The 230,686-nt window shown below is 54.9% G+C and carries 201 protein-coding genes, 5 pseudogenes and 1 riboswitch (1 of these 207 cut by a window edge); of the genes and pseudogenes, 96 read left to right on the forward strand and 110 right to left on the reverse strand.

The window, feature by feature from the left end; genetic code table 11:
* Positions 1 to 528, forward strand: a pseudogene (locus V6575_RS06380) (IS3 family transposase); the annotation flags it as partial.
* 237 nt (positions 529 to 765) lie between these two features.
* Here V6575_RS06380 and V6575_RS06385 read toward each other — a convergent pair.
* Positions 766 to 2,025 carry an IS110 family RNA-guided transposase gene (locus V6575_RS06385; protein WP_340273368.1) on the reverse strand — a complete coding sequence of 420 codons (1,260 nt, stop codon included), beginning with the start codon at positions 2,023 to 2,025 and terminating at the stop codon, positions 766 to 768.
* Between the two features lie 140 nt (positions 2,026 to 2,165).
* Here V6575_RS06385 and V6575_RS06390 point away from each other — a divergent pair.
* Positions 2,166 to 2,473 (forward strand): annotated as a pseudogene (locus V6575_RS06390) (integrase core domain-containing protein); the annotation flags it as partial.
* A gap of 168 nt (positions 2,474 to 2,641) precedes the next feature.
* Here V6575_RS06390 and V6575_RS06395 read toward each other — a convergent pair.
* Both V6575_RS06395 and V6575_RS06400 read right to left on the reverse strand, forming a co-directional pair.
* On the reverse strand, positions 2,642 to 3,445 hold the full coding sequence (locus V6575_RS06395) for a BtpA/SgcQ family protein (protein WP_340273369.1): 804 nt from the start codon (positions 3,443 to 3,445) through the stop codon (positions 2,642 to 2,644).
* 64 nt (positions 3,446 to 3,509) lie between these two features.
* Positions 3,510 to 4,373: a DeoR/GlpR family DNA-binding transcription regulator gene (locus V6575_RS06400; protein ID WP_340273370.1), complete on the reverse strand. Its 864-nt coding sequence runs from the start codon at positions 4,371 to 4,373 to the stop codon at positions 3,510 to 3,512.
* A 157-nt stretch (positions 4,374 to 4,530) separates the two neighbouring features.
* Between V6575_RS06400 and V6575_RS06405 the strand changes: the two genes are divergently transcribed.
* From V6575_RS06405 to atzF, 7 genes are read left to right on the forward strand one after another with little or no spacing between them, the layout of a single operon-like run.
* Positions 4,531 to 5,310: an SDR family NAD(P)-dependent oxidoreductase gene (locus tag V6575_RS06405; protein ID WP_340273372.1), complete on the forward strand. Its 780-nt coding sequence runs from the start codon at positions 4,531 to 4,533 to the stop codon at positions 5,308 to 5,310.
* 57 nt (positions 5,311 to 5,367) lie between these two features.
* Entirely contained in the window at positions 5,368 to 6,543 is a 1,176-nt protein-coding gene (locus V6575_RS06410) for an ABC transporter ATP-binding protein (RefSeq protein ID WP_340273374.1), read from the forward strand.
* Positions 6,544 to 6,597: 54 nt separating this feature from the next.
* Entirely contained in the window at positions 6,598 to 8,088 is a 1,491-nt protein-coding gene (locus V6575_RS06415) for an FGGY-family carbohydrate kinase (RefSeq protein WP_340273375.1), read from the forward strand.
* Positions 8,081 to 8,692, forward strand: coding sequence for an HAD family hydrolase (locus tag V6575_RS06420; protein WP_340273376.1), 612 nt, complete (start codon positions 8,081 to 8,083; stop codon positions 8,690 to 8,692). The genes V6575_RS06415 and V6575_RS06420 overlap by 8 nt, the downstream gene beginning before the upstream one ends.
* Positions 8,689 to 9,360 (forward strand): cysteine hydrolase family protein, encoded by a 672-nt coding sequence (locus V6575_RS06425; RefSeq protein WP_340273377.1) that lies wholly within the window; start codon positions 8,689 to 8,691, stop codon positions 9,358 to 9,360. Before V6575_RS06420 ends, V6575_RS06425 begins: the two co-directional genes overlap by 4 nt.
* Complete coding sequence (locus V6575_RS06430; protein ID WP_340273378.1) at positions 9,353 to 9,976, forward strand: cysteine hydrolase family protein; 624 nt, start codon at positions 9,353 to 9,355, stop codon at positions 9,974 to 9,976. The genes V6575_RS06425 and V6575_RS06430 overlap by 8 nt, the downstream gene beginning before the upstream one ends.
* Positions 9,977 to 9,998: 22 nt before the next feature.
* Positions 9,999 to 11,834 carry an allophanate hydrolase gene (gene atzF / locus V6575_RS06435; RefSeq protein ID WP_340273379.1) on the forward strand — a complete coding sequence of 612 codons (1,836 nt, stop codon included), beginning with the start codon at positions 9,999 to 10,001 and terminating at the stop codon, positions 11,832 to 11,834.
* A 23-nt stretch (positions 11,835 to 11,857) separates the two neighbouring features.
* Here the strand turns inward: atzF and V6575_RS06440 are convergent, their stop codons facing one another.
* The 3 genes from V6575_RS06440 to V6575_RS06450 form a co-directional block, all read right to left on the reverse strand.
* Positions 11,858 to 12,676, reverse strand: a complete 819-nt coding sequence (locus V6575_RS06440; RefSeq protein ID WP_340273380.1) for a carbohydrate ABC transporter permease — start codon at positions 12,674 to 12,676, stop codon at positions 11,858 to 11,860.
* Complete coding sequence (locus V6575_RS06445; protein WP_422785545.1) at positions 12,673 to 13,521, reverse strand: carbohydrate ABC transporter permease; 849 nt, start codon at positions 13,519 to 13,521, stop codon at positions 12,673 to 12,675. The genes V6575_RS06440 and V6575_RS06445 overlap by 4 nt, the downstream gene beginning before the upstream one ends.
* Positions 13,522 to 13,777: 256 nt before the next feature.
* On the reverse strand, positions 13,778 to 15,019 hold the full coding sequence (locus V6575_RS06450; RefSeq protein WP_340273931.1) for an ABC transporter substrate-binding protein: 1,242 nt from the start codon (positions 15,017 to 15,019) through the stop codon (positions 13,778 to 13,780).
* A 290-nt stretch (positions 15,020 to 15,309) separates the two neighbouring features.
* On the opposite strand from V6575_RS06450, the gene V6575_RS06455 reads away from it, so the two are divergent.
* The 4 genes from V6575_RS06455 (at position 15,310) to V6575_RS06470 (ending at position 20,527) form a co-directional block, all read left to right on the forward strand.
* Entirely contained in the window at positions 15,310 to 16,767 is a 1,458-nt protein-coding gene (locus tag V6575_RS06455) for a SidA/IucD/PvdA family monooxygenase (RefSeq protein WP_340273382.1), read from the forward strand.
* Positions 16,764 to 17,795 (forward strand): questin oxidase family protein, encoded by a 1,032-nt coding sequence (locus V6575_RS06460; protein ID WP_340273383.1) that lies wholly within the window; start codon positions 16,764 to 16,766, stop codon positions 17,793 to 17,795. The genes V6575_RS06455 and V6575_RS06460 overlap by 4 nt, the downstream gene beginning before the upstream one ends.
* Before the next feature lie 7 nt (positions 17,796 to 17,802).
* Complete coding sequence (locus tag V6575_RS06465; RefSeq protein WP_340273384.1) at positions 17,803 to 18,978, forward strand: amidohydrolase family protein; 1,176 nt, start codon at positions 17,803 to 17,805, stop codon at positions 18,976 to 18,978.
* 295 nt (positions 18,979 to 19,273) lie between these two features.
* Positions 19,274 to 20,527: an amidohydrolase family protein gene (locus V6575_RS06470; protein ID WP_340273932.1), complete on the forward strand. Its 1,254-nt coding sequence runs from the start codon at positions 19,274 to 19,276 to the stop codon at positions 20,525 to 20,527.
* Positions 20,528 to 20,941: 414 nt separating this feature from the next.
* Here V6575_RS06470 and V6575_RS06475 read toward each other — a convergent pair.
* The 12 genes and pseudogenes from V6575_RS06475 to V6575_RS06535 all read right to left on the reverse strand — a co-directional run.
* Positions 20,942 to 21,454 (reverse strand): annotated as a pseudogene (locus V6575_RS06475) (aspartate/glutamate racemase family protein); the annotation flags it as partial.
* 265 nt (positions 21,455 to 21,719) lie between these two features.
* The gene (locus V6575_RS06480; protein ID WP_340273385.1) at positions 21,720 to 22,124 is read right to left on the reverse strand and encodes a hypothetical protein; all 405 of its coding nucleotides are present in this window, start codon (positions 22,122 to 22,124) and stop codon (positions 21,720 to 21,722) included.
* Positions 22,118 to 22,450, reverse strand: a complete 333-nt coding sequence (locus tag V6575_RS06485) for a hypothetical protein (RefSeq protein WP_340273386.1) — start codon at positions 22,448 to 22,450, stop codon at positions 22,118 to 22,120. Before V6575_RS06485 ends, V6575_RS06480 begins: the two co-directional genes overlap by 7 nt.
* 137 nt (positions 22,451 to 22,587) lie before the next feature.
* Positions 22,588 to 23,967 (reverse strand): annotated as a pseudogene (locus V6575_RS23310) (site-specific DNA-methyltransferase).
* Positions 23,968 to 24,332: 365 nt separating this feature from the next.
* A complete protein-coding gene (locus V6575_RS06500; RefSeq protein WP_340273389.1) occupies positions 24,333 to 24,749 on the reverse strand; it encodes a hypothetical protein in 417 nt (138 codons plus the stop codon).
* Between the two features lie 626 nt (positions 24,750 to 25,375).
* Positions 25,376 to 26,146 (reverse strand): copper homeostasis protein CutC, encoded by a 771-nt coding sequence (locus tag V6575_RS06505; RefSeq protein ID WP_340273390.1) that lies wholly within the window; start codon positions 26,144 to 26,146, stop codon positions 25,376 to 25,378.
* Between the two features lie 8 nt (positions 26,147 to 26,154).
* Positions 26,155 to 27,363, reverse strand: a complete 1,209-nt coding sequence (locus tag V6575_RS06510; RefSeq protein WP_340273391.1) for an MFS transporter — start codon at positions 27,361 to 27,363, stop codon at positions 26,155 to 26,157.
* A 53-nt stretch (positions 27,364 to 27,416) separates the two neighbouring features.
* Positions 27,417 to 28,859, reverse strand: a complete 1,443-nt coding sequence (locus V6575_RS06515) for a M81 family metallopeptidase (protein ID WP_340273392.1) — start codon at positions 28,857 to 28,859, stop codon at positions 27,417 to 27,419.
* A gap of 12 nt (positions 28,860 to 28,871) precedes the next feature.
* Positions 28,872 to 30,791, reverse strand: a complete 1,920-nt coding sequence (locus V6575_RS06520) for a beta-N-acetylhexosaminidase (RefSeq protein ID WP_340273393.1) — start codon at positions 30,789 to 30,791, stop codon at positions 28,872 to 28,874.
* Between the two features lie 29 nt (positions 30,792 to 30,820).
* Entirely contained in the window at positions 30,821 to 31,591 is a 771-nt protein-coding gene (locus V6575_RS06525; RefSeq protein ID WP_340273394.1) for an SDR family oxidoreductase, read from the reverse strand.
* Positions 31,592 to 31,633: 42 nt separating this feature from the next.
* Positions 31,634 to 32,497, reverse strand: a complete 864-nt coding sequence (locus tag V6575_RS06530; protein WP_340273395.1) for a MurR/RpiR family transcriptional regulator — start codon at positions 32,495 to 32,497, stop codon at positions 31,634 to 31,636.
* A 24-nt stretch (positions 32,498 to 32,521) separates the two neighbouring features.
* Positions 32,522 to 32,908: a RidA family protein gene (locus tag V6575_RS06535; protein WP_340273396.1), complete on the reverse strand. Its 387-nt coding sequence runs from the start codon at positions 32,906 to 32,908 to the stop codon at positions 32,522 to 32,524.
* A gap of 119 nt (positions 32,909 to 33,027) precedes the next feature.
* Between V6575_RS06535 and V6575_RS06540 the strand changes: the two genes are divergently transcribed.
* The 3 genes from V6575_RS06540 to V6575_RS06550 are packed head-to-tail and all read left to right on the forward strand — an operon-like array spanning position 33,028 to position 36,121.
* Positions 33,028 to 33,519: a hypothetical protein gene (locus V6575_RS06540; RefSeq protein WP_340273397.1), complete on the forward strand. Its 492-nt coding sequence runs from the start codon at positions 33,028 to 33,030 to the stop codon at positions 33,517 to 33,519.
* A 36-nt stretch (positions 33,520 to 33,555) separates the two neighbouring features.
* Positions 33,556 to 35,013, forward strand: coding sequence for a M81 family metallopeptidase (locus V6575_RS06545; protein WP_340273398.1), 1,458 nt, complete (start codon positions 33,556 to 33,558; stop codon positions 35,011 to 35,013).
* Positions 35,006 to 36,121, forward strand: coding sequence for a D-TA family PLP-dependent enzyme (locus V6575_RS06550; RefSeq protein ID WP_340273399.1), 1,116 nt, complete (start codon positions 35,006 to 35,008; stop codon positions 36,119 to 36,121). Before V6575_RS06545 ends, V6575_RS06550 begins: the two co-directional genes overlap by 8 nt.
* A gap of 116 nt (positions 36,122 to 36,237) precedes the next feature.
* Here V6575_RS06550 and V6575_RS06555 read toward each other — a convergent pair whose 3' ends face one another.
* From V6575_RS06555 to V6575_RS06575, 5 genes are all read right to left on the reverse strand, one after another.
* Positions 36,238 to 37,362: an ABC transporter ATP-binding protein gene (locus tag V6575_RS06555; protein WP_340273400.1), complete on the reverse strand. Its 1,125-nt coding sequence runs from the start codon at positions 37,360 to 37,362 to the stop codon at positions 36,238 to 36,240.
* 101 nt (positions 37,363 to 37,463) lie between these two features.
* Positions 37,464 to 38,699, reverse strand: coding sequence for an ABC transporter substrate-binding protein (locus V6575_RS06560; RefSeq protein WP_422785533.1), 1,236 nt, complete (start codon positions 38,697 to 38,699; stop codon positions 37,464 to 37,466).
* Between the two features lie 43 nt (positions 38,700 to 38,742).
* Entirely contained in the window at positions 38,743 to 39,600 is an 858-nt protein-coding gene (locus tag V6575_RS06565) for a carbohydrate ABC transporter permease (RefSeq protein ID WP_340273401.1), read from the reverse strand.
* The gene (locus V6575_RS06570; protein ID WP_340273934.1) at positions 39,600 to 40,481 is read right to left on the reverse strand and encodes a carbohydrate ABC transporter permease; all 882 of its coding nucleotides are present in this window, start codon (positions 40,479 to 40,481) and stop codon (positions 39,600 to 39,602) included. The genes V6575_RS06565 and V6575_RS06570 overlap by 1 nt, the downstream gene beginning before the upstream one ends.
* 10 nt (positions 40,482 to 40,491) lie before the next feature.
* Entirely contained in the window at positions 40,492 to 41,676 is a 1,185-nt protein-coding gene (locus V6575_RS06575) for a Gfo/Idh/MocA family protein (RefSeq protein ID WP_340273402.1), read from the reverse strand.
* Between the two features lie 442 nt (positions 41,677 to 42,118).
* On the opposite strand from V6575_RS06575, the gene V6575_RS06580 reads away from it, so the two are divergent.
* The 12 genes from V6575_RS06580 to V6575_RS06635 all read left to right on the forward strand — a co-directional run bounded on the left by V6575_RS06580 (position 42,119) and on the right by V6575_RS06635 (position 55,658).
* Positions 42,119 to 42,871 carry a GntR family transcriptional regulator gene (locus V6575_RS06580; protein ID WP_340273403.1) on the forward strand — a complete coding sequence of 251 codons (753 nt, stop codon included), beginning with the start codon at positions 42,119 to 42,121 and terminating at the stop codon, positions 42,869 to 42,871.
* Between the two features lie 19 nt (positions 42,872 to 42,890).
* Complete coding sequence (locus V6575_RS06585; RefSeq protein WP_340273404.1) at positions 42,891 to 43,916, forward strand: SIS domain-containing protein; 1,026 nt, start codon at positions 42,891 to 42,893, stop codon at positions 43,914 to 43,916.
* Positions 43,913 to 45,100, forward strand: coding sequence for an N-acetylglucosamine-6-phosphate deacetylase (gene nagA, locus V6575_RS06590; protein WP_340273405.1), 1,188 nt, complete (start codon positions 43,913 to 43,915; stop codon positions 45,098 to 45,100). Before V6575_RS06585 ends, nagA begins: the two co-directional genes overlap by 4 nt.
* Complete coding sequence (locus V6575_RS06595; protein WP_340273406.1) at positions 45,097 to 46,011, forward strand: ROK family protein; 915 nt, start codon at positions 45,097 to 45,099, stop codon at positions 46,009 to 46,011. The genes nagA and V6575_RS06595 overlap by 4 nt, the downstream gene beginning before the upstream one ends.
* A 554-nt stretch (positions 46,012 to 46,565) precedes the next feature.
* Positions 46,566 to 47,465 (forward strand): LysR substrate-binding domain-containing protein, encoded by a 900-nt coding sequence (locus tag V6575_RS06600; protein ID WP_340273407.1) that lies wholly within the window; start codon positions 46,566 to 46,568, stop codon positions 47,463 to 47,465.
* A gap of 111 nt (positions 47,466 to 47,576) precedes the next feature.
* A complete protein-coding gene (locus V6575_RS06605; protein ID WP_340273408.1) occupies positions 47,577 to 48,572 on the forward strand; it encodes a TRAP transporter substrate-binding protein in 996 nt (331 codons plus the stop codon).
* A gap of 55 nt (positions 48,573 to 48,627) precedes the next feature.
* A complete protein-coding gene (locus V6575_RS06610) occupies positions 48,628 to 49,110 on the forward strand; it encodes a TRAP transporter small permease (RefSeq protein ID WP_340273409.1) in 483 nt (160 codons plus the stop codon).
* Positions 49,107 to 50,408, forward strand: a complete 1,302-nt coding sequence (locus V6575_RS06615) for a TRAP transporter large permease (RefSeq protein WP_340273410.1) — start codon at positions 49,107 to 49,109, stop codon at positions 50,406 to 50,408. The genes V6575_RS06610 and V6575_RS06615 overlap by 4 nt, the downstream gene beginning before the upstream one ends.
* A 4-nt stretch (positions 50,409 to 50,412) precedes the next feature.
* Positions 50,413 to 51,351, forward strand: coding sequence for a dihydrodipicolinate synthase family protein (locus V6575_RS06620; RefSeq protein ID WP_340273411.1), 939 nt, complete (start codon positions 50,413 to 50,415; stop codon positions 51,349 to 51,351).
* A gap of 21 nt (positions 51,352 to 51,372) precedes the next feature.
* On the forward strand, positions 51,373 to 53,616 hold the full coding sequence (locus tag V6575_RS06625) for a molybdopterin-dependent oxidoreductase (RefSeq protein ID WP_340273412.1): 2,244 nt from the start codon (positions 51,373 to 51,375) through the stop codon (positions 53,614 to 53,616).
* Positions 53,617 to 53,639: 23 nt separating this feature from the next.
* Positions 53,640 to 54,419 carry an SDR family oxidoreductase gene (locus V6575_RS06630; RefSeq protein ID WP_340273413.1) on the forward strand — a complete coding sequence of 260 codons (780 nt, stop codon included), beginning with the start codon at positions 53,640 to 53,642 and terminating at the stop codon, positions 54,417 to 54,419.
* A 6-nt stretch (positions 54,420 to 54,425) separates the two neighbouring features.
* Positions 54,426 to 55,658, forward strand: coding sequence for a D-amino acid dehydrogenase (locus tag V6575_RS06635; RefSeq protein WP_340273414.1), 1,233 nt, complete (start codon positions 54,426 to 54,428; stop codon positions 55,656 to 55,658).
* A gap of 614 nt (positions 55,659 to 56,272) precedes the next feature.
* Here the strand turns inward: V6575_RS06635 and V6575_RS06640 are convergent.
* The gene (locus V6575_RS06640) at positions 56,273 to 57,577 is read right to left on the reverse strand and encodes an NtaA/DmoA family FMN-dependent monooxygenase (RefSeq protein ID WP_340273415.1); all 1,305 of its coding nucleotides are present in this window, start codon (positions 57,575 to 57,577) and stop codon (positions 56,273 to 56,275) included.
* A 135-nt stretch (positions 57,578 to 57,712) separates the two neighbouring features.
* Between V6575_RS06640 and V6575_RS06645 the strand changes: the two genes are divergently transcribed.
* The 4 genes from V6575_RS06645 to V6575_RS06660 are packed head-to-tail and all read left to right on the forward strand — an operon-like array spanning position 57,713 to position 61,551.
* Positions 57,713 to 58,510, forward strand: a complete 798-nt coding sequence (locus tag V6575_RS06645; RefSeq protein WP_340273418.1) for an ABC transporter ATP-binding protein — start codon at positions 57,713 to 57,715, stop codon at positions 58,508 to 58,510.
* Positions 58,507 to 59,520 carry a FecCD family ABC transporter permease gene (locus tag V6575_RS06650; protein ID WP_340273419.1) on the forward strand — a complete coding sequence of 338 codons (1,014 nt, stop codon included), beginning with the start codon at positions 58,507 to 58,509 and terminating at the stop codon, positions 59,518 to 59,520. Before V6575_RS06645 ends, V6575_RS06650 begins: the two co-directional genes overlap by 4 nt.
* The gene (locus V6575_RS06655; protein ID WP_340273421.1) at positions 59,517 to 60,581 is read left to right on the forward strand and encodes a FecCD family ABC transporter permease; all 1,065 of its coding nucleotides are present in this window, start codon (positions 59,517 to 59,519) and stop codon (positions 60,579 to 60,581) included. Before V6575_RS06650 ends, V6575_RS06655 begins: the two co-directional genes overlap by 4 nt.
* 10 nt (positions 60,582 to 60,591) lie before the next feature.
* Positions 60,592 to 61,551, forward strand: a complete 960-nt coding sequence (locus tag V6575_RS06660; protein WP_340273422.1) for an ABC transporter substrate-binding protein — start codon at positions 60,592 to 60,594, stop codon at positions 61,549 to 61,551.
* Positions 61,552 to 61,633: 82 nt separating this feature from the next.
* On the opposite strand, the gene V6575_RS06665 is transcribed toward V6575_RS06660, so the two are convergent.
* Positions 61,634 to 63,685 carry a TonB-dependent receptor gene (locus tag V6575_RS06665; RefSeq protein WP_340273423.1) on the reverse strand — a complete coding sequence of 684 codons (2,052 nt, stop codon included), beginning with the start codon at positions 63,683 to 63,685 and terminating at the stop codon, positions 61,634 to 61,636.
* 452 nt (positions 63,686 to 64,137) lie between these two features.
* On the opposite strand from V6575_RS06665, the gene V6575_RS06670 reads away from it, so the two are divergent.
* Entirely contained in the window at positions 64,138 to 64,941 is an 804-nt protein-coding gene (locus V6575_RS06670) for an IclR family transcriptional regulator (RefSeq protein ID WP_340273424.1), read from the forward strand.
* 263 nt (positions 64,942 to 65,204) lie between these two features.
* On the opposite strand, the pseudogene V6575_RS06675 reads toward V6575_RS06670, so the two are convergent.
* Positions 65,205 to 66,322 (reverse strand): annotated as a pseudogene (locus V6575_RS06675) (transposase).
* A gap of 383 nt (positions 66,323 to 66,705) precedes the next feature.
* On the opposite strand from V6575_RS06675, the gene V6575_RS06680 reads away from it, so the two are divergent.
* On the forward strand, positions 66,706 to 67,614 hold the full coding sequence (locus V6575_RS06680; RefSeq protein ID WP_340273425.1) for a GntR family transcriptional regulator: 909 nt from the start codon (positions 66,706 to 66,708) through the stop codon (positions 67,612 to 67,614).
* 9 nt (positions 67,615 to 67,623) lie between these two features.
* Here V6575_RS06680 and V6575_RS06685 read toward each other — a convergent pair whose 3' ends face one another.
* The 9 genes from V6575_RS06685 to V6575_RS06725 are packed head-to-tail and all read right to left on the reverse strand — an operon-like array spanning position 67,624 to position 77,403.
* Positions 67,624 to 68,451, reverse strand: a complete 828-nt coding sequence (locus tag V6575_RS06685) for an alpha/beta hydrolase family protein (RefSeq protein ID WP_340273426.1) — start codon at positions 68,449 to 68,451, stop codon at positions 67,624 to 67,626.
* On the reverse strand, positions 68,451 to 69,350 hold the full coding sequence (locus V6575_RS06690; RefSeq protein WP_340273427.1) for an N-formylglutamate amidohydrolase: 900 nt from the start codon (positions 69,348 to 69,350) through the stop codon (positions 68,451 to 68,453). The genes V6575_RS06685 and V6575_RS06690 overlap by 1 nt, the downstream gene beginning before the upstream one ends.
* A complete protein-coding gene (locus V6575_RS06695) occupies positions 69,347 to 70,039 on the reverse strand; it encodes an RraA family protein (protein ID WP_340273428.1) in 693 nt (230 codons plus the stop codon). The genes V6575_RS06690 and V6575_RS06695 overlap by 4 nt, the downstream gene beginning before the upstream one ends.
* A complete protein-coding gene (locus V6575_RS06700; protein ID WP_340273429.1) occupies positions 70,036 to 70,848 on the reverse strand; it encodes a creatininase family protein in 813 nt (270 codons plus the stop codon). The genes V6575_RS06695 and V6575_RS06700 overlap by 4 nt, the downstream gene beginning before the upstream one ends.
* Positions 70,845 to 72,404 carry a serine hydrolase domain-containing protein gene (locus tag V6575_RS06705; protein WP_340273430.1) on the reverse strand — a complete coding sequence of 520 codons (1,560 nt, stop codon included), beginning with the start codon at positions 72,402 to 72,404 and terminating at the stop codon, positions 70,845 to 70,847. Before V6575_RS06705 ends, V6575_RS06700 begins: the two co-directional genes overlap by 4 nt.
* Positions 72,401 to 74,065 (reverse strand): dipeptide ABC transporter ATP-binding protein, encoded by a 1,665-nt coding sequence (locus tag V6575_RS06710; protein ID WP_340273431.1) that lies wholly within the window; start codon positions 74,063 to 74,065, stop codon positions 72,401 to 72,403. The genes V6575_RS06705 and V6575_RS06710 overlap by 4 nt, the downstream gene beginning before the upstream one ends.
* Positions 74,065 to 74,880, reverse strand: a complete 816-nt coding sequence (locus tag V6575_RS06715) for an ABC transporter permease (RefSeq protein ID WP_340273432.1) — start codon at positions 74,878 to 74,880, stop codon at positions 74,065 to 74,067. The genes V6575_RS06710 and V6575_RS06715 overlap by 1 nt, the downstream gene beginning before the upstream one ends.
* On the reverse strand, positions 74,877 to 75,821 hold the full coding sequence (locus V6575_RS06720) for an ABC transporter permease (protein WP_340273433.1): 945 nt from the start codon (positions 75,819 to 75,821) through the stop codon (positions 74,877 to 74,879). The genes V6575_RS06715 and V6575_RS06720 overlap by 4 nt, the downstream gene beginning before the upstream one ends.
* A gap of 31 nt (positions 75,822 to 75,852) precedes the next feature.
* On the reverse strand, positions 75,853 to 77,403 hold the full coding sequence (locus V6575_RS06725) for an ABC transporter substrate-binding protein (RefSeq protein ID WP_340273434.1): 1,551 nt from the start codon (positions 77,401 to 77,403) through the stop codon (positions 75,853 to 75,855).
* 205 nt (positions 77,404 to 77,608) lie between these two features.
* Between V6575_RS06725 and V6575_RS06730 the strand changes: the two genes are divergently transcribed.
* Positions 77,609 to 78,421, forward strand: a complete 813-nt coding sequence (locus tag V6575_RS06730) for a carbon-nitrogen hydrolase family protein (protein ID WP_340273435.1) — start codon at positions 77,609 to 77,611, stop codon at positions 78,419 to 78,421.
* 23 nt (positions 78,422 to 78,444) lie between these two features.
* Positions 78,445 to 79,146, forward strand: a complete 702-nt coding sequence (locus V6575_RS06735; protein WP_340273436.1) for an HpcH/HpaI aldolase family protein — start codon at positions 78,445 to 78,447, stop codon at positions 79,144 to 79,146.
* Between the two features lie 54 nt (positions 79,147 to 79,200).
* Here V6575_RS06735 and V6575_RS06740 read toward each other — a convergent pair whose 3' ends face one another.
* Both V6575_RS06740 and V6575_RS06745 read right to left on the reverse strand, forming a co-directional pair.
* Complete coding sequence (locus tag V6575_RS06740; protein WP_340273437.1) at positions 79,201 to 80,103, reverse strand: homocysteine S-methyltransferase family protein; 903 nt, start codon at positions 80,101 to 80,103, stop codon at positions 79,201 to 79,203.
* Between the two features lie 59 nt (positions 80,104 to 80,162).
* Positions 80,163 to 81,347 carry a M20 metallopeptidase family protein gene (locus tag V6575_RS06745; RefSeq protein WP_340273438.1) on the reverse strand — a complete coding sequence of 395 codons (1,185 nt, stop codon included), beginning with the start codon at positions 81,345 to 81,347 and terminating at the stop codon, positions 80,163 to 80,165.
* 216 nt (positions 81,348 to 81,563) lie between these two features.
* On the opposite strand from V6575_RS06745, the gene V6575_RS06750 reads away from it, so the two are divergent.
* Positions 81,564 to 82,520 (forward strand): NAD(P)-dependent oxidoreductase, encoded by a 957-nt coding sequence (locus V6575_RS06750; protein ID WP_340273439.1) that lies wholly within the window; start codon positions 81,564 to 81,566, stop codon positions 82,518 to 82,520.
* Positions 82,521 to 82,550: 30 nt separating this feature from the next.
* A complete protein-coding gene (locus V6575_RS06755; RefSeq protein ID WP_340273440.1) occupies positions 82,551 to 83,312 on the forward strand; it encodes a class II aldolase/adducin family protein in 762 nt (253 codons plus the stop codon).
* A 44-nt stretch (positions 83,313 to 83,356) separates the two neighbouring features.
* On the opposite strand, the gene V6575_RS06760 is transcribed toward V6575_RS06755, so the two are convergent.
* From V6575_RS06760 to V6575_RS06775, 4 genes are all read right to left on the reverse strand, one after another.
* The gene (locus tag V6575_RS06760) at positions 83,357 to 84,115 is read right to left on the reverse strand and encodes an ABC transporter permease (RefSeq protein WP_340273935.1); all 759 of its coding nucleotides are present in this window, start codon (positions 84,113 to 84,115) and stop codon (positions 83,357 to 83,359) included.
* A gap of 82 nt (positions 84,116 to 84,197) precedes the next feature.
* Complete coding sequence (locus V6575_RS06765) at positions 84,198 to 84,920, reverse strand: ABC transporter permease (RefSeq protein WP_340273443.1); 723 nt, start codon at positions 84,918 to 84,920, stop codon at positions 84,198 to 84,200.
* Positions 84,921 to 85,041: 121 nt separating this feature from the next.
* Entirely contained in the window at positions 85,042 to 85,815 is a 774-nt protein-coding gene (locus V6575_RS06770; protein ID WP_340273445.1) for a transporter substrate-binding domain-containing protein, read from the reverse strand.
* A gap of 44 nt (positions 85,816 to 85,859) precedes the next feature.
* On the reverse strand, positions 85,860 to 86,630 hold the full coding sequence (locus V6575_RS06775; RefSeq protein WP_340273446.1) for an ABC transporter ATP-binding protein: 771 nt from the start codon (positions 86,628 to 86,630) through the stop codon (positions 85,860 to 85,862).
* A gap of 225 nt (positions 86,631 to 86,855) precedes the next feature.
* On the opposite strand from V6575_RS06775, the gene V6575_RS06780 reads away from it, so the two are divergent.
* A complete protein-coding gene (locus tag V6575_RS06780; protein WP_340273447.1) occupies positions 86,856 to 87,518 on the forward strand; it encodes a TetR family transcriptional regulator C-terminal domain-containing protein in 663 nt (220 codons plus the stop codon).
* Between the two features lie 14 nt (positions 87,519 to 87,532).
* Positions 87,533 to 88,714, forward strand: coding sequence for a pyridoxal phosphate-dependent aminotransferase (locus tag V6575_RS06785; RefSeq protein WP_340273448.1), 1,182 nt, complete (start codon positions 87,533 to 87,535; stop codon positions 88,712 to 88,714).
* 117 nt (positions 88,715 to 88,831) lie between these two features.
* On the opposite strand, the gene V6575_RS06790 is transcribed toward V6575_RS06785, so the two are convergent.
* The 19 genes from V6575_RS06790 to V6575_RS06880 all read right to left on the reverse strand — a co-directional run bounded on the left by V6575_RS06790 (position 88,832) and on the right by V6575_RS06880 (position 114,420).
* The gene (locus tag V6575_RS06790; protein ID WP_340273449.1) at positions 88,832 to 90,265 is read right to left on the reverse strand and encodes an FAD-dependent oxidoreductase; all 1,434 of its coding nucleotides are present in this window, start codon (positions 90,263 to 90,265) and stop codon (positions 88,832 to 88,834) included.
* A 1-nt stretch (position 90,266) separates the two neighbouring features.
* Positions 90,267 to 90,881: a cysteine hydrolase family protein gene (locus V6575_RS06795; RefSeq protein WP_340273450.1), complete on the reverse strand. Its 615-nt coding sequence runs from the start codon at positions 90,879 to 90,881 to the stop codon at positions 90,267 to 90,269.
* A gap of 3 nt (positions 90,882 to 90,884) precedes the next feature.
* Positions 90,885 to 92,936, reverse strand: coding sequence for a hydantoinase/oxoprolinase family protein (locus V6575_RS06800; RefSeq protein WP_340273451.1), 2,052 nt, complete (start codon positions 92,934 to 92,936; stop codon positions 90,885 to 90,887).
* Positions 92,933 to 94,672, reverse strand: a complete 1,740-nt coding sequence (locus tag V6575_RS06805) for a hydantoinase B/oxoprolinase family protein (protein ID WP_340273452.1) — start codon at positions 94,670 to 94,672, stop codon at positions 92,933 to 92,935. Before V6575_RS06805 ends, V6575_RS06800 begins: the two co-directional genes overlap by 4 nt.
* On the reverse strand, positions 94,669 to 95,535 hold the full coding sequence (locus V6575_RS06810; protein WP_340273453.1) for an isocitrate lyase/PEP mutase family protein: 867 nt from the start codon (positions 95,533 to 95,535) through the stop codon (positions 94,669 to 94,671). Before V6575_RS06810 ends, V6575_RS06805 begins: the two co-directional genes overlap by 4 nt.
* A complete protein-coding gene (locus V6575_RS06815) occupies positions 95,532 to 96,038 on the reverse strand; it encodes a LeuD/DmdB family oxidoreductase small subunit (RefSeq protein ID WP_340273454.1) in 507 nt (168 codons plus the stop codon). The genes V6575_RS06810 and V6575_RS06815 overlap by 4 nt, the downstream gene beginning before the upstream one ends.
* Positions 96,035 to 97,318, reverse strand: coding sequence for a 3-isopropylmalate dehydratase large subunit (locus V6575_RS06820; protein WP_340273455.1), 1,284 nt, complete (start codon positions 97,316 to 97,318; stop codon positions 96,035 to 96,037). Before V6575_RS06820 ends, V6575_RS06815 begins: the two co-directional genes overlap by 4 nt.
* Positions 97,315 to 98,019, reverse strand: coding sequence for an ABC transporter ATP-binding protein (locus V6575_RS06825; protein WP_340273456.1), 705 nt, complete (start codon positions 98,017 to 98,019; stop codon positions 97,315 to 97,317). Before V6575_RS06825 ends, V6575_RS06820 begins: the two co-directional genes overlap by 4 nt.
* Complete coding sequence (locus V6575_RS06830; RefSeq protein WP_340273457.1) at positions 98,012 to 98,758, reverse strand: ABC transporter ATP-binding protein; 747 nt, start codon at positions 98,756 to 98,758, stop codon at positions 98,012 to 98,014. Before V6575_RS06830 ends, V6575_RS06825 begins: the two co-directional genes overlap by 8 nt.
* The gene (locus V6575_RS06835) at positions 98,751 to 99,734 is read right to left on the reverse strand and encodes a branched-chain amino acid ABC transporter permease (protein ID WP_340273458.1); all 984 of its coding nucleotides are present in this window, start codon (positions 99,732 to 99,734) and stop codon (positions 98,751 to 98,753) included. The genes V6575_RS06830 and V6575_RS06835 overlap by 8 nt, the downstream gene beginning before the upstream one ends.
* Before the next feature lie 4 nt (positions 99,735 to 99,738).
* Positions 99,739 to 100,611 carry a branched-chain amino acid ABC transporter permease gene (locus tag V6575_RS06840; RefSeq protein ID WP_340273459.1) on the reverse strand — a complete coding sequence of 291 codons (873 nt, stop codon included), beginning with the start codon at positions 100,609 to 100,611 and terminating at the stop codon, positions 99,739 to 99,741.
* Between the two features lie 66 nt (positions 100,612 to 100,677).
* Positions 100,678 to 101,910, reverse strand: a complete 1,233-nt coding sequence (locus tag V6575_RS06845) for an ABC transporter substrate-binding protein (protein ID WP_340273460.1) — start codon at positions 101,908 to 101,910, stop codon at positions 100,678 to 100,680.
* A gap of 61 nt (positions 101,911 to 101,971) precedes the next feature.
* A complete protein-coding gene (locus V6575_RS06850; protein WP_340273462.1) occupies positions 101,972 to 102,823 on the reverse strand; it encodes a GntR family transcriptional regulator in 852 nt (283 codons plus the stop codon).
* A gap of 622 nt (positions 102,824 to 103,445) precedes the next feature.
* Positions 103,446 to 105,488, reverse strand: coding sequence for a tetratricopeptide repeat protein (locus V6575_RS06855; protein WP_340273463.1), 2,043 nt, complete (start codon positions 105,486 to 105,488; stop codon positions 103,446 to 103,448).
* Positions 105,485 to 106,561, reverse strand: a complete 1,077-nt coding sequence (locus V6575_RS06860; RefSeq protein WP_340273464.1) for a family 8 glycosyl hydrolase — start codon at positions 106,559 to 106,561, stop codon at positions 105,485 to 105,487. The genes V6575_RS06855 and V6575_RS06860 overlap by 4 nt, the downstream gene beginning before the upstream one ends.
* Complete coding sequence (locus V6575_RS06865; protein ID WP_340273465.1) at positions 106,558 to 108,969, reverse strand: cellulose biosynthesis cyclic di-GMP-binding regulatory protein BcsB; 2,412 nt, start codon at positions 108,967 to 108,969, stop codon at positions 106,558 to 106,560. Before V6575_RS06865 ends, V6575_RS06860 begins: the two co-directional genes overlap by 4 nt.
* Entirely contained in the window at positions 108,966 to 111,164 is a 2,199-nt protein-coding gene (gene bcsA, locus V6575_RS06870) for a UDP-forming cellulose synthase catalytic subunit (protein ID WP_340273466.1), read from the reverse strand. Before bcsA ends, V6575_RS06865 begins: the two co-directional genes overlap by 4 nt.
* 55 nt (positions 111,165 to 111,219) lie before the next feature.
* Positions 111,220 to 112,119 carry a cellulose biosynthesis protein BcsN gene (gene bcsN / locus V6575_RS06875; protein ID WP_340273467.1) on the reverse strand — a complete coding sequence of 300 codons (900 nt, stop codon included), beginning with the start codon at positions 112,117 to 112,119 and terminating at the stop codon, positions 111,220 to 111,222.
* A gap of 372 nt (positions 112,120 to 112,491) precedes the next feature.
* Positions 112,492 to 114,420 carry a D-apionate lactonase family protein gene (locus V6575_RS06880; protein ID WP_340273468.1) on the reverse strand — a complete coding sequence of 643 codons (1,929 nt, stop codon included), beginning with the start codon at positions 114,418 to 114,420 and terminating at the stop codon, positions 112,492 to 112,494.
* 347 nt (positions 114,421 to 114,767) lie between these two features.
* On the opposite strand from V6575_RS06880, the gene V6575_RS06885 reads away from it, so the two are divergent.
* The 4 genes from V6575_RS06885 (at position 114,768) to V6575_RS06900 (ending at position 120,280) form a co-directional block, all read left to right on the forward strand.
* Positions 114,768 to 115,790, forward strand: coding sequence for an ABC transporter substrate-binding protein (locus V6575_RS06885; protein WP_422785534.1), 1,023 nt, complete (start codon positions 114,768 to 114,770; stop codon positions 115,788 to 115,790).
* 84 nt (positions 115,791 to 115,874) lie between these two features.
* Positions 115,875 to 118,349 (forward strand): ATP-binding cassette domain-containing protein, encoded by a 2,475-nt coding sequence (locus tag V6575_RS06890; protein WP_422785535.1) that lies wholly within the window; start codon positions 115,875 to 115,877, stop codon positions 118,347 to 118,349.
* The gene (locus tag V6575_RS06895; protein ID WP_340273469.1) at positions 118,346 to 119,407 is read left to right on the forward strand and encodes an ABC transporter permease; all 1,062 of its coding nucleotides are present in this window, start codon (positions 118,346 to 118,348) and stop codon (positions 119,405 to 119,407) included. The genes V6575_RS06890 and V6575_RS06895 overlap by 4 nt, the downstream gene beginning before the upstream one ends.
* A gap of 45 nt (positions 119,408 to 119,452) precedes the next feature.
* On the forward strand, positions 119,453 to 120,280 hold the full coding sequence (locus tag V6575_RS06900) for a phosphogluconate dehydrogenase C-terminal domain-containing protein (RefSeq protein ID WP_340273470.1): 828 nt from the start codon (positions 119,453 to 119,455) through the stop codon (positions 120,278 to 120,280).
* Positions 120,281 to 120,401: 121 nt separating this feature from the next.
* On the opposite strand, the gene V6575_RS06905 is transcribed toward V6575_RS06900, so the two are convergent.
* The 7 genes from V6575_RS06905 to V6575_RS06935 all read right to left on the reverse strand — a co-directional run bounded on the left by V6575_RS06905 (position 120,402) and on the right by V6575_RS06935 (position 129,505).
* Positions 120,402 to 121,115: a transcriptional regulator NanR gene (locus V6575_RS06905; RefSeq protein ID WP_340273471.1), complete on the reverse strand. Its 714-nt coding sequence runs from the start codon at positions 121,113 to 121,115 to the stop codon at positions 120,402 to 120,404.
* Positions 121,116 to 121,429: 314 nt separating this feature from the next.
* The gene (locus tag V6575_RS06910; RefSeq protein WP_340273472.1) at positions 121,430 to 123,610 is read right to left on the reverse strand and encodes a glutamine synthetase III family protein; all 2,181 of its coding nucleotides are present in this window, start codon (positions 123,608 to 123,610) and stop codon (positions 121,430 to 121,432) included.
* Positions 123,611 to 123,872: 262 nt separating this feature from the next.
* Entirely contained in the window at positions 123,873 to 124,850 is a 978-nt protein-coding gene (locus V6575_RS06915; protein ID WP_340273473.1) for an ABC transporter ATP-binding protein, read from the reverse strand.
* Positions 124,847 to 125,902: an ABC transporter ATP-binding protein gene (locus V6575_RS06920; protein WP_340273474.1), complete on the reverse strand. Its 1,056-nt coding sequence runs from the start codon at positions 125,900 to 125,902 to the stop codon at positions 124,847 to 124,849. Before V6575_RS06920 ends, V6575_RS06915 begins: the two co-directional genes overlap by 4 nt.
* The gene (locus V6575_RS06925; RefSeq protein ID WP_340273475.1) at positions 125,889 to 126,776 is read right to left on the reverse strand and encodes an ABC transporter permease; all 888 of its coding nucleotides are present in this window, start codon (positions 126,774 to 126,776) and stop codon (positions 125,889 to 125,891) included. Before V6575_RS06925 ends, V6575_RS06920 begins: the two co-directional genes overlap by 14 nt.
* Before the next feature lie 2 nt (positions 126,777 to 126,778).
* Positions 126,779 to 127,732 carry an ABC transporter permease gene (locus tag V6575_RS06930; protein ID WP_340273476.1) on the reverse strand — a complete coding sequence of 318 codons (954 nt, stop codon included), beginning with the start codon at positions 127,730 to 127,732 and terminating at the stop codon, positions 126,779 to 126,781.
* A gap of 162 nt (positions 127,733 to 127,894) precedes the next feature.
* Positions 127,895 to 129,505 (reverse strand): ABC transporter substrate-binding protein, encoded by a 1,611-nt coding sequence (locus V6575_RS06935; RefSeq protein ID WP_422785536.1) that lies wholly within the window; start codon positions 129,503 to 129,505, stop codon positions 127,895 to 127,897.
* Positions 129,506 to 129,915: 410 nt separating this feature from the next.
* Between V6575_RS06935 and V6575_RS06940 the strand changes: the two genes are divergently transcribed.
* The 3 genes from V6575_RS06940 to V6575_RS06950 are packed head-to-tail and all read left to right on the forward strand — an operon-like array spanning position 129,916 to position 132,777.
* A complete protein-coding gene (locus tag V6575_RS06940) occupies positions 129,916 to 130,623 on the forward strand; it encodes a FadR/GntR family transcriptional regulator (protein ID WP_340273477.1) in 708 nt (235 codons plus the stop codon).
* Between the two features lie 12 nt (positions 130,624 to 130,635).
* Positions 130,636 to 131,799 (forward strand): amidase, encoded by a 1,164-nt coding sequence (locus tag V6575_RS06945; protein ID WP_340273478.1) that lies wholly within the window; start codon positions 130,636 to 130,638, stop codon positions 131,797 to 131,799.
* A 51-nt stretch (positions 131,800 to 131,850) separates the two neighbouring features.
* Positions 131,851 to 132,777 carry an N-carbamoyl-D-amino-acid hydrolase gene (locus V6575_RS06950; protein WP_340273479.1) on the forward strand — a complete coding sequence of 309 codons (927 nt, stop codon included), beginning with the start codon at positions 131,851 to 131,853 and terminating at the stop codon, positions 132,775 to 132,777.
* A gap of 23 nt (positions 132,778 to 132,800) precedes the next feature.
* Here the strand turns inward: V6575_RS06950 and V6575_RS06955 are convergent, their stop codons facing one another.
* The 6 genes from V6575_RS06955 to V6575_RS06980 all read right to left on the reverse strand — a co-directional run bounded on the left by V6575_RS06955 (position 132,801) and on the right by V6575_RS06980 (position 138,781).
* On the reverse strand, positions 132,801 to 133,544 hold the full coding sequence (locus V6575_RS06955; protein WP_340273480.1) for a hypothetical protein: 744 nt from the start codon (positions 133,542 to 133,544) through the stop codon (positions 132,801 to 132,803).
* A 5-nt stretch (positions 133,545 to 133,549) separates the two neighbouring features.
* Positions 133,550 to 134,968 carry an amidase gene (locus V6575_RS06960; RefSeq protein ID WP_340273481.1) on the reverse strand — a complete coding sequence of 473 codons (1,419 nt, stop codon included), beginning with the start codon at positions 134,966 to 134,968 and terminating at the stop codon, positions 133,550 to 133,552.
* Positions 134,965 to 136,260, reverse strand: a complete 1,296-nt coding sequence (locus V6575_RS06965) for a TRAP transporter large permease (RefSeq protein ID WP_340273482.1) — start codon at positions 136,258 to 136,260, stop codon at positions 134,965 to 134,967. The genes V6575_RS06960 and V6575_RS06965 overlap by 4 nt, the downstream gene beginning before the upstream one ends.
* A gap of 6 nt (positions 136,261 to 136,266) precedes the next feature.
* Positions 136,267 to 136,821, reverse strand: coding sequence for a TRAP transporter small permease subunit (locus tag V6575_RS06970; protein WP_340273483.1), 555 nt, complete (start codon positions 136,819 to 136,821; stop codon positions 136,267 to 136,269).
* A gap of 133 nt (positions 136,822 to 136,954) precedes the next feature.
* Entirely contained in the window at positions 136,955 to 137,986 is a 1,032-nt protein-coding gene (locus V6575_RS06975) for a TRAP transporter substrate-binding protein (protein ID WP_340273485.1), read from the reverse strand.
* 90 nt (positions 137,987 to 138,076) lie between these two features.
* Positions 138,077 to 138,781 carry a GntR family transcriptional regulator gene (locus tag V6575_RS06980; RefSeq protein ID WP_340273487.1) on the reverse strand — a complete coding sequence of 235 codons (705 nt, stop codon included), beginning with the start codon at positions 138,779 to 138,781 and terminating at the stop codon, positions 138,077 to 138,079.
* Positions 138,782 to 139,104: 323 nt separating this feature from the next.
* Between V6575_RS06980 and V6575_RS06985 the strand changes: the two genes are divergently transcribed.
* The 3 genes from V6575_RS06985 (at position 139,105) to V6575_RS06995 (ending at position 142,002) form a co-directional block, all read left to right on the forward strand.
* Positions 139,105 to 139,839, forward strand: coding sequence for a maleate cis-trans isomerase family protein (locus V6575_RS06985; protein ID WP_340273488.1), 735 nt, complete (start codon positions 139,105 to 139,107; stop codon positions 139,837 to 139,839).
* A gap of 89 nt (positions 139,840 to 139,928) precedes the next feature.
* A complete protein-coding gene (gene hydA, locus V6575_RS06990; RefSeq protein ID WP_340273489.1) occupies positions 139,929 to 141,320 on the forward strand; it encodes a dihydropyrimidinase in 1,392 nt (463 codons plus the stop codon).
* A complete protein-coding gene (locus tag V6575_RS06995) occupies positions 141,313 to 142,002 on the forward strand; it encodes an aspartate/glutamate racemase family protein (RefSeq protein ID WP_340273491.1) in 690 nt (229 codons plus the stop codon). Before hydA ends, V6575_RS06995 begins: the two co-directional genes overlap by 8 nt.
* Positions 142,003 to 142,012: 10 nt before the next feature.
* On the opposite strand, the gene V6575_RS07000 is transcribed toward V6575_RS06995, so the two are convergent.
* Positions 142,013 to 142,936, reverse strand: a complete 924-nt coding sequence (locus V6575_RS07000) for a LysR family transcriptional regulator (protein WP_340273493.1) — start codon at positions 142,934 to 142,936, stop codon at positions 142,013 to 142,015.
* A 104-nt stretch (positions 142,937 to 143,040) separates the two neighbouring features.
* Between V6575_RS07000 and V6575_RS07005 the strand changes: the two genes are divergently transcribed.
* The gene (locus V6575_RS07005) at positions 143,041 to 144,714 is read left to right on the forward strand and encodes a GMC family oxidoreductase (protein WP_340273494.1); all 1,674 of its coding nucleotides are present in this window, start codon (positions 143,041 to 143,043) and stop codon (positions 144,712 to 144,714) included.
* Between the two features lie 44 nt (positions 144,715 to 144,758).
* Positions 144,759 to 147,272, forward strand: a complete 2,514-nt coding sequence (locus tag V6575_RS07010) for a CoA transferase (RefSeq protein WP_340273495.1) — start codon at positions 144,759 to 144,761, stop codon at positions 147,270 to 147,272.
* 25 nt (positions 147,273 to 147,297) lie between these two features.
* Here V6575_RS07010 and V6575_RS07015 read toward each other — a convergent pair whose 3' ends face one another.
* Positions 147,298 to 148,695, reverse strand: coding sequence for a multicopper oxidase family protein (locus V6575_RS07015; protein WP_340273496.1), 1,398 nt, complete (start codon positions 148,693 to 148,695; stop codon positions 147,298 to 147,300).
* A 240-nt stretch (positions 148,696 to 148,935) separates the two neighbouring features.
* Between V6575_RS07015 and V6575_RS07020 the strand changes: the two genes are divergently transcribed.
* From V6575_RS07020 to V6575_RS07030, 3 genes are all read left to right on the forward strand, one after another.
* The gene (locus V6575_RS07020; RefSeq protein WP_340273498.1) at positions 148,936 to 149,280 is read left to right on the forward strand and encodes an ElaB/YgaM/YqjD family protein; all 345 of its coding nucleotides are present in this window, start codon (positions 148,936 to 148,938) and stop codon (positions 149,278 to 149,280) included.
* Between the two features lie 5 nt (positions 149,281 to 149,285).
* Complete coding sequence (locus V6575_RS07025) at positions 149,286 to 149,702, forward strand: hypothetical protein (RefSeq protein WP_340273500.1); 417 nt, start codon at positions 149,286 to 149,288, stop codon at positions 149,700 to 149,702.
* A 132-nt stretch (positions 149,703 to 149,834) separates the two neighbouring features.
* Positions 149,835 to 150,509, forward strand: a complete 675-nt coding sequence (locus V6575_RS07030; RefSeq protein ID WP_340273502.1) for a YitT family protein — start codon at positions 149,835 to 149,837, stop codon at positions 150,507 to 150,509.
* A gap of 21 nt (positions 150,510 to 150,530) precedes the next feature.
* Here the strand turns inward: V6575_RS07030 and V6575_RS07035 are convergent, their stop codons facing one another.
* Positions 150,531 to 151,001, reverse strand: a complete 471-nt coding sequence (locus V6575_RS07035) for a YbaK/EbsC family protein (protein WP_340273503.1) — start codon at positions 150,999 to 151,001, stop codon at positions 150,531 to 150,533.
* Positions 151,002 to 151,239: 238 nt separating this feature from the next.
* On the opposite strand from V6575_RS07035, the gene V6575_RS07040 reads away from it, so the two are divergent.
* Complete coding sequence (locus V6575_RS07040) at positions 151,240 to 151,389, forward strand: hypothetical protein (protein ID WP_340273504.1); 150 nt, start codon at positions 151,240 to 151,242, stop codon at positions 151,387 to 151,389.
* A gap of 62 nt (positions 151,390 to 151,451) precedes the next feature.
* On the opposite strand, the gene V6575_RS07045 is transcribed toward V6575_RS07040, so the two are convergent.
* Positions 151,452 to 152,588 carry an NAD(P)/FAD-dependent oxidoreductase gene (locus V6575_RS07045; protein WP_340273505.1) on the reverse strand — a complete coding sequence of 379 codons (1,137 nt, stop codon included), beginning with the start codon at positions 152,586 to 152,588 and terminating at the stop codon, positions 151,452 to 151,454.
* Between the two features lie 134 nt (positions 152,589 to 152,722).
* Between V6575_RS07045 and mnmC2 the strand changes: the two genes are divergently transcribed.
* Positions 152,723 to 153,475 carry a tRNA (5-methylaminomethyl-2-thiouridine)(34)-methyltransferase MnmC2 gene (gene mnmC2, locus V6575_RS07050; protein WP_340273506.1) on the forward strand — a complete coding sequence of 251 codons (753 nt, stop codon included), beginning with the start codon at positions 152,723 to 152,725 and terminating at the stop codon, positions 153,473 to 153,475.
* A 99-nt stretch (positions 153,476 to 153,574) separates the two neighbouring features.
* Positions 153,575 to 153,883, forward strand: coding sequence for an EthD family reductase (locus V6575_RS07055; protein ID WP_340273508.1), 309 nt, complete (start codon positions 153,575 to 153,577; stop codon positions 153,881 to 153,883).
* Positions 153,884 to 154,000: 117 nt separating this feature from the next.
* Here the strand turns inward: V6575_RS07055 and V6575_RS07060 are convergent, their stop codons facing one another.
* On the reverse strand, positions 154,001 to 154,750 hold the full coding sequence (locus tag V6575_RS07060) for an SDR family oxidoreductase (protein ID WP_340273510.1): 750 nt from the start codon (positions 154,748 to 154,750) through the stop codon (positions 154,001 to 154,003).
* Between the two features lie 386 nt (positions 154,751 to 155,136).
* On the opposite strand from V6575_RS07060, the gene V6575_RS07065 reads away from it, so the two are divergent.
* The 3 genes from V6575_RS07065 to V6575_RS07075 are packed head-to-tail and all read left to right on the forward strand — an operon-like array spanning position 155,137 to position 156,166.
* The gene (locus V6575_RS07065; protein ID WP_340273512.1) at positions 155,137 to 155,331 is read left to right on the forward strand and encodes an XdhC family protein; all 195 of its coding nucleotides are present in this window, start codon (positions 155,137 to 155,139) and stop codon (positions 155,329 to 155,331) included.
* A gap of 34 nt (positions 155,332 to 155,365) precedes the next feature.
* Positions 155,366 to 155,941 carry an SRPBCC family protein gene (locus tag V6575_RS07070; RefSeq protein WP_340273514.1) on the forward strand — a complete coding sequence of 192 codons (576 nt, stop codon included), beginning with the start codon at positions 155,366 to 155,368 and terminating at the stop codon, positions 155,939 to 155,941.
* Between the two features lie 60 nt (positions 155,942 to 156,001).
* On the forward strand, positions 156,002 to 156,166 hold the full coding sequence (locus V6575_RS07075) for a hypothetical protein (protein ID WP_340273516.1): 165 nt from the start codon (positions 156,002 to 156,004) through the stop codon (positions 156,164 to 156,166).
* A gap of 88 nt (positions 156,167 to 156,254) precedes the next feature.
* On the opposite strand, the gene V6575_RS07080 is transcribed toward V6575_RS07075, so the two are convergent.
* From V6575_RS07080 to V6575_RS07090, 3 genes are all read right to left on the reverse strand, one after another.
* Entirely contained in the window at positions 156,255 to 157,097 is an 843-nt protein-coding gene (locus V6575_RS07080; RefSeq protein WP_340273518.1) for an isocitrate lyase/PEP mutase family protein, read from the reverse strand.
* Between the two features lie 112 nt (positions 157,098 to 157,209).
* On the reverse strand, positions 157,210 to 159,708 hold the full coding sequence (locus tag V6575_RS07085) for a cation:proton antiporter (protein ID WP_340273520.1): 2,499 nt from the start codon (positions 159,706 to 159,708) through the stop codon (positions 157,210 to 157,212).
* An 87-nt stretch (positions 159,709 to 159,795) separates the two neighbouring features.
* A complete protein-coding gene (locus V6575_RS07090; protein WP_340273522.1) occupies positions 159,796 to 160,713 on the reverse strand; it encodes a DMT family transporter in 918 nt (305 codons plus the stop codon).
* Positions 160,714 to 161,081: 368 nt separating this feature from the next.
* Here V6575_RS07090 and V6575_RS07095 point away from each other — a divergent pair, with 368 nt between their 5' ends.
* Entirely contained in the window at positions 161,082 to 163,247 is a 2,166-nt protein-coding gene (locus tag V6575_RS07095; RefSeq protein ID WP_340273524.1) for a malate synthase G, read from the forward strand.
* Positions 163,248 to 163,485: 238 nt separating this feature from the next.
* A complete protein-coding gene (locus V6575_RS07100) occupies positions 163,486 to 163,608 on the forward strand; it encodes a hypothetical protein (protein ID WP_340273526.1) in 123 nt (40 codons plus the stop codon).
* A 131-nt stretch (positions 163,609 to 163,739) separates the two neighbouring features.
* Here V6575_RS07100 and V6575_RS07105 read toward each other — a convergent pair whose 3' ends face one another.
* Entirely contained in the window at positions 163,740 to 164,435 is a 696-nt protein-coding gene (locus tag V6575_RS07105) for an ArsR/SmtB family transcription factor (RefSeq protein ID WP_340273528.1), read from the reverse strand.
* An 85-nt stretch (positions 164,436 to 164,520) separates the two neighbouring features.
* Between V6575_RS07105 and V6575_RS07110 the strand changes: the two genes are divergently transcribed.
* Both V6575_RS07110 and V6575_RS07115 read left to right on the forward strand, forming a co-directional pair.
* Positions 164,521 to 164,880 carry an NIPSNAP family protein gene (locus V6575_RS07110; RefSeq protein WP_340273529.1) on the forward strand — a complete coding sequence of 120 codons (360 nt, stop codon included), beginning with the start codon at positions 164,521 to 164,523 and terminating at the stop codon, positions 164,878 to 164,880.
* Complete coding sequence (locus V6575_RS07115; protein ID WP_340273530.1) at positions 164,877 to 165,218, forward strand: antibiotic biosynthesis monooxygenase family protein; 342 nt, start codon at positions 164,877 to 164,879, stop codon at positions 165,216 to 165,218. The genes V6575_RS07110 and V6575_RS07115 overlap by 4 nt, the downstream gene beginning before the upstream one ends.
* Positions 165,219 to 165,227: 9 nt before the next feature.
* On the opposite strand, the gene V6575_RS07120 is transcribed toward V6575_RS07115, so the two are convergent.
* Together V6575_RS07120 and V6575_RS07125 are read right to left on the reverse strand one after the other, a co-directional pair.
* On the reverse strand, positions 165,228 to 166,640 hold the full coding sequence (locus V6575_RS07120; protein ID WP_340273532.1) for an ATP-binding protein: 1,413 nt from the start codon (positions 166,638 to 166,640) through the stop codon (positions 165,228 to 165,230).
* Entirely contained in the window at positions 166,637 to 167,365 is a 729-nt protein-coding gene (locus V6575_RS07125; protein ID WP_340273534.1) for a response regulator, read from the reverse strand. Before V6575_RS07125 ends, V6575_RS07120 begins: the two co-directional genes overlap by 4 nt.
* A gap of 239 nt (positions 167,366 to 167,604) precedes the next feature.
* Between V6575_RS07125 and V6575_RS07130 the strand changes: the two genes are divergently transcribed.
* Together V6575_RS07130 and V6575_RS07135 are read left to right on the forward strand one after the other, a co-directional pair.
* Entirely contained in the window at positions 167,605 to 168,594 is a 990-nt protein-coding gene (locus V6575_RS07130) for an EF-hand domain-containing protein (protein WP_340273536.1), read from the forward strand.
* A gap of 579 nt (positions 168,595 to 169,173) precedes the next feature.
* Positions 169,174 to 170,316: a type III PLP-dependent enzyme gene (locus V6575_RS07135; RefSeq protein ID WP_340273538.1), complete on the forward strand. Its 1,143-nt coding sequence runs from the start codon at positions 169,174 to 169,176 to the stop codon at positions 170,314 to 170,316.
* Between the two features lie 80 nt (positions 170,317 to 170,396).
* Here V6575_RS07135 and V6575_RS07140 read toward each other — a convergent pair whose 3' ends face one another.
* Positions 170,397 to 172,208, reverse strand: a complete 1,812-nt coding sequence (locus V6575_RS07140) for an adenylate/guanylate cyclase domain-containing protein (protein WP_340273540.1) — start codon at positions 172,206 to 172,208, stop codon at positions 170,397 to 170,399.
* Between the two features lie 155 nt (positions 172,209 to 172,363).
* Positions 172,364 to 173,947, reverse strand: a complete 1,584-nt coding sequence (locus V6575_RS07145; RefSeq protein ID WP_340273542.1) for a SulP family inorganic anion transporter — start codon at positions 173,945 to 173,947, stop codon at positions 172,364 to 172,366.
* Between the two features lie 244 nt (positions 173,948 to 174,191).
* Between V6575_RS07145 and V6575_RS07150 the strand changes: the two genes are divergently transcribed.
* Positions 174,192 to 174,629: a universal stress protein gene (locus tag V6575_RS07150; protein WP_340273543.1), complete on the forward strand. Its 438-nt coding sequence runs from the start codon at positions 174,192 to 174,194 to the stop codon at positions 174,627 to 174,629.
* 38 nt (positions 174,630 to 174,667) lie between these two features.
* Entirely contained in the window at positions 174,668 to 176,203 is a 1,536-nt protein-coding gene (locus tag V6575_RS07155; protein WP_340273544.1) for an alanine/glycine:cation symporter family protein, read from the forward strand.
* Positions 176,204 to 176,413: 210 nt separating this feature from the next.
* On the opposite strand, the gene V6575_RS07160 is transcribed toward V6575_RS07155, so the two are convergent.
* Positions 176,414 to 176,650 carry a hypothetical protein gene (locus V6575_RS07160; protein ID WP_340273546.1) on the reverse strand — a complete coding sequence of 79 codons (237 nt, stop codon included), beginning with the start codon at positions 176,648 to 176,650 and terminating at the stop codon, positions 176,414 to 176,416.
* Positions 176,651 to 176,766: 116 nt separating this feature from the next.
* Here V6575_RS07160 and V6575_RS07165 point away from each other — a divergent pair, with 116 nt between their 5' ends.
* From V6575_RS07165 to V6575_RS07190, 6 genes are all read left to right on the forward strand, one after another.
* Complete coding sequence (locus tag V6575_RS07165; RefSeq protein WP_340273548.1) at positions 176,767 to 177,375, forward strand: PDC sensor domain-containing protein; 609 nt, start codon at positions 176,767 to 176,769, stop codon at positions 177,373 to 177,375.
* A gap of 10 nt (positions 177,376 to 177,385) precedes the next feature.
* The gene (locus V6575_RS07170) at positions 177,386 to 179,071 is read left to right on the forward strand and encodes a methyl-accepting chemotaxis protein (protein WP_340273549.1); all 1,686 of its coding nucleotides are present in this window, start codon (positions 177,386 to 177,388) and stop codon (positions 179,069 to 179,071) included.
* 347 nt (positions 179,072 to 179,418) lie between these two features.
* The gene (locus V6575_RS07175) at positions 179,419 to 180,288 is read left to right on the forward strand and encodes a delta-class carbonic anhydrase (protein WP_340273551.1); all 870 of its coding nucleotides are present in this window, start codon (positions 179,419 to 179,421) and stop codon (positions 180,286 to 180,288) included.
* A 230-nt stretch (positions 180,289 to 180,518) separates the two neighbouring features.
* Positions 180,519 to 181,700: an aminotransferase gene (locus V6575_RS07180; RefSeq protein WP_340273553.1), complete on the forward strand. Its 1,182-nt coding sequence runs from the start codon at positions 180,519 to 180,521 to the stop codon at positions 181,698 to 181,700.
* A gap of 59 nt (positions 181,701 to 181,759) precedes the next feature.
* The gene (locus tag V6575_RS07185; protein WP_340273554.1) at positions 181,760 to 182,788 is read left to right on the forward strand and encodes an asparaginase; all 1,029 of its coding nucleotides are present in this window, start codon (positions 181,760 to 181,762) and stop codon (positions 182,786 to 182,788) included.
* 28 nt (positions 182,789 to 182,816) lie between these two features.
* The gene (locus V6575_RS07190; protein ID WP_340273556.1) at positions 182,817 to 183,617 is read left to right on the forward strand and encodes a dimethylarginine dimethylaminohydrolase family protein; all 801 of its coding nucleotides are present in this window, start codon (positions 182,817 to 182,819) and stop codon (positions 183,615 to 183,617) included.
* A gap of 2 nt (positions 183,618 to 183,619) precedes the next feature.
* Here the strand turns inward: V6575_RS07190 and V6575_RS07195 are convergent, their stop codons facing one another.
* Positions 183,620 to 185,026, reverse strand: coding sequence for a TIGR03808 family TAT-translocated repetitive protein (locus V6575_RS07195; protein ID WP_340273557.1), 1,407 nt, complete (start codon positions 185,024 to 185,026; stop codon positions 183,620 to 183,622).
* A 90-nt stretch (positions 185,027 to 185,116) separates the two neighbouring features.
* Positions 185,117 to 186,022: a LysR family transcriptional regulator gene (locus V6575_RS07200; protein WP_340273559.1), complete on the reverse strand. Its 906-nt coding sequence runs from the start codon at positions 186,020 to 186,022 to the stop codon at positions 185,117 to 185,119.
* A 138-nt stretch (positions 186,023 to 186,160) separates the two neighbouring features.
* Between V6575_RS07200 and V6575_RS07205 the strand changes: the two genes are divergently transcribed.
* Positions 186,161 to 187,198 carry an aldo/keto reductase gene (locus V6575_RS07205; protein ID WP_340273560.1) on the forward strand — a complete coding sequence of 346 codons (1,038 nt, stop codon included), beginning with the start codon at positions 186,161 to 186,163 and terminating at the stop codon, positions 187,196 to 187,198.
* Between the two features lie 28 nt (positions 187,199 to 187,226).
* Here the strand turns inward: V6575_RS07205 and V6575_RS07210 are convergent, their stop codons facing one another.
* Together V6575_RS07210 and meaB are read right to left on the reverse strand one after the other, a co-directional pair.
* Entirely contained in the window at positions 187,227 to 187,823 is a 597-nt protein-coding gene (locus V6575_RS07210; protein WP_340273561.1) for a pyroglutamyl-peptidase I, read from the reverse strand.
* 11 nt (positions 187,824 to 187,834) lie between these two features.
* Positions 187,835 to 188,833, reverse strand: a complete 999-nt coding sequence (gene meaB, locus V6575_RS07215) for a methylmalonyl Co-A mutase-associated GTPase MeaB (RefSeq protein ID WP_340273562.1) — start codon at positions 188,831 to 188,833, stop codon at positions 187,835 to 187,837.
* 122 nt (positions 188,834 to 188,955) lie between these two features.
* Here meaB and V6575_RS07220 point away from each other — a divergent pair, with 122 nt between their 5' ends.
* Complete coding sequence (locus V6575_RS07220) at positions 188,956 to 189,987, forward strand: phytanoyl-CoA dioxygenase family protein (RefSeq protein ID WP_340273563.1); 1,032 nt, start codon at positions 188,956 to 188,958, stop codon at positions 189,985 to 189,987.
* A gap of 69 nt (positions 189,988 to 190,056) precedes the next feature.
* Here V6575_RS07220 and V6575_RS07225 read toward each other — a convergent pair whose 3' ends face one another.
* The 5 genes from V6575_RS07225 to V6575_RS07245 form a co-directional block, all read right to left on the reverse strand.
* Complete coding sequence (locus V6575_RS07225) at positions 190,057 to 190,644, reverse strand: DUF1131 family protein (protein ID WP_340273564.1); 588 nt, start codon at positions 190,642 to 190,644, stop codon at positions 190,057 to 190,059.
* A 173-nt stretch (positions 190,645 to 190,817) separates the two neighbouring features.
* The gene (locus V6575_RS07230; RefSeq protein WP_340273565.1) at positions 190,818 to 191,399 is read right to left on the reverse strand and encodes an LOG family protein; all 582 of its coding nucleotides are present in this window, start codon (positions 191,397 to 191,399) and stop codon (positions 190,818 to 190,820) included.
* Positions 191,400 to 191,543: 144 nt separating this feature from the next.
* Positions 191,544 to 192,932 (reverse strand): dipeptidase, encoded by a 1,389-nt coding sequence (locus tag V6575_RS07235; protein ID WP_340273566.1) that lies wholly within the window; start codon positions 192,930 to 192,932, stop codon positions 191,544 to 191,546.
* Positions 192,933 to 193,040: 108 nt separating this feature from the next.
* Positions 193,041 to 194,045 carry a cation efflux transmembrane domain-containing protein gene (locus tag V6575_RS07240; protein WP_340273567.1) on the reverse strand — a complete coding sequence of 335 codons (1,005 nt, stop codon included), beginning with the start codon at positions 194,043 to 194,045 and terminating at the stop codon, positions 193,041 to 193,043.
* Position 194,046: 1 nt separating this feature from the next.
* Entirely contained in the window at positions 194,047 to 195,597 is a 1,551-nt protein-coding gene (locus tag V6575_RS07245; RefSeq protein WP_340273569.1) for a helicase HerA-like domain-containing protein, read from the reverse strand.
* A gap of 198 nt (positions 195,598 to 195,795) precedes the next feature.
* On the opposite strand from V6575_RS07245, the gene V6575_RS07250 reads away from it, so the two are divergent.
* Together V6575_RS07250 and V6575_RS07255 are read left to right on the forward strand one after the other, a co-directional pair.
* Entirely contained in the window at positions 195,796 to 196,185 is a 390-nt protein-coding gene (locus tag V6575_RS07250; RefSeq protein WP_340273570.1) for a DUF2780 domain-containing protein, read from the forward strand.
* A 45-nt stretch (positions 196,186 to 196,230) separates the two neighbouring features.
* Positions 196,231 to 196,638, forward strand: a complete 408-nt coding sequence (locus tag V6575_RS07255) for a DUF4332 domain-containing protein (protein ID WP_340273571.1) — start codon at positions 196,231 to 196,233, stop codon at positions 196,636 to 196,638.
* Positions 196,639 to 196,918: 280 nt separating this feature from the next.
* Here the strand turns inward: V6575_RS07255 and V6575_RS07260 are convergent, their stop codons facing one another.
* Positions 196,919 to 197,620, reverse strand: coding sequence for a helix-turn-helix transcriptional regulator (locus tag V6575_RS07260; protein WP_340273572.1), 702 nt, complete (start codon positions 197,618 to 197,620; stop codon positions 196,919 to 196,921).
* A gap of 526 nt (positions 197,621 to 198,146) precedes the next feature.
* On the opposite strand from V6575_RS07260, the gene V6575_RS07265 reads away from it, so the two are divergent.
* Together V6575_RS07265 and scpA are read left to right on the forward strand one after the other, a co-directional pair.
* On the forward strand, positions 198,147 to 200,129 hold the full coding sequence (locus V6575_RS07265) for a methylmalonyl-CoA mutase family protein (RefSeq protein WP_340273574.1): 1,983 nt from the start codon (positions 198,147 to 198,149) through the stop codon (positions 200,127 to 200,129).
* Entirely contained in the window at positions 200,126 to 202,291 is a 2,166-nt protein-coding gene (gene scpA / locus V6575_RS07270; RefSeq protein WP_340273575.1) for a methylmalonyl-CoA mutase, read from the forward strand. The genes V6575_RS07265 and scpA overlap by 4 nt, the downstream gene beginning before the upstream one ends.
* A gap of 133 nt (positions 202,292 to 202,424) precedes the next feature.
* Here the strand turns inward: scpA and V6575_RS07275 are convergent, their stop codons facing one another.
* Both V6575_RS07275 and V6575_RS07280 read right to left on the reverse strand, forming a co-directional pair.
* Complete coding sequence (locus tag V6575_RS07275; protein ID WP_340273576.1) at positions 202,425 to 203,087, reverse strand: haloacid dehalogenase type II; 663 nt, start codon at positions 203,085 to 203,087, stop codon at positions 202,425 to 202,427.
* Positions 203,088 to 203,379: 292 nt separating this feature from the next.
* Positions 203,380 to 203,808: a VOC family protein gene (locus tag V6575_RS07280; protein ID WP_340273577.1), complete on the reverse strand. Its 429-nt coding sequence runs from the start codon at positions 203,806 to 203,808 to the stop codon at positions 203,380 to 203,382.
* 348 nt (positions 203,809 to 204,156) lie between these two features.
* Here V6575_RS07280 and V6575_RS07285 point away from each other — a divergent pair, with 348 nt between their 5' ends.
* On the forward strand, positions 204,157 to 205,014 hold the full coding sequence (locus V6575_RS07285; protein ID WP_340273578.1) for a branched-chain amino acid aminotransferase: 858 nt from the start codon (positions 204,157 to 204,159) through the stop codon (positions 205,012 to 205,014).
* A 19-nt stretch (positions 205,015 to 205,033) separates the two neighbouring features.
* Positions 205,034 to 205,390, forward strand: a complete 357-nt coding sequence (locus V6575_RS07290; RefSeq protein ID WP_422785537.1) for a VOC family protein — start codon at positions 205,034 to 205,036, stop codon at positions 205,388 to 205,390.
* A gap of 119 nt (positions 205,391 to 205,509) precedes the next feature.
* Here the strand turns inward: V6575_RS07290 and V6575_RS07295 are convergent, their stop codons facing one another.
* The 3 genes from V6575_RS07295 to V6575_RS07305 form a co-directional block, all read right to left on the reverse strand.
* Positions 205,510 to 205,668 carry a hypothetical protein gene (locus V6575_RS07295; protein WP_340273580.1) on the reverse strand — a complete coding sequence of 53 codons (159 nt, stop codon included), beginning with the start codon at positions 205,666 to 205,668 and terminating at the stop codon, positions 205,510 to 205,512.
* Positions 205,669 to 205,728: 60 nt separating this feature from the next.
* A complete protein-coding gene (locus V6575_RS07300; RefSeq protein ID WP_340273581.1) occupies positions 205,729 to 206,892 on the reverse strand; it encodes a YbfB/YjiJ family MFS transporter in 1,164 nt (387 codons plus the stop codon).
* Between the two features lie 170 nt (positions 206,893 to 207,062).
* On the reverse strand, positions 207,063 to 207,737 hold the full coding sequence (locus V6575_RS07305) for a thermonuclease family protein (RefSeq protein WP_340273582.1): 675 nt from the start codon (positions 207,735 to 207,737) through the stop codon (positions 207,063 to 207,065).
* A gap of 250 nt (positions 207,738 to 207,987) precedes the next feature.
* Here V6575_RS07305 and V6575_RS07310 point away from each other — a divergent pair, with 250 nt between their 5' ends.
* The 6 genes from V6575_RS07310 (at position 207,988) to V6575_RS07335 (ending at position 215,517) form a co-directional block, all read left to right on the forward strand.
* On the forward strand, positions 207,988 to 208,863 hold the full coding sequence (locus V6575_RS07310) for a DUF6159 family protein (protein WP_340273583.1): 876 nt from the start codon (positions 207,988 to 207,990) through the stop codon (positions 208,861 to 208,863).
* A 346-nt stretch (positions 208,864 to 209,209) separates the two neighbouring features.
* Positions 209,210 to 211,225, forward strand: coding sequence for a methyl-accepting chemotaxis protein (locus V6575_RS07315; RefSeq protein WP_340273584.1), 2,016 nt, complete (start codon positions 209,210 to 209,212; stop codon positions 211,223 to 211,225).
* Positions 211,226 to 211,594: 369 nt separating this feature from the next.
* Positions 211,595 to 212,194: a superoxide dismutase gene (locus V6575_RS07320; RefSeq protein ID WP_340273585.1), complete on the forward strand. Its 600-nt coding sequence runs from the start codon at positions 211,595 to 211,597 to the stop codon at positions 212,192 to 212,194.
* Between the two features lie 286 nt (positions 212,195 to 212,480).
* On the forward strand, positions 212,481 to 213,962 hold the full coding sequence (locus V6575_RS07325; RefSeq protein WP_340273586.1) for a methyl-accepting chemotaxis protein: 1,482 nt from the start codon (positions 212,481 to 212,483) through the stop codon (positions 213,960 to 213,962).
* A 162-nt stretch (positions 213,963 to 214,124) separates the two neighbouring features.
* Entirely contained in the window at positions 214,125 to 214,580 is a 456-nt protein-coding gene (locus V6575_RS07330) for a c-type cytochrome (protein WP_340273588.1), read from the forward strand.
* 16 nt (positions 214,581 to 214,596) lie between these two features.
* Positions 214,597 to 215,517: a c-type cytochrome gene (locus V6575_RS07335; RefSeq protein WP_340273589.1), complete on the forward strand. Its 921-nt coding sequence runs from the start codon at positions 214,597 to 214,599 to the stop codon at positions 215,515 to 215,517.
* A 72-nt stretch (positions 215,518 to 215,589) separates the two neighbouring features.
* Here V6575_RS07335 and V6575_RS07340 read toward each other — a convergent pair whose 3' ends face one another.
* Both V6575_RS07340 and V6575_RS07345 read right to left on the reverse strand, forming a co-directional pair.
* Positions 215,590 to 215,805: a DUF2798 domain-containing protein gene (locus tag V6575_RS07340; protein WP_340273590.1), complete on the reverse strand. Its 216-nt coding sequence runs from the start codon at positions 215,803 to 215,805 to the stop codon at positions 215,590 to 215,592.
* Positions 215,802 to 216,119: a putative quinol monooxygenase gene (locus V6575_RS07345; RefSeq protein ID WP_340273591.1), complete on the reverse strand. Its 318-nt coding sequence runs from the start codon at positions 216,117 to 216,119 to the stop codon at positions 215,802 to 215,804. Before V6575_RS07345 ends, V6575_RS07340 begins: the two co-directional genes overlap by 4 nt.
* A gap of 108 nt (positions 216,120 to 216,227) precedes the next feature.
* On the opposite strand from V6575_RS07345, the gene V6575_RS07350 reads away from it, so the two are divergent.
* Positions 216,228 to 217,145 carry a LysR family transcriptional regulator gene (locus tag V6575_RS07350; RefSeq protein ID WP_340273593.1) on the forward strand — a complete coding sequence of 306 codons (918 nt, stop codon included), beginning with the start codon at positions 216,228 to 216,230 and terminating at the stop codon, positions 217,143 to 217,145.
* On the opposite strand, the gene V6575_RS07355 is transcribed toward V6575_RS07350, so the two are convergent.
* Together V6575_RS07355 and V6575_RS07360 are read right to left on the reverse strand one after the other, a co-directional pair.
* Positions 217,142 to 217,486 (reverse strand): hypothetical protein, encoded by a 345-nt coding sequence (locus V6575_RS07355; RefSeq protein ID WP_340273594.1) that lies wholly within the window; start codon positions 217,484 to 217,486, stop codon positions 217,142 to 217,144. The two genes, V6575_RS07350 and V6575_RS07355, sit on opposite strands and share 4 nt — an antisense overlap.
* 164 nt (positions 217,487 to 217,650) lie before the next feature.
* The gene (locus V6575_RS07360) at positions 217,651 to 219,243 is read right to left on the reverse strand and encodes an ABC transporter substrate-binding protein (RefSeq protein WP_340273595.1); all 1,593 of its coding nucleotides are present in this window, start codon (positions 219,241 to 219,243) and stop codon (positions 217,651 to 217,653) included.
* Positions 219,244 to 220,021: 778 nt separating this feature from the next.
* On the opposite strand from V6575_RS07360, the gene V6575_RS07365 reads away from it, so the two are divergent.
* The gene (locus V6575_RS07365) at positions 220,022 to 220,678 is read left to right on the forward strand and encodes a class I SAM-dependent DNA methyltransferase (RefSeq protein WP_340273597.1); all 657 of its coding nucleotides are present in this window, start codon (positions 220,022 to 220,024) and stop codon (positions 220,676 to 220,678) included.
* Positions 220,679 to 220,887: 209 nt separating this feature from the next.
* On the opposite strand, the gene V6575_RS07370 is transcribed toward V6575_RS07365, so the two are convergent.
* The gene (locus tag V6575_RS07370; protein WP_340273598.1) at positions 220,888 to 222,969 is read right to left on the reverse strand and encodes a S9 family peptidase; all 2,082 of its coding nucleotides are present in this window, start codon (positions 222,967 to 222,969) and stop codon (positions 220,888 to 220,890) included.
* Between the two features lie 118 nt (positions 222,970 to 223,087).
* Positions 223,088 to 223,300: riboswitch (cobalamin riboswitch) on the forward strand.
* 319 nt (positions 223,301 to 223,619) lie between these two features.
* On the opposite strand from V6575_RS07370, the gene V6575_RS07375 reads away from it, so the two are divergent.
* The 3 genes from V6575_RS07375 (at position 223,620) to V6575_RS07385 (ending at position 226,516) form a co-directional block, all read left to right on the forward strand.
* Entirely contained in the window at positions 223,620 to 224,399 is a 780-nt protein-coding gene (locus V6575_RS07375; RefSeq protein ID WP_340273599.1) for an ABC transporter ATP-binding protein, read from the forward strand.
* 17 nt (positions 224,400 to 224,416) lie between these two features.
* A complete protein-coding gene (locus V6575_RS07380) occupies positions 224,417 to 225,361 on the forward strand; it encodes an ABC transporter substrate-binding protein (RefSeq protein WP_340273600.1) in 945 nt (314 codons plus the stop codon).
* Between the two features lie 159 nt (positions 225,362 to 225,520).
* On the forward strand, positions 225,521 to 226,516 hold the full coding sequence (locus tag V6575_RS07385) for a FecCD family ABC transporter permease (RefSeq protein WP_340273940.1): 996 nt from the start codon (positions 225,521 to 225,523) through the stop codon (positions 226,514 to 226,516).
* A gap of 89 nt (positions 226,517 to 226,605) precedes the next feature.
* Here the strand turns inward: V6575_RS07385 and V6575_RS07390 are convergent, their stop codons facing one another.
* Entirely contained in the window at positions 226,606 to 227,454 is an 849-nt protein-coding gene (locus V6575_RS07390; RefSeq protein ID WP_340273601.1) for an SDR family oxidoreductase, read from the reverse strand.
* 249 nt (positions 227,455 to 227,703) lie between these two features.
* On the opposite strand from V6575_RS07390, the gene V6575_RS07395 reads away from it, so the two are divergent.
* Positions 227,704 to 228,060 (forward strand): winged helix-turn-helix transcriptional regulator, encoded by a 357-nt coding sequence (locus tag V6575_RS07395; RefSeq protein ID WP_340273941.1) that lies wholly within the window; start codon positions 227,704 to 227,706, stop codon positions 228,058 to 228,060.
* Between the two features lie 75 nt (positions 228,061 to 228,135).
* Here the strand turns inward: V6575_RS07395 and msrB are convergent, their stop codons facing one another.
* Together msrB and V6575_RS07405 are read right to left on the reverse strand one after the other, a co-directional pair.
* Positions 228,136 to 228,540, reverse strand: coding sequence for a peptide-methionine (R)-S-oxide reductase MsrB (msrB, locus tag V6575_RS07400; protein WP_340273602.1), 405 nt, complete (start codon positions 228,538 to 228,540; stop codon positions 228,136 to 228,138).
* A 484-nt stretch (positions 228,541 to 229,024) separates the two neighbouring features.
* On the reverse strand, positions 229,025 to 229,987 hold the full coding sequence (locus tag V6575_RS07405; RefSeq protein ID WP_340273603.1) for a sensor domain-containing diguanylate cyclase: 963 nt from the start codon (positions 229,985 to 229,987) through the stop codon (positions 229,025 to 229,027).
* A 434-nt stretch (positions 229,988 to 230,421) separates the two neighbouring features.
* Here V6575_RS07405 and V6575_RS07410 point away from each other — a divergent pair, with 434 nt between their 5' ends.
* On the forward strand, positions 230,422 to 230,686 hold the start of the coding sequence (locus V6575_RS07410) for a putative monovalent cation/H+ antiporter subunit A (RefSeq protein WP_340273604.1). Its footprint extends 2,120 nt past the window's final position; the window shows 265 of its 2,385 coding nt (coding positions 1–265); its start codon is at positions 230,422 to 230,424; its stop codon lies beyond the right edge, outside the window.

The raw sequence follows: 230,686 nt of genomic DNA on the forward strand, positions 1-230,686 counted from the left end.
ATTCGTGTTCGCGGTGAATTGAATGTCTCAGAACGCCGGGCTTGCCGCGTTTTGAGACAACACCTATCCACACAACGTAAGGTACCAGTTGGTCGTCCAGACGAAGAGCGGTTGGTGGCCGACATGATCGAGCTGACTCGCCAGTATGGCCGATACGGCTATCGTCGGATCGCTGCGCTGCTGAGAGATGCTGGCTGGCAGGTGAACGACAAGCGGATTGAAAGACTGTGGCGGCGAGAGGGGCTGAAAGTGCCAATGAAACAACCAAAGAAGGGACGGCTCTGGCTGAACAACGGGTCGTGCGTTCGGCTACGACCTGAGTATCGCAACCATGTCTGGTCGTACGACTTCGTGCATTGCCGGACCGACGACGGTAAGGCCTTCCGCACGCTGAACATCATCGATGAATACAGCCGAGAGTGCCTGGTCATTCGTGTGGATCGCAAGCTGAACTCAGGCAATGTCATCGACGCCTTGAGTGATCTGTTCATCCTGCGCGGCATCCCGTCATTCATTCGATCCGACAACGTCCTATATTAGGAACGATTGATTGCTTTGGCATCAGATCGTATTCGTGTCGTTGGAATGCGACACGTTTGAAACTTGCCTCAGTTCAGCATTTTGGTCAACGTGTGGTCTCTCCCATAACAAACACAGAGTACGCATGATTGCGGCTCTCACCGTCCTTAAGACGAGATCCATTTACCGTTGAGCAGAAGGCCTGAACATTATCTACGAGGTCAGAGTGCTGCCTCCACGGCCCTATCAGAGAAAGGTCCTTCTGCTGTCGATCGTCCCCTCGAAGAAGGGGCGATAGGGGGCACCGCCTTTGATGATCGCATGGACTGTGCGGGCCATCTTGGCTGCGATTGCGGTATACGCCTTTCGGCGCAAATGGGTGTTGTTGCGATCCTTGGAGATGTAGCGCTCGAACTTGTCGCGGAAGCTGTTGGCAGGTTGAAGGACAGCGACTTGCCCGGCGAGCCAGAGGGTGCGTCGCAATCGGGCATTGCCGTATTTTGACAGTTTGCTTTGCCCCCGGAACATGCCGGACTGGATGGTGGCGAGATCCATACCGCAGAACTTCAGGAACTGCCGGTGATGCTGGAACCGACGCAAATCACCGGCCTCCGCCAGGATGGTCAGGGCGTTGATGGGTCCGATTCCGGGGATCGAGGTCAGCAGTTGATAATCCGGATTATCCTTGAGCAATGCGATTGCGCGGTCCTCAATCTGGTTGCGCTGCGCAATCAGGCTGCGCCCCTCGGCAAGGACCATGCGGAACATCATGATGGCATCGGATCGAGGATCGACCGGCAGTCCCACTGATGTTTTGGCGGTCTCATAAATATCTGCCAGCAAACGCTCTTTGGACACGCGGCGCCCTACAGCGTCCCAAGCATCCGCGATGAAAGCTTCCCTACCCATCGCTGAAATGAAATGTGGGGAGGGATATCGTTCGAGAAACGCAAAGAACCAATCACTGCGTGAGCTGCGGTGAAAGCGATCTGCTTCGGGAAAATACAGCGGCAGATAATGGGTCAAAACCCTGTGCCAGAGCTCAGTCTTTGATCTTGATACAATGTCATGGGTTTTGGAAAGCTCCTGAAGGTCGTTCGTGCCAGACAGCAGCGGATCGTGGTAGAACTGCAAGTTCCCGATCTCCATCATGTGCAAAATGACCTGAGCGTCCTTCGGATCGTTCTTGTCCCAACTGTTATTGAGAGCTTCCCGGGTCCGCGCCAACGCAACTGAGGAGACCAACCTCGTCTCAAAACCTGCGGCGCTCAGATGAAAAGCGAGGGCGCGGTGATAATTGCCGGTTGCCTCAAATGCCACACGGACCGGGCGGCCATAGTTTGACAGCGCTCCGATCAGCCGGGGGAAGTCGTCCAGCTGGTTCAAAACTGTTACACGGCGACGGCGCGTCTTGCCCGGCACAGCAATCAAAGCCTCATGGCGCGTCTTCGAGATATCGATCGCCACCAAAACGGGCTCGGTTTGTGGGATACTGGTATCGGTCATAGTCGATCTCCTCTGTAGGGTGATTTGTGCAAAACCACTTTAGAGACCTGAGGCACGGCTATATGACCACCAGTGCGTGCTGTTTGGGGACTGCACAGGCGCTCATAGCCTCTCAATCAACGTCGTTCCGAAGGTATTACGGACCTGAGTTCGTAGCTCAGGCAGTCAGGGGCTGGATCAAGGCCGTTGGAGTCCAAACCGCCTACATCGAACCAGGCTCGCCCTGGCAGAACGGATACTGTGAGAGCTTCAATGCGCGCTTGCGCGATGAACTGTTGAACGGAGAGATCTTCACCTGTCTGCGAGAGGCTCAAGTCATCATCGAAAGCTGGAGAAAACACGACAACACAAAACGACCTCATAGTGCCCCGGAAACTGGGCATTGGGCTACCGCCCGCCGGCTCCTGAAACCATCGTCCCGATGGACCAAAGGCCAAGCATGCACTAACTTTCAAAGTGGACTACTCAAGTGGGGCTGCTCAATAGGACCATTTGCCCTGACTCAGCCTGTGACGATCCACGAAAACCATATTTTGGGCGTAAAACCGAAACTTGGCCGTATTCAAAATGACCGCAAAATTTGTGGCACTGCCAAAATCTCACGAAGACCGATACATCAGCCTCGAATAGTCTCTACAATTTCCATAAACCGTTTGACCCGTTCAGAATCCACTTTGTTCCAAGTGTCGCCCTCATATTTGAAATGCGTGCCGATCACCACACCACTGGCGCAAGACAGAATGTCGGTGACATTGTCCTTGTTGACACCGGTATTGGCAAAGACCGGGACATCGGAAACGGCGTCGCATACGGCACGCAAGCCAGACTGATCGACCGCCTGTCCGGTGAGCGGACCGGACACGAGAATCGCGTCTGCCTGTGACGAGAACACAGCACTGCTGGCGCGAAGCTCAAGCGGGCGCTGGTCCAGCGAATGAGCGAATTCGGCGTTGATGTTGAAGAGCATCTTCATGTCTTTGCGGTCAAGTTTGGAACGCAACCTTGCAGCAGCAGCACAATCGGGCGCCCAGACACCCATGTCGGACGCAAAAACACCGGTGAATATTTCGCGGACAAATTTCGCCCCTGTTGCCGCGCCGACGGCAATACTTGCAACCGGATCCCAGAGATAATTGACGCCAAAAGGCACTTTCAGATGCGGTTTGGCCGCCTGTACGATGGCCGTCATCGCCGCAATGCCTTCCTGCGGAGCCTTGAGCTCGTAAGGCCGGTCATTTTCGTTGCCGAACATGATCGCGTCTACGCCGCCCTCCTGGAGCTTTTCGATATCGCTCAAAACATCGTCGATCAGCTGTTTCATGCCGCCTTTGGAGTCATATCCGGGAGAGCCCGGCAAGGCACCAATGTGCGACATCGCAATGATGACCTTCTTCTTGTCTCCAAAAAAATCAAAAACCATTTCTAGCTCCAAAAAACGACGGAATCGGACGGGTGGCAGTGCGTTAGTGTGTGCGACGCAATCTTTATTGAACCTGATTTGCGACGATGACTTCCACTTTCGCCGCAGCGAGAGCTTGAGCCAGGTCCGCCGGCGGCTCGGTATCGGTGATAAGCAGATCAAAATCTGCAAGTGGGGAGATGTGAACCAGTGACATGCGGTTGAATTTTCCGGCATCACACAGGACGATTTTCTTCGTCGAGCGCTTCAGATAGACCCGCTTCATTTCTGTGTCGTCAAACGAGTAGTCGTAAATTCCGTCGGCGGTCAGGCCGGATATGCCGACAAAGGCAATGTCGAACCACAGTTGACTGAATTGCGCGACTGCGCTGGCATTGGAAATCGACATCTCGTCGTTTCGCATGTGGCCGCCCGGGATATAGACCTCGCCCAGACCTTCGCCCAGTTGCAACGCATTGCGAATGCTGTTGGTGAAGAACTTCATGTGTTGTTGCGGTGCAAGCAACCGGGACAACAGAAACGTCGTTGTACCGACATCGAGCGCGATTGCACGCTCTCCCGCCGCAATGGATGCGGCGACTTCCGCAATCAGACGTTTGGGAAGCGAGTTCTTGGAGAGCCGGGCCTGAAAGGCGGGTTCATTGAAATTTGATGAGCTGGTGTCCGGCAAAGACGTCTTCTCGGTACTCACGGCACCGCCATGGGTACGGGCCAGACGCCCTTCACGCTCAAGCTCAGTCAGGTCTCGCCGGACCGTCATTTCCGACACGCCGAGCTGTGCGGAGACTTCTGCAACAGACACGGCGCCGGTCTCCGTAAGCGCATCCAAAATCCAGCTGTGCCTGGTTCGTGCTAGCACTTTGGTTCTTTCATTCGGCGGGGTATCTGTATCTGACGGTGTGTTCATTTCAGACAATCGATCAAACATTTTTCAGTTCGAACGAATCCCATGCTTTGGCTGACATTAAATCATTCTTTCTATGTGCTTAAAGCAGAAAGCGAACAAATTCAAACATAAAATTCGATTGATTTGTAAGTTTTTGTTGCTGTATGGTCGCCCCATTGTTTCAAAAGGAGCAGTTGGTGTGGGACATCCGAAATTCGCTGAGCTGGAAGGTTTGCGGGCGATTGTGACTGGCGGTGGCAGCGGAATAGGGCTGGCGATCGCACGGGCACTGGCGCAGCAAGGTGTTGTTGTGACAATCTGCGATATTCAGCTTGAAGCCGCGCAGGCTGCGGCCGCGGAAGTCGGTGGCCATGCACTTGAGATCGATGTTCGCAAGCGCGGTTCCGTGCAGTCTGCCTTTGATGAGGCCGACAAGATCATGAGTGGATACGAGATACTCATCGCCAACGCGGGCGTATCCAGCATGCAGCATGCCCTTTCTCTGACGGATGAGGATTGGGACTTCAATTTTGACGTCAATGCCCGCGGAATCTTCCTGTCCAACCAGATTGCAGCACGCTTCTTTGTCGAAAAAGGCCGCGGCGTCATTGTCAACACGGCGTCATTGGCGGCCAAGGTGGGAGCGCCTCTGCTTGCCCATTATTCGGCCAGTAAATTCGCCGTTCTCGGCTGGACGCAGGCGCTGGCGCGTGAGCTGGCACCCAACGGTATTCGCGTAAATGCGGTGTGTCCGGGCTTTGTGAAGACCGGCATGCAGGAACGCGAAATTGCCTGGGAAGCCGAGCTTCGCGCCGTCACACCCGAACGCGTGGTTGACGATTATATTTCCCAGACACCGCTTGGCCGCATCGAGACGCCGGAAGATGTTGCCGATGTTGCAGTGTTTCTTTGCTCCGATTCCGCCCGTTTCATGACAGGGCAGGGCGTCAATGTAACCGGTGGCGTCTACATGACCTGAACATCTCGCGTGCCGCGTCCTCCCGCGCAGCCGCACCATGCCGATATTGGAGAATTCATGGCGTCCATCATATTTGAGGGTGTCGAAAAGCGTTATCCGGACGGATCGACAGCCATTCGCCACCTTGATCTTGAGATACAGGATGGCGAGTTTCTAGTGCTCGTTGGCCCGAGTGGCTGCGGAAAGTCGACGGCTCTGCGTATGATAGCAGGTCTTGAGGATATAACCGGCGGCCAGCTGATGATCGGCGGCGAGGTCGCCAATGATCTTGCTCCGCGTGACCGCGATGTCGCCATGGTTTTCCAGTCCTACGCGCTCTATCCGCATATGTCTGTTGCCGAAAACATCGGCTTCGGGCTGTCGGCGCGCGGCGTAGCTAAAAATGTGATCGCGGAAAAAGTCGGGAAAACCGCCAAGCTCCTCGAACTTGAGCCGTATCTTAACCGCAAACCGGGACAATTGTCCGGCGGTCAGCGTCAGCGTGTTGCCATGGGCCGTGCGCTGGTACGCGAGCCAGCGGCGTTTTTGATGGACGAGCCGCTATCCAATCTCGATGCTCGGCTTCGCGCTCAGATGCGTGGGGAAATTGCCCGTCTACAGAAAATGTCAGGAATCACAACCGTCTACGTTACCCATGACCAGGTCGAAGCAATGACCATGGGAGATCGTGTGGCTGTGATGCGAGGTGGAGTGCTGCAACAGCTCGGCGCACCCAGAACGCTCTATGATGCACCCGACAATCTTTTCGTTGCCGGGTTCATCGGGACACCATCCATGAACTTTCTAAAGGCAGATGTGGTTGCCGAAGGCGAAAGCCTGTTTGCAGAAGTTGGCTCACTCCGGTTGCCGCTCGACGCAGGTCTGCTGGCGGCGAGACCGGCTCTGGCAGGCTATGCCGGAAAGAGCATTACACTTGGCATTCGTCCTGAATCGCTTGTGTCCCTTGGCGGTGCCGAAGCCACACAGGGGTGTATGCAGGGGCAAATCGCATTTGTCGAGGATTTCGGTGCCACGCAGCTTGTCCACATCGACATCGACATCGACATCGACGCAGCGGACAATCTTGAAGAAATTGTCGATGATGATGGTGAATTGGCGCTCTCGGGCCATCAATTGCGCGCATCACTGCCTGGCGGGCCGACGCTTGTTTCCGGGGCATCTCTGACTGTTTCCATTGACCCCGCACAGCTTCATTTTTTCGATCCCCAAAGCGAGCAGGCCGTTCGCACCTGAAGGCGCCAAAATTCTCGATCGGGGTCGCCAGTGATCTGCTGAAAGGTTTGCCCTATGCCTATTGTGATAGGTCTGGATATTGGAACGACATCCACGGTGGCCGTGGCGATGGCGCCTTCTGGCGAAACCTTGGCCTGGGCGTCCCGTCCCTCGAAACTCTCCTCATCACAACCCGGATTTGCCGAAGCCGACCCTGCCGAGTGGTGGCTCAACGCCCAGGCCGTGCTGCGGGAAACCACCGGCGCATTGCTGGATGTCTCGGAGCTCGCCGGAATTTGTGTGACCGGGATGCTGCCCGCAGTTGTTCTGCTCGACAAGAACCGCAATGTGCTGCGCCCCAGTATTCAGCAAAGTGATGCCCGCTGCGGACGGGAGGTGGAGGAACTCCAGGCGGAGGTTGACGAGGTTACATTCTTGCGCCGCACCGGCCAGGGTATCACCCAGCAACTAGTCGCCCCGAAGTTACGCTGGATCGCCAAACATGAACCTGATCTGTTTGCGCAAATATCGCATGTTCTGGGGTCTTATGATTTCATCAACATGCAGCTGACCGGCAATCTGACGGTGGAGCGCAACTGGGCTCTTGAGGCCGGTTTCATCGACCTAGAAACCCATGATGTCGATTCAGGGCTAGTTTCGCTTTCGGGCTTGCAGTCCAGTGTCTTGCCGTCATTGATTGCCGCGCATGAAGTTGCGGGCCATGTGACGCCCGAGGTGTCGCAAGCGACCGGGCTTCCGCCGGGTCTGCCTGTTTTCGGCGGGGCTGCCGATCATATTGCATCGGCACTCGCAGCTGGTTTGACAAATGCCGGCGATGTGCTCCTCAAATTCGGCGGGGCTGGCGATATCATTGCCATTGCAGACAAACCAGAACCCGACTACCGGCTGTTTTTGGATTATCATCTGATTCCCGGACTTTACGCGCCAAACGGCTGCATGGCCTCTTCCGGCTCCTTGTTGCGCTGGCTTGCCGCAATGATTGGCGGCAGCCAGGATGACACCAGCCTGAAGCTTCTGGACGGGGAGGCGGCGTCCATTCCCGCCGGCTCGGATGGCGTTCGGGCCTTGCCCTATTTCCTCGGTGAAAAAACCCCGATTCATGATCCGATGGCACGCGGCACTGTGACCGGCCTGAGCCTCAGTCACAGCCGTGCCCATGTCTGGCGTGCTGTTCTCGAAGCCGTGGCCTGCGGTTTTCGCCATCATTTGGAGGTGCTGGAAGAAACGGACCGCCCACCGACACGTTTGCTTGCTTCGGACGGCGGTAGCCGCAGTCGCGTCTGGATGCAGATTGTTGCGGATATCTGCGGGCAACCGGTCCATGGGCTGGCGGATGCATATGGGTCTTCGGTCGGTGCTGCATGGGTGGCCTTGGTCGCGGTCGGTCTGGCGTCGTGGGGCGACGTATCAAAAGCGACCGCCATCGGCGAAGTCTATCAGCCCTCAGATGAAGGCAAGGCGATGGGAGACATCATCTATTCCGACTACCGTGAACTCTATGATGCCCTGAAAGACTATTTTTCCAGGGAGCGTCGTAATGATTGAGGCAATCGCCTGGGACGTCGACGGCACGCTCGTGGACAGCGAGCCGCTGCATCACGTGGCTCTGATGAAAGTATCAGAGCGATACGGAGTGTCGGTGGGCAGTGATGATGTTCGTTTTGTCGGCGTTGCGATGGAAGATGTCTGGCGCGTGATGTCGACAGAATATCCGCCCAGCCTCACAAGAGAGGCATGGCTGCAGGAGATTGTGGAGGCCTATATCGCCAATGCATCAAGCCTGAAAGCCATTCCCGGCGTATGTGAAGCCGTTCAGTCCTTTCGTGACGCCGGGCTAGTTCAATGCTGTGTTTCCAACTCCGGTCATCGAATTGTTGAAGCCAATCTGGCTGCAGTTGGTCTGGATAGGCATGTGGCGTTCACCGTGGCGCGTGAGGATGTGGTGAATGGCAAACCGGACCCTGCACCCTATGCGCTGGCCTGCAGCAGACTCGGAAAGCGACCGGAAACCGTGCTCGCTATCGAGGACAGCGCGGTCGGTGCTGAGTCAGCACGCCGTGCCGGTCTTTCGGTCATGCAGCTCGGCAAGGATTTTGATGATTTCTCAGCGCTTCTTCATTTCATGGAAGGCAAGAGGGCATCGGCATGAGTGTATTCTGGCCCGTGAGCGATCCCGAAAGGGCAAGCCATGTTGCCCTCGTTATCATCGATATGCAGGTCGACTTTTGTGATTCTGGAGGCTGGGTCGATCAACTCGGCGAGGATATCAGCAACACGCGCTCAGTCATTCCGGCAGTCGCCCGGGCCTTGGCAACTGCACGTTCATTTGGAACGGCAGTTTTTCACACGCGTGAGGGGCATCTGCCGGACTTGAGCGATTTGCCGCAAAACAAGCAATGGCGGACCCGCTTACACGGGCTTGGTATAGGCGACATGGGGCAAAGCGGCCGCATTCTGGTACGCGGGGAACCTGGTTTCGACATTGTCCCGGAGCTGGCGCCGGTAGTGGGCGAGGCCGTAATCGACAAGCCAGGAAAATCAGCATTCCACGCCACGGATTTTGATCAGCAGCTCAAGGCGGCTGGCATAACCCATCTGGTCATCACCGGGGTCACGTCCGATTGCTGCGTGCAGTCGACATTCCGCGACGGTTTCGAGCGCGGCTACCAATGCGTCATACTCGAAGACTGTACTGCCGCAGTCGAAACCCGGAATCATTCTGCGACGATGGATATTCTGAAGGCTTTTGGCGGTCGATGGGGCAACGTTTCCACGTCTGTTTCATTTGCCCGGGCTTTGGAGGCTTTCAATGCCTGAACTGTTTCCGCAGGTCGATGCGAGCCCTTATCCCTGGCCATTCGATGGGCAATGGAATGCAGTCGATACGGCGCTTCTTTTGCTTGGTTTTCAAAACAATGCGGTTGATGCCCTGTGCGCTCAAAAGGAAGTTGCCACCGCGGCCCGGCTGCTGGCGGCGGCTTCCGCTTGCGGCATGTTGATGATTGCGAGCCGGAAGGGGCAAGATGTAATGGCGCTGGCGGCCTTGAACCGCCGCACGTCTCAAGCGGACATCTCGTTGACACCAAACACGAACGGTTGGCAGTTGTCCGCCGAGCTTGGCTTGAGCTCAACGGCGCCGATAGTTGATCACGCCGGCGACAATGCCTTCTACAACACCGGATTGGAGGCGTTGCTGAGGCGGCGCGGAATTCGCAACCTGTTGGTCTGCGGTTTGCCGACGGACGGGCTGGTCCACGCCACACAGCGAAATGCCAACGATATGGGCTTTGAGTGCCTTGCCGTTTTCGATGCCTGCAAGGGCACCAGTGCTGAGCGGCATACCGGCCAACTGCGCATCATGACATTCGGCAATGGACTGTTCGGTGCGGTCGCTTCTTGTAAGCCGGTGCTTGAATCCATTTCCCAAGAATAACATGTGACGAGAGGATTTCAGAATGTCCGATGCCGAATGGCTGGCAGCAACAGGTAGCCTGGATTTTCAAACTCTGAAGAACGCCTATGCAAGCGGCAGACTGACACCATCCGACGTGGTGAACGCGATTTATGACCGGATCGAGGCGCGCGGCGAAGACCATGTCTGGATCTATTTGGTTCCGCGCGAGCAAGCACTTGCCGCCGCGCGGAAACTGGAGGCGGAAGGGCATGTCGAGAAACCGCTTTGGGGAATTCCCTTCTCGATCAAGGATTGCAACGATGTTGTCGGCCTGCCGACCACAAATGCTTTAAAAGAAGGCTCATATGTTGCCGAAACATCCGGCCAGGCCGTAACGCGATTGTTCGATTCCGGCGCGATCCTGATCGGCAAAACCAATATGGATCAGTTCGGGATAGGCCTTGTGGGCATGCGTACTCCCTACGGCGCGTGCTCCAGCGTTTTCAATGAAGACTATATTTCCGGCGGCTCGAGCTCTGGGTCCGGGGTCTCCGTGGCCGCGGGCCTATCAAGTTTTTCCATCGCCAACGATGCTGCCGGTTCGGGACGCGTGCCGGCTGGCTTCAACAATATTGTCGGCATCAAGCCAACACCGGGTATCATCAGCAATGCCTGCGTATCCGGTGGCGGCTGCGTCAAGACAATTGAAACGCTTTCGGTCTTCTCGCTTACAGTCGAGGATGGAATGGCGGTCATGCGAATTATTGCAGGTTATGATCCGGGCTATCCGTTCTCAAAACAGGAAGCCGATGAGGTGCCGCTGGAGATCGTGCCTCCGCCGCCGAGCTTCCGTTTTGGCATTCCGGCTGGCGACGCCCTGCGCTTCTTTGGTGACAAGGAAGCCGAGCGCCTGTTTGACGAAGCCGTAGCGCGCCTGACGGCGATGGGCGGCGAGGCCGTTCCGGTTGATTTTGCTGCATTTGAGGAGACCCAGCGTATCCTTTATGATGGCCCATGGATTTCCGAGCGAGCGCTCAGTCTTGCAAAGACGCTTGCTGAGCATGGCGATGCGATCCACCCTGTCACCAGAAGCATTCTGGAAAACAGCGGGCAGTATTCCGCGCTTGATACATTTCGTGCCATCCACCGCATTGCTGAACTGAAGTGCGCAATCCGGCCGGTTTGGGACGATATCGCGGTGCTTCTGGTGCCCACCAGTCCAACGATCTACAAGAAGTCGGAAATCCTCGATGATCCGATTGCGCTCAATGCCAAGCTGGGAATCTATACAAATTTCGTCAATCTCATGGGCCTTTGCGGCGTTGCTGTACCAAATGGTTTCCGCGCCGACGGCTTGCCTTCGGGCGTCACCCTCTTGGGGCCGAGTTATATGGAGGCGAAGGTCGCAGGTTTTGCTGCCGATTTTCATCGGCGTACGGGCTTGGGTCTGGGAATGAACCTGAATGCCTATCCTGTATATGAGAGCGACGACGTCCATGCTGCCGGCCGTCGGGAAATCGCTGTGGTAGGTGCCCACCTTTCCAACATGGCTCTCAACCACGAAATTCTTGAGCGCGGCGGCATCTTCAGGCGCACGGCGAAGACGGCGCCCCAATATCGGTTGTTTGCGCTGGCCGATACGGTGCCGGAAAAGCCGGGAATGCAGCGTGACCCGGGTTTTTCCGGGCCGGGCATTGATGTCGAAATCTGGTCATTGCCTCTGGAAGGGTTCGCGGATTTTGTCGAACGCATTCCCCAGCCCCTGGGTATCGGCAAGATCGAGTTGGCCGATGGTACCCATGTGTCAGGCTTCCTGTGTGAAAGTGCAGCCCTCGCAGGTGCGCGCGAGATCACTGGATATGGCGGTTGGCGCAGCTTCAAGGCAGCCGAAGGCTGAGCCAGAGCTTCAGAAGGGCGTTCTTAATGAACGCCCTTCGTCAGGCCCTGCACAAAATGGCGATTGAGAGCAAGGACCATCAGCACAATGGGAATTGTTGAAAAATGGGCGAGCGCGCCAAGCGTTCCCCATGTGATGTCCTTTGTTCCATAGGCGGAAAGAAGCGCGACCGATATCGGTTTGGAATCGAGCCTTGTCAGGAACATCGCGAACAGGAAGTCGTTCCAGGAAAACAGCACGCAAAACAGCGATGAGGCGACAATGCCGGAGCGGACGGCTGGCAGCGACACACGCCAGAAAGCCGTGAACTGCGTGCAGCCATCCGTTAGCGCGGCTTCTTCCATTTCAGGGGGGAGTGCGCGGAAATAGGAATACATCATATAGCTGACGAAGGCGGTGTTGAGCACGCAGTTGATTAAAACGACGCTAAACCAATGCCCCACCAGCCCGATATCGCGCATCAGCAGGTAGAATGGAATAAGCGCAGCTACTGCCGGCACCATTCGGATCGACATGAAGAAATAGGCGAGCGCCATGGCAAAACGATGCGAAGATCGGGCCAGCGCATAACCTGCGGGCACTCCCAGGAGAAGCGAGAGGATCATCGATCCACCGGCAATATAGATGCTCGAACGCACGAGCGCCGGAACATCGAAGATGGTCAGCGCCTTCGTGAACTGTGCCAGCGTCGGTCTGAAGCCAAGCTGAGGCGGTATGGAGAAGATGTCCGTAGAAGGCTTGTACGCCGTCGTTGCCAGCCACAGGAACGGCAGGATGAAGAAAGCGAGCATAAACAGAAGAAAGCCCCGCCTGGCGGAATTGAGTGCGATCTGCCTGTTCATCGGATGCTTGCCTTCTTGTCGTAGTGACGGATCAGGAAAATAAGCCCAGCCGCAATCATGGCCGTGCACAGGAGAGACACATTGGCAATCGCCGAGGCCTTGCCAATATTGAAGAAGCTCAAGCCTTCCTTGACCGCATAAACCATCAGCGTGTTCGTCGCGTTGCCCGGTCCGCCGCCTGTCGTCACGAAAACACTGTCGAAGACCCGGAATGCATCAATTGATCGTATGGTCAGCGCCAGCAGGACGGATGGCAACATCAGCGGCAGCGTGATTGAACGGAAGACGCGAAGAGGATTTGCGCCATCGACGGAGGCAGCCTCCAGAATATCAGTTGGCAGTGCTTTAAGACCCGCCAGTAGAATAAGCGCCACCAGCGGGGTCCATTCCCAGACATCAATGAAAATGAGCGTTGCAAGCGCTGTATCGGGGGAGGCAAAAAGCCCGCGCGGATCGCTGATCCCCCATTGTGCCAGATAATAGCCGACGAGCCCGTAATCGGCGAGCAGGAGGCCCTTGAAGATCAGGCCGACGACAAGCGGAGTGATTGTAACCGGTATCAGGATCAAGGTCAGGCAGATGCGATTGAAGAGTTCGTCACGCCACAGCGCCAGCGCGATTACAAATCCAAGCACAAGCTCGAAGAACACGGAGCCGAGTGTAAATACAACCGTATTGAGCAGCGCTTGCCGCATGTCACTGTCAATAAACAGCTCCCGGTAATTATCGATGCCGATGAATTGGGTACGGGCCGGTTTGATGAGATTGTAATCGTAGAGACTGTACCAGATGCCTTTCACAAGCGGATAAACGCCGAGAAGCAGTACGTAGATCAATGCCGGCATGGCCAGTGCCGCAAGAAACAGCTTGCGGCGTTGTGTGAAAGTCAACGACCCGAAAACGGCAAATGGGTTGGCCGAAGGGGCGGTGCTCGTGGAAAGGGCCATGGATTTCAGAAGCCGTCTGGGAACAATGTGAGGGGATCTATTTGGCATGTGCCATAGAAAAAGAAAACCAAGACGGATAGACGAGGGGAAGGTCTATCCGTCTTGTGGTCAGGGCCCGGCCGCTTGAAATGCAGCCGGATCCTGTGTTCGGAAATCAGAAAAGCTTGACTGCCGCTTTCTGGGCCTTGTCCAACGCCGCCTTCGGATCTTCGTCGCCGACAAGAACAGAGTTTACAGCTGTACCGAGGATATCCTGAATTTCAGGATATTCCGGGATGCGTGGCCGGTAATCGCCATCACCCTTTTCGAAGGCCGTGTCGAGAAGCGGAAGGAACGGATATTTTGAATTCAGATCCGCATCGGCTACCACGCTCTTGCGGATGTAGCTGCCAGCGCCCTTCATATTGAATTCCTTGTGAACTTCAGGGCTGGTGATCCACTTGATAAAGGCCCAAGCTGCTTCTTTCTGCGGATCGCTGATGTCTGCATTGATGGCGAGAGCCCAGCCGCCAATTCCATAGAGCTCAGGCAGGCCTTCGCCACGCGGGGCGAGCGCAAGCCCGACCTTGTCGACGATTTTTGATGTCTCCGGATCGAAATAGCCGGGCGCACCGACAGACCAGGTTTGCATTGTTGCAGCGATACCTTGGCGGAAGCTTTCCTCACGTCCGCCCCAGTCGTAGTCGGCGGCACCGGGAGGCGCGGCTTTTTTGAACAGATCGCGGTAGACTTCCAGGCTTTTCACATTGGCATCGGAATTAAGCGCGGGCTTGCCGTCCGCACCTAGGATCGAGCCGCCCATTTCCGCATTGTATTGCATCCAGTCCTGGGCAACGGCCGGGCCTTTTTGGCCATTGGCAACAAAACCATACTGGTTCTTCGACGGGTCTGTAAGCTTGTAGGCGCTTTCGACAAGTTCTTCCATGGTCAGCGGTACATCCAGACCGGCTGCTTCGAACAGATCTGTTCGATAGGCGAGCAAGTTGGCGTATCCGGCAAAGGGATAGGCGACCTGTTTTCCCTCGTAGCTGCCAAGCGCATGCATGAGCTTGGGATAGATGTCATCAATTCCCAATTCGGCTTCATCACGCTTTATAAAGTCTGTCAAATCGACCGAGAAACCGTTTTGCGCATATTGGCCGGCCCAGACGATGTCCATCGTGATCAGGTCGTATCCCGCCGTGTCACCCACGAAATCGGTCGTGGTTTTTGTCAGCAGCGAGCCGTAGTCTAGAATGTCGACTTTGAGATCGGCACCGGTGGCTTCCTTAAAAGCAGGCGCCATGTCCACGAGTACTGTCGAAAACTGGTCGTTCATGGAAGCCAAGTTGAGGGTTACACCCTCAAGCGGCTTGTCCTGAGCAAATCCAGTACCCGCCGAAACGGCGGCCACCATGCAGGCGGTCAACAGAGTTTTTATATTCCCCTTTATACGAGCCATTAGGTTTCTCCTTGCTTGATCAAATTCAACTATACATCAAACAAAAACGCACTCAAGTGAACTTGACAAAAAAGTATAACAGCGCTGAATATAACATATTAAAACATAAACGATCAAAAATTGATTGATTTGTGTGCAATTCGCGCAAAAAATAGGCGCTCCAGTATGATGTAAGCTGGTGTGGAGCGGGTCTATACTTGAAAAGACCGTTTACTGTGCGTTTTGGAATGCGATTTTGAGGCGATATGGAAAGCTGGACACTCAATCAGCGGCTCGAGGCCCTCTCGAGAATGGCAGCCGATGAGCTGGAACGGACCGAGGGGCTGTGTGACACTTGGGTGTCGCCGCCGGCGGCGGGCGGAGACACCCCTTACTATAATGTCGTTGTATGCGGCGGCGGGATGTCGGGGCTTGCAATTGCCTTCGGACTGAAGCGCCGCGGTGTCGATGGTGTCTTGATTGTGGATCGCAACCCGTCTGGCTGGGAAGGGCCATGGATTGGCTGTGCGCGGATGAAGACGTTGCGTTCGCCAAAACATCTTGCCGGTCCGGATTTCGGCATTTCCGCCCTGACGCCGCGCGCCTGGTTTGAAGCTGTATATGGTGAAAAGGCCTGGCAAGAGCTCGACAAGATGTCCCGACAGGACTGGATGGCCTATCTGGATTGGTACCGGTCCGTCACCGCGCCAAATATCGAGAACGGAACCGAACTGCAGGCGATTACTTGGCGTGACGGGTGGCTGGAGCTGACCCTCTGCAGGGAAGATGAAATTCGCCGTGTTCGTTGCCGTCACCTTGTTCTGGCCACCGGCATTGATGGCGGCGGAGGCCCCCGGCTGCCGCACTTTGTTCGAGAGCTCCCCCGGCAATTTTGGTCTCACAGCGGCGACATTGCGGACGATAGCCATCTCCGGCGGCGCGCTGTCGCGGTCATCGGTTCTGCGACTTCGAGTTTTGACTGGGCTGTCACGGCGTTGGAACAAGGTGCCAGCAAGGTTACTATGATCGCGCGTGCGACCGACTTTGGGCGAACCGAAGCGTTGGCATGGACGAATTTCCCTGGATATCTCGGTCACTTTGCCAATTTGCCCGATGCAGAACGCTGGCGATTTACGAATCTCTTCAACAGGTTTCAGGTGCCGCCGACGCAGGACCAGTTCGATCGCGCGCTTTCCTATCCCAACTTTGAGATGCAACTGGGCCAGAACGTCAAATCTGCGGAGGTTGTAGGCGAGCACCTGCGTGTAGTAACGGACAAGACCGATTTCCTGGTCGATCACGTTTTGCTGGGGACCGGCTATGCGCACAATCTGGCCATGCGCCCCGAACTGAAAGACATTGCGCCTCACATCGCGCTTTGGCGGGACCGGTATACGCCGCCGGCGGAGCTTGAGTGCAGTGCGACCGCCAACTATCCCTACCTTGGCCCCGGATTCGAACTGATGCCTAAAACAACTGGCCAGTACGATTGGCTCCGGCGCATTCATATGTTCAACTGCGCGGCGCTGCCGAGCCTTGGGCCGATCAGCAACGGCGTCACCGGCCTGAAATATGGGCTTCCGCGCATTGTCGATGCCGTCACGGGAAGTCTGTTTGCCGAATTGACGGAAGACTTCATGTCTGACTTCGCGCAGTACAGTGAGAGCCATTTTGATCCGCGCGGTCATGTCAGCGGCAGGTTTGATGAGGAGCGTGAGCAATGACCCTTCATGTATCCGGGCACTCGCTTGATTCTGTATTGGAACAGGCGCGACGGGACAGCGTCGAATTTCCCTATCTTCTGGCCAATCATGCACCCATGGTGTTGATCGCGCTAAGCAACATGGGTGCATCGTCGGCGCGGATCGCTGAGTGGTATGAGATTTATCGGGACAAGCAGCGCCTTGCTCCGCCACCGCCGTCCCTCGCGCCCATCGATACGGCTTCATGGAAGGACGCGATGGGGGATCGGGCGCGCGAGACGGACTTTCGTGATTTCTTTTCCGCTGAGGTTGAGAGCCGGGGAATCTCCGAAGCGATCCGGCACTATATGCCGCATCTGGTTCAAGGCGTCGCAGCCAGTGCGCTCCACCCGTTGATGCGTCTTGCCTATGCTGTGCTTAAGATGGACAAGGCGGAAGCTGGTGCCGCCCTGGGCTATTGGGCGGCGTGTTATCTGCCTATGCCGGATGCTGGTGCGATCGAGCCGGACACGCGAGATCCAGCAGATATCCTTGTGGCGGTTTCTTCAGTTGAAGGAATTCGCACCTATACGCCGGAGACCGATCTTCTGTGGCATAACATTCATGCGGTTGCCGCCTTGCCTGATTTCGCCCCCTTGATCGGGCGGCTGCAACTCGACGAAGAAACCCCTCGGCGTATGGCGGAGACCTCCCTTGCGGTCTTTGCGGCCACGATGGATTTTTCGGCACTGCACGCGGTGACCGGCATGCACTGGGCCCGCCTTGTTTCACCGCATATTGACGAGCCACTGGCGCTCTACAAGGTCTTTTGGCAGGTCATTGCCTCGCTGGTTCCGAAGATCGGCTTCCCGGACTTGCCAACGCCGGAATGCCTTCAAGCAATGCGTGAACTCCCAGCACCCGGTTGGGCCGATATTAAGGCTGCAGCTATCGCCTCCGACGATGAACATGATGTCAGTCTTGTTTTTTCGGCATTGCAGGAGGAACAGGTGTGGGGTGATCCGCTTTATCGGGTTGTCGCGGCTCGCCGTGTCGGTCTCATCGAATAGGAAACACATGCGCGCTGAACTTCTCATTGAAAATATTCGTTTCCCGGACGGAACCTCAGGGGCTGTTGCCGTTTCGCAGGGTCGAATTCAATCTCTCGGGCCAGAGGTTCTGGCAGCCAGCAGAAGCTTTGATGGAGAGGGGGCACTGATACTGCCGGGCCTGGTTGATGGCCATGTCCATTTGGACAAAACCCTTATCGGGCTGCCTTTCATTCCGCACATCCCCGGCGACACGGTTGGCAAACGCATAGAGGCGGAGAAACACCTTCGGCGTACAATCGATGTGCCGGTCGAAACACGCGGCGCCCTGCTTATTGAAAAACTTTCGGCACAAGGCACGGTGGCGCTGCGCAGCCATGTGGATATCGATACCGAAATCGGTTTGATGGGGCTGGAGGCCGAACTGGCGTTGAAGGAGCGCTACCGGCATCTAATGGACATACAGATTGTGGCCTTTCCGCAATCCGGCATCCTTCGCGATCCCGGTACGGCAGACTTGTTGAATGCCGCAATTGAAGCCGGGGCTGATCTGGTCGGTGGTCTTGATCCGGCAGGGATTGATGGGGATGTGAGTGGCCATCTCGATATCGTTTTCGATATCGCGGGCAAACACGGTGTTGGCATCGACCTGCATCTGCACGACGCAGGAGCGCTCGGCGCTTTTGAATTGCGCCAAATCGCCGAAAGAACGCTTGCATTGGGACTGAACGGTCGCGTCGCCGTCAGCCACGCTTTTTGCCTTGGAGAGCTCGACGCGTTTGATTTTGATTTGACCGCAAGTTTGCTTGCCAAAGCTGATATTGCCATCATGACCACAGCTCCCGGCCCCGTTCCCATGCCACCGGTCAAGCCTTTGCAGGCGGCGGGCGTTCGCGTTTTCAGCGGGTCCGACAATATCCGCGATGCATGGTCCCCCTTCGGAAACGGCGACCTTCTGGAGCGCGCCGCAATCGTATGCGACCGGCAGGACTATCGCTCGGATGAGGATCTGGAACTGGCGTTCGCTCTGGTCAGCGACGCGCCGTCTCAGGTGATTGGCCGTCCCAGTGGGATGACGGTCGGCGCTCCCGCTGACTTCATACTCTTACCGGTGAGGTCGATTGGCGAAGCGGTTGCGGAACGGCCCGCGAAACGCACCGTTTTCAAGCGTGGCGTCAATGTCACACCAGTTGCAGGAGACTGACCCCTTGCCGGGCATCACGGCGGCATCAGGCCAGATTTCCCGAGCCGATGCGATCCGGATCGTGTCCGATGAAACCGGGACATGCGAAACCTTCAAGGAAATTGATCAGGTCGCGCAGCAATTATCCACTCCCGGGGCAGTCGGGTGCCCCGGGCTTGAAGGCGAACTCGTAGCGCGCGGGCAAGTTGTTTCGATGATTGAACAATTGAACCAACTTGTTGGCCCGGAAGGCGTACTCCGCCAACCTGGTGCGTGCGTACGACCCGCAAAACAATGCTGGAGAAATAGGCCTTTCATGAGCAAGACACCCCAATTCGATCTTCTCATTCGCAGCGTTCGCCTGAACGAAAACGGTGGACCTGTCGATCTCGCCATCGAGAACGGCCGTGTGGCCAAGATCGGCAGAAACCTCGTTTGCGAAGCAGTCGAGGCGTTCGATGGCGAAGGCAAGTTCGCTTTCCCAGGCTTTGTCGAAACGCACATTCATCTCGATAAGGCCGGTATTCTTTCTCGCTGTACATTATGCAAGGGAACCTTGGCCGAGGCCGTTAGTGAAACGGCAAAAGCCAAGGCTGAATTTACAGAAGAAGATGTTTATGCTCGCGCGGCGAAGGTGGTCGAGAGTGCGATCGTCAATGGCACCACGCGGCTTCGAACCTTTGTTGAGGTTGATCCGCGTGTCAATCTGCGTTCCTTCGCAGCTATTAAGCGGATTCGGGAAGACTATGCCTTCGCCATAGACATCGAAATTTGCGCTTTCGCTCAGGAGGGGCTGACCAACGAGCTTGAGACATACGAACTCTTGGAAGCCGCGCTGAGTGATGGTGCTGATCTTGTTGGAGGAGCGCCTTATGTCGATCCCGATCCTTCCAAGCAGATTGCCATGATCTTCGACATCGCTAAAAAATATGATGTTTCAGTTGACTTCCATCTCGATTTTGACCTGGATCCGGCACACACGGATCTGCCATCAGTTATCAGCGAAACGGTTCGGCGAGGCTATCAGGGCCGGGTATCAATCGGTCACGTCACCAATCTGTCAGCGATGGGAAAGGATGGGGTCACCGCAATTGCCGATCAATTGCAGGAGGCCGGTATTGGGCTCACAGTTTTGCCTGCAACTGACATGTTTTTAAATGGTCGCGCGTTTGATCATCTCATTCCGCGTGGTGTCGCGCCAGCCCATCTCCTCCATGCGAATGGAGTTCGAACATCGATTGCGAGTAACAATATCCTGAACCCGTTCACTCCGTACGGTGATGCTTCGCTGGGGCGAATGGCAAATTTTTACGCTAATGTCGCCCAGCTTGCCCGGGAAGAAGATATCCATGCAGCCTTCGATATGGTTTCAAAAGATGCCGCGGCCTTGATGGGACAGGAATACGGTATCCGAATTGGCGGCGAGGCCGATATCGTGCTTCTCGATTGCAGTAGTCCCGGAGAAGCCGTCCGTACAATAGCGCGCCCGCTGGCTGGCTGGAAAGGCGGACGCAGGAGTTTTGAATGCGCAAAGCCCGTCATACTGCGTGGGCAGCGCAGGCGGGCCTGACGAATTAGACGTCCGCCTCTGGAACTTAGGCGGGAACCTCGCCCCTGCGGGACTGGAAGCCATTTCCGTTTGCGGTTCTTTCACTTTGACGAGCGGTGTTCTCGACTGCGAATTAATCCGAAGTCGGGTAGCGTTCTTTGCATTCATTCAGTTCCTGAGGAAATACGCTTTTTGTAGGCAGAGGGGCCCATGTCGCGGATGTCGACACTAATTGCGTCGATCCGCGGGCAGAGTTCCACCGGCGCCTTCCGTAAGGTGAGGCATATCACAGCCACGCCGCTTATATCCGCCTCTCTCACGGCGGAGGGGAGTTTGTTTTTTGCGCAGAAACTGTATTCATTGCGTAATTTCAGTTGGCAATTTTTTCATCTGCTGGCGGGAAATGAGGCAAACGTTTTACCGCGCCGGGTTTTCTTAAATCCGAGCCCTTAGACTACGGACTGCTTCGGGCACCGGTTCGATCAAAGGAACGGAAACCCGGTTCTCCAGGCTCTTTGCAGCTTCTGCCAGCGGGCCGCCGCCAATCACAATTGCGGATGCGCCGTCGAGCCGGACGGCCTCTTCAACTGCGGCACCCAGACGGTCCGACAAAAGGTCCGGGTGGGTCATGGTCTCTGCCAGATCCCCTGACGTCAGGCGGATGGAGGCAAGCTGAGGCCCAAGGCCCAGCATCTTGGCTTTCCTTTGTATGGCCCCTACGAGATCCGGGGTTGTTGTCACCACTGAATACCGCCTGCCACCAGCCGCTGCTGCTTGCATGCCGGATTGGGCAATGCCAACGACCGGAACGAGCAATCGGCTGGCGAGATCTTCCAGCCCCGGATCTCCGAACGCCGAAACTATGACGCCTTCAAGGTCTTCGACCGTTGCAAAGTCAATGACTTGCACGGCCTCGGCAGCTGATCGGCCCCATCTGATTGGTCCATCCCTATAGTTTGGAAAGCGGCCCTACCTTTTCGTAGGCATTCCTTGCATCATCCCGGGCTGCGCCTATGCCGGGCTGTTCATCTGCTCTGCCTATTAACTTTACAAGTTGTTTGAACTCTCTTGAGCTTGATGTGATGATCCGCCTACTTGCTAGCTCCATTTTGAAAGCCAAAGCATGGCCGGCCTGAGCCTGTCTCGTCCTCTGGACCACGGCCTACTGTCACTCGGGTCTAATGGCACCATTGTTTGACAGTCTCGCTGCAAGTCACCCCATCTTCATGATCTCCGCCACTATTTCTCTCTCACTTGTGCGTTTCCTGTCTTTCATCTTGTGTGCAAGGTTTACACAGAGCGACATGCACTGCTCCAGCCTCGCCAGTGTTTGTTGGTAGGGCGGTAGAACCCAACCACGCGGTTTCGTGCTTTGGATTGACGCCCATGCACGATGAGTTTCCTTCAGCAATTCGCGTTTTGTCATCCTGCCGTGACGCATGAGATCCCTTGTCAGGTCTACGTCCGATTTTGTGTACCGCTCTGGCAAATCAGTGTTCATGACGTGGGCGAGGACAAGAGCAGTTGCACCGGCAAATGGCTCCCCTGTGGTCTCACAAACCGGATCTGGTGTCGCTCCGCCAATCCGCTCTTCCAACGCAGCCTGCAATATCAACACGTCGCGTTTGCCGCAGTGCGCTTTGACGATCTTGAGACCGACTTCATCGGCTGGACCGGTGATCCTGTAGCCCCGACCCTCAATGACTTGAATATCGTCCGGATGAGGTAAAACAGTCTCGGGGTCGTCACCATTTTCGATAGCCTGGTCGAGCAGCTGTCGTTGATGCTTTTTATATCGATTGCCAAATCGACATCCTCGTCAATCTGCTTTTGCTGAAGCCGTTGCGCCGCGTTGATTTCGTTGACCGCATTGCTGAGCGCATGGACCGAGCCGTTTGCCGCCATCTGCAGCAACTTACGGGACACGACCTGATCTATACTCACCTGCTGCTGCTGGCCATCACTGACGATCGTGACCTTTCGATTGGCCTCCTACAGAAGCGCCAGTTACAACGGGGTGAGGGCAGGGAGCTCAGGTCCCCCTGAGGCAGCTTGGCGCGACTTGTTTCTTCTGACAGCCATCATGCGTCTCCCTCTACAAGGGACTGCTGGCTGATGTGTTCAATCCCAGTCTTGGTCTGGGTGCCTGTGCCGGGTCCCCTCTCCCGCTGCGCTTTCACATCTGCGAATGCCTCTTCGGTCGAAGCCAGATGTGCGCGCTCTCCGGTCACGCGCTCAAACCGACGAATGATGGTGTCACAGTAAAGCGGATCGATCTCGATAAGCCGGGCAACACGCCCGCACTGATCAGCAGCAATCAACGTTGACCCCGATCCACCAAACACGTCGAGCACAACATCACCGCGCCTTGAACAATCCCGGATCGCATCGGCAATCAGGGCCACCGGCTTGAAGGTCGGATGCATGGCAAGGGCATCATTTCTGGTTGCCCCCAGTGAACTGATGCCAGGATAATCCCAGACGTTGGTGCGGTAGCGCCCCGTGTCTCCCAGACCGAAGGTGTTGATGTGGGGCGCAGTGCCTTTCTTGAACACAAAGACGAGTTCGTGCTTCGAGCGGTAAAACGAGCCCATGCCGCCATTGGTCTTGTTCCAGACGCACAGGTTCTTCAGCTCATTGAAGACTGAATGACCTGCGTCGAGCACCTCGCGCATGTGACGCCAGTCCATGCAGACATAGGCAATAGCACCATCGACCAACTGCGACGCTGCAGCCTTTAGAGACTGGCGCAGGAACAGGGTAAACCCGGCCTCATCCATCTCGCCGGACGCCAGAGCAAACTCACGATGTTTGACGCTGCCAAGCCCACTGACATGTCCATCGATTGGGACGTTTTAGGGCGGATCGGTGAACAGCAGGGAGGCTGGCTGGCCACCACACAGGCGGCTCACTTCCTCATCGGACCGCGCATCACCGCACAGAAGCCGATGCGGTCCAAGCTGCCAGAGGTCGCCCGATCGGGTTACCGTAGGTCCCGGATCCACGGGCTCAACGACATCCAGACCAGTCTCGGCTATTGAAGAGGACGGTTGAGCGTCGCCAATGGTCAGGTCGATTTCGGCAGTCGAAAAGCCCAGATCCTCAATGTCAAAATCGAGATCCATCAGGCCTTGCATTTCAATGGCGAGAAGATCCCGGTCCCAACCGGCGTTTTCTGCCAGTTTGTTGTCGGCCAGAATGTAAGCCCGAACCTCATCGTGCGATAAATGTGAGAGCCTGCGAACTGGAACATCGGCCATGCCGATCAATTTGGCAGCTTCAACCCGGCCGTGGCCAGCTATGATCGTGTTGTCGTCTGCGACCAGCACCGGATTACAGAAGCCAAAGCGTTTGATGCTGTCTGCGATCTGTCTGATTTGTTTCCTGGAATGGCTGCGGGCATTGTTCGCGTAAGGCACAAGGCGATCAATCGGACACAGGTCTTCGTTTGGCGGATGAATCTGCATTCTCCACTCGGCCCGCCGTCAAGGCGCAGGGCCATGTTCGATGATTTGAATACGCTGGAACTAAGGAGAAGGTTACAAAACCACAGCCGAGACCCGCAATGGGTTCCCTGCAGAAAGCAAAACTGTTTCCGACCAAACGCGTGTGTGTTCAAAAGGTCTTCAAAGACCCTTCAAGAGGTGTTTTAGACCCGTTTAAAACAAGTTTGCGTATCTGGCCTAAAATGGCCCTCAAATTGTAGAATATTTTTCCAATCCGCCTGTGGATTACGGCGAATATTAGAATGGTGAGACCGTTAAGGCCTGCGTGCGCCAACGCCAAACCACTCAAAACGCACACGGGCAAGTGTCTGACAGTCCACTCAAAATACGGCTCGCGTAACCGCAAAAAGCCATCGCACAATGGCGTTGAGTGCCAAAATCAGCTTGCGCAATGCCCCTGCGACCCCGGGTCCTGGCATTTCGTAACCGGCTAAACGCTGAGTAAACCCGCGTAACGACAATCCAATTACGTTTAACGACAATCGTCTCGCGCCCAACGGCACGATTTGGACCGGTTTATCCCGCTTAAAAACGAATATCAGATAACCTTGGATAGCCATCTCAACCGAATTTCCAAAAAAGAGAAGATGCGTTTTCACGATCAAGTTATTGAATAATAGTATTTTTCTGATGTTGAAGGAGGTTTTTTCTTGCTTTCTATCGCCATTTTTGCTGCGCATAAAACCAGACCGGTTCGCCAGAAAATAAATGCACAGCCATTCTCCCGATTTATGCATAGTATAAGTTTGTTTTCCTGATATTCGTTCGGATTATCAGAGCTTTACGCTGTCTCTGTTTTGCTGCGGAGCGCAGTCATTGCTGACACTACAGTGAGCTTCCCCGTTTTTCTGCGGTTGCGTTTTAACGCATGGGGTTTGCGGTGCGGCGGCTTACCCAGGAGACTTGATAAGGTCCCGCTGGTCCTGGAAGTCACTGGACAGCGTCTGGCGCAAAAGCCAGAGCCTCTGCCGTTGAATTGCTCCATCGCTTAGTTAGGAAATGTTAGCTTTACCAGCTCCGCTTGTTTGGACCAACTGGCTGGCAATTTTTCGGGTCTTAAGGCTCGGGCCCATAAAGTTGAATGCACTGTAGACGGCCCGTTCCAGATCCATCCGAAGGACGGTAAACCTGCTGCGGAGTTGGCATCAGAGCTTTTGATCCATGCAAGGCATAGCCCTACAGGCTTTTCCTGCTCCTCCTTTTCAAGTTCAACGCCAGCGGTTCCAATTTTATGAGCCTGAGCCCTAAGGCGCAGTGCGGAGCCGCCGCTTTTGGGCCGTTCCTCAGCGATATCGGTGAGTTGTTTTCGATTGGGCTATGGGGACGAGTTTCGTTGTAACCGATAGCCATGACACGAAGTCTGCTAGGTCTTGTTGATTTCTGATATCATAGCCCGAACGACGTCTGCATTTGTTTGTTTTGCCGGGCCAGAGAGAAAGCCAAGCTCGGAGATTTTTCCAGCTTCATCCATTTGAGGAGATGAGCAGGAGGCGTGAATTTCAGTAATCGGCAAGGTGGCTAGGAAGCTAGCTACGTTGGAGGGCTGGATTCCGCTGCCAGGCATGATGGAGATCCTGTTCTTCGCAGCATAAGCAAGCGCTGAAATGGCCTCCATGCCGTCCATCGCGGTTTTCGCGCCGCCTGAGGTCAAGATCCGGGAAAAGCCCAGCTCAATGGCTGTCTCAAGCGCATCCTGTTGATCGGGCACCAGATCAAAGGCCCGGTGCAATGTGATGTTCATCGGACCGGCATGTCGGATGAGGTCTGTAAGGACCTTGGTGTCCAAGTGTCCGGCACTGGTGCAGGCTCCAATGACGACCCCGGGAAGGCTGCAGGCGGCGGCGGCATCTATGTCACGTTTGATCGTGTCCAGTTCTGCCGTTGAATAATGGAACCCGCCGTGTCTTGGGCGGATCAAAGGATAGACCGGGATTCCAAAGGTTGCAGCCTGCTGCATGAAGCCAACCGAAGGCGTTAGCCCGCCTAAAGACAATGCAGAGCACAACTCTATCCGGTCTGCGCCTCCCTCTACAGCTGCGATCAAGCCATCGATCGTATCCACGCAGACTTCTAGAAGAACAGACTTGTCGGCCTGGGTACTTGCCTGGGAGAGTGTTTGGCTATTGTGGGACATGACGGCTCCTAATTCACTGTAGCGGCACGGCGGCCATCAAGGCCATACACGAGAGCAACACCCAAGATGCCTGCTAGTCCGCCCAGGATGGAGGTGCCAGCATAATCAGACACATAGGTGCCGAGAGCAAAGAGTATTGCGCTGATGCCCGCGCTCACAAACAGATTGACGGAAATCAAAGAACTGCCAAGGCCTGCGAGATCAGGAATGAGCTCCTGCAGATATGTGATTGGCAAGCTGATGATTGCGGCGGCCCCCAGACCGCTAATCAGGCAGAGCGCATAGATGTGCATGGGGGATGAAGACTGGCCCAGCAGGATCAGATAGGCAGCGTATAGGATCGAGCCTGCGCCGATGGTTCGCACTGGCCCATATTTCGGTTCCATACGGCCCCAGAAAAAAATGAAAACGATTTCCAGAACAGCGACCATGCCGATGATCACTCCAACATCGGTCAGTGTTCCTCCTGCAATGTCCGTTGTCACAAGCGGCAGAACTGCTGCGTTCACATGCAGCATGGAAGTGATGAGTGAAATGGCCAGCAAACGGATCACAACACCAGGACGAGCGATCCGTTTTATAGATGCCATGAACGGCACCTTCGGCTTCAACTCACTGGAGACCAGCGGTGTGGGCGGTAATGCAAATTGAAACAAGCCAAAGCAGACAACACAGGCTGCCATTGCGATCAGGTAGGCTGGTAGCATGCTGCCAGCATGTGCCAGAAACATACCGACAAGGCCCGGAACCAAAACCCAGGATAGGGAAATCATGGCACGAACAGCAGCATTGATCCCGGCAAACTCATTGCCCGGTAAAGTCACAGCATAGGCGCGTACATTGGCAAATATCAGCGAGTTGAGAGCCCCGAAAATCGGAAGCAGGGCCAGTAAGCCGATGAGAAAGCTGACGGTGTTCGCACCGAAGTAGATCAGGCCAGAACCGGCTATGCCGAAACAGCTTACCATAAGAAGGGCGCGTCTGTAGTCGCCCAGACGGTCAGAAAAGATGCCGATCACGACACTGGCCACCACATTGATGATGGCAGCAAACAAGATCACAGCCGAGTATGCGGCATCGCTCAGACCAAACTCCTGAATGGCGATGACGGACTGGAACGGGGTCGTCGCAGCGCCGGCAAGGCCAAAGAAAAAAATGGCAATTGCGCTGACCCGGATCGGGGTATGACGAAAGGCTGCCGCGTACATTGAGAGCATGGATAAAAACCAAAGAAAATGGCGACTGATTTAGCGTCAGTCAGAGAGATTGCTCAGTCCTTCCAGCGCGCCGAAAAGCGAGCCGTGGGCGTAAAGGCGAAGTCCTTGTCGAAAGGGTAGGCGGGGCCTGCCCTGCGCAGGTTGGGCAAACGCTCGATATCCTGGTTCACAACGCCATTTGTCAGTGCCATGAGATTGGGGGCAGCAATAGGGGCAAGTTCAGGCGAGAGATAGCCCGACTTGACCACGACAAGGCGGGCCGACTGCGGATCAAGGCCAAGGCGGGTGAAATCGGCGATATTGTGATAGGGGCGACGGCGCGCTGCCAGAACAACCGTGTTTCCATTAATCTCCAAAACCGCCTGGCGTTCGTCTTGCAAGCTGCCTGGCTGGTCATCCAGTGTGAGTAACCGGGCTGTCACCTCGACCGGCCGACTTGATGGATCGAGAGACCCGCCGATTTTCAGTTTTAGCGTTGCTCCAATTTCGGCCTTGAAGCACTTCTGGACATTGGGTGCATCTGTAATGCCAGCCAGAAGAGCGCCGGTAAAACCGCGCTTCAGCAGTTCACCCAGAACATCAGCCCGGTCTCCGACACCGCCACCTGTCGGATTATCGCCGGAATCGGCGAGGATCACCGGCTTGGTTACAGAGCTTTCCGCTAATGCCATCATGTCTGCCAACGGCCCGGTCGCAGGACCAAATCTGAAGTCGTCGCGGGCATCCCAATAGGACTGTGCGATGGCTTCGGCGGCTTTGGCTGCTGCCGGTTTGTTCGTTCCGGTGACAACCGCGCAGGCTGTTGCGCGGGGCTCGTCGGCCCATACGTAACCCACCATCAAATTGGCATCCAGGACGCCGTCTGCCTTGTCGTAGTTGGCGAGTACGTCATAAAGACGGGCAGCTGGTTGATCTTCCGTTGAGGTTCTCTCGCCCGGCAGCAGAACCGGAACAGGAGCCCAGGCAACGCCAGGGCCTTCTCCGCTGGTCAGACATTCCACCAACATGGAATAGGTCCGCATCATGGTTTCGCGAACGTCGATATGCGGGGCGGTACGGTAACCAGCGAAAATGTCGAGTTGGTCGATGATCCGTTGGCTGACATTGCCGTGCAGGTCATAGCTTGCGGCCATGGGAAGGTCCGGGCCGACCACATCACGAACAGCGGAAATCCAGTCGCCTTCGGCGTCGTCCATACCCTCGACATTGATTGCACCGTGCATGGCGAGGTAGACCCCGTCGACAGGTAAGGCAGCTTTCAGGCGATCAATGAACTCTGCCTTGAAACTCTCGTAAGTTGCCCGAGCCACCGGGCCGCCAGGCACTGCGCGGGCATGAAGGAGAGGGAATAGGATGACCTCTGGTCGGGGCAGAAACGAGAAATACTCGGATGTTATGAGATCGTCTCCCCGCATTACGAAGAAGTCCTCCGGCTGCATCAACACCGGGGAATAGGTGCTGCATTCGGTATGAATTCCGCCGACGGCAATGCGCATGAGTTCAGTCCTTCACAGCTTGGGAGCGTAGGGGGCGATGGCAGCAAAACGCAGCCAGTCCTTGGCATCTTTCGGCGACCAACCGGCCTCAGCCACTGCACAAAGTCGAGGGAACACCAGGCGGTTGAAATAATCATGTGACAGGAAATTCTCGGACCAGATGCAGGCCTGTATGCCTTTCAGACGCGGACGCAAGTCTTCCGGGAAATCACCTTCCGCCTCATAATGATAGGAGTGTTCAGGCGGAACAGTGCCGGCCCAGCTCGCGCCGGGCTCCTGCCAGGCGTCGTCCTGAACCATATCCAGGTAATAGGCCTGTCCCGGTGTCATGACGACGTCATAGCCCTTGCGCGCCAGGTCTATGCCGACGTCCGGGTTCTGCCATGCCATCAGGAGTGTGCCTTCGGGACTTACGCCGCCGCCATGGGACACTTCATCCCAGCCGGCCAGGCACTTGCCACGTTCCAGAAGCATCTGCTGAACCCGTTTCATGAAATAGGATTGCAGACCAAAGGTGCCTTCAAGGCCTTCTTGTTCCATGAGCTTTTTGGCCTTGGGGGAGGCCAGCCATGAGCCGTCTGCGACTTCGTCACCGCCAATGTGGACGTAGCGAGAGGGAAAGAGTGATGCCATTTCATCGAATACCGTGGCGAGGAACGCGTAGGTTGCTTCGATGGCAGGATTGAGAGCGTTGTTTGGGAAGCCTTGGACAGAGTGATAGCTGTCCGGTGCTTCCTGACCATCAGACAGGTTGCCGAAAATGGCGAGAACGGCCGTGCAATGACCTGGAATGTCGACCTCGGGAACAACCTCAAGGCCAAGGTGTGCTGCATGGGCGACAACGGCTTTCACCTCATCCTGAGAATAGAAGCCGCTGACGATTTCTGCGCCATTGCCAAGCTGCGGCAGCAAGATCTCGTCAGGGCCACGGGTCGCACCAATGGTGGTTAGCTCTGGATAGGCCTTGATCTCCAGTCTCCAGGCTTCGTCATCGGTCAGATGCCAATGGAAGATGTTCATCTTGTACCAGGCGAGGATATCGATCAGCCTGGTGACATCAGCCGTCGGATAGAACTGACGGGATACATCCAGATGGCAGCCGCGCCAGCCATATCGGGGGGTGTCGTCAATCGTACCGGAGGAGGGGAAGGAAAACGTTTCCGGATCCTGTCTTGCGCCGTGCAGCAGCTGGGCAAGTGTCGTCAGCCCGTATTGAAGACCGCTTTCCATTGTGTAAGTAAGAGCCACTTCCGTTTCCGAAAAGGTCAGCTTGTACTCTTCGTTGGCAAGCGTGTTTGTCTTACGCAACACCAATTCTCGCCCCTCATGCACAGGGCTGAGTGCAAAGGGGACATGGTCTGCTGCGAACAGGCGCTGATAGAGCGTCTGTACTTTTTGCACGGACGACTTTTCGTCGCTTGTTGCTGACTTGAGGAACAGGGCGACGGGATAACTGTCCCCTTTGCCAAGACTTGTTTTTTTCGGCCAAGGCTGAAGAAAGAAAGGTTCACTTACCTTGCCATCGGGGAGGAGCTTCGGGGCTGGTTCGCTATGGCGGCCCTCCAGCATCAAATCGCCGATAGCGCAAGGCTTGTGGGTCCCATCGGACAGGGTCACATAGGCGGACTTTGCGCCATCAGTACGGTGTTTCGCAGATCGATGTAAACCATCGACCTTGAAAGCCCAGGAGTCTCCCGGGGCCAGTTTAAACCCTTCTGGCGGACCGAACTCATGGAAATTGGCATTACGCCGGAGCAAGGTCGCATTTTGGCAAACAGCTTCGTCTGTGACACGGGTCAAGCTCGTGTAGATCAAGCGGAAATTACTGATTTCCGCTCCGGACATATTGTGCAGAACAAAGGAAAAACCGCCTGCCAGATCACCTTCAATCGGATACCAGCTGTTTTCGAGCACAAAGGGAAGCGTGACCATGGCGTATGTCCTTTGGAAATCGTTTATTTTTAGTAGTTGTCGGATTGGCTGAAAGTGCGAGCGAGCTCTGCCTGGCCCGCCAAGAGGCCGCAGTCGACCGGCAGGCAAACCCCTGTGATGGCTGAGGCTTCCGCGCCGGACAAAAATGAGACGGCATTTGCAACATCTGCTGGATCCGCGACGCGCTGCAACGGATACCAGCGCTTTGCTTCTTCGAATACATTCGGATTGACTGCGGCGCGGTCCTCCCAAGCCTGGGTCTTGACTGTTCCGGGCGCAATGGCGTTGCAGCGGATGCCGTATTTGCCGTATTCGACTGCGATCAGCTTGGTCAGGTGGATCATGGCAGCCTTGGCAGCGCTGTAAGCCGGGTGGCCGAAGACAGCGAGACCATTGACGGAGGCAATGTTGACGATGCTGCCACGACTTTGCTTGAGTGCGGCCTCAAAGGCTTTGAAAGTCAGAAAAGAGGCTTCCAGATTAAGCGCGGTGTCGTTGCGGAAGATCTCCGCAGTGGTGTCAGCCAGGGTGGTTGCCCGTGCCGCTCCGGCATTGTTGATCAGCGCATTTACAGGGCCATGACTTGCGGCAAACCTGGCCAGTTCCGCACAGTCCGCTTCACTTGTTACATCACATACGGCTGGTATGAATTTATCTTCCCTAACATCGCATAATTTGGCGACAGCTTCCGAATTGATGTCAGCGAGAATGATCTTATCATGTGTATCTGACAGGCGTTGGGCGATGGCCAGGCCAATGTCACCGGCCGCACCGGTTACAACTGCTACGGTTCCAGTCATGTCGTGTCCTAGATTTTGGAGAGACAGGAACCGCAGAAGCGGTCAGTCCCCAAGGAGCTGCTTGTCGTCTTCATCGCGATAGGCAACCAGTTGGTGTTTGATGTGGCGAAGGGCCACTGTCGATTGGGCCCGGTTTTGGTACGCAACCAGATTGGCCAGAATGTCCACGAGTGCGAGATAAACAAAGCGGGTGGAGGTTGGGCGGAAGATGTTGTTGCCTTCCGGCAGATCAATAGCCAAGACATGGTCGGCAGCCTTGGCAACAGGGCTGTCTGCCTGAGTCAGGGCAATCGTTGTTGCGCCTGCTTCCCGTGCCATGGTGAAGACACGGACAAGTTCCATATTTCGGCCGGAAAAGGATGAGCCAATCACTGAATCTTCCGGCCGGGCGGCAGCCGCCTGCATCATCTGCATGTGATGATCGGTCGAGGAGGTTATCCGAAGGCCAAGCCGGAACAGGCGGTTTTGAAACTCATGGGCAATCATTGATGAATTTCCGCCTGACCCGAAGGCGTAGATCATTTCCGACTTGGACAGGATATCTGCGACAGACTGAGCAGCCGCGGGATCAAAGGCACGGTGAAATAGAAACAGGGCGTTTTGGGCCTTGGTAACGATGTCTTCGGCCACATCTGCTGGCGCCGTACTCTTGGTGCCTGGGTTCAGATAGCGTGCACCCACAAACATGGTTTTCGCCAGCTGAACTTTGAAATCCGCGTAGTTCTGGCAATTCAGTCTGCGGCAAAAACGAGTGACCGTCGGAGGAGACACTTCCGCCCGCTCAGCCAATTCCACGATAGAGGCATTCACCGCGAAATCGAAGTCGTTAAGAAGAATCTCCGCAATGCGTTTCTCAGACTGCGAAAACTGCTCCTGCTCATTCTGTATTCGCGCGAGGATGTCCATGCTTTGCGTGCCCTATCTGCGTTATCAAGCCTTTGATTTATAGGCTACGCAGTCAATCTCGACCTTGCAATCGACCATCATTGAAGACTGCACACATGCGCGGGCAGGCGGAGCTTCGCCGAAGTAGCTCTGGTAAATCTTGTTGAAGCTCCAGAAATCACGAGGATCATCCAACCATATTCCGCATCGCACAACATCTGCAGTGGTATAATTGGCTTCTTCCAGAATGCTGAGCAGGTTCTGGATTGCCTTGTGGGTCTGTGGAATAATGCCACCTTCTATCACTTCGCCATCAACCATGGCGACCTGACCGGAGACATATAACCATCCGTCAGCTTCTACCGCGCGCGCGAAGGGAAGGTTCTGGCCACCTGCGCCGGATTTTTCAGCGCCGTATCTTTTTATGCTCATACTGTCTGCTTCACTCTAGTATGGAAATAATTTTCTTATCAGATTGACATGGAACCATATTGCTAAGAAATTGACTAGAGAAAATCACAATATATGAAAATTATTTAGATAGAGGCGCCATGCGGGATCCATTTCTCAATCCGTTTCCGGAGCAAGACGAGACACGCAGATCAATCTGGGAGATGCTTGTCGCTCGAGATATCGAGGCTTTTCTGACAGCCGACTGGTCCATGGTCGAAGATGATTTCATTGCTTTGGGCTTTCTGGGGATCAGCGGAAACAAGGCGAGTAATCCAGATAAATGGTCCCTGGCGTTTCCCACACTTGAGCACTACCGCGATGAATGGCTAAAACAGGCGCGTGAATTTGCCGAAGTCGAGTTTGCTGAAGACGTCCGCAAGGCAATTCACACTGCAACGCGTCTGGAGGAAATCGAAATCAAGGGCGACGTGGCTCTTGTGCGCAAGAAGTTCGATGGTGGCATCATGCGTGCTGATGGAAACTTCGATGTCATGCAATGGCAGACACTTTATTACTGCAGGGCGCAAAATGACGGCTGGAAAATTTCTGGCTTTACAGGCTATCTGCCCTACCCATTGACTGAAAGCTGAGGCCCCTTTGTGGTCTCCACGTCAGGAACCAATCCCTTGAAGCTCTTTACTGCTGTTCTCGCGACGGAAACGAACACTTTTTCCCCTATCTGCATTGATCGGCGCGGGTTCGAAGCGTCCCTCTATGCGAAGCCCGGCGAACATCCGGTCACGCCTACTTTGTGCTCCGCACCGCTCACGGTTGGACGACGAGTCTGCACTGAGAAAGGCTGGTCCCTGGTCGAGGGAACCGCTGCCTGGGCGGACCCTGCAGGGCTGGTCAACCGTCAAGCTTATGAAAGTCTGCGAGACGAAATTCTCGATCAACTTCGAGCTGCATTGCCGGTTGATGGGGTTGTTCTTGGTCTTCATGGGGCAATGGTCGCTGATGGCTATTTGGACCCAGAAGGCGATCTCCTGACCTGTATTCGGGACCTGGTAGGCCCGGATGTGCTGGTTTGTGCAGAACTTGATCCGCATAGCCATCTGACGGAAAAGCGAGTTGCAGCGATAGATTTCTTTGTAGTCTTCAAGGAGTTTCCGCATACGGATTTCGTTGATCGGGCAGAAGACCTCTGGCGGATTGCTGTCGATACGCTCGAGGGGCGGGTCACCCCGATCATGTCGGTTTTTGACTGCCGGATGATTGACGTGTTTCCGACTTCGCGAGAACCAATGCGCTCTTTCGTCGACAAGCTTCACCAGATTGAGACCAAAGATAATGATGTCCTCTCCTTGTCTGTGATACACGGCTTCATGGCTGGTGATGTGCCGGAAATGGGCACAAAGATGATCGCGGTGACCAATGGCAATGCCGAGAAGGGAGCGCAACTGACCCGCTCGCTTGGCCTTGAACTCTTTGCCAACCGAGGCCGTCATATGATGGCTCAGCTGTCGGTTGATGAAGCCGTCGCACAGGCAATGCTTGCTGAAAGCGGACCGACGGTTATAGCCGACATGTGGGATAATCCGGGTGGTGGAACTGCCGGAGACGCAACTGTGCTTCTCGCAGAGTTTATCGAAAGAGGCGGAGAGGGCGTTGCCTTTGGCACAATTTGGGATCCGGTTGCAGTTCAGATCTGCATGGCTGCGGGGGAGGGAGCCGAGATCCCCCTGCGGTTTGGTGCGAAGTCAGCGCCAGGAACAGGCAGCCCGGTCGATGGCCGCGTATCAATCGTCAAGTTGGTAAGGGATGCTGAAATGCGTTTCGGAGAGAGCTTCGCCCCTTTTGGCGATGCAGCGCATATCCGCTTGAATGGCATCGATATCATTCTGAATTCGGTAAGAGCCCAGAGCTTTGATCCGTCATTGTTTTCCGTTATGGGTATTGATCCTGCGCAAAAGAAAATTCTGGTCATTAAATCGACCAACCACTTCCATGCGTCCTTCAGTAAGATTGCCTCGCAAATCCTTTATTGTTCGGCGGGCTCGCCCTATCCGAACTCTCCTGCCAACACGCCCTACAGGCATGCTCGCCGGGATATCTGGCCAATGATGAAAAACCCTCATGGATAAGAAACTACATAAACTTGCTCCTAACACGTCGCTGGTCGGTTCGTTCATTACCCAGCTTTCAACGCCGCTTCCGGTGATCGATGAAGATCGGCTGGAAAATAATATTACCCGCGTCCAATCCTACATGGACAAGATCGGCAAGGCGTTCCGCCCACATATCAAGACCCATAAAATTCCGGCGATTGCCACACGTCAGGCGGAAGCCGGCGCGCAGGGTCTCAACTGCCAGAAGATCAGTGAAGCTGATGTCTTTGCCGATGCCGGCTTTCAGGACATTCTGATCACCTTCAGTATTCTGGGACCAGAAAAGCTGGAAGAGTTGGCAGTTCTAAATGGACGCATCGATGATCTGAAAGTCGTTGCGGACAGCGCAACGACAGTGTCCGGATTATCCGGCATGTTTGGCGGCAAGGACAAGGCTCTCAAGGTATTGGTCGAATGTGACACAGGCGGTGGGCGCTGTGGCGTGCAGTCCGCTGCTGAAGCATTCGACCTGGCTTGCCTGATCTCTGGTAGCGACGGGCTGACGTTCGGCGGGCTTCTGACCTATCCCAAGACGGATGGCGAGCTGGAGACAGAAGCGTTCCTGAGCGAGGCTATCGGGCTTCTGAAAGCTCGCGGCATTACTTGTGGCATCGTTAGCAATGGCGGGACGCCGAGCCTATTCAATGCGCATCTGGTGCCATCAGCAACCGAGCATCGAGCAGGGACTTACGTCTACAATGATCGTGCCATGGCTCGGGCCGGGCATTGCAGCCTGGACGACTGTGCAATGGAAATTCTGGCGACAGTTGTCTCGCGTCCGACACAGACGCGGGCTGTCATCGATGCGGGTTCAAAGGCGCTGACGTCTGATCTGCTGGGTTTCGATGATTTCGGCTATGTCGTGAACCATCCGGAAGCTGTTATCACGGGCCTGTCCGAAGAGCATGGCGTTCTGGATCTTTCGAAATGCGATCCAGACAAGCGGCCACAGGTCGGCGACCGGATCCGGATTATTCCGAACCACACATGCGTCGTCTCGAATCTGGTTGACCAAATGGTGTTTCACAAAGGCGGAGTGATCACGCGTGTGGAGCCTGTCGCAGCCCGCGGCTACGTCTGGTAACCGCGATCTTTACTCGTTATGAAGATGCCCGCGCCAGTGAGCTGGCGCGGAAATTTTACCTTGGATCAGCTTGTGAGGACGCCCCTGATGGGCGTCCAGCCTTGACGGTTTTTTGGCTAGGTTGCGTTCAGAGCTTCAAGATCAATTTCGTGAAGTTCGGTGCGCCGCTCCAAAGCCTCCCCTTGGTCATCAAAGAGATGGCAATCGGCTGCGCTGAAGCCGATCGTCGCGGGAGTGTCTACGGCAATGACAGCGGCGCCAGCAAGGGCGGCACTGAAAGGTTCATCGTCGGCGGCTGACGAATAGACAATTGTGTTAACGCCGAGCCGTTCGACAACAGATGGGACAATGGACATTTGCACATCGCCTTGGCCTAGATCGATGTGTTCTGGGCGGATGCCCAGGATCAGCTTCGCGCCCACAAGGCCTTCGCGTGGTTCCACAGGAATCGTCACGGTTTGATTTTCACAAACAACGCTCACGCCTTCTGGTCCGGCCGCGGTGCAAATCGCTGGCAGGAAATTCATTTTTGGATTTCCAATAAAACCTGCGACAAACATGTTTTGTGGCTTGTGATAGAGCTCAAGCGGCTTGCCGACTTGAGAGATGTAGCCGCCATTGAGCACCACAATACGATCTGCCATGGTCATGGCTTCGATCTGATCGTGGGTGACGTAGATCATGGTGGCTGCAAGATCATGATGCAGCTTTGTCAACTCGATGCGCATGTCGGCGCGCAGAGCTGCGTCGAGGTTCGACAGAGGTTCGTCGAACAGAAAGATCTTCGGCTCACGCACGATGGCACGACCGATGGCGACGCGCTGGCGTTGACCGCCTGAAAGGGCTCCAGGCCTTTGCTGCAAGTGCTTGTCGAGCTTCAGGACGGCAGCGACGCTTTCGACCTTTTCCGTTATTTCAGCTTCCGCCATCTTTTCCACGCGCAGCGGAAAGGCGATGTTCTCGAAAACAGACATATGTGGGTAGAGCGCATAGGATTGAAACACCATTGCAATGCCACGATTGACTGGTGCCAGATCATTGACCTTCAGGCCATCGATGACAATTTCGCCCTCGGTGGCATCGTCCAAACCTGCAATGATGCGCAGCAAGGTGGACTTTCCGCATCCGGAAGGGCCAACGAATACGACGAATTCACCGTCCTCAACGTCGAGGGTCACCCCTTTGATGACGTCAATCGACCCGAAGGACTTCGTGACCTTGTTGAGATAAAGCTGTCCCAAGACTGACCTCTTTTCGTCATTGCCACATGGGCAATGGAAACTGACGTAGATGAAACCCGCCACCGCAGTTGAATTGAACTGCGGCGGCGCATCAACGTGACTTACTTGTACTGTTCAAGGTCAGCAGCGGCCTTATCGAGAGCTGCCTTAGGCTCGGCCTGATCGGTTACGACGGACTGAACCATCTCGATCATTACGTCCTGAAAACCCTTGTAGTCCGTGAAGATTGGCTCAGGACCAGCGTTTGAGATACCGTCGATGAACGGCTTCCAATAAGGGTCTTTGGCGACGAATGCGTCAACCTGAGCGGAGGGACGAAGCGGGGTCAGGCCGGCGCCGCCCTGTAACTCGTACTCGCCTTGCGGACCAGGAGAGGTTATGAACTTGGCGAATTCGACTGCTTTTTCCTCGACGCCAGTTCCTTTGAAGACCGCCAGACTGTCAGTAATAAGCAGAGTGCCGGGGCCTTTTGCTGATGGTCCGAGAGGCAGGGTCGTCACACCCCAGTTCATGTCAGTGCCCTGTGCACGGGAGGCTGCACCTGAGCTGTTCTGAATCATGGCGACCTTGCCATCCAGCCAGATTGCGCGCATTTCATTTTGTTCGTATGCGGTTGGACCTTCGACGGAATAAGGCGTGATGTCCTTATAAGCCTGAAGAGCCGCAAGGACTTCCGGGCTATCCATCACGATATTGCCATCAGCGTCGATGACTTTGCCGTTGTTCGTATACACCCAATGCAGGAACTGGTGCATGGTGTTGTCAAAGGATTTCGCTGGAAGACCGTAGCCAGGAATACCGGTTTTTTCCTTGATGATCTTTGAGAACTCGATCTCTTCCGCCCAGGTCTTCGGCGGCGTTTCAGGATCAAGCCCTGCCTGCTTGAAGAGATCCTTGTTCCAGTAAAGCGCTTTGGTCGAGAAGGCGATAGGAACGCCCCACTGAGTGTCGTCGAAGGAAACCGTGTCGACGATGTTCGGATAGTAGCTTGCTTTTTCTTCATCGCTCATTGGGACTGGAACGATGAGATCGTTTTCAGCAAATTGTTTCAGTGTCCGCGAGCCAACATAGGCCATGCCGACCGGGGAACCTGCAGCTGCCAGTGTCGTTGCCTTGTCCTGGCACTGAGCCCAGCCGACGACTTCTGGTGTCACTGTCCAGCCTTCGTTGGCGGCTTCCCATTGGTCGATGTATTTTTCGTGGATCGGGTCGATTTTGTCGCCGCAATAGATCCAGGTGATATCCTGATCTGCCGCCTGCGCGCCAAGAACGTTGGCGAAGGTCGCGCCAACTAGAGCCAGGGCGCAAACCCCCAATTTCATATTTCCATGTTTCATAGTCTGTATCCCCATACTCTGGTGTGGATTTTGATTGTTTTTATTATTTCACCGCGCCAGCAGTCAGACCGCTGACGAGATATCGTTGCAGAAAGAAAATCACGATCATGGCAGGTGCAATGCCAACAAAACTTGCGGCCATGAGTTCGTTCCAGATCACTTCCTGGCGGCCGAAATAGGCGAAAAGCCCGATCGGCAAAGGCATGAATTCTGTCTTGGAATTGAACGTCAGCGCGTAGATGAACTGCTGTGCATAAGCGCCGATGAATGTGGTGATGGCGACAACTGTAATTCCGGGCATGGCCAGCGGAAGGATGATGCGCCGTAAGATATAAAGACGACTGGCACCGTCCACATAGGCCGCTTCTTCCAGTTCTTTCGGGATTCGCATCATATAGGTGCGCAACAGCCAGATGGCCGTGGGAATAAGGAAGGCGACACCAGGCACGATCATTGCCGCATAGGTGTTGAGGATTCCCAAGCTGCGCATCAACCGGAACAGCGGGATCAGCAGGACAGCGCCTGAAAACATGTTCACAGCGAGAAATGCGCCAAGAAGTGGGCCGCGCCCTGAAAACTGGAATCGGGCAAAGGCATAGGCGGCGGGAACCACCAGTATCAGTACGACCACAGTCACCACAGTCGAGATGAAGATCGAGTTGAAAACGTAAAGGCCAAACTTGGGCACGCTGTCCCACATGGTGAAATAAGCGTCGAATGACGCGTGCTCTGGCCAGAACCGATAAGGCGAGGAGAACAGGCGGCTCAAGGGCTTCAATGACACCAGAAAGCCTTCAACGAAAGGCGCCAGAACAAAGAACAGAAAAACCGCAATTGCTGCGTAAATGGAGATGACCTCATACCACCTGTAGCGGTTGATCATGGCGGTCTTTTTACTCATCACACAGCCTCCGTGGATAGCCGGTTGATTGCTTTGAAATAGAAGAAGCAGAAGATCGACAGGAAGATGCAAATCAGAACCGCGCGGGCGGCGCCGGCGCCGTATTTATAGGACCCGATCCCTGTCTTATAGGTGTCAATGATCATCGTTGTGGTCGACCCGCTCGGTCCGCCCTGGGTCAGGATCCAGATGATATCGAATGAGTTGAAAGTTGAAATCAGCGAGATCATCGACATGGTGATCATCGCCGGGATCAGAAGCGGAAAGGTTATCCGGCGGAAACGGTAGAACCGGCCTGCGCCGTCAGTCCATGCGGCTTCATATAGGTCCTCTGGTACTGCCTGGATTGCTGCCAGCATGTAAAGGGTGACCATTGGCACGCCGATCCAGACATCGGTGATGATGGTTGCCCAGAAGGCTGTGTTTCCATAGGCCAGGAACGCGATAGGGCCGTCGGTGATGCCTGTGTTCTGTAGCAGGCCGGAAATCATGCCGAACTGCCCATTATACATCCAGCCCCACATGAAGATGCCAATTGCCATTGGAACAATCCAGGGCGGCATGGTGAGCAGACGGAAAAGGGTGCGTCCGGGAACGGCTGCGTTCAGCAGCATGGCTCCAAAAGTTCCAATGATCATCTTGAGAAGGACGGAAAAGAACGTCCAGACAAAGGTTCGTATGATGACGGCTGCGAAGGTCTCGTTGAATATCTTGTCGTAATTGGTCCAACCGACATAGGAGTAGGTCTTGCGCAGGGATGCGTTCGTGAACGAGAGGTTGAGCGTATCCATAAGCGGGTAGATCACGATGGCCGCAATATAGAGAACTGCCGGCAAAAGCAGCATCCAGGCAAAAAGAACAGCGCTTCGTTTGGCGTTCATCATTGTGCCCTCATGCTGACTTGAGAGTGTGGTGCTCGGCTGCCGATCCGTTCAAGGCGGCGTCGTAGCGCTGCCACACAGAAGACAGGTCGACGACCGTGCGGGTCTTGCGGGCTTCATCCATGGTCAAAGCCAGGATACCAGCTTCAAGAGCGTCCAGAGCTGAAACAGGTAGCGGCGTTCCGTCCATGACATGTTTGATCACATCTTCGGCCATTTGTTCATCGGCACCGTAGTGATGTGAGGTCTCGCTGGGAGCTTTATACGTTGTTGCGATGACCTTCTCATTGTTCCGGGCATTGTGGACATCAAGGAAACCGCGAACAAAATCGCCTTCGGCCATGCCATTGGCGCCTATCACGCAAAATCGGCGGAACTCGTCAGGGACATTGATGTTGGTATGAAAGGTCATGGAGACACCATTCTCATACTCAACAATTGCGGTCTGATAATCGACGATGTCGCCATCGCTGTCGAAAACCTTTTCCGTTCCGAGCCAGCCGCTGGGCTTGCAGTGGTAGACATCAAGATCGTTGACGCCTTCATCAACTGGCGTGTTTTGGGGGGTAAAGCTTTTGCGCCCGCCGAAGCTGGCGACATAGCGGGGGCGGGCACCTACCACGCCATTGTAAAGGTCCAGATCATGGCAGCATTTCTCCAGCATGAAGCTTCCGGCATAGCTTTCATAACGGCGCCAATCACGCATGAAGAAAGCGCCGTGGTAGGGCTGAATATGTTCGGAAGCTTCAATCGAGACCACGTCTCCAAGAAGGCCATCCTGCTGTGCCTTGCGCAAATCCTGGTACAATGGAGAATATCGAAGGACCAGGCCCACCAGAAGACGTTTATGCCCATGCTGGTGTAGCAGGGCGGCTAGCTCAAAGCTCTGCTCGATAGTCATGACGATTGGCTTTTCGCTGAAGACCTTCAATCCGGCTTCAAGTCCCAGGCGGATGTGATCGAGATGCATGTGGTTCGGAGAACCTATCATCAGGAGATCCATCTCCTCGTTCTTGATCAGCTCCTGTGGCGTGTCATAGACGTTTCCAGCTGGAATGCCTTTTTCATCAAGCATGGGCATGCCGGCTGGAGCAGGATCGGCATAGCCAACGATTTCGAAATCCGGATCCATCTGATTGAACACGAACCCAAGATATCCAAGGCGGAAACCCAGACCGATTATGCCAACCTTCATCCCACTTGCCTTCTGATCATGTAATTTATTTACGTAATTAATTTTCTTAAGCTGCGCGATTTCAGTCAAATCGTCAATCTATATCCATCAAACTGCGTATTTTTTGAAAATAAATTACATATACGTGCCTGCTTGTTGGATTTTGAGCTTCTCCAAGACGGGGATTCGCACCCGACAGAAATCCTCTTGATTAGTGTTGGATGAAAGCTAATTTTTGATACCAATGCAATACCATAAATGCGGCATTCTACGCTGCAATTATAATCAGGCTATAAAAAGTTAATGAAAACAGATATTTGTTAAATTTTAGAGTTTTGAATCAACCTTTCGGTGAAAAAAAATTCGACAAACAGCGATTTGGTATTTATTTGGTATCTAAATTGACTTCAGGGTAGAGTTCTCGATATCGGGAAAATATCATTCTGACAAAGAGGCGTCGTGGATGAGCAGCATAGTCGGGCTTCGCGGATTTCAGGACCGGTTTGATGGTCCGTTGTACAAGCGTTTGAAATTGGCTTTTGAGGCTTTCATTCATACCCGGCGATTGCAGCAGGGCGATGCCTTGCCATCCGAGAGGGATATTTCGGAGATTTGCGGAGTTTCCCGGGTGACCGTGCGACGTGCCATTGATGCGCTGGTAGAGGAAGGCGCTTTGGTTCGCCGTCATGGCTCCGGGACTTTTGTTGCGGCGCCGGTGGAGCGCATGGAGCAGCCATTGTCTTGTGCGACTTCCTTTTCTGAGGATATGGCCCGCCGCGGTATGGTGGCGTCCTCCAGGTGGCTTGACCGCGCCCTGTATTTACCCAGTTCGGATGAGATGATGGCCCTGGGACTGACGGGGACCAAAAAGGTTGCCCGACTGCAGCGTCTTCGCTTGGCGGATGGTGCGCCGGTCGCGTTGGAAAACGCAACTCTTCCATCCGACATTCTGCCGGACCCTGAGAGTGTTGACGTATCGCTTTATGCGCGTCTTGCTCAGTTGGAGGCGCGTCCTGTTCGTGCTGTCCAGCGGATCTCGGCAAGACTTTTAACCTCTGACGAGGCCCTGTTGCTGGGAGTGTCCGAGGGCTCTGCTGGCCTTGCTGTTCATCGGATCGCCTATCTGGCGTCCGGCCGGGCTATCGAATCAACGAAAACCCTTTATCGCAATGACCTTTATGACCTTGTCGCCGAGCAAATCATTGGTCCTGCCTGATGCGAACACCGGAAAAATCATGACAAAATCAAATATGCTCAAGGAGATCCAAGAGATCCCCGATGCGGTCGATCGGCTGTTTTCTAAATCTTTCACCGCTCTGGTTACTTGCGGATCAAACTTTCGAAACCTTGACCCAGAAGTTGTCGTCACAATTGCACGCGGTACATCTGATCACGCTGCCAGCTTTTTAAAGTATGCCATTGAGCTGCAGGCAGGCGTTCCAGTTGCCTCACTCGGGCCTTCGCTTGTATCGATCTACCAGCGGCGATTGAAAGTGCGCAAGGCAGCAGCCATCAGCATTTCACAATCCGGCAAAAGTCCGGATATCGTCGCACTTGCCCGCTCCATCACAGATGCCGGAGCAAGTTCAGTGGCTCTGGTCAACACAGTCCCGTCGCCTTTGGCTGAGGCTTGTGCAACAGCAATTTCGCTGGCTGCAGGTCCGGAACTGGCAGTTGCGGCAACCAAGTCCTATGTGAATTCGATTATTGCCGGTCTGGCCATTCTGGCAGAATGGACTGAAGATGATGCTCTAAGGAGCGCGCTGCACGGGCTGCCAGCTCAGTTCAGGAAGGCGCTCGACTTGGACTGGAGTGATCTTGCAGATGAACTGGAGACCTCGCAATCGCTTTATTTCCTCGGCCGGGGTCCTTCGCTCGCAGTTGCCGGTGAAGCTGCGTTGAAGTGCAAGGAGACTTGCGAGCTTCACGGTGAAGCCTATTCATCCGCCGAAGTCTTGCACGGTCCGGTCTCGCTGGTTTCAGGCGGGTTTCCCGTTCTGGTGTTCGCAGCTTCAGATGCGGCTGAGCAGTCTGCAGTTGATGTTGCAGATCAACTGGCGGCCAAAGGAGGCAATGTCTTTGTGACCTCGCCGCTTGCGAAAGAGGCGCGGGGGGTGCCGCGCGTTGCAACTGGACATCCGTTGACGGATGCGCTCATCCAGATTGTGCCTTATTACAAGATGATCGAGACTCTATCGTTCCGGAGAAACCTTAATCCGGATGCACCGGCAGCACTTCAAAAGGTGACTGAGACCTTATGACTTTGAGCGATGAGCCCAACAGCGACTTGTTGATTTCCGGTGCGCAGATATTTGACGGCCAGTGCTGGCATTCTGGCAAGAACCTGATGGTCGAACAGGGCAAGGTCAGTGCTCGTTCTGAATGTAAGCCACATGCTGCAACAATCCTGCGAAACGTGCCTGAGGGAAGCCGGATTGTGCCGGGTTTCGTTGATCTCCAGGTCAATGGCGGTGGAGGGGTGTTGTTCAACAATGATCTGACTGTGTCCGGAATTGAGACCATCTGCAAAGCACATCGCGCATTTGGCACAACATCGCTGCTGGTCACATTGATCACAGATACCTCGGAGAACACCGAGCTTGGCATTCAGGCCGGAGTTGAGGCGGCCAAACAGGGTGTTCTCGGTTTTGCGGGGCTGCACCTGGAAGGGCCCCACCTATCAATTGCGCGCAAAGGCACTCACTCTGCTGACCTTATCCGATCTATGACTGAGCGGGATTTGGCTTTGCTTTTGCAGGCTGCGCGTGACTTGCCAAAATTGCTCGTTACGCTGGCGCCTGAAAGCGTGACGCCTTTTCAGGTGCGCCAACTTGTTGACGCTGGGGCCGTCGTCAGTCTGGGACACAGCGATGCAGGCATTGAGACGGTCCGGCTTTTTGTCGAGGCTGGAGCCTCAATGGTTACCCATCTCTTCAATGCGATGAGCCCTTTGCAACACCGCGAACCAGGGCTCGTTGGGGCGGCGCTGGGCTTTGGTGAATTAAGCTGTGGCCTTATTGCTGATGGGCACCACGTGGATCCGATTGCAATTCGAATTGCCCTCAATGCCAAGCAGGGGCCGGGCAAAGTCTTTCTCGTAACTGATGCGATGTCTTCCATTGGCTGGGAAGGTCGCAGCTTCCGGCTCAATGGCCGTGATGTCTTTCGGAAAGATGGGCGGTTGACCCTTGAAGACGGGACACTGGCAGGTGCTGACATCGACATGCTGTCCTGTGTGCGGTTCATGGTGGAGGTAATCGGCCTCCAATTGGATGAGGTGCTGCGAATGGCCAGCCTCTATCCGGCCGAAGCGGCCGGGCTTGAAAAGTGCGGTTTTTTAACGCCTGGAGCGCCTGCAGACTGTTTGGTTCTGGGGCCTGATTTGGAGATCCTTGCCAGCGTTATCAGCGGTCAGTGGCTGGATCATCAAGGATGCGCTGGATGATAGTCTGTTTTGACATCGGCGGTACGGCAATCAAAGGCGCATATGCGCTTGAGCCAGGGAACATTTTACAAGTTGCCAGGGTGCCGACTCCGACCATGGATTTCGAGGCTTTTGTCGCGGTTCTGGCAAAGACCATTGGCGAAGCCCCTGGGACCGTCGAAGCCGTTTCACTTTCAATCGCCGGGGTCATTGATCCGGACACGAGGGGCATGATTGTTGCGAATATTCCCTGCCTTCACGGCGTGGACCTGGAAACAGAGCTTTCCGCGAGGCTGTCACTGCCGGTTGTTGTTGCAAATGATGCGGACTGTTTTGCCATGGCGGAAGCCGGTTTTGGGATTGGCCGGGGGCATGACGTTGTCTTCGGCGTTATCCTGGGATCCGGTGTTGGCGGCGGGTTGGTGGTGCGCGGACATTTGATCAATGAGGCTGGTGGATATGCGGGTGAGTGGGGGCATGGGCCTGTTTCAGCAATGAAGGCTGGCGCTTTGTCGCGCGAAATTCCGAGATTTTCCTGCGGATGTGGTCAGACAGGCTGCTTGGATGCGGTGTGCAGTGCGCGTGGGCTTGAGCGCATTGACCAGCATTTGCATGACCGTGACCTCACAAGCATGCAAATCATTGACGGGTTTGAGGCCGGAGATCCCAAGGCCAAGGAAACAGTTGATGTTCATGTCGATATTTTGTCAGGCCCCCTGGCGGTTCTGATCAATACGACGGGAGCTTCCGTGGTTCCTGTTGGGGGAGGGCTCTCCAATGCTGTTTCGCTGATTGATCTGATCGATCGTGAAACACGCAAAAAGACCTTACGCAGTTTCAAGTCTCCGTTGGTCGTACCAGCGACCTGCACGATAGAACCCGGCTTGATTGGCTGTGCCACTCTTGGGTTTCAAAGAGTTGCAATATTGTAATTCTATGCGGTGTCACAGCCAGAAATGGTGCACCTGAAAAAGTTGTTAAGCACAGACCTGCATTCCAGATCAAAAGGGCGCTTCAAGATCTTGTTCGGCAACGCCTCCTTGAGATTAAGTGTTTCACTGCGCAGGTCTTCGTTTTTTCACGCATCAACATGCTCGGTCATAAAGGACATTGTCTGATCCCGGCGCGCATCCAAAGAGGGCTTTGAAACCGGAATTTTGCGATATTCCCGCCAAAAACCCTATCAGCTGAAGAAGCTATTTCCTGACTAAGGGCCTGATTTTGCTTGTTACTGCCTTGAGGATTGACCTCTTGGGCCGATTTGCAATTGCGGTCATGTCCGTGCTTCTCATCGCTACCACAGCCCAAGCGGCCAGCTGCTATACCGAAACAAAAATAACCGCTACTGATCCAGCAGCTGAATAATTATCCAGTAAAAGCTGTTCTTGTAAGATTTCCGTCGACTTCACCCCCACGCCAAAACACAAGTATCATCAACGTTCTGACGGTCCAGGGCCAAGCCTTGAGGAAAATGCAGGGGAGTTTCATGAATCAGAGGCAAATCAATGCGTTTCGTATGGTCATGCACCATGGTTCGATCACAGCTGCAGCAAAAGCTCTTAATGTGTCGCAACCTGCAGTCAGCAGGCTCTTGACGGATCTGGAAGCGTCTTTGGGGTTCTCGTTGCTGTTGCGAATGCGCGGCAAGGTGCAGCCGACAGTCGAAGCCTATGAGTTCTTCACTGAAGTCGAGCGCATGTTCTACGGCCTGGACAGGTTGTCACAGGTTGCAGGTGAGATCCGAACCCTGCGCCGCGCAACCTTTCGTGTCGCGTCGATGCCAATGGTCAGTTACGAGATCCTGCCGCAGGCGGTCGCCCGATTCATCTCTGCGCATGAGGGGGTCGACATTACTCATGACGTTCACACGTCTCCGCGCATTCTGGATCTTCTGGCCTCGCGCCAAATCGACATAGGACTGGCGCAGACGTCCCCTGATCGGCAGGACGTGGATGTCTTGGCTGAATTCAGTTCCAGCTGTGTCTGTGTGATGCCGCCAGATCACGCGCTTGCTGGATATTCCAAGCTTACTCCGACCGACCTGAAAGATCAGCCTCTGGTCGCACTGAATTACAAAACACTGACCTACAGCTATATGACCCAATGTTTTGCTGAAGCGGGTGTATCTCCGAAGATTGTCGCTGAGACACAACCCTCTTTCTCGGCCTGTGGGCTGGCCGCCATGGGAGTTGGCATTGCGCTGGTGGATCCGATTACGCCCGAGATATTCGGTGACAAATTGTGCTCAGTTCCCTTCGAACCTCGCATCCCATTTGATTTCCAGATCATGAAACCAAAAGACATTCCCCTATCCAGGGCAGCTCAGGCCTTCTATGTGGAACTCATCGCATCGATCGGGGCTCTTGGGAGTGTAATTGCGAAATAGATATAACATTTATGCATAAGGTGATGGTTAAATTGTATTTGATTTTATCCGTCAGACAAGGAAGTTATGTTGTCATAATAATAAACTTCCAGACGGCAGCAGGAGCTTTAAATGACCTTTTCCAGACGCGCTACCCTCGGGCTATCCGCCGGCCTTATCGCATTATTAGCAGCGGGACATGCATCTGCCGCTGACTACACGCTTCGTCTTCATACGCTGGTCAAGAGCCCTCATCCCTACAATGACATGGCGCAGGCATTCAAAGCCCAAGTCGAGGCTAAAAGTAATGGCGCTATTGAAGTCAAGATTTTTGACTCCGGACAGTTGGGCAAAGACCCAGCCGTGATTGGAGAGCTTGGCTTCGGCACTGTCGATATGATGATTTCCAGTGTTTCGAATGCGGCACAGAACGTACCTGAATATGGTATCTTCACCATGCCGTATCTTTTCAAGGGCATGGATGAGGCTGTCGCCAAGATCGAGCCTGGCACCGCGGTGGCCGCGCATTTTCAAGAGATTTATGAGGAACGCGGTGTTGGCATGAAATTGCTGGCTCTGGGTGCATCAGGTACGCGCAACATGTCAACGGCGGAAGTTGCTATCGAAAGTCCTGTTGATTTGAAAGGGTTGAAGATGAGAACCCCTCCGTCACCGATGGACAGCAAAACCTGGTCCGCGTTCGGGATGCAGCCAGTGACCGTTGCATGGGGTGAGCTGTATGCCGCAATGCAGACCGGGGTTGCCGAGGCAATGGAAAGTTCGCTGCCGGGCTACAACGGATCGAAGCTCTACGAGGTGGCTCCGAATCTTGCTCTCACACAGCATACAATTCAGATCAACCACACGTCGATTTCCCAGCGCACTTGGGACAAGCTGCCGGAAGAGTTGCAGGCCATCGTGTCGGACGCTGCTGTTTCGGCCAACGCATTGGGAGTGGAAAAGGCCAAGGGCTACGATGCAGCCCTTGTCGATAGTTTGAAGACGGATCATGGCGTGTCCGTGAGCACGCCGGACAAGGCGGCCTTTATCGAAGTTGTTGCTCCTCTGCAGGTCAAATTGGCTGAAGAGCTTGACCTGGTCGAAGAATACAAGCTGCTCACAGAGTGATCCGCTTTCGGCTTCGGCGCAGGCCGGAGCCGTTTTCCCAAGCTTGGACTCGACAATGATAAACCGTTTCTGCGATCTGGTGTTTCAGATGGTCAAACTGGTGATGTGGATTGGATTTGCCGCTCTCATCATCAATGTTGGACTGCAAGTGCTTTCCCGAAATGTGCTTCATACAGCAATGATATGGACCGGGGATGTTGCGCAACTTCTCTTCGCTTGGCTGATTTTCCTCGGGGCTGCGCTCGGTCTCCGGCTTGGTGCGCATTACAAGATCGATATGTTTCCGCAGACCAATCCGGTCCTCTCTAGGGCGATCTTTTCGATTGAAATTCTTGCCGGCCTTGCCGTTGCGATAATTCTGCTGCGTTACGGTTGGGATCTAGCTGTCATGCGGTCAACCGCAGAGGTTCAATCTCTTGGTATCTCTCGCTTCTGGATGTTCCTTCCGATGCCCATTTCTGGTGCCCTTATGCTGCTGTTTTTGGTCGAGACTATTGTTACCGGCCGCAAGATGACCAAATCTGGAGCGGCCCAATGAGCCCGCTCGTTATATTGCTATTGTCTTTCTTTGTCCTGATCGCGCTCAGGGTGAATATTGGGTTTTCCCTTATCCTGTCCTCGGCCTTTGTCATCTTGCTGGAGGATTTGCCGCTGATTTCAGTGGTCAATCAGATGTATGCCGGGATCGACAGCTTTACGCTTCTCGCCGTTCCATTCTTTATGCTTTTGGGCCGGATCCTGAATGCCGGGTCTATCACCGATCGCTTGTTGAATGTTGCTGATGCAACGGTGGGGCATGTGCGCGGTGGCCTCGGTCATGTGAATGTGTTCGTTTCGATGATTTTCGCATCGCTGTCCGGATCTGCAGCAGCGGACACTGCGAGTGTCGGGTCGATCCTGATACCAGCCATGAAGAAGGCAGGGTATCCGGCTCCTTTTGCAGCCGCATTGACGGCAGCTTCATCGACCCTGGGTGTGATCATTCCTCCCTCAATCGTCCTGATCATCTATGGCGCGTTCGGTAATGTGTCGATTGGAGCATTGTTTGTCGGTGGCGTGGTTCCCGGCATTCTGGTTGCCGCGTTCATGATGCTTTACACCTACCTTCTTGCTCTCAAATATGGTTATCCGGCGAACCCGTTTCCGGGTATGAGGTCGGCTGCAAAGATCGTCTGGCGGGGTTTGTTACCCCTGATGATCCCAGTTATCGTGCTCGGTGGAATTGTCGGCGGCATTGTAACGCCGACTGAGGGTGCGATTGCCGCCGTGCTTTGGGCACTGGCATTGTCCCTTTTGGTCTATCGGGATGTGCCGTTGAAAGTAGTCCCGAAGCTACTGGCTGACGGCTGTATCGATTTCGCTATCCCGATGTTCACTGTGGCAGGGGCCGGTATTTTCGGATGGCTGATTGCCTATCTCGGTGCCTCGCAAATCGTCGTAGATTTCATTCTCAGCGTCACTCAAAACGGCTTCTTCATCATGTTGCTGTTGATCGGTTTTTTGCTTCTGGTGGGTATGGTGCTGAACCCGATTTCGGCAACGCTTATCTTTCTGCCAATCATCCAGGCGCTTGGGGATACTGCCGGCATGAACCCAATTCATATGGGGGTGCTGTCTACAATCGTGCTGTCAGTCGGGTTGGTCACGCCGCCCTATGGGATCTGTCTCCTGATTGCATCGCAAATTGCCGATGCGCCTTTAGGCCGCTGCATGTTGGCAGCAGCTCCCATCTGTTTGCTCACTATTTTTGTCGCAATCCTGTCGATCTGGTTCCCGGATATTGTTTTGGGTTTGCCCAAACTGCTGGTTCCAGAACTGTTCACATCCAAAGGCTAAACCAATGACGCATATTCAACCAAAGGGTTCTTTCGTCGCACTTGTCACCCCGATGAATGCGGATGGTTCCATCGACTTTGAAGGCTTCCGTACGCTATTGAACTGGCACGCAGAGAACGGTACCGAGGCCGTTCTGATCATGGGGTCTACTGGTGAAGTGTCGATGCTGTCTCCCGAAGAGCGCAAGCAGATCATCACAGAAACTGCGAAGATGAAGCCTGGGAAAATGCTGATGTACTACGGCATTACCGGAAACAATACGGCAACGACAATCGACTACGCTCGTTATGCCAAGGCTGAGGGCGCCGATGGTGCCATCCTGGCTGCACCCGCGTATATCTGCGCGGATAATGATGCGATTACCGATTATGCAATGGAAGTTCTGGACAGCGTCGATCTTGCAATGGGATTCTATAACAACCCGCCGCGGGTGAAGACAGATCTGCACTGGGACAATCTGCTGAAGATCGCCAAGCACGACAACATGGTTGTCTTGAAAGAGTCGACAACGCGCGTAGGGCAGGTGGCGCAGGTCTGTGCTGCCAAGCCTGACATGGCAATCATGTGCTGTTGTTCTCCGAACCTTGGCCTCGTTATACCGACAATGGCTCTTGGCGGCCACGGTACGGCGAACATGACCGGGAATATCATTCCGCAGGAAATGGCAGTGGTTTCCAAGCCTTGGGAAAATGGCGACGATGCTTTTGCGTGTCGTGAAGCTTGGTTGAAAAATCTGCCGATGCTGCATTTTGCCTATTCAACGATCAACCCGGTGTCGATCAAGACATTGATGCACGCGCTTGGTTTGCCATCCGGACCGTTGCGTAAGCCTCTGCAGCCAGCGAACCCTGCCATTTTGCAAAAGGGGCTGGACGCGGTCGCTGAACTTGGACTTGCCGAGAAATATGGTTTCAATCCTTCGGCAGCCATTGCCGCCGAGTAATCCGGCAACAGGTTTGCAACAATGACCATCACCCGTGCCGTCAGCTTATGCCATTGGGGCGCCTTCGAAGCGGACGTTGAAAATGGAAAGCTGATTGCGACCAGGCCGATGGAAGGCAGTGGCGCTGATCCGGATATGGTCGGTGCCTGGCCTCATATGGTTTATTCGGATCAGCGTGTCAGTCAGCCTCACGTCCGCCGCTCCTATCTTGAAAAAGGAATTGCTGCAGGTGGCGGGGGACGTGGTCATGAAGACATGGTCCCCGTCGAGTGGGATGTTGCACTGGACCTGGTGGCCAATGAACTCAAAAGGGTTCATCAGGACTATGGACCGACAGCGATTTTCGGCGGGTCATATGGCTGGTCAAGTGCTGGCAGGCTGCACCACGCACGGACCCAAGTGCGAAGGTTCTTGGGGGCCGCTGGTGGTTTTACCGATCAGACTGGCAATTACAGTTGGGGAGCGGCACATGCGCTCCTGCCACATGTTCTGGGAACGGCGAATGCGGTCGCACGTGACGCCACCTCCTGGGAGACAATTGCCCTGCACGGTGAAACGGTTGTTGCCTTCGGTGGCTTGAACCCGAAGAACTGGCGTGTGAGTTCCGGCGGTGCTGGAGAATTCCATTTGCCTGAAAAGGTACTTGAAGCGCGCAAGCGCGGCGTGAAGTTTTTCATATTATCTCCCCACGCAGATGATGTGCCCGCCGGTTTGGACGCCACATTGATCAGGCCTCGGCCAAATTCCGACACTGCGATCATGCTGGCATTGGCCCATCAGGCGCTGACTAGTGGGCGGGCCGATCTCGCGTTCCTGCAGCGCTATACGACAGGGTCTGAGGTTTTTTGCGCTTATTTGCGTGGGGATACCGATGGCATTCCGAAAACGTTGGATTGGGCAGCGGGTCTTTCGGACGTGCCTGTGAGCGAGCTGAACGGATTGTGGGAAGCGATTTCTTCCGGTCGGGTCATGTTGAGCGCGGCCTGGTCCTTGCAACGCGCCGATCACGGTGAGCAGCCCTTTTGGGCTTTGATTGCTCTGGCGGCGCTGTTGGGGCAGATCGGACTTCCCGGCGGCGGGTTCTGTTTTGGCTATGGGTCCATGAACGGCGTTGGTGCTGATGCTAGCAAGGGATTTGTTCCAACGATGCCCATGCTTCCCAACAAAGGCATGGCTATTCCCGTTGCGCGATTTGTTGATGCGTTCCTTGAGCCAGGCAAAACAATCGAATTTAACGGACGCAGGGTTACCTATCCTGATGTGAAGCTAGTGTATTGGGCAGGTGGAAATCCATTTCACCATGCACAAGATCTTGATCGTCTGTCCCGGGCTTGGGAGCGGCCGCAAACTGTTATCGTGCACGAGCCGTGGTGGACGCCAACGGCACGTCGCGCTGACATTGTTCTTCCCGCGACCACTTCGCTTGAGCGGGATGATATTGGCGGCACATCCCGCGATCCTTATGTTTTCTTTATGCCGAAGCTGATCGATCCTGTTGGTTCAGCGCGCAATGACATTGATATTTTTAGGAGCCTGTCCGACAGGTTGGGATGCCGTGAGCTTTTTGATGAAGGTCTTGATGATCGCGGTTGGTTAAAACGTCTTTGGGACAAAAGCCTGGAGCATGGTGTGCATTCCGGCGTCGACCTTCCGGATTTCGAAGAGCTGCGGCGGCAAAACATTATCCGTATCCCCGCGCCGCTTCAGCCTGAGGTCATGCTGGAGTCTTTCAGATCTGATCCGGAAAACAATCCATTGCCGACGCCTTCCGGGAAAATCGAGCTTTATTCAAAAGCCATCGCAGGCTTCGGGTATTCGGACTGTCCAGGACATGCAGTCTGGATCGAGCCGCATGAATGGCTGGGGTCGGCCCCGTGCGGGAAATTCCATCTTGTGTCCAACCAACCCGCAAAACAACTGCACAGTCAGATGTGGCAGGTGATGGCAAAAGGACCGGCGGAATGCCGGATCAATCCGTCGGATGCCAAGGAACACGGAATTTCCGGTGGAGATCACATTGTTCTCAAGAGCGGGCGCGGTGCCTGCAGAGCTTCCGCCTTGATCGACCCGAGCCTCAGGCGTGGTGTTCTTATTATGCCAACAGGTGCCTGGTACGAGCCGGACGCTGAGGGAAGCATCGAACAGAATGGCAATCCCAATGTTGTGATTGGCGACCGCGGAACGTCACAACTTGGCCAGGCTTGCGCCGCTCTGAGCGCGCTCGTCGAAATCGAAAGAGAGACGCCTGCGCCAGGCAGTTTCTGAGTATCAAAAGAAGGTCAGATCTGATGGATCTTGGAATCACAGGACGTCGTGCTCTATTGACGGGTGCAAGCCGGGGTATGGGCCGGGCCTGCGCCGAGGCTCTTGCCGGGGAAGGCGTGGAGATCACAATTGCCGCCCGCACGACATCCGTTCTAGAGCAAACAGCCGAAGACATCCGCCGAACGACTGGTGGCACGGTCCACACTGTTACCGCTGATGTGACGACCGAAACGGGGCGTGACACGATCTTATCTGCCTGCCCAGATCCGGATATTCTCCTGAACAATGCAGGTGGCAAGGTTCCTGGCGATTTCCGGGACTGGGATCGCGATGAGTGGGTGTCCGCAATCGATCTGATGATGATCCCGCCGATCATGATGATGCGGGCGACCGTCGATGGCATGATGGAGCGCGGCTGGGGACGGATCGTCAATATCGTGTCCCGCAGTGTAAAAATTCCGCAACTCGAGCTGGGCTTGTCGAATGGCGCAAGGTCCGGGTTGGTTGGGTTCACCGCCGGTCTGTCCCGCCAGACAATCCGGAATGGGGTCACCATAAACAATTTGCTTCCCGGGATCTTTGACAGCAACGCACAGCGCGAACATATCGAAGGCATGCTGGTGGAAGGCGGCAGAAGCTTCGAAGAGGTATGGCAGGAACGGGCCGATAAGAATCCGGCCGGCCGTTATGGCCGTCCGGAAGAGATCGGAGCGTATTTCGCATTTCTTTGTTCTGAGCACGCGGGATTTGTGACCGGTCAAAATCTGCTCGTTGATGGCGGCAGCTATCCTGGAACTTATTGAGGTAACATGCATATTCTGGTCATTGGAGCAGGCGTTATCGGGTTAACAAGCGCTTGGTATCTGTCTCGCGATGGCCATCAGGTGACGCTGCTGGACCGCAATGACGGGCCGGGTCTGGGGACCAGTTTTGGCAATGCTGGCGGTGTTTGCCCCGGATTTGCTGGGCCATGGGCCGCTCCCGGCATGCCATTCAAGGCCCTTCGATGGATGTTTCAAAGTCAGGCTCCGCTGAAAGTCCGTCCACGTATGGACCTGGCACAATGGGCTTGGCTGGCGCAATTCGTTCTAAATTGCAGCAGCGCCAGATTTGGTCAAAACAAGACCCGAATGCAGAAAGTCGCCCATTTTTCGAAAGCCTGCTTGCAGGAGCTGCGTGGTGAAACCGGCATCGAATACGATCAGAGGACCGAAGGCGTTCTGCAGGTCTTTTCGACAGACGAAGAAGCCGAAGGTGGCGCGCGCTCGGCGGCTGTACTGGAACAGCTTGGCATACCGCATCAGCTTCTCTCATCTGGCGATTTGACTCGGGTTGAACCGGCTTTGGCGGCATCCGGTCAGACTTTTAGCGGCGGACTGCATCTGACCACCGATGAGATCGGCGATTGTCACAAGTTCTGCCAAGAGCTTGCCAGGCTGATCTCGGCGCAAGGTGCTTGCCGTATTCAGTATGGCACTACTGTTCAGAAACTCTTGACCGAATCCGGCAAGATCATTGGCGTGCAAAGCGACAAAGGTGACTTTCAAGCCGATGCTGTTGTGATCGCGGCCGGGCCGTGGGCGCGCGCGCTGCTGGACCCGCTGGGCGTCAAGGTGCCGCTTTATCCGGTCAAGGGGTATTCCATCACCGCAGAAATTACGGATCTGGAGTACGCACCGCGTTCGTCTGTCATGGATGAGCATTCCAAGGTGATGGTGACCCGACTTGGCAATCGGATTCGTGCAGCCGGGATTGCTGAACTGGCAGGCTTTGATGCCTCGCTTCCAACGGCTACCATTGACGCATTGCGACATCGTGTGGCGGAGTTGTTTCCAGGTGCAGCCGATTATGGATCTTCGAAGATATGGTGTGGCTTCCGCCCGATGACGCCTGATGGGCCCTCGATCACAGAAGCGCGTGGTTTCAGCAACCTGTGGCTTAATGTGGGACACGGGTCGAACGGATGGACGCAGGCCTGCGGAACCGGCCAGCTGTTGGCAAACCGTGTCGCCGGTCGTCCAACACCTGAGATCGAATGCTAATGGAGAGCGGGTCTGGCTGGAACCCGATCTTTTGGCGGCTCAAATTCGCAGTAATATTGTTGCATCGACGTCCGACCTGTTTCGGGAAGTTTCTGGTCTGCCATTTCACACAGGCATTTGGTAACCGCCTGAACGGCGGGCAATCCCACAAAACGGCAATTCGATTCCGCGTAACGACAAACTGGTCCCGTATAACGGCAATTGGCGCGCCCAATCACACGATTTGGACCGGTCTATCCTGCTGAATCACGAATGTCAGACAGCCTCGGGCACTCATCCTTCCTCTTTTAATTGGTCCATCCCCTTATCGTCAGGTAAATGGGGGACTAGATATGGCGTTCAATCCCAATGGGCCGCATGAAAGCCTTGTTATCCCGTCTGGAGTTTGGCATCTGCTACTGATGAGTACGCCTTCTGTATTTCTGGTGCTCACTCATCCCAGTAAAATCAGGCGCCGGAAAGTTGGGCAGTCGTAGCTGCGCCAAGCGGTATGTCTAGGCTAATGCCCCGGCCGATTACCGCAGTCGGAAACCCCATATCCTCAATGTCAAAGTCAAGAGCCAGCTGGATTGCTATTAATAAAATGCAATATCCATATTTTTACATATCTGCGTTTATTCGCTTAGGTGCCCCAAGAGGGTCGTCGTTGAATAGTCCTTTCTGAACAGGCCTACTTCGGCGAGTTCCGGAACCATTTCGCTTAGTACAAGATGCATGGAACCAACCGAACCTCCTGGGACGGCAACAAAACCGTCTATGGCACCTGCTGCAGCCCATTCGGAAATTTCTTCGACTGCATCGTTGACGGTGCCAATGATCTGCCAATGCGCCGAACCGATGACTTCAGGCCGCATGAGGAGGGAGTCCAACGTCGGTTCGTCCCGAACAATAAGGCGGCGCAGTAACTCGGAGTGGGTTCTGCTACGCACCTGCTGCGGTGCTTCAGGAAGGTCGCGTTCTGTAATTTGGCGACCATTTGGCCAGTCGTTAAGATCCAGTCCGGTCATCTCACCTATCGAGGCTAATTTGCGGGCTCTGTCCATACGCGCATGAGTTTCCTGAAACAGCTCCCGTGCTTCAGCGCGGCTTTCGGCAAGATAAAGGCTGAGGCCGGGCAATAGGCGAATGTCTTTCGGCTTCCGTCCGTGTTCTTCTGCGCGTTTCTGTAGGTCTTGGCGGAGTTCGATTGCCGCGTCCCTGTCCGGCGTCGACGCGAAGATCGCATCGGCAATGGACGCAGCGAAATTCCGTCCTACACTTGATGCTCCCGCCTGAAACAGCGGAATTCTGCTGTGGCCTGGATTGGGGATGTTAAGTGGTCCTTTTACACTGAAATTGGTGCCATTGTGGTTGATTGGCTGGACCAGTGAAGGATCTGAGTAAGTGCCGATATCTCGGTTCAGCTTCAATGCCTCATTTGGAAAACTGTCCCAAAGCTGACAAACGACTTCGGTAAATTCGGCGGCTCGATCATAGCGTTCCTGTGAAGAAGGCATGATCGGCAATCCGAAGTTTTCGTTTCCGTCGAGAGCTGTCACGATGTTCCAGCCGGCCCGTCCGTTACTGATCCAGTTGAGAGACTGGACCTGTCGAGCGACCACATAAGGCGGATAAAATGTTGTCGATATGGTTGAAAGAAGACCGATTTTCGAGGTTTCGCGCGCAATGGAAGCCAGTAGCACAGTCGGATCCAGGCTAGCCGATCCTGGTGTATTGTCCAGGGCTTGCGGATTGAGGAACAGGCTGTCCGGGCGGAAAACAAAGTCGAGTTTTGCCGTTTCTGAGCGTCTTGCAATGTCTACGTAGTAGTCTGTCGAATAGATGCCTTCAACGTTGCTGTCCTGACGCCGCCATGCATCGCCACTTAGCCATGTGGCGGCAAGCGACATACCGATATGCAGCTTTTTTGTTTTACTCATGAAAACAGTCCTTCCAGGCCAGAACCAAATGCGCTGACCAACAGTATGTTCCGCATTGCGGAATGCATTCTGAAATTGTAATTGCTGAATTTAATACTCTAGTTTAGGTTCCGCGCAAGTGCAGAATTCAGTGGGATGCATATGGTGCTCGAGGCAAAAGATATTGTGGCGTCTTACGGGCAAACGCCTGTGTTGAGGAAATTGTCAGCACGCTTCGCCGACGGGCGTATGACGGCACTCATTGGGCCAAACGGCTGTGGTAAATCGACTCTCTTGAAAGCAATGATGGGCTTTTTGCCGATATCCGGAGGGGAGGTGACCTTGGATGGATGCTCGATTGCCCGGATCGAGCGTCGAGCCTTGGCCAAGCGAATTGCCTATTTGCCGCAGGAAAATCACTGCCCTGATTATATGACACTCGGAGAATTGATCGAGCTTGGCGGATACTCAAGATTCTCGCTCTTCGGTGGACCTTCGGAGCGCGACCGTAAGTTGTTCCGTGAAGCGCTTGAAATAGTGGGCTTGACCGATATGGCTCATCGGTCGGTCAACGTGCTTTCGGGCGGTCAAAAGCAGCGCGCCTGGATTGCAATGGTATTGGCCCAGGACGCGGATATCATCTTGATGGATGAACCGGTGAACCATCTCGACATAAAATATCAATACGCGGTTCTTGAATTGGTCCGAGACCTAATCACAACGCATGGAAAGACCGTAGTGGCCGTGCTGCATGACATCAATCTCACCACCGCATTCGCAGATGATGTCATCATGCTTCGGGAGGGAATGGTTCATGCGGCTGGGTCAGTCCGGGAAACCGTGACGCGCGAGAATGTAGCTCATGTGTTCGATCTGGAGACGAACATCTTTTGCCGCGACGGCCGATTGATTTGTGTTCCGCAGATGACCGGCAGTCCATTGGTGCCTGCATGAAGGGGTCACTTGCTGTCCTGATGCTATTCGCATGCGTTTTTCTGATGAGTTTGATTGCCAATCTCATTATTGGGGCAAGTGCTATCCACTGGCAGGATGTGATTGGTGCGCTTTTTCTGTTTGACCCAGATAGTTATGATCACTTCGTGGTTCTGTACCAGCGCCTTCCACGCGCACTGATCGCGATTTTGGCCGGTTCGGTTTTGGCCTGCGGTGGTCTGGTTCTCCAGGGGATCACCCGTAACCCTTTGGCGTCTCCCTCAACACTGGGGATCAATGCTGGTGCTACGCTGTTTGTCGTTGCAGGCGCCTATTCCTTTGATTTGGGTGTAAAAGCCCAGGGAGCTGCTGCCTTGGTTGGCGGAACATTTGGCTTTTTGAGCTGTTTCGTGGTGGCCCGTCTGGCGGGTTTATCGCGCAGTCCGCATAGCCTGGCCCTGATCTTGTCCGGGGCACTCGTCTCCATGCTGTTCATTGGTCTCGCGAATGCCATTCTTCTCTCTGACCCTGCTCGAAGAACCGAGTTTCTGGGGTGGATAACCGGAAACATCAATCACGTTTACGCCGAGCGCTTGTATGATTTCTGGTGGATAGGTGCTCTCGCGCTTCTGTGCCTTCTGATGTCGGCAAGGCCGCTGACCCTGATCACACTGGGCCAAGAAAAGGCGGCTTCCGCTGGCGTCAATGTGGTTTGGGTGTCGCGGATCGCCCTGGTTGCTGTCATGCTTGGGTCTGCATCGGCGGTCGCAATATGCGGACCGGTCGGTTTCGTCGGTCTTGTGGTGCCGCATATCGTGCGCCCTCTGATCGGCTCTCGATTTGAAGTGAGCCTTCCCGCCAGCGCCATGATGGGAGCGAGCGTCTGCCTTCTCGCCGATCTGGTCGCTCGCAAGGCCTTCGATCCTTATGTTCTGCACACCGGCCTGATCATGGATCTTATGGGCGGACTGGTATTTGCTCTGATCGTCAAACGCTATTACCTCAAATCGTCATCTGGGAGAGAGGCATGAGGTTCAATCGCGCAACCGATGGCAAACCTATCTTGCGATTGGAAACAGGCCTTCAAGTCAGACTGGGTAACCTTGTGGCCGCCGTCTTTTTAGCGGTGCTTACTCTTGCCATGACAGCTATAGCCCTCGGCGTCGGGTCGACAGATCTGACTGTCGGCTCAGTTATCAAAGGCCTCTTAGGGCATCAGCTTTCAGACGAGCATTCCTATGCTCTTTGGGATGTGCGAATGCCGCGTATTCTGATTGGTTTTATGGCGGGCTGGCTTGTGGCGATGACTGGAGCGATGCTGCAATCGCTTGCTCGCAACCCTTTGGCCGATCCAGGTCTTTTCGGCTTGAGTCAGGGCTCAATGGTCATGATCATGCTGCTGATGGTGCTCATGCCTGATGCGCCGAAGGGCGCCATACCTCTGGCAGCGCTTGTTGGCGGGCTGAGTGTTGCGTTACTCCTGATCTGGCTTGTTGGCGGAAAACATGTCAGTGGCCTTGCCATCCTCCTTATGGGTATTGCGGTTGAGACAGTGCTCTCTTCGGTAAGCTCGTTGCTCATTCTCTATACGCCAAAGGAGATGTCCTACACCCTATCGGGTTGGCTGGCCGGGTCCCTTTTTCAGGCAAGCTGGAGTGGTATTGCGGCTCTTTTCCCATGGTTCCTTTTAAGCGTCCCCGCAGCGCTTTTCCTGGGGCGAGCGTTGCGTTGTTACGACCTCGGTAACGAGATGGCGATGGCTCTGGGGGTGCCCATCGGTTGGTCGCGGCCAGTTATCTTGATCGCGGCCGTACTGCTGTCTTCTGCTTCTGTGACCGCGGTTGGACCTTTGGTTTTTCTTGGCATCATGGCCCCGCATCTGTCCGGATTTCTGTCTCCGGCTACAGGGCGGGCACGGCTGTTTCTGTCTGGATTGACAGGAGGGGTTCTCGTCGTCGGAGCTGATTGCTTGACACGTGGACTAAGCGGGGAGATCGCTCTGCCGATCGGGCTGAGTCTTAGCCTTCTGGGCGTGCCATTATTTATCATTGCCCTCCGTTTGAGGGCTCTCAGAAACATGACCATCGACTGACAAAGGCAAGATGATGCGCTTACCCTTTTTAATTCCGGCCTTGCTTGTTGCAACGACTGCGCTGGCTGCAGATCAGAACGTGATTGATGATACAGGTCGCAAGGTCACAATCCCTGAGCAGCCGGAACGGGTGGTGGTACTGCACGAACCAGCGCTTGGCATTGCACTGTCAGACCTCGGTCTGGTGCCCGTAGGCAGTTACGGGCGCGATGATAACGGCAAAACGTTATTGGCCGTGGATTTTCTGGATGTTGTCCTTCAAAGTCGCTCTCCGGATCCAAAACCTAAGGGGATCGGCGCTCTTGGCAATCTCGACCTGGAAAAGCTGCGCGCGCTCGAGCCTGACCTGATCATCGGCACCGAGTACGACAAGGACAAGGCAGACCTGTTTTCGGCAATTGCGCCGGTCTATCTTCAAAACAGCAGTACCGGCTTGGTGCGCGGCTTTGGTTCTGAGGAAGCTCTCGCAGGAGTACTCAACCTTGAAACTGAGTTTGAGGAGCGCAAGGCGCAGTATCATGAACGGCTTGAGGACGTCCGGTCCAGCCTGCCATACAATCCCGAAGGCAAGACCTATCTTGCAATCTTCCTGACAGATCAAATCAACGCTGTAGGGCAGTTGTCCGGTGCAATACAGGCCATAGAGGATCTTGGATATAAGCGCCTGAAACTCGATAAAGTTGAAGCTATATCAGGATTTGGGGCTACTTTACTGGTTCCGATTAGCTCGGAGATATTTGGTAGGCTCAATCCGGATCTCCTGATCCTCATGTCTACCTATACATCTTCAGAACGAGGCGAAGCCACCATTCGGGCAACTTTGGATCGCATCGTTCCTGGCTGGGAGCATTTTCTCAAACCGGCTCGTGAAAACCGGGTTCTTTATCTCGATTCAGCAGAAGTCACCACTCCTACCATCGCCAGTGCAGAACGAACGCTCGATGCATTCGAAAGCCGCTTTAAGCGCTGAGATTGCAATACCCGACATGAAAAGACCGCGACCTCAAGAAGGTCGCGGTCCCGGCTGCAAGTATCGCTCTGGAGCGTGAAGTCTAGAACGTTGCCTTCAAGCCAACACCGAACATTCGGGGAGCGGTCATTATGGCGTCCGCTCCACCTACACCCAAGCTTCTGTTTGCTTGATAATATGTCGGGGTACGTTGGTCGAATATATTGTCGACGTAGCCGTAAACCTGGAAGTTGTCATTTACCTGATAAGTCGCTCTTGCGTTGGCGATTGTATAAGCATCGACCTCGTAGGCGGCTGAGTTTGCATCGTCGGAGTAGTAGCCATCTGTGTGGCGGACATCTGCCGATAGCACCAGATTTTCCAGCACACCCCACTCAACACCGAAGCCGAAGCTGTATCCAGGCGCGCTACGGAATTCATTCCCGGCAATACCTGGAAGTGCTGAGAAACGGTCCAGTTCTGTTTTCAGAACGCCCGCATTTGCTGAGAAACTCAGATTGTCCAAAGCCTTATAGCTGACTTCCAACTCTCCCCCATAGGAGTGAGCTTTCTCTGCATTACGAACCAAAAGGGCAACCGTGGGAACATTCTGAATAAAGTACCGCTGAGCATTGGTTAAATCATTATAGAACAGGTTCGCCGAGAAGCTTAACTTGTTTTCCAGAAAACTCCCGCGGGCGAAGAGCTCATAGTTCCAGGATGTTTCTTCTTTGAAACCAAGTGCTGTGTTGTTTCTGAAGTCGTAAACAACACCACCTGGATTAAACCCTCGGCTAATGAGACCACCTACAGTGAGGGTCTCACTAATGTCATAGGCAAGGGAAAGTTTGGGCAGGAAAGCACTGAAGGTTTCATCGTAACTGAAGTCTACCGTCGATCCGGTTGTAGACAGGCCGCGTCGTTTGACCCTGTCCATCTCGTAGCGAAGAGCTGTGGTCAGCGTCCAGCGATCAATGAAGCGGTAGTCAGTTTCGGCGAAAATACCGAGATTTTCCTTGGTATCGTCGAAATTCGGACTGCCGTAGATTCTCGGTTCGGAGAGGGATTCATCAGATTGCGTATGAGAATAAAAAAGGCCTGCAACACCGCTGTAGGCTGCTTCCTGAGAACCGAAATTCACCAAGGTCTCGTTGGTCACGTTCTGCCGATCAATCACCGCGCTGTAATTTGTCATCGGATTGATTGAACGCTGAGTATACGAGTCTGAATACTGCAGTTGGTTCGAGACCTTGATTCCGTTATCGAACTCATAGGAGATATCGCCGATGCCAGTGTTCACCCGGGTATAAAAGCTCGGCATATTCGTCACGACGCTATCTAAATTGTCGTAAGGTTTGACAGTCGCAGCTTCCAGGGTTGGCTGGTTGTTATGGGTAAGGGAATAGGTCAGCTTTGCGCTTAGACCGGGAATTTCAGTTGGCTCCCACAGCAGCTTTCCTCGTCCGGTAACCGACATGATATCCGTATCGGATGGTCCGGTGTCGTAAGCAGAATTGATATAATCGATGAATGTATCTCGGCCGAAGTAATCTATCGCTACACGAGCTGCGATCTGATCGTTGAGTGGGCCGGACAACATCGCCGATACACGTCGCTTGTTGCTGTTTCCTATTTCCGCCCGGAAAGCACCCTCGGGGGTAAATGTCGGGTCCTTCGTATTAACGATGATCGCTCCGGCAATACTATTGGCACCCTGGGAGGTGGTTTGCGGTCCGCGGAAAACTTCTACGGTGTCAACATCCCAGATAGAAGTCGACCCGAAGACGTACTCGGAAGAGTTCTGGTAATGGCCATCAACGCTGATGGTCGCTCTGGGAACTGTTCCGGAAAAAAATGAGATAGCTCCGGTTGCTGGACCTTGTGTATCCTGTCCACGGATCACTGGGGCAAATCCGACGGTGCCTGGATAATTGACATTAGGTATGCCTTGGATCGCTTCCTGAACATCCAGGTTTTCGGGCTTTTTGTTCAAGTCCTTGTCTGTGAGTACCACAACCGAACTTGCTGTATTTTGCAAGCGGCGGTTCAGGTTCTCGCCGGTTACGAAAATCGTGTCCAAGATGGTAGGGCTCTCTTTGCCTGAGGCATCTTGCGATTGGGCCGGAAGGCTTACGAGAACGGGGCTGGTCAGCATTGCTGCCGTCCCCATCAGTCGTGCTATCAGTCTGGAATTCATAATTGTCCTCGGGTTATCACGCGGCCTTGCTGGCATGAAAAGCTTGCAGGCAATTGGTTGGTGGTAAGGCGCTGGCGTGTAATAGACGCGAGGATTTGCCCCCTCGTTGCCCTTAGCTTAACCACTATTGTGTTCCACAATACAGAATGCATTCCGCATATCAATATGAGTTTTATACTCATGTATTAAGTGTGGTTTTTAGGCAACGTAAATTCTCTGGGGTTGAAAGTGCAGTATTTGCAATTATTTAGTGAGGTGCTGCCGACTGAGATGAACAGGGCATTGAACAGGAGCCGCTATGTCATTTATGCTGGGACTTAGAATCTTGAGCTTTGCTCAGTATAGAAGATGAACATTCAACCATCTTCGGAGTTCGTGCTCTCTTATGGGAAAGTGTCCATTGGATTTTTATGACAGATAGTTACGCCAATGGGCAAAATGGTGAAGTGGTAAAGCGCGCAGGGACGGTACAGTCGGTTTCCATTGCCAGCCGTTTTCTTAATGTGTTGGCGCATGCTGACGGACCTCTGGCCTTGGGCGTGCTTGCCCGTCGTGCAGGGACTGGCAACTCGACGGCACACCGCTATATCCAGAGTCTGGTCAAGGAAGGGTTGGCAAGGCAGGATGCCCAATCGGGATTATATGACCTTGGCCCCGCGGCGCTGAATATCGGAATTGCAGCGCTCAAGCGTATTGATCCGATCGAGATTGCTGCAGAATTCATGAAGGATCTTGCAAGCAGGACGGCCATGGCAGGAGGAGTGGCCGTATGGACCGAGCGCGGGCCAACTGTCGTGCGTTGGTACCGTAGCCCTTATTTCTCTTTCACGTCGGTTGCTCTAGGAGATGTTTTGCCTGTAGACAACACGGCTAGTGGATTGATTTTTCAAGCATTTTTGCCAGATAGTCAGATTAAGGTCGCAAGAGACCGTCAGCCCGAACCGTTCCGAGGCAGGCCCCACGATCAAGAGGAACTGGACGAAATTCGCCGATCTTGCTGGTCAGAGCTTACGGGGCACTTGGCATCGAATGTAACCGGGCAGGCTGTTCCGGTGTTCGACGCACAGGGCGAAATTGCATGTGCCTTGACCACTGTCACTAACTTTGGTGAAAGCACCAAGCAGGAAGAACGAATGGCGTTATATGAAGTTGCAAAGCAAGTTGCGATTGAGACTGGCAGTATAGACTTCTTTTGCAAAAGAAGTTGTTCTTGAGCTATTCCGTAATCTTTTTTTTGCTTAATATATCCGCGAATCTTGAGTTCAGAAGGCCATGGTCAACACATTTCAATTATCTGTTCTCGGGTCTGTTGAGGTTCATTGGCTATTGAGAAATGCGGCTAAACGTAGATGGGCTCCCGCAAAAAACCGTGTTTTCTGCTTGTGTCCCACGGGATTGTGTCACGAGAGCGCCGTTTTGGTCCGGTCCGGGCTGGTCCAGGCCGGGTTTGGGTCGTTTTTCCGCCTTTAAGGCGGACTCATCCCAGGGCGTTTTTTCGTTCATGGAAAATCAGGCGGTCGAAGTTGTAGGCGAGATTGGCCAGCGTCAGTTTGGCTTCGGCGCGCGCCAGGCCGATGGTGCGGATGAACAGGCCATAGCGGTTCTTCTGGTGTGCAAAGACATGCTCGACACGCGCGCGGATGGATGACTTTTTCGCATTGGCGCGGGCGGTTGCCTGCGGCATGGGTTTGCCCTTCGGTTTACGCCGGTGGATTTGGCTCACCAGCATGTTGTCAGCCAGCCATTTTTCATTCCTCTTGGAGCGATAGGCGCTGTCGGCCCACACATCCGAGGCGGTGTTGTCCTTGGCAACAACATGCTGCAACTGGCGGCCATCAGGGCTTGCGGCCGATGTCTCCGCACAGCCGCGGATGAAGCCAAAGCGCCGATCGATACTGATGTGGCTCTTGTAGCCAAACACCGGCAAGGCGATCTGCGGCAAAGGTGTGCCATCGGGCCGGAACCTTGTTTTACCGCCGATTTTCAACGTCCAGCGGGCATTGGTGTCTTTCTGCGCGGCCTTGTTCGGCTTCTCCGGCCAGATCTCCTTGGCCGTCTTGCCTGCCTTGATGGCTTGCCTTTCGCCTTCGGTGTTGCGCTGCTTGGGCGCGGGAACCAGAGACGCATCAACAATCTGGCCGGACATGGGGATATAGCCCTTCTTGTGCAGTTGCCAGTCGAAGGCCTTCATCACCCGCTTCAGCGTTCCGGTCTCGCTCATGCGGTTGCGGAAGTGCCGGATGGTGTTCTCGTCCGGGGTCGTCTCGCCCAGGTCAAAACCCAGGAACCGCAGCCAGGACAAGCGATCCCGGATCATGAACTCCATCTTCGCGTCGCTCAAATTGTGCTGGGCCTGAAGGATCAGAACTTTGAACAGTGAGGACGTCGGTCCGCCAATGGTTCGAGGACAAGTCCGAACACAGGGTCAAAAGGCGGGCGTCCACCCTTGGAACCATCACCGTACTCCAGACCCTCAACGAGCCAGACCCGGAAATAGTCAAAATCAACTGTCGCCGCTAGAACCTCAAGCGGGGCACCCTCCTTGCTCAGGCGCTCAAGATGATCGGACAAACTGAAAAGACTGCTGGCATCCATGACATCACCTCCATGCAGTCAGTGAATCACAAATCGGACTTCAACACGAGGTTTTTGCGGGGCTCCAGCTTTTATGATCTTCAGCTCGGCTTCATCCATTGGACCGGTGAACCAATAGCCTCAAAGATCGTGAACAACATCATTGGAAACCACACCTGAGCCCATAGCATGGGGCGTTTGGGGCTTGGCTGGCTTCAGTATGCTGAGCGCGGAGCATTTATGGTATCGAGGCTTTTCCAGCAGGAGCAATAGTGTGTGAATGTCTTGCCTGTAACCTCGAAAGGTTCTCAACCGCAATGAGGGGCGCTATACTCAGACGTGCATCGGAACCCGTCCAGTGATGATGCTGGCCGCGTGGCCGGACTGAGAATAAGGCACAAGAAGTGACGACAGCAGAAACGCCAGATCACGGCCTCAGCAATTTGCAGGCAGAGCTTGCCAGAAAGGTTCTCTCTTTGGCCCAAAACGGTCATTGGGGAAAAGATGAGCATGTCTCTGAAATCCGTTTAGCGAACACGCTTGGAACATCGCGAACACCAGTGCGGCGAGTGCTGTCAGCGCTTGAGGAACGCGGTCTGTTTATCAAGGTTCCCAATGTGGGCTTTAGGTATTGCGGGCTGCCTCAAGACGAGCTTGATATCATTAGGCACATGCCCCGGTCGGAGCCTGAAAGGATTTTTGATGCCATCATGATGGCCCGCGCCAAGGGCGAAATTCGATCGGATGTTTCCGAGACCGAGCTGGCAGAGTATTTCAGCACCAGCCGTGGCATGATCCGCCGGGTCTTGATGCGCTTTTCCAATGAAGGGCTGGCGGAACGGCGCAGTGGCCATGGTTGGCGATTTGCTGAAACCCTGGACAATCGCGAAGCTATCAATGCCAGCTATGGCTTCCGCATTATTATTGAATGCGGTGCTTTGAGAGATCCCGGCTTTGAAGTTGATCTGGATCAGCTGAAAGAGTTGCGCGGGCAGCAGACGCGGTTACGCGATATGCCTGTGGCTCAAATCTCGGACACTGAATGGTTTGAAGCCAATGCAAATTTCCACGCCACCGTTGTCTCCTGGGCGCACAATCGATTTCTCAGCGAGGCGATGGAACGTCAGAACAGCTTGCGCCGGATGACCGAGGTTGCCGAGTTCACAGAACTCAGCGCTGACCGCATCCGCAAGGCGGCTGGTGACCACCTGACAATCCTTAAGGCAATCGAGGCAGGTGATCGCGAAACAGCAGCTAAAATCCTGGAACGGCATCTCAGCCGATCCCCTTATAATTCCGGCCAGCTGGATTAGGTTGAGGTCCTAGTTCAGCAACTCATAGCCGAGCACGCGGGCGAAGAACTCCTTCACCGGTGGCTGTATTCCAGCACGGGCATGAGCAACGCCCGGGACGATGGCTTTTTCTGCGTTGATGCCGAGTGCGACCAGAGCGCGCTCAAATGCCTCTATCCGTTGCATCCGGTTTTCTCCTGCGTCATTGGCATCCTCTCGCCAGAAGCTTGAGCCGGGTGCAACCATGGTGCCCCGGGGTGAAATGTCCTCGCTGCCTATGACCAGTTGAACAGGCACTTCGCGCATCGTCTCAAGGCGCAAGGGTGCTCCCAGCGCCTGTTCCATATCGCCCGTGCCCACCCACCAACTTCGCGGATCACCGGGCAACGTAACCGTTCCCGGGGCCCCGATTGAAATCGCCTGAAGCCTTTCTGGATGACGCAAATAAAACCGCAAGGCGAACTGTCCGCCGCCTGAGAAGCCGTGCATCATGAAACGGCTGCTTTCCAGTCGAAATATTCCGGAGACTTCCTCAACCATGCCCAAAAGCACGTCGTCATAGGCGACACCGCCATAGCGCATGTGCTTGTAATTGTTGAAATCGTCTGTGCCTTCAATACCGCAGGGAAAAAGCGGTGCCAGCAATGCGCACTGTGTAGCCTCGGCAAAGTCGATGAATTCGTCGCGCAGGCCTGAGGCATTCCGAAGGCTTGGATGGATCAGCACCAGCAAAGGGTAGCTGCGGTCGCCCTCCGGATCGTAGCTCTTCGGCATGTAGGTGCAATAATGAAAGCGCGGATCACACTTGGCGGCGAACATCGCGCTTGCTTCCAGTCGATAGAAGTTCAATTTTGTCATCAGATCAACTGCTCTTTCACATAGGCCGCAACGCGTGCGACCAGATTGTCTATTGCCGCCTTGAAGGCTGAATAATTGGGACTGCGCTCCCGTGTCTCTTCGTTCATGTAAAGACGCCGGTTGATCTCGAACTGAACAGAGTGTCGGTTGATGGCAGGATTGGAATAGGCCTCTGTCAGCTCGGCCCCCCGGAAGGGTTTGTTCATAGCAACGGAGAAACCGTCGGCTTCCAGAACCTCGCGTAAAAGCGTTGTGAACTCAGCGGAAGCTGACGTGCTATTCATATCGCCAATGCAGATATCTGCGCGGCTAGTGCCCGGCCCATCAGAAGACATCGCATGACCGCCATTCGTCATGGAATGACAGTCCATGTGCCACACACATCGATATTGCGCGAAAGCCCCATCCAAAAGCTGACGCAGCGCACTGTGATAAGGTACCCAATAGCGCCGGATGCGTTCTTCTGCCTCGGCAACAGGCATTGGAGCTGAGTACATGGGTGTCTCTCCCCAGGCATTTCGCCAAATAATGCCCATGCCACGTTTCGCGGTGGAGCTGTCTCGCACGTAATGCGGCCAGTCACCCGCCAGCATTTGCCGGTCCATGTCCGACAGCGAGCGGTTTGGATCAAGGAAGCTACGTGGAAAGTGGGCCTGAAGCAGCGGCGCACCATGGTTCGGAGCTGCTGAGAAAAGATCATCCACATGAGTATCCGACGACATAAGTACTGTGGCAGCATCAACAGCAGGACGGAATTCAGACGGAATGTCAGTGCCGCTATGAGGGCTGTCGAATACAAGCGGGATCTGCGGTGACGATGGCGTGGTGACAGACAGCACGCCGGTGATATCTTCAGGCAGCGGCACCAAAGGTGAGAATAAGGAAGCAGCTCCGGTCATTTCGTTTCCATCTTTCCAGTTCCAATCAAGGCCTCGAACCGGGCATTAACGCCAGTGATATCTCCCAGCTTTTCGCCTTGCGTGAGCCTATCCATCGTCCGCGCAACGCGGCCCTCGCGGGCGAAACCGGCGGCGGCCTCATCTGCGGCCTCATCCGCCGGCAGGACGACAACACCGGAGGCATCGGCAACGACGATATCACCGGGAAGCACCGGGACGCCGCCATACGCCACAGGACGGTTGAATGTTCCGCCCAACTCAAGCCTTCGGGTGGTCAAGGAGGCGCTGCCTGTGCACCAGACGGGCAAGCCCTCGCCCAGGATCTCTTGCTCATCGGTGACAGGACCATCAATCACAACTCCCACGGCACCTGCGATACGCGCAGCACGGGCGACAGCACCGCCAACGCAGGCGAAGCGGTCATCCCCCAGCCGGTCGACAACCAGCATGTCGCCGGGCCGGATTTGGCTAACTGCGTAATGCATCAAGGTTGAGCACATGGCGGGCAGGGCCAATGTCACAGCCAAACCCGCCCGGGTGGGCTGTGCAGGATCCAGAGCCTGCACGTTCCGGGTCATGAAACCAGTCAACCGCACATGGCCAAGTGTCGCGGTCTCGATTTTCTCCAAAGCCGTCAGCAGGTCAGGTGCGACTTGGGCTGGAAGCGGGGACAGCCGATATTTGTTCATAGGGTCTCTCCAGATTGGATCGCCGGGGGCGGGCAGGGCACTGCTGTTTGCAGATGTGCGACAAGCCCTGAAATTCGAATGACCAGGTCTTCTGTGATTGCTGCGCCTTTGGCAGCCGAGGCCAACTCGGCAGAGCCGCCAAGCTGCCCTAAGGGATCAACCTCCGCAGCTGTGACCGGCATGTTCACGCGAAGGCCGTCGAAATCAGCTCCGGACACGCCTCGTATCGGCAGCCCCAGCAAAGTCTTTCGGTTATCGGCCACGCGTGTGTGCGGCTGAGCTTCTCCCGGGCACAAATGCATGGTGACCGAAGTCAGAGGCTCGCCGCCATGGCCGCGCACATCCACTCCGCCAAACAGATGGTCGAGCAGTTTGGCAGGCACCGAGGCCCAAAGATCAATCGAAGGTACAGCCACCCCGGTTTGCCTGCGCAATTGGCGTGTGACCTGAGAAATCAAAGGCGCGTTCGTGGTGTGCCCATTGAGAACAAGAAGCCGTACCCGCCCATGGTCCAGAAAGCTGGTCAGCATGTCTGTCAGCACAGCGGTAAATGTTTCTGGCCGGAGCTGAATGCCGCCGGGATAATCCCGAAAGAAGTCAGCATGGCCAAAGGGCAATCCTGGTGCGACCAACGCACCGCTGCGCTCGGCAGTCAGGTCAGCAATCCGCTCAACCAGACGGAAATCCCCCATTGGGCAATGCGGTCCCTGGCTTTCCTGAGAACCAAGCGGCAACAGGATCACCACAGGTTCCTCAATCCGCCGATTGAATTCCAACTGCGTCATCTCAGCCAAGCGAAACCTTGTCACGGTAGCGTTTCTCCCGAGGCAAGGGCCTTCTCAGATTGAAGTGTGGCGCGGATCTCAGGCAAGATGCGAATTGACGAGTTTACATTGACTTCGCGCTGAAGACGCAGGCAGCCATCTTTGAAATAGCAGCGGGCAGTGTCTCGAAAGGCCGTCTCTACCAAGACCCAATCGAAGACCAGACAGGCCCAACCATCCTTTGTTGCTGGCTGCCAGGCTGCCCAGGCAGCTACGCGAGCTCCTTCACCGAACTCGTAAGCATGATGCAATCGGGGCTCTGCAATGGTTGTCGTTCCCTCAAGGCGCTGTCCTATACCGGCCAAAATGCTATGACATCCTCGTTCATCGACAATTTCGATCCGCACGCCTTGCGCTTCATGGGCCAGGGACACGGACGTGATGCCCTGATCATTGTTTTCGGCGTGATACAGACCTTGCCAGCTTGCAGGAGCCACCGTCCCGTCGGCACGCGGTGGGGGGGCAACCTCCAATGCGTCAAGGCGAGCTGGAAGTTCTGCGCCGCGCCATTGGCCAAGGGCAGGATAAAGGTCCTTGTGGATCATGTTGAGCAAGCGGCGATCTTCGTCATCAATTCCGGCGGTAAAAGCGATCACGGCATTCTTTTGTTCGAAGACAATGCAGCTTTGACCAAAGAGACCACTTGCGGAGAAGCTTTCATTCGGGCCGCGCCACCACTGAAATCCGTAGCCCTCGCGTCGTTCGGCGCTTACGCCGCCGAAGCTTTCCTCTGGTCCAAGGTAGGCCTCGCCGGTGAGGAAACCGAGTGATACATCGCGGACCTGCATGCCTTTCGCCGCACGGACCCATTCCGAAGACAGCAGCTGTTTTCCGCACCACTGGCCATCCTGCAAATGCAGAAGGCCAAGGTTCAACAGATCGCTGGAGCGGCACCACAGCCCGTTGCCACCACTGTTCACCCCCTCCGGGCTGAGATCCCAGCGGATTTCTTGCGTAAGGCCCATGGGATTGAAGATGCGCTCACGGAGGTAGTCATGCACCGTTCGCCCAACAACCCGTTGGACAATAGCCGCAAGCATATAACTGCAAGCGCTGTCGTAGACGAAGACGTCTCCCGGTGTATGGACGATGGGCTGGCTTAGGAAATCTTCAGCCCAGCTGGATGACAATTTACGCCAGGCTCCTCCAGAGATTCCGCGACCGTGCCCGCTGGTCATGGTCAGCACGTGACGCAAGCGCATGGTTTCAATTCCCTGAGCTGCCGTGGCGAGAAACTCAGGGAAATAATCGATCACACGATCGTCTAATGACAGAAGCCCATCATCAAAGGCCAATCCCACGGCCATAGATGTGAAACTCTTCGTCACCGAATGCATCATGTGCAGACGGTCGGGGCCATAGGGCTGCCAATAGGCTTCAAGGATTAACGTGCCATGTTGCCAGATCAGCAGGCTGTGTAACTCCAGCTTCTCGCGGGCAATCTCGTCCAGCAGGTCCAGAAGCACTGCTGGATCAGTTCCATGAGCTTCGCCATCACCAGATCCGGGACGCTGACGTCGGAAACCGTCGGGCGCGTTCATCGGGTAACCTCTGCAACATTCGGTGCATCAAACCGCCAGCTCAATTCCACTCCGGTTTGCGTTCTACGCAATGTGGGGATGGCTGACAGCAACGCCCTGGTGTAATCGGATTTCGGCACATCAAAGACAGTGTCCCGTAAACCCTGTTCGACAATTTCTCCGTCCCGCATGACGACGACACGGTCTGCAAGCTGTTCTACAACTCCAAGGTCATGGCTGATGAAAAGACATGAAAATCCATGCTTTTTTTGCAAATCGGCAAGCAGTTCCAGAACCTGGGCCTGAACTGTAACATCGAGTGCTGACACGGCCTCGTCTGCAATGACAAAATCAGGCTCCGAAATAATTGAACGGGCAATGGCCACCCGCTGACGCTGGCCGCCTGACATCTCGTGCGGCAGGCGGTCCAGATGCATCTCTTCCAGCCCGACTTCCAGAATAGCCTGGCGGATCCGGTCTTCACGGACCGAAACTTCCTGGGCCTTCTCGTGATAAAGTGCTTCGCTAAGAATGCGGCGGATGGTGAAACGTGGATCAAGGGAACTGAAAGGATCCTGAAAGATCATTTGGCAGTTCAGGCGGTAATCCATCCACTCCGAATTGCGTTTGGAAACGGGCTGCCCACGAAACAGTATCTCTCCCTCACTGGTCGGGATGAGATGTGCAATGGCACGTCCAAGCGTTGTCTTCCCTGAGCCGGATGCCCCAACCAAGGCAACAACTTCGCCTCGACGGACAGACAGGCTGACCCTGTTTAACGCACGTTTGCGGCTCGTCCGGGCAAGCAGACCTGAGCGAGACACGTAATCCACCGACAAGTCGCGCACTTCAACGATAGGTGTCTCTGCACCCTCAAAGCTGCGCACCGGCCCACGCTTGGGCATGGCTGCCAAAAGCTTGCGTGTGTAGGCATTCTGAGGGCAGGCAAGAATAGTCTGTGCTGGCCCGGCTTCCACAATTTCACCTTGGCACATGACCATGATGCGTTCGCAATAGCGGGCAACCATAGGCAGGTCGTGGCTGATCAGAAGCAAGGCCGTGCCGTTTTCCCGAGACAGTTCCACCATCAGTTCCAGAACTTCGCGTTGAACCAAAGCATCAAGCGCCGTCGTCGGTTCGTCGGCAATCAGCAGCGCGGGTTTCAATAGCATTGCAGATGCCAGCATGATCCGCTGTCGCATCCCGCCTGAAAACTCATGCGGATAGTCTTTCAGCCGATCTTCAGGAGATGGAATTCCAACCCGTTCCATAATCTCTAGAATCTCGCCCCGACGCTCTGTTGCCGATAATTTGGTGTGAACCTGAAGGGGTTCTTCAAGCTGCTGGCCAATCGTCATCGAAGGATTGAGCGAGGTCATGGGCTCCTGGAAGACCATCCCGATTTCTGCTCCGCGCAAATGGCGCAGATCTTTCGCGGACATCGCCGACAGGTCTTTTCCGCGAAACGTGATGCTGCCGCCGCGCGGCACGATAGCGCTTGGCTGCAAACCGATAATGGAACGCCCCAGCATCGTCTTACCTGAGCCGGATTCCCCGACCAGGCCGACGAATTCGCCTGGCTGGATCTCAAAGCTGGCCTTCCGCACGATCCGTGCTTCGGGAAGGTGAGCAATTCCCAGCTCCAGCGTATCGACGCGGAGCAATTCAGATGTTTCGGACATCAAAGGCCTCGCATACGTGGGTCAAAACGGTCGCGGACATAGTCGCCGAAGAGATTGATCCCCAAGAGGGTCAGCGCAATGCAGAGGCCTGGGAAAATACCAAGCCACGGGGCCTGCGCCATATAGGGACGTGCTCCAGCCAACATGTTGCCCCAGGTCGGGGCGGGGGGCGGAACACCAAGACCAAGAAAGCTCAGCGCGCTTTCCGTCAACAGGACCGATCCGAACATGGAGGTCGCAATGACAATCACGGGGGCCAGGCAATTGGGCACAACATGGGCCCAAAGCGTATAATGGACAGGGTGCCCCATAAGGCGAGAGGCCTCAATGAACTGCTGTTCGCGCAGGGACATGACTGCCCCGCGCACAACACGTGTGACCGTGGGCATATAGGCCAGACCCAAAGCCAGAACGACGCCATACATGTTGGCCCCCAGGATCGACAGCAGCGCCAGTGCCAGAAGGATTGACGGGAATGCCAGCAGTGTGTCTGTGAACAGCATCACAAGGCGGTCCACCCAGCCCCGCGCATAGCCCGAAACAGAGCCCAGCAGAGTGCCAAAGATCACAGCGAAAGAGACTGTCAGCAGGGAGATTGAAACACTTGTTCTTGCGGCCGTTAGCAACCGGGAAATGACATCCCTGCCGTATTCGTCCGTGCCCAGAAGATGGCCGGAACCAGGCGCTTCCAGCTTGGCTCGAAGGTTGATGGCCAGCGGATCGAAGGGGGTGTAAACCCAGCCGAAAAAGGCGGCCAGAAGGAAGAATGCGACCAGAAGGCCACCGAGGTACTTGTTGGTCTTGCCAATGCTCATGCGGATTTAACTCTCGGGTCAAAGATCGGATAGCAAAGGTCGACGATCAGGTTGACGACGACATAGGTGATGGCAACGAACAGCAGGCATCCCTGAAGCACGGGGTAGTCTCGTCCAAAAATCGATTCAACGATCAGTCTCCCCAATCCCGGAATGGTGAAGACCGTTTCGACAACGGCAACACCGCCCAGAAGGTTACCGAGAATCAAGCCCAACAGCGTCCATGTCGGCCCGAATGCATTTCGGGCAACATGGCGGCGTAACACCTGACCTTCGCTCAAGCCTTTGGCGCGGGCATGTGTGACGTAATCAAGTCGCAGCACATCCAGCGTGGAGGCTCGCGCCATGCGCACAAGGATCCCGGTTTCATGCAAAACCAGTGTTGCAACTGGCATGAGCAGATAGACCGCACCGTCCCAGAAGTTCTCACCAAGCGAGACATAGCCAAGGACTGGCAACCAGCCGAGCTGCAAGCCAAAGAACAGCAGCATCATCAGGCCCATCCAGAAGGTTGGGATGGACATCAAGATTGTGCCACCGACGACGACACCCAAATCGAAGGCGGAGTTCTGACGCCAGGCAGCCAGCATGCCGAGTGGCACTGCGAATACGGTCGCAATGGTCACTGCAACTAGCACAAGCTGGGCGGAGATTGCGAAGCGATGCAGCACCAGCGGCAGGACTTCCTGGTCGCTCGTAATGGAGCGGCCAAGGTCCCCAGAAAGGAGGGATTTTAGCCACAGCACGAATTGAACCGGGATCGGCCGGTCCAAACCGAGCTGATGGCTCATGGCTGCATAGACCTGAGGGTCGACGTTATCGCCAAGCATCAGGGCCACAGGATCCCCAGGGATCAGCCGGATCAGTGTGAACACTGCGACCGATACAAGGAACAGAGTTGGTACCGCGGACAAGAGCCGCGACAGGACGAACTTGATCATTTGATGCCCCGGGTTTCCATATGTGGACCGCTTACTTCTTGAGGCTCACGCCCCAGAGACGGGCGAAGCCGTTCCAGGTTGTGTAGTTCTGCACATAGGCGGCAGATACAGACACATCCAGATTGTTGGCCAGCATCACGAAAGGCATCTGCGCCAGATACAATTTGTGCAGTTGATCGAACAAGGCCTGACGTGCGTCGCCATCAGGTGTTTGCAGCACTTCTTTTACCAGTTCGATAGCCTTTGGGTCATCCCAGATCGCACTGCCTCGGTCTTCCTTTGACGCGACAACTGCGCTGTAGGCAAGGACAGGGTCAGCACGGTTGGAGTAATTGAAGGCTGACATCTGGAAGCCGCCGTTTCTGAACCGGTCGAGCTGGGTCGCCCATTCCAGAACCTCAATACGCGTGTTGATGCCCGCCATTTGCAACATCGCTTGCGCGATCACTGCCACATTTTCGTTGATTGGATTGCGCCGGTTGGTCTGGATTACCAGCTCCTGCCCTTCGTATCCGGCAGCTTTTAGAAGTGCTGGAACCTTATCAGGGGCATAGCTGACGCGCTCGTCCTGCACTTTGCTATGATAGATGGAACCGAGCGGTACCAGCGATGCATTTGGCACGCCCAAACCATGGGTAGCCACATCGACCAGTTCGGGAATGTCCAGGGCCTTGACGATGGCCAGACGCATTTCAGGTGAGGAAAGAACAGGGTCTGCGGTCTGCAGGAGTAGTGTGATCATGCCGCCGTGGGGAGCAGATTGCACCTTGAATGCCGGATCTGAAGATAATTCTGAGGCCTTGGACGTCGAAAGAAACGGGACAATGTCCAGATCACCGCTGCGCAGTGCTGCAACAGCCGTGGCTCTGTCGGGCGTCACCACCAAATTGATGTCATCGACGAGAACCTCTTTGCGTCCGGCATACCCGTCGATCTCACCTTCCAACGGCACATAATCTGCGAACTTGGTAAGATGCAGCGACTGACCGCGCTTCCACTCGCCGAAGACAAAGGGGCCGGTTCCGACGGGGTGGTCCCACTTTCCGTCTGCATCGAAGCTGTCCGGATGCATGATCGCCATCCCGCCGCATTGGGATTGCGCAGTGTATTTCAGGAACATGGCATTCGGCTTGTCGAGTGTGATGACCACCGTGCGGTCATCAGGTGCCTCGACGGATGTCACCGCTGCGCCGCGACCTCCATTAAAGTAGCTGGCACAATTGAATTTGGGTGCTGCCAGAAGAGCCTCCCAGCTCTGCTTGACCAAATCCGCTGTGACCGGCGCACCATTATGAAATGTGCGACCTTCGCGAAGGGTAAATGTATAGACCTTGCCATCTTCCGCAACGGTCCATTCCTGAGCCAGCATCGGGACGATGTTGCCGCGCTGGCCAAAGGCCACCAAGCCTTCACTGACATTGAGCGCCATCGAATCTGACAATGCGTCCCGGTTCACGCCGGGTCGTGAACTTCGGATGTCTGCAGACAGCTGGACATTCAGTGTATCGGCCACTGCCGTACTGGCACACAACCCGCCTAAGGCGACCAGTATGGCCAAATTTGGTTTCATCTCAAGCATCATTCGAAAACTCCCGGTTGGATTGCCTCGACTTGTATTTTGAATATCTATAATACAATATGGAAAACATCCGGACGTCAAATGGAAAATTTCCTTTCAAAAATGCCAGCTCGGGCATGGCGACCAAATCAGGCTCAGAAGGGACGGATCTACAAGACAGTTTCCGGCCCATCCGCTTCGCGGCCCAACCAACTGAGGTTTTATTTACATGAAAATAGCGATGCTTCAGCTGAATACACGGGACGACAAGTCTCGCAACATTTCAGACATCGAAACGCTGTTCCGAAAAAAGATCACCAAGGGCGAGACAGAGCTGGTCGTGACACCAGAATATGCAACTTTTCTCGGCGGTTCACGGGACGAACAATGGGCCGCAGCCGAGGCATTCCCTAAGGGAGAGGGATACCGTGCGATGCAGGCATTGGCGAGAGAATACAAAACGGCCATACACGTCGGTTCGATGATCGAGGTCGAAGGCAACAACCATTACAACACCGCCGTCACCTTTGGTCCGGATGGAACCGAGCTTGCCCGATACCGCAAGATCCACTTGTTCGACGTGCGCACGCCATCAGGTCATGTTTTCCGCGAATCCGACGTGATTGATCGCGGGTCGAGAGTGATTAATTACCAGCTCGGCGAACATCGCATTGGCTGTGCAATCTGTTACGACCTGCGGTTTTCCGAGCTTTTCCTCGCCCATATGAAAGCCGGTTGCGACGTCATTGTTATTCCGGCTGCTTTTAATATGGAAACCGGCAAGGATCATTGGGAAGTGATGGTGCGCACCCGTGCCATCGAGACCCAATGCTATGTAATTGCACCAGGTCAGATTGGTCAGCATCCAGAACCTGCTGGTGAGCGCGCCTGCTATGGCAATTCCATGGTGGTCGATCCATGGGGCACGGTGATCACGCGTTCACCCGCCCAACCAGGGGTCACTTTTACAGAGCTCGATTTTGACTATCTCGCCAAGGTGCGCGCCACCCTTCCTTCCAACCAGCACCATGTGATGGACTGATGTTAGATTCCTATGCTTTTTGGATGAGCACTCCGAACCTCGATTTGTTGGAGATGGCGGCAAATGCCGGTTTCCGACGCGTCGTGCTCGATATTGAACACAACGGTTATTCTCCGGACAGACGTGAAGCTCTTGTGGTCGCAGCACGAGCGCTGGACGTGTCAGTCTGCGCCAAGATTGAAGCGCCGGAACCTGTCTGGGTCCAGCGCGCCGTCGACCTTGGCGTGGATGCGATCATCCTCCCCCATGTGGGCAGCCTTGAGCAGGCAGAGCACGCACTGGCGAGTTGTAAGTTTCCACCCCTCGGCACCCGGAGTTACGCCGCAGGGCGTTCTGCGTCTTTCCAGGCGCCGACAGCTGACTACTTTGCCAGGCAGAACCGCGATATTCTGTGCCTGCCGATGATCGAAACAGCCGAGGCGTTCGCAGATGTCGATGCGCTGCTTGCCAGCCCGCTGGTGGATGGCATCTTTGTTGGCCCCTTCGATCTGGCGTTGACCCGTGGACGACCAACTTATGCCTTTAATGACGCTGACCGGGCCGACATCGCACATTTGGGCAAGGCAGCCCAAGCCGCCGGAAAACCCTGGTGGATCCCGGCATGGCGGCCTGAGGAACAGCGCTTCGCCAAAGACAAAGGCGCCGCGGTTCGCGTGATCGCCGCCGAGCACCAATTGCTTCAGATCGGACTAACCTCGGTGATCGCAGCGCTTCCTGACGCATAAGAGACCAGTATTTTGGAATTGAACCCCGCCCATCGCAGAAGATTGGGCGGGTTTTTACCCCTTGTAGCGTGTGTGCAGGGCTGCGATGTGGTCAGAGGTGATCCCGCAGCAGCCGCCAACCATTGAGGCCCCGGCCTGGAGCCAACGGTCTGCCCAGAGCCCGTAGGCGTCGGGCTTCAGGTCATCGCGCACTTCGGAAATAACCTCGTTTGCCGCACCATCTTCATCCTGAGATCCGAACGCATTCGCATAGACGCCAATCGGCAGGTTGCACCCTTTAGTATGCATGACCTGCCGCGCGGATTCAATCGCCTGCTGCATGACTTCAGGCATGGAACAGTTGAACAGGATCGCCTCCGCCTCTAGCTTGATTGCAAGGGCGACAGCATCCCGCACTGTCTCATTGGAGCGCAATAAAGGCTCTGCCATCTCCCCAGGGGCAGCATCATCCCGCAAGGTATAAGATATCCAGAGCGGGTGGTCCGATCCGGCCACCGCAGCTGCCGTTACTTGAGCTTCCTCAAGGCTGCTCATGGTTTCCGCAAGCCATATATGCACATGAGGCTCTAGTGCACGGACCAGGACGGAGAGGATTTTCTCAGCTTCTTCGGGGTCAAAATTGTCTGGTTGATAAGACCCGCAGGCCGGGGGGAGCGAACCGGCAATTCTCGCGCCCGGCTTGGTTTTTGCCGCGTCTTGTGCGAGCCGGCCTGACAGGTCCGCAAGGTCATGGCCACATGCCTCGAACCTTTCCTGTCCAAGATGGAAAGGCACAATCGCATAAGTGTTCGTTGTCACCACATCCGAACCAGCCTTGAGAAAGGCCTCATGGGCAGCTCTGACAGCATCAGGTTTGTCGATCAACGCTAGTGCCGACCATTCCGGCTGTTTTAGGACCGCGCCGCAACGTTCAAGTTCCCGGCTCATGCCACCGTCAAGAAGAGTGATATTCGTCATTGGGTATTCCATTGCTGATGAGCAGTTGCAACGTGGCTCAAGAACAGGATGCCATTTGATCAGGACAGAAGTGCCAGTGCCAGACCAGTGAGCGCGCGTGCGCTTTGGCCGATGGATATCTCGTCCGGTTGATAGTCTGAATTGTGCAGGCGATCGTCCCGTCCCGGCTGTCCTGATCCGACATGCAATTGTATTGATGGCAGTCTTTCGGAAAACAGCGAGAAATCCTCTGCTCCAAAATTAATGTCTTTTTCAATGCTCGGCTCTTTGCCAAACTGCTGGGTTAACGCCTGGAGCGCCGTGTCGACAATTCGGTCGTCATTTTGGAGGGCGGGAACGCCGCGGGCGTAGTCGACTTCTGCCTCAAGGCCCATCGAAGCCGCGCCCTGCTCACACATTCGGCGCATGGTATCTTCTGCCATGTCCCGCGCAGCCGCTGATCGGCAACGCACAGTGCCTTCGAAGGCGCAGCTGTCAGGAATGATGTTCTGGGTGTGGCCGCCCTGGATGTGTCCTATGGTTAGAACAATAGGATCAGTAGGGTCCATGGAGCGAGATACGATTGTCTGAAGCTGCATGATCAGGGAGGCCGCGCCAACGATAGGATCATTGGCAAGATGAGGCGATGCAGCATGGCCCGATAGGCCATGGAGGGTGACCTTGAATTCGTCACTGGACGCTGTGCTTGCTCCGCGGACCAGCTGAAGCTGACCAGCAGGCAACTGTGGCATATTGTGGAACGCAATGGCCATGTCGGCACCATCCGCGGCACCGTCTTCAATCATCGCCCTGGCGCCGCTTTCCTGCGTTTCTTCTGCTGGCTGGAAGACAAGCCTGACACGGCCGCGCATACGAGGGGCAAGTTTAACGAGGGCTGCGGCGGCTCCCAGAAGCGAGGCCGTATGCACATCGTGGCCGCAGGCATGCATCTTGCCGGGAACGCTTGACGAAAATGGCAGGCCAGTTTGCTCATGAATGGGCAGCGCATCCATGTCTGCACGCAGGATAAGGCATGGGCCGGGGGCGTCGCCATCGATTTCGGCAACTACACCTGTGCGGCCAACGCCTGTCTGGGGATCTAGTCCGAGGGCGCGCAGCTCATCGACGACAATACCGGCGGTTCGGATGGTCTCGAAACCGATCTCCGGATGGGTATGAATGTCACGGCGTATTGCGATCAGTCGCGGCTCGTTCGCGCTCACCAAATCGTCGATTACTGGTCCGATATCGTTCGCGCCATGCATATCTAAATCACACCCTGTTTTCAGCTGTTCAATCCTTGCGCTGCTGTGATTATTCCAACGTTTAGAAGCATGGAAGGAGGCGCCTTGGTCTCCATATATCCAATATTTTCGAAAGGGAATACTGCAGCTCTGAGGAGAATAATTGGCATTTATTATACGTTTGTGCAACAAGTGAATTGACATTTGAATAACGCTAAACGCCTTTGGAGACGGTTTATGAACACCACGCCCCCGATCATCGGTGTCTATCTGAGCCCCACACTCGACCTCGATGCGATTTACGGCGAAACGCTGCGGGAAAATGCAAAGGACGTGATCCTGTTGCATCCGGACGAGGTGAAAGCTCCAGAAGAAGTGCGTTTTGCGATTTGTTGGCTCCCCGATCCGCAGGCCTTTGCCCCCTATCCAAACCTGGGGCTAGCGATGTCGATTGGGGCCGGGGTCAATGACCTGCTGGCGCACCCGTATCTCAAGGAAGATGTTGCCATCGCGCGGATACGTGATCCGCATCAGGCTGATCTCATGGCCGGATTTGTGGCGCACGAGATCCTGAACCGCGAACGCGGCTTTGACGACATGATGAATAATGCCCGCACCAGACAATGGCTGCCGCTGGCAATGCGTGCGCCTGCAATGGTGCAGGTTGCTGTGCTTGGCCACGGTACGATGGGCAGGGCGGTTGTTCGGGGGCTCTCCGCGCTTGGCTTCCAGGTGCGGGTTGCATGTCGCAGTGAACCCAACGAACCTTTGTCAGGCGTCAGCTATCATACAGGATCAGGTTCCATCTTGAGCGCTGCTGATGGCGCAGACTACCTCGTCAATGTGTTGCCTCTGACGGTCGAGACAGAGAATATCCTGAATGTTGGTCTCTTTACGCAGCTCAACAAAGGGGCCTGGCTTATCCAGATCGGTCGAGGCGAACATCTGGTTGAAGCAGATCTCACGACAGCCATCAACGAGGGAATTCTTTCCGGCGCGACCCTTGATGTCTTCAGACAAGAACCTCTCCCCGCAGAACATCCTTTCTGGTCTGAGCCCAAACTCAGGATTACACCGCATATCGCCAGCGATTCATTGCCGGAGACCGTCTCCGCTCAGGTGATAGAAACCGCGCGTGCCTTGCGCAGCGGTCAGCCTCTCGATCTCGCCATCAATCGCAAGCGCGGTTACTAGGGTTTAACTGACTACAAGAGGAGCCTTTTCATGAGTGCTCAATCAGGAAAAACAAACATCTCCGATGCCGAATGGCAAACTCGTGTCGAACTGGCTGCTTGTTATCGACTTGCGGCCCATTTCCGGTTTACCGACCTGATTTATACGCACATCACCGCCCGCGTGCCGGGCGAAGATGGACGGTTCCTGATCAACCCTTATGGGTTCCGCTGGGAGGAAATCACCGCCTCTTCGCTGGTCAAGATCGATGTTGACGGAAACAAGGTCAGCGATGGTCCCCATGGTGTGAATCCAGCAGGTTTCACAATTCACTCGGCTATCCATCAGGCAAGTCATGACGCGGCCTGGATCATGCATACGCATTCTCGTGCTGGTGTTGCCGTGTCGACGCTGGAGAAGGGGCTTTTACCACTGAACCAGATCGCCTTGCAGTTTTATAACAAGGTTTCCTATCACGACTACGAAGGCATCGCCCTTGATCTGGGAGAAAGAGAACGGCTCGTCAAAAGCCTTGGCAATAATCCCGCACTGGTTCTACGTAATCACGGATTGCTGACGACCGGCAGCACGGCAGGGCACATGTTCAACAACATGTTCTATCTTGAAAGGGCCTGTGAAATTCAAGTGGCTACCCTGTCTATGGGACTGCCTCTTCAGCCCGTGCCTGACGCCGTCGCGCGTAAGGTTGCCCAGCAGTATGAGAACAGCATGGGCGAGGAAGATGACGTGGCTCTGGAATGGGCTGCGCACCTGCGTTTACTCGACGAGGTGCATCCAAGTTACAAGGATTAAGGCACGGTAGACGAGCTGGATAATACCGGCCCGTTTCGCTTTCCCTACCGGCCGGTTGGTACCCGGTTTTCCAACCAGCGCATTGCAATCACCAGGATGCCACTCAGGCAGATATAGATGGCTGCCAGCAGGAGCAAAGGCTCATAGGTGAGGAATGTTTCCTGTCTGGCGCGGGTCACTATGGCATAGAGATCGGTTACGGTAATTGTAGCCACAAGCGGTGTCGATTTGAGCTGAAGGATGATTTCGCCGGTCAGCGTCGGCAGTGCCCGGAAGACGGAACGTGGAAACCAAACCCGCCGAAAGACCAGCCAGCGCGACATGCCAAAGGCGCGCGCAGCCTCCAGCTCTCCGCGCGGCACACCGGCGAAGGCCCCGCGCATGACTTCACCTTGATAAGCGGCAAAAGAGATGGTCAGCGCGATGAAGCCATAAGGCCACGCCTGCCGGAGATAAGCCCAGGCCCAGGAGTCGCGAATTTCCGGGAATTGAGCAAACAGGGAGCCCAATCCATAATAGAAAAGCCACAGCTGCAGAAGCAGTGGCGTGCCGCGGATCACGGTGCAGAACCCGGTTGCGAGCCAGCGCAAAATGCGCGGACCTGTGACTTGAGCCAGCCCCAGAGGCAGTGCGAATACAAAGCCGACAACAACACTCGAGCCGAGCATTGCGAGCGTCATCAGCAAACCGTTCCAGAGCTTTGGCAGATAGGCGGGCAGCCAGCTCCAGTCCATGTAGTGAATGATGGCTGCAAGTCCTGCCAGCGCGAGGGCCAACATGACCAGCCGGTGGGGGTGAGCCATGGCTCTGAGATGATCGCGAAGGCCGGGGCCGTCCGGATCTATAGGGCCAAAAGTTTCAATATTCGCCATATTTCTTCCTATCTCAGCCTGCTGCCGGTGCAAGGCCACGGCGGGATCTTCGCTCCACCAGTCTCAAAATGATGTTGGAGGTCAGTGTCAGTACGAGGTACAAAGCACCTGCTGCCAGGAAGAAAAGGAAATAGGCCCGTGTCGCGGACGCGGCCTGGCGTGTCACCAGGGTCAGTTCGCTAAAGCCGATAACCGCGAGCAGAGCAGTGTCCTTGGTCACGATCATCCAAAGGTTTGCCATGCCGGGCAGGGCATGGGGTATCATCGCTGGTAATGTGACGCGTCGGAAAACCATCAATGGAGACATTCCGAAGGCTCGTGCCGCCTCGATTTGGCCATGGGGAACAGCCCTGATCGCCCCACGCAAAACCTCTGTTGCGTAGCCGCCCATAACGGCGCCAAGCACCAGTATCCCGGCAAGGAGACCGTTGACGTCGACGCGTTCATATCCCAACGACACCATCAGTCGACTGATCAGATCGGTTCCTGCATAGTAGAAGAGCAGCATCAGCACGAGCTCTGGAACAGCTCGGATAACTGTGGTGTAAATTTCGGCCAGATCCTTCAGGATGCTGCTGCCATAGAGCTTGCATGCTGCGCCGACGGTGCCAATGACAATGCCAAGGGCATATCCGCCTGCTGCAAGCTTCACAGATTGTAGAGCCCCTACAAGAAGCGCTTTCCCCCAACCAGGCGAATCGTAAGCCAAAAGGCTGAAGTCGAAACCGGCGATCATTGTTCAGGGATATCCTTCTGGGCTTGCAGATCCTGCTTGTCGATTGGTGTTGGGCAGCCTTGCAAGGCGTGCCCTTTACCAGGTCGGGCCGCTTCTTAAAGGAGCGGCCCGACAGAGCATGTTATTGGCCGTAGATATCGAACTTGAAGTACGGCTTGGAGATTTTCTCGTAAGTGCCATCGCTGCGGATTTCAGCAATCGCCGCATTCACTTGCGCCAGAAGATCAGCGTCTTCCTTGCGAAGGCCTGCGCCCACGCCATGTCCCAGAACCTCTGGGTCCTCGATGACCGATCCCTTGTATTCGCAACAGGCCTGGCCTTCTGCTGAATCGATGAACTCGCTCATGGCGAGAGAGTCACCCACAACGGCATCGAGACGGCCAGCTGCCAAATCCTGAAGTTCCTCATCCAGTGTCTGGTAAATACGGATGTCACCAGCCGTGTCGGCGTAATGTTTATTGGCATAAGCCTCCTGGACAGCACCAGACTGTGCACCGACAATCGCGCCCGCTATGCCTTCGGGAGTAGGAACATACTTGGTCCCTTTCGCGACAAGAAGTCCGGTCGGCGTCGCGTAATACTTGTCTGAAAAATTGATCTGTTTTGCACGTGCTGGCGTGATGGACATGGAACCGATGATCATGTCGATCTTGCCGGTTTTCAGCGCTGGGATGATGCCATCCCATGCGATTGGTGTCACCACACACTCCGCCTTGATGCGCGTGCAGATTTCATTCATGAGGTCGATTTCCCAACCGCTCCACTTGCCGTCGGCATCAGGCGTATAGAAAGGCGGATAAGGTTCAGCAGAAACGCCGACCTTGTAGGTTTCCGCCATTGCTGGTGCGCAAAAGCTTGCCACAGCCAGCATCAATATCGTCAGTTTCTTGAACATGAATGTTCTCCGTTGGTGGGATGGTGAAGCGGGGATTGCTTGGTCTATTTAACCGAGCTGATAAACTGTTTGAGATGGGGAGATTGCGGAGTGCCGAAAATCTGTTCCGGATTTCCCTGCTCCTCTATGATGCCATCGCGCAGATAAATCACATGGCTGGCAACGTCCCGAGCAAATGCCATCTCATGGGTCACGATGATCATCGTGCGTTTTTCTGTCGCCAAATCACGGATGACCGATAGGACTTCGCCGACCAGCTCTGGGTCCAGGGCAGACGTGGGTTCGTCAAAGAGCATTGCGTGAGGCTCGACCGCCAGAACGCGGGCGATGGCAGCTCGCTGCTGCTGGCCACCGGACAGATAACCGGGGTAAGTATCCCTTTTTTCAATGAGCCCGACCCGCTCAAGCAATGCCTCTGCCCGCGCAGTCGCTTCCGCACGGGGGACACGCAACACATGGACAGGCGCTTCAATGACATTTTGCAGAACCGTTCGGTGGGGCCAGAGATTGAAGTTCTGAAACACCATGCCGAGATGAGCGCGGATACGTTGAACCTGCTTGCGGTCGGCTGGTTCAAGTCCGCCGTCCTTTGAAGGACGCATGGTATAGCTTTCGCCTTTTATGGAAATTTCGCCAGAGGTTGGCGTTTCGAGCATGTTGATGCAGCGGAGCATTGTGGACTTTCCAGAGCCGGAACCGCCAATCACCGCAACCACATCACCGGGATGAGCCTTGAGTGACACCCCTTTGAGGACTTCTTGTCCTGCGAAGCTCTTGCGCAAATCGCGTATCTCGATCGCCGCTCGCCGTTCCATACGTACTCCGTCCCATTGCCCGGCCGCCTGTTCAGAATAGTAAAAAACAGCTCTAGGCACTTGAATTTCTCTGATTGTTATACGATTGAATAACAAATGATGCCAGTCATTCAAAGGGAAAACAGGTGTCTCAGAGCAAAATGATGCCAATTTAGGCAAGGGTGCTGAAAATGAACGCGCCAAAATCTTTAAATCGAACGCCCCTGATCAAGGAGTTTCATGCTCATGAGCCGCAAGAGTTTTCGACGCCTTTCCGAAGACATTCGACGGAGAAATCTTGTTGAGGCAACTCTCAAAGTTGTTGAGCAACACGGCCTGCATGGCGCCACCGTTCGCAAGGTTGCTGATCATGCTGGTGTGTCCGCAGGATTGATCCGCCACTATTTCTCGTCGAAAGACGAATTGGTGCGCGCGGCCTATGCTTATCTGACGGGGTTGTTGACCAGCGATGCAGCTCAATCAGCATTGCAAGCTGGCACACAATCCGGGGCAGCTCCCGATATTGCCTTGAGCCGATTCATTGAAGCGAATGTTACACCTCCGAACCTGTCCGGCAGCAAAGTGTCTTTATGGGCAACCTTTATAGGGCGGGTTCGCTCAGAGCCGGGTTACTCGGAGATCCACCGGGAAAGTTACCGGGATTTTCTGGAGTTGCTCGAAACCTTGATTTATCCGGTGCTCGCAGGTCACGGGCGACCAATGGATCCGGCCACTTGCCAGATCCAGGCGATTGCATTGAACGGATTGATCGATGGCCTCTGGCTTGAAGGCTCACTCGATCATGGACTCTACAATACAGACCGGCTGCCAGCCATCGCACTGACTGCCGCCGAAGGCATTCTACGCCTCCCTGATGGCACGCTCTCCCGCCATCAAACATCCTCATAAACTGGACCCGATACATGCGTTATGCTCCGATCACCGAACGTCTGCAAAACCTGGGTGGCGAAAAATGGGCCATCCATAATACGGCGCGCGCCAAGGCAGCTGCAGGTGAGCCTGTCATTGAGTTGACCATCGGTGAACCGGATATCACCGTTGACCCCGCCCTTGTCGAAAAGTGCGCAGCAGCCATGCGGGCAGGCCGGACGCGATATTCCAACGGCCGCGGGGAAGCAGGCCTCGTTGATGCTCTCGTGGAAACCTACAAAGGGCGAATGCAAGGGATCACGGCGGAGAACATCCTTTGCTTCCCGGGCACTCAGACAGCTCTCTATGCAGTTGTTCTGGCATTGACGGATGAGGGAGATGGGGTTCTTTGCGGCGATCCCTATTACGCAACCTACGAAGGTGTCGTCCGTTCGACAGGGGCAAACATGCAGCCGGTCCCGCTTAAAATTAAGGACGGTTTCATTATGCAGCCCGATGATTTGCGGGCTGCAATCACGCCGCAAAGCCGCGTATTGCTTCTCAATACGCCCCACAACCCAACGGGCGCCTTGCTTGATCGGAATGTCTTGGGAGAACTTGGCCGCATTGCAATCGAAAACGATCTCTGGATCGTTTGTGATGAAGTTTATGAAGCGTTGATTTTCAGTGGTGAATTCGTGTCTCCGCTCGCCTTTCCAGAGCTGCACGAGCGCACCGTGGTCGTCTCTTCGATTTCCAAGAGCCATGCGGCAACGGGCTTTCGCAGCGGCTGGTCTATCGGGCCGGTGGAATTCAGCCAAAAACTCCTGCCAATCTCGGAAACCATGCTGTTTGGCAATCAGCCTTTTATTGCCGATATGACGGAAGCTGCCCTACGTGGCAACTTCGACACCGCCGAGCGGCTTCGCACAGCCCTGGGCCGAAGGGCAAAGCTCGTCCATCAGGCTGTTCAAAGCGTGCCGGGTCTGGCTGCAAGCTTGCCGCAAGGCGGCATGTTCTTGATGATCGACGTGACAGACACCGGACTGGATGGAGACACTTTCGCCTGGCGTCTGCTTGAGGACCACAATGTTGCAGTGATGCCCGGCAGCTCTTTTGGCGACAATGCCAGCGGTCTGATCCGGGTTGCACTGACGGTGCCCGATGATCAACTCCTGACCGCCACCGCCCGCATGGCTATTCTTTGCAAGACGCTTGAGGCGGCAAGACAATAGGCTCGGCGATAACCCGGGCTCAACAATGGTGCAATCGAGGAGCCTCAGACCTCAGGGGGGATCATCGACCTATAATGCACCGATGTGGGATAGGGGAGTGGCCAAGAACAAATCGGATCAAGGCTGCTTATCTTGTGCCTCTGAATGACTTAATGTCCCAGCAAGAAAGCCGAAGGCGATGGCGGTGAGGAGGCCGTTGCCGGAGAGGTAGCCGGAGACATCGGGACTTGAAACACCGCAAGCTGCGCCGCCGCCAGCAAAGAGGTTCGGGAATGGCGTGCCGGTGCGGTCAAGCACGCGGGCCTCGTCATTGATCATCAAACCGCCCTGGGTATGGAACAAGGCACCGGTGACTTTGACCGCGTGATACGGCGGCTTTAACGCTGGTTTGGTGGTGAAATCACGGTTGAACGGATCTGATGCGTCACCGGCTTGAAGGGCTGCAACCTCACTCAGCGTTTTGGTCAGGTCTGTTGCTGGCAATCCGGTGACTTGGGCCAGACCTGCTGCATCATCGGCGGTGCGGATCGCGCCTGCCTTGACCGCGTCCTGGTAATCGGGGAAGCCGGTGAGGGCGAACTGATGGATGCGGTCATCATAGATGTTCCAGGCAATGCCGTCCGGTTGCCGCAGAACATGAACCGCCTGTTCCGAATAGCCGTCGTGTTCGTTGGAAAACCGCTGCGCCTTTGTGTTGACCTGAATGCCGCCTTCCATCATCAGCGCCCAGGTGATCAGGATGCCGTGTGGATGGGCCAGCGAGCCGTGTCCCTGGTAGCCGGAGAGATGCTTAAGGTCAGCGCCGAGCGCATTTCCCCACCCAAGCGCATCTCCCTTGTTGCCTTCATGGCCATAGTAAAGGCCCGCAGCGATTTCCGATATATGCTCGGCGACCATGTCAGGATTGCCGCCATAGCCATTACAGGCCAGGATCAGCGTTTTGCAGCTGAGGATCTCTGTTTGGCCATCCGGCCTGGACATTTCGACAGCCGTGATGCGTTTGTCCGGATCGGCATAAAGCCGGGTGACCAGAGCTTCGGTGACAATTGGGATCTCGGCTTGTTCGCTCGCAGCCAGCAATCGTGCAAGCAAGGCAGCACCAGTCTTTTCCGGCACAGCATGCATGCGGTGACGTGAATGGCCGGGATATAGGAAATCGTCGAGCACAATCCAGTCAATGCCATATGCATCTGAGAGCCATTCCAGCGCCGGGCCGATGGTGCGGCTGGCAAGTTTGGCAAGGCTCTCTTCGGATTTGCCATTGGACTTGGCCAGTATATCTGTCTCAAAGACGTCCGAGCTGTCGTCCTGCACGCCAATGGTGCGTTGAAATCGTGTTGCCGGGGCAGGCACAAAACCGGAGGACATGGAGGTCGAGCCGGACGGCGAGGCATCGCGCTCCAGCACCAGGACATCCGCGCCACCGGCTTTGGCCCTCAAGGCAGCCGTCAGGCCACATGCCCCTGCGCCAATGACAACGACATCGGCTTCCGCATCAATACGCGGCGGCTTTTCCCGCAAGACCCCACCCTGGTTGGGAGCCGCGTTCATGTCACAGCCCTTCAATCAGCGTCTGTGCCTCGGCGCAGGTCATGATTGTGGAGACTGTGCCAAGATCGCCCATAGACTGGTCGTGAGTATCGCGCGAGAAGGCTGCGCAGCCATCGCTCAGGACGATGGTTTTGAAATCACGTACATGGGCGTCGCGGACAGTTGAAGCGACGCCGCCGTTGGTAACGATGCCACAGAAGATCAGCGTGTCGATGCCAGCCTTCTTCAGGACCCATTCCAGCCGGGTCATGTAGAAAGCCGAATAGGCAACTTTCTCAACGCTCAGATCCGCCGGCTGCAAGGGATCAACCAGTGCATGCCCCCAGCCACCAGGGGTGAAGTCACCTTTGGTGAGAAAAGGCCGCAGTTCCTTCAAGTGTGGTGAAATAAAGGGTTCGCCCGCCTTACCCGGTACCAGCGTGAAATGGGTCGAGACGATCCAGCCGCCTTTTTGCCGAAGCTCTTCTGCAATCGGCAGGACACTTTCGGGCAGGGCGGAGATATCTGCGTTCTTTTGCCCTCCGCGCGCATAGGCACCCTCTGGGTGCAGAAAGTCATTCTGCAGATCGACGATAACGAGCCCGGTGCGTTCCGGCTTGATGCTGCCCAGGTCCATGGTTCACTCCACCGGTGTGATGATCAAATTGCCAAAGCTGTCAACGACCGCAGCCAATCCCGGATCGACGAAGATGGTCGTATCCGCCTGCTCCAGAAGCGCAGGTCCTGCGATACGGGCGCCGATCTCAAGGTCCAGTCGCTCGTAGATGCCAGCCTCATGGGATTGGCCATCAACATAAACCGTCCGGCTGCCGGTCCGGCAGGCGTCCGCCGGTTTTCCGTCCAATGGTGCAAAGACGGACATATCCAGCTGAGGGCGGCGTCCAACAACGGCGATGCGATAGTTCATCACCCGCATCGGGATCCCGTCCAGAAGACGTCCGTAAGTGTCCATATAGGCTGCTTCGAAATCGACGCGAATGGCTTCAAGGGTCAGACCAGCTTTCGGGATCGTCACCGGCACGCTGACCGTGTGGGTCTGCCCAAGGTAAAGCATGTCGAATTCATAGACCCGGTCGACGGCGGCAAAGGCAACACCTGCGCTTGCCAGCAGTTTCTCGGTGTCATTGGCGACGCGCTCCATTTCCGCGCCGAGTTGATCGGCATCGATCTGGTCAAGCAGTCGGTTGACGGTCTGGACCCGGTCGTGGCGCATGTCAGCGACAACGCAGCCGAGCGCAGACGTCACGCCAGGGAAACGCGGTACCAATGCGGAGCCAAGGCCAACTTCCTTGATCAAGGCCCCGGTGTGCAGGGAACCACCACCACCGAATGGCATGGCCGCGAATTTCGACGGGTCGTGCCCCTTTTCGATGGACACCAGACGAATGGCACCGGCCATCTTGGCATTGGCCAGCTTGAGGATCGCTTCGGCTGCTGCTTCAATGCCAAGACCAAGCGGATCGGCGATATGGACCTTGATGGCATGGCGCGCCGCATCCACATCAAGCCGGTCCAGCTTGCCGCCAATTGGGCGGTCCGGATTGATACGACCAAGAACGACATTGGCATCAGTCACGGTCGGACGATCATTGCCCAGTCCATAACACACAGGCCCCGGATCCGATCCGGCAGACTCTGGTCCAACCTGCAACAGGCCGGATTTGTCGACGGATGCAATAGATCCACCACCGGCACCAATGGTCGTGATTTCGATCATGGGCGTTCGCACCACCATGCCGAAATCAATCGCTGTCTGGGCTGCAAGTGCTGCTTCGCCGCCTGCAATCAGGGAGACATCAAAGGAGGTGCCGCCCATGTCGCAGGTGATGATGTTGTCAAACCCGGCCGCCTTGGCAATTGCAGTCGCGGCTATCACACCTGCGGCGGGACCCGACAGGGCGGTGCGCACCGGATAACGCTTGGCGGTGTCTATGGACATGACGCCGCCATTCGACTGGACGATCAGGATGTCGCCGCCAAAGCCTTTTTTGGCAAGGCCTGTTTCCAGCCGGTCCAGATAGGACGACACGACGGGCTGCAGATAGGCGTTGAGGGTTGCCGTAGACAGCCGCTCGAACTCGCGGATTTCGGGCAGGATTTCGGTCGCTGAGGTGACATAGGCATTCGGCCAGACCGAGCGCACGGCCTCGACGGCGATTTGCTCGTTGTCACTGTTGGCATAGCCGTTGATGAAGAAAACACAGACGGCCTCACATCCGGCATCGGCGAGGGCCAACGCCTGCGTCTTGACCTGCGCTTCGTCCACGGCTTGGAGAACCAATCCGTCGGCGAGGACACGCTCGTTGACTTCAACGCGATCAGTCCGATCAACCACCGGGGTGAAGCTGCCCTTCAGGCCCCAGGTTGTCGGGCGGTCCCGGCGACGCATTTCCAGAACGTCGCGAAAGCCCTCCGTGGTGATGATGCCGGTTCGCGCGCCCTTGCGTTCAAGCAGCGCGTTGGTGCCAACGGTCGTGCCGTGGACCACGGTGGAGATCAGGCCGAAGTCATCAACCTTCCGGCCGATGCCTTCAACGAAGCCCTTGGATTGGTCTCCGCGGGTTGAGGGCACTTTGGTGGTACTGACAGTTCCATTCGCCTCATCCAGGATGAAGACGTCTGTGAAGGTTCCACCGACATCGACACCGATAACATAAGCCGGTTTGGTCATTTCGCTGCCTCACTGGAACGCAGGTTATCTGTTGCAGCGCTATCGACTGAGCCGTCATATGACAGGACAACGCCATATTCGCTCTTGGCTTGATCAGGGCTAACGATGCCGAGGCGAACGTCTTTCGCCACGCTGTCAGGCGCGCGTTTCAGCGGATCGCCATAGCCACCGCCACCAGGACTTTCCAGTCTCAGCTTCTGGCCGCGTTCGATGTCGATATCAACGATTTTAGAGGCCATTGGCGGTGTGTGGAAACCATCACTCTGTTCAAATTGAAAGCGGTTGGGGGCAGCTGCATGTCCGCCGACCACGCCCGCTGGCGCAAACTTTCCGCGCTCACCGAAGAGGAAGACATCGGCTTGTTTTTCCAGAAGCTCGATCTCGTAGACAGCGCCAAGGCCACCGCGATATTCGCCAGGGCCGCCAGAATCCGGACGCAGCGCCCACTGGGTAAAGCGGACCGGATAGGCTGCCTCCAGAATTTCCAGAGGGGGAATGGTGGCGGTGGAAATCGGTGCGTTGCCATGATTGAGGCCATCGCCTTGCGAGTGTGCCCCGTGGCCACCGCCGAAGAAGGAGAACATCACCCAGCGTTGACCGTTGGCGCGGTGACCGGCCAGTGACAGGGCGTTGATCGTGCCATAAGCGCAGGCCATGGCATCTTTCGGCGCGATCTGGGCGACAGCCTGAAAGATGACGTCAATCAGCCGCATGATGGTTTCTGTATAGCCCCCGACCGGCTTGGGTGCTTTGACCGACAAGAGAGAGTCTTCGTCAATCCGGAACTCGACCGGCTCCAGCACACCGGCATTGGCTGGTACGTCGCCGAAGATGTGCTTCAATGCAACGTAGCAAGCCGCAATCGCGGTGGAGCGGGAGATATTGACCGGGCCAGCGCAGGCAGGAGACGAGCGGGTGAAGTCGAGCACCATCCGATTGCCATCAATGGTCAGATCAAGTGCGATCTTAAGCGGCTCGTCAACGATGCCATCATTGTCGAGAAAATCTTCAGCTGAAACTGTGCCCGATGGCAGCTCCGAGATCTGCGCCCACATCATCTGTGCGGCTCGTGTTTTCAGCTCAACCAGACAGTCCGCGACCGTTGCGTCCTTATATTCATCGAGCAGCGCGTTCATGCGCTTTTCGCCCAGCTCCAGCGCGTTGATCTGACCGTTGAGATCGCCATACAGCGACAGCGGCAAGCGTGAGTTGGCAGACAGGATATCAACGATGTCCTGGCGAAATTCACCACGGTCATAGAGTTTGACCGGCGGGATCAACATGCCTTCCTGAAAGCACTCTGTTGCCGCTGGATTATAGTTGCCGGGCACATTGCCGCCGACATCATGCCAGTGGCCAACAGACGCGAGATAGCAGAACACCTTGCCATCCCGGAACACCGGCTTGACCAGCCGAAAATCGGACAAATGGGTTCCGCCATCGTATGGGTCGTTGAAGATCCAGACGTCGCCCTCGTTGATGCCGCCTTGTTTGGCCGCCTTTTCGATAACGGCTTTCACGGCAAAAGCCATCACGCCGACGAAGATCGGTAGCCCGGATTTACCCTGCACAAGGGTTTCCCCGGTGATGGCGTCGTAGATACCATGAGAGGCGTCATGTGCCTCGGCGATAATCGGATTGAACGCGGAGCGGAACAAAGTCGCATCCATCTCATCCGCGATCTGTTCCAGGCGTCCTTTCAGGATCGCAAGCGTGACCGGATCGATTGCCATCAATTGCCTTCCTCATCGTATTTCTTGCCTTTTGCCAGCAGCTCTGGTGTGCCGATGACACTGTTAAGCCCGGCAAAGTCGAACATGCGTTCCCGAAAGGCTTCGTTCGAGCCATTTTCGATCAGATTGGAGTAGTAGTCATACGCAGTTGATGCGATTGCCCTTACAATCCCGCCAGGGAAGATCACGAAGCTGAAGCCGAGATCCTCAAGGCCTGCTGCATTGACGATCGGCGTTTTCCCGCCTTCGACCATATTGGCCATCAATGGCACGCGGCTGGCAAACCGGGAGACGGCTTCGCGCATTTGTTCCAGCGACTGCGGCGCTTCGATAAAGAGCATATCCGCGCCTGCTTCGACATAAGCTTCTGCCCGGTCTAACGCGGCCTCGAAACCTTCCACTGCGATGGCATCTGTGCGCCCGATGATCAAAGTATCTTCGGAGGTGCGAGTGTCACAGGCTGCACGAATCTTCCCGGCCATTTCGCTTTTGGACACAAGCGTCTTGCCATCCAGATGACCGCAGCGTTTGGGCAGGGTCTGGTCTTCCAGCTGCAGGGCGTTGGCCCCCATGCGTTCAAATATTCGTACTGTGCGCTGAACATTGAGCGCATTGCCGAAGCCATTGTCTGCATCAACGATGATGGGCAGTTCGATCCGGTCGCGCACTGCTGCGATTGTGTCGGCAACTTCACTCATTGAGACCAGGCCAATGTCTGGCCGTCCGAAACGGGTATAGGCAATGGACGCGCCAGACAGATACACTGCTTCTGCTCCCGATTGCTCTGCAATCAGACCTGTCAGCGCGTCATAGACACCCGGTGCAAGCAGGATTGGCTGCTTGGCCAGTCTTTGTTTCAGGCTCATAAGCCCGTCTCCCTTTCACGCTCCGCCGTGAAGCGTTTTTTTAAATGCGGCACCAGTCCACCATCTGCGAGCATTCGCTTCAGATTGTCGGGCAGTGGTTCCAGCTTTATGGTTTTATCCCGGTCCACCAGCCTTAAAGTGCCAGCGTCCAGATCAAGGTCGGCGGTGTCGTCGTCGGCAACAGCGTCAAGATCATGGGCGATCAAAACCGGCAGGCCGAGATTGATCGCATTGCGATAGAAAATTCCGGCAAAGGATTTGGCTATGACGGCAGACAAGCCCAAGTGCTTGAGCGCTTCGGCTGCCTGTTCGCGCGAGGAACCCATGCCAAAATTCCGGCCCCCTACAAGGACATCGCCGGAACGGACTGAACCGGCAAAGTCCGGACGAACGGTCTCAAGGCAATGGGCTGCGATCATCTTGATGCCGCCCTTCATGTATTGTCCGGGTGCCAGAACATCCGTATCGATGTTGTCGCCGAAGAGGAAAACGCGGCCACTCATGACACGCACTCCTCAGCCCTGAGAAAGTCTCGCGGGTCGACAATCCTTCCGGCAATCGCAGAGGCCGCGACTGTCAGCGGTGAGCCGAGCCAGACCTTGGAAGATGCTGCGCCCATACGGCCCTTGAAGTTCCGCGCTGTCGAGGAAATGCAGGTGACATCCTCGCCAAGCCGACTGGTGCCATAGCCCGCGCAGATGCCGCAGGCATTGGGCAAGATCTGGGCTCCCGCATCCTCAAACACCTTCATGATGCCCTCGGACGTGGCCCGGTCCTGATCTTTGCGGGACGCCGGGGCGACCATCAATTCGATGCGGCGGGCAATCTTTCGATTGCGCAAGATATTGGCCGCACGCTTGAGATCGATGTACTTGGCCCCGGTGCAAGCTCCGATGTAGGCAACATCGACGGGTGTATCGGATATATCGGTTACAGCTGCCGCATTGGCAGGCGAATGGGGGGCGGCGACCTGCGGGGCAAGCTTTGCTGCATCAAAGACGTGATGCGCAAGCAGCTCTGCGCCCGGATCCGTCCGCAAACCTTGCCAATCCGGCGCGCTGGACCCAACGCTTTCAAGGTAGGCTGCGGTGGTTTCATCTGGCGCGATCAGGCCTGCTTGTGCGCCGAGTTCCGCGGCCATATTGGACAAGGTCATCCGCTCTTGCATCGAAAGGGCTGTAATGGCGTCGCCAGTGTATTCGACGGCCTGATACTGCCCGCCGTCCATGCCGAGCTTGCCGCAGAGCGCCAGCATCATGTCTTTGGCGGTCACCCCTTCGCAGAGCTGGTTCTGCCATTCAATCAAGATCGTGTCAGGCATCTTGATCCAGATCTCGCCTGTGGCCAGTACGCCAGCCATTTCGGTTGCGCCAACACCGAACATATAAGTGCCGAAGGCACCGCCCGTCGGCGAATGGCTGTCTCCGCCAACAACGAACATGCCCGGCTTCAGATGTCCGCGTTCAGGCAACACCACGTGGCAGATGCCTTCACCATCATGGAAAGCGACTTTGCGCTCCTTGGCCCACTGACGGGTAAGCTCAAGAATATGGGCACCTTCATCGGTATCGCCCGGAACGAAATGGTCAGAAATCAGGACGACCTTGTTCTTGTCCCACAGGCCAACGCCCAGATCCTTGAGGATTGGCTCAACCCGGCGTGGGCCACCTGAATCATGGAGCATTGCAAGATCGACCCTGGCGGTCACGACCTCGCCCGGAGTGATCGCATCACGTCCTGCTGCACGGCAGATGATCTTTTGTGCGAGCGTGGTTGCCATCATGCAAGCCCCAGATAAGAGCGCTGCAATTCCGGATCGTCGATCAGATCAGATGCTTTGCCCGACAAGTTAATCTCGCCGTTCTCCATGACAAATGCGCGGTTCGCAATTTCCAGAGATTGCAGGACGTTCTGCTCGACGAGCAAGATCGTCAGACCTTCTGAATTGAGCTTTTTGATCAGATCGAACATCTCCTCGACAAGCAAGGGAGAGAGGCCGATGGATGGTTCATCCAGGATCAAGAGCTCCGGTTCCGCCATCATGCCCCGGCCAATGGCCAGCATCTGCTGTTCGCCGCCGGACAGGGTTCCCGCTTTTTGGCCAAAGCGTTCGCGCAAACGGGGGAAGATCTCGACGACATGTTCCAGATTGCGAGCCCGGTTGGGTTTGCCGCGCCGATAGGAGCCAAGTTCGAGATTTTCTCGAATGCTCAGGTTTGGAAAGATATGACGGCCTTCCGGAACGTGGATCAGCCCGCAGTCGACGATGGCCTGAGCACTCCAACCATGGATTTCCTTGTCCTTGAAACGCACTGTCCCGCCCCAGGTCTTGATCAGGCCAGACAGGACGGCGGAAAATGTCGTCTTTCCAACACCGTTGGACCCCAGCAGAGCGACGATCTCGCCTTGCTGGATATCCAGGTCAACGCCGCGCAGGACCTCAACCGAACCATAGCCACTGCGAAGCCCGCTGACGTTAAGCATTGCGCGCCCCCTGTTTGGCTATGCGCTCGGCCATACCTTTGCCCAGGTACGCTTCGACCACTTGCGGATCGTTCACCACATCTGACGGCACGCCCTCAGCAATCAATGTTCCCTGGTTCAGCACCCAGGTGTATTCCGACAAGCTCATCACAGCCTGCATGACATGTTCGATCAGCAGGATTGTCACGCCGCTTTCGCGCACGGATTTGATCACCGGGATCACATCGCGAATTTCAGACGGGTTGAGACCTGCAAGAACTTCATCAAACAGGATAAGCTTGGGCTGGGTCGCCAGCGCGCGGGCCACTTCCAGACGTTTGCGCCCCGCAACGGTCAGCGAGGCGGCATCCATATCAAGCCTGTCACCAAGTCCAACCTGTTCGGCGACAGCCTCCGCCTTGGCCAGAGCCTCAGCGCGGGAACGAATGCGCAAATGAGCCCCAACCGCGATGTTTTCCCGCACGGTCTGTCCGGCAAAGGGTTGGACGATCTGGAACGTGCGAACCATGCCCTTTTGCGCAATGACTTCCGGCGGCAATCCGGTGATGTCTTCGCCAAGTAAGGTTACACGACCTGCATCAGGCTTGTGAAAGCCTGTGATCAGCGCGAACAACGTCGTCTTGCCTGCGCCATTGGGGCCGATCAGTGATGTGATTTTCCCTTCGGGCACACTCAAGCTGACGTTGTTGGACGCTTGCACGCCGCCGAATGCTTTGGAAATCCCGTCGACTTCAAGCATGGGTCTGCTCCACAGTCTTAGGGTTTATGCGCTTTGGCTTGGGCGTCAGCCGGTTCACAAGGCCTGCAAGGCCCCGCGGCATGAACAGCACCATGATCACCAGCAGCGTGCCGTATAGAACAAGGCTGATGCCTGGGATGTCGCCGATGAATTCCCGGGTCAGCTCGGAGATGCCATGCAGCGCTACCGCCCCCAGGAGAGGGCCGAACAAGGTGCCCATGCCGCCAATAATAGGCACCAGAAGGCTTTCGACCGAGACCGCCGGACCGTAAGCGATGCCCGGATCCAGATAGAGGAAATACTGGGCGTAAAACACACCAGCGAGCCCGGAAAACAAGCTCGACAACAAGATCGCACCCATTTTCACCCGGTAGGCTTGAACGCCCAAGGCCCGAGCTGCAGCCTCATTGTCACGCACGGCCATCAGCTGTGCACCAAAGCGCGAATTGCCGATCCACCACACGGTGGCAAAGGCCGCCAATGTCATGAACCAGATCACCCAGAAGTAGCCGTCTTTGGTCAGAAACTGGAAATTGGTAACGCCCGGTTCGAGCGGGATCAGGATCCCGACACCGGCCCCGGTGAAGTTCACGGAGTTGGACAGGATCCGAAGGACTTCCGCAAACGCCAGCGTCACCAGTGCAAAATAGGACCCGCGTAAGCCATAGCGGAAGGTCGAGAAGCCGATGATCGCTGCGACCAGCATGGCCATTGACCCGCCAGCGATCATGCCGAGCCACGGATTGATGCCAATTTCAACCTGAAGCACGGCGACCGTATAAGCCCCTGTGCCGAAATAAGCTGCATGTCCAAAGGAGAACTGCCCGCCGTAGCCGCCCAGGATATTCCAGGCCTGGCCGAGCAGCGCTGCGTAAAGGGTCATGATCACAAGGTTGAGCCAGGCGTCGGATGAAATCACCAATGGCGCAAAAGCGATCAGGGCAAACACAAGACCAAGAATTTGAAGCTGTCTCATGATCCTACACCTTGTGCCCGAGAAGGCCGGTCGGCCGGAAGATGAGTACCAGAATGAAGATCAGGAAAATGCCGATCTGGCCAAGGCTTTCGCCTAAAAACAGTCCACCGAGTGCTTCGACAACGCCGATGATCAGGCCGCCGATCAGGGCACCCACGAAGGATCCCATCCCGCCAAGAACGACCACTGTGAAGGCAATCAGGACAAATCCATGCCCCACATGAGGGCTGACATAATAGCTGGGCAACAACAGACAGGCTGCGACCCCAAGACAGGCAATGCCCAGACCGAAGCTCATGGCAAAGACATGCTCGGTGTCGATGCCAACCAGTTTGGCACCCTTGGGCTCCTGGGCGAGTGCCCGGATGGCCTTTCCAAGGTCCGTTCGGGCCATCAGCAGCCAAAGAAGGGTCGCCGTGATCAGAGCCCCGGCGAAGGCGATGACTTTCGGCAGCGGCAGGAAAGCACCGAAAAGCTCGATCACTTCGAAAGAATAGGGCGTGTCGATCACCCGTGTGTCGGACTTGAACACAAAGAGGGACAGGTTCTCGATGATGATGGCCAGTCCAAGCGTCACCAGAAGGATGTTTTCGTCCCGGCCATGCCCCGCTCTGCTGATGATGCCGCGCTGCAGGGCATAGCCGAGCGCAAACATGGCAGGGGGTACGATCAGAAGGGCGATATAAGGATCGATACCGAATTGAACGTTGAGAAAATAGACGGCATAGAGTCCGATCATCAGCAAAGCGCCATGGGCGAAATTGATGATATGCAGCACGCCGTAGATCAAGGTCAGCCCGAGGGCGACCAGCGCGTAGAGCGCACCTGTGGTCAACCCGTTCAAGACTGACGGTATAAGGATATTTATATCAGGCATGGCCGTTCTATCGTTGGATGAATTGGTCGCCGGGCAGCGGGCCGCCCGGCGTTAGGTCCGCAACGCTTATGTCATCGGGAAAATGGCTTCGGCTGATGCGAATTCCTGAGGGAAAATCACATCGATGTCGCCATTTTGAACCTGGGTGTTAACTGGCTGTGCGCCCTGGTTCTGGCCGTTGACCATTTTGGTCGGTGCATACGGCATATAGGACATGTCCATCGTTGACGCTGCGAGCGCGGCATTGACGGCGTCCTTGTCGGTCGTGCCTGCTCGCTCGATCGCATCCGCCAGTCCAAGGACCGCATTATAGGCAAGGAACACTTCGTAGGTGTAGACGAGGCCCTTGGCTTCTGCGGCAGCCTTGCGCGCCTGAGCGATTTCAGATTTCGGATTGAACCAGTGGTTACAATCCATGATGTTTTCGGCAGCTTCCGGAAATTCCTTGACGAATTTGTAGTTGGACGCCGCGCCGCCGAGAACGGAATAGATGCCCATGGCTTCAACGCGCTGCTGGCGCATGGTCCGTGCCAGGAGAACGTATTCATTGTAGTAGTTGGCCGGGATGATCAGGTCAGGCTTTTTCGACTTGATCTGCAGCACGATGTTGGTGAAGTCACGTGTTGGATTGGCGTGCTTGATGACATCGATGACTTCAATGCCATTCTCCGGCAGCTTGGCCGAAAGCAATTTGGCTGTCCCGGTGCCAAAAAGCGATTCCTCGTGAATGATCATCGCGGTCTTGGCAGGAGAACCGGCAGCCTTGTTGATCGTGTCCAGATTGGCAACAGCGAACTCGGCAATCTTGCCGTAGCCGGGGCCAAAGCGGAATGTGTTGGGCAGGCCACGGCTGACAATCTTGTCGGAGACACCAACGTCAACCACATGTGGCGTGTTGGTTTTGGCTGCTTCCTGAGATGTGGCCAGCGAGATCGACGAGGCATAGCCAGCAACGATGCCATCAACACCAGCTTCTGCCATTTTGGTGACTTCGGCAGCGCCAATGTCAGGCTTGCCCTGACTGTCCGCCAGCATGGCTTCCAGCTGGGCTCCGCCCATTGATTTGATGCCGCCAGCGGCATTCAGGTCGGCAATCGCCATCAGTGCGCCTTCGCGGCACTGGTTGCCCGAAAAGGCAATAAACCCGGAGACGGGATGGATCAGGCCGATTTTGACCTTTGCTGACTGTGCCCGCAGCACAGCCGGAAATCCGGTCACGCCGAGTCCCAGCGCAGCAGCGCCAGTGGTTTTCAGAAAATTACGCCGGCCAACGCCTGCCGGCTGTATTTTATCGGTCATAAAGACCTCCCATATTGGACCTTGCTCAGGTCTTGGCTTCCCGGTTTCCCATCTGGTTTTTTTATCCGCCGTCGGCCGGGACTGGCGGCGGGCTTGTAGCTGTCCAGCGCGGGCCGTCTTCTTCACTGACCCGGCGCATGGACATCTCAAAATGATAAAGATCAGGGCGGTACAACACCCTGATGTATTCCACTGGGCGTTCCCGGCTGTCGCGCACGACGCGGCGCACCTCAATCAACGGCGCCCCTGCGTGAACCGACAAGGCATCTGCGGCTTCAGAATCTGCGAGAGTCGCTGAGATTGTCTGACGGGCAGAGCGTACATCGACGCCCGCGCGCTCCAGTAGAAGCAACAGCGGTTTTGCGTCCAGATCAGAACGCTCATATTGTCGGCCGATGTCTGCGGGCACATAGGTGATGAGAAACGACATCGGCTCCTCGCCGAGCCAGCGCACTCGAACGGCTCGCTGAACCTCTGCTCCTGTTTCAAGCTCTAGCGCCTGTGCAATGTCATCGCTTGCGGGCACATAGTCGAAATCCAGAACCTGCGCCTTTGTAGATTGGCCCATCAAAGAGGCATTTTCCAGCCAGCCCTCGATGGAAGAGGTGACTGCGGGAGTGGAAAGACGCTTGATAACACGGGTGCCGCGTCCGCGTTCGCGCACGACGAGACCGGCATCGGCCAGTTCGTTTAGGGCACGTTTGGCGGTGATGCGAGAGACGCCGAATTCTGTGGTCAGGTCTTGTTCCCCTGGAACCAAGTCGCCTTCTGACAACTCGCCACCGAAAATCCGATTTCGCAGGATCAGGAAAATCTGGTGATACAACGGCACATGGCCAGACGGCGTGAGGCGTCGCTGCGACCGCGCTTCCTGCTCAACACCCTTGTTCGCCTGTTCCGCCTTGTTGGTCACGCTGTACCTCATGTGTGTTGATTGAATGGTATGTCATTATATCATTATGTCAAATAAAATTAATTTTCGAGGCAATAATTTTTAGCAAAATAAACATGTACTAAAGGGCGTGCTTGGGTAAAGCGGCTCTCTCATTGAGAGCTGTTTGGTTTAGAGCGCATCAGGGTTCGGACACATACAATTGGGATCCACTGGCGTTGAAACTGCACAGAATGGGTTGGAGAAGAGCTTGAAGAACCATGCCTTGCATAGGGCAAGTGCTTTGACACCCGCAGCAGGTTCATCGTCCTTCGGATCAGTCTGGTACAGGCCGTCCACAGCTTTGCAAAAATATGAAAACCATTCGGGTTTTCATCCTTTTCGCGTCAGGGATCCAACGTGGCCCAGATTGACCTATGTATGCAATTTTATGAGGCTGAGCCCTAATTCTCAACTTCGGCCACTCAAATGAGACCAAGCTAGGTCGGGCGTTGTTCTGATGCCAATTTGAGTATCTCGCCGTTGCAAAAGAACAATTGGCCCCATAGGGCCAATGAATTGATTGCAAAAGATCGATAGAGACAGTTTTCGGCAGCTGCGTATATTTCAATGAGAATTGTGTAACTGGCGCAAAGGTCAGGACTTAATCATCATCGTTCATGTTGGGTATTTTCTGCAATTGAACTACGTTGTAAATGCCTTTTTTTCCATCGCTATAGCCAGAAGCGGCAAGCGCTTCAAAGATCTGTAGGGCATCGTCATACCGGCCCATTTGTGTAAAGGCGTATCCACGCAACAACATCAGATCGAGTTGTTCAGGTGCAAGCAGGCGACGTTCATCAAGGGCAATCAAGGTTTCCGTGTATCGACCCGCTTCGAATGCGTTGCTTGCACGTTTGGCCAGCAAATCAAGGTTCAACTCGCGGGTCCGTTCTGGTGACAGTCTGGCCTGGGTTGCCGAAACCGCGGCCTTGTTGACCAGGCCCAATCTCAGATAAGCTAAACTTTGCCCATAGGCGGCGTCACTGCGAACCTTGGCATTGCCTCCAGACAGTGCCACAGAAAAGACGTCGGCTGCTTCAAGAGCGCGGTTCTTGTTCAGCAAACACCAACCGCGTGATAGCGCGGACGCCGGAGCCAGGGTGGCAGGGGGAACAAAACTGCTACAGCCTGAGGACACCGCGCCGGAACTGGCTCGGCCTGAACGGTTGTTTGTGCCTGCCCGTGCCGTTCGACTGGCCGGCCGCTTCGCGGGGCTGTATAGCGCAGCAATTCGGAGCGAACGTTTGGACCAATCTGCCACCAAGGCTTCGAGTTTGTCGTGGTCGTCAAGTTTTTCATATGACAAGGCCAGACCATATGCTGCCTCCTCGTCTTTAGGATCCCACATCAAGGCGACTTGGAACCATTGCGAGGCGGTCTCGATCTGCCCAAGTTCATAGGCATACCAAGCGATTTGTTGGGCAGCGGGTGCGTCTTTGGCTTTGGTTACAGCCTCGGCAATTGTCTTGAAAACATCTGCGTCGATTTTCTCGCGGGGCTGCTTTGCCAGGATGGCGGAGGCCGCAGCAAGGTAATTCTCCAGGCTCCTTGCGGATGCCTTCCACCATGGCCGCAGCTGCACTTCCGCCTCAGAGGCTTTACCCAGGCCTACCAATGAAAGCCCAAGCCCTTCCGAGGCCTCTTCAGACTGTTCTCGCTTTGACGCGGTTTGAAACCAGCTTTCTGCATTCAGAAAGTTCTTTTGTTCAAGGAAATACCAACCAAGCAGCAGGGCATCCTTGGCCGTTTTGTCCTTGTTTGCGATCAGCACAACGGTTTTCAGATCGGCTTGAGCGGCAGGCTTGCCGTTGTTCAGGCTTCTGAAAATATTCAAGCGAGCCAGATCATCACGGCCCTCTTTAAAATCTCCGTCCTGGTTGGTCTTTAATTTTTCTTCGGCAATGAGCTGATCAATATCAGCATCCGGCAACAGTGTAATTGCCTTGCGAATAGTCGACAAACGCTCTGAAGGAACGTCGCAGTTCTTCAAAACGTATAAATAGGCATCCTTGGCCCGGGCGTTTAACTTTTGTTTTGCGAAGGCCTCAGCCAACTGCCACATAGTGTCAACATTCGCGCAAGTTAACAGGGCAGGGTTGTTTGCAGCGATCCGTATGACTGTTGCGTATTGCTCAAGCTGGAAGGCATTTGCGATACGCTCTCTGGCTTCTGCTGTTGCCAGTTTTTCCAGAAGATCCTTGGGTGCGGTCCAACCAGGTTCGGATTGTTTCCGCTCCTTGATCAATTTGCGCAGTTCCGGAAATTTCTCTTCCTTGAATAATGCCCACATCCGTTCCTGTTCGGGATCGGTTTCGACACGCAAAGACGCCGGGTCTTTCGGCGGCGTCCAATTGGGATAGAGCGCCTGAAGCCTCTTGATTTCCTTGTTCAGGCGCGCCGTGTCACCAGATTGCGCAAAAAACTGAAGCCCTGCCAAATCAGCCGGTGACAGCTTGGTCGTCTCCGTGCTGCTGCCATTGCTTGATTTGCTGGCTGACGTGACATTTGGCAGAACAATTCTATTGACTTCTGATGGCGTCTTTTCGGACGCTTCATTATCAGGACTTTGCTGATCGGCTGACATGACCGCATGTGCGGAGAAACCCACGCCCAGCATTAACACAGGAAGGAGAAAGCTTTTCATCTGCAGACCGGATGCTGTTCAGTGATAAATGACAAGACGAGAAGGTGAAGTGTCGACGGATAGTAGCTCGTCGGTTTGAAAGTCGTGATCTCTTCGGGCAAAGGCTTGCCCTCCAACACGCATTCAAGAGCAGCGCCTATGGCAGCGTAACCGAGATCATTCAACGGTTTTGACCGTGCGCCAGTGTTTACATTGATCACTTGAACTCCGTCTTTGGAGCTGCCCATCGCATTCAAAAATGGTTTCAAGAGTTCCGTAGACTCATGCCCGGACCTCATGAGATAGAGCGGGATACGAAATGAGTTGTAACTGAACTCAGTCGGGAAACCGGAAGCCGGTTTCATTCCGTCGTGCAGGCTTATCCAGTCGCTGGGCAACATGTCCGGGCCGAACCGGGCCTCCTGGATCAGGTCAACGCCGCTATGGGTGAGCTTGTTCAAATCACCCTGCTTTGTCATTTCAGCGAGAACTGGAAAGGCTTCGAATATCCAGTAGGACAAGTTGATGACTGGCCCATCCTCGGCGTCCTTTGAATCAAAGCCGGTAACAGCAGGCGTTATGATCCATTGCTCATCTGTTTTGAAAACCAGCTTTGTCGCGATTGCGGTCGCGATGCGAAGTGCCGCATCTCCCAGATCTGAACGGTTCCATTTCTTGGCGGCGAGCGCCAAGCTGTAGGCAATTAGCACATCCCCGTCTGACGCATTGTTGATGTCCTGAATATGCGGTCGCGTTGCAGGATCCCACTTCCAGGCAACCAACCCGTCATCTCGCAACCACATATTAGTTTCGGTGAAGGACCAAATCTGGTCGAAGGTCGCTTGATCCTTCGAAAGATAAGCAAGCAGCAAACCATATCCCTGGCTCTCGCTATGGCTGATGTTGCCGTTTGCATCGTCGACGACACGTCCGCCTTCAGTGACGAAATGAGAGACATAGGTGTGCCATTCGGCTTGGGTGATACTGCCGGGTTGGGGCACCTGTGTTGCCGCTAGTCCAGGGAGCGCAACAAGCGAGAGCAAGCCAGCTGCTGCAATTCGCCAAGTGATTTCTCGAAGCGTAATCCGGATCATGACTGCCTCCCGAAAACCCGTAACAAACCTGAGGTGGCAAGCCCGAGCAGAACCACCACGATCAAGAAGGCTGCCCCGAAAGCAATAATATTCACTGAAACCCAGTTGGTGGTAATCAGGCGCATATTGCCAATTGAGAATGGCTGAGTTGCCACGAAAGTGACGTCCCCGGTGCGTTCCGAGCGCAGTTCGCCAGTCGTTGATCTCAAGGCACTTATGTTTCCGGTAAGTTCACCCCAGCCGTCCATGAGGATATCAACATTACGGGAAAGGTCTTGTCCGTTCGGAGCGGTGACGACTGTCCATGCTCCATTCCCGCTCAAACCAGCGCTCTGTGCAAGCAGCAGGTTTGTTCCAACGGGAGCGGTGTAGGGCTTGTCCCGGCTCGATAACAGGGCCATGTTTTGCTCGGAGAGATCAAAGTTGCTCTGAAGATTTCTCACGAAAGCAGACATGTAACCACGCCAGCCTTTTTCTGATATTTTCTCCCGCCAGGTATCGAGTGTCTGCTTGTTATCAAGAACTTCGTTGAATTCCACCGTGTCTTGTTCTGCTGTGGATTCTGCCCAGGGGGACCGCAGAACGCTGTGAAGGCCAACGCTAGTCAGAACCTGATTTGGTATTTTGGCAATGCTTCCGACAAAAAGCGTGTTGTGATTGAGCGTCTCGAAATTCGGGCCAACGGTCTGCATTGAAATGGGCTCGCCTGCCGCTACAGCCAGACGTGCAACCAGTGTCGCCGCAGCAGACAAGGTGCCAGCTTGCGTATCGCCGAGCGCGAGCGTGGTGTTTGCCGATGCAAGATTGTAGGGGAAACCAAAGCTTGCGAAGGATGCAAGGTCGGGTATGCGCCCGATGCGAGCGAACTTTGAAAAGACAATCTCGCTGGTGTCAAACAGGACGAAGCGCTGCTCCTTCATCGCGGTTTGGCCGGGAGCGCAAACCTCATCAGCGCGGGTTTTAAAGTTCCCCTCGATGGTGACCGTATTCATTCCCGGTCTTGCGTGGCGCAGATCGACTTTCACCGGGAATTTGCTCATGATTGAGCCGCCGCGTGCTGTGATCGGAACGTTGGCTGCCACTTGTCCATTGACGTAGATATCGATGCTGCTTCCCGGGAGCGCACTTGGTGCGTATGCCGCGTCCAGCTGGATGATAAATTGCCCATATGCTCCGGCGTAGAAGTCTGACGGAAGTCCGAATGCAATTTCGGTCCGAAAGCGGCGGCCAGAAAATTCGCGGGTTTCAAATCCAAGTTCTGAAAACGGGAAGTCTTCAGCATTGCTGATCAGCGGCGGCAGAGGTTCATAAGCATTATGGGTTTGAAGTAGATTGCCTGGGGTTCTCGAAGCGATCTGTTTCGCAATACTGGCAACACCGTCGATCTCATTTTCGACATCAGCCCATGTGGCTCCTGAAATGATCAGCGAAGATCTATCGTTTCCAAGTGTATTTATAAAAGAGATGCCCGAGGTGTTGTTGGTATATTGGCTGAGCTCAGGAAATTTTGACAACTGATCTGATGTTCCGAAATAAACAGTCAGTGCAGCAGTGTCTTCCTTGGAGGGTTCCGCCATGATTGAAATAAACTGCCGGGGCATGTTTGCGATCACGGCAATATTTTGAGCCAACTTCAGCAAAAGCTCACGAGGAGATTTTTCATCGAACTCGGGTGCAATTATGTAGATCGGGGTGCGACCTTCACTATTGTTGCCAATGGTTGCGATGTCTGAAATGCTGCGTAAGCGGGCAGCGTCAGCATCTTCAAACTTCAAAAACGATTGTGCCGGATCTAGGTCGGTCCACAGATCGTAGGTGGATTCAATAGTACAGTCAGTCCGATGCCGTTGCTCTGCAGAGATCTTGAAAACATTACCGCCAGCCTTCAGCAAGCCGTCAGGAATTGGAACGACAACTCGTTTGGGTCTGTTCGGGGAAGAAATACGTTCTGTAATCAATGCTGTACCGTTGACCGAAACATGTAGAACCGATGCTTCGGGGGCAACGAGGATGGCGTTTTTATATGTAATCTGGAGTGATGCGGAAGAGGCTGCCTGAGTGGGGCTCAAAACAACAGACCAGGAGTGCGCTGACATTTCGCCGTTCATCTGCAGTTTGGAAGTCGGCAGAATAAAGCGCTGATACCCGGTAGAGGGAGTAGCGGGTCTTGAATTGACGAGCGCCTCGGCGGCATCGGAAGGTTGGTCCGGCAACAGGCTTGCACCGTCGTCGGGGGCTTTCAAATAAGGAATACTCGTCTGCGGGGGCAGGTCGAGCACTGGGCTATCGTCGACGCGGGTTTCAGGCTCCATGTTAAAAGGAGCCACTTGGGCGACCGCAACCGATTGTGCCAAGACGAAAGCCCAGAAAACCGTACTTGAAAAAAGGCTGCGGGAGGGGCGGGTCACGCGCTTTTCTCCGATGAGGTCGAGGGTTCTGAAGGGGTATTTTGTTTCCTCAAACGTGACAGGAAATATGAAATTCCGCGCGCCGTTTGATAGAATGAGATCCGGAGGAACGAGAAAGTGCCCCCAAGAACACCCGGATTAGTGCGACGATGCATTTGAAACTCTGTCCACTGCTCAGAGTTTGCAAAGATAAGGTCTGCAATAATCCGTTGCTGCTGAACATTTTTTGTCGCGTACTGGCAGCCGAATATTGCACCTTCCGGGCTGTTTTGAGCATATCTGATTTCAACGGGTAAGACGTTCTCGGGTAGCTCTGCGTAGGGCGAAATGCGAATTTTGACCTCTTCGCCTTCCGAAACGGTCCTGGCTGTTCTTCCAAGCACCTCAATCCGGGCTCCACGGACTGAAACATCATCTATGGTTGCCTGAAGCCACTCATCTCCAACCTGTACATCGCAGCGCCTGCTTACTTTCACGCGCCGTGTCGATTGTCTCTCACCACGCTCAGACACAACGCCAAGCGCACAACCGGCCAGAATGAGATTGAAGAAGTTCCATATGCCGACAACGATCGTAATGTCTGATTGATAAGGGTCGGTTGAGAGCCTTATCAAGGTCACGACAACACCAAGCAGCAAAATGCCAAATATGATGAAAAAGGGCAGGCTAAGCTCTGAAAGTCGGCTCTGTGAGACGGATTCATCCTTTGCCGTCACCTTAAACGTTGGCCTTTTGGGGTTGAGAATGACCGAGATAACCGCCGGTAGCAGGTGAACGGTCTGAATATACTCATAGAGCTCAGAGATCAGAGGCCATCGAAAACGCCCGTAAAGATAGTTCTGCATGATCATATTTACGGCCATGTAAACGGATGTATAGACAAAGAAGTCTCGTCCTGATGCATAAAAAATCTTCAGATCAAAGAACAGGTAGAGCAATGGAGAGACAAGGAAGCTCAGGCGCGCAAAGGGAAATAGCCAAAAGAGCGTTGAAGACAGGTAGCAGAGCATTTGCGGAAAGCTCAGGCCACGTTTGAAAAGCGGGAAGTGATAACGCAATATCTGCATCATACCTTGGGCCCAACGGCTTCTCTGACCGATGAAGCTTGCGAATGTGGCAGGCTGCAGACCCGCGATGAGTGGTCTGTCGACGTAGAGGCTGTTCCAGCCTCGGGCGTGAAGGTTGATGGCTGTTTCGCAATCCTCGGTGATGCTGACGCCGCTGAAACCGTCCGTTTCTTCCAGGGCTTTACGCCTTAAAAGCGCTGCAGAGCCGCAGAAGAAAGACGCGTTCCATTTGTCCAGCCCTCGTTGAATGATGCCGTAGAACATTTCGTTTTCCGACGGCATTTTATCAAAGGTCCGAAGATTCCGTTCAAGCGGATCCGGGTTCAGGAAAAAATGGGGCGTCTGGACAAGGAAGAGCTTGGGATCGTCCGCGAAATATCCGACGGTTTCCATCAGAAAGTTACGCGCTGGAGCGTGGTCAGCATCGAACACAACTATCAAGTCTGCAGTCGAATGGGCCAGGGCATTGTTCAGGTTCCCAGCTTTGGCATGCTCATTCTTATCACGCGACAGATAGCGCACTCCCAGTTCTTCACACAGGAGTTGCAAGGTCTCTTGTCTGGTCTCGGCTGCATGTGCGGCCTGAAGGTTGCTTGAAGATCGTTTTTCCAATGTGCCGCCGTCATCCAGCACCCAGATAACGATCTTGTCGGACGGATATTTCATCCCCTTGGCAGCTGAAATCGTGCTTGCGAGGAGTTCTGCATCTTCGTTGTACGTGGGAATGAACACATCAACCGACGGGATGTCTTCATCGTCTTTCAAACGCCGTGGTGGGCGCGGGGCCAATGGCATGGCGACGATGAACATGCTCAACCCAAGCATCATGACGCTGTAGAGCTCGGCAATGTAGAGCAGGAAGCCTGGAATGAAGTTTTGCAGCTCTGTGATTGGCGGCAGAGTGCTGGTTGTGCGCCAATAAATGTAACGCAGCACTATGGCAGATCCAAATGTCAGGACAACAAGGCGAAAACTGCCCTTCGGCCCGATAAATTTCAGAACAATCATCGAGACGAGAACAATAACGTCGATGGAAAGCTGAGCTTGAGAGCTGATTGGAAGCGTTGTGATAAATAGAAAGCAGATAGATGCTGCTACCCAAACCAATATATAGAATAATTTCATCATTTTAATATGCCAAAGCTCTATCGGTTTAGTTCTCTCCCAGCTAAATCGAATAGTTCTAATTTAATTCGGGCCTAGGGACTTCCCCTAGACGTGCATCAGATGTGGTCATGGAACTTGCGCCCGTAATGTTTGTTGGCGGCGGGGGGACGATCACGTCCGGTGTTGGTGCCGACGGTGCTTTTAGAGCTACTTTGGGGTGTGGCACTTCAAGCGTTTTGACAGTGGCTGCCGGTTTCTGAGTTCTTGCCGGAGCCCGCCTTGCCTGCGCCCTTGGTGCGCCTGTTCGCTTTGGAACCACGCCAGGGAAATTATCAGCAAGTGGATTAATCGGAGAGCCTGTTCGACCCAAGCCAACAGGCGGCGGCAAGGGCGATCCGTAGGGATTCCAAGTCGCCTTTGAGACCGCTACGTTGATGTTAATGCCGTACATTGTAGAAAGTAGATCTTGTTCACTTTTAACTGGATCACAGAGCCTCAATCGAATTTGAACGACGCCCCTGGGCGAGAAAACCGACTGCTTTGGAGCCTGGTGGCCCATGCGTTGCCAAGCGTAGAGGCAAGTGTCTCCCTGTGCCGACCTGCCGGCTGCATAAGAGAACGGGCCATATTTGTTTTGCAGGAAATAAGGGGAGCGCGTGATCGTCATTCCGGGAAGAAATTCTACAATTTCTCTGGAAATGTCGTCTTGAGTTGGGATCCTCTCAGACAAGCTGGATCCATTGGTGATGGAATTCGACGCAACACCAATGATCTGTACCCGCACGAGATTTTGCCCGGGCGTATTGCCTTCAGTGGCCAGCGTGATGTCCTGCTGAGTTCCATTGGTGAATGAAGTTTCGATGATGCCAAGAACCGCAGGACCACCAGGGGGAGGTGTCGCGAAGGCCTGATTGGTCGAAACGGTGTTCGCATTCGAGAGCAATTCGACCTTGGGAGATTTTGCGCAGCCTGCCAATGAAACCGCCAAGGCTGGAATTAGCACAGCTTGCCGTAAGGCAATGGTTCTTGATGGCAGGGCTCGCCTGAAACACGATCTGTAATCGAAATGAAATATTAAATTCAACATATACCATTGGTCGTAATTTTAGAGTTTTCGCGCTTTAATGACGTAACGTTATAATGCGGTTTTATGGTTAAAAATACAATAAGTTTATTATTGTTTTGGCTGCAGGGCTTTGATACGAGGCTGGCGTGGCCAGGTCTGAGCACGTTTCTAATTTTTGATTGGGTTTAGCTCGGAAGAGGACCATGCCGTAAGATCGCTGTTAGGCCCCTGTTTTTCACCGAAGAAAAACAGGGGCAGGATCACCTGAAGGCCAAGACCATTTCAGTCTAACTCGACGAACAGGATCGCTGGTGAGGCAAGAGGGATCGGCTGGGCTGTGAGGACTGTTGGCGGCGTGTTGAGCCAATCGGGATCTATAGCCGCAGCTTCGAAATGATCCGCATCGAGAATTCTGTATACGCCTTTTCCCGCAAGATTAAGCTCTTGCGGTTGCCCGCTCAAATTGGCAACAACCAATCGTGGACCGCTGTCCGAGACAAAGGCCGCTGCTTGAAGCACGGATGGCAGGCCGGGAACCGTTAGCCGCTGGCCGCCGCCCGCCAGAAAGCGCAGGGCATGGAACATTGGATAGACTTTGGCTTTGGGGTGACGGTCAAACCAGGGCCGCGAAAAGGGAACGGGGCCAGCGACAATGCCAAACGGACCGGTCGGAGCTGCAAGGGCCATTGCCTCAACGTTGAAACCTTCCGTAGCAGCCAGGGCTGCGACGGCCCAGGCGGCCCCGAAAATGGAGCGTGCGCGCGGGTCCCAGGTCGCCATGGTCAGGCGGGTTTGGTTCTTGTTGGGCGTCACCGCAGTGCCATAGGGGTTCGACCGCATGCCAATGGACGTCAGGCCCAGCCGATAGCGCCGGTCGCCGCCTATTTTGCGGGCGCTGCCGAAGATATCCGGCAATGTTTCAAGCGTTTGTGAAACGCTCCAGTCATCGGCCGCATGGACGATGGCCGAGTTGCCATGGGTGATGAAATCAGAACGCAGGCCTTCAGGCGGACAGCGGTTGAACTCTGTGAAATTGGTCAACATACCGCTGCCGATACGTGCATCGGGAAAGGCGAGCCGCGCTGCCGCATAGGCCTCTTGCGGAGACAATCCCTCGGGCCATTGCCCGCTTGGCTGATAACTCTGCAGATAGGCTTTGGGCAGAGCTGTCACGTGTTTGGGCAGGAGACCGGCAGCGCGGCAGGCAGAGGCAACCTGTTTCATCTGTGGTTCGGCTGCCACTGTGTCTTTCAGCACGACCTCCAAATCCAGTGAGCCGGATAAGGCTTCAAGAGCAGAACTGGCACTGGCAAGGTCAGCGGCTGCGCGCGGTGGTGAGGTGCGCAGCAGCAACGTCTTGAGGCTGCTGGTTCTGAGGGTTTCGAGTTCTCTTGCACTTGGTATCCAGTCCGGTTCTGTCGCCAGAACAATCTCAGGGATCCTTTCGCCGAGCGCTGCGCCAATTTTGGCAGCACGCCGGTCTACGACTTCGGTGCTTGCTGGATGACCGGTGATGCGAAGTTTGATTTCCTGGCGGATCGTCGTACGGGCTTTGATATCATAGGGAAATGGCTCGGACAGCGGGCGGGAATAGGTCTTGAAGGACGCATCAGACCAGTTGCGCTGGTCTTCCATCTCAAACACATCTCCAGAAAACGCGATATCCAAAGACAGTCCTTCGATCGCAAACATCAGGCCTGAAATATCCTTGACCGGTTGTCCGGGCGAAATTGTATCAGGCATTTGTGCCGACGTGCTCTCGCCTGCCGAATTGGTCACTTGAACCGTTTTTCCTGCAACACCGGCAATCGGGTGCAGGAGGGTGAAACCTGCCCGGTTGGTGACGAAGTCGCGTGTGGCCGTCGCTTCTCCAATGGCGGTGACCACACCATCTGAGCCGACCTCATAAGTGACTTTGCAGGACAAGGCCCCTTCACCAACGTCAAAATGGCGCTCATAGCGAAAGCCATAGGACCGTTCGTCGATCTTCTCGCGTGTGACCTTGACCGGCAATGTCGCCCAGTTCTCGTCCCGGATAGGAAAATCTATCTGGCGCAGCAGCTCAACCGGACCAAAGGCCAGTCGCCGCAGCGCTCCAGCATCGATCACAGCGGAGATATCACCTGCGACAAGTACCCGGGCAGGAGAGCTGGGGTCGGCGGTTCCGGTGTTAAAGATCTGACGTTGAAGTGGGGAAAGGGGTTTGGTCATGAGGTACACGTGCTGCCATTGGTGAAAACATAGTCTGCATAAGCGATTTGGCCCGGCAAACAAACGCATGATTGCCGATTGACCAGTAAATATCAGATGTTCAGCAATCGCCCATGCTGATCAACCCGCATGCCATGGGATGGGAAGGCCATTCATTGTGTTTCGCTCAAGATCTCAAAGCCAATGTTTTGGCGGCAGTGGAACATTGCGTTTTCTTGTGCTCGCATCCTCTCTCGCAATTTCCGGTTCGAGGTAACCACTTGCATTACATGTTAACTGGTATAACGTGTTGCTGAGCTGACGTCCATGAGGGGGGGGTCTGTTGCTCAAAACTGGGAGGAAAGACATTGAATAAATTCATTACTGCAACACTCTTCGGGGTTGCTGCATCTGTTGTTGCAGCTGGTCCTGTCGCAGCTGCATCTGACAAGCCGGTGATCGCGCTTTCGAACGCCTATTATGGCAATACATGGCGTCATCAAATGGTCGAAGCCTTTGAAGATGCGGCCAAGCAAGCCAAGTCCGATGGCCTGATTTCCAACTATTTCGTCATGAATGGCGATGGTTCAGTTGCCCAGCAAAACAGCCAGATCGCTGAGTTGATCCTCAAGGGTGTCGACATGATTGCTGTCGATGCAGCCTCTGAGACAGCTGTAAACGGCATTATCGAAAAGGCCTGCGCTGCGGGCATTATCGTTGTGTCTTTTGACTCGGTCGCCTCTGCACCATGTAACTACCAGCTGAACTTCGACTTCGAGGGCTACAAGGCAGTGCAGGCTGAAGCTGTCTTCAAGATGCTCGGCGGCAAGGGCAATGTCATTCAAGTGCGTGGTGTCAAAGGCTCCGCTCCGGATAATTCAATGTTCAATGCACAGCAGTCTGTGCTGGCGAAATATCCTGACATCAAGGTCGTTGCGACTGTCTTCGGTCAGGCAACAGCTTCTGTTGCTCAGGCAGCCATTGCCAATGTTCTTCCGAGCTTGCCACATGTCGATGCAGTGCTTGGACAGGGCGGCAGCGATGATGTCGGCATTGCCCAGGCCTTCGTTCAGTATGGCGGCGAGTATGAAGGAAAAATGCCAATCATCGAAGGCGGTGGTGGCACCGATTTCGTCAAATGGTGGGCTGAGGAAAACGCCAAGAATGGCTATCAGACGATATCGGTGAACACGACTCCGGGTATTGGCGGCGCAGCATTCTGGCTCGGCCTGGAGCTGGTCAATGGCGGCAAAGCACCGAAGAAGATGATCATGCCGGTTGCGACGGTTGATCCTGAAAATCTTCAGGAATACGCGGACCTGCCCGGCGGGCAGATCATCAGCCCGTCCTATTCTCCAGAGTGGGTCAAGGAAAACCTGCTGTCCAAATAAGGGCGGCAAGGTCACGTACGACACGATTGATCGGACGCGGAGCCAGAGCTTTGCGTCCGGCGCATTTGTCTTCCGGAGCTCGTAATGCTGCAATCCCAAACTGCCCCGATGGTTCATCCGACAACGGCGGGTGACGCCCATATGGCTGTCGTAAAACTTGACAAGATTGTCAAAGGCTTCGGCCCGACACTCGCAAATGCGAATATTGATCTTCTGGCAATGCCAGGGGACGTGATTGGCCTTGTCGGTGGCAATGGTGCTGGCAAATCCACGCTGATGAAAATTCTATGCGGGGTTTTGAGCCCCACGCTCGGGGAAATTTCCTTTGGCGGAGAAACTGTCAAATTCAGCGACTACGGAGCTTTGGAAGCCCAGAACCGCGGCATCCGTATGGTGCATCAGGAACTTTCCTTGTGCACGAACCTGTCGGTTGCGGAGAACTTCTTCATCGAAGCCTCTGGGGAAACGCGTCCTGCTCCTGGATGGCGATCCAGCCATCGAATGCGGGCGCGCGCTGCTTTGGATGCAGTCTTTCCCGGCAGCGGTATCGATGTTGACGCCAAAGTTGGTCATTTGACCATTGGCGAGCGGCAAATGGTTGAGATTGCCCGCGCTGCGACCACGCCAAACGTCAAGCTCGTTGTTCTGGATGAGCCGACTTCGTCTTTGGATCAGGAGCGCTCCCAACAATTACGCAGTTATATTCGGGATACATCGAAGACCGGCACGGCCTTTATTTTTATCAGTCACAAGCTGCAGGAAGTCATCGACATTGCGAGCATGGTTCTTGTCTTGCGCAATGGCAAAATGGCTTGGCAAGGGGACGCAGTAGAAGCGTCGATTGAAAAGCTCGTGCAGTTGATGGGCGGCGACGTCGGCTCAATCAAGCATCATGACAAGGTGGCTGCGACCGAAGCAAAGGATGCCATTGTGCGTCTGACTGGCGACGTGACGTCTTTTATTGGGCGTGAGATTGAAATTGGACGTGGTGAAATAGTGGGGCTGGCAGGCCTTGAAGGCAGTGGCCAGAAGGAACTCCTGCACGCCATCTTCCAACGGAACGGTAAATCATCTGATGTCGTGCGCAACGAGCCTGTCAGCTTCATTGCCGGTGATCGCCAGAAAGAAGGCGTGTTCCCGATGTGGAGCGTGCTTGCCAATATGTCCATTGGCAGGATCGCTCAACGGTCTGGGCTGACCGCTGTTTCCGATAAGGCTGAACGGCAGGCGGCATTAGAGCCCGCAGGCCATTTGCAACTTGATGAGGCTCGCTTCGATTCAAATATTCTGGAACTGAGCGGTGGCAACCAGCAAAAGGCACTGGTGGCGCGCGCGCTGGTCGCAGACACCCCAATTATTCTTCTTGATGATCCCACTCGCGGTGTTGATATCGCCACCAAGCAGGACTTCTATCGCCTATGCGATGATATCGCACAAGCTGGGCGGACCCTGATCTGGCAGACCACCGAAGATGCCGAGTTGCTGGCAACAGACCGGGTTCTGGTGTTTGCCGACGGTAAAATCGTTGAAGAGCTAACCGGATCCGAGATTACCGAGGAAGCCATTGTCGCAGCCTCATTTGCCCACCAGTCGGGCGAGAAAGATGTGGCTGAGGACAAAGGCAGCACATTTGCAAAATTCGCACGTTACCTTGTGGACGCTGCGCCGTTTATTGGCTTGGCCGCTGTGCTCATAACCATGATTTCTGTCAACCCAATTGTCGCCTCGACCTTCGGCCTCGACTTGCTGTTACTGCCTGCCGTGTCGTTGGTTTTGATTGCCATGGCACAGATGTTTGTGGTGGGGGGCAGCGAGATCGATTTGGGGGTGGGAGCCTTTGCCGGACTTGTCAGCGTGCTCAGTGCCACATTGCTATATGATCAGCCCTGGCTTGGAGGACTGGCCATTGTGGCCGCGATTGCGGGCTATTCCTGTCTCGGTGGTCTTATTCAGGCACGCAAAATTCCAGCCATCGTGGTCACTCTGGGAGCATCCTTTATCTGGATCGGAATAGGCTACTCGCTCCAGCCAACACCCGGTGGAGCCAGCCCGCAATGGCTGAGCGCAATGGTGAACTGGTCTTTGTTCGGGCTGCCGACTTCGATCATCCTGATCATGATTGTAACAGCTATCACCATCCTGATTGACCGAATGCCTCTAGGCGTTGTGCTGCGGGGCTTTGGCAACAATGCGGCGGCCATGACACGATCTGGCTGGTCTTCAGTGCGTTATGGCGTCATCCGGTATTTCATTGCAGCGCTGTATGCCGCAACCGCCGGGTGTTCCCTCACGGCGATCAACACGGCCAGTGACATCAACTCCGGCAACTCGTTCACCCTGCTCAGTGTGGCAGCTGTCGTGATGGGCGGATGTGCATTGATCGGCGGCATCATTTCACCAATCGGTGTGGCAGCGGGCGCTGTCACCCTGTCCTTGATCGGAGCCTTGCTGGGCATGTTGAATGTCAGCAGTGATTACAATGCCGCAACCCAAGGGCTGGTGTTGATCGCACTTCTTGTGCTGCGAAGTGCAGTTGCTGACCGGAGGAACGAACCATGAGATCTTTCTCCGATTTCGGCTTTTGGGCACAGAAAAACCGCTGGATCTGGGCAGCTCTTGGCGTTGTCCTGCTGTGGTTGACCTTGTCGATCATTACCAACCGATTCAGCCTGTCGAGCCTGTCCGGCATTGTATTATCCGCATCGTTTCTGACGATTATTGGCATCGGGCAAATGTTCGTTGTCACAACCGGTCGCGGCAATATTGATCTGTCGATCAGCTCGGTCATCACGCTCAATGCCTATGTCGCCTTGCTGACAATTGAGGGGCAGGACGCCAATTTGATCATAGGTATCCCGGTTGCGATATTGCTCGGCCTTGCCATTGGTGCAGTGAACGCTTTGCTGGTGGTCGGCCTGCGGGTCCCCGCCATCATCGCCACATTGGCCATCGGCTATGTGCTGGCCACCGCGACGTTGCTCGCCAATCGTGAGATGAGCACTTTTGCGGTCAGCCCGACCCTGAAGTACCTGGCGAGTGCCAAGCTTGGCGGCCTGCCGATCATGGCTCTCATCGCCCTGGGCGCTGTTCTGATTTCCATCTATATCCTGCGTTTTTCGGCCTATGGTCGGGCGTTGTCTGCTGTCGGGCAGAACAGGTCCGCCGCGCGATTGGCTGGGATCAAAACCGGCAAGGTGATTGCCATTGCCTTCATCATCTCGTCGGTGCTGGCATCGATCACCGGGGTGCTGCTCGGTGCATATATCGGCGGTGCGTTTCTGGAAATGGGCCAGCCCTATTTGCTGCAATCCATTGCTGCTGTGGTGCTGGGCGGGACGTTGATCTTTGGCGGTTCAGCGACAGCGCTGGGCACATTGTTTGCCAGCATTCTGCTGATCCTGATCGTGACCACGATGCAAATCATGGGTCTACCGCCAGGGGCACAAGATATGGTTCAGGGTGTTGTTATCATTCTGGTCCTTGCTTTGGCCGGGCGGGAAGCCGTGATGCGGCGCACGCCCAGCGGAGCGGACAACGGAACACAAGGGCCTTCAGAAACGGATGCAGCCTCTGCTGCGGGCACAATGCCATCTGGAGCCGCATTGGAAAATCGCTAGCCTCTTCGGTTGGCCAGAAACACAACAAGCATGGAGTAAAATGAAATGACAAAGATCGCGTTGTTTGGAGCAGGCGGCAAAATGGGATATCGCCTCGCGACCAACTTCCTCGGCTCGCGATTTTCCATCAGTCACGTCGAGGTCAGTGAAGCTGGCTGTGAGCGCCTTAAAACCGGCTTGGGTGTCGAGGCTGTGTCCGCAGATGTCGCGCTGGACGGGGCTGAAGTGGTTATCCTTGCAGTGCCTGACACGCACATTGGCAAGGTCATGGAGAGTATCGAAAGCAAGATCAAGGCGGGCACGATGGTCGTGGCGCTTGACGCCGCTGCTCCCTTTGCAGGGCATTTGTCCGACCGGCCAGATCTCACTTATTTCATCACGCATCCTTGTCATCCGCCGATCTTCAATGATGAAACGGAAATGGACGCGAAGCAGGATTATTTCGGCGGCGTCAAAGCCAAGCAGCATATCGTCAGTGCGCTGATGCAGGGGCCAGAGTCTGACTACGCCAAGGGCGAGGAAATCGCCCAGGTCATCTGGGCTCCGGTCATGCGTTCGCACCGGGTGACGGTCGAACAAATGGCACTTCTTGAGCCGGGTCTATCCGAGACGGTTTGTGCATCTCTTCTGTCCGTGATGAAGGAAGCCATCGATGAAGTTGTTGCGCGTGGTGTGGATGAGCAAGCAGCGACTGATTTCCTGCTCGGCCACATGAATGTTCTGGGCGCCGTGATCTTTGGCCAGACCGAAGGCGTGTTCTCAGATGCCTGCAACAAGGCTATCGAATTCGGCAAGCCGGTGCTGATGCGCGATGACTGGAAACGCGTGTTCGAAACTGACGAAATCACCGCCAGCATCAAACGCATCACCTGAGTTTTCACTGGTTTAAAAATGACCGGTCCGTCGGCATCTTGTTGCCGGGCCGGTTTTTACGTTCACCCGGTGTTTGGGGGGGGATGCTGTCGGTTCGGATTGGCCCCGTAAACAGGGCCAGTCAGCCGTCTGCTTTTTGAACGTAGAGTGTCTTCGAGCGCTCAAGGTGCTTGATCATCACTTGTTCCGCGCCATCGGCGTCGTGGCGGGCGATGCACTCGATGATCTCTTCATGTTCGGACAAAGTGGTGTTCTCCTTGCCGGACCAGATCAGCATGTCGGTGTGGTATTCTTCGAGCCAGCCAAGCATCGCCTCACTGACAGCCACATAGATCGGATTGCGGGAAATCACAGCGATCTGTGTGTGCAGGCGCATATCTGCATTGATGAAGGCCTTCGCATCGCCAAGTGCATCGCGCTGCTCCGTCAACATCGCCCGAAGCTGCTCTAAATCCTTGTCCGTTGCCTTCTGGGCTGCTTCACGCACCATACCACGCTCGAAGAAAATACGGGCGCTTTTTAGGTCTTCGAGAGAATCCTTGGAAGAGGCCAGCATGATTTTAGCGGTCACATCGACTTGCTTGAAGATCGACTTGGCCGACAGCTGGAGGACCTTGGCGCGCTCGCCATGGGAGATGGCAACAAGCCCCATGTTGGCCAGAGCTTGCATCGCTTCGCGGATCGCCGGGCGTCCGACTTGAAAACGCGCCATCAATTCCCGCTCTGAGGGCATTTCATCGCCGGGGCTCAGCTCTCCGCTGCTGATCAGGCGTTTCAACCGTTCGAGCACTTCGTCAGAGAGCTTGCGCCGAATGATGGGCTCTGAATGGCTCATGATGGGGATATACTCTGCTGATGATGAGGCGAGTGAATGAGTTTGCGAATGTTACCCGGCATGCGAAAACTGCATTTGCCATAGGATGCGCATTACAAAGGGCAAAATATGAAGAGCAAATCAACAATGCTCGCAGCCTGATGTGATGATTATACCACTCTGCATGGCAGATGGAAGACATCTACACGAATTAGCCGAAGCCATTCATGCCGTTTGACTATAGATCATAGGCAAAATTTGGCGAAGTGAAGAGGCTGAGAAAAGCGGGGAAGGGATGCCGGGGAATATCCCCGACATCCAAATGTCAGCTTGCTCTACTTGATGTAAAGCATTTCCTGAAAGGTCGGCAGGGGCCACAGGTCGTCAGCAATAAGCCCTTCCAAAGCGTCTACGACACCACGAATGTCCAGCATCTGCGGCAAGATCTTGTCTTTGATAAACAGGCAATGCGCAGCCACCTCACCCTGATCGTGTTCTGCTGACTTCAGGGCTTCAAGTGTGGCGATCCCGCCCTGCAGCTTTTTGATCAGATCCGTGATTTCGGAGATCGTTGTGTGATCTGCCTCAATGCCGATTGCCTTCAGGCTTGCAAGGCTGGAGGCCAGCTCGCCCTGGTAACGCACAGCAGCCGGGAAGACGATTGTCTTGGCCATTTCAACAACGAGATTGGATTCCACATTGACCGAAGCGATGTATTGCTCCGCGTAGACCTCATAGCGGGAATGCAGTTCTCGTTCTGAAAGCACACCATATTTGCCGAAGAGCTCGGTGTATTTCGGCTCCAGAAGAACGCCCACCGCATCGGCTGTCGTCTTCAGGTTTGGCAGGCCACGGCGTGCTGCTTCCTCGTGCCAATCGTCCGAATAGCCATCGCCGTTGAAAACAACGCTGGAGCATTCGCCCCAGACCTTCTTGATGTAGCCCTCAACCGCGCCGCCGAGTTTTTCCGGCGTGCTGGTGTCTGAGGCTTCAAGATGGGACGCAGCTTCATCCAGTGCTTCGGCCATGATGGTGTTCATGGCCACCATTGGTCCGGCGATGGACTGGTTTGAGCCAACAGCACGGAACTCGAAGCGGTTGCCGGTGAAGGCCATAGGGCTGGTGCGGTTCCGGTCGCCTGAGTGTTTCGGGATCGTTGGAATAACGTCGACGCCGAGGCTCAAGGTGCTCTTTTTCGAGGTAACAGTGTCGCCGTTGACGATGGCTTCCATGATCTCGTTGAGCTCATCACCCAGGAAGATCGACAGGATTGCCGGTGGTGCTTCATTGGCTCCCAGGCGGTGATCATTGGACGCTGATGCCACAACCGAGCGCAGCAATTTGGCGTGCTTGTAAACGGCGCTGATCATTGCTGTGCAGAACACCAGGAACTGCGCGTTTTCCGCAGGCGTATCGCCCGGATCAAACAGGTTGCCCGCCGCAGAAGAACCCATGGAGAAGTTAACGTGCTTGCCCGAGCCGTTGACGCCAGCAAATGGCTTTTCGTGCATCAGACAGGCCATGCCGTATTTTGCGGCGACCTTCTTCAGTGTCGTCATAAGCATCTGCTGATGGTCTGTTGCGACATTGGCGTATTCATAAACCGGCGCGATTTCGAACTGGCCAGGTGCCACCTCGTTGTGCCGTGTCTTGGTTGGGATACCCAGCTTGAAGCACTCGCGCTCTACTTCGAACATGAATGATTGTACGCGCTCGGGAATCGCACCGAAGTAATGGTCATCGAATTCCTGACCCTTTGGAGGTGGGGAGCCGAACAGGGTCCGTCCGCACGCCAGAAGGTCGGGGCGATTATAATAGAAGTGATTGTCGATTAGGAAGTATTCCTGTTCTGCGCCGGCGGTGGCCGAGACAAATGGGCCGTCCGTACCGAAGAACTTCAAAACCCGCTGGGTCTGGTCGTTCAAGGCCTGCATGGAGCGCAGAACCGGCGTCTTCTTGTCCAGCGCTTCGCCGGTCCAGGAGACAAAGGCTGTTGGAATACACAGCGTCGTGCCGTTCGGGTTCTCGATGATATAAGCCGGGCTGGTGACATCCCAGATGGTGTAGCCGCGTGCCTCAAATGTCTGGCGAATGCCGCCGTTCGGGAAGGATGAACCATCAGGCTCGCCCTGGATCAGCGCTGTGCCGGAGAAGGTCGCGATCGTTCCGCCGTCGCCGTCTGGATCAAAGAATGAATCATGCTTTTCGGCGGTCAGGCCGGTGAGCGGGTAAAAGACGTGCGCGTAGTGTGTCGCGCCCTTGGCCAATGCCCAAGCCTTCATGGCCTCGGCGACCGCATCTGCAGTCGAAATATCAAGGGCATCACCGGATGTGATGGTTTTCTTCAAGGACTTGAAGGTCGCCTTTGGCAGGCGCTGCGCCATTTCATTCAGGCTAAAGACGTTCTCGCCCCAAACGCTGCTGGTCGGATTGGCAATAAAATCAATCCCTGACTCATATGCAGGGGCCGTAGTGATGGAGGAAATGGCATTAAGCCGCGCAGCGTTTCCGCTCATGAAAAGGTCCTTTATAAACGTCGAATTATCAGTTTTCCCTTTGGGGAGTGCCCATGTTGCATGTGCTAAGCAACTGCCATGCCAATGGAACTAAAAGCGAGGAAATGCCCAATAAAGCGCCGGATGGGGATTCTTGGTTTTGATGTTCACTGCTTAATTGTGTGGCAATATCAGAGTTTGTGATTGTTTTCTGGGCTGCGGGAGTGTTGCCACTTTCGAGAGGTTCCGGCAAGTCGGGGAACTCCTGACAGCTCGTGGCAGGCTATTTGCTTCCAGCTGTCTCCATAACGCAGGCCACTTTGTGACCGCCCATCACATCGACCATTGGTGGCAAGCCTTCGCGGCATTTGTCCGCCGCAAACGTGCAGCGTGGCGCGAAGGAGCATGACGTGGGGGCTTCTTCCAGAGCAGGGGGCGCGCCGGGGATGGCATCTAATCGCTCGCCCTTGATTGCGCCATGAAGGTTGGCTGCAAGAAGCCCCTTTGTATAGGGGTGGCGCGGGTTCTTGATGACGTCCCTGGTGGTTCCTGTCTCGACGACATTTCCTGCATACATCACGGCAATGCGGTCAGAGACCTCAACGGCAACGCCAATGTCGTGGGTGACGAATATCACGCCCATGCCGAATTCTTTCTGCAGTTCACGAAGCAGCAGCAGGATCTGGATCTGGACTGTCGCATCAAGGGCTGTCGTCGGTTCATCTGCCAAAAGCAATTTGGGCCGACAGGCCAGAGCAAGAGCGATCATGGCCCGTTGTCGCATGCCGCCGGACATTTCATGCGGGTATGTCTTCAACCGGCGTTCAGGCGAGGGGATGCGAACGCGGGTCAACATGTCGAGTGCCACGTCCATAGCTGCTGTCTTGCTGATGCCCTTGTGGCGCATCACGGTCTCGGCAATCTGGTCGCCGACAGTATAGACAGGATCAAGTGCCAGAGCGGGCTCCTGAAACACCATGGAGACATCGCTGCCGCGAAACTGCGAAAGGGCTTTGCCAGACAGGGACATCACGTCCGTTCCGTTGACCTTGATGCTGCCTTCAATGTCGCTGCGCTTCGGCGGCAGGAGCTTCAGAAGGGTTTTCAGGGTAACGCTTTTGCCTGATCCGGATTCACCCAGCAGACCCAGCATTTCACCGGGTTGCAAACTGAGGTTCAGACCATTGATGGCATGCACAGTCCGCTCGCCCTTGAAGCGAACCGTAAGGTCCTTGAATTCAACGAGAGGTGTCTGGGTCATTCTGCGGCCTCTCTTGCAGCCAGGCTATGCCCTGAGGCTGGATCCTGAATATGGCAGGCGGCCAAATGATCCTGGTCGCCTCCGATCACGCTCAAACGAGGTTTGGCGGTGCCACAAACAGTCTCGGCAAACTTGCACCTTGTGTGAAAACGGCAGCCGCTGGGTGGGTTGATCGGGTTGGGTGGATCCCCTGCAAGCGGCGGTTCTTGCGTGCGATTATCCGGGTCCATTGAGGGCATGGCGGCAAACAGGGACGCTGTGTAGGGGTGAGCTTGATTTTCGTAGATGGCTTCTGCCGGTCCAACTTCGACCACTTCTCCAAGATACATCACCAGCACCCGGTCGGAGATGTAACGCACGACATTCAGGTCATGCGATATGAAGACATACGTCAGACCAAATTCCTTGCGCAGATCATTCAGCAAATTGAGAACCTGCGCCTCGACAGACTTGTCCAACGCGGACACGGCTTCATCCAGAATGACAAGGCGGGGTGACATTGCGAGTGCTCGTGCGATGTTCACGCGCTGGCGCTGACCACCCGAGAGCTCGTGAGGATACCGGTTGGCGAAGCGTTCCGGATCCAGGCCAACCCGGGTCATGAGATCGCGTGCAATCCCGGTGGGATCTTTCATATTGTGAATTTTCGGGCCAAAGGCGATGGAATCAACAATGGTCAGGCGCGGGTTGAGAGAGGCGTAGCTGTCCTGAAACACCATCTGCACGCCGCGGCGAAGATCCTTCATTGAAATGTCAGAGCCTACAGCATCGCCGTCATAGATGATGTTGCCATCATCCAGCTCGATGAGACCAATCAGCAGCCGGGCTGTGGTGGATTTTCCGCACCCGCTTTCGCCGACGATCCCGAGGGTTTCGCCTTTTTTGACTTCGAAAGAGATACCGTCCACCGCGTGAACCGTCGCCGTTTGCCGGTTGAGCAAGCCGGAGCGTATGGGGAAGTGCTTCTTCAGGTTTTTGGCGATGACAAGTGGCTGTTGCGGGCCACCGCGATCATCTGTGCCGGAGCCTCGGCTGGCTTCAGTCTTTGACATTCATGGCACTCCGAAGACCGTCGCTGAGAAGGTTGAGACAAAGGGATGTGACGAAGATCATCAGGCCGGGCAGGGCCGCGATCCAGGGGTTCACATAGATCGCGGTGCGGAGCGTGTTGAGCATCAGGCCCCATTCTGGTTCCGGCGGGCGAACGCCAATGCCGAGAAAGGACAGGCCAGCAGCCAGGATCATGCAGACGCTGGTCAGGCTGGTCGAATAAACGAAAATCGGACCGAGCACATTGCCGATGACATGTACGCGGATGATTGTCAGGGCGCTGCCGCCGGACGCGCGCGCAGCGTCAATGTAGTCAAGCGAGCGGACACTCGACGTTGCGCTTTCTGCGACCCTGGCAATGGGGGGGATGAAGACGATGGTCAGTGAGACCAGGCTGTTGAGAATCCCCGCGCCAAGAGCGCTGGAAATTGCGATTGCCAGAAGGACGGACGGAAAGGCAAAGAAAATATCGACTGTCCGCATGATGATCGTGTTGACCCAACCACCGACATAACCGGCGATCAGCCCCAGCGTCGAGCCAATGAAGAAGGCAAAGACGACAGGCATTAACCCGACGAAAAGCGTCAGCCGCCCGCCGTAAATCAGCCTTGCGAACATGTCGCGGCCTTGCTCGTCGGTTCCAAGCGGAAACCCCGGGTAGCCAATGGGCTTCAAGCGTTTGATCATGCTTGCTTTGTAAGGGTCGCTCAGTCCCAGGTAAGGCGCGAACATAGCTGCAAGGATAAGCGCCAGGATCAAAACTGCACAGGTGACTGCGACAGGGTCTTTGCTGAAGCGTTTGAAGACGCCAGACCAGTAGCCCGGTGTCTTGGTGACTGGTTCCGGCAGGTCTGAGGTGTCTGTGGCAACACTCATTGTCAGGACCTCTTGATACGTGGATCGATGGCGGCCTGTGCCACATCGACGATGAGGTTCATGGTGACGAAGAACAACGCCAGCACCAGAATGGTTCCTTGCAGCAAAGGCAGATCCCGCTGGAAAATGGCGTTGGACAGCAGAAAGCCGGAGCCGGGCCAGTTGAAGACTGTCTCGATCAAGATCGAGCCGCCAAGAAGGTAGCCGAGTTGAAGGCCCATGACGGACAGTGCTGTGGGGGCTGCATTCCGGATCACATGACGCAGAACATCGCTATGCCGCATGCCCTTTGCATAGAGCGCTTGCACGAAGTCCATTGAAAATATGTCACCAACCAGCGCTCTGACAGTGCGTGCGACGATGCCAATAGGGACCACAGCAAGCGTAATTGAAGGCAGAATGAGATGGCGTATATGCGCATAATCCCAGACCCATTCTCCAGACCCCCCAGGACCGGCCCCCATGGAGGGCAACCAGCCGAGTTGGACGGAGAAAATGATCACAAGCACGATGCCGAGCCAATAGTTCGGCACGGAGACGCCGGTGATCGCAAAAGCCGTGACTGCACGGTCGATGATCGTGTCGCGAAAATAACCTGCGATAAACCCAAGGAACAAACCGATGGGGAAGGCGATCAGACTGGCGGTGAAGGCCAGCATCAATGAGTTTTTCACCGCGCTGAAGACTTCACCCGCAACAGGGCGGCCAGTTGCAATGGATTTCCCCAAATCCCCGGTGAGAGCCTTGCCGATCCAAATCGTGTATTGGATGGGCAGGGGCTTGTCGAGCCCGTAGGCGGAGCGCATGGCAGCTTGTTCTTCCTGGGTCGCATCGACTGGCATGATTGCAGTCAACGGATCGCCCGGCGCGATATGCACGAGCAGAAAGCAGATAATGCTGACACCTACGGCGACTGGAAGCACATAGATCAGACGTCGGACGAGATATGTGAACATGTCTCAGATCATGGTTCGGGTGTTCAGGAAACACCGAGTGCTGGCGACATGGCCCCTAAGTCATGACTTCATAAACAAGGTCATGACTTAGGGGCCTGCTGGCGAAATAGAGTGAGAGAAAGCAAGAGGCCGCAGGAAATCTGCGGCCTCTTTTGGGTCTGGTTAGTCCATCGTGATACCAGAAAAATTCTGGTACCAGTTCTGAGCCTGAACAAAGCCTTTGACCTTAGGGTTCATGGCGCGCGGTGCAACGTCATGGGTAACCATCAGGAACAGAGCGTCATTGACGTACTTCTCGTGGGTCTTGCGCAGGATTGCATCCTGTTCTTCGGGATCAAAAGTGGTCTTGATCTGTTCGAACAAAGCCTGCATTTCCGGATCGCAATAGTGGCCCCAGTTTGTGCCGTTCGGCGCGATCAGATCACAAGAAAGGTGACGGATCAGACCGGTGAATGGATCCTGAATGAAGTAGGTGAAGTTGATCGACTGGGAGTCTTCGACGCTCGGATCGGCAGCGCCTGCACGCCACAGATTGATCATCTGGTTCCATTCAACAACCATGAATTCCACTTCGATGCCAACTTCCGCTAGGCTCTGCTGGATGTATTCGTTCATCGGCAGTGGCAGCATCTGGCCGGAACCGGATGGTGAGATCAGGGCTTTAACCTTGAGCGGCTTGTCAACGCTGTAGCCAGCTTCGGCCAACAAGGCTTTTGCAGCTTCAGGATCATACTTCACGTCGAAAGTCGGCTTGCCGAACCACTGGCTGGACGGAGGCAAGAAACCTTTCGCCGGAACCATCAGACCGCCAAGCAAGGCGCCAAGGCCTTCCCGGTCAATCGCAAGGTTTGCAGCTTTACGAACGCGGATGTCGTTCCAAGGCGAACCTTCCAGGCGCGACAGATGCCAGGTCCAGTTGTGTGGATAGGCGTTTGAGACGATTTCCATGCCGTTGCCGGTCAAGGCAGGGATGGTGTCTGGAGCTGGGGCTTCGATCCAGTCAACCTGACCGGACAGAAGGGCTGCAGTTCTGGCATTTGGCTCAGGCAACGGCATCAGGACCATTTTGTCCAGCTGCGGTACGCGGCTGTCATCCCAATAGGCTGCGTTCGGGACCAGCTCTGCCCGTTCACGTGGAACGAAGCTTTCCAGTTTCCATGGACCTGTACCAGATGGCTCCTTGGCAACTTCTTCCCAGCTCTTGCCATGGGCTTCCCAGTTGGCTTTGGAAGACATCAGGATCCAGGCAAGCTGGTAGGGAAGAGTGGCGTCTGGCGTTTTGGTGGTGATTTCCAGCGTGTAGTCGTCGAGGGCCTTGTAAGAGGCAACAGCAGGAATGCGGGACTTGCCCTGCGCTGACTGGCGGGGGTCATATTGTTCGCTGTCCGGGACGAGCAGCTTGTCTAAATTCCACACGACGTCTTGAGCTGTGAAGGGGCTGCCGTCATGGAATGTTACACCTTCGCGGATCTTGAACGTCCATTTGGTGTTGTCTTCGGGATCGACACTCCATTCGGTCGCCAAACCCGGGATGAGAACCGATGGCTTGTCGGCGCTGGTCAGGTCCCATTCGATCAGGGAATCATAGACCGTATAGCCCATGAAGCGCATGCCTTCGCCGCCTTGGTCGGTCTGGCCAGTTGTCAAAGGAATGTCGGATGCTGTCATGCCGACGCGGAGTGTTCCACCCGCCCATACGTCGACCGACCCTGTCGCGATAGCCGCAAGCGATAAGGCCGCCAACGCTGCGCGTCTAAGTGTCTTCAAAGCCATTGATGATGTTCCTTTTTTGAACGTGGCATTGGCCCCTTTCTGGTCCCTTGGAGGAGGGAAATTGAGCGAAGGCCGTGCCGTTTTTGTGCCGCGTCTGTTCTGAGCAAGAACGGGATATTTCACTCAGATTTATGAGTTTCCGGCTGTCTGGTGGCCGAAGATGCAACAGCAATCAGTTGGAAGCCAGCAGGTTTCCTATTGTGGAGTTGAGCCTCAATAAAGTCATATAATTCATATGTTTATGTTTTATTTTCTGCTTTCCACTTGACCTGTTGCTGATAAGTTCGAATAACTGGTCTGACCAGACAAGCCTATGAACTGACCAAAATTCACGCAAGGTTATATTTTAAGCAAAAATGACTAATTTAGCGCCAAATAATGATCTTTTGAGCAATGAGGATGACCAGTGCATGCGGGGATCTTCCGTTCCCTCACGGGTTGCGCGTGCGCTGCAGGATATGATTGCAGAACGCCGACTTAAGCCGGGTGATGCTTTGCCGTCACAGCGGGAATTGACAACGCTGCTCAATGCCTCGCGACCGTCGGTGCGTGAAGGAATATCCATGCTGGAAACCCTGGGGCTAATCCGGGTTGAACAGCGCAAAGGCCTTTTCGTAGCAGCGTCCTCGGGTCGCACTCCTCTAGATTTTTGGACGTTTGAGAAAGGTTATGATCTTCGTGAGGTCTACCAATTTCGAGCCAGCTTCGAGCCTGCTGCCTTGTTCCTGGCTTTTGCGGAACTGAGGCGTAGCGGATTAGAGCGGCTGAGAGCCCATGCCGAAGCTCTTCACACAGCAGCCCGGGAAGGCAACGCCGTAGCAGCTGCGGAGCAAGATACCCTGTTCCATGACATCATTTTCGACTTCTGCCGCAATCGTCTTTATCAGGATATGCGCCGCAGTCTTGCAAAGGTCATGCAGGACAGTCAGTGGGTACCCATGGTCATTATCGACCGGGTGAGTGATACGGCGCGTGAGCACTCAGCCATTGTCAATGCTATTGAAGCGGGCGATCAGGTTGCTGCCTGCAAGGCGCTTGAAGCCCACATTCTCGCTGCTGCAAGGCGTTGTAATCTCGATCTCTCTCTCCAGACCTTGCCGTTTCAGGCTCTAGCGTGAAAGTGACTTCGCATGATTGTAGATAGCGTTTCAGCCTTCTCCGATATTCTCGATAAGCCGCTTGTGACTGGATCAGGCGTGCTTGACGGTCTGACATTCGCAGCCAAGGAAAACTATGAATTGGCAGAGCGCGTTGCGGGCAACGGCAACCCGACCTGGAAGGCAACGCATGGACCTTCTGCTGTAACGGCCTCTGTCCTTGCAAAGGTTCTGGATGCGGGGGGGCGTCTGGCAGGCTTCACTCATATGGATGAGCTCGCCTACAGCATTATTGGTGCCAATGCCCACACTGGAACTCCGGTGAATTCTGCCTCACCGGATCGGGTGCCAGGAGGGTCTTCGTCCGGATCTGCCGCAGCTGTTGCCGCAGGTCTGGTCGATTTTTCCCTAGGCAGCGACACAGGCGGTTCTGTCCGTGCTCCGGCTGCTTTTTGTGGTCTTTTCGGCTTGCGCCCGACCCATGGCCGAATTGATGCAACAGGACTTCTGCCCTTGGCTCCCAGTTTTGACGTGCCTGGCTGGTTCACCCGTGATCTTCCGACCATGCTGCGGATTTCTGCGATTTTTGGCATAAAGGCGGGCGCGGGGCGCACGCCAACTCGTTTGTGGTGCCCATCGACGATATGGGATCGTACCTCTCCCGAGGTGAAGGCCTCTCTGGCACCAGCGCTCATAAAGTTGCAGGGGATTTTAGGTCCTTCCGACATAAGCCCACTTCCAGACCCTGCGCCGGAGGAGTGGTTTCGAGTTTTTCGTATTCATCAGGCCTATGAAGCCTGGGAAGCACTGGGTACTTGGGTCGATGAGGCGTCTCCGGCGTTTGGTCCCGGGGTGGCCGAGCGCTTCGCTGCTGCGAAAACGGTCACAACTGAGGATTTTGAACAGGTCGTGAAAGAGCGCAAGGCCATCCGGGCCGCGATGGACAAGCTCATGTCGCCTGAAACGGTTCTTGTCATGCCGACGACGCCAGGCCCCGCGCCTTTGTTGAATGCGTCTCAGGCTGATCTGGATGACTACCGCGGCAAGATCATGTGCATGACTTGTCTTTCCGGCCTCAACGGATATCCGGAGCTGACGATCCCCGGTGCAAAGCTGAAACATGCGCCCCAAGGCCTGTCTTTGATTGGGGCACGGCAAAGGGATCAGGACTTGTTGGCGCTTGCCGGTTTGCTTTGAGCCTCGCCCACCAAAAGACGATTGAAACAGGCTTGCTTCGAAAGGTTTCCCATGTCCCGCCGTCTTGTCATCGCTGCTGCTCAACTTGGCCCCATTGCGCGGGATGAACCGCGCAGCGACGTGGTTGCCCGTATGGTCGGGCTTATGCGAACCGCAGCGGGACGGGGAGCAGAGTTGGTCGTCTTTCCCGAGCTGGCACTGACAACATTCTTTCCGCGCTGGTTCATGGAAGATCAGACGGAGATCGACCGTTTTTTCGAGACAGAAATGCCGTCCAGCGAGACCTTGCCGCTTTTTAATGCTGCAAAGGACCTCGGCGTCGCCTTTTCTTTTGGTTATGCAGAAAAGACCGTCGATGAGACTGGTAAAACCCGGCGTTTTAACACCTCGATTCTGATCGGTTCAGATGGAGAAATTCTGGCGAAATACCGCAAGATCCATCTGCCCGGTCACAACGAACATGAGGACTGGAGGCCATTCCAGCATCTGGAAAAACGTTACTTCGAGGTCGGGGACATGGGCTTCCCGGTCTCCGAGGCACTGAAATGCCGGATCGGGATGTGCATATGCAATGACCGGCGCTGGCCGGAGACATTCCGCATGCTAGGCCTGCAGAAAGCGGAACTGGTTCTGCTTGGCTACAACACGCCCGTGCATTATCCGCCCGCGCCAGATCACGATCATCTGCAGGACTTCCACAATCACCTGTGCATGCAGGCGGGGGCCTATCAGAACGGCACCTGGGTGGTCGGTGTCGCAAAAGCGGGGTGTGAGGAGGGCTGTGATCTCATCGGAGGGACGTGCATCATTGCCCCTACCGGAGAAATCGTCGCGAAATGCGCAACCCTTGGAGATGAGGTGATTGTTGCTGAGTGTGATCTGGATCGGTGCCGGGAAATTCAGGACAATATTTTCAACTTCGCCCACCACCGCCAGCCGGACCAATACGGCCTTCTGACAGAGAAAATCTCAAGCTAGGGGCCGAGCCCTAGATCTGCGCTTTATTGGTCCGTTGCGCCAAGGATGTCCAAAGAGACGTCCAGCTTGCTGTCCCAGAATGCCTGCCAGGTTCCGGCAGCGTTGACTTTCTGCATACCGGTCATGGATCCGGTGATGACCCATTGCCCAGCTTTGAGGCCACCAAGCGCGTCGCCGCCGATGCTTGCGTAGGCGCGCAGAGATTCCACGGGGTCAATGTCTGCCGGTTTGAATGGCTCTGGTGTACTGTCAAAGAAGAGGCTTAGCTTGTGAACAGGAGAGGTAAAATCCTCTGTGAAAGGCTGTGGGACACCCAGAACAAGTCCGTCGTTCGCAAGGCAATCGGCAAGCCGTTCAGGAAAGGACATGTCCGGAGCGCTGAGCCGGTAATCGACGAGCTCAAATGCGAGGGCATATGCCTCTATACCTTCGAGAATGTCTTCTCTCGTATAGCCACCGGCAGATCTGATCGGCAAATCACGGTTCAGTTTCAAGGCGATTTCGGTTTCCAGAAGGCTGGTTGTTTCAATCGCCGCAGGGCTGTTGAAAATACGTCCGGCAAGGATTGGAGCAGCCGTCGCGCCGCGTGGTCCTGAAGCGGAAACCTTCCATGCGGCAACCTCGAGCTTCAGGAGATCCGCGACCTTTGCCTGAAGAGCATAGGCGTCTTCTTCGGTCTGTGGCTTGCAGTTATCAGGCAACCTCATGATCGATTGTCTTTGGCGGCGCAGATCAGCGATGAGCTTTGCAGCTTTTTCGAGCGACATGCGTGTTAACGTCCTTCAGCAATGGATGGCCAGCTATCGGCGAAGGGATAGGCCATCTCGACTTGCCGTGCTAGTCGCAGCAACAACCAATCCCGGTTAAAGCCACCGATCATTTGTACGCCTATCGGCATGCCATCGGAGTCACTGTCGGTGGGAATGGCAATGGCCGGGTGGCCGATTGCATTGACCCAGCCCGTGTAAACAGCATGTCCGCGCGGCCCGACAGGCTGGCCGTCTATCTCTGGCGGAAAATCCATTCCGATTGCCCATGGCATGGCAGCCGCCGTTGGGCTGACGATAACATCATAGCTTTGGAACACGGTTGCGGCCTGTCGGCGCAGTGTGGCGATCAGATCAAACACTGCAAATAATTGCCCTCCTTCAACAGCACGGCCTTCCTCGGCCATCGCCAGATATTTGGGAGAGGCTTTTTCAAAAGCTGCACCAACGGTGCGTGCCATGAAGGCAAGCCCGCATTTGCCAATAAGAGGCCAGGCGTCGTTGAGGGCTGAGATGTCGAGGGGAAGGGGACCATTGTCCACCTTGTGTTCAAGACTTGCGAGACGGTCTGCAAACGCCCGACAGGTGCTGGCGATCACTGGATCAAGGGGGGCGTCTCCCATCCGTTCCACATAGAGGACACGCAGCGGGGCAGGCGGCGTATCGAGAGACAGGTTGCGATCAGGCTCAACAGTCAGAGCCGAGCGCGGGTCTTCCGGATGCGGGCCTTCGAGCGCCGACAGGATCAGGGCTGCATCTGAGACCGTTCGCGTCAGCGGTCCGATCACTTCCATATCAACAAGGACTTGTGGCAAGGCTGAGGTTCTAGGGATCCTGCCGATGCTGGGCTTTAGCCCGACAAGACCGGTATAGCCTGCGGGGCGCCGGATGGATCCACCGCCATCGGTGCCAAGAGCTGCCGGGAATAGACCTGCCGCGACCCCAGCCACAGACCCGCCGCTGGAACCTCCGGGCGTAACGTCTATATCATAGGGATTGCGCGTTGGTCCAAAAAGCGTGTTGTCCGTAAAGCCTTCCAGAGTGAATTCTGGAACATTGGTTTTGCCGATTATGACGGCCCCTGCAGTCTTCAGCCGTTCAACAGCGATCTCGTCAACGCTGGGCTGATAGTCTTCATAAACGGGACTGCCCCAGGTGGTTTTGAGATCCTTGGTCAGAATGTTGTCCTTGATGGCAATCGGGATGCCATCAAGAGGTCCAATGCACTTACCTTTGCTGCGACGCGCATCACTGGCTGCAGCCTGGATTTCAGCTTCAGGGTTATGCGTGATGAGCGCATTCAGCGCCGGGTTGAGCTTTAGGATCCTGTCCCTGGATTGTGCGAGAACTTCGCTTGAAGTCACCTTTCCTGAGGTCAGGAGTTCTGAAATCACGCTCAGGGGCAAACGCCAAAGGTCGGTCATTGATACATGGCCCTTGGAAGGAACAGGACCAGATCCGGAAATGCGATCAGGAGCAGCGTAAAGACGAGCATGATGATCACATAAGGAACAGCCCCTTTGACTGCGTCCATAAATGGCCCACCGTCGAGCCTTACGCCATGGACCACATAGAGGTTCATGCCGACCGGCGGCGTAATCAGCCCGAGCTCACACATGAGCACCACGAATATGCCGAACCAGATCGGATCAATGCCAGCTGCAACGATGACCGGAACTGCGATTGGGATGGTTAGGACCTGCATGGAGAGCACGTCCATGAACATGCCAAGGATCAGATAAAAGACGATCAGGACCAGGAGAAGTGCAGTTACTGAAAGACCGAGCGACGCAATCCATGTGGTCATCGCCTGAGCCGCTCCGGTGAGCGATAGAGTGACATTCAGAACGAACGCGCTGGTAATGATCAACAGCACCATACCGGTGGTTTTGGCCGTCTGAATGAAGCACCGGTTCAGGAAATCAATTGAGAGGCGACCATGCGCAATGACGAATATAAGGGCCGTTGTGACACCAAGGGCCGCAGATTCTGTTGGTGTGGCAATGCCAAGATAGATGGATCCCATGACGATTGCGAAAATCACCATGGGAGGCACGACAGCGGTGAGAGCCTTGATTTTCTCGGCTAATGGAACCGAGACGTCTTCGGTGTTGCGACTGCCCCAGTTGGCGAAGGCAATATAGGCCATGAAGGACAAGGTCAGCAGAATGCCGGGAATGATCCCTGCGACAAAGAGCTGGCCAATGGATTGCTCTGCCATGGAGCCGTAGACGAGCAGGTTCACACTTGGAGGAATGAGAATTCCAAGCGTTCCCCCGGCTGCCAAACTGCCAAGGGACTTGGAGGTGTCATAACCCCGCTTGTCGAGGGTGGGCATTGCGACAGTGCCGATCGTGGCAGCGGTGGCGACTGAAGATCCGGAGGTTGCCGAAAACAGCGCGCAGCAGCCGATATTGGTGTGAAGCAGGCCGCCAGGAAGTCGCGCAAACCAGAGCGACAATGCACCATACATCCGATCTGCAATACCACTTCTGAGCAACAGTTCGCCCAGCAGAATGAAAAGAGGGATGGCGGTCAGGAGGTTTTCATTTTGAACGCCCCAGATCACGGCTCCCATGGATTCCACCAGTGGCCAACCGAAAGCCAGAACGCCTGCAATGATGCCGGTGAAGGCCATGATCGCGGCGATGGGCATGCCGAGCAGCATGATCGACAGCATGATCGCAAAGGCTATGAAAATAGCGGTGACTGACATGATAAATTACCTTTGCGCCAGATCGTCTAGTTCGTCATTCAACTCTTCCATTGCCCCTTTGGGGCCAAAGTCGGCATTGACGCGGTCATACTCGCCGCCAGCCAGCGCCAGTGCGGAAGACACGAGTAAGCAAACGCATGTGATGAAGAATATGGCGAGGGCGCAGTACCAGAGGGATTGCGGATAGATCAAAGGCGTCGCCCAGGGTGTCGCGGCTGTGCTGCCGTAATCAATGGTGTCGCGAACAACCGCATAGCAATAACGCACGAAGAAGAAACCCAGCCCAGTCAGGACAATCAGGGAAGCAAAATTGAGCATCGCCTGGATACGTGGGCTGAAGCGGTCATGCAGGAAATCGATGCGGACATGGCCACGCTCTATCAAGGCGACAGTAAAGGATAGCGATCCACAGATGGCCAGGATGTAACCACCAAGTTCGTCAGCTCCCTGGAAGGAATAGTTGAGCAGTTTGCGGCTGATGGTTTCCAGTGAAACGAACAAGGACAAGCCCAGAAGCAGCAGTCCGAAGATCCAGCTGACGGCGATTGTGAAACGATGCATGACTTCAAGGTCCAAATGGGTCGGGTGAGCCGACAGGGGCTTTGGAATTGCGACCGGGGAAAACCCGGAAGAATACAAGAAAGAAGAATGCTGGGCTCAAGTGGCGAGCCCAGCAGATTATCTATTCAATGGCTTACATGCCGAGGCGTTTGCCCACTGTGGCTTTCCAGTCAGCCGAGCAGCTTGGGTTTGTGGCATCGCAAACCTCTGCCCAGGCGGGGAAGGAAAGTTCCTTGACTGCGTTTTGAACGATTGCCAGATCTTCGTCGGAAATAGGCACTTCAACAAGATCATAAGGCTTGTTCAATTCGCATGGAGTTTTGCCGACGTTACAGCGCATAGCGTCATCGAACAGCTCTTCCGAATAGGCCCAGATGTCGTCAACCAGACCCTTGAAGGCGGCTTCGATAGTGGCCTGATCTTCAGGGCTGAACTTGTTCCAGGTGTCCAGGTTGATGCCGTAGCCGTTCACCGCGATCTGGAAAGCAAGTGGTAGAACATGTGTGGTGACTTCAGGCCATGCTGCGGAGTTCGCAGAGCTTGGGCCGGTGATTGCACAGTCAACAACACCGCGGGCCAGAGACTGCTGAACTTCACTGAAGCTGAGGGGCACTGGCGTACCGCCAACGGACTCTACGAATTTTGCAAGGTTCTGATCGTAGACACGAACCTTGTAACCCTTGAGGTCTGTCAGTTTCTTGATTTCAGGCTTGCAAAACAGGACCTGCGGGCCAAACGGCCAAATACCAAGAAGCTTGGTGTTGAATTTTTCCTGAAGCCGTTTGTCTACGATGGGAAGGAATTCTTCCATCGTCTTCTTGCCAGCTTCATAGGTCGGGTTGAGGCCAACGAGATCCAGGCCGAGGATTGTCGGCTCGTCTCGGCTGACTTGTGACAATCGCAGTGACACAACGTTGAAGAGGCCACCTTTGATGATGCGCAGCTCTTCGGTGTCCTTGATGCCCGTTACATCAAGCGGCTGGAAATTGACGGTGACATCAAGGCCGGTCTTTTCTGCGAAGGTATCAAAAAACGGCTGTTCTTTGTTCTTCTGGATGAGGCCGGTCGAGCCTGGCTGTCCGAGAACCTTGAGTTCGACTGTTTCAGCAGTTGCAGGGGCTATGAAAGCCGCTGTCATTGCCAAAGCTGCAATAAAATGACGCATGAATATGTTCCCCGTGTGAGTTGACGGTGAACATTTTGCAAAGGCTGTGCCAAGTTATTCAGGGAAGACAAGAGTGCCCACCCAAACCAACTATTCCGGGGCGTTTGTAGCGGCCTTGATTGAAAGGCCGACGACCTCTCCGGTGCGAAGCACATGCGCCTTCATCAATTGGCCCGCACGAGGGGCATCACCGGCTTCTATGGCGGTCATGATGACTTCATGTTCTGCCATGGCTTCGACCCAGCGATCCTCGTCGGCCAAAGCCCAGTAGCGGAAGTGCCGTGCCCGGCTCATCAAGGTTCCATGGGTTTCGATCAAGATTGGGTTTTTGGACATGGATACGATGCGCAAATGGATCTGATGATTCAGCGCGAAATAGTCCTTGCGCTCGCCAGCTTTATGATGAGCTGCCATCCGGTCCTGCAGCACACGCAAGCGTTTGATATCAATAGGTTTGGAAGTCCTGACTGTGAGTTCGGTCGCCAGTTGTTCCAGGCTGGATATGACTTCGAATAACTGGCTCATTTCCAACGGGGTGATGCTAGCCACCCGCGCACCACGATTGGGCTGATGTTTGATCAACCCTTCATGCGACAATGTCTTGATTGCCTCACGCATCGGAGTGCGGGAAACATTCAGGGTTTCGCAGAGTTCTGTTTCAACAATCCGGTCGCCTTCTTTCAAGACCCCATCGATGATCATCTGGCGCAGGTGATCTGCAATTTCCTCTGGAAGAGTCTTGCGCCGAATTGGAGCCGGTTTTCTGTCCGTATTTTTTTTGATCGCTCGGGCCACCAACTCAGGCTCCTGTCTTGTTTTCGTCGCAGTCGAAAATAGAAAATGCCCATAATCCAATCAACTAGGATTAAATTGTATACATAATACAATATTTGAGGCGATGTTAAACTCAGTGCACTCTACCTACAATGGAGTTTTGTTGTTGGATTGCAAATGAATTCAAGGGTTTGTCAGAGAATGTGTGTCAGGGAGGGGCCTCTGGCATGATGATTGCGATTTGAAAGCAAGGCTTCTGCCGCATTACCGTCATGCAAAACCAGACTTGGCAACCTGCCGGATCTTAGCCGGTTTGCTGATTTTCATAGAGAAAGAAACTTCCCATGACCGCTTCCGAACGCAAATTCCTCGGAATGCTTACCCCGTCCTCCAATACGATCCTTGAACCGGTTACCTCAGCGATGCTTGCAGGAACACCAGACATTACCGGGCATTTCGGCCGGTTCCGGGTGACGGAAATCTCTCTTGGCGAGCGCGCGCTGGGCCAGTTCGACAGTGAGCCAATGCTGGCTGCTGCAGAGTTGCTGGCCGACGCACATGCCCATTCGATCTGCTGGAACGGCACGTCTGCCGGTTGGCTCGGATTTGACCGGGATGAAGTTCTCTGCGCGGCGATTACTGAACGTACGGGGGTTCCAGCTTGTTCCTCGGTGCTCGCGATCAATGAAATCTTTCAGCGCACGGGCGTGAAGCGTTTCGGACTCGTGAGCCCCTATCTGGATAATGTTCAGGAAAAGATCATTTCCAACTATGCGGCGTCAGGATGGGAGTGCGCTGCTGAGGAACATCTCAAATTGTCGGTCAATTTCTCCTTTTCCGAGGTCAGTCAGGATCAGATTTCAGCAATGATCCGGAAGGTGGCTGAAAGTAAGCCGGATGCAATTGTCGTCTTCTGCACAAATCTTATCGGAGGCCCTGTCGTGGAAGCGCTGGAAGCGGAAATTGGAATTCCGATTTACGATACGGTTCAAACCGCTGTCTGGTCCTCCATGCGGGTTGCTGGCGCAGATCCAGCGCGCATCAAAGGCTGGGGAAGTCTTTTCAGCGCGTTGTCCTGAACGATGAGTGAATAGGTACATGTCTTGTTGGTCGTGCGGTTTTGTTGACCCTGTTGGGCGCGATCGTTTGTCTTAAAAGGAAGGTTTTCATGAGCAGCTACGACACAATCATTTCTGGCGGGACAGTTGTTACAGCGGCCGACACATTCAAGGCTGATATCGGAATTCGCAATGGACGGATTGCCGCGATTGCCGACAAGCTGGAGAATGGGACTGAAGTGATTGATGCGACCGGCAAGCTTGTGCTTCCGGGAGGGATCGACAGTCATGTTCACATCGCCCAGCCGTCCGGCGAAGGCGTGGTCATGGCGGATGACTTTGACAGCGCAACCCGGTCGGCAGCTTTTGGTGGCAATACCACCGTCATGCCGTTCTGCTTTCAGGAAAAAGGCCAAAGCCTGCGCGACGCTCTGTCCTGGTATCATGGGCTGGCAGAGGGGCAATGTCATATCGATGTCAGTTTTCATCTGATCGTCTCAGATCCAACACCGCAGGTGCTGGGGCAGGAGCTGCCGGCATTGGCCGAAGAAGGCTATACGTCTTTCAAGATGTTCATGACCTATGAGGGACTGAAGCTCACCGATCGGGAAATCCTGGAAACTTTGACGGCGGCCAAAATTTCGGGCGCGATGCCAATGATCCATGCCGAAAATGACGACGCCATCGAGTTCCTTCGCGAAAAAGCGGAACTGGCTGGTGAGACCGCACCAAAGTATCACGCTTCAACGCGTCCCATTCCGGTCGAACGTGAGGCAACACACCGGGCTATCTCCTTGGCTGAGATCGTCGACGTCCCGCTTGTCATCGTGCATGTGTCCAACCGCGAGGCGATGGAGGAAATCCAGCGTGCACGCGGGCGTGGCCTGAAAATTTACGGGGAAACCTGTCCTCAGTACCTGGTTTTGACCGCGGAGGATCTGGAGATTCCACAAGCTGCGAAAAACGTCTGTTCGCCGCCGCCGCGGGACAAGGCAAGTCAGGTCGCCTGTTGGGAAGGCATCGAGCAGGGCGTATTCGATGTTTTCTCATCCGATCATTGTCCGTTTCGATATGAAGACACGGCTGGTAAAATGCATCCCAAGGGCGAAAAAAGCTTCCGCTGGATTCCAAATGGCATTCCAGGTGTAGAGACACGGTTGCCTATCCTGTTTTCCGAAGGTGTAAAAAAGGGCAGGATTTCGCTGCAGGACTTTGTGGCGCTGACGTCAACCAATCACGCCAAGCTGTACGGGCTCTACCCAAAGAAAGGGGCCATCGCGATTGGGGCCGACGCTGATCTGGTTTTTTGGGATCCGGACAAGCAAATGACAATTTCACAGGAGCTACTCCATCACGGTGCAGATTATACGCCTTATGAGGGATTCGAAGTCACCGGCTGGCCGGTTTTGACAATGGTGCGGGGGAAGGTGATCGTTCAAGATGGAGCACTTGTGACATCTTCAGAAGGTAGCCATGTTGTGCGGGACAAGCCGCTTGGCTGACCTTAACGCAGTTCCTCAACCTGTCGTGTTGATCAATCCGAACACGACGCTTGCCACAACGCAGAAGATGGTTGAGATCGCGCGGGATTTTGCAGCCTTGCAAGGCGCCCAGATCAGCCTGTCCGGACTGACGGCGAAATGGGGCGCGCCGCTGATCACAACGGATGTCGCATTGGCGGAGGCAGGTGATGCGGTGATCGGGTTGTTGCCGGAGATTCCAGCCGGTACAGCTGCTGTCATTGTCTCGGCTTTCGGGGACCCCGGACTGGAAGGCCTCAGGGGCCTTCTGTCCATTCCGGTCGTCGGCATCGCTGAGGCCGCGTTTCTTGTTGCGGGTATCAATGGCCGGAGATTTTCCGTTGCCACAACAACCTCGGAGTTGGTAGGCGCGATTACACACCGGGCTGGTACTTACGGATTTGGAGATCAGCTTGCCTCTGTAAGACTGACAGAGGGAGAGGCAGTTCAGCTTATGGCAGATGAAGGCCACTTGACAGAAGCTTTGGGTAGGGCCGTCGAACTGGCCGTTCGAGAGGACGGGGCAGAGGCCGTGATCATTGGCGGAGGTCCGTTGGCAGTCGCAGCGCGCCACCTTGCCAATACGTCGCCAGTTCCCTTGATCGAGCCAATCCCGGCTGCTGTGCGTTTGGTCACCGAACGAATTGCGGCGACTGTTGGTTGACAAAGTCGTGCTAGCTCGAAAATTCCCATATCTCATTCAGCAGGTCGAGCACGGCACGCAAGGTGGGGGTGTCTTTTCGGCTGGCCAATGTGGCAAAGCTTAAAGACGCATCGACCGAGACGACGTCGGACAACTCAACCCCGTAGGCCTGGTTGTTATGCAAGGCAAGCGACTCGCGGCACAGGCTCAAACCCATGCCGGAGCGCACCATTTCGATCATGGAGATTTCCTGATCCACCTGCGCCACGACGTTTTGCTCACAGCCGAGCCCTCGGAAGATATTGTCGAGAAGACGGCGATGGACCGATGAGGTCGGTGTGCCGATCCAGGGCAGGCGCGCAAGGTCCGGCCAGTCGCGTCCCTCGATCTCCGAACGCCATCCGGCAGGTGCAATCACCCGATATCGGAAATCGGCAAGTTTTGTAAAAACGAACTGCCCGTCGCTGTCCGGCGGCAACATCTCATAAGGATCTGGCCCGCTCAAAAAGAAACCGGCGTCGAGTTTATTGCGTTTCAAGCGCTCCAGCACATCGCCGCTGACGCCATGGGTCAGTTCAGGTTTCAACTCGGAATAGGTCTCTCGCAGCTGAACCAGAAACTGCCCTAACCGGATAAACTCCGGGTCAACGATTGTTCCTAGTCTGAGACGTCCGCCGATCTGTCCGATGCGACGTTCTGCGCTGCGGTCAAAGTCTGCGAGGGCCTGCAGCACCTGTTCGGCCTTGGTGCGTAAGGCCGCGCCGTCACGGGTCAGTACCAGTCCTGTTGCTGTGCGAGTGAACAGCACGCTGCCGGTGTCTTCCCCAAGGCGTTTGATCTGGTGACTGACAGCGGGTTGCGTCAGGTTCAACACCTCAGCCGCCCGCGAAACGCTGCCCTCACGAGCGACGGTGACAAAGGCAAGGATGTTGTTCACGCTGGTAAGTCTCTGCATATAAAAATTTCTAATATGTCTCTGTGTCGATTGTCATTGGATTTTTTGCGCTGCCTCAACAAAAGTGTCTCTGACAAAAAGACGCAAGAGGGATGGACAGGCTCATGGCAACGGAAAACAGCTTTGATTACATCGTTGTAGGTGGTGGATCTGCCGGGTGCCTGCTCGCCAACCGCCTGAGCCGCGATCCGTCCAACAAGGTCTTGTTGCTAGAGGCCGGTAAGCGCGACACGTATCCCTGGATCCATATTCCTGTCGGCTATCTTTATTGCATTGGCAATCCACGAACGGATTGGCTGTTTGAGACCGAGCCTGACAAGGGCCTGAACGGACGCAAGCTGCGCTATCCCCGAGGCAAGACACTTGGCGGCTGTTCGTCGATCAACGGCATGATCTACATGCGCGGGCAGTCTCGCGATTATGACAATTGGGCCGCCAGCACTGGCGAGGAAGCCTGGGGCTGGTTGCAGTCTCTGGAAGATTTCAAGAAGCACGAAAACCACTACAAGCTGGACGATGGGGCAGATCCGCAGACCGGCGACAACAGCCGTTTTTCCGACATGCATGGCCATGGCGCCGAATGGCGGGTGGAGAAGCAGCGTCTGCGCTGGGATGTGCTGGACTCGTTTTCGGATGCAGCCAATGAGTGCGGCATCAGCAAAACGGATGATTTCAACAGCGGCGACAATGCGGGCGTTGGATATTTTGATGTCAATCAACGGTCCGGTTGGCGCTGGAACACATCGAAGGCTTTCCTGAAACCAGCGGAAAAGCGTCCGAACCTGACTGTTTGGACCGAGGCGCAGGTCGAGCATCTGGTGTTTGAGGCCGGTACTGAAATTGGCGGGGTCCCGCGCTGTGTAGGCGCAAAGGTGGATCGCTCAGGCACGTCGAGCGTTGTTCATGCCACTAGGGAAGTCATTTTGTCGGCAGGGGCGATTGGCTCCCCCCAGATCCTGCAACTCTCAGGCGTTGGACCAGTCGACCTGCTGAACGCGCACGGCATTGACGTCATTGTGGATGCGCCTGGCGTTGGTGAAAACCTGCAGGATCACCTTCAAATCCGAGCGGTGTTCAAGGTCAACGGCACCCGAACCTTGAACACTTTGGCCAATTCGCTGATCGGCAAGGCAAAGATCGGCCTGGAATATGCGTTTAAACGATCCGGTCCCATGAGCATGGCGCCAAGTCAGCTGGGGGCATTCACGAGGTCTGATCCCGGCCAGAGCCACGCCAATCTGGAGTATCATGTCCAGCCCCTCAGCCTTGAGGCCTTTGGCGAGGACCTTCACAGCTTCCCGGCGATGACCGTCAGCGTGTGCAATTTGAAGCCTTCAAGTCGGGGGCACGTGCGCATTCGCTCTGCCAATTACAAAGATGCGCCGATGATTGCCCCGAATTATCTCGACACGGAAGACGACCGTAAGGTCGCGGCTCACAGCCTTCGTCAGGTCCGGGAAATCATGGCAGGCGAGGCAATGAAGAAATACGATCCTGAAGAATTCAAGCCGGGTGTTCAGTATCAGAGCGACGCGGAACTGGCGCAATTGGCGGGCGATATCGCCAACACGATTTTCCATCCGGTCGGCACGGTCAAGATGGGGCGCGATGATGACCCAATGGCCGTTCTGGACCCGCATTTGCGCGTGCGCGGGGTTACAGGACTGCGCGTGGTGGATGCCAGCATCATGCCGGAGATCACAGCCGGTAACACCAACTCACCGACCTTGATGATTGCCGAAAAGGCCGCAGGCTGGATTTTGGCCGACAACGCCTAACAGCGGGTCGAATGTTGGTCCTGACCTAGCTCTTTGGAGGAATTATGAAAAATCCTGTCATGTCAAAATTGCCTCTCAAGGGCGTCAAGGTCGTTGATTTCGGCCAGTATATCGCCGGTCCTGCGGTTGCCATGCTGCTTGGTGACCTTGGGGCTGCTGTCGTTCATATTGATCCGCCCGGCGGCGACATGTGGGACAATCCGGCCAATGCCATCTTGAACCGCAACAAGATGATTGTCTCGATCGACCTGAAGTCGAAGGAAGGACTGGAGCGAGCACTTGAACTCTGCGCTCAGGCGGATGTCATCGTGGAGAATTTTCGCCCCGGAAAGCTGGCTGCGCTGGGGGTTGATTTTGCCAGGATGCGGGAAGAGCGTCCCGAGCTCATCACAATTTCGGTGCCCGGCTTTGCTTCCAATGATCAGGTCCGGCGTGACTGGCGCGCCTTTGAAAGTGTGGTTGCCGCCAGTTCCGGGGTCTTCACGGATATGGGCCTGAACCGGGTGTTGATGGGCATCAATCCGTCGTTCTCACCCCTGCCTCTGGCCTCCGCCTATGCCACTCAGATTGCAACGTCATCAGTGGTTCTGGCCCTTCAATCAAGGCAGCTGACCGGGGTTGGCGATCAGATCGAAGTGCCTTTGGCAGCCGCCGTTATGGAAGGGCTTTGCTACAACTCGATCAAGGTCGCAGATATGCCCGAACGCTATCTGACCCAGCGGGAACAAGAGATCGAACGGCGGCGTATCGAAGGCCTGCCGATGAATGTGAGCTATGAGGATCTGCAGGAGCTGCTTGATCCGTTCTTCCGCAGCTACATGTGCAAAGACGGCAGAATGTTCTACGTGGTCTGTCCCAGTCACAATCTCCATGCCCGTCGCTGTCTTGAAGTCCTGGGCCTTCTGGATGAGATGTTTGAAGAGGGCCTTACCGAAGAAGAGGATACGTATAAACCCGTTTCCGAGTGGTCGTCCTCAACCTCTCTGGGCGTTTATCCGATGCCCAAGGAGTGGGCGGACAAGATTGCCGCGCGGATGAAAGAGGTTTTCATGACCCGCACATCGCACGAGTGGCAAAAGATGTTCGGCCGGGCCGGTATTCCGGGCGCGCCTCAGCGGTGGCTTCAGGAATGGGTGAATGATGAATACGCCGAAATGTCAGGCTTGATGATCGATGTCGAGGACCCGGTCTATGGCGAGATGACCCAGCCGGGGCCCGTTGTCTGGATGGAGGAAAGCGGCGAGGAGGCGCTGACGCCAGAGCCGCGCCGCTGGGTGGAGTTCAATGAAGCGCTCAAGGTGTTCAAGCGCATCAAGACAGATATTCCTGATCCTGAAGATGGTGTCGAGACCAAAGGTTGGTTGTCGGGCGTCCGGGTGTTGGATCTTTGCAATGTGATCGCGGGGCCGCACTCTGCAAGTTATTTGGCCCGCTTTGGCGCAGAGGTCATCAAGCTGGACCCGGCTGTCCCGATGTATGACAGCTGGAACACGGTTGTCTACGGGCTGTCGCAGATGCGCGGCAAGCGGTCTATTCTGGCCAACATCAAGGGCGAACACGGACGAAAGGTCTTTGAGGATCTGGTCAAGAGCGTCGATGTGATTGTCTGGAATGCTCCAGATAGCCAGATCAAGCGCATGGGGCTGGATGCAGACAGCCTGCGCAAACTCAATCCTGATGTTCTGTTTTGCAAGCTGGACTGCTTTGGCGGCGTGCGTCGCGGCACCCGTACCGATTACATCGGCTATGATGACCTCGTGCAGGCGGTCACCGGGATCATGTTGCGCTTTGGTGGGGCGATGGAGCGCCCGGAAGAGCATGCCCATGTTGGCACAATCGATGTGATGTGTGGCTTTGGTGGCGCGCTGGCGATTGCGACCGCGCTTTACCAGAAGTACCGGCACGGACGCATTGGGCGCGGCCGCACCTCGCTGAATGCAAATGCCGGTTTGTTGCAAATTCCTTTTGCGTTCGACTTTCGCGGACGGGGACTTTTCAACGAGCCATCGGGTCCGGAGGTCAGTGGCTACGACCCTCTGTCCCGGTTCTACAGCACAGCATCTGGCGTTTATGTATTGCTCAGCGCGTATGAACAGGATCTACCCAGATTTGAATCGGTCGAGGGCATGGAAGGCGTGTCTGAGATCACCAAGGAAGAGCGGGCGGCATTCCTGTCCAATGCATTCCAAAGCGCGTCTGCGGCGGATTGGGTAGAGCGTTTGCGTGCAGCTGACATCGGCGTGGCGATCTGTGACAATATCGATGCACTTCGCGCTGATAACACCCGGCTGGCTGATGGTCTCAACGGCACGGAAAATGGCAGCTATTCCTTCTCTCACTACCCGGATCACCCCAGTGGTCATGAAATAACCCAGCTGGATCCCTACGCCGTGCGCACGGTTGTCGGTGAGGTCACGGCTGTATCGCCATCTGAGAAATTCGGCACTTCCACGCGGGTGATCCTGGAAGAACTGGGCTACGGGAAAGAAGCCATTCAAAGTATAATCAAGTCCGGCGACGTCAGCGAAAGCTGGAGCAAGGAATACTTGCCCAGCTGACGTTGGGTGTCAGATGGGTCTTGTTCTAGGCATCCACGCGGATGTATCCGGTCAGGCCGGTTTTCTGGTGTTCGATGACATGGCAATGGAAAGCCCAGTTGCCGGGATTATCAGCCACCAGGGCGACTTCCATGGTTTCGCCTTTCATCAGCAGTGCTGTGTCGGTGATCAGCGGTGGAATAGCGCGCTTGTTCGATCTCAGCAGCTTGAAAGACAATCCATGCAGGTGGATCGGATGCGCATTTTGGGTCTCGTTGCGCAGTCTTAGAATGTAGGACTTGCCTTGCTTGAAGACCGCAAGCGGATCAACCGGTCCGGGGGTGTCTCCCTCCCAGGCTACACGGTTGATCGACCAGAACGTATAGCCGAGCGAGCCGCAAATGCTGGGCTCTGGCGTTGTGCCGTCCGGTGTCCAGCCAAAGACAAATTCGACGATCTCTGCATTGGCAAGGTCGGCCTCTGGAATCGGGTTGAGGGCCAGCGGCTTGAGCTCTGCAAGGCTTCGGTTCGCACTGGCACCCACTGGATGGAAGCTGGCCAGAACCTTGGGTCCTTTTGGCGTTCTGCGGGTCAAGGTGACCACTTGCTCTTCGCTGTCCGGAACACGCAGGGCGATGTCAGCTCTCTGGCCAGGTGCCAGAATGACACCCTCCGGCGTTTTCAGGTTGACCGCAGTCAGGGGCAGCGGATTGGAATCCAGGGCGATGACTTCAGCCTCACCGCCATTCAGGTCGTAAGTGCCGACCCGCGTCAAATCCGTCACTGCAAGACGAAGACGCACAAGGCTGCCAGCAGGAAGGTCATAGACTGGCGCAACGTTCCAGTTGATCGTCGAGACTGTACCAAGTGTCCCGCCACGCGCCGCACTGCGCGGTTTGAAGAGTGCAATGAATTGCCCGTCACCGCCAAGTCGGAAGTCTCGGATGTTCAGCGGAAGATCCTGATCAAACCCTGGGTCCTCGGCGTCTTCGACCACCATGACACCCGTGAGACCACGGGCCATCTGCTCCAGAGTGTTGCAATGGGGGTGGTACCAGTAGGTGCCCGCGTCCGGCGGCGTGAAGCTGTAGCGGAAGCTCTCTCCAGGTTCGATTGGAGTCTGAGTGAGATAAGGGACACCATCCATCTGGTTTGGAATGCGCATGCCGTGCCAATGGACCACTGAGGCCTCATTCAGCTCGTTGACCACATCCACTGAAAAGGGCTGACCTTGCCGCATGCGCAGGACTGGCGGCGGAGCGTCTTTGCCAAAGCCCATGATGCCCTTTGTGATCTCGCCGGAAACAATTGAGTGATCGAACCTGGTGATCGGCAAGGTCATGTCTGCTGCGTTGGCTTCAAGTCCGATCAATCCGCCTGTCGCGAAGGCCGTAGCGGTTCCGGCGCTGCCCAGAAGAAGTTCCCGGCGGGACAGTCCAAGCATCGGGTGCTCCTTTTTAAAATCCTGAAAAGAAAACTATCATGCTCAGGTTTTATGGCAATGGTTCTGTGGCGTTGCGAATTGACGCAACCTGGGATTCGATAAATTGGCCATGGGTTCGAAGAGCCGCGCCGACTGCTGTGTAAATGGTTATTCGAACTGGACTATTGCGGGCGTGCTGCCTATGTTTTTGACTTGAAACGGGCATGTTGACTGGATCGAACATAATACTGGAGCGATATGATGGCGACTGCCAAATCTGCAAGTTCTTCCTCGTCTGCGAACTCAGACGAGGCCGTCACTGCGCGTGAAATCGAAGAAAACATTAAACGCATTCGCAGCGATATTTCTGCCTTGGCAGGGTCACTCAAGAAGTTTGGCGAAGGCAAGGCGGATGAATACAAAACGCGGGCGAGTGAAGCTGGAGATGATCTGACGAAAATGTCCGAGGAAGCCTTGGAGGATCTGACCGCTGATCTTCAGGCTTATGAGCGTGCGCTGGTGGCGCATGTTCGCAAGCATCCTCTCCAATCCATTGGCATTGCCGTCGGCGTTGGGTTTTTGCTCTCAGCTCTGTTGCGGCGCTGATGGTGATGAGGCCTTTATCGCAGGCGCTGACTTACGCAACGCGCGACGTTCAGGGCACGTATCGCCGGGCTAAACGAAACGCCGTTCTGACCGCGCTGGCCGTATTCTTCTTTGCGAGCGCCTATCTGGCTGGTTTGATTGCTGCGGGTGCCTATCTGGTGCCTATCTTTGGGCCTGTGACGGCGGCACTTCTTATTGCCGGGGCGATGGCCAGCATTGGCTGCGTGATCCTGATTGTGGTTGGGGTGTTGAAGTCCCGTGAGAAGAAGCGTCAATCGCGCCGAAGAGAGACACAGCGTTTGGCGACAGCTGCCGCGATTTCCATTCTGCCGGAATTGGTGAAGTCCAAGGGCCTTCTTGCTGTCGTGGCGCTCGGTGGATTGGCCTATCTTGCCTCGCGAGAGCGGGGTGATGGGGACTAAGCTTGATCTTTGGTTCGATTCTTAAGGACCGAGCAACGTCTTAGTCTGCGCTGGACTAATAGATATGAACTGCCTATCCTTTTGGTGGGAGGAATAAGTCACGGACTCATAAAGTCACTGGGGCATTCTCTCTTGAAATTAAATCATCAAAACGGCAGCTCGAATTCCTCACCTGTTTCTGCAAAGCCTCTTGAAACCAAGCCTGATGGCGCTTCGGCAGCTCACAGTGTTTTCGATAACCTCCAGGGGCAGGCCTGGGGCATCTTGATGACAGCCTTCGGCGTATCGATGTTGCGCGCCTGTGGATTGATCACCGGGCAGACAGCAGGCCTGTCGTTGCTGATCTCTTATGCGAGCGGCTGGAGCTTCGGCCTTGTCTTCTTTCTCGTCAATCTGCCGTTTTATGCCTTCGCTTTTCAGCGTATGGGGACGGCCTTCACGCTCAAATCGTTCATATCAGCCACCGCGATTTCCGTTCTTGCCGAATTTGCGCCCCACGTGATCGCTTATGCTCATTTGAATGTGATGATTGCGGCGCTGCTGGCCGGGTGCACGGCTGGGATCGGTCTGATCGCTCTTTTTCGTCATGGAGCAAGTGCAGGCGGTCTTGGAATGCTGGCGCTATATATTCAAGACCGCACAGGGTTTCGGGCTGGATGGTTTCAGCTAAGCGCAGATATATTGATCTTCGCCATCAGTTTTTTGGTAATCGATAGCACCGCTGTTTTGGCCTCGTTGTTCGGGGCGTTCGTTCTGAATGCAATCATTGCCATGAATCATCGCAAGGACTGGTATGTCGCCCAATAGGCGATAACAGGACAAAACCTCTCAGCCTTCTTGATCCTGGCACACGTTCACCCAAGTGCCAGCGGTGATCTCTGCCATGCGCGTTGGAGATATGCGAACGGCAGCGTTGACCGCGCCTGCTGCCGGGATCACCTCGTCAAACGCCTTGAGGCTTTCGTCCAGATAGATCTTGAGCGGCTGTGCCAGCCCAAACGGACAGACGCCGCCAACCGGATGACCGGTGATGTCTTCCACTTCATCCCGGCCAAGCATTTTAACCTTACCGCCAAAGGCAGCTTTTGCCTTTTTGTTGTCGAGCCGTGCATCGCCGCATGCGACCACGAGGAAAACATCCTCTTTCAGTCGGAATGACAGGGTCTTTGCAATTTGAGCAGGCGCGACGCCATGGGCTGCAGCGGCCAGTTCAACCGTTGCGCTGCTGCCATCGGTTTCCAGCACGGTCAATTCGGGCGCAGCTTCGGCGAGGTGCTGGCGGACACTGGCAAGGGTCATTTTCTCAACCTATGTTATATGGTATGATGCATAAGAGGAGGCGGACGTTAGGCAATTGCGGATCGATTTCAAGGACAGTGCTGGTCAAACTGGTACGCTTACAAAAACCTGAGGACCATTCGATTTAATCAACGGTTTCATAAAAGTTAAAATCGGTGATTTACGAATCGTTAATGGACCGGTGCCTAGGTTTCATTCGATGAAATCAAAACGTAGAAATGCTGGAGAACCAGACGGGATGGCATCTACAGCCGCGCAAATCACCGATACAACTCGCAAAACTGCGATGGCAACGGTGTTTTGGGTTGCCAAGAACGTGCTGTTCTGGGGATCAATGGCGCTGTCTGGCTACGTGCTTTATGCGTTGGCCAGCTTTGCATTGGAATAACGACAGACACCTTCTTGGCGAGAACGTTTTCAGGCACCTCTTGGGGTGCCTTTTTTAGTGCTTCAGGGAAAATGATGCGCAGGCAAATAGCTCGGTGGCAGAGGAACTTGTGGAACGCTTCCGGTCAGTTCACCGACAAGGGCATCTGCAATCAGATGGGCAATGCCGAAAGAGATCTTGTAGCCTCCGGTGGCAACGTAAGTTCGATCTGTTCCAGGCAGCAGGCCAACCAGGGCGTCGCGTTTTGAGCAACGGGGCCGAATGCCTGCCCAAACGGTCAGAACCTCACGTCCCTCCAGTGCCGGACAGAACGCCGTGGCGCGCGTGATCAGATCTTGCGTGCGTACTGGGTCAACTTCGGTTGTCTCATAGTGCCTGTCTGATGTGCTGCCAACGGCCACAGTGCCATCATCATGGGGCACCACATAAAGTCCGTCGCAATAGATCGCGGGTTTTTCTTCCAGTCCAGCGCCTTCCAGCAGCAAGGCTTGGCCTTTCTCGCCGCGTCCGATCATCTGACCGGTGAGGGCTTCTATTTGCGCGAAGGCAGCAGGGCCGCTTGCAAGCACGAGCCGGTCCGAGGAAATTTGCCCGGTGGCATCGGAAACAGAAAGCGCGCCAGTGTCTTCAGCGTAGCCTTCAAAACGCGTGCCTTCAATCAGGCGACCCTTTTCCCGCACATAAGCGGCAAGCGCGGCGAGATAATCACGCGGCGCAATGCGGGCAGCCAGTGTTTCATAGACAATGCCAAAGGGCGCAGAAGCCCCGTTCAGCCAATCAGACCTGCTGCCTGCTGGCTCGACTTGATAGGAAAAGCCTGTGTCTGCCGGATTCCAACGCTCCAACGCCTCTTCTGCCCGTTCCATATGATGATCGAGCTTGTCCTGCGTGGTCAGCGGCAGGATGCGGCCACAGCGCCGATAGCCGGTGGCAATGCCGGTTTCTGCTTCCAGTCCCCGCGCATATGCCTCCAGCTGATGGAGGGCCTGAAACTGAAACTCTTTCTTCGGGTTCCAGCGGGCTGGCATATGAGGCATCAATGCGCCCAGAACACCGCCGCTAGAGCCAGCTCCGACCTTGTCGCGCTCAATCAGAACCACGGAAAGACCAGCCTTCAGCGCCTTGTAGGCAATCGACAGGCCGAAGATTCCACCGCCGACAATGGCAAGGTCGTAGTGATCGCGTGGTGTAGAAGACATGACGGGTCTTTCGTTTTGAGCGCTGGGCAATGTGGAGAGGAAACAATCCTGTCTTTATCTGCCCGCAGTGTCCGCTTAAGAGGAGAAGCACAGAAGTTCAAGACCTGCCGGAAAACCATCTATGAGAACGCCCAATGAGTGATCAGCCGCAACAGGCTCCCGAGCTGGAATGGCTGGAAGACGGCGTGCCACGCGCGCCAGCCTTTCAGGACACGTATTTCTCACGCGCTGGTGGTCTGGCGGAAACCCGCCATGTGTTTCTGGGCGGAAATCAATTGCCGGAGCGCTGGCGGGGGCGGGAGGCTTTCACCATTGCCGAATTCGGTTTTGGAACGGGTCTGAGTTTCCTGACCACGTTGCAGGCCCTGCGCCTGATCACTGATCCGCCAAAGCTGACTTTTCTATCGTTCGAGCTGTTTCCAATGACTCGGGACCAGCTGTCCCGTGCCCTGTCTGCTTTTCCGGAGCTGGCGGGCGAAGCCGCAGAGCTGCTGGATGCCTGGCCGCCCACATCCGGCTGGTCAAAGCTGCCGATCAAAGGAGCTGATCTGGTTCTGGCCATCGGCGATGCGCGGAACATGATTGCTGATGTTGGTGCAGGTGATGTGGAGTTGCCGCTCGTCGATGCCTGGTTTCTGGACGGTTTCAGCCCGTCGAAAAATCCGGAGCTTTGGGGCGATACGCTGTTGAAGTCAGCTTATGAACTGACCGCAGAAGGTGGCACACTGGCGACCTATTCGTCTGCGGGCTGGGTACGGCGAAATCTCATCAGCGCCGGCTTCAGCATTGAAAAGCAGAGAGGCTTTGCCGGAAAACGAGAGATGGTTGTGGGGCGGAAGGAACTTCACATACAAGACAGTGCGCAAGGTGATATCAATAAGCCCTGAGGCTTGCAGAATTACAAATCTGCGAAGAGCCACTCAGATATAATTTTAGACAGCATTTAAGACAGGCGTCGTCGATAACGGCCCGCCACGGAGGACAATATGGCGATTTCATTGCAGGTAATCTACCCGATCACGAAGGGGTCTACCTTTGATTATGATTACTACGCGACCAAGCATATCCCGCTGGTGGCAGAACATCTGGGCTCGTTTGTTGAGGACATGCTGGTAACAAAAGGAGTTGCTGGCGGCCAGGGCACTCCTCCTGCCTATTATGCAATTGCAAGCATGATCTTCCCGGATCAGAGCCAGTTTGACGCTGCTATGGGGATTGCGGATCCTGTCCTCGCAGATGTGCCGAATTTCACAAATATAACCCCGCAAATGCTGATTGGCGAAGTCATCGAGTGATGTGAGGTTTTTTGAGAGGCGCGAACCAATTCGCGTTGCCTCGATCAGGCAAAGCTATGGAGCACTCCCCCTCTGCCATGTCGGCGAAGGGGGAGCTCAATCAGTCAAGGTGTCAGTTCAGCCGCGCCCGATGAAGGGCATGTTGGTGGCCATCACGGTGATGAACTGGACGTTGGCGGATAAGGGCAGATCCGACATGTGAAGCACTGCGTCGGAAACATGCTTCGCATCCATCACCGGCTCCGGCATCGAGGTGCCGTTGGCTTGAGGCAGGCCCTGGGCAAAATTCGCGGTCATTTCCGAGGCTGCATTGCCAATGTCGATCTGGCCGCAGGCGATGTTGAAGGCTCGGCCATCCAGGGACAAGGTTCTTGTCAGGCCTGTGATGGCGTGTTTGGTGGCTGTGTAAGGCGCGGAACCTGGACGCGGCACTTCGGACGAAATCGAACCATTGTTGATAATCCGCCCGCCTTGGGGGTCTTGATGGCGCATCATGCCGAATGCTCCGCGCGCGATCAGGAATGCGCCATGCAGGTTGACGTTCAGAACCTTCTGCCAGTCTTCGACGCTGATCTCGTCGATCGGAGCTGAGGGCACATTATTGCCAGCATTGTTAAAGCACATATCCAGCCGTCCGTACTTGCCCTTGATTGCGGCAAACAGCTCATCAACCTGAGCTGCATCCGATACGTCGCAAGGCACGCAAAGGGCATCTCCGCCTGCATTCTTGGCTGTTTCCTGCAGACGATCCTCTCGTCTTCCGGTCAAGACGACGCTGGCTCCAGCCTCCAGAAAGGCTTTGGCGGTCTGGCGTCCGATGCCGGAGCTGGCTCCGGTTACAAGAATGATTTTTCCGGCAAGTGTCATCGGTGTTTCCTCGTTATGTATCATGACTATGTGGCAGGGCATCAGTGGACCGGAGTCGAAGGTGCTGATGCATGCGTGTTCATAGGATTGTCAAATATGCCATGAAGCTTAGGCCCGGCGTGGGGCGAGAGCAAGGTCGTTCCGCTGTCGTTTGGTCAGGCGAAATGGTTGATTGTCAACAATTATGGATTGCGGAATAAGCCCTTCTTCAAATCGGAAATAATGTGTAGGTGCCGCCCTGAGTGTTTGTCCTTCTCAAGGAAGGTCAGCACGAGCCGATGAACCGTTTGCAACAGGCGAGGAGCTTTATGTTCTGGCGATCAGGATGCCTTGAACGCAGCGGTCTCCATCGGGCCGGAGTATGTTGCACGTGTCGGAAGTGGTAAATGGCAACCGCGCTGCGCGAGAAACTGAAAGGCTTTGGCATATCGGTTGAAGAATTAGCGTGGGTGAAGGCCCAGGCAGGCCTTGACCTTGGTGCCATTACACCGGATGAAATAGCTCTCTCCATTTTGGCTGAAATCCTTTGCATTCGTAGTAAGGGCCAGCGCGGATTGTCAGAGGAAGCCAATTGCGCGTAGCATTCAATGGATCGAAAAACCGGAGTAACTATTCATGAAGATGTCAGACAGCCAACGCATTGAAGCGCCACGTGAAAAGGTTTGGGCCGCCCTCAACGATGCAGAGGTTCTCAAGGCTTGTATTCCGGGCTGCGAAGAGCTGACAAAGCACTCTGACACCGAAATGGAGGCCAAAGTCACGCTGAAGGTCGGTCCGGTTAAGGCCAAGTTTGGCGGCAAGGTCACGCTTGAGGATCTCAATCCGCCTGAAAGCTACAAGATTGTCGGCGAAGGATCTGGCGGTGTTGCAGGCTTTGCAAAAGGTGGCGCGGTCGTTCGCCTTGAAGACGACGGACCAGATGCAACCATTTTGCATTATGACGTGGATGCAAAGATCGGCGGCAAGATTGCTCAGCTGGGTGCGCGCCTGATCGACAGCACGTCCAAGCGCCTCGCCGGTGAGTTTTTCGCAACATTCAGTGAAACGGTGGCTCCGAGCGCAACTGACGAAGCTGCTGGCGAAGCTCCTGCAGAGGGCTCTCAGGATGCCGAATCCGGGGACGAGAAAAAGGGTTGGCTTGGCGGTTTGTTCGGCGGCAAAAAAGACGCTGAAACAGAAGAAAGCGCCTGATGGAAAGAAGAGCTGGCGCCTGAAGCAAAGCGCCTGCTATAGTTGAGTGGGGGGAGTAAAATGATCAATAAAGCTGATGAAACTGACGCAGATGCAAAGGGCTTTGAGCTGAGCAACTTTCTGGAAGAAATCCGCAATGACCCTTGGCTGTTTGCGGCTTTGGGGATAGGTACAATGTTATCACTGGGTGTTTTGATCATGCACGTCTGCTGTTTTGCTGCATAGGGCATGATGAGGTCCTTGTGCGTGATCTGCTCAGCACCTCTCTGACGTCAAAATTGTCAAGAACCAGCGTAAGATCTGCTCGGCCTGCTCAATTTCGCTCGTTCTCTTTGTCCTGTGACATCAGTTGGCTCACGACGCTGTCGGGCATTGCATCCTTGGCGTAGAAGAAAGTACCATCGCCCAGAACTTCTTCCGCCGCGCGTTTAAGCGCGCCCAATGCAGCTCGTGCGAAAGACCCTCCAACACTGATGCGCGACACGCCTGCAGCAGAGAGTTCTGCGACCGAGTAAGATGCCCCTGTAAGGCCCATGACCACATTCACAGGTTTGTCGACTTCGCGGCAAACGGTGCTGATGGCTTCAATATCAGGCAGACCCGGCGCATAGAGGACATCTGCACCGGCTTCGGAAAATGCCTGAAGCCGCCGTATGGTGTCCTTGAGATCGTTACGGTTCCACAGATGATTTTCAGCGCGTGCCGTTAAAAGGAACGGGAGACCTTTGGCAGCCTCTGCTGCTGCTGTAATGCGCTCAACAGCTGCTGAAATTTCATAAATCGGATGATCCGCATCCCCGGTCGCATCTTCAATTGATCCCCCGACCAGCCCGGTCTGCGAGGCCAATTTGATGGTCTCGGCACATGTTTCTGGTTCGGGGCCAAAGCCGTCTTCAAGATCTGCGGACACCGGCAAGTGGGTCGCCGCAACAATCGCAGCAGCGTTTGCCAGAAGCTCGTCGCGGCTGAGCCCGGCAAATGAATCCCGCTTGCCGACAGAAAACGCATATCCAGCGCTTGTCGTAGCCAGGGCTTCAAATCCCATGCTGCTTAAAAGGCGCGTGGAGCCAGCATCCCAGGGGTTGGGGATGACAAATGCCTTCGACTTGTAATGAAGGGCTTTGAAGCGGTTATATTTAGCAGTCTGAACATCCATGAATCTGCCCTCTTATACAGATGAGAACAATAAGAGAACATTTAAGTCGTGTAAAGGCTCCATGCACTTCATCTATGGGCTATTTATGAACAGGTGTCTGGGCTGTCCTGGGTCAGGTTTCTGATTTGTCTTCGGCGTTGATGGATTGGCGACTTGCCGACAACTCGTCCATATGAGCCTTGATGTCTGGAGCTTGCTCCATCAGTGTTGCGTAGTCTGCGGCAGACAGGGTGAGGAGTTGGCAATAGCCCAGCGCAATGACATCAGCCGTGCGGGGCTTGCCTGTGACCAAAGCGATCTCGCCCACCATGTCGCCGCGTCCAAGCCGGAACGAACTTGTCGGGGTCTGAACTTCGACGGCACCAGAGGAAATGAAGTAGACCGTATCTCCCCGCTCGCCGTGTTGGATCAGCATCTCGCCCGGCGTTGCAAAATGGGGGTGCATCAGCTTGACCAACTGCGTCCTGCGTTCTAGGCTGAGGTCGGAAAAGAGCTCATGTTGAGCCAGCAAGTCTTCTGTGTTCAGACCAAGGTCAAGCGGCGGGCGTTGATTGGTTTGTTGGCGCGCGTGCGATAGGTCATTGGTCAGGTCGTTGTAGAGTTCCTCTCCAATCAAGGCTTGGGAGTGCGCATCCGCATAGGCTGTTTCTTCCAGGCGGAGCCCGGCTTTTCTCAAGAAAAGCCTTTCCTGGGCATCGGCATAATCGGGGTACTGTAAGCGCAGGGCTTCAATGGCTTTCAACGTATCGTCGCGTCGGCCGCACAACGTTTCATCCAGAATGCGCGCCACGCGTTTGCCGACCAGAGGACGGACGCGCTGCTGGTTGAAGGTCACCAGTTCACCGGCGATTATTCGGCTGACCAGTAGAAACTCAAACCGGTCGGCGATCTGGACGGACAGGGCGTGCTGCATTTTCAACCGGCGATGAAGCCACTGTGCGAACCGGAATTGCTTGTCAAACTGCAGTGGTATGCGGGCGGCACGATTGTATCCGGCCCGGCCTTCGGTTCTGGCCATATCGCCAATCCGACCGGCTGCTTCCAAATGTTGGGAAATCGAGCGATTGGAGATGGTCTTTTCATGGAAGTGCGTGAGCACAAGCTCGCGTTCACGGTCGGCCAGGGCGACAAGCCCGAGGATGACGCGTTCCTTATCCTTCAGGTCATCAAGAGAAACCGTGGCCTCTGCAACAGCCTGTGTTCGATCTTCGTAATACTGCTTGACCGGCTCAGCCACCCTTGGCTCGATTTGATAGGCTTTGGCTGTTGCGGCAACTTCCTGGCTAATGTCTGACAGCACCAGAGAGAGGAACTGATTGCGCAAAGCCTCATCCCGTGCGGACAGTCGATCCAGTTTCAATAGACGTATGAGAGGCTTCAGGCTGGTGCCATAGACCATCAGGGTGAACAATACGAAGCTGGTGGACAGTTTGGTGACGAATGTACTGACGTCTTCAGTCAGGGCTTCGTGTTCCGACACACTCAGAGCGAGTGTCAACGTGACTGCACCGCGCATTCCGCCCCAAAGGATGACGGTTTTGAAGCGGTTGTTGACGACCTCTCCCATACGCATTTGCGAGAGGACCGGAAGCAATCCGAAAATCACGACAGCCCGCGCAGCAAGAGCCGAAACGATGAGCACCAGCAGCAGAAGAATGTCCAGCAGTGCGAAGCCTGAGACCAGACGGGGGATCAGGATCGAGACCAGTATGAAGATCAGAGACGATGCCAGAAAGGCGATCTGCTGCCAGACATCATGCAGGAAGGTCCAGCTTTTTGGTGTGATGCGAGATGGGCCATAGAGATTGAACACGATGCCAGCGGAAACGACTGCAACAACGGCAGAGACATCGGCAAACTGGTCAGATACCACATAGACCAGATAGGGCAAGGCGAGACTGAGAGTGACCTGCGCCAGGGGAAGATCCCGCATCATTGGGAGGGTCATGACAGCCAGCCGTGCAATCAGGATGCCGACGATAATGCCACCAGCAAATGAGCGGACAAACGCAATGGCCGCCTGGGGTGCATCGGGAGGCTGGCTACCGGTCAAAATGCCCAGCAAGATGACGAAGATCACAATGGCGGCTGCATCATTCAATAAGCTTTCGCCTTCGACGATCCGGCCAAGCCTCGCTGGTGCGCCGATGTCGCGAAAAATGGCGACAACGGCAATTGGGTCCGTGGTGGCCACAATTGCTCCCAGCAACAGACAGGCGACAAGAGGCACGCCAGCCAGCGGGTAAAGCGCAAAGCCGATGAAAAAGGTGGCCACGAACACGGCGATGACCGCCATGAGCAGGATCGCGCCGATGTCCTCAAAGATACGCCGCACATCAAGGGTCAGCGTCGTTTGAAAGAGAAGGATCGGCAGGAAAACGTAGAGGATTTTCTCGGCATCCAGAGGAGGATCAACAAACACCAGAGCAATGGCGTTGAAGGTATCCAGATGCGGTGTGTAGAGCAGGTAGGTGGCGGCAATCCCGATCAATGTCCCAACCATGGCCAGGACCACGCTGGGAGCGAGTCCCAGTTTTCGGGCAAGGGGCTGCATCAAGGCAATTGTAATGAGGAGCGCGGCAAAGGCAGCGATGATGATCGGTGTTTCCATAGGGGCAATTTGCCAAGCTCTTGCGGCAATGCCAAGGCAGCATTGCCGTAATTCTGAGGTTATGGCTTCCTGCCTGACGTCAGTTGGTCATTTCGGGCTGGCTTTACGTTCGGACAGCCAGATCCCGCCCAGCACTAGCACCAGCGCAATGGCATGGTGGGTGTGAAATGGTTCACCGAGGATCAGGATCGCAAGACCTGCTGCGAATATTGGCACAAGGTTGATGAAGACACCGGTTCTGGATGGTCCGATCAGTTCCACGCCGCGCATAAAGAAAATCTGTGCAAGGCTGGAGGGGAATAGCGAGATATACAATACGATCAGCCAGCCTTTAGGGGTTGGCATTTGCAGAGTATGCGTTGCCAATTCGTAGAAGAAGCCGGGCAGGGATGTCAGCGCTGCGATGATTGACAGGACGGTGAAAAAAACCATGCCCGAGATCTTGGGGCGTGCGCGCAGAGACAGCGTATAGCAAGCATAGAACAGGCAGGCGATCAGCATGATGCCATCGCCCGGATTGACTGACAGGTTCAATAGCAATTGGAGATCGCCTTGTGCGGCGACCATGGCGACACCTGCCAGAGTGATCAGGATGCCCAGAACCTGTAGGGCGCGAACACGGACACCGAAGGTCAGGACGGCACCAATCAACACGAGAACAGGCATTGCGCCCTGAATAATGCCCAGATTAACGGCCGTTGTATGATGGGCTGCAATGTAGAACAGCGTGTTGAAGCCGGTGAAACCGAACGTGGCCATTAGGATGAGACGACCCAAGTTGGTGCGCACAAGCGGCCATTCCTCTTTCAGGTCGGTACGGGTCACGCACACCATGACAAAGGCGACAATGAACCAACGTAAAGACACCACAGCCATTGGCGAGACTTCACCGATGGCAAGACGACCGGCAACTGTGTTTCCGCCCCACATCAAGGTGGTCAGGATCAGAAGCAGGAATGCATTGCCAAAGACGTGCTGTCTAAACAGTGAGGCTGCAAAAGCCATGGATGTCCTTATCGATGCGAAACAGGGCAACGAGCGTCTGGTTTGAATGCGTTCGGCCAGTAAGTTAAAGCGCGCAAACCTAGCGTCAACTTTAGAGGAGCAGGTGTGATTTAAATGGCTTCGCAGAAAATTCAATGCGGTGCAAGGTCGGATCATCAGGGAACCGAAACAACTCAATTGGATAAAATAAGTTTTATTATTTCCATTTTGGAAAAGGTAATTGAAGTTTGTGTTGGATTGACGTGCAGCTCAGTTGCCGCGACAAAGGCACCTTTGATGGTGCGAGCAAACCATGTCTGCTCTGGCCACTTAACGTATAAGCAGTAAATCGAATGATCGGATCCGATCACATCGCTAGGAGAATTCCGATGACGGCGCGCATTGATGCAGACGGTCTTCAGGTTGCAGGCGAACTCTATGAGTTCATCAACGATAAAGCCCTTCCGGGCACTGGCGTCGACAAGGAGGCTTTCTGGAAGGGCCTGTCCGCCATTGTTCATGATCTTGCTCCGAAAAACCGCGCTCTTCTGTCAAAGCGTGATGCATTGCAGGCAAAGATTGATGGTTGGCATCAGGCCAACAAGGGTGTGCCGGACATGGCCACCTACAAGGCTTTCCTGACTGAGATTGGGTACCTTGTGCCGCAGGGCGCGGATTTTGCCGTGTCGACTGCGAACGTTGACCCTGAAATATCAACGGTTGCCGGTGCGCAGCTGGTCGTGCCTGTGATGAATGCACGCTATGCGCTGAATGCCGCAAATGCCCGCTGGGGCTCTCTGTATGATGCGCTTTATGGCACAGATGCCATGGGCTCCAAGCCAGCTGGTGGCGGCTTTGATGCTGCTCGCGGCGCAGAAGTCATTGCCTATGCGCGCAAGGTTCTGGACGAAACCGCACCACTGGCCGCCGGCTCATGGACGGACGTCACGGGTCTTTCAGTTTCCGGTGGCGCTCTTGTCGCAGCTGTCGGCAGCGCCTCTGTTGCGCTGGCTGACCCGGCACAATTCACTGGTTTCAAGGGAGACGCTGCTGCTCCCTCCAGTGTTCTGCTATCGAAGAATGGCCTGCACGCGGAAATCGTTATTGATGCAGTCCACCCGATCGGCAAGACCGATAAGGCGCATATCGCTGATGTCGTGCTGGAATCGGCTATGTCCACGATTATGGACTGCGAAGATTCCGTTGCGGCTGTCGATGCTGAAGACAAGATTGTTGTCTACACCAACTGGCTCGGCCTGATGAAAGGCGATCTGCAGGAAACCTTCGAAAAGGGCGGCAAGAGTGTCACCCGTAAAATGAATGGCGACCGCGTTTACACAGCTCCGGACGGCAAAGGCGAAGTCACGCTGCATGGCCGCTCCCTGCTGTTGATCCGTAACGTCGGGCATTTGATGACAATCGATGCGATGTTGGACAAAGACGGCAATGAAGTGCCTGAAGGCATTCTCGATGGCATGATCACGTCCTTGATCGCGCTGCATGACATTGGCCCGAACGGTAAACGCAAGAACAGCCGCGCCGGTTCCGCCTATATCGTCAAGCCGAAGATGCATGGCCCTGAAGAAGTTGCCTTTGCGGTGGAGCTCTTCGACCGGATCGAAGATGTGTTGGGCATGGCTCGCAACACCATCAAGATGGGCATTATGGACGAGGAGCGTCGCACTACGATCAACCTCAAGGAGTGCATTCGCGCTGCCAAGGACCGTGTGTTCTTCATTAACACAGGCTTCCTGGATCGCACCGGCGATGAGATGCACACCTCCATGGAAGCAGGCCCGATGATCCGCAAGGGTGACATGAAGGCTGCGACCTGGATCTCTGCCTATGAGAACAACAACGTTGATGTTGGTCTTGCTTGCGGACTTCCAGGACACGCGCAGATCGGCAAGGGCATGTGGGCCATGCCGGACCTGATGGAAGCCATGCTGGAACAGAAGATCGGTCATCCGATGTCTGGTGCCAATACGGCGTGGGTCCCGTCGCCAACGGCCGCGACTTTGCACGCATTGCATTATCACAAAGTGTCTGTGCCAGCCCGTCAGGCTGAACTCAAGACCCGCGACGCGGCGAAGGTTGAAGATATCTTGTCGATTCCGGTTGCTGAGCGTCCGAATTGGGAAGCAGCTGACATTCAGGCTGAGCTCGACAATAACGCGCAGGGCATCCTGGGTTATGTTGTGCGCTGGGTCGAGCAGGGCGTTGGTTGTTCCAAAGTTCCGGACATCAACAACGTCGGTTTGATGGAAGATCGGGCCACCTTGCGCATTTCCTCGCAGCACATTGCCAACTGGCTTCGTCATGGTGTGTGTTCGAAGGAACAGGTTATGGAAACCATGCAGCGTATGGCAGGGGTGGTTGACGGACAGAATTCTGGTGACCCTCTCTACCGCCCAATGGCGGCTGATTTTGACAAGTCAATCGCATTCCAGGCGGCCTGTGAGTTGGTCTTCAAGGGTGTTGAACAGCCCAATGGTTACACCGAACCCGTCCTCCATCGTCGCCGGATCGAGTTCAAGGCGCGCGAAAATGCCTGAGTAACCAGTCTCTAAATGGCTGAAATCGTGAGTTTCCCAATTAAATCAGGCCCCTATGCATCTGCATGGGGGCCTTTTTATATTTATAAAGCTTAGCTAGCTAATCGATGGTGGTTTGAAGAAAAGTGAAAAATGCACTAAGTACACCTTGATAAGTGCACAAAGTGCGCTATTTTGTATGTCTAGGTCGAAAATAGAAAGCCGAAAAGCTTCAAGTCCAAATACAAGGAGACGACCCATGAACGTACATGTTGCCCGTGCAATGCTGGTAAACCAGAGACAGGATTACAATCGTGATCGTCTGCCATGGTTGCCCCAGCGCCTCTATCGCTTCTTGTCGGAAGTGAAAAGAGATAAGTAGCCGTAGTATTCGGTCTATGTATATAGCGTCCTGTTCATGTGGCCCCATCGCATGAGCACACCTTAAAAGCCCGGCTTCGGCCGGGTTTTTTATATCTGGCGTTTATTTAATGGGCATCAGCTCGTGGATGATCACTCCGGATTAGCCAGTGGGAACTGTTCCAATAGGGCTTGTTCTGAAGGCCCGGAGAAATGCGCCAGTCGAGACCCTTTTGATGTCTGCGCCCAGCCGAGATCTTTCAGGCGGGTCAAAATAGCCCTACCGACCGATCCTGCAAGGTGATAGCGCCGCTCACTCCAGTCCAGGCAGGAACGACATTGCAGTCCCTTGGTCAGGCGGGCCTTGTCCATGTCAATGCCAAAGGATGTGAGGCTTTTCTGACCAGCGTCTGTCAGTTCCAGACGGCCGTCGTCAGTCTCGCAAAGGTGGCCTTGCGCCAAAAGGCTGTCGTAAATCCGAACGCCGAGATCGCCCGCCAGATGATCGTAACACAGCCGCGCTTTTCGCAATGCCTGATCTCGAGGTCCGGTCCGTGTGCGCAAATGGCCTTTCTTGGCGGCCAACCCCATCAGGCTTTCCAGTGCAGCGCCAACATCATTGTCTGCCAGGGCGAAATATCGGTGGCGACCTTGCTTTCGTAAACTTACCAGGCCGGCATCGGTCAACTTGGACAAATGGGAGCTGGCTGTTTGCGGCGTAATGCCAGCCTCAGCGGCCAGTTCACTCGCGGTCAAGGCTTTGCCGCTCATTAGCGCGGTCAGCATATTGGCGCGGGCCGGATCGCCAATCAGTGATCCAATCAGGGCTATGTCAGGTCCATCTCGCATAGTTCGATCTTAATCGAAGCATCGAGGGATGGCAATGTGTCAAACCGGAGCTCAGCCATAAGGGCAACAAAAGCTAGGACCTGACATGATTACTTGTTTCATTCGCTATCACATAGATCCGACCAAACGCTCTGCATTTGAAGAATACGCCCGCAATTGGGGTGTTGCCATTCCGCGGTGTGGGGCGGATCTGATTGGGTATTATGCACCCCATGAAGGTTCAAGCACATTGGCCTACGGCGTGTATAACATTGAAAGCCTTGCCGCTTATGAAGCCTACCGTCAACGGCTGAGTGCCGATCCTCTTGGACGGGAAAATTACGAGTTCGCGCAACGGGAGAAATTTCTGCTGCGCGAGGATCGGACTTTCCTCAAGTTGGCATCGACGCCAAACTTGGCCACAGAGTCTATTGGGCAAGGATCGAAGGAGAGGGACAAACCTTGATCGCTGTTATTTTTGAAGTCACGCCACATGCGGACCATAAAGCCGCTTATCTCGACATTGCGGCAAGCCTGAAGCCGGTGCTTGAAGGGATCGACGGGTTTGTCTCGGTCGAGCGGTTCGAAAGCCTTACCAACCCGGGAAAGCTGCTGTCGCTGTCGTTCTTTCGCGATGAAAAAGCGCTGGATGAATGGCGCAACATCATGGCTCACCGCAAGGCCCAGAGCGCGGGGCGCAATGTCCTGTTTGAGGATTACCGCCTTCGCGTTTCAGGTGTTATCCGCGATTATGGCATGCATGAACGGGACGAGGCCCCCAAGGACAGTCTGGCGGCGCTTTGAATTCACGCTTCAAGCATCTGCATCGATCGGCAATCGGACGATAGCTTCCAGCCCGCCTTCCGGGTGATTGATCAGTTCGATTGTGCCGCCGTGGGCGTGCACAATCGAACGGCTGATCGCCAAACCCAATCCGATGCCACCGGTCTCCTCGCTGCGTGATTCTTCCAGCCGTACGAACGGTTCGAAGACATCGCTCATGCGGTCACTTGGTATGCCAGCTCCATTATCGCGCAGGGAAACGACGGCCTCATTGCCAGCTTTGGAGAGCGTGACAGTTGAGCGCTCGCCATATCGGATACCGTTTTCCATCAAGTTGCGCATGGCTCGCTTCAGAGATAACGGACGACAGGACAAGGTTATTTTCTCGCTTGCGCTGATTGTGACATTATGGCCGAGGTCTTGCTGGTCGCTGGCAAGACTGTCGAGCAGGCTGAAGAGATCCGTTTTGACAGCGTCTTCCTTGGCAGCCTCATCTCGTGAGAAGGCCAGTGTTGCCTCGGTCATCTGCGCCATTTCATCCAGGGTTTCGATGATCCTGTCGCGGTTTTCGTCGTCATCGATGAACTCGGCCCTCAGCCGCAAAGAGGTGATCGGGGTGCGAAGATCATGGCTGATCGCAGCGAGCATACGCGTGCGGTCCGACACAAAGCGGGTCAATCTGTCCTGCATATCGTTGAAGGCGTGGGTCACGGCCCTAACTTCCTTTGGGCCGTCGACATCAAGAGGCCTTAGCGCTTCACCGCGGCCAAGCTTCTCTGCACTGCTGGCCAGGTCGCGCAGGGGCCGGGCAAGTCTGCGCACTGCAAGGCCGACAATCAGAACAATCGCTGCGATTGTCAGCAACATCTGGACCACCAAAGGCAGCAGCGCGCGCGCCGGCGGACGGTAGTCGGTCGCGACATTGAACCATGCACCGTCATTCAGCTGAATAGAAAGCGTCAGATCAATCTGTCGATTGGCCAGACGCCTGGCTCGAACGGTTTCGTCGCGGGTGTTAAAGTGCCTCTTGTCAGACGGTCCCGCTCTGAAACGGCTTTTGGAGACTGTCTGGAGGTCGATTTTAACGTTCCGCGCAGGCGTGAACTGCTCCCCCAGATAGCGTTGCAATCTTTGCTCGGTTTCCGTGTCAGCGGTTTGCGTTACTGTGGGATCTTCGCTGACCCAGAAGGAGGTAAACCGACTGCTGGAGGCGCCAAGGATTTTCTCATGTAGCGTTGGCGGCGTGTCTTCGAGCAAGTGCACCATGGAGACGGAGCGCATCAGCAGGCTGTCTCTTGCGACAGCCAACAGGGCGTGGCGGCGCTCGTCGTGGAAAAGCCAGATGCTGATCGCCTGGGCCGCGATGACCGCAATCAGCAGCAGCCCGACCAGCTGGACACCGAGGCTTGCGCGCTGCAGACGGGACACTCCCCAGATCTTCATTCTTCTGAGCCCTTCACGCCAGCGGTGAACATGTATCCACCACCCCAAACAGTTTTGATCAGCTGAGGGTCCTTGGCATCAATCTCGATTTTGCGGCGGAGGCGGGATACCTGATTGTCTATGGAGCGATCAAAGACGTTCGGTGTTCTGCCTGTGGTCAGGTCCAGCAATTGATCTCGGTTCAAAACCATTTTTGGCCGTTTCAGGAATGCGCAAAGCAGCTGGAATTCACCGCTGGACAGGGAAACAACAATACCAGCTGGATCGGTCAATTCTCGTTTGGCTACGTTCAAACTCCAGCCCTCGAATGTCAGGGTCTCGCCTTCAACCGGATCCCTTTCCTTGGGAACAGTGCTGGTTCGCCTTAGCACTGCACGGATGCGGGCGAGTAGCTCGCGCGGGTTAAATGGTTTTGTAACGTAATCATCCGCACCGATCTCCAGCCCGATGACCCGATCGGTATCTTCTGCCATGGCTGTCAGAAGAATGACCGGCATGGCGCTGCTTTCCACAAGGCTCCGGCACAAGGACAGACCGTCTTCTCCCGGCATCATGACATCCAGCACCACAAGATCGATGGCGGCTGCCTTCAGCGTCTTGCGGGCATGGGCTGCACTTTCCACCGCGGTCGCCCGCAACCCGTTCTTGATCAGATAGCGCGCAAGGGTTTCACGGATGTCCCTGTGATCATCAACCACCAGGATATGTGGACTGGGCTCGCTCAAGATAGTCTCCGTTTCGGTGTTCTCGTTCTGTCGGTGGATCGCGCTTTGGTGCGGAGGCTTAATATTATGTCATGGACTCATAATTGAGGTTGAAAGGATAAGTCAGGGAAACTTGTAACAAGATGTAACCGGGGTGCGTATCGCCACACACCGTGACACTTAGGGCATTTTTCGCACCTAATCTTGCGACAACTGGACCTTAGGTTCATCCCATCAACAAGCAACCAAGGATCTGACAGATGACAAACCGCTTTAAGATGATTGCCATTGCTGCTCTGGCTGCAAGTGTTTCCGGCATTGCTCTGTCTGCCCAGGCGGGCAATCAAGGACAAGGCAAACTTCAGGTCGCTGGCATGATGGGTCATGACAGCGAGATGGGGGGCATGGGCAAGCGTCATGGCCATAAGGGCGGACGCCGGGGCGCCAAGATGTTCATGTCTCAGTATGATCTGGACAATGACGGTGTTGTCACAGCTGTCGAGTTCGATGAAGTCACGGCCAAGCGCTTTGCTGAGGGGGATGCAGACGTCAACGGCGCGATTAGCCTGGATGAATTCAAGGATGGCTTTGCCGAGCGTAGCAAGACTATGCAAGTTCGCGTGTTTCAGCGTCTCGACAAAGATGGCGATGGGATCGTCAGCACGGAAGAATTCAACAGAATGACAGATCGCATGTTTTCGCGCATGGACCGCGATGGAAACGGCGAACTGGAACGTAAAGTTGTTGGCCATGGTGGCAAAAAGCACGCCGGTACTGAAGGCCAGGGCAAAGGCAAATCTCGCGATGAAGCCAAAGAAGGTGGCCGAAAGTTCATGCATGGCGGTCATGAGGGCAAAGATCGTTACGCTCGTGGAGGCCGTGGCGGGATGAAGGGCTCCATGATGGGCCATATGTTTGTGATGCTTGATACTGACAACGACGGCAAAGTGACCCGCGCCGAATTCGAAGACGTTCGCGGCAAACTCTTTGCCTTGGCAGACACGGACAACTCCGGCGGATTTGAGCTGACCGACTTCTCCACCATCTGGATGACTTTGAACAATGGCCGTGTCGTGCGGATGTTCCAGGGTCTCGATGCAGATGGGGATCTTGCCATCACTTCGGAAGAATTCGCCGAGAGAGCTGGAAAGCGTCTGGACCGTATGGATAGAAATGATGACGGTGTTGTCAGCAAGGCCGACTTCAAGCGCATGCATTCCAACGGGAAAAAAGGATCTCCACGCGGCTAAATATCGTCCAAATAAACTGAGAAAGGGCCGCCGCGTGCGGCCCTTTTTGTGGGAAAGTCAGAACTCAGGAGACGGCTTGATCAAGCAGGCGTGTTTTGCTGATTCCGGGCCTTGCGTTCCGTGCAATCCAGTCATGCAGAAAAAATTCCGAATCGAGGCCTTTTTTTCTTGATCATGACAGCAAATCATCGCATTTAATCCTTGCCCAAATTCGCACGTGCCCGTGGTCGTCCAAGAATAAAAGGGGCCGTTGCCGTAATATTCGTCGCTAGACGACTGGCAGCAAACCGGATGACTTAAAGCAACGACGTAAGAGGGCTTTTTTAGTCTCAGTCGGGGGATCCACCCCTCGGCGTCACTGAAGAGGCACTTGTTACATCATTGCCTGACGTGCGGTTCGGTTCCCGATCCAATCAACGGCATCACACGCGGGAAAGTGTTTCGGATCCGTCTGTTCAGCGGTCTGATCGCCCAACCGTTTCCATATGTTCAGTCTTGCCCTGGCGGTTCCAACCCGGGGGGCTTTTGGCTATTCGTGTGGTCCCCTGCGACGTGACCAGATTAGACGGGAGAGTCCCGATGAGTGAACGCATTCTTGAATTTCTGCGACGACGTGAAGCCAATGGTGCCAGCGATGGTCCTTGTGTCGTGGTCGACTTGGATATCGTCCGCGATAACTACGAGACCTTTGCCAAGGCTCTTCCGGACACTTCCGTATATTATGCTGTCAAGGCAAACCCGGACCCTGAAATCCTGAACCTTTTGGCCAATCTCGGGTCATCATTTGATTGTGCCTCTGTGGGCGAAATTGAAATGGTTCTGGCAACCGGCGCTAAGGCAACTCGCATTTCCTATGGTAATACCATCAAGAAGGAGCGTGACATTGCGCGTGCCTATCAACTCGGCGTCCGGCTCTTTGCGGTCGATTGTGTCGAGGAAGTCGAAAAAATCGCCCGCGTTGCAGCCGGCAGCAAAGTCTTCTGCAGGGTCCTCTGTGATGGTCTCGGAGCCGAATGGCCGCTCTCCCGCAAGTTCGGCTGTGATCCTGCCATGGCGCCCGATGTCCTCGAACACGCGCACCGCAATGGTCTCGAGACTTATGGCGTCTCCTTCCACGTCGGCTCCCAGCAAGCCAACCTCAGCGCCTGGGATCTCGCTCTCTCCATGGCAGCGGGCGTTTTCCAAGAGATGGCGCTCCGGGGAATAGAGCTGAAAATGGTCAATATGGGCGGCGGCTTTCCTGCTCGCTACCTGAAGGAAGTTCCAGGCGTTCCAAGCTATGGCGAAGCCATTTTCAGCGCCCTGACCAAGCATTTCGGCAACCGTCTGCCCTCGACAATCATTGAGCCGGGCCGTGGAATGGTTGGCAATGCCGGTATGATTGAAGCCGAAGTGGTTTTGATTTCCCGCAAGTCCGCTGATGATGAATTGCGTTGGGTCTATCTGGATATCGGCATGTTCAACGGGCTGGCAGAAACATTGGGCGAGGCTATTCGCTATCCGATCAGTACACAGCACGATGGCGGCAACACTGCGCCTTGTGTCTTGGCGGGGCCGACATGTGATAGCGTGGACGTTCTCTATGAGAAGACGCCCTACGAGCTGCCTGTTTCCCTGTCGATTGGCGATAAAGTGCTGATTGACGCATGTGGGGCATACACAACGACCTACTCAACGGTCGGCTTCAACGGCTTCGCTCCGCTTGAATCGCATGTAATCTAAAAGATTTTTTTGATCAAAAAAGCCAGCTTGGAACAGACTTCCCGGCTGGCTTTTTATGTCTTGGTGTCTGGCTGATACTGTCAGATCTGCAATCTGATGACGTCCACGGGCTTGTGTTTGCCTTTGACCTTTTGGGCTCCGAGCGCTTCAATTTTAAATGTATCTGGCAGCATGTCGCCCAAGTCGCCGGATGCCAGAATGATCACTTCAGCGTCCGGGTCCACCTCACGGCCAAGGGATTCCAGCCTTGAGGCTATGTTTACCGTGTCGCCAATCACTGTGTAATTTACCCGCCCGGTTGCGCCGATGTCGCCGACAATCAGGGAGCCGCTGTGTAAGCCGATGCGAACACGCACCGGTGCCAGGCCGCTGGCCCGTCGCAGCTCATTGTCGGCGATGATGGCATGAGCGATGTCGATTGCTGCCTGAGCTGCTGGAACTGCGGGTGTCTCTATGCGCTGAGGGGCCCCCCAAAAGGCCATGACGCTGTCACCTATGTATTTGTCGACGGTACCGCCTCGGGCATCGATAGCATCGCCGATCAGGGACAGATGGTGATTGATGAAGTCGCCTGTTTCGCTGGTGCCCATCTTCTCAGACAGGCTGGTAAAGCCGACGATGTCAGTAAAGAGAACCGCGAGGTCGCGCTCCTCGGGCGGAGCATCGATGCGTCCTTCCTGAACAAGTTTCATGACCAGCGATTTCGGCATGTAGCGCATGAAGGCCGACAAACCACTGACCATTGCGTTGAACCCAACAGCCAGGTCGTTCAATTCCCGCACTTTGCTTGGTTTAAGCAGTTTGATGGCTTCCAGGTCAAGCCGTGCGACTGCGCTTGCGCCTTTGGCCGCACGCCGGATTGGACGTGCAATGTAATGCGCAAGCAAGCCGGAGCAGAGCAGGGAGATGCCCAGCAGGGCGAGGCCCACTGTGATGGCATGGCTGAGTTGGTCCAAAGGCTGATCTAGAATATTTGCCGGGAAATGCGCACCAATAGAAACTGGCAGTTTGCCAAACTGCTCGCCGCTGTCTTTCAGCACAACAAACCGTCGCTGTCCGGCTTCTGTGGTCCCAACAAAGAGCTTCAGATCCTTCTCAAGTTGATAATCCTGTGGGGGCAACGGTTTATGTTGAGAAAGATTGGCGAGGAACGGATCCGGGCCCTTGGCGACATCGATCAAGGGGTTGTTTGGAGACAATTGGTCTGTGACTTTCGGCAGGTCCGGATGAGCCAAAAGATCCACGCCGCCATAAGTCAGAAACACGGTCAGGTTATCGGTCGAGATATTGGCTGCTATTTCAGATAGCCGGTCCAAAGACATGCCGATGATGACAAGCGCGTCGACCTTGCCGTTCGTATCCATAACCGGAGCCACATAGGAGACATAGCTATGGGCGTGGGAGGGGATATAGCGCACTGGCGTCCAAAAGCCCTTGCCTTCTTTCTGCGCGGTTTCTCGAAGGGCGGCGACCTCCGGAAGGCGGGAGATCGGCAGCCTCCTGGGCACGAAGACGCCGTCGCCATCGCCACGATCGACTTGGGTTGCGGTGCCATCTGCCGAAATGATGAGGATAAGGGACGCATGGGGGGTGCCTGCCAGCGCGCCATAGGCAAACGTCGCGAGCTCTTGATAGTCGTCGATCAGAATAGCGCCTGTCTGCAGGGCTTTCGCGGTGAAGGCTCCCTGAGCCTCGATCCCATCAAGATGAGAAGCAAATTCATTGCGAAAGGCATCCATGGCAATGTCCACCATGGTGCCGCCAAGGCTGCGGACGACCTTTTCGGACGTTGTCGCCTGAACATAAAGCACAAGGGACGTGGTGAGAAACACCAGAAGGCCGATGATGACTGTGAGGGTCGGGGCCAAGCGTAGAATGTGTTTCAGGCGCAAGAAGTCTATCCGTTCTGGGGTTTCTGCATGCCGTCGGCAATAACCGATGCCTGCATCATGCCTCAAGAATGATTTTCAGGAAGGGTAAAGTTGGTCCGTCTCAAAAAAAAGGGCCAGGAAATTCCCGGCCCTTTCATCAATGTGCTCGAAAGAGCCTAGCTCTTGGCGGGAGTGTCTTCGAACTTATGGCCGTAATCGACGGCGATTTCATAATCGGGATCTTCCAGCACAGACACTTCAACCATGGTGCCGGCTTTTTCCAGCAGGAGCTTACAGTCCCTAGACAGATGACGCAGATGCAAGCGCTTGCCCAAAGCCATATATTTGGCAGCCAGAGCGTCAATCACTTCCAGACCGGAATGGTCGACGACCCGGCTGTCTATGAAATCGATGACCACGTCATCGGGATCGCTTTCTATGTCGAAAATATCCTGGAACCGGGTTGTTGAGCCAAAGAACAGCGGGCCTGACAAGCGGTAGACTTTCCAGCCTTCTTTGGAGACGCCTGTGCGGGCGCGGATGCGGCTGGCAGCGTTCCAGGCATAAGCCAGGGCAGAGATGATCACGCCAACAACAACAGCGACGGCCAGATCAGAATAGACTGTCACACACGTCACGATGATGATGACCAGAGCATCGGTCATCGGGATCTTGTGCATGATTTTCAAGCTGGTCCAGGCAAAGGTGCCGATCACCACCATGAACATCACGCCGATGAGGGCCGCGACAGGGATCTGCTCGATCAAGGGGGCTGCGAACAGGATGAACGACAGCAGGAAAAGGGCTGCTGCGATGCCTGAGATACGGGTGCGTGCGCCGGATTTCACGTTGATCATTGACTGGCCGATCATCGCGCAGCCGCCCATGCCACCGAAGAAGCCTGTGACCACATTGGATGCGCCCTGTGCAAGACACTCCTTGGAGGCCCCGCCCTTGGTGTTGGTCATGTCGGCAACCAGGTTCAGCGTTAGCAGAGATTCAATCAGCCCGATTGCCGACAGAATAACCGCATAGGGCAGAATGATTTCCAGTGTTTCCCAGGTTAAAGGCACCATCGGGATATGGAAAGTTGGCAAGCCGCCTGCGATGGAAGCAAGGTCGCCAACCGAACGGGTTTCAAGACCAAAGCCAAGCACCAAAGCTGAGACAACCAATATGCCTGCAAGAGGAGCCGGGAATGCGCTGGTGATGCGTGGCAGGAACCAGATGACAGCCATGGTCAGGGCAACAAGACCAAGCATCAGATAGAGGGAGGATCCTGTCATCCAGGTCAGGCCGCCTGCGCCGTCATCAACCTTGAACTGGCCGAGCTGGGCCAGGAAAATGACGATGGCAAGTCCGTTGACGAAGCCAAGCATCACAGGATGCGGCACCATGCGGATGAACTTGCCCCATTTCAGCAGTCCAACAACGATCTGGATCAGACCCATCAAAACCACAGTGGCGAAGAGATATTCAACGCCGTGGAGGGCAACCAGCGATACCATGACCACGGCCAAGGCGCCGGTGGCACCAGAAATCATGCCAGGGCGCCCGCCGAAACAGGCGGTGATCAGTCCGACGAAGAAAGCGGCGTAAAGTCCGACTAGCGGATTGACGCCTGCCACGAATGCAAAGGCAACGGCCTCAGGCACCAGGGCTAGGGCAACGGTCAGACCAGCCAGCAGCTCAATCTTGATCCGGTTCGGCGTCAGCTTTGTCGACGTTATGGGGGCAGGGGCCTCGGCACGTGCGGTCAAGGACAGCTCCAATCTGTTTTTAGCGCCGTTTTCCGGCAGCTATCATTTTATCTGGCAATGCTTGGGTCAAAACGCTGCTCATGTTTGAGGAGGTGTTTTGGTCCAAATCGATTTAACCGCCCTTCTACCCAAAGTTTCGCAATGCAGCAAGGGAAGTCGGCTTCTGGGTGGTTGTGTGAAGAAATTGTGACACGTCCTTTTGGTTGTGCTTCTATTAACTGTTGTTAATATTTCATGGAGGGGAATGATGACTATTAATTTCGTCGTCGGTTTTGACGGCAGCAAAGCATCTGAGGCTGCTGTTCGCTTTGCTGTTAAGCAAGCACAGACATGCGATGCCACTTTAATTATTGCACATGTCTTGGAGTGGTCTCCCTATTCGTTTTTGACACCTACGGAAATTGAAGAACGCCACGCTCGCAGAAATATGGAACTCAAAAGAGCCAAGGAAGCTCTGATCGATCCGCTACTTGAAAAAATCAAGAGTGAGGTTGGGGCCGTCGAGAGCGTCATTCGCTATGGCAATATCGTCGATACGATCATTGCGATTTCAAAAGATTCTGATGCAGCGCAGATCTTTATCGGACGTACGGGGCACCGTGGTGTTGCTTCACGGGTCTTCGGTTCCGTCGCTGGCAGTTTGGCGCAACATGCCAGCGTGCCCGTGACCATCATTCCGTAAATTCCAGAAATATAAAAATAGAAAAATCTGAGGGTGTCATGCAAACAATCAGAAAAGCTGCGTTTGCCGCAGCGATCTTCGCATTATCAACAGGGGCGTCTGCAGCGCAATCAATAGATGAACAGGTCAACACAGGGTTTACTCTGGCCACTGGCTGGTTCGTCAATCTGATCTTCAGCCCATTTCCAGGCACCAGTTTTCCCTGGATCGTCGCCTGGCTTGTGATCGCAGCCACGATCTTCACGCTGTATTTCGGTTTCATTCAGGTGCGGGCCTTTGGCCACGCGATCTCGCTCGTTAAAGGTGATTACTCCGATCCCAATGATGCCGGTGAGGTCAGCCATTTCCAGGCGTTGGCAACAGCGCTATCGGGAACAGTTGGCCTGGGCAACATTGCAGGTGTTGCCGTTGCCATCGGAATTGGTGGTCCCGGAGCGACCTTCTGGATGATCCTTGCAGGCCTGATGGGCATGGCATCGAAATTCACAGAGTGTACGCTCGGCGTCAAATACCGAAATGAATATGCCGACGGCACAGTGTCCGGTGGTCCGATGTACTACATCACCAAGGGGTTTGCTGAACGCGGTGTGTTTGGAGGCAAAATCCTGGCGGTGTTGTTCTCGATCTTCTGTATTCTGGGTGCACTGGGCGGCGGCAACATGTTCCAGGCCAACCAGGCGCATCAGCAGATTGCCGGGATCGTTGGAGATTATCCTGGCTGGATCACAGGCATCATCTTCGCAGGCGTTGTCTTTGCCGTGATTGTTGGCGGTCTGCAGTCCATTGCAAGTGTGACTGAAAAGGTCGTTCCATTCATGGGCGTGCTTTATGTCACTGCAGCGTTGATCATCATCGGCATGAATGCTGACAAGATCTTCTGGGCCTTTGAGCAGATCTTCCTGGGAGCCTTTACCGGGCTTGGCGTTGCCGGCGGTATCACTGGCGCTTTGATCCAGGGCTTCAAACGGGCGGCCTTCTCAAACGAAGCGGGTGTTGGCTCTGCTGCCATCGCTCACTCGGCGGTTCGCACGAAAGAGCCGATTACCGAAGGTGTGGTTTCGCTTCTGGAGCCTTTCATCGACACTGTGGTGATCTGTACCATGACGGCTTTGGTGATCATCATCACCCAGCAGTTGGTGATTGATCCGGCAACGGGCCATTATGTTGTCGAAAACGGCAGCATCGCAACAGTAACCGGTGCTACGGGTGTTGGACTGACATCTGCCGCATTTGGCAGCGCATTCAACTGGTTTCCTTATGTGCTGGCTGTTGCCGTCGTCCTCTTTGCCTTTTCGACGATGATTTCCTGGTCGTATTATGGCTTGAAGGCATGGACCTATCTGCTTGGCGAGGGCAAAACCCAGGAACTGAGCTTCAAGGTGATCTTTTGCATCTTTGTTGTGATTGGTGCTGCAGCGAACCTTGGCCCGGTCATCGACTTCTCTGATGCGGCCATCTTTGCCATGGCGATCGTCAATATCATAGGCCTCTATGTATTGATGCCGATCGTCAAGCGGGAAATGGTCAGCTACATGGCACGCCTGAAATCAGGCGAGATCCGCAAGTTCAAATAGAGCGGATCTGACACGAAACACTATGGCCCGAATCTCCTGTAGGTTCGGGCCATTTTCAGTTTGAGCGTTTTTCAGTGCGAGAGTTTGGCTGAGCGCCCATTAAGGCAGTTCTGCCGACGAAATTATGCAGATAATTGTAGATCTGCATGGTGAGCTTCCCAGCTTGCACGCTCACTCACAGCGTTGTTGTTCCGCCGTGGGCCTGTGCGGTCAGAGATCAAGTTTTATTCCTATCTGGATATCGATCCTCCATGGTTTCTCATGGTCGCGGATATCCAGGGTTTTGATGAAGCTCTTGCGGTAATTGAGTATATTGCAACGCGCAAAAGTGGCGCAACGTAAGGTTTCATAATTTGTAGCTTCAAGAATGCCATATCGCTGGGTTGGAAGATCTGAAAAAGGCGTCAAGGTTGTATGCGCATTGAAATTATTCAATGCTGTATTCATAATATCTCATTGTAACATATATGTTATTTTAGATTATATAGTTCGCGAGTTAAGTGTTTTTTTACGAGATTAGCTGCTTAAGTTGTTTAAATTTAAAACCTTGAGTAGGAGTTTTCGTGGTGAATAAAATCTCGCGCAATCTACTTATGATTGTATTTTTGGTTTGTGCGATGCGAGCGATGCCCGCAAGAGCTGACCCTCTGGACCTGATTGACGAAGCGTTTATTCAATCCCTCAAAGACAAGTTTTCTTCGCCTCTGGTTCGTCAAATGGTGACCTGGCAGAACCGCTATACTGCCCACCTGAACGCATCTGATATAACGAAGCTGGACAGGCAATGGATGGAAGAACGTGAGGGCAAGGACAAGTCCTTGATCGTCGCAACGCTCTCCAATCCATTATCGATCTATCTCTTACAGATACAGGCCGCTTCAAGCGGTCTTTACAGTGAGATTTTCATTATGGATTCCAAGGGTCTGAATGTTGGCCAATCAACTGTGACAAGTGATTATTGGCAAGGCGATGAAGCGAAGTACCTGGAGACATTCCCTGCTGCCAAGTCCGGGCTGTTTATTGACGATCCTGTGATCGACCTTGTCGATGGAACGTCGCGGGTTCAGGTGAGCTTTCCATTGCATGACGAACATGGCGGGGAGAAAGTCGGCGTCGCGACCATCGAGATCAATCTGGATACGCTTGCCCGGCGTCAACCTCCCGCCTTTTAAGGAACGCACGATGTTCAAGAAATCTTCTGTCGCTGTGAAATGCGCTGCATCTTTTGCCTTGCTCGCAGCCTTTGGCTCGATCACGAGCGCGGTCGTTTACACCAACAGTGTGAACCTGCACAAGGTCGTCTTGGAGACCGCACGCCTTCACGAGATCCAGTTATCAGCGGCTCAACTAACTGAGGAACTTTCTGCGCAGATCGTTGAATTCAAGGAATTTACCATGACTGGTGAGCCATCGGTTCGTAAGTCTGCGCAAGCCAGAAATCAAGCGATTGAAACAGAACTGGCAAACTTGCAAAAGCACCGGGACCAGCAACTTGCGGATGTTCTGGATCTGGCCGGTCAGGTCGAAGCCAGTTGGCGGGCCTGGCTCTCCGGGCCGATCGCCGTGCAGATGGGATACATGCGCGACATACAAACGGTCCAGCTTGCTCGTGGACTTGAAATTTTCGGACCTGGTCGGGATGCGGTGGAAAAAATCAGAACCGCGATGACCAGCCTTGGAATGGCAACAGATACGAAGTTGGCAGCCTTGCGGGATCAACAACATGCGATGGCAAGCCAGATGACATCGGCCTCCCTCATCGGCGGCGGTTGGATTGTGTTTCTCGCCATTTTGCTGGGCTATGTGAGCTTCCGCGTGATCGCAAGACCATTGGGTGAACTCAACGAGATTACCGAGAAGTTGACGAAAGGCGACTTGACGGTGGATATCCAGCATACGGATCGTTTCGATGAAATCGGCCGGATGCACCGGGCACTTCGCATCTTCCGAGAAAGTCTCCGTCAAACCGAGGCGCTGCAACGGGAAGCTGAAGAACAACGGGAAATTGGCGAGACGAAACGGCGCGAAGCCTTGCAAAAAGTGGCGGCTGAATTTGAAGTCAGCGTGATGGCGATCAACAACGAGATATTCGCCTCCACCGACCAGCTTAGCGGAACGTCCGCGCTTTTGGACGATATTGCCACCAAAACACAGTCGCGCGCATCAGGTGTGTTGGATTCCTCAAACCAGGCAGCCTCCTATACGCAGACCGTTGCGACTGCAACTGAAGAGCTGACCGCCTCGATCCGTGAGGTCAATACACAAATCCAGACGACCTCGACACTTGCAACGGATGCTGCCGAAGAGGTGCGAAAGACAAACAGCGAAGTTGCGGCGTTAGGCGAGGTTGTACAACGCATTAGTGGTGTGACGAGTATCATTACCGATATCGCCGAGCAGACCAATTTGCTGGCGCTTAATGCGACCATCGAAGCCGCACGCGCGGGAGACGCTGGTCGCGGGTTCAGCGTGGTTGCGACAGAGGTAAAGGCTCTGGCTGAGCAGACGGCCAAGGCAACGGAACAGATCGAGCGGGAAATCGCCGAGATGAAGAACGCCGCGACCCGCTCGCTGGACGCGACCAGTGCGGTATCGGGTCTGGTCGGCACTATTGCGGAGCGCACAAGTGCAATGGCGGCCGCTGCCGAGGAGCAAAACGCGGCCACCCAGGAAATTGCGCGCAACGTCTCGCAATCGGCAACTGTGACCAAGAATGTCACCGAAGAGATTGGCCAGGTCCATGACGATTCCCATGAGACCGGAAAGTTGTCTGCGGAAATGAATACCGCCGTTAAAGCCCTGCTGAACCGCTCTGAAAGCCTTCGTGGCTCAATGACGGTTTTCCTCAACGAGATCAAGGCAGCTTAAAGCCGAGGCAATCTAACGAAAATGGTCTTGTAGAAAAGAAAGGTCCGCAGATGTGCTGTGGGCCTTTCTTTTTTGTTGTGCTTTCAAGATGTGTAGAATTTATAAAATTTCTTATATTCCGAAATTGAACGATTAAGGTATCGATTTGCAGTGCCAATTTTCTTGAAGTTACTATAAATAATTCCGTTCTTGCTTAGTGTTTAATTCTAAGATCGCCTAACGTTATCAGCAAAATTTCGCCTTTTTTCTAGCTGAATAAGGCCGAGGCGTGTCGGGTGACGAAACGTTAGATTCTGATGAACACGTTAATTCGAATGCCTAAGTTTAAGCTTCTCAAGGATAAAACGATGATGAATAAGTTCTCTGGACGCGCTTTCGCAGCAGCATCCCTGCTTCTCGTAAGCACCGCGGCATACGCGTCTTCCGACGATCATGGGGCTGTTTCGGACGAAGTCATCGCTGGGCAAAGAAGTGAACTTGCGCATAATACCGAAGGCAAGGGCTTTGGTCCTCAAGCCCCGCGGGATATCGAAACACTTGTTGGTACAAACACACGTGTGTTTGAAGCTTCACCAAGTGCTGACCACATGAATCTCTGCAACATTCATTTTCATGAAAATGCAGAGCATAAGGGTGGCGAGTTCAATAAATTTGCAGGGAATGGGGACGGTCATGGCTATGGTACTGGCTATGAATACTCAGGCAAGCTGACTGAAGCTGAATTGGCTCCGATCGATATGAAGATCGGCGCGAGCGAACATGGTGATCTGGTCCCTGGTGACACGATCGAAGTTCACTATGTCTATTCGAGTGCAAAGGTGAACCCGGGGCCGACCCTGGGTGCATGTTTGAGCGATTCAATTGCGAACCCGCAGTTGCGCGTTGAAGCTCAGGTTTTCGTTCTGGTCAATGACGACAATGCGCTGGATTTCGTTGAACTGGCGAAGGTTGGCAAGGTTGATGGTCTGAATCAGGCTCTAAACGTTCCTTCCGATACAGGCACTCCTGTCACATATGCCGGTTCCACAACTGGCCCTGGCTACAATGAAAAGGGATCTCCTTTTCAGGTGACTTGGAATGTTCGTCCAAATGTTGAGAAAGTGAACATCAAGACTGTTGGAACTTGGCTTAAGGACAACATCTTTGATGAAGATCATGCCCATGGTGTTCGCAACCTGGTGACTAACCCGGCTCTTCTTTCTGAAATTGCGAACTAAAATTACGACGACATGATCAATTGAAGAACCGCTGGTTCCTAAGCTCAAGCTTGCTTGGCTTGTCGGGGCTGGCGGTTTTTCTTTGCGTCGCATTCCACCCTTTTGGGGCCGAATGCCTGACTTGCAACCTCCGTTGATTTCACCTCTCGACGTATCTGACCATCAGAGCTAAAACCCCGCATCAGTTTTGAAATCCGTGAGTACGTCACGGATGGCCGGGAGGTCTCTGTATGAAGTCTACCAATCCTGTATTTACCGGGGTCGAAACCACCGTTTTCGAAACCATGTCGCGCCTCGCCATGGCTCATAAGGCGGTGAACCTTGGTCAGGGGTTTCCTGATGTTGACGGGCCGTTGGACATTCGAAAGGCAGCCGCCAAGGCGCTGATCGATGGCTCGAACCAATATCCGCCGATGCTTGGACTGCCGGAATTGCGGCAGGCAGTCGCAGAGGCAAATAGCAGGTTTTACGGGCTTGATATCGATTGGCGGACCCAGGTGATTATCACGTCTGGTGCCACGGAAGCGCTGACGGATTGCATCATGTCGCTGGTCGAACCGGGCGATGAAGTGATCCTGATTGAGCCGCTCTATGATTGTTATCTGCCGCTGGTGAAGCGCGCCGGAGGCATTCCGGTGCGCCTGCGCGTCACACCGCCAAGCTGGTCACTGGATCTGGAGGCGCTGGATGCTGCTTTTACAGCCAAGACCAAGGCAATCCTGATCAACAACCCGATGAACCCGACGGCTAAGGTGTTTTCCGAGGCCGAGCTCGCTGCCATTGCGCAGCTTTGCGTCAAACATGACGTCTATGCCATTTGCGATGAGGTCTATGAGCATCTGGTTTTCGATGGCGCTGCCCACCGTCCGTTGATGAGTTTTGAGGGCATGGCAGAGCGGAGTTTGCGGATCGGATCTGCAGGCAAAACGTTCTCGCTGACCGGCTGGAAGGTTGGTTACATCACTGGCGCACCAGACCTGATTGATCCGATTGCCAAGGCGCACCAATATGTGACCTTCACCACCCCGCCGCATTTGCAAAAAGCCGTGGCCTTTGGCCTGGCGAAGGGAGATGCCTATTATGATGATCTGGTTGGAGACCTTTCATCCAAGCGGGATCGGATGGCTGAAGCCTTGACCAAACTCGGCTTCGGCGTGCTGAACTGTGATGCGACTTATTTTCTGACCTGCGACATTACCGGTCTTGGTATCGGCGACAACGACGTGGATGCCTGTCGGCGTATGGTTGAAGAAGCTGGTGTTGCTGCTGTGCCTGTGTCTGCGTTTTATGGTGGTGAAGCGCCCACCAATTTTATTCGCTTTTGCTTTTGCAAGCAGGATCATGTCATTGACGAGGCCATGTCGCGGCTTGAGGGCTGGATGACTAAGGCAACAGGTGCAAAGTCGCTTTGACCTTCGGCGGATTAAGTCGCAAGAAGGTCTCTAAGAACCCACACGAAGGAAGAAGTGTCATGACCAATCCTGTGACCGTTGAAGTCACCCGCGGCGATCTTGTCGAGTGCCGCCATCGCGGGTCGCTTGCCGTGGTCGATGATACGGGCAAACTCATTTGCGCGATTGGCGACGTTGAGGCACGCGTGTTCCCGCGTTCTGCCATCAAGGTGCTTCAGGCCTTGCCATTGGTCGAAAGTGGCGCAGCTGAAGCTTTGGATCTGGACCAGGCCGAGCTCGCCTTGTGTTGCTCATCTCACAATGGTGAAGGCGTCCATGTGAAGTCCGCGCGCGTCATGTTGCTAAAGGCGGGTTTGAGCGAAGACGATCTGGAGTGCGGATCCCAGTGGCCCAAACGTATGGAAGACATTGCCGAGCTGATCCGTGCGGATGAGACACCGGGCGCTCTGTATAACAATTGCTCTGGTAAACATGCCGGCTTTCTTGGTCTCGCCAAGATTCTGGGGGCGCCGACCAAGGGCTATGTGCTGCCCGATCATCCGGTGCAGCAGGAAATCAAGTCGATCGTGGAGGAGTTTACCGGCGAGACGCTGACCACCGATGTCTGTGGTACGGATGGTTGCTCTATTCCGACCTATGCCAGTCCTCTCAAAGGTCTGGCTCGTGCCTTCGCTGTTTTTGGCACCGGTGAGGGATTGGAGCCGAACCGGGCGGATGCTTGTGAACAGCTTTTTGAGGCCTGCGTCAACGAACCCTTTATGGTGGCTGGCACGGATCGCTTCTGTACGGATGTGATGAAGGTTTTCAAAGGCCGGGTCTTCGTCAAGACCGGTGCAGAAGGTGTGTTCTGCGCGTCGATCCCGGAAAAAGGCATCGGTATTGCCCTGAAGTGCGATGATGGTGCAAGCCGCGGATCGGAATGCATGATGGCCGCAGTTTTGGAAGTGCTTCTTGATCTCAATGAGGATGAGGCCAAGGTGCTGAATACCTATGTCAATCCGCCAGTGTTAACCCGCATTGATTTCAAGGCTGGCGACATCCGTCCATCAGAAGAATTCCTGACCGACCTCAAGGCAGAGCTCGCCTGATTGCAAAAAACCTAAGACGAGGAACACGATGCCCCATCGCGATGGTCTTTCCTGGACTTTTACCCATGCTGTGACGCGGACACCTGCGGACAGCGTTACGGATGGCCTTAGGGCTGTTGATACGGGAAATCCGAGCGGTGCAGCCTTTCGGGCCGAGCATGTGGCCTATGTCGAGGCCTTGCAGGCAGCTGGCTTGACCGTGGATGTCTTGCCGCCGCTGGAGGCCTATCCCGACAGTTGTTTTGTCGAGGATCCGGCCTTTTGCCTACCGAACGTTGCGATCCTTCTGCGACCGGGTGCTGACAGCCGAAGCGGGGAGGCTGGGGAAATCAAATCCGCCCTGGAGACGCGGTTCGACAAGGTGCTTGAAATCCCTGGCGAAGGCCATGTCGATGGCGGCGACGTCTTGATGCTGGACGACGAGATCCTGATTGGTCTGTCTGCGCGCACCAACAAGGTCGGAGCAATGGCGTTTGCAACTCTGCTGGGCGACCTTGGATACAATGCCCGCGTCGCTGAAACGCCCGACGGCGTGCTGCATTTCAAGACAGCCTGTTCGACCCTCGGCAAGGGCGTTATTCTGGCGACCAAAGTGATGATCGACAGCGGCTTCTTTGGTGATCGGAAGACGGTCGAGGTGCCCGAAGGCGAAGACTATGCCGCCAATGTCATCCGGGTGAATGACGTGGTGCTGGTTCCCGAAGGCTATCCGAAGACCAAGGCGGCTGTCGAGGCGGCGGGTTTTAACACGGTTGTCCTGCCGACCCATGAAGCGCGCAAGGTCGACGGCGGTCTGTCTTGCCTGTCGTTGAGGTTCTCGCTCAGCTGAGTTTAAACGGCGACCTGGTTGCCCATGACCGAAAGATGTGACCAGTCGCGGGTGTCGTTCAGCTCGCGGGTGGCCTTGTCGAGCCATCTGTAGCCGACGATGGAATCTTTTTGCGACCCCTGAACCACATTGTTGCTGATCACTGCAGATCCGGCCCCCTCAACGACTGTGACGGCGATCCCGGTGTCGCAGCTGCGTAGGACGTTCTGCGAGGCGACGATGTTGCGCATATAAGGGCCCCAACCCAGCAGCAAGCCGAAACGCGGCGCGCCTTCAATGACATTGCCGGTGATCGTCGTGTCTGCTTCTGCGGCAATGCCGATGCCGAACCCGGCCACCTCTGGCGGATAGGGGCCTCTCGCTGACAGGTTGCGAATAAGGTTACCTGAGCACACCGCCAACCGGCCACCGTCCATGAAGTTGGCGATGGAAATCCCGGTCGTGCCGCCGTCAATCAGGTTGTTGGCGATCAAAGCGCCTTGAAACGCGAATTCTGAATAGATAGCGACTTCGCCGGACCTGAGACACGAATTGCCTATGATCTGGACATTGGAGCCTGTGTTGGAGCGGATCGCAGAGAAGGCACAATCTGCAATGCGGTTGTTCGAAATAACGACCCCATCGGCGCGGAACACATTGATGCCGTTGCCCCATTGGCCGGTGCCGCCATATTTGGCTCCGATCCGCTCGACCCGGTTGCCAGACACCAGCGTGCCGTCCTCGCCCTTTTTCCAGCGATGCACCCAGATGCCGCCATTGGCACAGTCCGACACCACATTATCTGTGATCTGAAGGCCATCGGCCTCATTCGATCGAATGGCCGCCTCTGCAGCTCCAGTCACGGTGCAGACCGAAACGCGGCCCGAGCAGCGATCCAGAACGAGACCGCTCTTGGCAGAGCCCGTGATGGCACAATCTGTTAGGGAAATCTCCCGAACGCCGACGAAATGCAACAGGCCTTCCGTATGATCGCCGATGGTCCTGTTGGCTCCATCAAATGTCAGGCCGGACAGGGAGACATTCGAGACGCCCTCAGCGGTGGCCAGAAGGCCGCCGCCACCTTGGTAGATCAGCCGTGTGCGCCCGGGCACACCAACGATAAGAGTGCCGGAGGGAAAACGCAGGTTTGCGACGGGATAGTTGCCAGCAGGCAGGAACAGCGCCCGGCCTTTTTTGACGGCCCGGTTGATGGCCCGTTGGAATAGCGTTGTTTGGTCCGTGGAGGAGTTCGGCACCAGGCCCAATTCGCTGGCATCCATGGAACCGCGCAGATCGGCAATCTGGATTGCAGCGCCAGCTGCAGTCCCGGTTAGGGACAGGGCCGTACCCGCGGCCGTCGCAAGAAGTGTCCCGCGAAGGAACGCGCGGCGGCTCAAATTGGAGCGGTGACGTCCTGAAAAACCTGTCATTGCGTCAAATACATCCCGAAGCTGGAAATCTCATGCATCTCTACAGAGCAAGAGCAATCCGCGTGCCATGGGGTTAGATTGGCTTTGACGCTAGGAAATTTTGCCCTTTTCCGTCAGGAAATCCAGCAAGGCCCTCACACGTGCCGGGACCGGTCCACCCTGTCCGACATAGACTGCGTGGAACTCTTCCCGGTCACCGGGGTTGAGGTGCTCAAGCAGTGGCACCAGCCGTTGGCAGGCGATATCCTCCCGGACTGTGAAAACAGTCAAGCGGGCCAGACCGGCATCCGCCAGGGCCAACTTGCGAATGGCCTCTCCATCACTGGCGAGCAGCTGTTCCTTGACTGATGAGGCCATGTTTTCCCCGTCGTGTTTCAACGGCCAGCCCTCAATGCTGCGTGTGTAGGTTGATCCTAAGATCCGGTGGTGGTCGAGGTCTTCCGCTGTCTCTGGTCGCCCGTGTTTTTCAATGTACCCGGGCGATGCCACGATAACGCGGGCCGTTTCTCCGAGTTTGCGGGCAGTCAGGCCACTGTCTTTCATGGGACCGGCTCTGACGGCGATGTCGGTTCGTTCCGCCAGAAGGTCAATCAGCACATCTGTCTGGACGATATCGAGGGTAATATCCGTGTAGCGTTCAAGGAACTCGCCGACAATCGGGATAAGCACATGGGTCGCATAAGATGCGCTGGTGCTGAGGCGAATACGCCCGGCCGGATGTTCTCCCGCATTTGCAAACTGCTCGGCTTCATGGAGATCGGCCAGAATACGGGTTGAGCGCTCGTAAAAAGCGCAGCCTTCAGCCGTTAATTGCAATCGTCGCGTCGAGCGGGTGAGAAGGCGTGTCTTCAGTCGTTTCTCCAGCCGGGAAATCAATTTGCTGACGGCTGACGGCGTCATGTCGCAGGCGGTGGCAGCAGCTGAAAAACTGCCCCTTTCCACCACTTGGACCAAAACGCTCATTTCTCCGAAACGGTTGATATCTATACGTGCCATTGATGAATTCAATTCATGGATGATGTGAGCTGTGGCTATCTATATCATCTATTCGCTCAAACCTACATTGAGTTCGGAAAGGAGCGGGCCATATCGGACTTGCTTCTCATTACAGCTTTGCTTCTGAAAGGAACTGGCATGGAATTCCGTTCTCTTGGTTCGTCTGGCCTCAAGGTCCCCGCTCTCAGTTTTGGCACCGGGACTTTTGCAGGTTCCGGGCCGATATTCAGTGCGTGGGGGCAGACAGATGCGACTGAAGCCAGAAGGCTGATCGACATTTGCCTCGACGCTGGTGTCAATCTTTTCGACAGCGCGGATGTTTACTCGGAAGGGGCTTCTGAATCTGTTCTGGGGACTGCTATCAAGGGCCGCAGAGGGGACGTTCTGATCTCGACCAAAGCGGGTTTGCCAATGGGCGAGGGCGCCAATGAACGCGGAACGTCACGGTCCCGATTGATCCAAACGGTGGACGATGCCCTTCGACGCCTTGAAACAGACTACATTGATATATTCCAGCTGCATGCCTTTGATGCGAGCACGCCTGTCGAAGAGGTTCTGGGAACCCTGGACACGCTCGTCAAGGCAGGCAAGCTTCGATATGTCGGCGTCTCCAACTTCTCAGGATGGCAAATCATGAAATCTCTCGCCGCTGCAGAAAAAAATGGCTTCCCCCGTTATGTAGCAAATCAGGTGTACTATTCGCTCATTGGCCGCGATTACGAATGGGATCTCATGCCGCTCGGAGCCGATCAGGGACTTGGGGCGTTGGTTTGGAGCCCGCTTGGCTGGGGGCGTTTAACGGGCAAGGTCAAACGCGGTCAGTCGCTTCCGGAACTCAGTCGGCTTCACGAGACGGAGAGCTTCGGTCCGCCGGTGGACAATGAATATCTGCTGAAGGTCGTTGATGCCCTGGAAGAGATTGCTGAAGAAACAGAAAAAACGATCCCGCAAGTCGCACTAAACTGGTTGCTGCGTCGTCCGACTGTGTCTTCCGTCATCATCGGAGCGCGCACCGAAGAACAACTGCGGCAGAACCTCGGAGCTGTTGGCTGGGAACTGTCAGCTGAGCAGGTCGCCAAGCTGGATGCTGCCAGTCATAAAGATGCGCCCTATCCGCATTTTCCATACCGGCGGCAGGAAGGCTTTGCGCTTCTCGATCCGCCAATGGCAGGATGACCGAGTAGCCGAAATTGTTGGGAGCCCGTCAGATCCGGCGGGCGATCTCGCGCAATATCTGGACAGCGGCTGCTTCGACTTGTTGCAGGCAGGGGCGCTTGTCAAATCTGCCGCGTGGCAGGGGTGGGACATGCACGAAGACGCTCGGAATGCCGCTGCCGATGCTGTCCCAGAGAGTTGCGTTGCACAGGTAAGTGCCAGCGTCGCGGGACAGGGAGACAGGAGCCCCGCTGCGCGATGCTGCCTCTCTCAAAGTCCGAACCGGGAGTGTTGACGAACGAGACGATGGGCCATTGGAGTTGAGGTGGGGGAGTGACGCATGTTCGCCCACCGCATCGGGTTTGACGCGTGTTGCGCAGTTGACGGCCCGGGTTTCAACGTTGATGCCGCGCCGGGATCCATCTACCCCGAAGTGTATGATCGCGGCAGGCTGAAGTGTGCGGCGGAGCTTGTCGGTCACACTGTGCCTTGCAGCCCAAGTTGTTGGCAAACGGGCAAAATGAAACCTGACCTCACCGATGGACGCAGGAAGGCGTTTCGGTAGGCGTGCGATCAGCAAGGCTGTTGGATTGATCGAAGCGCCGGGAAACGGCTCAAACCCGGTGACAAGGATGGTTTTGGTCATGATTGTCCGTTTCAAATGCCAATAAGGTCGGCGATTTCTTCTACAGCAACCGAGACCGCTGTTTGCCCATCGCGCACTTGGCCTTCAAGGCTCTTCAATCTGTCAGCGGTGCGGGCGTTGGCTGTCAGGGCTTCCATCATACGCTGTTGCAGTAGGTCCCACATCCAGGACACTTGTTGATCGGCCCGGCGCTTTTGGAATTCTCCTGTGGCACTCATTTTGTCCCGGTGCAGGGCGACCTGATCCCACATGGCGTCCAGCCCTTCATTGGCCAGGCCTGACATTGTGATGACCGGCGGGCTCCATGTCAGGGAGCGCAGTGCCAGAATGTGAAGCGCTGCTCGATAGTTGGATGCAGCAGAGCGAGCGCCCAGTGCGCCGTCGCCTTCGGCTTTGTTGACGGCAATCATGTCCGCAATTTCAAGGACGCCTTTCTTGATGCCTTGTAGCTCATCGCCAGCCCCTGGAAGCATGAGCACCAGAAAAAAATCGACCATATCGGCCACTGTGATCTCGGATTGACCGATGCCAACGGTCTCCACCAGGATCACATCAAACCCGGCAGCCTCACACAGAAGCATGGTTTCGCGGGTTTTGGCTGCCACGCCGCCAAGTGTGCCCGCAGACGGGGACGGGCGAATGAAGGCGTTCCTGTCGACGGCAAGCTGTGCCATCCGCGTCTTGTCCCCAAGGATGGATCCACCGGTGCGGGTCGAGGACGGGTCGACAGCCAGCACAGCAACCTTGTGGCCTTTGGCGGTCAGGTTTGAGCCGAGGGTGTCAATGGTTGTCGATTTGCCAACGCCCGGAACTCCTGTGATTCCGACGCGCTGTGCCGTACCTGTCAGGGGTAACAGCTCCTGGATCAAACCCCGGGCTATGGCCCTGTGTTCGGCCTTGCGAGATTCCACCAGTGTGATGGCCCTTGCAAGGCTGGCCCGGTTCCCGTCGCGAATTCCGCGCGCAAGGGCTTCCGGGTCGATCGAGTTTCTGTGCGCTGTGTCGGTCATTCCCATGACTTAACCGAGGAATCATCCTCCGTCACGATTGAACTTTCCTGGCAGAGGCTATGGAAACCAAATGGCCCGTGGTACGCTACGTTATATTATTGAGTGCGTTTAAGAGGAACCGTATGAGCGCCTTGTCTTATTTGAGTGCCCCCTTGTGGCTGTTGGGTGTTTTTGGTGCGGAAAAATCCCTGAGGAAAAACCCGATCCTTGGCAATGAGAACCTCAACCGCCGAGGGCTGCACAAAAAGCGGGTGCAGATCGCGGCAAACCTCGCAGCTCATCGGCGCAAGCGCCTTGCGCCAAGCCTGTCCGCAGAAGACAGAGAGTTCTTCGATGAAAACGGCTATTTCGTAACACGGAATTTCCTGTCAGATGAGCATTTTCAGGCTTTGAAGGCAGAAGTATTCGGCAAGCCTTTTGAAGCGCGGGAAATGCGTCAAGGCGATGCGGTGACCCGGATGACGCCCGTGCCGCCGAATGTTCTGGACGCAAATCCTGCTCTTGCCTCCGCCTTGCGAGACAAGCGCGCTTTGGCGCAGATCCGCTATGCTGCTTCACAAGGCGGTCAGCCAATCGGGTTTCTGCAGACCGTTGCTGTTGAACCCTCCGGGAAACGTGACCCTCAAACGGACGTTCACTCTGATACGTTTCATGCTACGTCTAAAGCGTGGTTGTTTCTTGAAGATGTTGCCGAAGAAGACGGACCGTTTTGCTTTGTGCCGGGATCTCACAAGCTGACTGATGAGCGGCTGGAATGGCAGCATCAATGTTCGCTGTCGGCTTCTCAGGATTCAAATTCCCATCACGCCAGCGGATCGTTCCGCATCGGGGCAGCTGATCTGCAGAGCCTTGGGCTTCCCCAGCCAAAGCGCATGGCTGTTCCCGCCAACACATTGATTGTGGCCGATACATTTGCGTTTCACGGCAGAACACCATCCGACAAGCCAACGGTTCGTTGTGAGCTGCATTGGCATATGCGGCGCAATCCGTTCCTGCCTTGGACCGGGCTTGATTTTAAATCCTTGCCGGGCGTTCGTGAGCGCGAACTGCAGTTGTTTATGGGCTATCTGGATGCCCGAAAGAAGTATCTAAACAAGGACTCCATCTGGAAGCCTGTCGGTGCAGTTCCAGTCAATTCCAAAGCGCATATCTAATTTTACGCTCTGGAACGATGATTTCGTTAAATCTGACCCGGAGGCCGTCGTGCTTCCGGCTCTGACCTTTTAACTATTGGGTGTCCAGATAATGCGTTGCAGGATTGAATCCTGAAGTTCTATGTCTGGCGGGAGCTGGTCGAAGGGTCCCTGGTATTGCGGAATGGCAAAGACCAGATCGACGTTTCGGGCATTTTTCGCGTGACAGATTGCCATTCCGCGCCAGAGGCCTTTACCGATCCGGCAGTTCATGCGGCCCAGACCAATCTCATGAAAGGCCATGCCGATGCGCTCACCGTTCGGACCTTGCAAGTGATGTGTTACACCATGGACAGCACGGACCTTGCCATTTTTTCCCTTGAACACCTGGAGAACTTGAAACCCGTCTGAATTGAAGGCAGCAATGGCCCATTCAGTCCGGTTTTCTTCCGCCGTTTGAATGCCCTCGGTCGTAAGTCCGGGAAGGGCTGCAGCAATGGACTTCTGGCCATACACCGTATCTGCCGTGATGCCGCCGACGCTGTCGTTGGTGATCTGAACCAGCGTTACAGTTGATGTCCGGGCACTTTGGAGTGGTCCATTGTAATCGACGGTTGGAGAACAGGCACCCACGGTAAGGGCAAGAAGGCAGAAAAAACCGGTAAGCGGCGAACGCATGAAACGGGAAACTCCAAGGAAAGGATTGCCACTTTGGGGAATGGCCTTGCCGCTCTTAGCATTGGTCAGAGCGGCGTGGGAAGGCAGGCTTTGGGCTTGTCGACAGGATGTTTAAACTGCCGTTTCGGCGCTTCAAGCTGTCAGCTTGAGACGTGGGCCAAATTAAGGGCAGCTCAGGTTTCTTCCTGTTTGATCCACTTTGGCGTCTTTGGTGGCTGATAGGATCTGAACTGCGCGAGTAGATCCGCAGGCGCTGCAGCTGACTGGATCATATTTCGCATCACAGGTTTCATAAAACCTTCTTCTGTCTGAAAATCGAGGAAGGTTAGAAGCTGGTCATAAAAGCCATTTGTGTTGAGGAAGCCGCAAGGCTTATTGTGTAGACCAAGCTGCCCCCATGTCCAGACTTCAAAGAGCTCTTCCATGGTTCCTGCTCCGCCGGGCAGGGTCAGGAAGGCATCGGACTTTTCTGCCATCAAGGCTTTGCGTTCATGCATTGAACTAACGATGTGCAATTCGGTCAGGCCATCGTGAGAGAGTTCTTTTTCCTGAAGCGAGGTTGGCAACACGCCAATCACACGACCACCCGCGCCGAGAGCGGCATCGGCCACGGTCCCCATCAAGCCGACCTTTGCTCCGCCATAAACCAGCGTCATGCCTTGCTCAGCGATGAGGCGCCCGGTCTCTTGTGCAGCCTCCGTGTAAGCAGAGTTGGATCCGGAACTGGAGCCGCAGAACACGCAAACGGATTTCATTTAAACCTCAATCTTTTCAATAAAACGGGTCTCACGGTGAAAGGTCTATTGCACAATGTTCACGGTGATGTGGCAAGGGCGTGGCAGTTGCTGACCAAATTCCAAGGAGAGGCGGGCCAAATGGTCTTGGCCCGCCCTTTATGGTCAGTCTTGTGACAATTCGTCGAGAACACGTGCCCAGGAGCGGATGCCCTTGTGGAAGCTCTTGAGATTGTATTTCTCATTCGGCGAATGGATAGCGTCGTCTTCAACACCAAAGCCGATCAGCATGGAATCCATGTCCAGCATGGACTTGAAGTCTCCGACAATCGGGATCGATCCGCCGCAGCCGATCAGGGCTGCCGTCTTGCCCCATTCGTCGGTCAGGGCTTTCTGACCCTTTGCCAGAGCGGGGCTGTCGAAATCAAGTCTCAGAGCCGGACTTCCGCCATGGGGCAGGAACTCGACGCTGCAGTCTGCAGGGAGCTTGGAGTGAACATAGGCGCGGAAAGCATCGCGAATTTTGTCGGGATCCTGGTCTCCGACCAGGCGGAAGGACACCTTGGCATAGGCTTCTGACGGGATTACGGTCTTGAATCCTGTGCCAATGTAACCACCCCACATACCGTTGACTTCGGCGGTTGGTCGGCTCCAGACTTGCTCCAACGCGGATCGTCCAGCCTCGCCGGCGGCAATCTCCAGATCAACGCCGCCAAGAAATTTGGCAACTTCAAAACCCAGTTCGTCCCAAAGCTTGGTAACTGTGTCCGGCAGTTCAATCACGCCGTCGTAAAACCCGTCCAGCGTGACTTTGCCTGTCTCATCATGAAGACCGGCAAGGATGTTTGCCAGTATATGGTTCGGGTTCCTCGCCGCGCCGCCATAAAAGCCGGAGTGCAGGTCCCTGTCGGCTGCCCTGATGGTGATTTGCTCGCCAACCAGCCCGCGCAGCATCACAGAGATCGCGGGCGTGTCCGCATCCCACATGCAGGTGTCACAGACAAGGGCCAGGTCGCAGGACAGCTCGTCCTTGTTGGCATTCAGAAACGGATGCAGGGAAGGAGAACCAGATTCTTCCTCGCCCTCGAACAGCACGGAAACATCGAGGGGCAGATCGCCTGTCTCTGCAATGAAAGCACGGGCTGCTTCCACAAAGGTCATCAACTGACCCTTGTCGTCGGCTGAACCACGGGCAACGATCACCTTGGTGCCGTCTTCGCGGGTGACGATCTTGGGCTCGAACGGATCAGCGTCCCAAAGGTCGAGAGGGTCGACCGGTTGAACATCATAGTGACCATAGAACAGCACATGTGGGCCGGACTTGCCGGATTTGCGATGGCCGACAACCATCGGGTGGCCTGATGTACTGCGCACAGTCGCATCGATGCCAATACTGGTTAGCTCCTTGGCCAACCATTCTGCAGCAAGGCGGCAATCAGGCGCGTATTGGGGATCGGTGGAGATGCTCTTGATCTTCAGCAGGTCAAACAGGCGCGAAAGGCTGTTTTCCAGATCGGCATCAATTCGTGTGAGGACCTTCTCGATGGTGGTCATCGGTCATCCTTAATTTGTATGAATGAGTTGAGAGCCTGAGGACTCGGCAAGAAAGCCCAATTGGGCATATTTGCAAGACAGGTGCAAATCGAAATCGGTTGCCCCTTGTCAGGGAAGGCCAGGTGGCAGTGATCTTGATCGAGCTGTTACAATGATTTCCGTCCGGGTCGGACCAATCGCCTTTTCCAGGGCAATTTTTACTGTGTTGTGAAAGGCGTCGATTTCAGTGGCTTCGACCGGTCTGGTCGGGTCGATATAGATTGCAGCAAAGTGAAATCTTCCTGCCCGTAGGACGGCGACCCGGCGAAAGACAAAGCCTTCAGCCCGAGCAGCGTTCCGGGCGGTTTTAGCGACCATGGAAACGGTGGATGCCGGTGCACTGACACCTGCCAGCTCGGCGAGGGTCTGCCTGAAGGAGGCAAGGGGCTGCCAGATAATGACGGCGATGAGGATCAACACAACAACCGCATCCCCGATCGGCATGAAGGGGGCTAGCGGTGTGTCCTTCAGAAGGGGCAAGCTTAATAGCGCTGCGCCAGCGCCCACACTGAGGACGCCATCCACCATGGCGGCTTTGCTTTCGGTCTTTAAAATGGCGCTTTGGCCACCAGATTTCGCATAGGCTCGGCGGTAATTGATGGCAAGCCCTGCACAGATCAGAACGATTACAACAGAATAGACCGCAATAGGGACAAAGTTCAGCGTTGGAACCTCGCCGCCGGTCGCAAACGTCAGGATCTTGGACATGCTGAGAATGGCTGCGAATCCCAGCACACCAACCAGGATCAAGCTGCGGAAGGTCACATAAAGAGTTTCGTCGAAATCCTGACCCCATGGCCGGGATCGTGTTGCGGGCAGTCCTACACGGCTGCCGATGCGGGCAGCCGCAATGGCAGACAGGAAGTTGACGCCAGAATAAAGCCCGTCGACGAGCATGGCATCCGAATGAGAGGCCCATGCTGCAATGATGCCAGCGCCAGCCATGGAGAGGTTTGCCCATTTGCCAACCCGAAGCGCATTGCGTTCGTGGTTGATAACAGGAGCATCCGAAGGACCTGTCGAGGTAAAACTTAATGGTTTTCCTGGTTCTTTGACTTCACTCTCGGCTTTCAAATCAAAATCCCCGTTTCAACGATCCGAGCAGTCCACGCACCAAAGCGCGGCCAAGGGATGACCCCAGGCTGCGGGCCGCTGACTTCATACCGGCTTCCAAAACGCTGTCCTTGTTGCTGCGCCGACGCGCAGAGGATTGCCTGCTTTTCTGTCTTGGCCGGTCATCTCGGCCAAAATCGGGGAGCTCGAAACCGGAGCGGGTACGCCGTGGCTCCCCATGCTTTTCAGCATGTAGGTCTTCTTGTCGCCGTTGTTTGTCTTCCTGCCGCTGCTGGTCCTGCGCGCGCTGTGCCAACATTTCGAAAGCAGAATGACGGTCCTTCAGGCGTTCGTATAGACCGAAAACGGCGCTGGACTGGATCAAGGAACGGCGCTCTGCCTGGGTGATCGGTCCCAAACGGGAGGAGGGCGGGCGAATAAGTGTTCGCTGAACAATGGACGGAATGCCCTTGCCTTCCAGGGTCGAGACCAGGGCCTCTCCGACGCCAAGTTCGGTAATCACCCGTTCCGTGTCGAGGTTCGGGTTCGGGCGGAAGGTCTCGGCTGCTGCGCGCACGGCCTTTTGGTCGCGCGGGGTAAAGGCACGCAGGGCATGTTGGACCCGATTGCCCAGTTGGGACAGGATGGTTTCAGGCACATCTGCCGGGTTCTGGGTGACGAAATAGACCCCGACGCCCTTAGAGCGGATCAGCCGAACAACTTGCTCAACCTTGTCGATCAGGGCCTTGGGTGCATCATCAAACAACAAATGCGCTTCGTCAAAGAAGAAGACGAGTTTGGGTTTCTCCGGGTCGCCTACTTCAGGTAGTTCCTCGAAGAGTTCCGACAGCAGCCATAGAAGGAAGACTGCGTAGAGCTTTGGCGATGACATCAGCTTGTCAGCGGCAAGGATGTTTATTACGCCCCGTCCGTCATGTGCCGTGCGCATGAAATCACGAATGTCGAGAGCCGGTTCGCCGAATAGATGGTCTCCGCCCTGACGTTCAAGCACCAGCAATCGGCGCTGGATTGCCCCGATGGACGATTTGGACACATTGCCATAAAGACGGGACAATTCAGATGCGCGGTCTGAAACATGGGCCAGCATGGCACGCAGATCTTTCAGGTCCAGCAGCAACAGACCTTCATCATCTGCCAATTCGAACAGGACGTTCAAGACGCCTTCCTGAGTGTCGTTGAGTTCCAGAAGACGCGCTAGCAACAATGGGCCGACTTCGGAAACTGTCGTTCGTATCGGGTGCCCCTGTTCGCCGTAAAGGTCCCAAAATGTGGTTGGAAACGCTTCATAAACATAGCGATCGGAAAAACCGATGTCAGCCGCGCGTTTTTCGAGGAAGTCTTTTTTTGCGCCCGCTGCTGCAATGCCGGACAGGTCGCCTTTGATGTCGGAGCAGAAGACAGGCACACCGGCTGCGGAAAAACCTTCCGCGAGAATTTGCAGTGAGACCGTCTTGCCGGTGCCCGTGGCACCTGTGATCAAGCCATGCCGGTTCGCGAGTTTGAGTAGCAGATGTTCGTCCTTGATGCTGCCGCCAATATATATGCTGTCCATTCTGTCGTCGTCCCCGATCTCCGGTCCCATTCTCTGGTGCCATTCCTCGGCCGAAGCCTTTCAGGCAAAGTACTGCGGTGCAAAAGCTTCCCATAACGTAAAGTCACCGTCGACGCAGGCCCATGACACAGTGTATAGCCTCTGTAATGGGATTTGGACGAGTGTTTCTGCCTGATCCGCAGCTATTTGGAGACAAAAATGGACGAACTCATCAATCGTATCGCTACTGCCGCAGGAATTGAACAGGATGTTGCACGTGAGGCCATCGCAATCATCCTGAAATTTCTGAAGAAGGATGGACCGGATGAGCAAATGCAGAAGGTTCTGAGTGCGCTTCCAGGCGCAGAAGAGCTGATTGCCGAAAAGGAAGCTGCAAGCGGCGGCGGCGGTCTTCTTGGCGGACTTTCCGGTATGATGCCGGGCATGGGGGCCATGGGCGCCTTGAATGAACTGACGTCTGCTGGTCTTGGAATGGACGAGGTTCAAACAGTGGTGCGTCAGCTGGTGAGCTTTGCCAAGGAAAAAGCAGGGGATGACGTTGTTGATGAAGTGATTTCGCAGATCCCGGGATTGAGCCAGATCGTTTAATTGTCGCTAATGTAGTTGGAGTTCAACTAGGGAGTAACTTGGGATATGTCGTATTCGATCTCTGAAATTGAAGGTATTGGCCCAGTCTATAGTGAAAAGCTGGGAGCTGTTGGCATCAAGACAACAGAAGCTTATCTGGAGCGGGCAAAAGACCCCAAGGGTCGCAAGGCTCTTGCTGAGGAAACCGGCATCGAATCCGGTCATATTCTCAAGTGGGCGAATATGGCTGACTTGATGCGTATCAGCGGCGTTGGGGAAGAGTATTCGGAGCTTCTCGAAGCGGCTGGCGTTGATACGGTGAAAGAACTCAAGCATCGCAAGCCGGAAAATCTGGCCGCGAAAATGGCCGAAGTGAACGAAGCAAAAAAGCTTGTTCGTCAGGTTCCGGGAGAAGCCCAAGTGATCAAGTGGGTCGATCAGGCCAAAGAACTTCCTGCAGTGATGTCTTACTGAGTTTAAGTTCTGTGGATGGTTATTTGATGAAGAAGGCGCGGCATGAATGCTGTGCCTTTTTTTGATGGTCTCCCGATAATAATCGTCGGGGGCAAGCAATTAAAAACCATCAATCGCATAGAAATTGCGGTTGTGGTCACGTTTTTCGAAATCATGGAAATGAGATAAGATCGTTTACGCCGGCGTTTGTCGTCGGCGCTTGTATGTTCCCCCCAAGGCTGAACGTTGTTTTGTCAGCCTGGCACTTAACCGTGCAGGTTACCGTGCAATATTGTCTCGTTTAAACCCGGATCTGTCCGTAGCGAAGGGCTTCGACAACCGTATGGGTTTTATTGGAGGCATTCAGTTTTACACTGGCATTTTGCAGGTGTGCATGAACTGTACGCTGAGAAATCTCCAGAACGTCTGCGATTTGACCAGCTGTTTTACCGAATGCAGTCAGTTCCAGAACGCGACGTTCGCGGGTGGAAAGCGCACCTGGTCGCTGACCGGACACAACGCCAAGATCCCGAAGGCGGGCAAAGGCTGCTGCGGACAAGAGTTCCAGAGCGTTCAGTTCCCATTTCGTTGCCTGGATCGAAGGACCAGCCGCGAAGACGAATGCCTGGAACGGATGCAATTCAGTCACCGGCACGATGATCATCTCGCTGCCTTCACCAGCAGCAGCAAGCAGGTCTGAATGCTCCATGTCACCAGCGGAAACGGTCCAGATCTTGGCGCGGTTTGAATCAAGTCCCAACATAAGGGCGCCGTCATTGGCGGAGAGAGAAGCGCTTTCGATGCCATCGTTGCGCTGATCAGGCCAGCGGAAGCGATGAACAAGGCTGTCGATCGGCCGGTTCGGCATTGGGAGACCGGTTACCAGAACATGCGTTGCACCCATACGACGCAGATTGGATTCAAGGATATCCAAAACGTGATGGGCGGCATTTGCCTCAGATATGGCGCGGATTTTGTTTTTTAGCTCGATTTGATCGTTCATTGTGCACATCCATTTTTTGCAATCTTTGATTGCTTTATGAGCGTTCTGTCGCATGTCACTTTTTGTGACTTTTGAACAACAGTCAGCAGATGGGGTTTATTTACTTAGTTATTCTTGATAATACTCCTCAAGTTACAGTGCCGTTTTAAGTTTTTCTGGTGCTTAGGGGTGTTACTTTCCCATACGGCAATGTGTATAAGTTACATTAGAAATATCGGAAGGGCCATCACATTCCTGCCTCAAAGTTGGCCTGTCGCGCCAGATTTTTGTCCAATTGTTTCTGCTTTAATTCCATTGGCATAATTTTCGGCAGCTTCGATGTACTTCATGAGGCTTTGTTTATGTTGGTTGCCTGTTTTGAAGGCATCTTGGGGCGGAGGTCGGAGCGGGGAGCTCGAAGAGTGAACAAGCCAATGAGGCTTTCCTTGCGATTCGGCTAAAAAATGGGCTTTTCAGCGCCTGGGACAATGTGCTGAGTTGCTTTGGCTTCCCGGCAGGGATTAAAAGGCTGCATCGGGAGATTGTTATGTCGCTGAATGTACCGCAGATTTTTTTGGGAGAGACCGAGCAATCTTGGCTCGCGGCGGCTGAAAAAGCCTTAAAAGGAGCTCCGCTGAGCCGTTTGAATGGTCAGACGGAGGATGGCTTCGAATTCTCCCCTCTGTTTGCGCGGCGCATCGATGCGATGCCGCGCAGCGCACGGGAGGCCCAAAAGCCCTGGACTGTTTTTCAGCGCATCGACATCCCGGATCCGGTAGAGGCCAATCGTCAGATTCATGACGATCTTGAGGGCGGAGCCGATGGTCTGGAGCTTGTGTTTCCGACTGCACTGCTGACCGCAGATGGGTATGGGCTTCAGGTAGAGTGCATTTCTGACCTCGAAAAGGTCCTTGACGGTGTCTTCCTGGACCTCGTTAAAATTCGGATCGGAGCAGGATACGGCGCGCCTGCTTACCTGGCCATGTTGATGGCGTATCTGGAAAAGAGATCCATCGATCCATCGCTTGTTCAGGTGAACCTGGGCGCCGACCCAATTGGAAGACTTGCGCGACGGGGCAAGTCGAACTTGCCGATTGAAGAGCAATGGCGCCGCAATCTGGATGGGATTTTCGCCATCGAGCGTGCTGGAGCAAACACTTGCTTCTACTCAGCAGATGGCAGGATCTGGCATGACGGCGGCGCCAGCCAGGCTGAGGAACTTGCCTGCACGATGGCGTCTTTGCTTGCCTATCTGCGTGTAATGGATGGACATTCTGTTCCAGCTGAGAGCTGGCAGAAACATGTTTCACTGACGCTGGTCGCTGAAGCAGACCAAATTGGCACAATTGCAAAGGCGCGGGCCGCACGGCGCATTTGGGCCTCGATACTGGATGCCTGTGGTCTGGAGCAGAAGCCATTACAGCTTCACATGCAGACATCCTATCGGATGTTGAGCAAGGTCGACCCTTGGGTGAACCTGTTGCGCAACACAGTTGCGACCTTTGCTGCAGGCGTTGGCGGGGCCGACAGTGTGTCGGTTTTGCCATTTACTCGGACACTTGGTCTTCCCGACGCCTTTGCTCGGCGTCTTGCGCGTAATACGCAATCCATCCTGTTGGAGGAAAGCCAACTTCACATGGTTGCCGATCCGGCAGCCGGTTCTGGCGCGATAGAAGCACATACGGATGCTCTTGTGGCCAGTACCTGGGCACTCTTGCAAGAGATTGACGCTGGCGGTGGCATGATCAGATCTTTGCAGGAGGGATGGATTCAGGGGCGGCTTTCCAAGACACAGTCCCGTAGAAACGATGAAGTGGCGCACCGCAAGCGACCGATTACAGGGGCTAGTGAGTTCCCGGATCTGGCTGAAAAGCCCGTTGCCGTTCTGGAAGTCACCCCCGCACCCGTCGAGGAAATGCTGGACCCTATTGCCCTTTGCGAACCGGGTGCCGGTGAGCGTTTCGAGATGGCCTGCCATGCGTTTTCAAGGGGCGTTGAAATGGCCAGGGCACTGCCTTTGGCGATGTCTTCCAGGAGCGCCATGAATGTGGCACCGCTGCATTCTTCACGGATTTCTGAGCCATTTGAGGTTCTCAGAGAACTCGCTGATACGCAGGCTGGCGGCGCACCAAATGTGTTCCTGGCGTGCCTTGGGCCACTGTCACACTTTACGGCACGCGCGACGTGGGTTGCCAATGCATTCGCCGCAGGTGGGGTCAACTGCCTCGGCGGTGTAGTTTATGACAGCTTTGAGGATATGCTGGAAGCTTTCAAAGTGTCTGGATCCAGCATTGCCTGTCTTGTCTCTTCGGACAAGGTTTATGCAGATCAGGCGGAGGCGGCTGCCAGGTCCCTCAAGGCAGCAGGTGCCGAGTATCTCTATCTGGCAGGCAAACCAGGTGATGAACAGGTGGCTTACAAGGCTGCAGGAGTGGATACCTTTATCTTTGCTGGTTGCAATCTTCTCGGTCTCCTTCAAGCGGCTCACGCCCGCTTTGGAATAGCCGATGATCTGGAGGATTTATCATGACCTCAATTCCTGATTTCTCCAAGGTCCCTTATAAAGATGTGTTGGACCCGGCAGAAGCCAAGGGAGCTCCTGTCTGGAATACACCAGAAGATATTGACGTGTCCGGCGTTTATACGTCAGCTGATACGGCAGATTTGAACCATCTGGATACGGTGCCAGGCCTGGCGCCTTACATGCGCGGGCCTTATCCGACCATGTATGTGCAGCAGCCTTGGACCGTGCGCCAATACGCGGGCTTTTCTACCGCAGAAGCTTCCAATGCGTTTTATCGGCGCAATCTGGCCGCAGGGCAGAAGGGGCTTTCTGTCGCGTTCGATCTGGCGACCCATCGAGGCTACGATAGTGATCATCCGCGTGTTGCCGGGGATGTCGGCATGGCTGGCGTGGCCATCGACAGCATTTATGACATGCGCACGCTGTTCTCCGGCATTCCGCTGGATAAAATGAGCGTCTCCATGACGATGAACGGTGCGGTTTTACCGGTTCTCGCTCTTTATATAGTTGCAGCGGAAGAGCAGGGCGTTACTCAGGCGGATCTGTCGGGCACAATTCAGAATGATATTCTGAAGGAATTTATGGTCCGCAACACCTATATCTATCCGCCAGCGCCTTCGATGCGGATCATTTCCGACATCTTTGCCTATACCTCTCAGAACATGCCGCGGTTCAATTCGATTTCGATTTCCGGCTATCACATGCAGGAAGCCGGAGCGACGGCGGATCTGGAGCTGGCATATACGATTGCTGATGGCATCGAATATGCCCGAGCTGGTGTTGATGCTGGAATGGACATCGACAAGTTTGCGCCACGCCTGTCGTTCTTCTGGGCCATCGGCATGAACTTCTTCATGGAAGTGGCAAAGCTCCGGGCGGCCCGCCTGATCTGGGCTACTTTGATGCAGGAAAACTTCGAACCGAAAAATCCGAAGTCCCTGTCTCTGCGGACCCATTGTCAGACATCCGGATGGTCGCTGACTGCGCAGGATGTGTTCAACAACGTGGTGAGGACATGCATCGAGGCGATGGCCGCTACGCAAGGTCACACTCAATCTTTGCATACCAATGCGCTGGATGAGGCGTTGGCCCTGCCGACTGACTTCTCTGCCCGGATTGCCCGCAACACCCAGCTGTTCCTGCAGCAGGAAAGCGGGACAACCTCGGTGATCGACCCCTGGGGCGGGTCTTTCTACGTCGAGAAGCTGACCAATGATCTGGCTGAAAAGGCCATGTCCCATATTCGTGAAATCGAAGAGTTGGGCGGCATGGCCAAGGCCATTGAGAAGGGCATTCCAAAACTTCGCATTGAAGAAGCCGCAGCAAAGACACAGGCGCGCATCGACAGTGGCGCGCAGACTGTGGTGGGCGTCAACAAGTACAAGCCGGACAGCGAACAGACGATCGACGTTCTGAAGGTTGATAATGCAGATGTGCGTTCTCAGCAGCTTGCCAAGCTGGAGCGCCTTCGCGCCGAGCGCAATGAGGCAGAGACACAGGCCGCGCTGGATGCCCTGACACAGGGCGCTGAGACGGGAGAAGGAAATCTGCTGGATCTTTGCGTCAAGGCGGCGCGGGCCAAGGCAACCGTCGGCGAAATCAGCCTGGCCATGGAAAAGGTCTTCGGGCGTCACAAAGCCGAGATCAAGTCGATATCGGGCGTTTACAAGCGGGAGGCCGGGGCCATGTCCAAGACCATCGATAAGGTTCTGGGGCTGGTCGAGACCTTTGACAAGAACGACGGTCGCCGTCCCCGCATACTGGTGGCCAAGATGGGGCAGGATGGCCATGATCGCGGCCAGAAGGTGATTGCATCTGCCTTTGCCGACCTCGGATTTGATGTTGACATTGGCCCGCTGTTCCAGACACCGGAAGAAGCGGCCCGTCAGGCCGTAGAAAACGACGTTCACGTTGTTGGAGTGTCTTCGCTGGCAGCTGGCCATCTGACGCTGGTGCCTGCGCTTAAAAAGGCGCTGACGGACGAGGGCCGGGGCGACATCATGATCGTTGTCGGCGGCGTTGTTCCACCTCAGGATTATGATGAACTCTACGCCTCTGGCGCTGCAGCCATTTTTCCACCGGGCACAGTCATCGCCGAGGCTGCCATTGACCTTATCGCCAAGCTGAACAAGGCGCTGGGCTATGAACCGGCTAGGGCGGCAGAGTAATCCAACTTCAATATGTGAAAAAGAAGGGACGTGTTCCCGGCCTTTTCACAAGAGATGTTTGATGCAGTTCAGTAAATACTCGTTGGTGCAAAGCGTTTCCTGAAGCAAACTGACAGGAAAGATTGTTCAGTCATCAGCCTAGCGTCTTCAGGCCGGTCAGATCGTTCAGGACCGCGCTGGGGGCGAGATCCGGATACTCGTCCGGCTGGGCTGTCCGGTTCATCCAGACCGTGCGGAAACCGGTGGCGGTTGCCCCTGCAATATCCCATCGATTGGATGACTGGAACGAAATTGCTTCCGGATAGATGCGGAAGTGGGTCGTCACCATGTCGTAGACACGCGGATCTGTCTTGTAAGTCTTTAGCGCGTCGACGGAAAAGACCTCATCAACAAGGTCGGCCAGTCCGGCAGCTTTCACAGCAGCGTCCAGCATCGCAGGCGAGCCATTGGACAAGATAGCAACCTTCGCGCCAGTTGCCTTCAAATCGGTCAAAACCTGTGGCACTTCCGGATAACAGTCGAGCGTCCAATAGGCGTTCAGAAGATCTTTGCGCAGGGATTGGTCAGCGGAAGGGTACAGCGCATAGGCGGTGTCCAAAGCCTGCTCGGTCAGGGACCAGAAGTCCTGATAACGGCCCATAAGGGCCCGTACCCATGAGTATTCCAGCTGCTTCTGTCGCCAAACCAGAGAAAATGCCGTTGCATCCGGGCCCAGTTTCTCCGCGTGTTTGCGAACCGCTGCGTGCACATCAAACAAGGTGCCATAAGCATCGAACACAAAGGCGGCGTAAGCCATGGAAAAACTCCGGTTTTGAGAAAATCACAATGCACAGATGCTCTTCCATCATGAAGAGCAAAGCAAACTGACCGCTTTCATTTAAACGGATCCGTATCATGAAAGCAGAGGATGCCCAGATGACAGCGCCTAGGTACAAACGTCAAGTTTTATTGCAATGCACAATAGTCTAATAGGCGGCATGGTGAATGCTCAGCAACAGCAGGGGGCATGTTCGATCTTAAATGAAGTCGGCCTGGTCCTGGAATTGCAGTTTCAGCGTCAGTGGATCCAAATTTATGTGTCGGAACGCTCATGTCTCTAATGTAATCGATCCGTCATGAGCAATTGGCCAGAAGGGATTGAAAGCCAGTTCCAGCAAATGGCCACCGGGAATTTCTACATAGCCAGAATATCCCCCCCAGAAGACTTTGACTGGTGTTTTCACCTGTTTGGCTCCAGCTGCAAGCGCTTGTTCAAAAGCGGCATCGACCTCCGCCTCAGTGCGGCCATTCCAGGATATTGTCACTCCTCCGGTGGTCCGCTCCGCCACGTCTTGGCCAAGTTCCTTTATGAGTGCTGTGCGGCTGTAGAGCGCAAGCACATTGCTGCCGGTCTGGTAAAAGGCGATGTCTTTTTCAGGCGCTTTGGCGCGGGTCCAGCCGAGGCCCTCTTCAAAGAAATGACGGGCATTGGCCACATCGGGCACGCTGAGAGTGATCATGCTGAGGCGTTGTTCCATTTTGTCTCTCTTTGATGGCGGCGTTGCTGCTTTCAGATCCAATCAGTGATGATTAACCCTAACATACAAGACACTTGAGAACAAAAATAGAACTTCGAGCTTGAACGCCGGTCTTTCGCGGCAGCCATACCAGTCGGCACATATACGCAATTGGGCTCTTAAAATGACTGAGGTAGAGCGTTGTGAGTATTTTCCTGAGAAAATCGATAATGCCGGAAATTTTGCGTATAGAGCAAATTTCAGGAATATACCTCTCAATTTGGGCTGGATGAAGACTGGATGTTGACGGTGAGATCGGTTAGGCGTTTTCTCCTCACAAGAAATCATGAAAAAGGGACTTAGAAGGCAATGAGCGGCTGGAGCGAGACGTGGACCTGGATTGACGGGACGTGGCACGAGGGAAATCCTCCGATGATGGGGCCGCGCTCCCATGCAGCATGGCTCGGCTCAAGTGTGTTCGACGGGGCCCGCTTTTTCGAGGGAACCACGCCTGACCTTGATCTGCATTGTGAACGCGTGAACGCTTCTGCCGTGGCGCTTGGGTTGAAGCCGACCATGCAGGCTGGACAGATAATTGATCTGTCAAAGGAAGGCGTTACGAAGTTTTCCGCCGACAAACAGCTTTATATCAAGCCGATGTACTGGTCTGAGAGCGATGGTCCTGGCGTGATTGCTGCTGATCCGGACAGCACACGATTTTGCCTGTGCCTGTTTGACGCGCCTATGGCTGGCAAGGAAGCTGCCAACAGCATTACGCTCTCTGCTTTCCGTCGCCCGACCATGGAGTGCATGCCGGTCAACGCCAAGGCTGGCTGTCTTTATCCCAATAATGCCCGCGCCATGCTGGAAGCCAAGTCGCGCGGCTTCGACAATGCAGTGGTCTGCGACATGCTCGGTAATGTCGCCGAATTGACGTCCGCCAATGTCTTCCTTGCCAAGGATGGTGAGGTCCACACGCCGGTTCCAAACGGCACATTCTTGAACGGCATTACCCGTCAGCGCATCATTCAGCTGCTGCGAAGCGCTGGCTACAAGGTTCATGAGCGGACTTTGTCGTTTGGCGAATTCCTTGAGGCGGACGAGATTTTCTCGACAGGCAATTACAGCAAGGTTGCTCCGGTAAACCGCATCGAAACCCGGTCCATTGAGCCTGGCCCAATTGCAGCCAAAGCGCGTGAACTTTATTGGGAATTCGCTCACGCTTGATCCGGCATGTGCCGAGAAAATGCGTGTTGAAGAGAAAGCTGATCTGGTGCCCAAGTGTATTGCGACCATAGCCCTCCTCGTGCGCGAGTATGATGAGGCGATTGCGTTCTATTGCGAGAAACTTGGGTTCCAGCTTGTTGAAGACACACAACTCAGTCCCAATAAGCGTTGGGTGCTTGTGTCACCCACTGGCGGAGGTTGCCAGCTTCTACTTGCCCGTGCCGATGGGGCAGACCAAACAGCTGCAGTAGGCAATCAGACAGGTGGACGTGTCGGCTTCTTCCTGGAAACGGATGATTTTGAAGCCGATTATGCGCGTATGACGTCAGCCGGGGTGCATTTTCAGGAGCAGCCCAGGGTCGAGGCCTATGGCTAGGTTGCTGTCTTTGATGACCTTTATGGCAATCGTTGGGATCTGATCGAACCATCGCGCTAAGGCGGGCTGAACGAACACCGGCTATTGCCTAAGTCCCTCTGGTGGCATGTGTTTGGGCTTTATGAATTCTCTGATTTTAACTGCGCCATAACCTTGGCCGTTTCTATGCGCTGCCCTTCCTGGATCAGGTCTTCCAGAACCTTGACAAGATCTGTCCTGCCCTCGGCTTCAAGCTGCTTTTTCAGCGAAGGCCAATCCTGTTCTCCTTGTTTTTCCATGATTGCCCTTTCTGGGTTCGTCTTTTGGGTGCCGGTTTTTCAGTGGCCATCATGGGCAGGTTACCTTGCCTTGCGCCGAAAGCTCAATCCTGCTGCAATGATCAGGGATATCGCTGCGGCAAAAGATGCGCTTTGAAAGCTACCTGTCATATCATGCAGATAGCCTGCCAGCCATGGACCGATCACCTGCCCAAGACCAAAGCTGGCGGTCATGATGGCCAGTATGCGCCGTGGATCCCCGGTTGACAACTTTCGCGCTTCCATCAATCCAAGTGCTGTGATGCCCATGAACGTTGCGCCTACAAGCGCGGCTGACAGCAAGATGATCATAGCGCCACCACCAGATACACTGAGGGCCACACCCAAAGCTTCTGCAATACAGGCAATCGAAAAGGCCATGGAGGCACTGGTTCGGCTTGCAATCTTGTTCCAGAACAGGATCGAGGGGGCAGCGGCCAGCCCTACAACGAGCCAGACGATTTCTTCCAGTCCCGAAAGGGCTGGGTCTTCCCTGACAATCACCGAAATGAAGGTCATGGTGATGACGTAGCCGAAGCCGAAGAGAGCATAGGCAGCAATCAACCGGTAAAGAGCGGCCGGTTGTCTGGTCTCTACCTCTGTCTGGGCTGCCGCCGTTTGGGAGCTTGAGACTTCAGGTGGAGCTTCTTTGATGACAAGCAGCGCGGAGGCCAGAAGCAAGAGGAGTGTTGTGCCAGCTGAAGCCAGCCACAGGCCTTGCCAGCCAACGGCTGAATGAGACAGGGCGGCAATCAGAACTGCTGATAGAGCAATGCCGCAGCCAACGCCTGAAAAGTAAAGCGCAGAGAGATTGGCTCGGCCCGCGCGCGCCAGATCCTCCAACACCAGGGAAGAGGCAAACACCAGCACAAATGCACTGGCAAAACCGCCTAGAAAGCGCAGAAGGCAGAACACGACAAGTCCGGAACCCAATGCCATCGCGGCACTTGTAACAGCGCTGGCAAAAAGCGCGCCGAGCATCCAGTTGCGTTTTGAACCCGGCAGATGCCCGAACGATCCAGCCAGAGCTCCGACCAGATAACCGAGAAAGTTTGCTGCTGCGATCAAACCGGCTTGGCTGGGAGCAAGCGGCACGTTTTCGACCATGAAGGGCAGGATAGGCGTGTAGACAAACCGCCCGATCCCCATGGCAGCTGCAAGACAAAGTGCGCCGCCAATGGCCAGGCGGATGGGAGCAGCAATCATGAAACTAAATTGTCCTGTGCGCGAAAGGTCTTGGTCTATGTGTTTGGGCAGCATATTGCTGGCACCCTGGAACGCAAGGCCCAGTCCACGTGTTGCAGGTATTCGAAATCCTTAAGGTTCTTTTTGAAGTCTACGTCTGTGATAGACTAGCCTCGACTGTTGGTCTGGACCTACTCAGGTGCGCGCCAGCCAGCGGCAATGGCATCGGCTTCCGAGCAGAACCAGCGCTCTCCGGCAGCTTTGTTGATCCGGGTGCGGGAATAATGCCGTGACCAAGGCGTGTGATAGATCTTGCCACGTCCAGAAATATTGCCCTTGATCGGACAGTTTTCAGGACCTGTCTGTGCGGCGACTTGCCATTTTTGAGCGCGGTAGTCCCAGGGAGCTTCGAATTCGCCAGCCCAAAGACCTGTCCCTTCGAGATGGGCAGCATCCTCTTCCAGCACATAGGCCGCAGAGTAGCGTCGAAACGCCAATGCCTGACCGGAGCGGACCATTTCCGCGTTCAAATTGCGTCCGCGGACATGGCATGTTGCGATCCTTCGGCTGTAGACATCCAGTTCGTCGCCATGGCAGGTGACGGGTCCAGCAGAGGCAAGTCGTTCGAGATACGCCTTGGAGGCCTTGCCGCAGGACCAGGTCTTGCCCGCGGATTTTTTGCAGGACTGAGCCAGCTCCGGAGCGTCGATGCCATCAAGGCGGATCTTGTCGCGGCCAAGCTGGATCGTATCGCCATCAATGATACGCACGGCGAGGCCTTGCCCAGCCGCCGCAGGCAGGGCTGCGATTAAAACACCGAGCACAAAAATAGCAGCACGCGGAAGCGATTGGGCGCTTTTACGCATTACGAAAATCCATTTCGAATCAAATCATCAAGATAAGAAAGCGTGGAACCAGAAGCCGTGCCCGACAACCTGTGAAGGACAGATGGCCTTGTATGATCCGGGTTCTCTGTGGATGGACGTTTGCCGGTCCGGTTCGTGACGAGCTTTCCCGGCTGGTCGTCACTTTGGGCAGCTTTAAGAAAACACAATGAATTTGATGTTTGCTGTGACCCAATTAGGGGCCGGACCCTGGATCAAGGCGGAGCAGTGCATGTTTGAGAAATTTGCAAATAAGATCGAGACGGCAATTGCATTAGGTGGTGTGTGTTGGAAGGTGCTCATGCTCGACAAGGAAATGCTGGTGTTTCCGATTTTGAGCACACTGGCATTATTGTGCTTGTTGGGCGGTGTTTTCTGGCCTTTTTGGTCCTCCGGCGAGCTGGGGGTGTTCATGAACTCGTTTCAAACCGAGGCCGAGTTCCAAAATGACCCGCGCGTCTTGATCGGTGGCTTCCTGATCTATTTTGCGTGTTCTTTCATCATCATCTTTTTCAATGCAGCGCTTCTCACCTGCACGATGATCCGGTTTGCAGGTGGTGATCCAACCGTCATGGATGGTCTGCGCTCGTCCATGCGCAATCTGCATCAGATCTTTGTATGGGCGTTGTTTGTCTCCACGGTCGGATATATTTTGAAACTGATCGAAGATCGCTCAAGTGGCCTTGCCCGATTGTTTATCGGGTTCATAGGTGCAGCCTGGGCTGTGGCCATCTATTTTGCGATCCCTGTGCTTGTGGTGGATCGCGTTGGTCCCATAGAAGCGGTCAAGCGGTCTGTATCGGCCATGCGCAAGACATGGGGTGAATCGTTGGCGTCCCACGCTGGCCTTGCAGGCCTGAACCTTCTTGCCGGTTTGATCGGTGTCTTGCTGATTGCAGCTGGTGCGGTTCTTTTCTCGGATCAGCCCAGTGTTGCCTATGGGTTTTGGGCGGTGGCTGTTGTGTGGATCGTGGGAACGACGTTGCTCACGACAACACTGGCCGCGATCCTGAAGGGCGCGCTTTATATCTATGCTGTGGAGGGCGTAATTCCGAAGCATTTTGACGAACGTACGATCCGCAGCGCGTTTTCCAAAAAGGAAGGCTGAATGACTGCTTCGCCTAGCGTGCTGTTTGATCTGTGCCGAATGGAAACAGCCGCTTGGTGGAACGAATGTTCTTGATGGGGCCATGGAAGTGATTCGCACGCAGGCTTGTGAAAATGTACGTCAATAATTGTTGGAGGATAAAACCAAGGGTATGCCTTGTCATAAAATTGTAATCAAAAGAGAGTGACGAATTGTTATAATTAACGATGCTTAACCAGCTATTTATTTGAATTAGCGGGCTAAAAAATTCCGTCTATACAGTTTGATAACGAAGTTGGCTCAATCTTACTCAGAGTTAATTTGGCGGCGGTCCTTATTGGGGGGCTGGTAAACTGTGGGGATTAATATGAGTTGGTTTGCAAATTTACGAGTTTCTACAAAGATATATGCAGGGTTTGGGGCCTTGGTGTCTTTGTTGATTGTGGTCAGTGTCGTTTCTGATCTGGGGTTGGTGAATTCAAGTGAAAACTTGTCCACTTACCGGAGTTACGCAAAGAACACGAATGCGGTCGGACGCGTTCAGGCGAATTTGCTGTCGGCGCGCCTTGGTGTTAAGGACTTTGTTATCAGCGCCAATGAAGACGCAATCAAGGTCGTCAAGGAACGTGTTGGCAAGACACTGGAATTGATCGAACAAACCAAGGGTGTTTTGGAACGCCCAGATCAGATCGCGCGTCTTGATACGGTCGAGAACGACATGAAGATCTATTCTGATACCTTCAACAAGGTGACGGAGTTTCAGGCACAGCGAAACCAGCTGGTATCAGATGTCTTGAATCAGCGCGGCCCGGCGATGGAAAAAGCCCTGTCCGGTGTCATGGACAGTGCGTTTGCTGACAAAGATGCCGAGGCCGGTTACTTCGCGGGCGTTGCTCAAAAGCATCTGCTTCTGGGGCGGCTCTATGCGCAGAAGTTCCTGCTCGACAATACGGAGGCAACTTTTGTCCGGACGGAAGAAGAGTTTGGCAAACTGTCCGCCGCATCAGAGGATTTACTGGCTCGGTTGGAAAACCCGAAGCGCCGCGAACTCACTCAGCAAGTTCTTGCCGACAGCACAGCTTATATGACGGCATTCACCGAAACGGCCGCTATCATTAAGCAGCGGAATGGCCTGATCAAGGGTACACTGGACAAGGTTGGCCCTGAAACAGCAGATCTGATCGAGACTATGAAGCTTGGCTACAAGGATCTGCAGGATGAACTTGGCCCACGCGCTGAAGCCGATGCGCAGCAGGCTGTCGAGACATCGGTAACTGTGGCCGCGATTGCCGTGATCTTTGCCATTCTCGCTGCTTGGTTTATCGCGCGCGGAATCTCCAAGCCTGTCATGGGCATCACGTCTGTGATGAACACACTTGCCAACAATGATCTGACTGTCGAAGTCGTCGGTGCCGAGCGCAAGGACGAAGTGGGCCAGATGGCAAAAGCTGTTCAGGTCTTCAAGGACAATGCAATTGCAGTCAAGAGAATGGAGCAGGAGCAGGCAGAGGCAGAAGGGCGAACCCGAGAAGAGCGTCGTCAGGCGACGTTGGAGATGGCAGATCAGTTCGAGCGTTCCGTTGGCGGTATTGTTGAGATGGTGGCATCAGCGGCAACTGAAATGCAGGCAACTGCCACTCAGCTGACCGGGTCTGCCCAATCCACTTCGGAACGAGCTGTGACCGTGTCGAGTGCCGCAGAAGAGGCTGGTGCCAATGTCGCGACAGTTGCAAGTTCTGCTGAAGAGCTTGGGGCATCTGTCAATGAGATATCGAGACAAGTCGGTCAATCGGCTGAAAAATCGCGGCAGGGGGTTGCTGAAGCTGAAACCACCGCTGTGGTCGTGAGTGATCTGAGTGAAGCTGCTGGGCGGATTGGCAATATTGTTGAGGTGATTTCGGGCATTGCCGAACAGACCAACCTTCTGGCCTTGAACGCCACCATTGAGGCGGCCCGAGCCGGAGATGCTGGTAAAGGCTTTGCGGTCGTTGCATCTGAAGTGAAGCATCTTGCCGAACAAACCAGCCGCGCAACCAGCCAGATCAGTGAACAAATCGCTGAAATCCAGTCCTCTACGGAGAAGGCTGTGACCGCGATTGGCGGAATTGGCGGCACAATCCGGGATCTGGATGAAACGGCGACGGCAATTTCGAGTGCTGTTGATGAGCAGGGCGCTGCAACACGGGAAATCGTTCATGCGGTAAGCCAAGCCTCGGCAGGTGCTTCTGAAGTGAACGTCAACATCGCCGGTGTCGCGGAAGCAGCTGAAGAAACTGGGTCGGGCGCAAGTCAAGTCCTGAGCGCTGCCTCCGAACTTTCCCAGCAAGCAGAGACATTGCGTGAAGAAGTGCAGGGCTTCCTGAACAACATTCGGGCCGCCTAAGGCAAAGCCTGCTGTATCTTGAAAGTGGTCTCGGGCCGGACAGTTCCCCTCTGTTAGGCCCGATTGCTGTCTGATCCAAATGAGACTTCGTCAGAAAATCACGACTCAACTGTAATCTGCACCGTAAAACCAGGCACATCCCTGAATTCGAGGTCGCTCATCCGAAGCGAAATGTTCAAAGCTGGGGGCGTTTTGCTGCGTCGCTTTCCGGTCGAGTTGATAAAAAACAACAAAAATATTTTTTTATTTGCGACTTGGGCATTGCTGTTGTCATTGGGCGCTCCTAAATTGCACTCCGAGGCGGGGAACAACGTGGGCCGTATTGGCCCTGAAAGTCTCCGCTGGTCACCGGACCCAAAGGAGTTTCCCATGTCTTTCGAACTTCCCGCACTTCCCTATGCCTATGACGCTCTTGGCCCTTACATGTCTGCCGAGACGCTTGAATTTCACCATGACAAGCATCATCAAGCCTATGTCACAAACGGCAATAATCTGCTGAAAGACAGTGGTCTGGAAGGCAAGTCTCTGGAAGAAATCGTCAAGGGTAGCTTCGGTAAGAATGCTGGCCTCTTCAACAATGCCGGACAGCATTACAACCATCTGCATTTCTGGAACTGGATGAAGAAAGACGGTGGCGGCACGTCTCTCCCTGGCGTTCTTGCTTCCAAGATCGACAGCGATCTGGGGGGATATGACAAGTTCCGCGCAGATTTCATCGCAGCTGGTGCGACCCAATTCGGCTCAGGTTGGGCTTGGCTTGCACTACAGGACGGCAAGCTGGTTGTGACCAAAACAGCCAACGGCGAAAGCCCGCTGGTTCACGGTGCAACCCCGCTGCTGGGGTGTGATGTTTGGGAGCATTCCTATTACATCGACTATCGCAACGCGCGTCCGAAGTACCTGGAAGCATTTGTCGATAACCTGATCAACTGGGACTACGTTCTCGAGCTTTACGAAGCTGCTTCCTGATCAGTTGTTGAGTTTTGAAATCAAGAACCCCGGCCTGTTAGGTTGGGGTTTTTTTATGTCGTTTTCTACAGGGTGCTTAATATTGTAGTGGGATATTGTATTAAGTATATATGACAGTGTAATAAGTTTATTATTATATAAACTGTAGGGTTTTTTACTTGCTGTGCGATTTATTTTTTTAAATTTAAGCTTTGGTATTTGTGAGATTTATTAATAATTAACTCGAATCCATCAGATTTAAATTTAACCAGCCTTCTGCGCTTGAGAATAATTCTGAGGAAAGAAAATGCTTCAAGGTTCCGCGAAAACGCCCAAAAACCTAGTTGTTGCCGCAGTTGAAGAGCTGATGGCAAACGTGATGATTGCCGACAGCAGCTACAACATTGTCTATATGAATGATGCTGTAAAAAATCTGCTGCGCGATGCGGAAACGGACATTCGCCAGAAATTCCCCGACTTTGAAGTTGATAAATTGATCGGCAGATCGATTGACGTGTTTCATAAGAACCCGGCGCACCAAAGAGGGCTGCTGGATCATCTGACCGACACCCATCGTGCAGCGATCAAGATTGGGGAGCGCACGTTCGATTTGATTGCAAATCATATGTTCAAGGGCGGCAAGCGGATCGGCACTGTGGTCGAATGGGCCGATGCTGCCGAGCGGCTGATGAATATTGAATATGCAGGAAAAATTGAAGCTCTTGGACGATCACAGGCCGTCATTGAATTCGAGATGGACGGCACAATTCTGGATGCGAATGATAATTTCTTGAATGCCCTGGGCTATCGGAAAGGTGAAGTGGAAGGCAAACATCACAGTATGTTCGTTGATCCTGCTTTCAGGTCCTCTGCCGAGTATGCAGGATTTTGGGAAAAACTGAGAGCCGGAGAATTCCAGCAAAGCGAGTTCAAGCGTATTAGAAAAGATGGTTCCGATGTCTGGATTCAGGCAACCTATAATCCCATTTTCGATTCATCAGGTAAGCCTGTGAAAGTGGTCAAGTTTGCGACCGACATTACAAGTGAGATTAATGAACGCCAACGCCGTGCCGATGTTCAGAGCGGGATTGATGCCGATCTGAACGAAATTGCAGCGACATTGTCGACCACGGCCGAGCAGGCCACCAATTCAGCCTCGACGTCGGAGCAAACTGCCGGAAGTGTCCAAACAGTGGCAGCTGCGGTTGAAGAACTGGTTGCGTCGATCCAGGAGATCAGTCGGCAAGTGAACTCTGCCATGGAGGTCTCCCAGAAAGCGGTGGGCGAGGCAGCCAAGTCTAGCCAGATCATGACCGGGCTTTCTGAAGACGCGAAAACGATCGGTAATGTGATCGAGTTGATCGATAATATTGCCAATCAAACCAACCTTCTTGCTTTGAATGCGACGATTGAAGCTGCGCGCGCAGGTGAGGCGGGCAAGGGCTTCGCGGTGGTTGCCTCTGAAGTCAAAAGTCTGGCCTCTCAAACCAGCAAGGCGACGGAAGATATTTCCAGCCAGATTGAATCTGTTCAGTCGACGACCGCCGATGCCGTTGTGGCGATTGGGGCCGTCATGGACATCATTGAGAAGATCAACGATATCTCGACCAACATTTCTGCTGGTGTCGAAGAGCAGACGGTTGTGACAAGGGAAATTTCAACGAACATGCAAACCGCATCGCATGGTGTCGAGATGGTGACGTCCAGCGCCCAGGTGATTTCATCTGCGATGGAGCAGATTGATGCGGCGACACAAAAGGTCCGTGAAGCTTCCCGCTCGATCGCGTGAAGATTCATTTGATCAGTTTCGGAAATTAAGAGGCTCCTTTTATTAAGGGCCTTATGTTGAGCTGCGCATGCAATTTCTGATCACAGGGGCGTGATATCGCATCCATTGCTTGATTGATGCTGGCTGACTTGCAAGTCTGTAGGTCTCGGAGAGGAGATCAACATGCGCAAACCGTTTTTTGGAATGGTGCTGGCTTCCGTTGCCAGCATTGGTGCAACTTCAGTCATCGCGGCCGGTGACCCAATTGCCATTAGGCAATCGATCATGCAATCGGTTGGTGCGGCCGCAGGCCTCGGCGGCGGCATGATGAAGGGTGAGATCGCTTACACCCCGGCTGCAGGCAAGGCTGTGATCGCGGCCATGGATGCCTCAGCACATTCATTTGGTTCCTTTTTTCCTGCAGGAACCGACACAGGCGACACCACAGCCTCCCCGAAAATCTGGGAAGATGCTGCGGGCTTTGAAGCCGCGCTTGCAAAGTTCGCCGGTGCATCAGGTGCGGCTATGGCTGCATCGGGCAAAAATGGGCCGGCTGATGTGGACGCTTTCAAAGCTGCAATGGGGCCGGTTTTCGGCAACTGCAAAGCCTGCCATCAGGATTTCCGGGTAAAGAAATAATCTGTGGGGCCCGATCATGCTGAAGAGGCTCGCCGGAAGTCTGGTTGTGCTTGGGCTGTTTGGAGCTGGAGCAGGCTGGGTCCTGTCTGCTCCAAATCCGTTGCCGGATGCCGTAATTGCTGCTTTGCCAGATGGCGACCCCGGGCGCGGTGAGCTGGTGTTCTGGGCGGGGGGGTGTGCCTCCTGTCATGCTGCTCCTGGTGCGAAGGGGGGCGATAAGTTGCAGCTTGGCGGAGGGCTGAAGCTGGAAACACCGTTTGGCGTCTTTGTGTCTCCCAACATCTCAAGCGATACGGAGGATGGCATTGGTGACTGGTCAAAGGCGGATTTTGCCAATGCCGTGCTGACCGGCACATCACCGGAGGGGGCTCACTACTATCCGGCTTTCCCCTACACATCTTATGCCCGCATGAGTCTGGTCGATACGGCAGATCTGTTCGCCTTCATGAAAACGCTGCCTGCGGTTTCCGGCAAGGCCGCTTCCCATGAACTTGGTTTTCCATTCAACATCCGGCGTGGTCTGGGGCTTTGGAAGCTGTTGAACCTGTCGCCTGATCCGGTGATTGAGGAGCCTTCCGAGCTTGGCGAGACGGAGCGGGACCTGTGGCTGCACGGACGTTATCTGGTTGAAGGGCCGGGCCATTGCAGCGAGTGCCATACTCCGCGCGATGCTTTGGGCGGACTGGATATAGCTCATTGGCTGGAAGGCGCGCCTGCTCCAACCGGTGAGGGCAGGGTGCCGGGTCTGGATCCGTCTTCGGACATGGGCGGCTGGAGCCTTGCCGACATTGCCTATTACCTGGAAAGCGGCTTCACGCCAGAATACGACAGTGTTGGCGGCGAGATGGTGGATGTGCAGGCCAATATGGCCAAGTTGCCTGCCAGCGACCGTGAGGCCATCGCGACCTATCTGAAGGCTTTGCCGCCGCATCAATGAGACGCGGTGGCTGGTGTTACACGGCGAAGATGGCTTCGGTTATCTATACGAGCTCAGTTATGAAGCCTGCCCCTAGATACGACGGGAGATGTGGGTAGCCAGTGACTGCACACTTGGCCCGAAGATGAAGGCGATTACGGCAGCCGCTGGCCAGGCGAGGATGAATGCGTCCATCCAATGGCTGAAGAACGTGGGGCTCCAGCCCAGATTGATCCAGGTGACCCAGCAGGACATCAGGGAAGACAGTAGCAGTGACATCAAGGCTGAGAAGATGATGCGGTGCTTCATTCGGAAGCTCCTGCGCCTTCCTTCTTGAGGCCGATGGGGCCAAGCTTCTCGATGTAGAGTACGTTCGTGATTTTGCGTTCGAGCACGGCCTTGGTGTGCACAGCCTCGAAATGATCAGCCAGTGCCTGCGGGTTCTTCCAGCGTTCCCACAAGATAAAGCGCCTGGGGTTTTCCAGGTCTTGGCGGATTTCGAAGGAGATGCAGCCCGGCTCTGTTGCAGTTGCTTGAACCAGTGCCTTCAGTGCTTGCTCAACTTCTGGCAGCTCAACGCCGTTTGCGGCTTCGATCCCTGCGCTGATAAAATAGTCTGTCATGTCGTTCTCCTGTCTGAAGGGATGTGTGATCCTGCAGAAGGGTTTTATGATTTTCGTTTTGTGTAATATATAGAATAAAATGAGAGTTCAGATTCCGGAAATGAAATCATGTTGGATGACATCACGCTCTTCGTTCATATCGTCCAGGCGGGTGGACTGGCCGCAGCTGCATCCCGGTTGCAGATTCCCCCGGCGACGGTAACACGCCGATTGCGCAAACTGGAGGAAGGCATTGGTTGCAAGCTCATCCATCGGTCTGCCCGGAAATTTGCCCTTACTGCAGAGGGGGAGGCTTATTATCAGGCCTTTGGCGCGCTGGTGCATCAATTTGAGGGCACGGCGCGTAGCTTGAGTGCTGATCTTCATCAAGTCACTGGCCCGTTGACTGTCGCAGCGCCAACCAACATTTCGGTGAAGCTTCTTCAGCCCATGTGGTCGGCGTTCATGAAGGAGCATCCGCGGATCCAGCTTGAATTGCGGCTCTCTAACGGCTTTACGGATTTGGCTTCCATACGAGCGGATCTGGCGATGCGGATTGGCCCTCAACCAGATTCACAGCTCTATCAAATACGCCTTGGGACTGTTGCGACGATTGTTGTGGCCTCGCCGGATTATCTTGGGAAACATGGCCATCTGGCCGGGCCTGAAGACTTGGCAAGCCACAGCATCATTGGTGTTCGTTCATTGCCAACCTGGGATTTATCAAACATTAGCACTGGGCAGAAAGCGTTATTTCAACTCACTGCGGCAACGGTGGTTGATGATATCGGTATGGCGTGCCAGTTGGCGTGTGATGGCCTTGGCATCGTTCTTCTGCCAGTCTCTGAGATTGAAACAGAGGTCTCTGATGGCCGTCTGGTCCATGTACTGGGCGATTGGCAGGGGCAGAGGCGTGATCTCTTTGCGGTCTGGCCATCTGGACGCCTGCTGGGCGCCCGGGCCAAATGCCTGCGTGACTTCATGCAGAGTTCCATTCGCGAAATTCCGGTTCTGCAGGGCGAAGTGCCCAGCTACAGAGACCCCTAGGTCGCCTGACAGCGACTGTAGATCGCCATGTCGATGTAACCGGACATATAGGTCAGGAACGTCTGGCATTCGGCCTGTGTCTTGAAGCAGCCGGCGCGAGAGACGTTGAAGGTGCGGTCAAAGTCATACTTCTTACCGCCTACGATGCCCTTCCAGCCTGATGTGTTGCCAGCAGCCTTATAGGCCTTGCAGTCATATTTGGTGCCGTAGGTCTCGGGCACGTAACGCGTGTCATAGGTGGGTGCAAACAACACGTCGCTTGGTGTTTGGATCTGGCAAGCTGCAAGGAATGCCAGCGCGAAGAGGGAAGCGCTGACCTTGGCTATTTGGGACCGAACCATTCTCAATTCTCCGCAATTTTCGCTGCATCATCGCGCGCAGGACCTGTCACACCTGATTGACTTGATCCCTAACGTCATTCGCCGTTCTTGCCAAGGTTGAAAACGAGACCGCAACTTAACCACTGCATTGTCTGTGGATGCGGTCCCGTATCTTCTACCTGGCGCTAATTGACGTTGATCCATCGCAGCATGACGAAATTGTCAGCCCGTTGGGTCAGCTCGACATTCGCATTGGATCCCCATAGAAGCGGCTGAATGTGCAAGGGCACATAGACGACGTCATCCTTCACGGTCATGGCGACTTCATCAAGCATACCCTGACGCTTGGCCGGGTCAATTTCTCGCTGGATCAGCGGCAGAAGCTCGTCAACCCTGGCGTTCGAATAGCCGCCGAAGTTCCAGCTGCCGAGTTTTTTCTCTTTGTTCTGGGTGGTGACAAGGAAGCGGACCGGGTGCTCGGCATCGAAGGTGCCCGGTGACCAGCCAAGCAGGTACATGTCGTAATTGCCTGCGCGCAGTTCTTTCCAATAGGTGCGAACCGGCATTGCTGTCAGGTCGGCTTTCATGCCAACCTTGGTCAGCATTGCGGCCATGGCCTTGCAAAGTGCCTCATCGTTGATGTAGCGGTCATTCGGGCACATGAGGCCAAAGGAAAACCCGTCCGGATAGCCAGCTTCCGCAAGCAGTGCTTTTGCAGCCTCAGGCTCGAAGCCATCCCGGTTGGCTGCAGCCTCGCTGTAGCCCTTCATCTGCGGGCTCACCAGCTGACTGGCGACCTCCGCATTGCCGCGCATGATTTTTTCGACAAGAGCTTCCGCGTTGATTGCGAGCTGTGCTGCCTTGCGGACCCTCACATCCTGGAACGGATTTTTGTCTGTGGTTTCCTTGGAGTATTTCAGCGCGTCATGACTGTGGCCAAAGCCCAGCATGATAACACGCGCCTCGATGCCCTGGTGAAGCTTGAGACCGTCTTGAGAGGCGATCCGGTCAATGTCCTGAACTGGAACCGGGTTGATCAGATCAACCTGACCACTCAAAAGACCAGCCACCGCTGTTGCCGGATTGGCGATTGGCAGGAACGTTGCCTTCGTCAGATTATGCTCAGCTGTGTCCCACCAGCCGTCGAAAGGTTCCAGAACAGTTTCGACGCCCGGCTCACGGGCCACGATCTTGAAGGGGCCTGTTCCATTGGCGTTCAACGTTGCGAAGGTTTCGGTGTCTTTGGAAGGGCGTTCCGTGCCATTGGCTTCAGACCATTCCTTGTCCATGATCATGAAATTGGCGATGGAATCTGGGAAAATCGGATCCGGCCTGTGGGTCAGAAAGTCGACTGTGTAGTCATCAACTATGATCACGTCTTTGACTGGTGAGAACCACGAGCTTGTGTCGGATTCGTCTGAAGAGGCGCGTTGGTAGGAAAACAGCACGTCTTCCGCGTTGAAGGCAGAACCGTCATGGTACGTCACGCCCTGGCGCAGTTTGAAGCGCCAGCCATCCCCGCCAAGGGGCTCATAGCTTTCGGCAAGAGACCCTTCGATGGCCATGTCCTTGTTGCGGCGGACCAGTCCTTCATAAACGTTATTCAGGAAGCCAAGGACGGGCGAAGAATTGACCGCATGGGGGTCCATGGTCTGAGGGTCGGTTGGCGAGGACCAGCGCAGTTCCGCAGCGCTGGCGGTTGATACAGTTCCGAGAAGCGCCGCAGCGAGCGTAATCCCGACCGCAATGCGTCCAGTACGATTGTGTGAGTGTGTCATGACATCCCCCATGGCATAGGCTGATTTTGATTGAAATCAGCCTATGCCATTTGGAGATAAAAGAAATGCTGAAGCCCTGTGAGCGGTGGGCATCTCCCTCAAAACTGTGTGATCGACTTACGTTTACTGTGTGCCATCAAAACGGGTCGTGCCGCCGAACCGGCTCGGTCTGTGAGGCCATTCGACATCATTTCAATGGCCTGCTTCATAGGGGCTGTTTCTCGATCTGGTGTTTTCTTTTTTGAGAACGATATTATGTGTCAGTATTGTGAAAATGAAGTGAAGTAAGATTGTGAATTAGTTATATTGAGATTGAATTCATATCGTATATAAATAATAAGATGGATAAAGTATAAGTAAATTTTGAATTTGCTTGATCATTGCTTATGTTTTGTCAGCTTTTTCTATTTTAGAGGAGCCTTTAAAATATTTGAGGTGTGGGCTTGAAGATGAATTAGATCTAAGTTATTTAAATGAATGTTCGCTGTATTTATTTTGGTGTTCTACGGATTCTGAAATTACAGCGCCTCAGGTATGCCGACTGCGCCTAACGCAGAATACTTCATGACTGGCATCCTGCTGCACAGCGCCTCTTCGCGTTCGTGGCACTTTCGATGTGGTAAGATGATCTCCTCGAACGATATCCATTATCGTTGGGGATCGTGTAGGAGCGCGCGCCATGTGCGTTCCCGCTGCATTGTTCAAAAATCTTTTCTTGACGGGTGCATCCCAGTGCCTGCGCACGACAGAAATAATTGATTGAACGAGGAGCAATGAAATGCAGGATTCGAATGAGACGATTCACGCATCCCATGATCTAGACGGCGATATTTCTAAAATCAAAAATTACTATAAGGATTGGGCTGCCAACTACGATCAGGACGTGAAAGATCAGAGCTATGGTGGCCCGGAAGTCATCGGTAATCTGGCATCATTGATTGCTGTTTCTTATTTACACAAACAACCGGAGAATGTGCGCGTTCTGGATGCTGGTTGCGGCACAGGTTTGTCTGGCCTTGCGCTTCAGGAAACTGGCTTCAAGGTTGTTGACGGCTTCGACCTCTCGGATGAGATGGTCATGGAAGCTGAAAAAACCGGCGCTTATAAAGAACTTCGTGGCAGCGTTGACATAACAGTTGATCGTATTAGCGTGTTTGATCGCAAGTACGATTTGGTGGTTTCTTGTGGGGTCTTCACCCTTGGGCACGTCGAGCCGGAAGCGCTTTTGACATTGGCGCGGCTGTTGACGAAAGACGGCCATTTGGCAGTGAGTACGCGCAACAGCTATTTGAGCGGATCAGACTTCAAGAAAGAAAGTCAGGATTTGGTGCGCAGAGGCCTTCTTGAGGAAATTCTGATCATACCTGATGCACGCTATATTGCAGAAGAAGATGCCCACTACTGGGTTTATAAGCGCGGTCCCAAGCTAACATAGCATCAGGAAATGTCTGCGGCCTTGAGGCGAAGGCAGAGCGAGCTCAGAGCCTACGCCGATAGGCTTTGAATTCAGGGCTCTTGTGACGTTGCCCGACTGTGAGCTCGTTGCTCCAGCTCACAGTCGAAAAACGATCAAAACCCGGCCAGCAAGGTGTGACCCTTGCTGGCAAATATTTCCTGTCAGGCCTTGCCGACAACTATCTCCCGTCAGGCCTTGCCGACGACCATCAATGCAAAGGCTTGAACCAGAGCCACTTCCTTCAGGCGGTCAAAGCGGCCAGAGGCACCGCCATGACCTGCTTCCATGTTGGTCTTGAGCATCAACAGATTGTCGCCGGTCTTGGTCGCGCGCAATTTGGCAACCCACTTGGCAGGCTCCCAATAGGTCACGCGCGGATCTGTCAGACCGCCAACTGCAAGAATGGCCGGATAGTCTTTGGCTGCAACATTGTCATACGGAGAATAGCTGGCGATATACTCATAAGCTGGCTTCTCGGTGATCGGATTGCCCCATTCCGGCCATTCCGGTGGGGTGAGGGGCAGCGTGTCGTCGAGCATGGTCGACAGAACATCGACAAAGGGAACCTCTGCGATGATGCCGGCAAAGGCCTCAGGCGCCATGTTGGACACAGCCCCCATCAGCATTCCGCCAGCTGATCCGCCCTGGGCGATGATCCGGTCGTGAGAGGTGAAGCCTTCGCTTGCCATGTGCTTGGCAGCCACGATGAAGTCGGTGAAGGTGTTCTTCTTGGTCTCGCGTCGTCCGTCCCTGTACCAGCGAAAGCCCTTGTCCTTGCCGCCGCGAATATGGGCGATGGCGTAGACAAAGCCACGATCAACCAGAGACAGCGCATTGGTGTTGAAGCTGGCTGGCATGGACATGCCGTAAGATCCGTAGCCATACAGCAGACAAGGCGCAGATCCGTCCAGCGGCGTGTCCTTGCGATAGAGCAGGGAGATCGGCACGGTCTCGCCATCGGCCGTCGGGGCTTGCAGCCGCCGGGTGACATAATCGCCCGCAACATGTCCCGATGGCACTTCCTGTTCCTTGCGCAGCAACCGCTTGCGGGTTTCCACGTCGTAGTCATAGACACGCGACGGTGTGGTCATCGAGGAATAGCTGAAGCGAATTTCGGTGGTATCGAACTCGTAACCGCCGCCAAGACCCAGCGAAAAGGCTTCCTCATCAAAGGAAATCTCGTGCTCGATATGATCCGCCAGACGATGGATCACGATCCGCGGCAGGCCGTTTTCCCGTTCAAGGCGCACCATAAAGGTCTTGTAGACGTCATGGGACAGGATCAGGCAGCCTGGCTTGTGCGGTACCAGATCGGTCCAGAACTCACGGCCCGGCGTCGCTTTTGGTGCGGTGACGATCTTGAAATCTTCAGCGCCACCCAGATTGGTCAGGATGTAATAGGTGTCGCCATTGTCATCGAGGGAATATTCGACGCCCGTGTCGCGCGGCGCAATCAGATGCGGCGGGTCCAGGGGGGCGTGGGCTGAGATCGTCCAGATTTCTGACGTTTCATGGTCATGAATATCGATGATGATCGTGTCGCCGGACTGGGTCTTGCCGACGCCCATGAAGAAGCCTGCATCCTCTTCCTCGAAGATCAGGGCATCGGACGCCGGATCTGTGCCGATCTCGTGACGGAACAGCTTGGATGGGCGGTGGTTGGCATCCAGGCGAATGTAGAAAAGATACTTGCCATCTGCCGAGAACGTCCCGCCGCCAGAAGTGTCTTCAATGCGGGTTTCGCTGTCCTTGCCGGTTTCCAGATCACGGATCTGGAGGGAGTAGAATTCCGATCCCTTGTCGTCATAGCCCCAGGCCAGCAACTTGTGGTCAGATGAATGACCCGCGCCGCCGAACTTGAAATAGGCTTTGCCCTCGGCTTCCTTGTCACCGTCCAGAATGATCTCTTCATCAGACCCGTCGCGCTTGCTGCGCAGGAACTTCGGGTGCTGGCCACCAGTGACGAATTTCATACCGTATAGATACGGTCCATCCGGGGAGGGAACCGAGCTGTCGTCTTCCTTGATCCGGCCGCGCATCTCGGCGAACAGCTTGTCCTGCAAGTCCTTTGTCGGAGCCAGCATGGTCTCCTGATAGGCGTTTTCCGCCTCCAGATAAGCCCGGATGTCTGCATCGAGAACATCAGGGTCACGCATGACTTCCTGCCAGTTCTCTGCTCGAAGCCAGGCGTAATCGTCCTGACGTGTGATGCCGTGGGTTTCAAGGGTGAGGGGGCGTGCTTCAGCACGCGGAGGCTTTGGCTGTTTCATCATAGTTTCCGAAGTAGGATTTTTAGGCGCATGAGACAAGGGGCAGATGTTGGCAGAAGACATCACATGATTGCGCCTCATACCGGTGACAGTAAGATTGACATGCCCGTCAGGCCGCTTATCCTAGAGGTTTGATGGTTTCTGATCTCCGTAGTGGGATTGGGATGAAAAGGGAATACGGTAAGGTGTAGCCAACAGGCGCCGAGTCCGTGACTGCCCCCGCAACTGTAGGCGGTGAGCAAACCTGAACAAGGCCACTGGAGCAATCCGGGAAGGCTCAGGTGCGCTGCGACCCGCAAGTCAGGAGACCTGCCATCCGTGTTTAACCCTCAACCCGGGCGGGGTGCCCCGGAGGAGATCGCGAGATGGCATTGAAATCCCCCCTTTTTACACCCGTTTTGCGGGCGCTTGCAGCTCTTCGTGTGGCCGTTCGGTCTTCTGCGCGTTCTGGCATCGCGAAGCCTTTCGTCATTCAGGCATTCTGATCGCGGATATCGTTCCCATGCCCGATGAGCCCGTTGGAGACAATCGTCTTCGTAAATGGGCTTTTGTGGGGCTTGACTTTGGTTATGTAATAACATTACAAATTTGTGTGTTGGTTGCGCATCAGGTCTTTTGATTTGTGTCACGCTGTAAACCGGAAAGTGAAAATGACAGCCGCATCGTTGAAAATACGGGAGATTAGCTGGGGTCCATCCAAAGGGCTGACGCTATTGCATCCTGTCAGCTTCGAGCTGGTCCCTGGCGACTGCCTTGGGGTTGTCGGGGCCAATGGCGCGGGAAAATCAACCTTGTTGCGGCTGATCTATCGTTATTTGAAGCCCAGAACAGGGCAGATTCTTCTGGATGAACAAGACCTGTGGCGCCTGTCAGCCCGGCAAGCAGCTCAAAAGGTTGCCGCCGTTCTGCAGGAGCAGCCAACGGATTTTGCCTTGACCGTCCGTGAAATTGTGGCTCTTGGCCGCAGACCACATGCTTCAGGCTTTTCATCTCCTGCCGGGAGGGATCAGGTTATCGTCACCAAAGCCCTTGCGGACATGCAGTTGCAAGGCTTGCAAAACCGGCGGTTCGGCACCTTGTCTGGCGGCGAGCGGCAACGGGCGATGGTCGCCCGGGCGCTGGCGCAGGAGCCCAAGCTCCTGGTTCTGGACGAGCCGACGAACCATCTGGACATTCGCCATCAGCTGGAAATTCTCGAATTGGTCCGGGGCCTTCCTGTCACTGTTGTGACCAGCCTTCACGATCTCAATATGGCTGCCAGCCTTTGCGACACGGTTCTGGTGCTGGCTGGAGGGTATCCTCTGGCCTTTGGGCCGCCTTCACAGGTGATCACGCCGGAGCATGTCGATGCGGCCTTCGCTGTTCAAAGCCGTCTTGAGCTGCTTCAGCCGAGCGGGCAGCCCCATCTGACTTTCTCTCTTCCGTCTTGAATAAGGTTCTCTTTGAAATGAAACGTATTTTGGCAACCTTGCCCATTCTGGCTGCGCTGATGATTGCCGCGCCTGCTTCTGCCGCGACTACCGTGAAGAGCTGCAACAGGGATGTGACATTCGACGCGCCGCCAAAAGCGGCTGTCTCCAACGACGTCAATCTGACCGAGATGATGCTGGTTCTTGGCTTGCGCGATCATATGGTTGGCTACACCGGCATTTCCGGCTGGAAGACCCTGGATGAGGAAATGCGGAATGGCATAGCCGAGTTGCCGGAGCTTTCGGCGAAATACCCGAGCAAAGAAGTCCTGCTGGGCGCTGGGACTGATTTCTATTTCGCGGGCTGGAACTATGGCATGAAGGTCGGCGGCGAAGTGACGCCGGAGACGCTGGCACCGTTCGGCATCAAGGTCTATGAACTGACTGAATCCTGCATTCACATTGGAGCCAAACCAAAGGTGTCCATGGAGGACATGTACAACGACCTTCTGAACCTTGGCCGGATCTTTGATGTTGAAGATCGCGCGGAAAAACTGGTCGAAGGATATCGCAAGGAACTGGAGGACTTCCGCGCCACGCTGAAGACCGGCGAAGAACCGCTAAAGGTATTTGTCTATGACAGCGGCGAGGACAAGCCGTTCACTGCCGGACGATATGCCATGCCAACGGCCCTGATCGAGGCTGCAGGAGGCGTCAATGTTCTGGATGACCTAGGCAAGAGCTGGGCGACCATTGACTGGGAAACCGTGGTCGAGAAGAACCCGGACGTGATCATGATCGTTGACTATGGCACTGTGACAGCCGAACAAAAGCGAGACTTCATGCGGAACAATCCGGCCTTGGCCAAAATCGATGCAGTGAAGAATGATCGCTTCGTCACTCTGTCTTATGTCGAGGCGACGCCGGGACCGCGTAACATTGAAGCTGTCAAGAAGCTCGCTGCCGCGTTCTGGGGAGACTAGGACATGCTGGACCGCACCGCAGCAGCCAACCTTCAGGATGGGGAGGGGTCTGACCTTCAGGAACGTGGCGGTCACACAGCACCTGCTGCCCATTTTGAAGCTGCGGACCAGTCTTCATCTGCAGTTCTGCCAGAGAATTGGCGGTTCTTCGGGGTTTTAATGGCGGGCCTTGTCTTGCTGCTGGTGTCCTTTGTGGTGGCTGTTTCATTTGGCGCGGTGCCTGTGCCAGCCAGCACAGTTGCAGGCATTATCGCTAACAAGATCGTGCCGGGGATGTTTGAACCGGTCTGGACAACAGGGCGAGAGGCAATTGTCTGGGAAATCCGCATTCCACGCGCCATTTTGGCAGCTTGTGTCGGCGCGGGGCTTGCTGCGGTCGGAGCAGCGCTTCAGGCTGTGACCCGCAATCCGCTTGCTGATCCGCATCTTCTCGGCATTTCGTCGGGCGGGGCATGCGGCGCGATCATGGCGCTGTTGCACACGGGGCTGTTTCTGGGGCTTCTGACTGTGCCTTTGATGGCCTTTGCCGGGGCGCTGTTGGCGACGGTTATGGTGCTGGCCGTCACCCGCCTGACCGGTGCGACCAGCGCGGACAAGCTGGTGCTGGCGGGCGTTGCGGTTTCCTTCATCCTCATGTCATTCGCCAACATGTTGATCTTCATGGGCGATCCGCGCGCCACCCATACGGTGATCTTCTGGATGCTCGGTGGCCTCGGACTCGCCCAGTGGAACCATCTGGTGTTTCCGGCGGGCGTTCTGGCGCTGACCCTGCCTTATCTGTTGGCCAAGGCAGGCGATCTCAATGCAATGACCATTGGCGATGAGACCGCTGCGACCCTGGGTATTCCGGTTGCCCGGTTTCGCCTGACGATCTTCGTGGTCTGCTCGCTCATCACCGGTGTGATGGTCGCTTTTTCCGGGATTATAGGCTTTGTCGGCCTGATGGTGCCACACATCGTGAGGCGTATCACCGGGGGAAGTTACCTGCGTGTTTTGCCGGCATCCGTTCTGGTGGGCGCGCTGATCTTGATCTGGGCAGACCTTGCAGCCCGCTCGCTGTTGTCCCCGGAGGATATCCCGGTTGGCATCGTCACAGGATTTCTGGGTGGCTTGTTTTTTCTGGGGCTGCTGCGCACCAGAAACACCGGCAACTAGGTCCAAAAAGCGTACAGGCTCCCTGGGAAACAGGGAGCCTGCACTCTCGGATCGGCCCGCAGTACGCGGTGGGGTGTCCGGTCCGGTTATCAAGCAGCAAATGCGCGGACGAAATCGCCATATGGCAAGGTTGGGTGTCCGATCAGCTTCTCCAGGTCTTTCGATGTGCTGAAGAGCGCGCCTTTGCCTGCGGCCACATCACAATCGGCAATCATTTCAGCAAATGGCTTCGGCAGGCCTGCCTGCTCCAGAACGCCGGCATAGGCGTCCTGTGGCATATTGTTGAACGGGATGTCCTTGCCAGTGGCGCTGGAAAGGGCTGCAGCCAATTCCGCAATCGTGAAAGCATCGTTTCCTGCCAACTCGTAGGTGCGAGTGGAGTTGTCATCGGAAAGAAGGACAGCAGCCGCAGCATCGGCGTAGTTCTGGCGGCTTGCCGCAGCTATTTTTCCATCACCGGAAGCCCCGGCAATTGCGCCGAACTGCAGACCCGCTCCAAGAGAGCCTGCGTAATTTTCCAGATACCAGCCGTTGCGAAGCAACACGTGAGCAACGCCGGACGTCTTGAGAAGGGCCTCGGTTGCCTTGTGTTCCTGAGCCAGGATCATTGTTGAGGTGTCGGCGTTGAGGATGCTGGTGTAGGCGATCAACTTGACGCCTGCCGCCTTTGCAGCTTCGATCACAGCTGTATGTTGCGGAATGCGCTGACCGATTTCGCTGCCTGAGATGAACAGCAGACGGTCGACCCCCTTGAGAGCTGCAGCCAAGGTGTCCGGACGGTTATAGTCTGCCTCAACCACGGACACTGTCGCGCTGGCAAGATCCTGCGCCTTGTCTGGCGAGCGGACGAGGGCGCGGATATCGGTTGCGCCCTTGTCGGCCAGAGCCTGAAGGACAAGGCGGCCGAGTTGGCCATTCGCACCGGTTACAGCAATCATTTTGGTCTCCTTGAGGTCAATTTGAATTCGATAGTTGCAATATGTCTTGCTAACTTTCCTTTTGTAAGTACACACTAAAAGGTAAGTATCGAAAAAATGGAGACGCGGATGCCTTCCTTGATGCAATCGTCGAAAAATGAGTCAGTAAGTTTCCCCGAAGAGCAGCCGGAAAAGCACAATGCGACCGAACTGTCGCACCCTGTGCAAAATGCGCCGCCCGGGTCTTTGTCTGATGCTGTGAGGAAGGGGATGGTTTTCAGCGATCAATGCCCGTCTCGCCAGATACTGAACCATTTGACCAGCCGATGGGGCGTTCTGGTGCTGATTGCGCTGTTGGAGCGCACCCACCGGTTTTCGGAATTGCGGCGTAAGATTTCCGGCGTCAGCGAAAAAATGCTGGCCCAGACGCTGCAAGCGTTGGAAATGGACGGGTTTATTGACCGCAAATCCTATCCGGTCGTGCCGCCCCACGTCGAATACTCCCTGACGCCGCTGGGCGCAGAGGCGGCTGAAAAAGTGCGCGACTTTGCCGACTGGATTGAACTGAACATGGGCCGGATCATGCAAGCCAGCCGCATCGTTACCGACGAAAAACAGCCAGACTGACTGGCTTTGGATCAGGCTTGGGGCAAGAACCGGTCAGTTGTCGCTGCGACGATTGACTGGAAGGGGAGCGTTTACTCACGTTTCATGAGTAAACGTCATGGCATGCCCGTTGAGGCAATAGCGCAGGCCAGTTGGCGGCGGGCCGTCCGGGAACACGTGCCCAAGATGGCCGTCACACTTTGAACAACGGATTTCCGTACGGACCATGCCGAGTGTGGCATCCTCGATCTCTGTGATCGCCTCTGGGGCGACCGCCTTGAAGAAGCTCGGCCAGCCACAGCCCGCATCAAACTTTGTGTCCGACAGGAACAATGGCTGTCCGCAGCCTGCACAATCATAGCGGCCATGGTCAAAGCTGTTGCAGTAAGGTCCGGTGAAAGGCCGCTCTGTTCCGCTTTGCCGCAAGACATGGAACTGCTCCGCCGTGAGCTGCTCCTGCCACTCGGCGGCTGTCTTTTTGATTTTCGCTACATCCGTCATGGCAGCTTGTCCCCGTTTCGCTTGTTCTCTCTACTTAGGATCCAGACACTGGGATGACAAGCGGTGCTTATCCAGGCCGGCAGATGACAAACAGTGCCTGGAGACACCCCTTGCTCTCCCTCATCCCGAGCAGCGTTGAAACGCGTTTTGAAGGAGTGGGAAAGTGTGATCGCCGCAGCGTCGGTCATTGGCATGATCCGCCGTGATGACTAAGCCTTCCTACATTCACCTGTGGTCATCCCCGACTTGATCGGGGATCTACTCATTTCCAGAGTTTCTTCGGTGATTTGATGCCTATCCGGCGCGGGGCGGCGTTAAGTCCAACCGTCGCTGCAAGTCGAGACGTGGATTGGATCCCCGATCAAGTCGGGGATGACGGCCCTATGGTTCTGTTTGTCCAAGGATGCTGCCAGGCATATGTGGTGTTGAAGTGTACGTGCAGTACAGGACATTCGAAGACTGGCTAGTGGGTTTAGCTGTGCCGTCAGTCCTCTATCTTCTGCATCAGCAGCATGGAGGTTTCGGTCCGGTTCCGTCCTCCGGATTTGGCCAGATAGAGTGCTTTGTCAGCGGCCTGTAGCAGGGCTTCCGGTTCCGTGTTTCTGGAGCCATTTATGCAAACAGCTGTGGCTGCACCAACGGAAACGGTGATCACCTTGCCATGATCGATGTTTGCATGACTGGGAATGGCGAGATCCTGAATTGCCTGCCGAATGGTATCGCCGAGGGCTTTGGCACCTGCCTCCCCGGTGCGCGGCAGGATGATCGCCAGTTCCTCGCCGCCATATCTTGCCGCCAGATCTGATGGCCGTCGCGCAATGCCTTTGAGCACCGAGGCTATCGCGCGCAGGCAGTCGTCACCAACCTGGTGGCCATAGTGGTCATTCACGCTCTTGAAATGGTCAATGTCGGCAATCAGCAGGCTCAAATGAGTTTGCTCTCTGCGTGCAAGGGCCCACTTCCGTGTCAGGGCCTCGTCAAACGCCCTGCGGTTTGCAAGTCCGGTCAGGCCATCGGTTCTGGCCAGGGTCTCCAACTTGTCTTCCAACAGCTTCTGTTCGGTCACATTGCGCGCTGAAACGACAAATCCGCTTGCAACTGCTGGATCGCTGGACAGCCGTTTTGAAACCCCCTCGATCCAGAGTTCGGAGCCATCCTTTTTGCAGACACGGAAACGTATTCTGTTGGTTTGTTGCGCTCCAGTTATGAGCTTGATCGAGTGTTGTGTCAGACGCGCGCGATCATCGTCATGTACAGCCCCGGCGAACTCGCGGCGAAACTCTTCTTCCGTCCAGCCAAGAACGTGGGTGACTGACGGGGAGACATAGGCGAAGTTCCGCTCGGTATCGACCTGGAGGATCAAATCTACGCTGGCCTCGGTCATCGCCTTAAAGTCGATTTCTGTTGAGCTTGGAGTGTCTTTCGGATGTTTTACAGAGGATTTCATGGGTTTTCCGAGCTTTGCGTAATCCGGTGTATTGAGGATTTATCGAAAAAGTTCAATCAAAAATTCCCTAGAGGATGATGTCGCAGGCTTGATCAAAAGATGGGGTAGTTTTTCGGAGTGAAGCAAATGGTATGTAAAATATCTGCTTATTACTTAGGGTGGGTGTCTGCTAAAATTCAACTTTAAAAAATGTGCAATATTGCAAAGAAAATGAGCGATTTTAATTGGAAATCAAATTTTTACGTCCGATATTAGATCTGGAAAGCAGATTTCGCCAAAAGGTCTGGTGAAGAGTTGATCTGGAAACCGTTTCCTAACTCTTGCGTGTCATCAAGCTGGCACGTAAGACAGCTCCATTAACCAATCAACGTATGGGCGTTGATTCGATAGGTATTCGCCCGCCGTGTCCTAGCTGGAAAAGCGATCGAGACAGTATGACACCTGCTTCTTTAGACCTAACAATTCTGGCCGTTCTAGCGCCCTTCGCGGCTGCTGCCATTGCGCCTTTCCTGACATCGATCTTCCGTCAAAACGCTGCCTGGGTTCTGGCTGCCGTCCCGGCTGCGATCTTCTATCATTTCACCGGCTATATCGCGCCGGTTTCCGAAGGTCAGACGTTTACGCCTGCTCTGGAATGGGCGCCGAGTTATGGCATCAATCTGTCGTTCTATATTGACGGCCTGTCGACGCTGTTCGCGC

It is taken from the genome of Roseibium algae (assembly GCF_037783265.1).
Lineage (GTDB): Bacteria > Pseudomonadota > Alphaproteobacteria > Rhizobiales > Stappiaceae > Roseibium > Roseibium algae.

Excerpts from the sequence above, each read along its gene's own strand:
- V6575_RS06615 (WP_340273410.1), top strand. The coding sequence starts at position 49,107 with ATGAGCCCGCTCGTTATATTGCTATTGTCTTTCTTTGTCCTGATCGCG.
- V6575_RS07045 (WP_340273505.1), bottom strand. The coding sequence starts at position 152,588 with ATGTCTTCTACACCACGCGATCACTACGACCTTGCCATTGTCGGCGGT.
- V6575_RS06845 (WP_340273460.1), bottom strand. The coding sequence starts at position 101,910 with ATGACCGATAAAATACAGCCGGCAGGCGTTGGCCGGCGTAATTTTCTG.
- V6575_RS06985 (WP_340273488.1), top strand. The coding sequence starts at position 139,105 with ATGACCGCTTCCGAACGCAAATTCCTCGGAATGCTTACCCCGTCCTCC.
- V6575_RS07130 (WP_340273536.1), top strand. The coding sequence starts at position 167,605 with ATGACAAACCGCTTTAAGATGATTGCCATTGCTGCTCTGGCTGCAAGT.
- V6575_RS07285 (WP_340273578.1), top strand. The coding sequence starts at position 204,157 with ATGAGCGGCTGGAGCGAGACGTGGACCTGGATTGACGGGACGTGGCAC.
- V6575_RS07345 (WP_340273591.1), bottom strand. The coding sequence starts at position 216,119 with ATGACAGACTATTTTATCAGCGCAGGGATCGAAGCCGCAAACGGCGTT.
- V6575_RS07200 (WP_340273559.1), bottom strand. The coding sequence starts at position 186,022 with ATGGCACGTATAGATATCAACCGTTTCGGAGAAATGAGCGTTTTGGTC.
- V6575_RS07335 (WP_340273589.1), top strand. The coding sequence starts at position 214,597 with ATGCTGAAGAGGCTCGCCGGAAGTCTGGTTGTGCTTGGGCTGTTTGGA.
- V6575_RS07040 (WP_340273504.1), top strand. The coding sequence starts at position 151,240 with ATGGCATCTACAGCCGCGCAAATCACCGATACAACTCGCAAAACTGCG.
- V6575_RS07255 (WP_340273571.1), top strand. The coding sequence starts at position 196,231 with ATGTCGTATTCGATCTCTGAAATTGAAGGTATTGGCCCAGTCTATAGT.
- V6575_RS06780 (WP_340273447.1), top strand. The coding sequence starts at position 86,856 with ATGAGCCGCAAGAGTTTTCGACGCCTTTCCGAAGACATTCGACGGAGA.
- V6575_RS07180 (WP_340273553.1), top strand. The coding sequence starts at position 180,519 with ATGAAGTCTACCAATCCTGTATTTACCGGGGTCGAAACCACCGTTTTC.
- V6575_RS07405 (WP_340273603.1), bottom strand. The coding sequence starts at position 229,987 with ATGAAATCCTCTGTAAAACATCCGAAAGACACTCCAAGCTCAACAGAA.
- V6575_RS07310 (WP_340273583.1), top strand. The coding sequence starts at position 207,988 with ATGTTTGAGAAATTTGCAAATAAGATCGAGACGGCAATTGCATTAGGT.
- V6575_RS06515 (WP_340273392.1), bottom strand. The coding sequence starts at position 28,859 with ATGCGCATTGCCGTCGGCGGAATTCATACCGAATGCAGCACCTATTCC.
- V6575_RS06775 (WP_340273446.1), bottom strand. The coding sequence starts at position 86,630 with ATGGAACGGCGAGCGGCGATCGAGATACGCGATTTGCGCAAGAGCTTC.
- V6575_RS06690 (WP_340273427.1), bottom strand. The coding sequence starts at position 69,350 with ATGACCGGAGCTGCTTCCTTATTCTCACCTTTGGTGCCGCTGCCTGAA.
- V6575_RS06420 (WP_340273376.1), top strand. The coding sequence starts at position 8,081 with ATGATTGAGGCAATCGCCTGGGACGTCGACGGCACGCTCGTGGACAGC.
- V6575_RS07380 (WP_340273600.1), top strand. The coding sequence starts at position 224,417 with ATGAAACGTATTTTGGCAACCTTGCCCATTCTGGCTGCGCTGATGATT.
- V6575_RS07220 (WP_340273563.1), top strand. The coding sequence starts at position 188,956 with ATGAGCGCCTTGTCTTATTTGAGTGCCCCCTTGTGGCTGTTGGGTGTT.
- V6575_RS06855 (WP_340273463.1), bottom strand. The coding sequence starts at position 105,488 with ATGAAAAGCTTTCTCCTTCCTGTGTTAATGCTGGGCGTGGGTTTCTCC.
- V6575_RS06940 (WP_340273477.1), top strand. The coding sequence starts at position 129,916 with ATGCGGGGATCTTCCGTTCCCTCACGGGTTGCGCGTGCGCTGCAGGAT.
- V6575_RS06525 (WP_340273394.1), bottom strand. The coding sequence starts at position 31,591 with ATGACTGGAACCGTAGCAGTTGTAACCGGTGCGGCCGGTGACATTGGC.
- V6575_RS06840 (WP_340273459.1), bottom strand. The coding sequence starts at position 100,611 with ATGCCTGATATAAATATCCTTATACCGTCAGTCTTGAACGGGTTGACC.
- V6575_RS06450 (WP_340273931.1), bottom strand. The coding sequence starts at position 15,019 with ATGGTGGCCGCCGTTTCGGCGGGTACTGGATTTGCTCAGGACAAGCCG.
- V6575_RS06580 (WP_340273403.1), top strand. The coding sequence starts at position 42,119 with ATGAGCAGCATAGTCGGGCTTCGCGGATTTCAGGACCGGTTTGATGGT.
- V6575_RS07385 (WP_340273940.1), top strand. The coding sequence starts at position 225,521 with ATGGCGGGCCTTGTCTTGCTGCTGGTGTCCTTTGTGGTGGCTGTTTCA.
- V6575_RS07190 (WP_340273556.1), top strand. The coding sequence starts at position 182,817 with ATGCCCCATCGCGATGGTCTTTCCTGGACTTTTACCCATGCTGTGACG.
- V6575_RS06685 (WP_340273426.1), bottom strand. The coding sequence starts at position 68,451 with ATGACAAAATTGAACTTCTATCGACTGGAAGCAAGCGCGATGTTCGCC.
- V6575_RS07175 (WP_340273551.1), top strand. The coding sequence starts at position 179,419 with ATGATGAATAAGTTCTCTGGACGCGCTTTCGCAGCAGCATCCCTGCTT.
- V6575_RS06425 (WP_340273377.1), top strand. The coding sequence starts at position 8,689 with ATGAGTGTATTCTGGCCCGTGAGCGATCCCGAAAGGGCAAGCCATGTT.
- V6575_RS06710 (WP_340273431.1), bottom strand. The coding sequence starts at position 74,065 with ATGTCCGAAACATCTGAATTGCTCCGCGTCGATACGCTGGAGCTGGGA.
- V6575_RS07360 (WP_340273595.1), bottom strand. The coding sequence starts at position 219,243 with ATGACACACTCACACAATCGTACTGGACGCATTGCGGTCGGGATTACG.
- V6575_RS06445 (WP_422785545.1), bottom strand. The coding sequence starts at position 13,521 with ATGCCGGCATTGATCTACGTACTGCTTCTCGGCGTTTATCCGCTTGTG.
- V6575_RS06725 (WP_340273434.1), bottom strand. The coding sequence starts at position 77,403 with ATGATGCTTGAGATGAAACCAAATTTGGCCATACTGGTCGCCTTAGGC.
- V6575_RS06950 (WP_340273479.1), top strand. The coding sequence starts at position 131,851 with ATGTCCCGCCGTCTTGTCATCGCTGCTGCTCAACTTGGCCCCATTGCG.
- V6575_RS07100 (WP_340273526.1), top strand. The coding sequence starts at position 163,486 with ATGAACGTACATGTTGCCCGTGCAATGCTGGTAAACCAGAGACAGGAT.
- V6575_RS06830 (WP_340273457.1), bottom strand. The coding sequence starts at position 98,758 with ATGCTTGAAGTCGACGGGATTTCCAAAGCATTCGGCGGCGTGCAAGCG.
- V6575_RS06570 (WP_340273934.1), bottom strand. The coding sequence starts at position 40,481 with ATGAACGCCAAACGAAGCGCTGTTCTTTTTGCCTGGATGCTGCTTTTG.
- V6575_RS07305 (WP_340273582.1), bottom strand. The coding sequence starts at position 207,737 with ATGCGTAAAAGCGCCCAATCGCTTCCGCGTGCTGCTATTTTTGTGCTC.
- V6575_RS06895 (WP_340273469.1), top strand. The coding sequence starts at position 118,346 with ATGAGATCTTTCTCCGATTTCGGCTTTTGGGCACAGAAAAACCGCTGG.
- V6575_RS06965 (WP_340273482.1), bottom strand. The coding sequence starts at position 136,260 with ATGTCAGTCACCGCTATTTTCATAGCCTTTGCGATCATGCTGTCGATC.
- V6575_RS07225 (WP_340273564.1), bottom strand. The coding sequence starts at position 190,644 with ATGCGTTCGCCGCTTACCGGTTTTTTCTGCCTTCTTGCCCTTACCGTG.
- V6575_RS06975 (WP_340273485.1), bottom strand. The coding sequence starts at position 137,986 with ATGCGTCATTTTATTGCAGCTTTGGCAATGACAGCGGCTTTCATAGCC.
- V6575_RS06410 (WP_340273374.1), top strand. The coding sequence starts at position 5,368 with ATGGCGTCCATCATATTTGAGGGTGTCGAAAAGCGTTATCCGGACGGA.
- V6575_RS06645 (WP_340273418.1), top strand. The coding sequence starts at position 57,713 with ATGCATATGGTGCTCGAGGCAAAAGATATTGTGGCGTCTTACGGGCAA.
- V6575_RS06695 (WP_340273428.1), bottom strand. The coding sequence starts at position 70,039 with ATGAACAAATATCGGCTGTCCCCGCTTCCAGCCCAAGTCGCACCTGAC.
- V6575_RS06880 (WP_340273468.1), bottom strand. The coding sequence starts at position 114,420 with ATGACCAAACCCCTTTCCCCACTTCAACGTCAGATCTTTAACACCGGA.
- V6575_RS06720 (WP_340273433.1), bottom strand. The coding sequence starts at position 75,821 with ATGATCAAGTTCGTCCTGTCGCGGCTCTTGTCCGCGGTACCAACTCTG.
- V6575_RS06625 (WP_340273412.1), top strand. The coding sequence starts at position 51,373 with ATGACCATCACCCGTGCCGTCAGCTTATGCCATTGGGGCGCCTTCGAA.
- V6575_RS06670 (WP_340273424.1), top strand. The coding sequence starts at position 64,138 with ATGACAGATAGTTACGCCAATGGGCAAAATGGTGAAGTGGTAAAGCGC.
- V6575_RS07075 (WP_340273516.1), top strand. The coding sequence starts at position 156,002 with ATGATCAATAAAGCTGATGAAACTGACGCAGATGCAAAGGGCTTTGAG.
- hydA (WP_340273489.1), top strand. The coding sequence starts at position 139,929 with ATGAGCAGCTACGACACAATCATTTCTGGCGGGACAGTTGTTACAGCG.
- V6575_RS06610 (WP_340273409.1), top strand. The coding sequence starts at position 48,628 with ATGATAAACCGTTTCTGCGATCTGGTGTTTCAGATGGTCAAACTGGTG.
- V6575_RS06835 (WP_340273458.1), bottom strand. The coding sequence starts at position 99,734 with ATGAGACAGCTTCAAATTCTTGGTCTTGTGTTTGCCCTGATCGCTTTT.
- V6575_RS06750 (WP_340273439.1), top strand. The coding sequence starts at position 81,564 with ATGAACACCACGCCCCCGATCATCGGTGTCTATCTGAGCCCCACACTC.
- V6575_RS06660 (WP_340273422.1), top strand. The coding sequence starts at position 60,592 with ATGATGCGCTTACCCTTTTTAATTCCGGCCTTGCTTGTTGCAACGACT.
- V6575_RS06440 (WP_340273380.1), bottom strand. The coding sequence starts at position 12,676 with ATGAACAGGCAGATCGCACTCAATTCCGCCAGGCGGGGCTTTCTTCTG.
- V6575_RS07370 (WP_340273598.1), bottom strand. The coding sequence starts at position 222,969 with ATGAAACAGCCAAAGCCTCCGCGTGCTGAAGCACGCCCCCTCACCCTT.
- V6575_RS06925 (WP_340273475.1), bottom strand. The coding sequence starts at position 126,776 with ATGAGTGTTGCCACAGACACCTCAGACCTGCCGGAACCAGTCACCAAG.
- V6575_RS06740 (WP_340273437.1), bottom strand. The coding sequence starts at position 80,103 with ATGACGAATATCACTCTTCTTGACGGTGGCATGAGCCGGGAACTTGAA.
- V6575_RS07280 (WP_340273577.1), bottom strand. The coding sequence starts at position 203,808 with ATGGAACAACGCCTCAGCATGATCACTCTCAGCGTGCCCGATGTGGCC.
- V6575_RS06960 (WP_340273481.1), bottom strand. The coding sequence starts at position 134,968 with ATGACCGACCTTTGGCGTTTGCCCCTGAGCGTGATTTCAGAACTCCTG.
- V6575_RS06460 (WP_340273383.1), top strand. The coding sequence starts at position 16,764 with ATGACCCTTCATGTATCCGGGCACTCGCTTGATTCTGTATTGGAACAG.
- V6575_RS07080 (WP_340273518.1), bottom strand. The coding sequence starts at position 157,097 with ATGGATGTTCAGACTGCTAAATATAACCGCTTCAAAGCCCTTCATTAC.
- V6575_RS06470 (WP_340273932.1), top strand. The coding sequence starts at position 19,274 with ATGAGCAAGACACCCCAATTCGATCTTCTCATTCGCAGCGTTCGCCTG.
- V6575_RS06655 (WP_340273421.1), top strand. The coding sequence starts at position 59,517 with ATGAGGTTCAATCGCGCAACCGATGGCAAACCTATCTTGCGATTGGAA.
- V6575_RS07010 (WP_340273495.1), top strand. The coding sequence starts at position 144,759 with ATGAAAAATCCTGTCATGTCAAAATTGCCTCTCAAGGGCGTCAAGGTC.
- V6575_RS07325 (WP_340273586.1), top strand. The coding sequence starts at position 212,481 with ATGCTTCAAGGTTCCGCGAAAACGCCCAAAAACCTAGTTGTTGCCGCA.
- V6575_RS06585 (WP_340273404.1), top strand. The coding sequence starts at position 42,891 with ATGACAAAATCAAATATGCTCAAGGAGATCCAAGAGATCCCCGATGCG.
- V6575_RS06500 (WP_340273389.1), bottom strand. The coding sequence starts at position 24,749 with ATGCATAAATCGGGAGAATGGCTGTGCATTTATTTTCTGGCGAACCGG.
- V6575_RS06910 (WP_340273472.1), bottom strand. The coding sequence starts at position 123,610 with ATGAGCGGAAACGCTGCGCGGCTTAATGCCATTTCCTCCATCACTACG.
- V6575_RS07090 (WP_340273522.1), bottom strand. The coding sequence starts at position 160,713 with ATGGCTTTTGCAGCCTCACTGTTTAGACAGCACGTCTTTGGCAATGCA.
- V6575_RS07105 (WP_340273528.1), bottom strand. The coding sequence starts at position 164,435 with ATGCGAGATGGACCTGACATAGCCCTGATTGGATCACTGATTGGCGAT.
- V6575_RS07155 (WP_340273544.1), top strand. The coding sequence starts at position 174,668 with ATGCAAACAATCAGAAAAGCTGCGTTTGCCGCAGCGATCTTCGCATTA.
- V6575_RS07035 (WP_340273503.1), bottom strand. The coding sequence starts at position 151,001 with ATGACCCTTGCCAGTGTCCGCCAGCACCTCGCCGAAGCTGCGCCCGAA.
- V6575_RS07355 (WP_340273594.1), bottom strand. The coding sequence starts at position 217,486 with ATGGTTCGGTCCCAAATAGCCAAGGTCAGCGCTTCCCTCTTCGCGCTG.
- V6575_RS07350 (WP_340273593.1), top strand. The coding sequence starts at position 216,228 with ATGTTGGATGACATCACGCTCTTCGTTCATATCGTCCAGGCGGGTGGA.
- V6575_RS07330 (WP_340273588.1), top strand. The coding sequence starts at position 214,125 with ATGCGCAAACCGTTTTTTGGAATGGTGCTGGCTTCCGTTGCCAGCATT.
- V6575_RS06735 (WP_340273436.1), top strand. The coding sequence starts at position 78,445 with ATGAGCACTCCGAACCTCGATTTGTTGGAGATGGCGGCAAATGCCGGT.
- V6575_RS07395 (WP_340273941.1), top strand. The coding sequence starts at position 227,704 with ATGGTTTTCAGCGATCAATGCCCGTCTCGCCAGATACTGAACCATTTG.
- V6575_RS07055 (WP_340273508.1), top strand. The coding sequence starts at position 153,575 with ATGGCGATTTCATTGCAGGTAATCTACCCGATCACGAAGGGGTCTACC.
- V6575_RS07365 (WP_340273597.1), top strand. The coding sequence starts at position 220,022 with ATGCAGGATTCGAATGAGACGATTCACGCATCCCATGATCTAGACGGC.
- V6575_RS06415 (WP_340273375.1), top strand. The coding sequence starts at position 6,598 with ATGCCTATTGTGATAGGTCTGGATATTGGAACGACATCCACGGTGGCC.
- V6575_RS06800 (WP_340273451.1), bottom strand. The coding sequence starts at position 92,936 with ATGACCAAACCGGCTTATGTTATCGGTGTCGATGTCGGTGGAACCTTC.
- V6575_RS06630 (WP_340273413.1), top strand. The coding sequence starts at position 53,640 with ATGGATCTTGGAATCACAGGACGTCGTGCTCTATTGACGGGTGCAAGC.
- V6575_RS06755 (WP_340273440.1), top strand. The coding sequence starts at position 82,551 with ATGAGTGCTCAATCAGGAAAAACAAACATCTCCGATGCCGAATGGCAA.
- V6575_RS06595 (WP_340273406.1), top strand. The coding sequence starts at position 45,097 with ATGATAGTCTGTTTTGACATCGGCGGTACGGCAATCAAAGGCGCATAT.
- V6575_RS06510 (WP_340273391.1), bottom strand. The coding sequence starts at position 27,363 with ATGCTCTCAATGTACGCGGCAGCCTTTCGTCATACCCCGATCCGGGTC.
- V6575_RS06540 (WP_340273397.1), top strand. The coding sequence starts at position 33,028 with ATGCGGGATCCATTTCTCAATCCGTTTCCGGAGCAAGACGAGACACGC.
- V6575_RS07245 (WP_340273569.1), bottom strand. The coding sequence starts at position 195,597 with ATGGACAGCATATATATTGGCGGCAGCATCAAGGACGAACATCTGCTA.
- V6575_RS06640 (WP_340273415.1), bottom strand. The coding sequence starts at position 57,577 with ATGAGTAAAACAAAAAAGCTGCATATCGGTATGTCGCTTGCCGCCACA.
- V6575_RS06650 (WP_340273419.1), top strand. The coding sequence starts at position 58,507 with ATGAAGGGGTCACTTGCTGTCCTGATGCTATTCGCATGCGTTTTTCTG.
- V6575_RS06760 (WP_340273935.1), bottom strand. The coding sequence starts at position 84,115 with ATGGCTCACCCCCACCGGCTGGTCATGTTGGCCCTCGCGCTGGCAGGA.
- V6575_RS06900 (WP_340273470.1), top strand. The coding sequence starts at position 119,453 with ATGACAAAGATCGCGTTGTTTGGAGCAGGCGGCAAAATGGGATATCGC.
- V6575_RS06920 (WP_340273474.1), bottom strand. The coding sequence starts at position 125,902 with ATGTCAAAGACTGAAGCCAGCCGAGGCTCCGGCACAGATGATCGCGGT.
- V6575_RS07320 (WP_340273585.1), top strand. The coding sequence starts at position 211,595 with ATGTCTTTCGAACTTCCCGCACTTCCCTATGCCTATGACGCTCTTGGC.
- V6575_RS07095 (WP_340273524.1), top strand. The coding sequence starts at position 161,082 with ATGACGGCGCGCATTGATGCAGACGGTCTTCAGGTTGCAGGCGAACTC.
- V6575_RS06600 (WP_340273407.1), top strand. The coding sequence starts at position 46,566 with ATGAATCAGAGGCAAATCAATGCGTTTCGTATGGTCATGCACCATGGT.
- atzF (WP_340273379.1), top strand. The coding sequence starts at position 9,999 with ATGTCCGATGCCGAATGGCTGGCAGCAACAGGTAGCCTGGATTTTCAA.
- V6575_RS06730 (WP_340273435.1), top strand. The coding sequence starts at position 77,609 with ATGAAAATAGCGATGCTTCAGCTGAATACACGGGACGACAAGTCTCGC.
- V6575_RS07005 (WP_340273494.1), top strand. The coding sequence starts at position 143,041 with ATGGCAACGGAAAACAGCTTTGATTACATCGTTGTAGGTGGTGGATCT.
- V6575_RS07000 (WP_340273493.1), bottom strand. The coding sequence starts at position 142,936 with ATGCAGAGACTTACCAGCGTGAACAACATCCTTGCCTTTGTCACCGTC.
- V6575_RS06860 (WP_340273464.1), bottom strand. The coding sequence starts at position 106,561 with ATGATCCGGATTACGCTTCGAGAAATCACTTGGCGAATTGCAGCAGCT.
- V6575_RS07160 (WP_340273546.1), bottom strand. The coding sequence starts at position 176,650 with ATGAATACAGCATTGAATAATTTCAATGCGCATACAACCTTGACGCCT.
- V6575_RS06945 (WP_340273478.1), top strand. The coding sequence starts at position 130,636 with ATGATTGTAGATAGCGTTTCAGCCTTCTCCGATATTCTCGATAAGCCG.
- V6575_RS07340 (WP_340273590.1), bottom strand. The coding sequence starts at position 215,805 with ATGAAGCACCGCATCATCTTCTCAGCCTTGATGTCACTGCTACTGTCT.
- V6575_RS07315 (WP_340273584.1), top strand. The coding sequence starts at position 209,210 with ATGAGTTGGTTTGCAAATTTACGAGTTTCTACAAAGATATATGCAGGG.
- V6575_RS07065 (WP_340273512.1), top strand. The coding sequence starts at position 155,137 with ATGGCAACCGCGCTGCGCGAGAAACTGAAAGGCTTTGGCATATCGGTT.
- V6575_RS07025 (WP_340273500.1), top strand. The coding sequence starts at position 149,286 with ATGAGGCCTTTATCGCAGGCGCTGACTTACGCAACGCGCGACGTTCAG.
- V6575_RS06530 (WP_340273395.1), bottom strand. The coding sequence starts at position 32,497 with ATGGACATCCTCGCGCGAATACAGAATGAGCAGGAGCAGTTTTCGCAG.
- V6575_RS06815 (WP_340273454.1), bottom strand. The coding sequence starts at position 96,038 with ATGAGTGGCCGCGTTTTCCTCTTCGGCGACAACATCGATACGGATGTT.
- V6575_RS06890 (WP_422785535.1), top strand. The coding sequence starts at position 115,875 with ATGCTGCAATCCCAAACTGCCCCGATGGTTCATCCGACAACGGCGGGT.
- V6575_RS06605 (WP_340273408.1), top strand. The coding sequence starts at position 47,577 with ATGACCTTTTCCAGACGCGCTACCCTCGGGCTATCCGCCGGCCTTATC.
- V6575_RS07230 (WP_340273565.1), bottom strand. The coding sequence starts at position 191,399 with ATGAAATCCGTTTGCGTGTTCTGCGGCTCCAGTTCCGGATCCAACTCT.
- V6575_RS07070 (WP_340273514.1), top strand. The coding sequence starts at position 155,366 with ATGAAGATGTCAGACAGCCAACGCATTGAAGCGCCACGTGAAAAGGTT.
- V6575_RS07250 (WP_340273570.1), top strand. The coding sequence starts at position 195,796 with ATGGACGAACTCATCAATCGTATCGCTACTGCCGCAGGAATTGAACAG.
- V6575_RS07135 (WP_340273538.1), top strand. The coding sequence starts at position 169,174 with ATGAGTGAACGCATTCTTGAATTTCTGCGACGACGTGAAGCCAATGGT.
- bcsA (WP_340273466.1), bottom strand. The coding sequence starts at position 111,164 with ATGATGAAATTATTCTATATATTGGTTTGGGTAGCAGCATCTATCTGC.
- V6575_RS06565 (WP_340273401.1), bottom strand. The coding sequence starts at position 39,600 with ATGAGTAAAAAGACCGCCATGATCAACCGCTACAGGTGGTATGAGGTC.
- V6575_RS06505 (WP_340273390.1), bottom strand. The coding sequence starts at position 26,146 with ATGTCCCACAATAGCCAAACACTCTCCCAGGCAAGTACCCAGGCCGAC.
- V6575_RS06400 (WP_340273370.1), bottom strand. The coding sequence starts at position 4,373 with ATGTTTGATCGATTGTCTGAAATGAACACACCGTCAGATACAGATACC.
- V6575_RS06810 (WP_340273453.1), bottom strand. The coding sequence starts at position 95,535 with ATGAGCCTGAAACAAAGACTGGCCAAGCAGCCAATCCTGCTTGCACCG.
- V6575_RS06790 (WP_340273449.1), bottom strand. The coding sequence starts at position 90,265 with ATGAACGCGGCTCCCAACCAGGGTGGGGTCTTGCGGGAAAAGCCGCCG.
- V6575_RS06385 (WP_340273368.1), bottom strand. The coding sequence starts at position 2,025 with ATGACCGATACCAGTATCCCACAAACCGAGCCCGTTTTGGTGGCGATC.
- V6575_RS07060 (WP_340273510.1), bottom strand. The coding sequence starts at position 154,750 with ATGACACTTGCCGGAAAAATCATTCTTGTAACCGGAGCCAGCTCCGGC.
- V6575_RS07210 (WP_340273561.1), bottom strand. The coding sequence starts at position 187,823 with ATGACCAAAACCATCCTTGTCACCGGGTTTGAGCCGTTTCCCGGCGCT.
- V6575_RS06560 (WP_422785533.1), bottom strand. The coding sequence starts at position 38,699 with ATGAAACATGGAAATATGAAATTGGGGGTTTGCGCCCTGGCTCTAGTT.
- V6575_RS07275 (WP_340273576.1), bottom strand. The coding sequence starts at position 203,087 with ATGGCTTACGCCGCCTTTGTGTTCGATGCTTATGGCACCTTGTTTGAT.
- V6575_RS06620 (WP_340273411.1), top strand. The coding sequence starts at position 50,413 with ATGACGCATATTCAACCAAAGGGTTCTTTCGTCGCACTTGTCACCCCG.
- V6575_RS06765 (WP_340273443.1), bottom strand. The coding sequence starts at position 84,920 with ATGATCGCCGGTTTCGACTTCAGCCTTTTGGCTTACGATTCGCCTGGT.
- V6575_RS06395 (WP_340273369.1), bottom strand. The coding sequence starts at position 3,445 with ATGGTTTTTGATTTTTTTGGAGACAAGAAGAAGGTCATCATTGCGATG.
- V6575_RS06825 (WP_340273456.1), bottom strand. The coding sequence starts at position 98,019 with ATGCTTAACGTCAGCGGGCTTCGCAGTGGCTATGGTTCGGTTGAGGTC.
- V6575_RS06635 (WP_340273414.1), top strand. The coding sequence starts at position 54,426 with ATGCATATTCTGGTCATTGGAGCAGGCGTTATCGGGTTAACAAGCGCT.
- V6575_RS07390 (WP_340273601.1), bottom strand. The coding sequence starts at position 227,454 with ATGATTGCTGTAACCGGTGCGAATGGCCAACTCGGCCGCCTTGTCCTT.
- V6575_RS06715 (WP_340273432.1), bottom strand. The coding sequence starts at position 74,880 with ATGAGCATTGGCAAGACCAACAAGTACCTCGGTGGCCTTCTGGTCGCA.
- nagA (WP_340273405.1), top strand. The coding sequence starts at position 43,913 with ATGACTTTGAGCGATGAGCCCAACAGCGACTTGTTGATTTCCGGTGCG.
- V6575_RS06915 (WP_340273473.1), bottom strand. The coding sequence starts at position 124,850 with ATGACCCAGACACCTCTCGTTGAATTCAAGGACCTTACGGTTCGCTTC.
- V6575_RS06745 (WP_340273438.1), bottom strand. The coding sequence starts at position 81,347 with ATGCATGGCGCGAACGATATCGGACCAGTAATCGACGATTTGGTGAGC.
- V6575_RS06535 (WP_340273396.1), bottom strand. The coding sequence starts at position 32,908 with ATGAGCATAAAAAGATACGGCGCTGAAAAATCCGGCGCAGGTGGCCAG.
- V6575_RS06820 (WP_340273455.1), bottom strand. The coding sequence starts at position 97,318 with ATGATGGCAACCACGCTCGCACAAAAGATCATCTGCCGTGCAGCAGGA.
- V6575_RS07170 (WP_340273549.1), top strand. The coding sequence starts at position 177,386 with ATGTTCAAGAAATCTTCTGTCGCTGTGAAATGCGCTGCATCTTTTGCC.
- mnmC2 (WP_340273506.1), top strand. The coding sequence starts at position 152,723 with ATGAGTGATCAGCCGCAACAGGCTCCCGAGCTGGAATGGCTGGAAGAC.
- V6575_RS07300 (WP_340273581.1), bottom strand. The coding sequence starts at position 206,892 with ATGATTGCTGCTCCCATCCGCCTGGCCATTGGCGGCGCACTTTGTCTT.
- V6575_RS06970 (WP_340273483.1), bottom strand. The coding sequence starts at position 136,821 with ATGCATCGTTTCACAATCGCCGTCAGCTGGATCTTCGGACTGCTGCTT.
- V6575_RS06550 (WP_340273399.1), top strand. The coding sequence starts at position 35,006 with ATGGATAAGAAACTACATAAACTTGCTCCTAACACGTCGCTGGTCGGT.
- V6575_RS07015 (WP_340273496.1), bottom strand. The coding sequence starts at position 148,695 with ATGCTTGGACTGTCCCGCCGGGAACTTCTTCTGGGCAGCGCCGGAACC.
- V6575_RS07265 (WP_340273574.1), top strand. The coding sequence starts at position 198,147 with ATGTCGCTGAATGTACCGCAGATTTTTTTGGGAGAGACCGAGCAATCT.
- V6575_RS06905 (WP_340273471.1), bottom strand. The coding sequence starts at position 121,115 with ATGAGCCATTCAGAGCCCATCATTCGGCGCAAGCTCTCTGACGAAGTG.
- V6575_RS07205 (WP_340273560.1), top strand. The coding sequence starts at position 186,161 with ATGGAATTCCGTTCTCTTGGTTCGTCTGGCCTCAAGGTCCCCGCTCTC.
- V6575_RS07295 (WP_340273580.1), bottom strand. The coding sequence starts at position 205,668 with ATGGAAAAACAAGGAGAACAGGATTGGCCTTCGCTGAAAAAGCAGCTT.
- V6575_RS07185 (WP_340273554.1), top strand. The coding sequence starts at position 181,760 with ATGACCAATCCTGTGACCGTTGAAGTCACCCGCGGCGATCTTGTCGAG.
- V6575_RS06455 (WP_340273382.1), top strand. The coding sequence starts at position 15,310 with ATGGAAAGCTGGACACTCAATCAGCGGCTCGAGGCCCTCTCGAGAATG.
- V6575_RS06795 (WP_340273450.1), bottom strand. The coding sequence starts at position 90,881 with ATGGACCTGGGCAGCATCAAGCCGGAACGCACCGGGCTCGTTATCGTC.
- V6575_RS06770 (WP_340273445.1), bottom strand. The coding sequence starts at position 85,815 with ATGTTCAAGAAACTGACGATATTGATGCTGGCTGTGGCAAGCTTTTGC.
- V6575_RS07260 (WP_340273572.1), bottom strand. The coding sequence starts at position 197,620 with ATGAACGATCAAATCGAGCTAAAAAACAAAATCCGCGCCATATCTGAG.
- V6575_RS06955 (WP_340273480.1), bottom strand. The coding sequence starts at position 133,544 with ATGTCGCTCGAAAAAGCTGCAAAGCTCATCGCTGATCTGCGCCGCCAA.
- msrB (WP_340273602.1), bottom strand. The coding sequence starts at position 228,540 with ATGACGGATGTAGCGAAAATCAAAAAGACAGCCGCCGAGTGGCAGGAG.
- V6575_RS07235 (WP_340273566.1), bottom strand. The coding sequence starts at position 192,932 with ATGACCACCATCGAGAAGGTCCTCACACGAATTGATGCCGATCTGGAA.
- V6575_RS06575 (WP_340273402.1), bottom strand. The coding sequence starts at position 41,676 with ATGAAGGTTGGCATAATCGGTCTGGGTTTCCGCCTTGGATATCTTGGG.
- V6575_RS06465 (WP_340273384.1), top strand. The coding sequence starts at position 17,803 with ATGCGCGCTGAACTTCTCATTGAAAATATTCGTTTCCCGGACGGAACC.
- V6575_RS07290 (WP_422785537.1), top strand. The coding sequence starts at position 205,034 with ATGCGTGTTGAAGAGAAAGCTGATCTGGTGCCCAAGTGTATTGCGACC.
- V6575_RS06665 (WP_340273423.1), bottom strand. The coding sequence starts at position 63,685 with ATGCTGACCAGCCCCGTTCTCGTAAGCCTTCCGGCCCAATCGCAAGAT.
- V6575_RS06785 (WP_340273448.1), top strand. The coding sequence starts at position 87,533 with ATGCGTTATGCTCCGATCACCGAACGTCTGCAAAACCTGGGTGGCGAA.
- V6575_RS07020 (WP_340273498.1), top strand. The coding sequence starts at position 148,936 with ATGGCGACTGCCAAATCTGCAAGTTCTTCCTCGTCTGCGAACTCAGAC.
- V6575_RS06430 (WP_340273378.1), top strand. The coding sequence starts at position 9,353 with ATGCCTGAACTGTTTCCGCAGGTCGATGCGAGCCCTTATCCCTGGCCA.
- V6575_RS07150 (WP_340273543.1), top strand. The coding sequence starts at position 174,192 with ATGATGACTATTAATTTCGTCGTCGGTTTTGACGGCAGCAAAGCATCT.
- V6575_RS07120 (WP_340273532.1), bottom strand. The coding sequence starts at position 166,640 with ATGAAGATCTGGGGAGTGTCCCGTCTGCAGCGCGCAAGCCTCGGTGTC.
- V6575_RS07195 (WP_340273557.1), bottom strand. The coding sequence starts at position 185,026 with ATGACAGGTTTTTCAGGACGTCACCGCTCCAATTTGAGCCGCCGCGCG.
- meaB (WP_340273562.1), bottom strand. The coding sequence starts at position 188,833 with ATGACCGACACAGCGCACAGAAACTCGATCGACCCGGAAGCCCTTGCG.
- V6575_RS06930 (WP_340273476.1), bottom strand. The coding sequence starts at position 127,732 with ATGTTCACATATCTCGTCCGACGTCTGATCTATGTGCTTCCAGTCGCC.
- V6575_RS06935 (WP_422785536.1), bottom strand. The coding sequence starts at position 129,505 with ATGGCTTTGAAGACACTTAGACGCGCAGCGTTGGCGGCCTTATCGCTT.
- V6575_RS07085 (WP_340273520.1), bottom strand. The coding sequence starts at position 159,708 with ATGGAAACACCGATCATCATCGCTGCCTTTGCCGCGCTCCTCATTACA.
- V6575_RS07110 (WP_340273529.1), top strand. The coding sequence starts at position 164,521 with ATGATTACTTGTTTCATTCGCTATCACATAGATCCGACCAAACGCTCT.
- V6575_RS07375 (WP_340273599.1), top strand. The coding sequence starts at position 223,620 with ATGACAGCCGCATCGTTGAAAATACGGGAGATTAGCTGGGGTCCATCC.
- V6575_RS06705 (WP_340273430.1), bottom strand. The coding sequence starts at position 72,404 with ATGAACGCGCCCGACGGTTTCCGACGTCAGCGTCCCGGATCTGGTGAT.
- scpA (WP_340273575.1), top strand. The coding sequence starts at position 200,126 with ATGACCTCAATTCCTGATTTCTCCAAGGTCCCTTATAAAGATGTGTTG.
- V6575_RS06520 (WP_340273393.1), bottom strand. The coding sequence starts at position 30,791 with ATGGTCACGCTTCCCTTTGTGCTCGAAAACAGCTGGTATCCGATTGAA.